At 44.8% G+C, this 196,455-nt stretch carries 165 protein-coding genes and 2 tRNA genes; 76 read left to right on the forward strand and 91 right to left on the reverse strand.

The window, feature by feature from the left end; genetic code table 11:
* The 3 genes from AC1RNB_RS11235 to AC1RNB_RS11245 all read left to right on the forward strand — a co-directional run.
* The coding region (locus AC1RNB_RS11235; protein WP_493082805.1) for a tail fiber domain-containing protein at positions 1-630 on the forward strand (630 nt) is incomplete at its 5' end.
* Between the two features lie 15 nt (positions 631-645).
* Positions 646-2,493 (forward strand): T9SS type B sorting domain-containing protein, encoded by a 1,848-nt coding sequence (locus AC1RNB_RS11240; protein WP_493082807.1) that lies wholly within the window; start codon positions 646-648, stop codon positions 2,491-2,493.
* A 17-nt stretch (positions 2,494-2,510) separates the two neighbouring features.
* Positions 2,511-3,416 (forward strand): PorP/SprF family type IX secretion system membrane protein, encoded by a 906-nt coding sequence (locus AC1RNB_RS11245; RefSeq protein WP_493082809.1) that lies wholly within the window; start codon positions 2,511-2,513, stop codon positions 3,414-3,416.
* Positions 3,417-3,441: 25 nt separating this feature from the next.
* On the opposite strand, the gene AC1RNB_RS11250 is transcribed toward AC1RNB_RS11245, so the two are convergent.
* Positions 3,442-3,708: an amidohydrolase family protein gene (locus AC1RNB_RS11250; protein ID WP_493082810.1), complete on the reverse strand. Its 267-nt coding sequence runs from the start codon at positions 3,706-3,708 to the stop codon at positions 3,442-3,444.
* 330 nt (positions 3,709-4,038) lie between these two features.
* Here AC1RNB_RS11250 and AC1RNB_RS11255 point away from each other — a divergent pair, with 330 nt between their 5' ends.
* From AC1RNB_RS11255 to AC1RNB_RS11280, 6 genes are all read left to right on the forward strand, one after another.
* On the forward strand, positions 4,039-4,779 hold the full coding sequence (locus AC1RNB_RS11255; RefSeq protein ID WP_493082812.1) for an outer membrane lipoprotein-sorting protein: 741 nt from the start codon (positions 4,039-4,041) through the stop codon (positions 4,777-4,779).
* A 1-nt stretch (position 4,780) separates the two neighbouring features.
* A complete protein-coding gene (locus AC1RNB_RS11260) occupies positions 4,781-5,998 on the forward strand; it encodes an ABC transporter permease (protein ID WP_493082814.1) in 1,218 nt (405 codons plus the stop codon).
* Between the two features lie 10 nt (positions 5,999-6,008).
* Positions 6,009-7,223 (forward strand): ABC transporter permease, encoded by a 1,215-nt coding sequence (locus AC1RNB_RS11265; protein ID WP_493082816.1) that lies wholly within the window; start codon positions 6,009-6,011, stop codon positions 7,221-7,223.
* 26 nt (positions 7,224-7,249) lie between these two features.
* A complete protein-coding gene (locus tag AC1RNB_RS11270) occupies positions 7,250-7,954 on the forward strand; it encodes an ABC transporter ATP-binding protein (protein WP_493082818.1) in 705 nt (234 codons plus the stop codon).
* Positions 7,944-9,107 carry a hypothetical protein gene (locus AC1RNB_RS11275; protein ID WP_493082820.1) on the forward strand — a complete coding sequence of 388 codons (1,164 nt, stop codon included), beginning with the start codon at positions 7,944-7,946 and terminating at the stop codon, positions 9,105-9,107. The genes AC1RNB_RS11270 and AC1RNB_RS11275 overlap by 11 nt, the downstream gene beginning before the upstream one ends.
* A gap of 161 nt (positions 9,108-9,268) precedes the next feature.
* Entirely contained in the window at positions 9,269-9,985 is a 717-nt protein-coding gene (locus AC1RNB_RS11280; RefSeq protein ID WP_493082822.1) for a 3-ketoacyl-ACP reductase, read from the forward strand.
* 147 nt (positions 9,986-10,132) lie between these two features.
* Here the strand turns inward: AC1RNB_RS11280 and AC1RNB_RS11285 are convergent, their stop codons facing one another.
* Positions 10,133-11,266 carry a SusE domain-containing protein gene (locus AC1RNB_RS11285; protein ID WP_493082824.1) on the reverse strand — a complete coding sequence of 378 codons (1,134 nt, stop codon included), beginning with the start codon at positions 11,264-11,266 and terminating at the stop codon, positions 10,133-10,135.
* A 448-nt stretch (positions 11,267-11,714) separates the two neighbouring features.
* Entirely contained in the window at positions 11,715-13,694 is a 1,980-nt protein-coding gene (locus AC1RNB_RS11290) for a PI-PLC domain-containing protein (protein ID WP_493082826.1), read from the reverse strand.
* Between the two features lie 81 nt (positions 13,695-13,775).
* Between AC1RNB_RS11290 and AC1RNB_RS11295 the strand changes: the two genes are divergently transcribed.
* A complete protein-coding gene (locus tag AC1RNB_RS11295) occupies positions 13,776-15,212 on the forward strand; it encodes a hypothetical protein (protein WP_493082828.1) in 1,437 nt (478 codons plus the stop codon).
* Between the two features lie 7 nt (positions 15,213-15,219).
* Here AC1RNB_RS11295 and AC1RNB_RS11300 read toward each other — a convergent pair whose 3' ends face one another.
* From AC1RNB_RS11300 to AC1RNB_RS11315, 4 genes are all read right to left on the reverse strand, one after another.
* Positions 15,220-16,572, reverse strand: a complete 1,353-nt coding sequence (locus AC1RNB_RS11300; protein WP_493082830.1) for a GH1 family beta-glucosidase — start codon at positions 16,570-16,572, stop codon at positions 15,220-15,222.
* The gene (locus AC1RNB_RS11305; protein WP_493082832.1) at positions 16,573-17,625 is read right to left on the reverse strand and encodes a glycosyltransferase family protein; all 1,053 of its coding nucleotides are present in this window, start codon (positions 17,623-17,625) and stop codon (positions 16,573-16,575) included.
* Positions 17,622-18,482, reverse strand: a complete 861-nt coding sequence (locus AC1RNB_RS11310) for a UDP-2,3-diacylglucosamine diphosphatase (RefSeq protein WP_493082833.1) — start codon at positions 18,480-18,482, stop codon at positions 17,622-17,624. The genes AC1RNB_RS11305 and AC1RNB_RS11310 overlap by 4 nt, the downstream gene beginning before the upstream one ends.
* A 183-nt stretch (positions 18,483-18,665) precedes the next feature.
* Complete coding sequence (locus AC1RNB_RS11315) at positions 18,666-19,895, reverse strand: serine hydrolase domain-containing protein (RefSeq protein ID WP_493082835.1); 1,230 nt, start codon at positions 19,893-19,895, stop codon at positions 18,666-18,668.
* Positions 19,896-20,096: 201 nt separating this feature from the next.
* On the opposite strand from AC1RNB_RS11315, the gene AC1RNB_RS11320 reads away from it, so the two are divergent.
* Positions 20,097-21,731 carry a M1 family metallopeptidase gene (locus AC1RNB_RS11320; RefSeq protein ID WP_493082837.1) on the forward strand — a complete coding sequence of 545 codons (1,635 nt, stop codon included), beginning with the start codon at positions 20,097-20,099 and terminating at the stop codon, positions 21,729-21,731.
* Positions 21,732-22,038: 307 nt separating this feature from the next.
* Here AC1RNB_RS11320 and AC1RNB_RS11325 read toward each other — a convergent pair whose 3' ends face one another.
* Complete coding sequence (locus AC1RNB_RS11325) at positions 22,039-24,018, reverse strand: S9 family peptidase (protein ID WP_493082839.1); 1,980 nt, start codon at positions 24,016-24,018, stop codon at positions 22,039-22,041.
* A 352-nt stretch (positions 24,019-24,370) separates the two neighbouring features.
* Between AC1RNB_RS11325 and AC1RNB_RS11330 the strand changes: the two genes are divergently transcribed.
* Positions 24,371-25,732 (forward strand): arylsulfatase B, encoded by a 1,362-nt coding sequence (locus tag AC1RNB_RS11330; protein WP_493082841.1) that lies wholly within the window; start codon positions 24,371-24,373, stop codon positions 25,730-25,732.
* Between the two features lie 299 nt (positions 25,733-26,031).
* Positions 26,032-28,035: a hypothetical protein gene (locus tag AC1RNB_RS11335; RefSeq protein ID WP_493082843.1), complete on the forward strand. Its 2,004-nt coding sequence runs from the start codon at positions 26,032-26,034 to the stop codon at positions 28,033-28,035.
* A gap of 325 nt (positions 28,036-28,360) precedes the next feature.
* Here AC1RNB_RS11335 and AC1RNB_RS11340 read toward each other — a convergent pair whose 3' ends face one another.
* Entirely contained in the window at positions 28,361-29,263 is a 903-nt protein-coding gene (locus AC1RNB_RS11340; protein WP_493082845.1) for an alpha/beta hydrolase, read from the reverse strand.
* Positions 29,264-29,447: 184 nt separating this feature from the next.
* Complete coding sequence (locus AC1RNB_RS11345; protein WP_493082847.1) at positions 29,448-30,866, reverse strand: hypothetical protein; 1,419 nt, start codon at positions 30,864-30,866, stop codon at positions 29,448-29,450.
* Between the two features lie 399 nt (positions 30,867-31,265).
* On the opposite strand from AC1RNB_RS11345, the gene AC1RNB_RS11350 reads away from it, so the two are divergent.
* The 4 genes from AC1RNB_RS11350 (at position 31,266) to AC1RNB_RS11365 (ending at position 36,771) form a co-directional block, all read left to right on the forward strand.
* Positions 31,266-32,531 (forward strand): site-specific integrase, encoded by a 1,266-nt coding sequence (locus AC1RNB_RS11350; protein ID WP_493082849.1) that lies wholly within the window; start codon positions 31,266-31,268, stop codon positions 32,529-32,531.
* A gap of 374 nt (positions 32,532-32,905) precedes the next feature.
* Complete coding sequence (locus tag AC1RNB_RS11355) at positions 32,906-33,211, forward strand: hypothetical protein (protein WP_493082851.1); 306 nt, start codon at positions 32,906-32,908, stop codon at positions 33,209-33,211.
* 35 nt (positions 33,212-33,246) lie between these two features.
* Complete coding sequence (locus AC1RNB_RS11360; RefSeq protein ID WP_493082852.1) at positions 33,247-34,017, forward strand: GLPGLI family protein; 771 nt, start codon at positions 33,247-33,249, stop codon at positions 34,015-34,017.
* A 33-nt stretch (positions 34,018-34,050) separates the two neighbouring features.
* Positions 34,051-36,771: a hypothetical protein gene (locus tag AC1RNB_RS11365; protein WP_493082854.1), complete on the forward strand. Its 2,721-nt coding sequence runs from the start codon at positions 34,051-34,053 to the stop codon at positions 36,769-36,771.
* Between the two features lie 196 nt (positions 36,772-36,967).
* Here AC1RNB_RS11365 and AC1RNB_RS11370 read toward each other — a convergent pair whose 3' ends face one another.
* The 8 genes from AC1RNB_RS11370 to AC1RNB_RS11405 form a co-directional block, all read right to left on the reverse strand.
* Positions 36,968-37,780, reverse strand: a complete 813-nt coding sequence (locus tag AC1RNB_RS11370) for a hypothetical protein (protein WP_493082856.1) — start codon at positions 37,778-37,780, stop codon at positions 36,968-36,970.
* Positions 37,781-37,972: 192 nt separating this feature from the next.
* Positions 37,973-38,479, reverse strand: coding sequence for a hypothetical protein (locus AC1RNB_RS11375; RefSeq protein ID WP_493082857.1), 507 nt, complete (start codon positions 38,477-38,479; stop codon positions 37,973-37,975).
* Positions 38,480-38,520: 41 nt separating this feature from the next.
* Positions 38,521-39,426, reverse strand: coding sequence for a relaxase/mobilization nuclease domain-containing protein (locus AC1RNB_RS11380; protein ID WP_493082858.1), 906 nt, complete (start codon positions 39,424-39,426; stop codon positions 38,521-38,523).
* Positions 39,423-39,860, reverse strand: coding sequence for a plasmid mobilization protein (locus AC1RNB_RS11385; protein WP_493082859.1), 438 nt, complete (start codon positions 39,858-39,860; stop codon positions 39,423-39,425). The genes AC1RNB_RS11380 and AC1RNB_RS11385 overlap by 4 nt, the downstream gene beginning before the upstream one ends.
* Positions 39,861-39,905: 45 nt before the next feature.
* On the reverse strand, positions 39,906-40,802 hold the full coding sequence (locus AC1RNB_RS11390; protein ID WP_493082861.1) for a DUF8464 domain-containing protein: 897 nt from the start codon (positions 40,800-40,802) through the stop codon (positions 39,906-39,908).
* Positions 40,799-41,098 (reverse strand): helix-turn-helix domain-containing protein, encoded by a 300-nt coding sequence (locus AC1RNB_RS11395; RefSeq protein WP_493082863.1) that lies wholly within the window; start codon positions 41,096-41,098, stop codon positions 40,799-40,801. Before AC1RNB_RS11395 ends, AC1RNB_RS11390 begins: the two co-directional genes overlap by 4 nt.
* A 272-nt stretch (positions 41,099-41,370) precedes the next feature.
* A complete protein-coding gene (locus AC1RNB_RS11400) occupies positions 41,371-42,174 on the reverse strand; it encodes a HEPN domain-containing protein (RefSeq protein WP_493082865.1) in 804 nt (267 codons plus the stop codon).
* Positions 42,175-42,180: 6 nt separating this feature from the next.
* The gene (locus tag AC1RNB_RS11405) at positions 42,181-43,092 is read right to left on the reverse strand and encodes a hypothetical protein (RefSeq protein ID WP_493082867.1); all 912 of its coding nucleotides are present in this window, start codon (positions 43,090-43,092) and stop codon (positions 42,181-42,183) included.
* Between the two features lie 452 nt (positions 43,093-43,544).
* Here AC1RNB_RS11405 and AC1RNB_RS11410 point away from each other — a divergent pair, with 452 nt between their 5' ends.
* Positions 43,545-43,754 (forward strand): helix-turn-helix transcriptional regulator, encoded by a 210-nt coding sequence (locus AC1RNB_RS11410; protein WP_493082869.1) that lies wholly within the window; start codon positions 43,545-43,547, stop codon positions 43,752-43,754.
* A 350-nt stretch (positions 43,755-44,104) separates the two neighbouring features.
* Here AC1RNB_RS11410 and AC1RNB_RS11415 read toward each other — a convergent pair whose 3' ends face one another.
* Together AC1RNB_RS11415 and AC1RNB_RS11420 are read right to left on the reverse strand one after the other, a co-directional pair.
* Positions 44,105-45,106, reverse strand: a complete 1,002-nt coding sequence (locus tag AC1RNB_RS11415; RefSeq protein WP_493082871.1) for a DUF4238 domain-containing protein — start codon at positions 45,104-45,106, stop codon at positions 44,105-44,107.
* Complete coding sequence (locus AC1RNB_RS11420) at positions 45,103-46,086, reverse strand: hypothetical protein (RefSeq protein ID WP_493082873.1); 984 nt, start codon at positions 46,084-46,086, stop codon at positions 45,103-45,105. Before AC1RNB_RS11420 ends, AC1RNB_RS11415 begins: the two co-directional genes overlap by 4 nt.
* Before the next feature lie 84 nt (positions 46,087-46,170).
* On the opposite strand from AC1RNB_RS11420, the gene AC1RNB_RS11425 reads away from it, so the two are divergent.
* Positions 46,171-47,610 (forward strand): toll/interleukin-1 receptor domain-containing protein, encoded by a 1,440-nt coding sequence (locus AC1RNB_RS11425; protein ID WP_493082875.1) that lies wholly within the window; start codon positions 46,171-46,173, stop codon positions 47,608-47,610.
* On the opposite strand, the gene AC1RNB_RS11430 is transcribed toward AC1RNB_RS11425, so the two are convergent.
* Positions 47,607-48,155: a hypothetical protein gene (locus AC1RNB_RS11430; RefSeq protein WP_493082877.1), complete on the reverse strand. Its 549-nt coding sequence runs from the start codon at positions 48,153-48,155 to the stop codon at positions 47,607-47,609. The genes AC1RNB_RS11425 and AC1RNB_RS11430 overlap by 4 nt on opposite strands.
* Positions 48,156-48,338: 183 nt before the next feature.
* Here AC1RNB_RS11430 and AC1RNB_RS11435 point away from each other — a divergent pair, with 183 nt between their 5' ends.
* Positions 48,339-48,917 (forward strand): hypothetical protein, encoded by a 579-nt coding sequence (locus tag AC1RNB_RS11435; protein ID WP_493082878.1) that lies wholly within the window; start codon positions 48,339-48,341, stop codon positions 48,915-48,917.
* Between the two features lie 18 nt (positions 48,918-48,935).
* Positions 48,936-49,919 (forward strand): hypothetical protein, encoded by a 984-nt coding sequence (locus tag AC1RNB_RS11440; protein WP_493082879.1) that lies wholly within the window; start codon positions 48,936-48,938, stop codon positions 49,917-49,919.
* Positions 49,920-49,946: 27 nt separating this feature from the next.
* Here the strand turns inward: AC1RNB_RS11440 and AC1RNB_RS11445 are convergent, their stop codons facing one another.
* The 3 genes from AC1RNB_RS11445 to asnS form a co-directional block, all read right to left on the reverse strand.
* Complete coding sequence (locus AC1RNB_RS11445) at positions 49,947-50,954, reverse strand: HNH endonuclease (RefSeq protein ID WP_493082881.1); 1,008 nt, start codon at positions 50,952-50,954, stop codon at positions 49,947-49,949.
* 968 nt (positions 50,955-51,922) lie between these two features.
* A tRNA-Phe gene (locus AC1RNB_RS11450) sits at positions 51,923-51,995 on the reverse strand.
* A 183-nt stretch (positions 51,996-52,178) separates the two neighbouring features.
* Complete coding sequence (asnS, locus tag AC1RNB_RS11455; protein WP_493082883.1) at positions 52,179-53,618, reverse strand: asparagine--tRNA ligase; 1,440 nt, start codon at positions 53,616-53,618, stop codon at positions 52,179-52,181.
* 436 nt (positions 53,619-54,054) lie between these two features.
* Here asnS and rho point away from each other — a divergent pair, with 436 nt between their 5' ends.
* Entirely contained in the window at positions 54,055-55,638 is a 1,584-nt protein-coding gene (rho, locus tag AC1RNB_RS11460) for a transcription termination factor Rho (RefSeq protein ID WP_493082884.1), read from the forward strand.
* A 238-nt stretch (positions 55,639-55,876) separates the two neighbouring features.
* Here the strand turns inward: rho and AC1RNB_RS11465 are convergent, their stop codons facing one another.
* From AC1RNB_RS11465 to AC1RNB_RS11480, 4 genes are all read right to left on the reverse strand, one after another.
* Positions 55,877-56,812 carry a hypothetical protein gene (locus tag AC1RNB_RS11465; protein ID WP_493082886.1) on the reverse strand — a complete coding sequence of 312 codons (936 nt, stop codon included), beginning with the start codon at positions 56,810-56,812 and terminating at the stop codon, positions 55,877-55,879.
* A 31-nt stretch (positions 56,813-56,843) separates the two neighbouring features.
* Entirely contained in the window at positions 56,844-59,273 is a 2,430-nt protein-coding gene (locus AC1RNB_RS11470) for a S9 family peptidase (protein ID WP_493082887.1), read from the reverse strand.
* 356 nt (positions 59,274-59,629) lie between these two features.
* The gene (gene nadD / locus AC1RNB_RS11475) at positions 59,630-60,199 is read right to left on the reverse strand and encodes a nicotinate (nicotinamide) nucleotide adenylyltransferase (RefSeq protein WP_493082888.1); all 570 of its coding nucleotides are present in this window, start codon (positions 60,197-60,199) and stop codon (positions 59,630-59,632) included.
* Positions 60,200-60,231: 32 nt separating this feature from the next.
* On the reverse strand, positions 60,232-60,456 hold the full coding sequence (locus AC1RNB_RS11480; protein ID WP_493082890.1) for a FeoA family protein: 225 nt from the start codon (positions 60,454-60,456) through the stop codon (positions 60,232-60,234).
* A 73-nt stretch (positions 60,457-60,529) separates the two neighbouring features.
* Here AC1RNB_RS11480 and ybeY point away from each other — a divergent pair, with 73 nt between their 5' ends.
* The 9 genes from ybeY to AC1RNB_RS11525 all read left to right on the forward strand — a co-directional run bounded on the left by ybeY (position 60,530) and on the right by AC1RNB_RS11525 (position 73,323).
* Entirely contained in the window at positions 60,530-60,970 is a 441-nt protein-coding gene (ybeY, locus tag AC1RNB_RS11485; protein WP_493082891.1) for an rRNA maturation RNase YbeY, read from the forward strand.
* Entirely contained in the window at positions 60,963-61,625 is a 663-nt protein-coding gene (locus AC1RNB_RS11490) for a CAP domain-containing protein (RefSeq protein ID WP_493082893.1), read from the forward strand. The genes ybeY and AC1RNB_RS11490 overlap by 8 nt, the downstream gene beginning before the upstream one ends.
* A 97-nt stretch (positions 61,626-61,722) precedes the next feature.
* On the forward strand, positions 61,723-62,352 hold the full coding sequence (locus tag AC1RNB_RS11495) for a hypothetical protein (protein WP_493082895.1): 630 nt from the start codon (positions 61,723-61,725) through the stop codon (positions 62,350-62,352).
* A gap of 16 nt (positions 62,353-62,368) precedes the next feature.
* Positions 62,369-64,237, forward strand: coding sequence for a tRNA uridine-5-carboxymethylaminomethyl(34) synthesis enzyme MnmG (gene mnmG / locus AC1RNB_RS11500; protein ID WP_493082897.1), 1,869 nt, complete (start codon positions 62,369-62,371; stop codon positions 64,235-64,237).
* A gap of 40 nt (positions 64,238-64,277) precedes the next feature.
* Positions 64,278-65,303: a proline iminopeptidase-family hydrolase gene (locus tag AC1RNB_RS11505; RefSeq protein WP_493082899.1), complete on the forward strand. Its 1,026-nt coding sequence runs from the start codon at positions 64,278-64,280 to the stop codon at positions 65,301-65,303.
* Positions 65,304-65,408: 105 nt separating this feature from the next.
* Positions 65,409-68,504, forward strand: coding sequence for an amidohydrolase family protein (locus AC1RNB_RS11510; RefSeq protein ID WP_493082901.1), 3,096 nt, complete (start codon positions 65,409-65,411; stop codon positions 68,502-68,504).
* A gap of 13 nt (positions 68,505-68,517) precedes the next feature.
* On the forward strand, positions 68,518-69,858 hold the full coding sequence (locus tag AC1RNB_RS11515; protein WP_493082903.1) for an amidohydrolase family protein: 1,341 nt from the start codon (positions 68,518-68,520) through the stop codon (positions 69,856-69,858).
* Positions 69,859-69,978: 120 nt separating this feature from the next.
* Entirely contained in the window at positions 69,979-72,819 is a 2,841-nt protein-coding gene (gene polA, locus AC1RNB_RS11520) for a DNA polymerase I (protein ID WP_493082905.1), read from the forward strand.
* 33 nt (positions 72,820-72,852) lie between these two features.
* A complete protein-coding gene (locus AC1RNB_RS11525; RefSeq protein ID WP_493082907.1) occupies positions 72,853-73,323 on the forward strand; it encodes a nuclear transport factor 2 family protein in 471 nt (156 codons plus the stop codon).
* Between the two features lie 2 nt (positions 73,324-73,325).
* Here AC1RNB_RS11525 and AC1RNB_RS11530 read toward each other — a convergent pair whose 3' ends face one another.
* Complete coding sequence (locus AC1RNB_RS11530) at positions 73,326-73,691, reverse strand: hypothetical protein (protein ID WP_493082909.1); 366 nt, start codon at positions 73,689-73,691, stop codon at positions 73,326-73,328.
* 16 nt (positions 73,692-73,707) lie between these two features.
* Between AC1RNB_RS11530 and AC1RNB_RS11535 the strand changes: the two genes are divergently transcribed.
* Positions 73,708-74,484 (forward strand): sterol desaturase family protein, encoded by a 777-nt coding sequence (locus AC1RNB_RS11535; RefSeq protein WP_493082911.1) that lies wholly within the window; start codon positions 73,708-73,710, stop codon positions 74,482-74,484.
* Between the two features lie 10 nt (positions 74,485-74,494).
* Here AC1RNB_RS11535 and AC1RNB_RS11540 read toward each other — a convergent pair whose 3' ends face one another.
* The 5 genes from AC1RNB_RS11540 to AC1RNB_RS11560 all read right to left on the reverse strand — a co-directional run bounded on the left by AC1RNB_RS11540 (position 74,495) and on the right by AC1RNB_RS11560 (position 79,945).
* Positions 74,495-75,946: a COG3014 family protein gene (locus AC1RNB_RS11540; protein ID WP_493082913.1), complete on the reverse strand. Its 1,452-nt coding sequence runs from the start codon at positions 75,944-75,946 to the stop codon at positions 74,495-74,497.
* A gap of 34 nt (positions 75,947-75,980) precedes the next feature.
* Positions 75,981-76,565, reverse strand: a complete 585-nt coding sequence (locus AC1RNB_RS11545) for a penicillin-binding protein activator LpoB (RefSeq protein ID WP_493082915.1) — start codon at positions 76,563-76,565, stop codon at positions 75,981-75,983.
* A 44-nt stretch (positions 76,566-76,609) separates the two neighbouring features.
* Positions 76,610-77,026 carry a hypothetical protein gene (locus tag AC1RNB_RS11550; RefSeq protein ID WP_493082917.1) on the reverse strand — a complete coding sequence of 139 codons (417 nt, stop codon included), beginning with the start codon at positions 77,024-77,026 and terminating at the stop codon, positions 76,610-76,612.
* 207 nt (positions 77,027-77,233) lie between these two features.
* The gene (locus AC1RNB_RS11555) at positions 77,234-77,743 is read right to left on the reverse strand and encodes a DUF2480 family protein (RefSeq protein WP_493082919.1); all 510 of its coding nucleotides are present in this window, start codon (positions 77,741-77,743) and stop codon (positions 77,234-77,236) included.
* A gap of 111 nt (positions 77,744-77,854) precedes the next feature.
* Positions 77,855-79,945 (reverse strand): peptidylprolyl isomerase, encoded by a 2,091-nt coding sequence (locus AC1RNB_RS11560; RefSeq protein WP_493082921.1) that lies wholly within the window; start codon positions 79,943-79,945, stop codon positions 77,855-77,857.
* 643 nt (positions 79,946-80,588) lie between these two features.
* Between AC1RNB_RS11560 and nadA the strand changes: the two genes are divergently transcribed.
* Positions 80,589-81,590, forward strand: coding sequence for a quinolinate synthase NadA (nadA, locus tag AC1RNB_RS11565; protein ID WP_493082923.1), 1,002 nt, complete (start codon positions 80,589-80,591; stop codon positions 81,588-81,590).
* A 12-nt stretch (positions 81,591-81,602) separates the two neighbouring features.
* Here nadA and AC1RNB_RS11570 read toward each other — a convergent pair whose 3' ends face one another.
* Both AC1RNB_RS11570 and AC1RNB_RS11575 read right to left on the reverse strand, forming a co-directional pair.
* A complete protein-coding gene (locus AC1RNB_RS11570) occupies positions 81,603-82,142 on the reverse strand; it encodes a DsrE family protein (RefSeq protein ID WP_493082925.1) in 540 nt (179 codons plus the stop codon).
* 116 nt (positions 82,143-82,258) lie between these two features.
* Positions 82,259-82,900, reverse strand: coding sequence for an START domain-containing protein (locus AC1RNB_RS11575; protein ID WP_493082927.1), 642 nt, complete (start codon positions 82,898-82,900; stop codon positions 82,259-82,261).
* Positions 82,901-82,909: 9 nt separating this feature from the next.
* On the opposite strand from AC1RNB_RS11575, the gene AC1RNB_RS11580 reads away from it, so the two are divergent.
* The 11 genes from AC1RNB_RS11580 to AC1RNB_RS11630 all read left to right on the forward strand — a co-directional run bounded on the left by AC1RNB_RS11580 (position 82,910) and on the right by AC1RNB_RS11630 (position 95,477).
* Positions 82,910-83,425, forward strand: coding sequence for a GNAT family N-acetyltransferase (locus tag AC1RNB_RS11580; protein ID WP_493082929.1), 516 nt, complete (start codon positions 82,910-82,912; stop codon positions 83,423-83,425).
* Positions 83,426-83,616: 191 nt separating this feature from the next.
* Positions 83,617-84,627: a recombinase RecA gene (gene recA / locus AC1RNB_RS11585; RefSeq protein WP_493082931.1), complete on the forward strand. Its 1,011-nt coding sequence runs from the start codon at positions 83,617-83,619 to the stop codon at positions 84,625-84,627.
* Positions 84,628-84,886: 259 nt separating this feature from the next.
* Positions 84,887-85,828, forward strand: coding sequence for a 1-acyl-sn-glycerol-3-phosphate acyltransferase (locus AC1RNB_RS11590; RefSeq protein ID WP_493082933.1), 942 nt, complete (start codon positions 84,887-84,889; stop codon positions 85,826-85,828).
* Positions 85,829-85,888: 60 nt separating this feature from the next.
* Entirely contained in the window at positions 85,889-86,350 is a 462-nt protein-coding gene (locus tag AC1RNB_RS11595; protein ID WP_493082935.1) for a methylglyoxal synthase, read from the forward strand.
* A 101-nt stretch (positions 86,351-86,451) separates the two neighbouring features.
* Positions 86,452-87,294 (forward strand): KPN_02809 family neutral zinc metallopeptidase, encoded by an 843-nt coding sequence (gene ypfJ / locus AC1RNB_RS11600; protein WP_493082937.1) that lies wholly within the window; start codon positions 86,452-86,454, stop codon positions 87,292-87,294.
* A 19-nt stretch (positions 87,295-87,313) separates the two neighbouring features.
* Positions 87,314-88,966, forward strand: a complete 1,653-nt coding sequence (locus AC1RNB_RS11605) for an amidase (protein ID WP_493082939.1) — start codon at positions 87,314-87,316, stop codon at positions 88,964-88,966.
* A 363-nt stretch (positions 88,967-89,329) separates the two neighbouring features.
* Complete coding sequence (locus tag AC1RNB_RS11610; RefSeq protein ID WP_493082941.1) at positions 89,330-91,552, forward strand: transferrin receptor-like dimerization domain-containing protein; 2,223 nt, start codon at positions 89,330-89,332, stop codon at positions 91,550-91,552.
* Positions 91,553-91,567: 15 nt separating this feature from the next.
* Positions 91,568-92,707 (forward strand): esterase-like activity of phytase family protein, encoded by a 1,140-nt coding sequence (locus AC1RNB_RS11615; RefSeq protein ID WP_493082943.1) that lies wholly within the window; start codon positions 91,568-91,570, stop codon positions 92,705-92,707.
* Positions 92,704-93,354: a peptidylprolyl isomerase gene (locus AC1RNB_RS11620; RefSeq protein ID WP_493082945.1), complete on the forward strand. Its 651-nt coding sequence runs from the start codon at positions 92,704-92,706 to the stop codon at positions 93,352-93,354. The genes AC1RNB_RS11615 and AC1RNB_RS11620 overlap by 4 nt, the downstream gene beginning before the upstream one ends.
* Before the next feature lie 97 nt (positions 93,355-93,451).
* Complete coding sequence (locus AC1RNB_RS11625; protein WP_493082947.1) at positions 93,452-94,024, forward strand: DUF4136 domain-containing protein; 573 nt, start codon at positions 93,452-93,454, stop codon at positions 94,022-94,024.
* Positions 94,025-94,196: 172 nt separating this feature from the next.
* Positions 94,197-95,477, forward strand: a complete 1,281-nt coding sequence (locus tag AC1RNB_RS11630) for an Nramp family divalent metal transporter (RefSeq protein ID WP_493082949.1) — start codon at positions 94,197-94,199, stop codon at positions 95,475-95,477.
* 7 nt (positions 95,478-95,484) lie between these two features.
* Here the strand turns inward: AC1RNB_RS11630 and AC1RNB_RS11635 are convergent, their stop codons facing one another.
* From AC1RNB_RS11635 to AC1RNB_RS11675, 9 genes are all read right to left on the reverse strand, one after another.
* Entirely contained in the window at positions 95,485-95,949 is a 465-nt protein-coding gene (locus AC1RNB_RS11635; protein ID WP_493082951.1) for a lipocalin-like domain-containing protein, read from the reverse strand.
* Between the two features lie 64 nt (positions 95,950-96,013).
* Positions 96,014-98,146 carry a prolyl oligopeptidase family serine peptidase gene (locus AC1RNB_RS11640; RefSeq protein WP_493082953.1) on the reverse strand — a complete coding sequence of 711 codons (2,133 nt, stop codon included), beginning with the start codon at positions 98,144-98,146 and terminating at the stop codon, positions 96,014-96,016.
* 93 nt (positions 98,147-98,239) lie between these two features.
* Entirely contained in the window at positions 98,240-98,839 is a 600-nt protein-coding gene (locus AC1RNB_RS11645) for an alpha-ketoglutarate-dependent dioxygenase AlkB family protein (RefSeq protein ID WP_493082955.1), read from the reverse strand.
* Positions 98,823-99,071, reverse strand: a complete 249-nt coding sequence (locus tag AC1RNB_RS11650; protein ID WP_493082957.1) for an Ada metal-binding domain-containing protein — start codon at positions 99,069-99,071, stop codon at positions 98,823-98,825. The genes AC1RNB_RS11645 and AC1RNB_RS11650 overlap by 17 nt, the downstream gene beginning before the upstream one ends.
* Positions 99,072-99,304: 233 nt before the next feature.
* The gene (locus tag AC1RNB_RS11655; protein WP_493082959.1) at positions 99,305-99,709 is read right to left on the reverse strand and encodes a hypothetical protein; all 405 of its coding nucleotides are present in this window, start codon (positions 99,707-99,709) and stop codon (positions 99,305-99,307) included.
* Positions 99,710-99,968: 259 nt separating this feature from the next.
* A complete protein-coding gene (locus AC1RNB_RS11660) occupies positions 99,969-100,556 on the reverse strand; it encodes a 2OG-Fe(II) oxygenase (RefSeq protein ID WP_493082961.1) in 588 nt (195 codons plus the stop codon).
* 389 nt (positions 100,557-100,945) lie between these two features.
* Complete coding sequence (locus AC1RNB_RS11665) at positions 100,946-101,986, reverse strand: RelA/SpoT domain-containing protein (RefSeq protein WP_493082963.1); 1,041 nt, start codon at positions 101,984-101,986, stop codon at positions 100,946-100,948.
* A 102-nt stretch (positions 101,987-102,088) separates the two neighbouring features.
* The gene (locus AC1RNB_RS11670) at positions 102,089-102,670 is read right to left on the reverse strand and encodes an NYN domain-containing protein (RefSeq protein ID WP_493082965.1); all 582 of its coding nucleotides are present in this window, start codon (positions 102,668-102,670) and stop codon (positions 102,089-102,091) included.
* 349 nt (positions 102,671-103,019) lie between these two features.
* Positions 103,020-103,532 carry a hypothetical protein gene (locus AC1RNB_RS11675; RefSeq protein ID WP_493082967.1) on the reverse strand — a complete coding sequence of 171 codons (513 nt, stop codon included), beginning with the start codon at positions 103,530-103,532 and terminating at the stop codon, positions 103,020-103,022.
* A 97-nt stretch (positions 103,533-103,629) separates the two neighbouring features.
* Here AC1RNB_RS11675 and uvrB point away from each other — a divergent pair, with 97 nt between their 5' ends.
* Complete coding sequence (uvrB, locus tag AC1RNB_RS11680) at positions 103,630-105,669, forward strand: excinuclease ABC subunit UvrB (protein WP_493082969.1); 2,040 nt, start codon at positions 103,630-103,632, stop codon at positions 105,667-105,669.
* Between the two features lie 697 nt (positions 105,670-106,366).
* Here the strand turns inward: uvrB and AC1RNB_RS11685 are convergent.
* Positions 106,367-107,179 carry a CHRD domain-containing protein gene (locus tag AC1RNB_RS11685; RefSeq protein WP_493082971.1) on the reverse strand — a complete coding sequence of 271 codons (813 nt, stop codon included), beginning with the start codon at positions 107,177-107,179 and terminating at the stop codon, positions 106,367-106,369.
* A gap of 218 nt (positions 107,180-107,397) precedes the next feature.
* On the opposite strand from AC1RNB_RS11685, the gene AC1RNB_RS11690 reads away from it, so the two are divergent.
* From AC1RNB_RS11690 to AC1RNB_RS11705, 4 genes are all read left to right on the forward strand, one after another.
* Positions 107,398-107,742 (forward strand): DUF6370 family protein, encoded by a 345-nt coding sequence (locus AC1RNB_RS11690; protein WP_493082973.1) that lies wholly within the window; start codon positions 107,398-107,400, stop codon positions 107,740-107,742.
* A 175-nt stretch (positions 107,743-107,917) separates the two neighbouring features.
* The gene (locus tag AC1RNB_RS11695; protein ID WP_493082975.1) at positions 107,918-108,388 is read left to right on the forward strand and encodes an OsmC family protein; all 471 of its coding nucleotides are present in this window, start codon (positions 107,918-107,920) and stop codon (positions 108,386-108,388) included.
* A 3-nt stretch (positions 108,389-108,391) separates the two neighbouring features.
* Positions 108,392-109,159 (forward strand): GNAT family N-acetyltransferase, encoded by a 768-nt coding sequence (locus AC1RNB_RS11700; protein ID WP_493082976.1) that lies wholly within the window; start codon positions 108,392-108,394, stop codon positions 109,157-109,159.
* 56 nt (positions 109,160-109,215) lie between these two features.
* The gene (locus AC1RNB_RS11705; protein ID WP_493082978.1) at positions 109,216-110,166 is read left to right on the forward strand and encodes an alpha/beta fold hydrolase; all 951 of its coding nucleotides are present in this window, start codon (positions 109,216-109,218) and stop codon (positions 110,164-110,166) included.
* Between the two features lie 458 nt (positions 110,167-110,624).
* On the opposite strand, the gene AC1RNB_RS11710 is transcribed toward AC1RNB_RS11705, so the two are convergent.
* From AC1RNB_RS11710 to AC1RNB_RS11735, 6 genes are all read right to left on the reverse strand, one after another.
* Positions 110,625-111,281: a hypothetical protein gene (locus AC1RNB_RS11710; RefSeq protein WP_493082980.1), complete on the reverse strand. Its 657-nt coding sequence runs from the start codon at positions 111,279-111,281 to the stop codon at positions 110,625-110,627.
* Between the two features lie 368 nt (positions 111,282-111,649).
* Positions 111,650-112,096 (reverse strand): DinB family protein, encoded by a 447-nt coding sequence (locus AC1RNB_RS11715; protein ID WP_493082982.1) that lies wholly within the window; start codon positions 112,094-112,096, stop codon positions 111,650-111,652.
* A gap of 140 nt (positions 112,097-112,236) precedes the next feature.
* Positions 112,237-115,305 carry a VPS10 domain-containing protein gene (locus tag AC1RNB_RS11720; protein WP_493082984.1) on the reverse strand — a complete coding sequence of 1,023 codons (3,069 nt, stop codon included), beginning with the start codon at positions 115,303-115,305 and terminating at the stop codon, positions 112,237-112,239.
* Between the two features lie 87 nt (positions 115,306-115,392).
* Positions 115,393-115,836, reverse strand: a complete 444-nt coding sequence (locus tag AC1RNB_RS11725; protein WP_493082986.1) for a DMT family transporter — start codon at positions 115,834-115,836, stop codon at positions 115,393-115,395.
* A 125-nt stretch (positions 115,837-115,961) separates the two neighbouring features.
* The gene (locus AC1RNB_RS11730; RefSeq protein WP_493082988.1) at positions 115,962-116,462 is read right to left on the reverse strand and encodes a YybH family protein; all 501 of its coding nucleotides are present in this window, start codon (positions 116,460-116,462) and stop codon (positions 115,962-115,964) included.
* A gap of 130 nt (positions 116,463-116,592) precedes the next feature.
* Entirely contained in the window at positions 116,593-117,666 is a 1,074-nt protein-coding gene (locus AC1RNB_RS11735; RefSeq protein ID WP_493082990.1) for an iron-containing alcohol dehydrogenase family protein, read from the reverse strand.
* A gap of 227 nt (positions 117,667-117,893) precedes the next feature.
* Here AC1RNB_RS11735 and AC1RNB_RS11740 point away from each other — a divergent pair, with 227 nt between their 5' ends.
* Together AC1RNB_RS11740 and AC1RNB_RS11745 are read left to right on the forward strand one after the other, a co-directional pair.
* Positions 117,894-119,042, forward strand: coding sequence for a HEAT repeat domain-containing protein (locus AC1RNB_RS11740; RefSeq protein WP_493082992.1), 1,149 nt, complete (start codon positions 117,894-117,896; stop codon positions 119,040-119,042).
* Positions 119,039-122,644 carry a sulfatase-like hydrolase/transferase gene (locus tag AC1RNB_RS11745; RefSeq protein ID WP_493082994.1) on the forward strand — a complete coding sequence of 1,202 codons (3,606 nt, stop codon included), beginning with the start codon at positions 119,039-119,041 and terminating at the stop codon, positions 122,642-122,644. Before AC1RNB_RS11740 ends, AC1RNB_RS11745 begins: the two co-directional genes overlap by 4 nt.
* Here AC1RNB_RS11745 and AC1RNB_RS11750 read toward each other — a convergent pair.
* The 10 genes from AC1RNB_RS11750 to AC1RNB_RS11795 all read right to left on the reverse strand — a co-directional run bounded on the left by AC1RNB_RS11750 (position 122,641) and on the right by AC1RNB_RS11795 (position 136,915).
* On the reverse strand, positions 122,641-123,828 hold the full coding sequence (locus AC1RNB_RS11750) for a hypothetical protein (RefSeq protein ID WP_493082995.1): 1,188 nt from the start codon (positions 123,826-123,828) through the stop codon (positions 122,641-122,643). The two genes, AC1RNB_RS11745 and AC1RNB_RS11750, sit on opposite strands and share 4 nt — an antisense overlap.
* On the reverse strand, positions 123,810-125,597 hold the full coding sequence (locus AC1RNB_RS11755; protein ID WP_493082997.1) for a YaiO family outer membrane beta-barrel protein: 1,788 nt from the start codon (positions 125,595-125,597) through the stop codon (positions 123,810-123,812). The genes AC1RNB_RS11750 and AC1RNB_RS11755 overlap by 19 nt, the downstream gene beginning before the upstream one ends.
* 44 nt (positions 125,598-125,641) lie before the next feature.
* The gene (locus AC1RNB_RS11760) at positions 125,642-126,010 is read right to left on the reverse strand and encodes a response regulator transcription factor (RefSeq protein WP_493082999.1); all 369 of its coding nucleotides are present in this window, start codon (positions 126,008-126,010) and stop codon (positions 125,642-125,644) included.
* Positions 126,011-126,046: 36 nt separating this feature from the next.
* Entirely contained in the window at positions 126,047-129,043 is a 2,997-nt protein-coding gene (locus AC1RNB_RS11765) for a PAS domain S-box protein (protein WP_493083001.1), read from the reverse strand.
* A gap of 150 nt (positions 129,044-129,193) precedes the next feature.
* The gene (locus AC1RNB_RS11770) at positions 129,194-130,543 is read right to left on the reverse strand and encodes a sugar porter family MFS transporter (RefSeq protein WP_493083003.1); all 1,350 of its coding nucleotides are present in this window, start codon (positions 130,541-130,543) and stop codon (positions 129,194-129,196) included.
* A gap of 177 nt (positions 130,544-130,720) precedes the next feature.
* Positions 130,721-133,159, reverse strand: coding sequence for an outer membrane beta-barrel protein (locus tag AC1RNB_RS11775; RefSeq protein WP_493083005.1), 2,439 nt, complete (start codon positions 133,157-133,159; stop codon positions 130,721-130,723).
* A gap of 224 nt (positions 133,160-133,383) precedes the next feature.
* A complete protein-coding gene (gene kdsB / locus AC1RNB_RS11780; protein ID WP_493083007.1) occupies positions 133,384-134,115 on the reverse strand; it encodes a 3-deoxy-manno-octulosonate cytidylyltransferase in 732 nt (243 codons plus the stop codon).
* Positions 134,116-134,208: 93 nt separating this feature from the next.
* Complete coding sequence (locus AC1RNB_RS11785; RefSeq protein WP_493083009.1) at positions 134,209-135,030, reverse strand: sterol desaturase family protein; 822 nt, start codon at positions 135,028-135,030, stop codon at positions 134,209-134,211.
* Between the two features lie 232 nt (positions 135,031-135,262).
* Positions 135,263-136,378, reverse strand: coding sequence for a DNA polymerase III subunit beta (gene dnaN, locus AC1RNB_RS11790; protein ID WP_493083010.1), 1,116 nt, complete (start codon positions 136,376-136,378; stop codon positions 135,263-135,265).
* A gap of 120 nt (positions 136,379-136,498) precedes the next feature.
* On the reverse strand, positions 136,499-136,915 hold the full coding sequence (locus AC1RNB_RS11795; RefSeq protein ID WP_493083012.1) for a response regulator: 417 nt from the start codon (positions 136,913-136,915) through the stop codon (positions 136,499-136,501).
* A gap of 95 nt (positions 136,916-137,010) precedes the next feature.
* On the opposite strand from AC1RNB_RS11795, the gene AC1RNB_RS11800 reads away from it, so the two are divergent.
* The 4 genes from AC1RNB_RS11800 to nagA are packed head-to-tail and all read left to right on the forward strand — an operon-like array spanning position 137,011 to position 140,379.
* Entirely contained in the window at positions 137,011-137,496 is a 486-nt protein-coding gene (locus tag AC1RNB_RS11800) for a regulatory protein RecX (protein WP_493083014.1), read from the forward strand.
* Between the two features lie 8 nt (positions 137,497-137,504).
* Positions 137,505-138,461, forward strand: a complete 957-nt coding sequence (locus AC1RNB_RS11805) for a lipid A-modifier LpxR family protein (RefSeq protein ID WP_493083016.1) — start codon at positions 137,505-137,507, stop codon at positions 138,459-138,461.
* A gap of 24 nt (positions 138,462-138,485) precedes the next feature.
* Complete coding sequence (locus tag AC1RNB_RS11810; protein ID WP_493083018.1) at positions 138,486-139,286, forward strand: amidohydrolase; 801 nt, start codon at positions 138,486-138,488, stop codon at positions 139,284-139,286.
* 1 nt (position 139,287) lies between these two features.
* A complete protein-coding gene (gene nagA / locus AC1RNB_RS11815; protein ID WP_493083020.1) occupies positions 139,288-140,379 on the forward strand; it encodes an N-acetylglucosamine-6-phosphate deacetylase in 1,092 nt (363 codons plus the stop codon).
* Here the strand turns inward: nagA and thiL are convergent, their stop codons facing one another.
* Both thiL and AC1RNB_RS11825 read right to left on the reverse strand, forming a co-directional pair.
* Positions 140,380-141,411 (reverse strand): thiamine-phosphate kinase, encoded by a 1,032-nt coding sequence (thiL, locus tag AC1RNB_RS11820; RefSeq protein ID WP_493083021.1) that lies wholly within the window; start codon positions 141,409-141,411, stop codon positions 140,380-140,382.
* A gap of 41 nt (positions 141,412-141,452) precedes the next feature.
* On the reverse strand, positions 141,453-142,232 hold the full coding sequence (locus tag AC1RNB_RS11825) for an inositol monophosphatase family protein (protein WP_493083023.1): 780 nt from the start codon (positions 142,230-142,232) through the stop codon (positions 141,453-141,455).
* Between the two features lie 99 nt (positions 142,233-142,331).
* On the opposite strand from AC1RNB_RS11825, the gene AC1RNB_RS11830 reads away from it, so the two are divergent.
* The 6 genes from AC1RNB_RS11830 to mtgA all read left to right on the forward strand — a co-directional run bounded on the left by AC1RNB_RS11830 (position 142,332) and on the right by mtgA (position 148,772).
* Positions 142,332-144,248, forward strand: coding sequence for a glycosyltransferase family 2 protein (locus AC1RNB_RS11830; RefSeq protein ID WP_493083024.1), 1,917 nt, complete (start codon positions 142,332-142,334; stop codon positions 144,246-144,248).
* A gap of 94 nt (positions 144,249-144,342) precedes the next feature.
* Entirely contained in the window at positions 144,343-145,887 is a 1,545-nt protein-coding gene (locus AC1RNB_RS11835) for a GH3 family acyl-acid amido synthetase (RefSeq protein ID WP_493083026.1), read from the forward strand.
* Positions 145,888-145,901: 14 nt separating this feature from the next.
* On the forward strand, positions 145,902-146,534 hold the full coding sequence (locus AC1RNB_RS11840; protein ID WP_493083028.1) for a peptidylprolyl isomerase: 633 nt from the start codon (positions 145,902-145,904) through the stop codon (positions 146,532-146,534).
* Positions 146,535-146,624: 90 nt separating this feature from the next.
* Positions 146,625-147,281 carry a LysE family translocator gene (locus AC1RNB_RS11845; RefSeq protein ID WP_493083030.1) on the forward strand — a complete coding sequence of 219 codons (657 nt, stop codon included), beginning with the start codon at positions 146,625-146,627 and terminating at the stop codon, positions 147,279-147,281.
* A 156-nt stretch (positions 147,282-147,437) separates the two neighbouring features.
* Positions 147,438-148,001, forward strand: coding sequence for a hypothetical protein (locus AC1RNB_RS11850; RefSeq protein WP_493083032.1), 564 nt, complete (start codon positions 147,438-147,440; stop codon positions 147,999-148,001).
* 54 nt (positions 148,002-148,055) lie between these two features.
* Entirely contained in the window at positions 148,056-148,772 is a 717-nt protein-coding gene (gene mtgA, locus AC1RNB_RS11855) for a monofunctional biosynthetic peptidoglycan transglycosylase (protein WP_493083034.1), read from the forward strand.
* 2 nt (positions 148,773-148,774) lie between these two features.
* On the opposite strand, the gene AC1RNB_RS11860 is transcribed toward mtgA, so the two are convergent.
* The 13 genes from AC1RNB_RS11860 to AC1RNB_RS11920 all read right to left on the reverse strand — a co-directional run bounded on the left by AC1RNB_RS11860 (position 148,775) and on the right by AC1RNB_RS11920 (position 161,199).
* Positions 148,775-149,365 carry an AAA family ATPase gene (locus AC1RNB_RS11860; protein ID WP_493083036.1) on the reverse strand — a complete coding sequence of 197 codons (591 nt, stop codon included), beginning with the start codon at positions 149,363-149,365 and terminating at the stop codon, positions 148,775-148,777.
* Positions 149,366-149,452: 87 nt separating this feature from the next.
* Positions 149,453-149,821, reverse strand: a complete 369-nt coding sequence (locus tag AC1RNB_RS11865) for a four helix bundle protein (RefSeq protein WP_493083038.1) — start codon at positions 149,819-149,821, stop codon at positions 149,453-149,455.
* 81 nt (positions 149,822-149,902) lie between these two features.
* Positions 149,903-150,577: a nicotinamide riboside transporter PnuC gene (gene pnuC, locus AC1RNB_RS11870; protein ID WP_493083040.1), complete on the reverse strand. Its 675-nt coding sequence runs from the start codon at positions 150,575-150,577 to the stop codon at positions 149,903-149,905.
* Positions 150,578-150,700: 123 nt separating this feature from the next.
* On the reverse strand, positions 150,701-151,780 hold the full coding sequence (locus AC1RNB_RS11875; RefSeq protein WP_493083042.1) for a 3-keto-alpha-glucoside-1,2-lyase-like domain-containing protein: 1,080 nt from the start codon (positions 151,778-151,780) through the stop codon (positions 150,701-150,703).
* Positions 151,781-151,852: 72 nt separating this feature from the next.
* Positions 151,853-152,734 (reverse strand): helix-turn-helix transcriptional regulator, encoded by an 882-nt coding sequence (locus AC1RNB_RS11880; RefSeq protein WP_493083044.1) that lies wholly within the window; start codon positions 152,732-152,734, stop codon positions 151,853-151,855.
* Between the two features lie 20 nt (positions 152,735-152,754).
* Positions 152,755-153,291, reverse strand: a complete 537-nt coding sequence (locus AC1RNB_RS11885; protein WP_493083045.1) for a DinB family protein — start codon at positions 153,289-153,291, stop codon at positions 152,755-152,757.
* Positions 153,292-153,424: 133 nt separating this feature from the next.
* Positions 153,425-154,024 (reverse strand): NifU family protein, encoded by a 600-nt coding sequence (locus AC1RNB_RS11890; protein ID WP_493083047.1) that lies wholly within the window; start codon positions 154,022-154,024, stop codon positions 153,425-153,427.
* Between the two features lie 117 nt (positions 154,025-154,141).
* Positions 154,142-154,369, reverse strand: a complete 228-nt coding sequence (locus tag AC1RNB_RS11895) for a hypothetical protein (RefSeq protein WP_493083048.1) — start codon at positions 154,367-154,369, stop codon at positions 154,142-154,144.
* A 152-nt stretch (positions 154,370-154,521) separates the two neighbouring features.
* Positions 154,522-155,346 (reverse strand): hypothetical protein, encoded by an 825-nt coding sequence (locus AC1RNB_RS11900; protein WP_493083050.1) that lies wholly within the window; start codon positions 155,344-155,346, stop codon positions 154,522-154,524.
* A 175-nt stretch (positions 155,347-155,521) separates the two neighbouring features.
* Positions 155,522-156,124 (reverse strand): c-type cytochrome, encoded by a 603-nt coding sequence (locus AC1RNB_RS11905; protein ID WP_493083052.1) that lies wholly within the window; start codon positions 156,122-156,124, stop codon positions 155,522-155,524.
* A gap of 197 nt (positions 156,125-156,321) precedes the next feature.
* Positions 156,322-156,954: a response regulator gene (locus tag AC1RNB_RS11910; RefSeq protein WP_493083054.1), complete on the reverse strand. Its 633-nt coding sequence runs from the start codon at positions 156,952-156,954 to the stop codon at positions 156,322-156,324.
* Positions 156,955-157,040: 86 nt separating this feature from the next.
* Positions 157,041-158,159, reverse strand: a complete 1,119-nt coding sequence (locus AC1RNB_RS11915) for an acyltransferase family protein (RefSeq protein WP_493083056.1) — start codon at positions 158,157-158,159, stop codon at positions 157,041-157,043.
* Between the two features lies 1 nt (position 158,160).
* A complete protein-coding gene (locus AC1RNB_RS11920; protein ID WP_493083057.1) occupies positions 158,161-161,199 on the reverse strand; it encodes a sensor histidine kinase in 3,039 nt (1,012 codons plus the stop codon).
* Positions 161,200-161,632: 433 nt separating this feature from the next.
* Here AC1RNB_RS11920 and AC1RNB_RS11925 point away from each other — a divergent pair, with 433 nt between their 5' ends.
* Positions 161,633-161,824 carry a hypothetical protein gene (locus AC1RNB_RS11925; protein WP_493083059.1) on the forward strand — a complete coding sequence of 64 codons (192 nt, stop codon included), beginning with the start codon at positions 161,633-161,635 and terminating at the stop codon, positions 161,822-161,824.
* Between the two features lie 314 nt (positions 161,825-162,138).
* Here the strand turns inward: AC1RNB_RS11925 and nifJ are convergent, their stop codons facing one another.
* Entirely contained in the window at positions 162,139-165,714 is a 3,576-nt protein-coding gene (gene nifJ, locus AC1RNB_RS11930) for a pyruvate:ferredoxin (flavodoxin) oxidoreductase (protein WP_493083061.1), read from the reverse strand.
* A gap of 241 nt (positions 165,715-165,955) precedes the next feature.
* On the opposite strand from nifJ, the gene AC1RNB_RS11935 reads away from it, so the two are divergent.
* Positions 165,956-166,786: a hypothetical protein gene (locus AC1RNB_RS11935; RefSeq protein ID WP_493083062.1), complete on the forward strand. Its 831-nt coding sequence runs from the start codon at positions 165,956-165,958 to the stop codon at positions 166,784-166,786.
* A 5-nt stretch (positions 166,787-166,791) separates the two neighbouring features.
* Here the strand turns inward: AC1RNB_RS11935 and AC1RNB_RS11940 are convergent, their stop codons facing one another.
* From AC1RNB_RS11940 to AC1RNB_RS11955, 4 genes are all read right to left on the reverse strand, one after another.
* A complete protein-coding gene (locus tag AC1RNB_RS11940; protein WP_493083064.1) occupies positions 166,792-167,634 on the reverse strand; it encodes a hypothetical protein in 843 nt (280 codons plus the stop codon).
* Positions 167,635-167,707: 73 nt separating this feature from the next.
* Positions 167,708-168,301, reverse strand: a complete 594-nt coding sequence (locus AC1RNB_RS11945) for a hypothetical protein (protein WP_493083066.1) — start codon at positions 168,299-168,301, stop codon at positions 167,708-167,710.
* Between the two features lie 568 nt (positions 168,302-168,869).
* On the reverse strand, positions 168,870-169,337 hold the full coding sequence (locus AC1RNB_RS11950; RefSeq protein WP_493083068.1) for a hypothetical protein: 468 nt from the start codon (positions 169,335-169,337) through the stop codon (positions 168,870-168,872).
* A 54-nt stretch (positions 169,338-169,391) separates the two neighbouring features.
* Positions 169,392-170,354 carry an MBL fold metallo-hydrolase gene (locus AC1RNB_RS11955; RefSeq protein WP_493083070.1) on the reverse strand — a complete coding sequence of 321 codons (963 nt, stop codon included), beginning with the start codon at positions 170,352-170,354 and terminating at the stop codon, positions 169,392-169,394.
* Positions 170,355-170,656: 302 nt separating this feature from the next.
* On the opposite strand from AC1RNB_RS11955, the gene AC1RNB_RS11960 reads away from it, so the two are divergent.
* Positions 170,657-171,538: an MBL fold metallo-hydrolase gene (locus AC1RNB_RS11960; RefSeq protein ID WP_493083072.1), complete on the forward strand. Its 882-nt coding sequence runs from the start codon at positions 170,657-170,659 to the stop codon at positions 171,536-171,538.
* 101 nt (positions 171,539-171,639) lie between these two features.
* Positions 171,640-172,419: a hypothetical protein gene (locus AC1RNB_RS11965; protein ID WP_493083074.1), complete on the forward strand. Its 780-nt coding sequence runs from the start codon at positions 171,640-171,642 to the stop codon at positions 172,417-172,419.
* A 77-nt stretch (positions 172,420-172,496) separates the two neighbouring features.
* Here AC1RNB_RS11965 and AC1RNB_RS11970 read toward each other — a convergent pair whose 3' ends face one another.
* On the reverse strand, positions 172,497-174,854 hold the full coding sequence (locus AC1RNB_RS11970) for an ATP-dependent helicase (RefSeq protein ID WP_493083076.1): 2,358 nt from the start codon (positions 174,852-174,854) through the stop codon (positions 172,497-172,499).
* A gap of 286 nt (positions 174,855-175,140) precedes the next feature.
* On the opposite strand from AC1RNB_RS11970, the gene AC1RNB_RS11975 reads away from it, so the two are divergent.
* From AC1RNB_RS11975 to AC1RNB_RS11985, 3 genes are all read left to right on the forward strand, one after another.
* Positions 175,141-175,211, forward strand: a tRNA-Cys gene (locus AC1RNB_RS11975).
* A gap of 205 nt (positions 175,212-175,416) precedes the next feature.
* Positions 175,417-176,163, forward strand: coding sequence for a murein L,D-transpeptidase catalytic domain family protein (locus AC1RNB_RS11980; protein WP_493083077.1), 747 nt, complete (start codon positions 175,417-175,419; stop codon positions 176,161-176,163).
* Between the two features lie 52 nt (positions 176,164-176,215).
* A complete protein-coding gene (locus tag AC1RNB_RS11985; protein ID WP_493083079.1) occupies positions 176,216-177,076 on the forward strand; it encodes a helix-turn-helix domain-containing protein in 861 nt (286 codons plus the stop codon).
* A 68-nt stretch (positions 177,077-177,144) separates the two neighbouring features.
* Here the strand turns inward: AC1RNB_RS11985 and AC1RNB_RS11990 are convergent, their stop codons facing one another.
* Complete coding sequence (locus tag AC1RNB_RS11990; protein ID WP_493083081.1) at positions 177,145-179,607, reverse strand: TonB-dependent receptor; 2,463 nt, start codon at positions 179,605-179,607, stop codon at positions 177,145-177,147.
* 173 nt (positions 179,608-179,780) lie between these two features.
* Positions 179,781-180,839, reverse strand: a complete 1,059-nt coding sequence (locus tag AC1RNB_RS11995; RefSeq protein WP_493083082.1) for a cytochrome-c peroxidase — start codon at positions 180,837-180,839, stop codon at positions 179,781-179,783.
* 247 nt (positions 180,840-181,086) lie between these two features.
* Between AC1RNB_RS11995 and AC1RNB_RS12000 the strand changes: the two genes are divergently transcribed.
* Positions 181,087-181,767: a hemerythrin domain-containing protein gene (locus tag AC1RNB_RS12000; RefSeq protein ID WP_493083083.1), complete on the forward strand. Its 681-nt coding sequence runs from the start codon at positions 181,087-181,089 to the stop codon at positions 181,765-181,767.
* A 75-nt stretch (positions 181,768-181,842) separates the two neighbouring features.
* On the opposite strand, the gene AC1RNB_RS12005 is transcribed toward AC1RNB_RS12000, so the two are convergent.
* Positions 181,843-184,242 (reverse strand): ATP-binding protein, encoded by a 2,400-nt coding sequence (locus AC1RNB_RS12005; RefSeq protein WP_493083084.1) that lies wholly within the window; start codon positions 184,240-184,242, stop codon positions 181,843-181,845.
* Between the two features lie 119 nt (positions 184,243-184,361).
* Between AC1RNB_RS12005 and AC1RNB_RS12010 the strand changes: the two genes are divergently transcribed.
* Together AC1RNB_RS12010 and AC1RNB_RS12015 are read left to right on the forward strand one after the other, a co-directional pair.
* The gene (locus tag AC1RNB_RS12010) at positions 184,362-185,225 is read left to right on the forward strand and encodes a serine hydrolase (protein ID WP_493083085.1); all 864 of its coding nucleotides are present in this window, start codon (positions 184,362-184,364) and stop codon (positions 185,223-185,225) included.
* Positions 185,226-185,522: 297 nt separating this feature from the next.
* Complete coding sequence (locus AC1RNB_RS12015; protein WP_493083086.1) at positions 185,523-186,449, forward strand: Abi family protein; 927 nt, start codon at positions 185,523-185,525, stop codon at positions 186,447-186,449.
* A 165-nt stretch (positions 186,450-186,614) separates the two neighbouring features.
* Here AC1RNB_RS12015 and AC1RNB_RS12020 read toward each other — a convergent pair whose 3' ends face one another.
* From AC1RNB_RS12020 to AC1RNB_RS12035, 4 genes are read right to left on the reverse strand one after another with little or no spacing between them, the layout of a single operon-like run.
* Positions 186,615-187,253, reverse strand: a complete 639-nt coding sequence (locus tag AC1RNB_RS12020) for a response regulator (RefSeq protein ID WP_493083087.1) — start codon at positions 187,251-187,253, stop codon at positions 186,615-186,617.
* Positions 187,250-188,032 carry a sensor histidine kinase gene (locus tag AC1RNB_RS12025; protein WP_493083088.1) on the reverse strand — a complete coding sequence of 261 codons (783 nt, stop codon included), beginning with the start codon at positions 188,030-188,032 and terminating at the stop codon, positions 187,250-187,252. The genes AC1RNB_RS12020 and AC1RNB_RS12025 overlap by 4 nt, the downstream gene beginning before the upstream one ends.
* Positions 188,008-188,658 (reverse strand): hypothetical protein, encoded by a 651-nt coding sequence (locus tag AC1RNB_RS12030; RefSeq protein WP_493083090.1) that lies wholly within the window; start codon positions 188,656-188,658, stop codon positions 188,008-188,010. Before AC1RNB_RS12030 ends, AC1RNB_RS12025 begins: the two co-directional genes overlap by 25 nt.
* Before the next feature lie 48 nt (positions 188,659-188,706).
* On the reverse strand, positions 188,707-188,976 hold the full coding sequence (locus AC1RNB_RS12035; protein ID WP_493083091.1) for a hypothetical protein: 270 nt from the start codon (positions 188,974-188,976) through the stop codon (positions 188,707-188,709).
* Between the two features lie 177 nt (positions 188,977-189,153).
* On the opposite strand from AC1RNB_RS12035, the gene AC1RNB_RS12040 reads away from it, so the two are divergent.
* Positions 189,154-190,164: a CBASS cGAMP-activated phospholipase gene (locus AC1RNB_RS12040; RefSeq protein WP_493083093.1), complete on the forward strand. Its 1,011-nt coding sequence runs from the start codon at positions 189,154-189,156 to the stop codon at positions 190,162-190,164.
* 217 nt (positions 190,165-190,381) lie between these two features.
* On the forward strand, positions 190,382-191,680 hold the full coding sequence (locus tag AC1RNB_RS12045; RefSeq protein WP_493083094.1) for an MFS transporter: 1,299 nt from the start codon (positions 190,382-190,384) through the stop codon (positions 191,678-191,680).
* Positions 191,681-191,707: 27 nt separating this feature from the next.
* Here AC1RNB_RS12045 and feoB read toward each other — a convergent pair whose 3' ends face one another.
* Positions 191,708-193,822 carry a ferrous iron transport protein B gene (gene feoB / locus AC1RNB_RS12050; protein WP_493083095.1) on the reverse strand — a complete coding sequence of 705 codons (2,115 nt, stop codon included), beginning with the start codon at positions 193,820-193,822 and terminating at the stop codon, positions 191,708-191,710.
* A gap of 140 nt (positions 193,823-193,962) precedes the next feature.
* Here feoB and AC1RNB_RS12055 point away from each other — a divergent pair, with 140 nt between their 5' ends.
* From AC1RNB_RS12055 to AC1RNB_RS12065, 3 genes are read left to right on the forward strand one after another with little or no spacing between them, the layout of a single operon-like run.
* Positions 193,963-195,606 (forward strand): M28 family peptidase, encoded by a 1,644-nt coding sequence (locus AC1RNB_RS12055; RefSeq protein WP_493083096.1) that lies wholly within the window; start codon positions 193,963-193,965, stop codon positions 195,604-195,606.
* A 32-nt stretch (positions 195,607-195,638) separates the two neighbouring features.
* Positions 195,639-196,073, forward strand: a complete 435-nt coding sequence (locus AC1RNB_RS12060; RefSeq protein ID WP_493083098.1) for an IPExxxVDY family protein — start codon at positions 195,639-195,641, stop codon at positions 196,071-196,073.
* 19 nt (positions 196,074-196,092) lie between these two features.
* The gene (locus AC1RNB_RS12065) at positions 196,093-196,380 is read left to right on the forward strand and encodes a 4a-hydroxytetrahydrobiopterin dehydratase (protein ID WP_493083099.1); all 288 of its coding nucleotides are present in this window, start codon (positions 196,093-196,095) and stop codon (positions 196,378-196,380) included.
* Positions 196,381-196,455: the final 75 nt, after the last annotated feature.

Consider the following 196,455-nt stretch of genomic DNA (forward strand, 5'->3'; position numbering starts at 1 on the left):
GGTAATGTTACCGCATCCTCTGTGAGTGCCACTACTGGTAACTTTACAGATATTACTGCAACAGGAACGATTACCGGCGGAACCTTCAGCGGAACATTGGGAACCGGTACATTGAATAATATCACTTCACTCGGTAATCTTTCTGCAATAACTGTTTCTGGTAATATTACAGCTAACAGTCTAAGCGCTGTTACCAGCAACCTGACTGATATTGTTTCCACTGGCACCATCGACGCCAACACCATTTCTGCCACAAATATTACCGTAGCCAACTTTACCAACCTTTCTGATAAAAGACTCAAGAAGAATATAAGCACATTACCTGCTTCTCTCACAGGTATTCTTTCGCTGCAACCGGTTTCCTATAACTGGATTAATCCGGCTTTTGGAAAAAACAGGCAGATAGGTTTTATCGCACAGGAGGTACAAAAAATCTTCCCGGAACTCGTAACAGAAGATAAATCCGGCAGGTTATCTATTAATTATTCTGCTATGGTATCTCCCATCGTAAAATCCATACAGGAACAGCAGGAACAGATCGAATCCTTGAAAAAGCAAAACCAGGAACTGCAGGAAAAAATGCAGCAATTGGAAAACATGATCAAGAAACTGGCATCTCAAAAAAAATAAAACAGGATATACCCTTTGAAAAAACACTGTTTTACATATCCGTCTATCATCAGAAAAGCAGCAGTCCTGCTGCAGGGTGCATTCCTGTGTTCTGTATTAACCGTTAACGCACAGAACAGCAATGACTTTGCCCTATACCTTGCACCCAACGCCACCCTGTATGTAAATAACAAGGCTAACCTGTCTGTATTCAACAACGTCATCAATGATGGCACAATGGGCTCAGTAAAAGGAGTTACCATTAATATGTATGGCGACAGGTGGCGTAACGGCGTTACCGCTTCCTTCCCCGATGAATGGGGGATAAACAATCCCAATTCTTTTTCGGGTGTAGGCGGTGCTTTTCGTTTTTTCAACAGCAGCTCTCCTCAATACCTTGCCGGTGGTTTTTCAGTCAATACCAAAACCGGTGGTGCTTTCCCCAACCTGCTGGTAGCCAACCCCCGGGGTTTGTATCTCGATGAAGGAACCGATACCCATATTCTGGGTACCCTGCATTTTGAAGATGGATTACTCTGGCTTAACGGTAATAACCTGATGGTTGGTAAAAACAACCCCGGCTCTATCACCGGTTATACTGAAAACCGCTTTGTAGCCACCGGCAATACCCCAAAAGGAGGAAACCTGTACCGGGCCAAACTTTCTTCCGCCACCGGCAGCGTAGTATTTCCCATTGGTACACAGGCAGGTAGTTATGCGCCGGTTTCCATCATGTTCAACACCCCCACACCACAGGATCTACATGCCAGGGTATTCGATAATATTTACCGGAACGCTACTATTGGTCCAACAGGTAGTCCGGCCAGTCTGCAGCAAACCTGGAATATCGGTCAGGAAAATAATACCCAGATTCCATCAATTGTTGCTTTTCAACACGTAGTAGACAGAGAAGGCCCTGCTTTTACTGCTCACCGCGGTAATAGTTATGTTTCCAAATACGATTTCACCGAACGTACCTGGGATACACTCGGACCTTCGGGACTGAGTAATCCGGGTATTTATACAACAGGGCCTCATATCCGTGGAGCTTTTATCAATACACGCGTTTTTACGATTCTCGGAGAAGATAATTTTCTTACGAAAACCGCGGATACCCGTACCGACTCTATTACACTGGCCAAAGCAGCCCTTACGCCTGTACGTCAGCCAGATGGCAGTTACCGCGTTACTTTCGTTTTCCTGCTCACTAACCGCGGAAACCTTACCGCCAACACGGTGCAATTACTGGATACACTGGATAAGGTATTTCCTTCCCCCGCCAGTTTCAGCGTAAGCAGCATACAAACCAGTGGCCGGCTGGTGGCCAACCCGGCATTTAACGGAACCACCAACACCGATCTCCTGCTTCCCGCCAGTACGCTGCCAATAAAAAGCACCGATACTGTTACACTGGTACTGAATATTGTTACCAATAAAAAAGATGGTTACTATTATAATACAGCCAGCCTGAAAGGAACCCTGAACGGATATAACAACACACAGTATGTATTCAATAACCGTTCCGTAAACGGTCTCACTGCACCCGCTACCGGAGCCGCTCCGGTAACAACACCCCTGATTCTGAGTCCGGCAAAATACCAGATGCAGGAAGGTATGTCACCCAACGGAGATGGTATCAACGACAGATTTGTGATCGGTAGTCTCGGTAATAACCGGGCCGCTATCTGGGTATTTAATAAACAGGGAATACTGGTATATCGTAACCAGAATTACAAAAATGATTGGGATGGAACCAATAACCAGGGCGGACCTACTTCCAACCAACGCGTAGAAGATGGTACTTATTTCTACAAAGTGGTAGTAACAGATGTAGCAAACGGATCAGAGGAAACTTTTTATGGATACTTATCTATATGGAAATAAAAAATTACCGATAAAGCATGTCAATTTTTTACAAAACCCTTTTTTTACTGTTGCTATCGGGTAGTTGCTGTGTGGCTTCTTTTGCACAGGAAGACGCAAGCAATAAACAATACCTGTTTAACCTGCTGAACATTAATCCGGCTTATGCGGGCAGCAGGGGCGGGCTCAGTATCAGCACGGGTTTCCGCAAACAGTGGGCGGGTATTCCGGGTGCACCGCAAACAAGCATTTTTTCGATGGATGCACCCTTGAAGGAACATCATTTCGGACTGGGGCTGCAGTTATACACAAGTTCCATCGGCCTCGAAAAAACCAACGGTATCAATATGAGTTTTGCTACCATGCTTCAGTTTGAAGAAGATGAATTTTTATCGCTGGGGCTGCAGGGTGGTTTGATGAATTACCGGATAGACCGGACTTCTGTAGCACTTCCCTTTCAGAACGACCCTTCCTTTCAATATAATACCAATGTGGTAATGCCTACCGCCGGTGCCGGGATCTATTACCAGCGGCCAGGGTTTTACGCCAGTTTATCTGCGCCATCTTTGCTGGTAAGTACGGTTAAGGTAGATAAGATCCTTTCGGTTAACAGCGCTACGCTGCGCAACATGCAGCTGATTTTAACCACAGGCATAACGGCCACGCTGAGCGATGAAATACAATGTAAACCGTCTGTATACATGCGCTGGATGAATGGAAAAGTATTTGATGTGCATGTAAACGGAAGCGTTTGGGTGAAAGACATGATCGGTGTTGGCGCTTCGTACCGGTATGATGATGCCATTATGGGTTTACTGGAAATAAAGCTGAATGATAAATTAAGTTTTGGCTATTCCTATGGAAAAAGCATTGGCGACAGGGGCATCTTCAGCCAGGGATCGCATGAAGCGATTATCCGGTTGGATCTGCGTTCAGATGATTAGTAACAGCCTTTTTGATGTCGAAATATCAAGCAGTCTGGTACACAATGCGTCCGTTCACGATTGTCAGCAAGATCCGGATATCGTTATCAAACAGTAAAATATCAGCATCCTTCCCCGCCTGCAAGGTTCCTTTCCGATCCAACACGCCCATAATTCTGGCTGGCGTTTCTGTGATCATGCGGATGGTATCAGTCAAAGAAATCCCGGCAATATCTATCATCGTTCTTACCAATCGGTCTGCCGTAGCCACGCTGCCCGCAAATGCAGTTCTGTCTGGCAGTTTGTCATTCATAGCAATCGGGGCGATTAATCAGGCAATAAAATACGAAGAAGCCGTTGAAAATGGCGCCAACCGGCGGAGAAAACAAACGCAAACGATTTCGTGAACGCTTGATTCGGGGAGTTGCGGAGGGAAAGATGAAAAAGAAAAACCTATTGCAAGCAAGTAGCCGACTAACTGCTCAACAGGTTACCAGAATTTGCCTGTTCGATTCCCTTGCAGATCCTTTCTCCACGGGATTACCGCTTTAAACCAAACAGCCGGCAGCAAGGGTACAACCGTTAATAAATAACCTCTTTCCCCTGATTAATATCGTAAATTTGGGATAACAATGGTAGTGCTATGAGGTATTCTCTCATTATATTGTTTTGTTGTTCCTTCTCCTTTGCTTACCCGCAATCTGCCACCGAGATCATACAAAAAGCCGATGAAAAAATGCGCGGCAAAACCTCGCAGGGCGAACTGGTCATCAAAACCACCCGCCCCAGCTGGACCCGCGAAATGCGGATCAGATCCTGGATGAAAGCCAATGAGTTTGCCTTGCTGCTGGTGCAATCTCCCCCCAAAGACAAAGGCATCGTATACCTGAAACGCAAAAAAGAGGTATGGAACTGGATGCCCATACTGGAACGCATCATCAAACTGCCCCCGTCTATGATGACCAACAGCTGGATGGGCACCGATTTTACCAATGATGACCTCGTGAAGGAATCTTCCGTAGTAGACGATTACTACCACCGGTTATTAGGCGATACCTTACTGGATGGGAAAAACTGTTACAAGCTCGAACTCATTCCCAAACCCAATACAGCCGTTGTTTGGGGCAAACTGCTGGTGGTGATTGATAAAAAAGATTTTCTGGAGTTATACACCGAATTCTTTGACGAGGAAGGCAAACTCACCAATACGATGCGGGGATCTGATATCAGGATGATGGACGGTCGCCTGATCCCTACCCGTATTGAAATGATACCGGCGGATAAAAAAGGACATAAAACAGAGATCATCTACCTCTCCGTACAATTTAACCGGCAGATCGACGATAATTTTTTCTCCATTGAGCGGATAAAACAATTTAACTAACATGTGGATCCTACAGCTGGCATGGAAAAACCTCTGGCGCAACCGCAACCGCACCGCCATTACCATGGCATCCATCTTTTTTGCCGTACTATTATCTGTGCTTACCAGCAGTATTAAAACGGGGATCTTTGATAACCTGATCAAAAATGTAGTTAGTTTTTATTCGGGTTATATACAGATACACCAACAGGGTTATTGGGATGAACAGATCCTCGACAACAGTTTTGAAAAATCCGCCAGCCTCGAGCAAAAACTGTTGAAAGATACACGTATTACCGGTATCGCTCCACGGCTGGAATCTTTTGCACTGGCTTCTGCAGGTAACAATACCAAGGGTTGTATGGTGGTGGGTATAGACCCGGAGAAAGAAGACAGGATCACCCGGCTTTCTGCCAAACTGATCGCCGGCCAATACCTGAAAGCAGCTGACAACACAGTGCTCCTATCAGAAGGGTTATTAAAAAGACTGAAACTGCAGCTACAGGATACACTGGTGCTGATCGGACAGGGCTATCATGGCGCCACTGCTGCAGGTAAATATGTGATCGGGGGCATCGCAAAATTCGGTTCGCCCGATCTGAATGAGCGTCTACTGTATATGCCACTTGCTACCGCACAAACCATGTTCGAAGCACCTGGCATCCTTACTTCGTATGTACTTTCCATACAAGAACCCAGGCAGGTTACTGCTATCAGTACTTCGGCGCAACAATTGGCCGGTAAGGGATACGAGGTTATGAGCTGGGAGCAGATGATGCCCGACATCAAACAGCATATCAAAAGCGACAGTGCCAATATGGTGGTGATACAACTGATCCTTTACCTGCTGATCTCCTTCGGTATTTTTGGTACCTTACTGATGATGATGGCAGAACGCCGCTTTGAATTGGGTATGCTGGTAGCCATTGGTATGCGCAAGAGCAAACTGGCTTTGTTACTGCTGACCGAATCGATCATGACAGTACTGGCAGGTTGTTTGCTGGGCATACTGGCCAGTATGCCCCTGGTATTTTACCTGCAAAAAAAACCCATCCGGATCACGGGTAATGCCGCCAAAACCTATGAACGTTTTGGATTTGAAGCCATATTTCCTACCTCAACAGACAGCATTCATTTTATTAACCAGGGCCTGATGGTATTGCTGATCGGGCTGGTATTGTCTTTATATCCGGTATTGAAAGTATTCCGTTTAAACCCTGTTATATCCATGAAAAAATAAATTCATTACTGTGATCTTCAGAATTGCCTGGCGAAATATATGGCGTAACAAAATACGCAGCCTCGTTATCATGCTTTCGGTAGCGATAGGGCTGTTTGCGGGTATTGCTGTACTGGCACTGTACAGGGGTATGATGAACAGTCGTGTAAGAACCGTGATCTATGCAGAAACCGGCCATATCCAGATCCACCACAGGGAGTTCAGGAAAGATTACGAAGCACAGTATTCACTCGGCCACACGGAAAAAATGCTGGGCGATCTGCAGAAAGATGCCGCGGTCAGGTTTGTTGCCTCCCGAACCATCACACAGGGTATGCTGGCCACTACCACGGGCAGTGCAGGTGTGCAGATCAATGGTATTAACATGGCCATGGAAAACAAGGTATCCGGCCTTTCACAAAAAATCCGCGAGGGAAAAGGATTTGATCCCAACAAACAAAACCAGCTACTCATCGGCAAAAAACTGGCCGATAAAATGAAACTGAAACCTGGAGGTAAACTGGTTCTCACATTTACCGATGCAGATGCCAATCTGATCTCTGCCGCTTTCCGCGTTGCTGCCATTTACCAGTCAGAGAACACACCTATGGATGAACGCAATGTATATGTACAACAGACCAAACTAAACGAAGCACTTAACCTGGGAAAAGAGGCACACGAAATAGCTCTTATTCTTCAGCAGGATGCCATGACCTTATCAACTACACAACGGTTGCAGCAACAATACCCGGGGCTATTGGTAGAGCCCTGGCAAAACCTGTCTCCGGAAACAGAGCTGATGATTGATACAGTTGACATCACATCCTATATCATCATCGGTATCATCCTGTTTGCACTGGCTTTTGGTATTGTAAACACCATGCTCATGGCCATACTCGAACGCACACAGGAAATCGGTGTGATGATGGCACTCGGAATGAACCGGTTCCGTTTGTTCCTGCTGGTATTTCTCGAAACGGTTTTCCTTACCCTTATCGGCACACCGGTAGGATTGGGTATTGCCTGGATAGTGACAGCTTACTACAACCGCCATGGGCTGAACCTCGAAAACATGGGCAAGGAAATGATGAGCAGTTTCGGTTTCAGTACCCTGATCTATCCCGAATTTCCTATAGAGAAACTGGCAGCCATCATGGGAATTGTGTTGTTTACTGCGTTGGCATCCTGTATCTATCCTGCTATCAAAGCCCTGCAGTTACAACCAATAGAAGCGTTACGAAAATAAAAGCATGATCATTCAAAATAACAGACATGAGTACCGTAATTGACGCACATAATATTTCTAAGATCTATAACAAAGAGAACATACCCGTATATGCTATCAACAATGTACACCTGCATATTAACCAGGGAGAGTTTACCGCACTGGTAGGACCCTCCGGCTCAGGTAAGACCACTTTGCTGAACCTGATCGGCGGATTAGACAGGCCCGATGAAGGCAGAATAGAGATCAATGGCATTGATATCACGGCAATGTCTCCCAACAAACTCATCGATTTCCGTTTACAGAATATTGGTTTCGTGTTTCAGTCCTTTAACCTGATACCCGTCTTAACTGCCAAAGAGAACGTGGAATTTATCATGCAGTTACAGGGTATAGATAAAACCGCCAGGGAAGAACGCATCAATACCCTCTTCAAACAGATCGGCCTCGAAGATAAAATGGACAGCCGGCCCTCACAGTTATCCGGTGGTCAGCAACAGCGTGTGGCCGTGGCCCGGGCACTGGCATCAAAACCGCAGTTTGTACTGGCCGATGAACCCACAGCCAACCTTGATACTGCCTCCGCATCCAACCTGCTCGATATTATGGCGCTGTTGAACAGGGAAGAGAATATCACTTTCCTCTTTTCCACCCACGATGCCAGGGTGATTGAGAGGGCAAGGCGCGTAATCACACTAGTGGATGGCCGTATCACATCCGATACAGCAAAAGTGGATACACATGAACAGTAAATGGCTGGTTTCCGTTTGGTTTTGCTGCTGTTACCTAACGGTTACGGCACAGGACTCTTTAACAAGCAACCAAAAAAAATTAAGCTTTAACGGATATATCAAAAACCTGGTTTCTTATTCTATCGATAAATTAAGTCTCCAGCACACAGGGGGTAACCTGGTTCATAACCGGTTTAACCTGAAGTGGAAACCATCCACCTCCCTTACAGTGGCCGCCGAACTGCGTAACCGGTTGTTCTGGGGCGACCAGGTAAACCGCATCCCCGATTTTGCCAACCGGCTCCGTAACAGTAATGAAGCCTGGAACCTGCAGAAAGCCTGGATCAGTAATAATAACCTGGTATTGCACACCAATGTAGAACGGTTGTTTGTAGAGCTGAAAAAGGAGAAATGGACTACACGTATGGGTAGGCAACGCATTAACTGGGGTATGGCCACCGTTTGGAACCCCAACGATATTTACAATGCCTATAATTTCCTCGATATTGATTACGAAGAACGACCGGGATCTGATGCCATCAGCCTGCAGCGTAACCTCACCGATTTTTCGCATATAGAATTTGTATATAGCAGCAGCGGTAACCGGAAACAGATCGCAGCTATGCGCTATTTTTTGAATAAATGGAACTATGATCTGCAGTTCATCTCCGGTATGTATCACGGTGCCGCCACACTGGGTGCGGGCTGGGCGGGTAGTATTAAAGAAACAGGCTTCAAGGGCGAAACGCAATATTATTTCGCCAATAAAGATTCTGCCGCGCAACTGAACCTGACCCTGGCGCTGGACCATGCTTTCAAACACGGCTGGTACCTTACGGTGGGTGGCCTTTATAACAGTCGTGGTCTCAACCGGAATATCGCCAACCTGGCAGAACTTAACCTGAGCCTCAGTTCCAAAAACCTGATGCCCGCGCGCTTTAGCTGGTTACTGGCCGGCCGGAAAGAGATTAGCCCACTAAGTTCCGCCAGTTGTACCCTTGTGTATTCAACACAACTTAAGCTGCTCATTCTCTCGCCCGGCGTTAGCTATAATCTTTCCTCCCAGCTTGATGCAGATCTTATCTGGCAATCTTTTTTTCTGCAATACGAGAGTAGCTTTCAGGGCTTGCAGGATATTGGCTACTTACGAATTAAATGGAGCTTTGCTAGGTAAGAGCCAACAATGACACAGAATTTACAATGTGCCGGCTGCAAAGGAGGTAATTTTGCGGAGTCGTGAATCGTCAGTTGTGAGTATTAAACCGTCTATTCCCTACCTACTCACGATTCACGACTCACGATTACCATTCCCTAACTTAGAAAATAAAAGATCATATGCAATCATTACAAAGTAAAACCGCCCTGATCACTGGTGCCGGTAAAGGAATTGGGCGCGCGGTAGCGCTGGCTTTGGCGAACGAGAGTGTACATATCGGTTTGGTGGCCCGAACTGAGAAAGACCTGCAGGCGGTTGCTGCAGAAGTAACCGCACTGGGCGTAAAAGCAGCCATTGCCATGGCGGATGTAAGTGATATCAACTCAGTGAATGCCGCTGTGGCAAAGATCCGGCAGGAGCTGGGGGCAATTGATATCCTGATTAACAACGCCGGTACGGCCGCTTTCGGGAAATTCCTGGAGTTAACGCCGGAACAGTGGGAGAACCAGGTGAAAGTGAATTTGTTTGGTGTATACTATGTTACCCGCGCCGTATTGCCCGAGATGATCGAAAGGCAGACCGGCGATATCATCAATGTATCTTCTACGGCAGGTTTAAAAGGAGCGCCGGTTACCAGTGCTTACAGCGCCTCTAAATTCGGACTGATGGGACTAACCGATTCGCTGATGCAGGAAGTGCGCAAACACAATATCCGCGTAACAGCACTTACTCCCAGCACCGTAGTAACCGACCTGGCCAAAAGCACCAACCTGCTCAACAACAACGAAGACCGCGTAATGCACCCCGAAGATTTTGCAGAACTGATAGTGGCACAATTAAAACTGAACAGAAGGGTGTTTGTAAAAGATGCCTCCATCTGGTCAACCAACCCATAACCATTTATTCGGTCTAACCGCACCTTAGCGGGCAGATTTTGGTCGGGACTCCAAAGCGGCCTGAACAAAAACAAAAAAGCGATACCCTTTCGGGTACCGCCTACTCATCGTCATCCATTTGCTTGCTATATATCCAGGGGGATTTGTTTATTTGCCATTTACAGCAGGAGTAGCTTGTTTGGCTACTGTGCAGGCATAGTTACCGGCCAGGTCTACTTTCAGGTAAATATTGTAGTAACCGGCAGTGGCTACAGTAAAATCAGCCCCCCCTGCCACAGGTACTTCGTAACCATCTTTTACTTCTTTGCCCAGCGTAACCGCATTATCGTTATTGGCCCTGAACCGGAAAGTACCCGCCTGCAGGTTCACACCCATCACATATGCTTTGCTGGCTTCATCGTAGCTCATCACAGGGTCTGTGCCAGGGTTGCCCGCTACAGCTGTTCCGTGGATGCCCCAGTTGTTGATTTTGGTATAGCTCCAGCTATTGGTATTGGTACTTGCTTTTACCAGGTATGTACCCGCTCCGCCAAACACAGCCAGTACACCACCACCAAATCCAAACTTGCTGTTGCCGATATGGGTAAATGTGTTGGTTTTTTCCCACTGGGTACCTTTTACAAACATGAACTGGGGGTAGTTGTTGCCAAAACTCACATAACCCTCATACTCTCCATCATTGTTCACGCTCACCAGCTGGGGGGCAGTGGCCAGGTCCCAGTTCTGGTAGTTCCCGGGCATTTTCATATAACGGGGATAAGCATATTCAGTGTAGTGCAGGTAGGTAGTTACATTCAGCGCTACCGCATCACTGTAAACAGCAGTGCTTTTGCCATATACAGGGTAGGCTTTTACCCTCAACTCTACTTTGCCGGTAGTACCGGCAGGAATCAGTTTACACATTTTCTGGTTAAGGTCCTTTACCAGGAAACTTACCTGGCCACCATCAGTGGTACCCAACTCTACCGGTGTCTCAAAATGAGTACCTTCGGCAGCAGCTTCAATAGTATAGTCCCGCAGGTTATCGGTAGCGGTACGGTTCCAGCTGAAGTTGATACCGGTTTTTTCTTCATTTCCCTGATTCATGATCACTTTGGGTTCTGCGATCCTGAATCCGCCAATAAAAGCAGCACTGGTGGTAGCCACCTGTGCCGCAGCCATGTTAACGGGTGTTTCAACTCCTTTCTGACAGGCAGTGAACAATAACAGCGCAGTTACCATAGTGAGCATCCTGGCTCCCAGCACTTGCATTTTTCCGGTTTGGGTGGTCTGCGTTTTCATGATCTCTCTTTTTTCAGCGGCAATTGTTTCGCTACAATTACAGTACAAAGAGACTCAGATTATGCCCCCCGGGAAATAGACCGCATTGTGAAAAATCAGTAGGTGACACCAATCCAAAACAGTAACAGGATCGGCGCCAGAAGAATAGAGTTTAGGGCCCCGTTATGGTAACAGGATAAACAAGTGCAGCGTAGCGCACCAGCAAAAAAAATGTAGTAGAATGTCTATGTTAGGTCTGAAACGCAGGTAAATCGGTACCAAACAGCTGACTATCAGCCAAAAAGAGATACCATTTTGATGCCTTTTTGCCGATCAGAATTGTGTGTGAGATGGTAATAGGTCAGAGCCATTACTGAAACACCCGTTTGCATCGTGGCTTATCGGTAACGGAAGGAGTATTTGTGGTACTAAATATGTGTAAGCGGTTAGACAAATATCTAAAATGAGCCTATCGGTACAATTCTCCCCTCATCAGATCAATACAATAATCCGTGATCCAGATACCCGCCACGTCTACATATACGATATTAGGTTTGTTCTTTGTGTGAATGATGCCGTCTTTGATCCATTCGTTCAGTTTTACCGGTAGCAATTTATTGCCATCCAGCGAGTGGCCGATAATGCTCTTATTCTTACGGATCACATTGGCCAGCAGCATTACACCATTTACCAGCGGATTGATCTTTTCGTCCTCAAACTCATTACAGATCACCGGCGCTTCATCGGCACCCTGGGTTAACTGCCAATCCAGGCGAACCAGATCGTTCGGATTAAGTGTGTTATTAAGTGAAATAAAGAAATTCTTTTCCTTATCAATCAGCTCACTCATTTTATTGGTAGCAGCATAGGCTCTCCTGAAATTGATAAATGCGGTTGACGTATCTGCAATAGCACAGGTAGGAAAACGGTTATCTGTATGGCCTGGTATTTCAAAACTCAAAACAGCTTTACCCGCCAGCTCTCGTAAGGGTACATCACCTATCGAAGTTTTATTAGCGGTATACAGGTGGTCCATACCCACCCAACTGATCAGGCTGTCTTTTAAACGCTGTAACGGTGTTTCCTGCTCGCAGAAATGACTGAAAGTGGCCAGCACTATTTCCTGCGGGTAACTTTGCAGAAATTTCCGGATGGCCAGCGCAATGGGTTGTAATCGTTCGCCATAGCCCCCTCCCAGGGCTTCGGCCATACAATCCGAAGAACTGTGTTTGGTATACAACATCCCGTTATAGGTTCCGATCCTGAAATCGAACATGCGTATGCCCGCGTTCAGCTGCTTCTCTATATTCAGTTGCTGGGTTAAGGTGTTACACTCATTAATGGTTCCCTTCTGCTGGCCACCGGTGGCGGTGAGTATGCTCATGCCCGCATCGTGCGAACCGGGTATCACAATATCTTTCAGCGTTTTATTACTCTTTAGTGGCTGTATCACCTGCTCTATCCATTTGGCTGGCTGATAAGCAGAAAATTTACTCAGGTATAAACGGCGGTCCGTACCGGTATACGCCATCAGAAAATCATTGTCATCCACTTTAGATACCGATACCGGCAGATCCGTAGTAAAATAAGGGGGCAATTCGGTATGCCCGCGCGGACTCTCAAAGCCTGCTCCCATTTTATAATACAGGCGATTGTCTTTTTTATACCCTCTCCAGATATAAAATAACTGGTCCGAGTTATACACCTGGTGTACCACCGGAGATACCTGTGTTTGTGAATTTCCTTTGGGTGTGGCAGCTGTCCAGCTGTTTTTGTTACTCTCAAAATCGGCAAAATATAACTGGTCGTTTTTCCCCTGCCAGCAAAGCCTGGCTACTTCTTTATTAATGGCGGTAACATGCGGATAGTTTTTTGATTTCTCCTCCGGCAGTTTCTGCAGACTGGCCGGTTGAATCAATCCTGTGGCATCTGTTGTAAGCAGTGTATATAATATATTCTCTTTATTGTCTGCATGTGTGGCCAATAATAACCGGTTACCCATTTCTACCACGCTGATGCCCAGGGAAACCTTACCAGGTTCGGTGAAGCCGATCTCCTGAATGGCAGCAAGATCAAAATCCTGGTCTTTGTTACGCAGTATGTATTGAATTTTCCCCTTCGGGGAGATCCAGAAAAGATAGAGATGGTTATTGAACGCTCGTATGATAGGAGCAAAAGCAGATTGGGCACCGGGAATACCAACAACAGCAGCAGTACTGCCCATATCATATTGTTTACCCAGATTGAGTAGCATGACATTTCCCAAAGATCCTGTCGTTTTCCAGGCAATAAAAAAGTAATCATTATACCGGGTGATACTGGGCTCCCGATCAGTTTGCGCCTGGCTGGCAATGGGGACCGGATAGGTGAAACTAAGCCCCTGCGAATCCGCTGCAACAGGCAGTAACAACGTTAACAAAAAGAGCAGAATATGAACAATTTTGGTCACCTTTGTATAAGCTTTTCAGTGAACTTTTTATCTCCTTCAAGTTACTGAAAATCTGATTCTCTTCTCCCAAAATTCTGCGTTATGACTAGAATTTTTCTACCAGCGCTACTGTTCTTTCTCTCCGCTGCAAGTGTTGCCCAGGATGCTAATTACTGGTCATCCACTTATGGTCCCGGAGGCTTTCTTTCGCCGGGTTCCACCATCGCCAAAAACGGAGACAGTGGTGTACTGTTTTATAACCCTGCACTACTGGCATACAACACCAAAAATGCATCCAATATCAGTGGCAGCATTTACAATTTTCAAACCACCAATTTTAACGATGGGGCCGGATTAGGGTTAAACCTCAAAGCGACTTCTACGTATATTCTTCCGGTACTTGCCTCCAACACCATTTACCTGAAACTGAAAAAACCGATCACCATTGCCTATGCCATCATGAGCACACCGGTAATGAAATTTCATGCTTCGCAAAGAAGGGATGCCATGATCAATATTCTACCGGATGGCACAAGTCCGGGGAATGAATTTTTTGTAGGTCAATATGTGCATGCCAACACCGTAGAAGAAACCAGTGGTATACTGGCCGTAGGTAAATCGCTCACAAACAAACTGGCTATGGGACTAACCTTTGGTTTTACGAACCGTCGGCAGGAGTTTCATCATAACATGAGCATCAATGTACTCAGCAACGATCTGAGTACCTCCTACGATCAGCGCATGATATCTATCGGAGAATACTACCTCGTACATAGTAATGTGTGGAACCTCGGCATTAAAGCAGGACTCTCATACGAACTCAACTCAAAAAATCATGTAGGTTTACTGGTAACCTTACCTTCTATACACCTTACTTCCAAAGCCGACCTGCTCGTTCAATACAATATCAGTAACCTCGTTGTGGGTACCGAAGAGATTTTTATGCTGGCCAGTAGTAAACAAACCAAACTATCATCAAAATGGAGAACACCGCTCAGTATTGCAGGAGGGTATACCCTGAACTACGGCAAAAGTGATCTGTATTTTTCAGCCGAGTATTTTGTTCCGATTGGCGAATACAATGTGATCACGCCCCGTGATGAATATTTTGTTCAGCCGCAAACGGGTATCGGAGAATATTTCACTTCTTCTATGATGCAGCTGAAAAACATTCATAAATCCATCCTCAATTATGCCGTAGGCGCCAGTTTCCCGCTCAAAGAAAGGGTTACCGGCTATCTTTCGCTGCGAACTGATTTTAATTATTCCGATCAGCGTTCATTCAGCAACGATGATGGTTACAGGTCCAACACCGCTACCTGGGATATTTACCACATGCAGGTGGGAACCAATTTCAAAAAACGGAAATTTAACCTACGCGCCGGACTCCTGCTTTCATACGGAAGAAAAAGCCAGTTAGAACAAATGGTCAGCTTTGATAACCCCACCCAGGAAAATGCATTGGAAGGAGCACTCAAAAAGATCAGTGCTACCCGTATGGCCGCCGGTTTGATGTTGGCTTATATCCATAATTTTTAAATCGTCTTTATCGGGATAGAAATTCTCTGAACCAATGACCGGATTGTTTTACAGTTCTTAGTTGTGTGTCAAAATCAACATGCACCAGTCCAAAGCGTGCGTGATAACCTTCCGACCATTCAAAATTATCCATGAGGGTCCAGGCAAAGTAACCATTCACTTTCACTCCTTCCTTTTTGGCACGCAAAAGAGCTGTCAGGTATTGTTGAAAATAAGCGGTTCGTTGTACATCATCAACCCTGCCGTTCACCAGCTTGTCTTTATAGAAAGCGCCGTTTTCTGTTACAATTACCTGCTTTACGTTTTCATACGCGGCAAACCGTTTAACCATTCGGTAAAAACTGTCTGCATTCACTTCCCATCCCATGGCCGTATGCGGCATTTTTCTGGTGGCAGCTTTTACTTCCACCGCCTGTATGATAGGAATAACGGCATTGTATTTTACCGTTACAGGAAAATAATTTTGCAACCCGATAAAATCAAAATCGAAACGGAGCTGCTCCGTGTACTTCCAGGCTTTATTATGCAGGAATAATTTCTCCATTAATGGAAAAGGGTCATCCGGATAACCCATACCCAGCGAAGGTTCGATAAACAATCTGTTCAGCAGAATATCCATCCGGTTGGCTGCTGCTACATCTTTTGGATGCTGCGAAGCCGGAACAATTTCACTGCAGGAAAAAGCCGTACCAATAGTAGCCGCCTGAACCAATGATCTGATAATCCTGCCTCCTTCTGCCTGCGCCATGGCCGCATGATGTACAGCAGGAAGAAAATACTCCAACCCTCTTTTACCCGGCGCATGCACACCCAACATATAGCCCAACGATGTAAATGCCATGGGTTCATTCAGGATGATCCAGTTTTTTACTTTATCGCCGTACTCCGTGGCGCAAACAGTTACAAAGCGGCTAAACCAGCGTAATACCTTGTGTGTGCACCAACCGCCTTCTTTTTCGAGTGCATAGGGAAGATCCCAGTGGTATAAGGTAATAAAAGGAACCAGCCCCAGTTTAATGCATTCATCTATTACACGGTGATAATAAGCGATCCCTTCGGGATTGATTTTTCCGGTTCCATCCGGCAGAATCCGGCTCCAGGAAATAGAAAAACGGAATACGGTAAAACCAAGTGCTTTCACCAATAGCAGGTCGTCCTGGTAACGATGATAAAAATCGCAGGCAACCGAGGGCCTTGATCCGTCTTTGATTTTTCCTTTGCGTTGCGAGAACTGGTCCCATACCGAAAGCCCCCTGCCACCCGCCGTATATGCCCCCTCGTTCTGGGCTGCTGCAATCGTAACACCCCATAAAAAGTCCTTCCCAAAATCTGTGGCACGGATCGTAGCAGCTGGTATCAATTACTGGTATTTTAAAGCAAGCGGGTGAAACGCATAGGCTGCAGGGTTATCGGTTTTCTTCCGGATAGACAGCGCTGTTTCTATCACCTTAGATACAATCTTATCAGTAGAATGTGCGAGTTCCAGTTTTCTGGGACCCGCCGCCTGTAGCCAGGAACGGATCTCGTCCGGAAAACCTTCTTTAATGGAAGAAAGTATCGGCACCCCGAAATTTTTCAAAGCAGCAGCATTACACAATTGTTCATACTGGCCCCTGATGGGCACGCACATGAGTTTTTTGCCCAACACCAGGGCCTCGGCAGGTGTTTCAAAACCGGCACCGGTTATAACACCGGCAGCATGAATCATACTATTGGTAAAGGCTTCGTTATTGATCGGGAAAAAACTGATGTTACCAACCTGTACCCTTTCTTTTACTTTTTTACTAAACACTTCAAAACGAACAGCAGGTAACTGTTGTAAGTAAGGTATAATACAATCATCGCTGTAATGGGAAAGATATACGGTGATATGTTCCTGATCGGTTGGATTTGCATACAGTACCTGTTCTTTTATGATAGGTGAATAAATAAAATCATCATACTGCTCAAAATGAAGTCCGATATATTGCGTGGCAGTGGCATAATTCCGTAAAATCAATTCTCCTACCGGATCTTTTTTAGCGGGCCGCGGGGTGTGACTGCTGCTAAAACTTGCCTGGTGACCAAAATTAACCGAGGGCACATTTTTCAACTTACAGGCCAGTGAAGTGATACATTCAAAGTCATTGATCACCACATCATATTTTTCAACCGGTAAAGCACGAGCTTCTGCGATGATTTTCAAAGGCGATAATTCCTGCAGCATTTTCCAGTAATCCAATCCACCCCGGTTACCATAAAACAGGCTTACCCCTTTGCTCTTGTATTTCACCGGCAAAGGCACTGGCAGGTTGCTGTTACTGCCACTTAGAAAAACATCTACGGTGCCGTATTGCTTCAGGTAGGGCAATAACTCTTTTGCCCTTGCGATATGGCCATTACCGGTGGCCTGCACGGCGTACAGTATTTTCATGATTGCAGACTTAAGGAGTTAAGAAAAAAGGTGACTTCATCTGTTACAACAGACAATTGCGGACGCTGCGATTTTCTTACCGCTTTGGTTTCTACGGGCTGGTCGGCAAATGCTTTTTCATCATAGTGAAAAATCTCCCACTCGTTATCATTGTATTCCAGCGCGGTCAGGTTCTCGATCCAGTCGCCGCTGTTCATGTAGATTACTTTACCTTCTTTGGTTTCAACGGTTCTTTTCTGGGGCTGGTGAATATGCCCGCAGATCACATAATCATATTTTTTGGCAATGGCCAGTTCAGCTGCGGTCTGTTCAAAATTCCCGATCCAGGATACCGCCTGTTTTACACTGTCTTTCACCTTTTTGCTCAAACTCATTTTCTCTTTTCCCAGCAGGCGTAAACAGTAATTGATAAAACGGTTCAGCAGTATCAGCAGATCATATCCATGTCCACCCAGCTTAGCCAGCAGTTTGGCACTTCCCCTGGTAGTGGCATCAAATACATCACCATGAAAAATCCAGGTCATTTTGCCATCTATCTCAATCACCACTTTATCTGTTAACTGAAAATTACCGATCTGGATATCACTGTAGCGGCGCATCATTTCATCATGGTTGCCGGTGATATAGATCACGCGGGTGCCCCTGCTTACATGGTTCATGATCTCTTTGATCACCTGCAAGTGACTTGCGGGGAAATATCTTTTGCTGAATTGCCAGCCATCAATGATATCGCCATTCAATACCAGTATCTGGGGAGAGATACTTTTGAGATAATTAACGATCTCTGCAGCGTGGCATCCATAGGTACCCAGATGCAGGTCGCTCATTACTACAACATTAACGGAACGTTTTTCCATGTTGACTGTTTATTAAAATTCAGATTGTCATATTACCGGGATGCTACGGCATCATTAAGGAATTGTGAATTCGTATCTCCACAACGGAAAACAGGCAGGAAAGAAGCGGGTGCTCTCAATAAAAAACCCACGCTTGTCGTGGGTTTGTTCCTGTACTATCCTGTATATTGATTCCTGTTAACTTTATTGTGCCAGCGCTTTTGCTTTGAGACAGGCTTCATCCAGCACATTGTTGAGTTGTTCTACAATCGTGCCCATTCCTCCTGTCAGGTTCCAGGTATTCGTAAATGCAATCAGTGTAATATCTGTATCGGGGTCTGTTACCATTCTCGATAAAAATCCTTCATGTGCTCCATTATGCCCCCAGCCCAGGTTGGGTATAAAACTAATACCGCAGGCATAGCGGCTATCGCCCAGCGGACCGGCAGGAATATTTTTCAGGATGGTATTTACAGTAGTAATAGTCAACACTCCTTCGCCCCGCAATAATTTCCGGATGAACCGGGAGAGATCATAGGGGCTAGTAATAAGATTACCCTCTGCTACGTTTGCGGATATATTGGATTGGGTACATTCTTTCGTGGCGGGCAGATAATAATAGCCACGCGCAAACGGTGCCGGTATCAATTGATCGGAACCGGTAAAGGGCATAGAAGATTGTGTCATACCCATCGGTTTAAAAATGCGATCGGTGATAAACTGTCCGTAACTCATGCCCGATACCCGTTCAATAATTTTTCCCAGAATAGAGTAGCCCGTGTTAGAATATTTGTGTTTTACCCTGGGTGCAGCATACGAGATCTGACAGGTAGCTACCACGCCTACCAATTCATCAAAGGTAAAACTGTGGTTAGGGTCTGTTTCGCCGATAAAACTCAGGTAGTTCTGTCCAACATAGGGAACGTCCGCCGTTACGGTAATAGGAATAGAGTCGTTGGAAATATCATATACCCCCGCATTGTGCTGTAACAGATCGCGGATTGTGATCTGGTTACGATAGGGAATATTGTATTGTGGATTCAGTGGCACATACGTCATTTTGGTGCCGGGAATAGTATCACTGATCTTTGCGTCGATCTGTAATTTACCTTCCTGCGCCAGCAGTAAAATAGCAGTTGACGTAAATGTTTTGGTATTACTGGCCGCCCGGAAATGTACCTGGTCTGTGATACCGGCTTCCATACCCGAAGCCACAAAATAGGCGCCGCCTTTTGTTACCATTTGTAAGGCAATACCACCCGGAAACCCGGGATATTTGGTTTTATACTGAGCCATGATCTGGTCTACCGAAGCCTGTATTTTTTCCTGGATCTGCTTATCGGCTGTTGGTGTTTCCAGGTTCTTTTTGGTGCAACCGATGAGAAGAATCCCCAACAGCATAAAAAGATAGAAAGGTATCAAGAACTTTTTCATAACACATGATTTTACAAGCCTGGGCAGCTGTCAAAAGTCACGATAGACTCACCTGTAAATATACTTTACCAGCCAGGTTGATTCAATGATAAATGTCATAGAAAGAGGCTTCCTGTTTCATCTCTCCCCAATCACAGATAATTCAGTTATATTAGCAATAGCCCCTGTTGTATCTATTTCCCAAAACTTAACCCCGTTTGTATGAAGCGCAAATCAGTCCTTCTCCTTTTCATTCTCTTATTGGCTGCAGGCACCGGTTACGCCGATACCTATCCGCGTAATTATGCTATCGATATCCTGCATTATGCGTTTGATCTGCAGCTCTCAGACAATACGGATGAGATCAACGGCAAAGCTTCGATCGGTTTTGTATGCAAAAAAGCTGATGTAAAACAACTCCGGCTCGACCTTATCAACCTGGCAGATAAGTGGAAAGGAAAGGGAATGACCGTGCAGGAAGTGAGTTACCAGAACCAGCCGCTATCCTTCACCCACAAAAACGATGAATTACTGATACAGTTAGCGGCCGCCCCCGCCATTGACCAACCGATCACGGTGGTGATCCGCTACAAAGGCATACCGGCCGGTGGCATGAAGATCCAGCCCACCAAATTCGTCGACCGGAGTTTTATGTGCGAGAACTGGCCCAATAATGCCCGACACTGGTTGCCTACGGTAGACCATCCTTACGATAAAGCCACATCCGAATTTATTGTAACCGCACCCGCCCATTACAAAGTAGTATCAAACGGTTTATTGCTCGAAGAATCTATGCTCGATAAAACCACCAAACTCACCCACTGGAAACAATCGGTACCTGTATCCTGCTGGTTATTTGTGCTGGGCATAGCCGAGTTTGCCGTACAGTATGTAGATGATTTCAATGGTAAGTCTATTCAAACATGGGTATACCCCAAAGACCGTGAAGCCGGCTTTCTGGATTTTGCAGAGCCCACCAAACAGGTATTACAGTTTTACTCAGACCTGGTAGGACCCTTTGCCTATGAAAAACTGGCCAGCATAGAAACCCAGAGTGTAGGCGGAGGAATGGAAACCTCTTCGGCTATTTTTTATGACGAGAAAATGGTAACCGGGAAAAAATCCGTTCGCCTGCGTAATGTAGTGATACACGAGTTGGCCCACCAATGGTTTGGCAATGCCGTAACCGAAACTACCTGGGATGATGCCTGGCTCAGCGAGGGGTTTGCCACTTATTTCACCCTCCTGTTTATTGAAAATGCGTATGGACAGGAAGAGTTCATCAATGGCATCAAAGCTTCACGTAAAACCGTGTATGATCTTACCAAAAAAGATTCTGCCTGGGCCATTGTGGCGGAGCGCTCTGCCGAAAAGGGGTTGGTAACCAGCGGCCTCACTTACCAGAAAGGAGCCTGGGTATTACATATGCTGCGCGACAGAATGGGACAGGATGCTTTCAGAAAAGGCATACAGGCTTATTACAAAAAGTTCTACAACGCCAACGCTACCACCAACGACTTTATCACCGAAATGGAAAAAGCCGCCAATCAAAACCTCCGCGGATTTTTTACCCAATACCTTACCCGTGCAGATAACTTACAATTAAAAGGAAGTTGGGCATACGATAACAAAACCCAACAGATCACCGTTACCCTGCAGCAAACCCAATCCTCCCGTACGCCATTTGATTTTCCGATCGAAGTAGCTATTTACAAAGCTGGCAATGCAGCACCGGAGATCAAAAAGTTTACGGTGAATAGTTTACAAACCAGCTTCAACATTCCCTCCGCCACAAAACCCGATCTGTTATTGCTCGATCCGAGAACTGTGTTATTGGCAGAGATCGATTTCAAATAAAAAACCTACCATTTTAGTGGTGTTGATGAAAAAATACTAATCAGTGCCTGTGGACGGGCCTCATTGGGTTCGGTGTCAAGCGAAGCGCTGACAGATCAGATCATGCGAAGCAGATCTGATCAGAGGCCAATGCAGCCCGGTAACAGGCACGGGGCCCAGCGGCCGCGAGCGACACGAGTTCTCGCATTACAGTGTATCTGATTTAAAACACTACACATAACATATAATACATCCACAACTCACAGATTCACAAAAAAGCCCCGACAGATGATCTGTCGGGGCTTTTGCTAAAGTGCATGCGTTTGAATTATTTCAAATATTTATCAAACCAAGAAATATATCTTTCAAACCTATCTTTCACATAACTCGGTACACTGATCCCATGAAACTGACCGGGATAAATGATCAGCTCGGTAGGAACACCCAAGGAACGCAGCGCCTGGTACATCTGCTCACTTCCCGGCGAGGGCACATTAAAATCACTTTCGCCCACCATAAACTGGGTAGGGGTTTTGATTTTATCGGCTTTTAAAAACGGATAGGAAATAGCGAGGTATTTATCCATATTTTTCCAGGGTACACCCAATTCGTTATCGTATTGCATAATGTACTGGTCAACCCCATACAAAGAAGCCACCAGGGCCACGCCGGCGCCGCTGGATGCCGCTTTAAAACGCGTGTCAGAAGCAATCATATAATCCGTCATGATACCCCCATAACTCCAGCCGCCAATACCCAGTTTCCCCGGATCGGCAATGCCTTTCTCCACTACATAATCTACCGCGCTGGTAATATCTTTCACTTCCAGGTTACCCCAGTCGGCGTTAATGCTTTGCGAATAGGCCAGACCACGTCCGCTGCTACCCCGATAGTTCACACCCACCACCGCATAACCGGCAGCAGACAACATCTGGCGCGAAAGATCAAAACCATATTCATCCTGCGCCACCGGTCCGCCGTGAATGAAAAACAAAGTGGGCATTTTCTGCGTAGCAGGAATACCGGCCGGACGAATCAATATGCTCCCCACTTTATTACCATCTTTACTGGTAGAGGTAAAGCCTTCTACCGTAGAAAGCTCCAGCGGTGCCAGAAACTCATCCTGGTGTTTAGTGAGCCTTCTGGTATTGCCGTTTTCTACTGCAAATAATTCTGTGGGCATTTGCGGCTCGCTCATAGAAACCACCCAGTTATTCAGCGAGTGAGCTTGCACGGCACCAAAACTACGTTGGCCACCGGCAATTTTAGAGAAAGCGCCTGTTTTTATATTGAACTGAGCCAGGTATCTTTCCCTGTCGTCTGATACCAACACCGCCAACTGGCTTCCGTCTTTGGAGAATTTGGCATTACTCACATGTCTGTCTAAGGTCTTCGATAACAGTTTGGGTTCACCGCCCGCCAGATTGATCAGGGCCAGGTAAGGCTGGTCGTAAGAAGTATAGCCAGCCGATGCCGACTGAAAATAAGCCAGCATTTTACCATCGGGGCTCCATACCGGACCATAATCGCCACCCGCAAAACTGGTAATTTTTTTAGCCGTGGCTTTGGGTACAGCATCCATCACAAAAATGTCAGAGTTGGTATTTCTGTCGGGGTCTTCGGTATGGTTACTTACAAAAGCAATTTGTTTTCCATCCGGGCTGAACACCGCACCCGACTCATCATATTCACCGGTAGTGAGGGTGTCCATTTTTTTACCATCCACATCCATCAGGTACAGATGTACGGGCTGACGCTGGGTAATATACCCTTCCACATCGCGCTTAAAGCGGTAGCGGTTAATCACCCATGGCTTTTGTGTTTTCGGTTTGGCTGTATCAATGGTTTTCAGTGTCAACAATAATTTCTTCCCATCGGGGCTCCACGAATAATCCACCAGGCTCGATTTAAGGTTGGTGAGTTGTTTCCCCTCACCACCCAGGCGGTTCATCAGCCAGATCTGGCTGCCCGTAGCACCCTGGCGGGCAGATACAAACGACAGGTATTTGCCATCCGGACTCCACTTGGGTTGCGATTCCGCATCCGGGCTATTGGTCAACTGAACGGTCTGTTTCCCGTCCCAGCTAACCATCCAGATATCCGTGTTACGTTTGTTGGCCACAGAATCAACCGATGATAAAGTGTAGGCAATCCAGTTACCCTCCGGCGAAACCTGCGGATCGCCAATAGTTTGCAGGCGGTACACATCAGACGGTTTCAGTTTTCTTTTTGCAGTTGATTGCGAGTAGCTCAGGTAAGGCACTGCAACCGTAAAGCAGATCAGACAAAGAAAAATTTTTCTACGCATAGTTTTGATATAAAATGAAGGAATGAGGAGGTTGTAAAATGAGTTGTAATATATAAAAACTAAGGCAAAGCCGATGAGGCTGTGCAGGGTTTATGGCACCAGCTGCTGTTTTTCATAGCAGCCCGGTTGCGTCGCACACTTGTGCTGTACCGCCGGATTTTTATGTACCCGGCAGAAGCCCGGCACCAATGTTTTTACATAAAAATCGCTGGTGTTTACCAGCTTCTGTCTTAGGTAAAAATTGTACATTCACGAAGCCTGTATACAACCCGATTCCTTTACCGCTTGTAATTCAAAAAACATGCTCTTCCCTTTTCTCCGACAAAACAACTGCTCAAAAAAACCGATCCGCTTGTTTTGTTTATGTGTTTTATCACCTTTTATTATCTGTTTTGCACAAAACAAGAAAACCCAACCACCCAATATTGTTTTTTTACTCGTTGATGATATGGGTTACAGCGAATGTGGTTTCAACGGCGGTAAAGAAATCAGTACACCGGTTATAGACCGTCTTGCAAACGAAGGAACCGTTCTCGAAAACAGTTATGTACAGCCGGTTTGTTCGCCCACCAGGGCGGCTTTGCTAACTGGCCGTTATCCAACACATACCGGTGTATACACCATTGTTTCTCCTGGTGCAAAATGGGGACTTCCACCTACAGAACGCACACTGGCCGATGCACTTCGTGCAGCAGGTTATCAAACCGCCATCAGCGGCAAATGGCATCTGGGCGAGTTTGAAAAAGCGTATCAGCCCAATGCCCGTGGCTTTGATCAGCAATATGGCTTCTATTTTGGCAATATCGATTACTTCACCCACGAGCGTAACAAACAACCCGATTGGTACCGCAATGGTATCGCACTAAAAGAAGAAGGTTACAGCACACACCTGATCGCAAAAGAAGCCTGTCGGATTATCGAAACATCTTCCAGAGCAAAACCCTTTTTTCTGTATGTGCCCTTTAATGGAATTCATGCACCTTACCAGGCTCCGGAAAAATACCTTGCACCATACGCTACGCTGAGCGGTAACAGGCAAAAACTGGCCGGCATGCTGGCCGCCGTTGACGAAGCCATCGGGGAAATTGTTTCTTCCATAGACAAAGCCGGTATCCGCGAAAACACATTGATTGTTTTCCTGAGCGATAATGGCGCACCACCACCGGGAAACAATTTGCCGCTGCGCGATTTTAAAGCTACTATCTATGAAGGCGGAATAAGAGGAGCCTGTTTTGTAAACTGGCCCGGTCATGTACCCAGGGCCAAACGCATAACCGGCCCCATGCACGTCATCGACTGGTATCCCACACTTGTAAAGCTGGCAGGTGCTCCCCTCACGCAAACATTACCTCTTGATGGATTGGATATCTGGCCAATGATCACAGCATCAGCCCCCTCACCGCACGATGCTATTCTGTCCGTATCTACACATGGCCCCAAAGAAGCAGCCATCCGTATGGGTAACTGGAAACTGATTGCATTGGGAGCGGATGATAATGGACCTAATGAAAAACCGGCGCCAAAAATGTTAGCTAAATATGGTACGATCTCGCTCTACAATCTTGCCGAAGATCCAGGTGAAACCCAAAACCTCGCTTCGCAATATCCAGACAGGGTAGCCGCCATGAAACGTAAACTTTCCGAAATGTTGAAAGGAGCCGTACCATCAGGCGCCACTGCTGTTGGCGCAGAAAAAGATCCGACAGATCAATAGGTATCAGATCAGAGTATATAAGATACCTAAGAGCAGCACTACAGGCTTTCTGCGCAAGACCGTTACGGGGGAGGCCATTGGTGCATAGTAAGAATTGTGTTTGTTTTTGTAATAAGTTATGGAGCAGTCTGCTATCGCTTGTTTAAATGACCGATGGCACCCGGTAATAAATACCTGACAACCCTTGCAGGTTCGGGTTTCCTTGATTAATATCGTATTACTATTTATTTGCTTTTGTTACCTCCCCCGGGTAATTGCCAGGTAATCATGAAATTTCAAAATCCAATAACTGTACTGCTATGAAAATCCTTTTTATCGCATTGGCCTGCCTGTTGATGCAAAATGCGTCCGCGCAAAACTTTCCCAATATTTATCGGGATGTGCTAGTCCTACGGGAAAAGATGAGTGATGGCTATTTTCGAACAGACTCCGAATCTGAGAAAGCGTATTTACCTATTCTATTAAAATATTTCGCTCCCGGCAAAAATCACACATCGCTTGAAACAAAATCGTTGATCAAAAACAGCGGCAACCCCTTTGGTATAGATGAGATGATACCGCTTGTAGCAATGCTTAAATATGACAGCCGGGGAGACCCAGTAGCAGAGCAGGTGTTTTCTGCGGGCAAAGAACTGGCTGTTTCGGCCAATCCGGGTACTGGTGCACCGGTTATTGCCAGTGCTATTACCAGCCTCGTTATTAAAAGGGCCAAACAGGAATTAACAGTTACCTTTTTTAATAAACTCAGAGATGAGCTGGAGAAACAGGGTGGTCTGAAAATTCTTTTTCCAAAAACAGCTGATCTTATCAGTAATATAGAAACCTATCTCTATGCCAGTTTTCTGAACACATTACGCGCCGCTTTTGCCGAAGATATCACCGCCCTGCTTATTTCGGTTCCTGCCTATTTACGTTCAGACGCTGTTTCAGCCCTGATCCTGAAAGAGCCTTCACGCCATGGCCTCTGGTTGTCTATTCCGGTGTTGGATGGTTTTGCGAATCTGTTGAACGGCGGATCTCTGGCCGATGCGATACAACGCTTACGCCCCCAGCAGCCGGCCATCCAGGCAGGTGAATATAAAAACGTGTACAATACCATGGAACTGGTATGCCAGCTATCAGAAGCCCTGCGCGATGAAAGCGGTTTAACCAACTGGATCAGCCTGGACGCCTTTTCTAAAAAAATTATTGATGACCCGGTAAGTACCAGCCTGTTCTATGGTCTCCTGTATGAAAATATCCGTTCGTACTCTTTTACCAAAAAAGATGGTGTCGAATTTAAACTGACAGCTGTGCTTAACAACACGCAGGAAAAAATCGATGCCCTGAATAATACCATCAAAGTTTTTCTGCAGGGATGCAACCAGGCCGCTGCCGCACTGGGCGACCTACAAACCATCAGCAAACCGGTTGATGGCGCATCGTACCCAATCGTTATCAGCGTTATCAATAAAATCAGTAGTACTACTAAAAACAGCTGTACACAGATTAACCGGCTGATCCGGCTCTTTGACAATACCTATACGGCAAAAACAGATTCTTTATTCAACAACGTATCTACCCTAACCGCATTGGTAGGTAACCTGTACGAAAAACAATATGCCGCCATGGTAATGAACTCGGCTATATTACTGAACCGGTATTTGCCAGAACAACCAACTACACATCAACTGATCAGGTACGGTTCCTTTGCCGCATCTCTGGTTGAAGCAAAAAATACAGAAGATATCAGCGCCGCTCTGGATGCAGCCATTTTACCTACCGGTAGTTCTTCTATTAAACAACATACCAGCTGGAGCGTATCCGTTAATTCGTATATCGGTGCCAATTGGTATACAGAAAAGTACAAAAGCACCACCCTCACCAACAAAGCAATCAGTTTCCCTACTTTTGGTATGAGCCTGCCGGTTGGAATAGCTTTTAACAAAGGTCTTCGTGATACCAAGATCGGAAAAGTTGTTGGCTCTGTTTCTCTCTTTACCTCCATCATAGACCTCGGTGCCGTAGCCAGTTACCAGCTAAGCACACCCGATAGTGTTACGAGTAAACAACTGCCAGATTTCACCTGGCAAAACCTGCTTGCTCCGGGTGGGTTTATCGTGTTGGGCAGATTATTCAATACACCGCTATCGCTGGGTATAGGTGCGCAGAAAGGGCCCACGTTGCGTAGTATCAGTTACAAATCCGGCAGCACCACTGTAGATCTTTCTGATAAACTCAGCTGGCGATACGGCGTTTTTTTGGCAGTAGATATTCCGTTTTTTAACCTGTATTCAAAACCGTATGCAAGATCTACCCGGTGATGAACCAGCTAACAAAACAATAATCAACAAATCTCTGTGATCCTCCGTTCCTCTGTGCACTCTGTGTTGAAAAAACAAATACTCTTCAATGATTGGAATCTAATATTCTTCTTCAACACAGAGCGCAGAGATAAGGAGTTTCACAGAGAAAACAGCCGCTTGCAATAGATGACGCCGCTTTTATTATTGTTTGTTTGATATGCGACGTTCATCTGTTCCTTGTTCATCTGTTCCTTGTTCGTCTGTTCCTTGTTCGTCTGTTCTTCTGTCCCTCTGTTGTCTGCTTTATTTCGCCGTTCGACATTCCTTGTTCGATATTCGGTGTTCATCTATTCCTCTGTTCCAACCACTCCTTCAACACTTCCGGCCACTGCAGCTTCTCCTCCGCATTAAACATCCCAAACCCATGCCCGCCTTTATCAAACAGTAATAGTTTGGCTTCCACTTTCTGATCGCGCAGGGCTTTGTAATAAAGCAGAGCGTTCTGTACGGGTACTACCTTATCATCATTGGCATGCACGATAAACGCCGGTGGCGATGCGCTGTTAACATTCTGCTCATTACTGTAATAACGGATCTGGGTTTCGGTCGGATTTTTACCCAATAGGTTATCACGCGAGCCGCGGTGACCAATATCTGTCATGCTGATTACGGGATACACCAATACCTGAAAACCGGGTCGCAGCGATACGGTTTGTTCCGTCGGAATTTTTACATCGGCATAGTGTGTGGCCAGGCTGGCAGCCAGGTGTCCGCCGGCAGAAAATCCCATCACGCCAATCTTGGCGGCATCAATACCCCATGCTGCCGCATTGGTTCTGGTGAGATACATGGCCTGTTGTACATCCTGCAGGGGTGCGATGGTTTTATCGGGTTGATTGGCATCGTTGGGTATGCGGTATTTCAGTACCAGTGCATTTATACCAATGTTGTTCAGGTATTTGGCCACATCGGTTCCCTCATGTCCGGCCGCTGCAATCGAGTAACCCCCGCCCGGACAAATAATGATACAGGGTCTTTTCACATCATCCTTTTTTACCCTGAAGTACTGATATGCCGGTTCCGAAATATTCCGGACGATGAGGATGCCTTTATCAATAATAGTATCCGACTCGCGGTTTATAACGGGTTTTTGGTTGGGGATGGTTTTGTATAAAGGCTGGTATTGTGCGGTAAGCGTGGCTGTTGTAAGCAGGAGGGATAACAACAGGGAGAAATATTTTGGCATAGCGGGTTGGTTTAACAGCTTGTTGAAATATACCCTGTTAAATTAAACCATCCCGGGCAAACCTGTATGGGTTTATGCTGTAGGCAGCGTTTTTATATTGGCGAATGATGGCCAATTCTATTCATCCCCGTTATTTGACAGACTAACCAAAAACTATCCAAACACAATAGAACACAGCGTCAGCCTAAAACAGATACCCATAAATCTCGTTTCTAAAAATATAGTTTAACCAAACCACATCGTTAATACTCATGATGGCGAATATCTGGTATTGATTATTGCCCAGTAGCGCGTCTTTTTTATATTGTAAGACATGTAATACACCTCCCTGGATTGATCTGGGCTCGCTAAGATAAAATTGTATGGGTTCGCTGCCTGGTTTTAATACAATATTCGCCTCCTCTGCTACCTGTACAGCCAATTGATAGGCGGTTTGTTTAGCATCATATTCGTTGAGACTTTTCTCTAAGGGGGTCATTAGTTGATAAGTTCCCAGTTTATCTTTTCGGTGTATTACCTGTCCTACTGATTTGGGATGTACTACATATAGCTCCGTTGGGATCATTGACCCGTTTTTATTTTCATCCCAGACTGCACCCGGTTTGTAGAGGTCTCTGAAGTCGCGGTGATTGGCATAAGCCAGTATGGCCTTTCGCATCACTTCTTTGATATTGTCGACCCTGAAATCTTTTACCGGCTTTGCACCTGTCCAGGTAATATAACTGTTGTTGTTTTCAATGGTATAGTACAGATCGTGGTGGGGTACAAATCCTATTTCGGGAAAAATGGCTGCATTCTCTTTACCCGGTATCCTGATATATAAATACTCTTTTTTATTCTGCCAGATGCTGAATAAATAATAGGCTTTTAGCTTATTCAAATCTTGTTTTGGCATCGTGGTTATTCCGCTGGGCCACAAATTCGCATTCTCGATTCTTAAAAAAACCAACGAATCTGCCTGAAACATTTTCTTCATTCTTGCTTCTTTCACCTGCCATTCCGGATAATAGATCTGAAAGGTTTGCGTATAATACGGTACCAGCTGATTTAATTGAACAGGGTATTGGGTGTAGGCATTAATTTTTTTTGTTTGAGCACTGGTATCGGCACATGATTGAATTTTATCGAAGCTTGTATTCAATCCGGCCCCATAATGTGATACCGTTAAATAGAATGGCTTCTTAAATCTGTAAACATCGGCCAGGTGTCTATTATGCTCCGGCTCAAACAACAGCACCTTGTGCGTATTCATTAATTCTTTTACGTTAAAGCCATTGAGACTTTGAATCACTTTCTCTTCTTCTTCACTAATGCCATCTTGTAACCATCCTGGCAGGTTTTCTTTTTCGAGTTTATTCAACATTTTTCTCGCTGCGCCGGCAGAGAGTTCATATCCATCTTCTAAGAATTTCTGATACGACTCCCGGGTTGCTTTATCCTTGATCATGGGTGCATCTAACACAATAGATCTGGCATGTAAAATTCTATAGTATTGATATCCATTATTGTATTGATTAGCATTGTCAGTTTTCGCATAGCTATCTATCCCAAAACAAAGAATACTACTTACAAAAAACAGGCAAAAGGAAATGCTGGCAGCCATATTCGATTGATTAATCGGTAAAACTAAGCCGCCATTAAGTTGTATGAAATACCGTGTGTAGGGTATGGTGAAGTAGTAATCGGGTCATTGATAGGGAGGCTGAGATACGGGTAATATCATCCACCTTTGCTGAAGCTTCAGCAGACGATGCCCAAAAAAGCAAAACTCCAGCACTTCTGCTGGAGTTCTTGTGGTGTGGGCCGAAATAAAAAAATCGAACCTAACCTTACTCACCCTAATTTATATATATCTAAAATATATTATTATCAATCCTTTATGACGTTTGAAGTCATGCCAAGTATTGTTAAATTTTTATAAGATAGTAAAAATTGTCCCCCAATTTGAGGACAAAAAGAAGTTCGATTATGTAATTTCATAAGGCAAGATAAAACCTTTCACATGCTTCGTACTAACTTTTACCTAAGAAAGCCAAAGAGCACAATTGAAACACCCATATTCCTTCGCTTGTTCTGCAAAAGTCGGGGCATAAAATATCCTACTAGGATCAATATTCATCCCCTTCATTGGGACAAAAACAAACAACGTATAAAACCTGTTGCAAAAGTTGAAAATCATCTTGAATTAAACCGCTATCTGGACATCCTAAAAAAAGTCGCAGATAAAACATTTTGGGATCTCACTAATGATGCAGATGGCATTCCACCGTCTTTATCAACTTTAAAACTTGAAATTGATAAACGTCTTGACCGGGTAGAAAAAGAACCAGAGATTACTTTTTTTGATTTCTTTCAAAAAATCATTGATCAGTCTGAGGCTGGCATAAGACTGAATCCACTTACGGGAAAGGTGATCAACCCAAATACTATTAAGACTTATGTTACAACGTTAAAGCATTTAAAAGATTTCCAGAAACAGTATTCTACTAAAATCACATTCGAAAGAATTGACCTAAATTTTTATAACGCTTTTACTGAATACCTGATTAAGGAAAAGAAATTGGCCAGTAATAGTGTAGGAAAAGACATACAGGTTTTAAAGCTTATAATGAACGAAGCCCTGGATCTTCATTTAACTTCTAATACCTCATTCAAGACAAAACGCTTCGTTGTCATTCGTGAAGAATCTGACAGTATATATCTTGATAAAGACGAATTGGAGGAATTAAAAAATCATGATCTATCTGACAAGCCCAAACTGGAACGAGTTCGTGACATGTTTTTAATTGGATGCTTTACCGGCTTGCGTTATTCTGATTATTCGATACTTTCCAATGAAAACATAAAGAACGGTTATATTCAAATCAACCAAACTAAAACGGGCTCGCCTGTGACTATTCCTGTTCACAAGGCAATTAACAGTTTACTTGAAAAGTATAACGGGACATTCCCTCCCCCCCTAACAAATCAAAAAACTAATGAGTACCTTAAGGAGGTTGGAAAGGAAATCATTTGCTTGAAGAAATCTGTTGTGAAAAATATCACAAAGGAAGGCATTAACAAAAAAACTAGTTTCGCTAAATGGGAATTGCTTACTACCCATACGGCTAGAAGAAGTTTTGCAACAAATGAATTCTTAGCTGGCACTCCTACTCTTACAATAATGGCTATAACTGGTCACAAAACAGAAAAGGCCTTTCTAAAATATATCAAGCTGAATTCCTCAGATCATGCCAAAATGCTTAAAGAGCATTGGGAAAAGCGATAAGATTTTGTCAATCATATAATTCCGGTTTTCAGAAAAATACTCAAGGATTTTTTTAAAGAAAATAAAAAATTTTTTTTGCATTTAGATAATATTATATATATTTAACTAATATTTGTTGGTTAAGTTCTCCCCACGACCCCCCCTCGCTCCAACAAGCTGATTTTCGAAACACTCTTTATTAGAGAACAAGTTCATCTATGTGATCATGTAATTCCGTGGTTAAATATCTTGGAGATTATTTTCCGTAGATATTATATGGAATTTACGGTAATCAAATGTTATGAGTATTTGTAAGAGTGTTATTTGATCAGCGAAATGCTATCAAAGATTCTAAATTAAGGGCACCGAATCATAAACAAATAAAATCACACAAAATGAAAAAACTACTATTATTCATGTGTTGTTCATTTGGCTTGGCAGCATTTTCCAACGCCGCTACAACAACCAAAACAACAAAAGTTGGCAAAGAACCCATTACTAACAGCAAAGCGCCTGTCGGTAAATCAAAAAGCGACAAAAAACTTGTAGCCGATATTTATATTTTGACATTCACAGAAGATTGTGGAGACGGAACAACATATGTTCAGGTCTGTGTCACAGTAATTGGAAATGAGGGCACAATTAATAGCCAATGCTCTGATCTAAGTGCTCCCTGCCCTATTCTACCCCCAACACCATAATTTCTTTTTCACCTAACCGATGCCCTTAATTTTTTATGAAAAAACTGTATATCATCATATTTGCACTAGCTATAAATCATATTTCAGGATTTACGCAAGGTAATAACAAGAATATTACTGGTAAAGTGTCATATCTTTCTATCCTTAGAAATAGTTTATTCATTCCAGGAAGTGCTAACAAGGTAGACACTACCGATTTGTTTTTCAACGATACTAGCTCTGTCTATATTATCCGTCAAAGTCTGAATTCGATGGATAAAATAATGAAAAACATGAGTGGTTTTTCCAGAGAGGTGCAAATGCAAATAGAACAACAATTGAAAACAAGAATGACAAAAATGAAACAGAAGTATAGCTTTCATAAAGCCGGTTCTAATTCATTTTCATACCCTTGGGACACCCCAAGTGGTGACAAGTCATTTTGTGTTATTGATACTGTTCCTGAATTTGAATGGGAGTTAATGCCCGATACCACGACCATTCTTGGTTTTCTTTGTCAAAAAGCCGTTTGTAAATCCAAGGTTATCGGAAATATTGAGAGAGAGTATATAGCATGGTACACTCCCGACATTCCTGTATCGTATGGACCATTACACTTTTTCGGTTTACCGGGAATGATCCTTCAAATTGAAAACAAATATTATAGTTATAAAGCAATTTCAATCCAGTTGCCAATTTCACAAGAAGGAATTACAGCCATTCGTTGTTGCACCGAATTGCCCCTTATCTCCAAAAAAGTAGTTAGCGAAATAACCGAGAAACAAAGAAACGACGTGCTAAATATGCAAAAACTTGGAAAAAATTAATTCAATAGTTTTGCTTAAAGTACGATTAAGTATATGCTGAAACCTATTGCTTTTTTGCTATGCTTTGTTCTATCAAAGAGTATGGTTTCTCAGAAGCTTTTTACAGGTCGAGTGTTAAACCAAAAGAATGTACAAATAGTAAATGCTAGCATCAAAATCAAGGATACATCAAGTGGTTTAGTAAAATATTATGCTATTTCAGATATAGCTGGTCAATTTAGCGTCAAACTTCCAGCAACCCTAAGTAAATTTATAGTAGAATGCAGTTTTATAGGGTATAGGACAACTAAGTTCACATTGGCATATTCTGGAGAATCAGCAAACATAATTAAGAGGGATATCACTCTTTTGGAAGATACTGCCACACTAGCGGAAATCAACGTACGCGCCACTCCTCCAGTAAGAATTTCAGGAGATACTACCATTTTCAGAACTGATGCCTTCAAGCAAGGAAATGAATCGAATGTTGGCGATCTGCTAGGAAATATTCCGGGGTTTTCTGTCGAAGATGGGCGAATAAAATATAATGGAAGGGCAATAAGCCGCGTGTTGATAGAAGATGACGATCTCTTTGGTCTTAACTATAATACAATCACACAGAATCTTACTCCGAGAGGGATAGAAAAGATTGAATTAATAAATAACTACAAGGATAAAACTTATTTAAGCAACCAAATACAGTCAGGAAAGGAGTTAATAATAAATCTTAAGTTCCAGAATAAGTACTTGTTTCGAATCTTGGCCTCGAATGAATTAGGGACGGATCCTCGATTATCCTATTATAAAATGAGGCAAAATATTATTTCATTAATTCCAAAAATTAAGTTTGCCACTACAACAAACTTTAATAACACAGGAAATCTTGGAAGAGATATTATAGGTGCTCAAGCTGTAATCCCCGAGTTGGCTGCATATAAAAACGATGGAATTAATTTTGACATAAAGCCAAGGATAAGTCCTTTAATAATATCTCAAATACCCGACATCTCATCTGGAATTATCCCTCGAAACAAACTGGTATTTAACAGATCCCGTCTACTAACAAACAATCTTTTATACAAAATATCGCGACAAATGACTCTTAAAAGTATAGTGCAGTACTATAGCGATTCATACTTCCAGAATCAGGACAAAACAGAGATATATAATTATTCCAATTCAACATTCTCCATTAATAACCGTCAGTTCGTTAACAAAAACAATAAATATTTTAATATATCAACAGAATTCATTTATACAATTACGCCAAAATCACAAATTGTTTATAAGGTAAACTATAATACTAATAATGATTTAGATAGTTCAGCCGATATACGCCAGCAACAAAATAGCATAAATAGCAGCTTGGAAAATACTATGTTTAAGTTTCAGCAGCAGCTTGGTCTTTCATTAGCCATTGATAGTAGTCGAATCCTAGATTTTAGAATTGGACATAACTCAGATAGCTACTATCAGAGCCCATTTATTAAACCAGCCATTATTTTTAAACAGTTTACAGAAGATTCATTATTTACAAATCTCAGATCCACTATTCAAGACAAGCATAATGAATATACGGTGCAGCTCAAAGTAGCATCCCACAAAAATACTCGTTACAGTTCTCTGGAGTTTTTATGGACGACCCTTAATTCCAGGTTCAGAAGTTTATCAGAACTACATGAACAAAATGCCGTAAAAAGCATTACAAATACCAGACTGAATAATGACTCCTATCTGAGTGGATCTATTGGGTCCATTCGTTATGATATAAACAGGTTACTATTCAGAAAATTCAATATTCAGGTTTCACAAAAAATGGAAGTCGGTAGAATAGACGTATCAAATACCGGGGTTTTAAAAATATCTAAAAAATATTCTAACTATCTACCAACTGTTGATATTAAATATAATCCACAAAGAGGGCAGACTATTAATCTACAATGGACTATTAGAAACAAAATACCGCAGATTTATGATATTTTACCTTCTTATGCAATTACTTCCGGCGTGGACGTAATTAAAGGATCTGATTCGTTCAACATAGGGTTATCAAGATCACTAAGCCTTGCTTATTCGTTCGCTGATCCTGTTAAAGCAAAACTCACCTTATTTGGATTAATCTCTCATTCTCGAGAATCAATACTTTATTTAACAAACAGAAATCCAAGTATATATTATACCTTAAGCAATAAAATTTCATTTCCTGACGACGGAACTACTTTGTCAACTTTTGCAAACATGTCAAAGTATATTTCGCTGATTAAAAGTCTGTTGTCAATGGAAGTTTCATCTGTTAATCATAGTACCTATTATAGCATAAACAGTCTAGTAGGCAGTTATAGATTTTCGACCTTTAATCCAGGAATTAAAATAAAAACTCTACTTACAGATAAGTTGACTGTTGGATTAGGGACTAAATTATCATATGTGAAACAGGTTTTCGATCAAGGAAAGATTCAGGAAACGAATTCTAATATTAAAACATGGGTTTATTCTTCAGAGATGATCTACCGATTTTTTCCCAGCCTGACATTAAGTGCACGAAATCAACTTGTTTCTCAGATTAAACTAGATAAAACCCAAAGTGCTAGTCTTTTAGATGCTTCTTTGAACTTTGTTATTCGAAAAGACAAGTTGAACCTTACATTATGGGCTTATAATATTTTTGATAATAAAAAATTTACAACAAGTTCGTTTGCCCAATCCTCTACAGTAACCCAAACTATTGACATGTTTCCATCTTATTTTTTATTACAAGGTGTTTTCGAATTTTAAGCCTAGGTTAGCTATTCACTATTTTCTCAATACCACACCCCCTCTCCTGAAATTTTAGAAGAAATGATTCCTCTAAGTCCAGAATGGATTTTTGGGGTACATAAAATCTCCTCCCAAAAATTCGAAACACTCTAAATTATGTAGCGAGGCCTTTGAGCTGATATAATCTTTTAGATTGTGCAAGTATTTGGTCTCCCTACGAATGTAATAGTGAGAGCTCCATCTTTTTAAATTCTTTATCTAGTCTCAGTTTTTCTAAAAAATAAAATGTATTATAGTCGATTCCGGATCCGATTCCGGAAATGATCCTATTAGAAACCTCCAAGCCGAATTCAAAACCTCCGAAAGTTTTTAAATGATTTATCCTTTGGGGTTTCTTAGCGTTTTCGGATGAGGCAAATTTCTTGAACTCATGAATAATATTTGGAAAAGAATAAAATCTGAATTCATTTACCCAGATATTGCATTCAAATTCTGCATTGTTCAACTCAATGATTTCGTTTGTATATTGTATATAGTTCTCAAAATTCGATCCACCGCCTACAACAATATCGAATACTAAATTTATTTGCAGATTATCTGTGAATTTCTTTAGCTCCTGAATTGATAAATCCATTCGCAATAAATATTTGAGCTCATTGCTTTCCGCTTGACCAAAATCAATATAAATGTTTTCGTAATTCAAATCAGCTAAATATTTAATATGATAAAGAATCTTATCCCTTATTAGATGATGATTTTCGTTATAAATGCTAGCTGACATTAATACGATGGGGTCCTGTCCTTTTAAAAATGAGGAAGGACTTGACAAAGAATGGAGTTTGCTTTCTAGGTCAACAAATAGAATTGGGTTGATTTTATTCTTGTTTTTTTGAAGCTGCGCTTTTTTAAATATCCCCTCTGAATCAAATTTTAAAGCCAGCAATCTCGTTAGCGTTGTTTTTCCGGGATGACCTTTCCCCTGTATGATCAAATGAATTTTTTTTGTTGTCTTATTGAATGTACTCATATATTATTTTATACAAATATAAAATTTCTATACTTCTACTAATCATAGGTATTTAACATGATGAGTTCCATTGGTTGTAAGGACATATGCATGTACATCTTTAGAACATAAGTATATAAACAAGTCCTGCAATTGTTGATGTAGGGATGTTGACCGTTATGTCATTAAAATATTCTATTTCATTACATTTTTTTAATTCCCCTTTTCACCCGCAATCCTCATTGAATCCGCCCAGCCTTCCATCCTTTTCTCTTCCGATAAAACCTTCTCCTCAAAATCATCCTTTCTAGCTCTATAAATACTATCTGTCCTATGGCATAGTTGCCTTACTTTAAGATCGCCATAAGCTTTGAGGTACCGGTATTTTATACCATTTTCACGCAACTGTTCTATCTCCCCGATCTGTATTAACCATTGCCAGGATAACAGGATAGTAATCACCAGCAGTCCGGCAGCTATCCAAACACCTTTGTGCAGGTGATGTTTATGTTCCACTGTTGCTCTGCCGGGAAGAGTCTTAATTTGGGTTTCCAGACCTGCGATGGCAGTAAGTAGGGTATTCAAATTTTTGGCACTCCATTTAGCCTGTAATTGCTGGTCGGTTATGCCTAGCCGGATAGATTCAAGCTGCCTGCTGAGTATTGACCACTTTTCCTCTCCAGCTGTAGCCGGTTTTTGTACCTGCAGCAGCAGGATCACCTGGTCCAGTTTCTCGACTATTATTTCAGTGACTATATTGCTCATAAGCCTAATCCTTTTGATTTTCTTTGTCTATTTTTTTTGAGTAGTTCTGCCGGTGTATTCTCGTATCTCTCATCCGGATTTAACAGCAAGGAAATCAGGTCTTCCTCTTTGTATTTCTCCTTGGGTAAAAGTTCGGTTCCCAGTTGTTTTCCCTGGTGCTGTTTTACCTTATGTTTTTGGTCAAGCATCTTTTGCAGATTGCGGTAAGAAAACCGGCGATCTATGTTTGAACCTTTGTACCTGAACTGATCCTTTTTAAAACTAACTCCCTGCACCTCCTTTGTCTGGCCTTTGTACTTATAGATCATCTCGATCTGGGTCGTTTTCAACATCCCTTTCAGTTCTGCCATATTCCGTGCTTTTACCAAGCCGTTTTGTATCGCTTGGTATATTTCATAGCGGGTGCGATCCTGGGCATTCATTTGACGGAGATGCGTCTTTTTGATGTCTTTTTTTTCTGCCGGTTTCAGGCCATGTCTCTGGGTTAATTCCTGCGCCTTTTTCTTTCCCCTTAGACCTAGGAAATTATCCTTGATGGTTCTACCATCATTACCCACCCGGTTTAGTACAATGTGCAGGTGTTTATGTTCTTTTTCCCGGTGGCTTACCACCACATATTGGGTCTTGATGATGTCTAATTCTCGAAGATATTCCCGGGCAATTTCTGCCAGCTTTTCATCCTGCAAATCCTCTCCCGGCGGGAAGGCTAAAATGATGTGTAGCACCGGACTGGACAGATTTGGATTTTCGCTCGCTTGCAGGTCAAAATCCTCCGCCATTTTCCGGTAATCATAATCCCTTACCCCTTCAGCTAAAATCAACCTGGCTTCCTGCCGTTTTTCAAGCAGGTAACGGCAGACACGGGAAAAACTTTTAGCCGGTTTTATCACTTTACTGATCATGCTTTTGCCCTCCCTAAAATATCCTCCAGTTGCTCCAAAAGAGTCAGGAAAACGGCACTCGTTTTGAGCAGTCCTTCGGCATTAGCTTTTTTGGCCATCTGGTTGATATTATTGGCAATTCCGGCAAGGACTTTTATTTGCTGTTTTTCCTCTCCGGTAAGCCTTGCATATACATGCCCCTGGATAGCCATTTGTCTGACATAAACAGTGAGCTTCAAACCGGCATTGGTCGCTTTGTTTTTAACGACATGGTACTCCAGTTCCGTAAACCGGATGCCGGTAGCTGCTTTGCGCTTTATTGCCTTTTTGGGTCTGCCGCCTTTTGTCTTCACACTGTCCATCTTCACTGATTTTAGTCTTTCTCCCCTTTTGCGACCAACGGGAGTCAAAAGCAAGCGGTAGCGTTTTCGTGCAACGAAAACACCGCTTGCCATGCATCAAAAGAGATAACATTAACCGGATCATAAAAAACCCAATATCTACGGTCTGAGTCCTTTTCGCTGGCCAAGGTTCCTTCCCTGATCCACCAGCCATTCATTCAGATCCTTACAGCCTTTATAGAGGGTTCGCTCGTCTATTACCCGGTCTGTCCTTTGCTGCAATTCTTTGGTACATTTCTGTCCGGCTGCATCATTATCCAGGTATAAATGGATATGCTCGTGCTTCTCCATCAGTAGTAAACTGCGGGTGAAAAAAGAAAGGGAATTCAGGACCAGAATATTGGGTGTTGGACCCGCAAATTTTAGCCCCCCTTTTTGGGTGAGTGTTTCGAAAGATAAAAAGTCGAAAAATCCCTCGAATACCGCTATCCGGTTTGACTCCCGATTTAAGTAGGTGACAAACTTCGGGGAAGACGATCCTTTGAAGCCCGGTGAACGAAGCTCGTAACCGCCGCTGTTATTCTTAAAACCGATTGCCCGGTAAGTACAGTCCCTCACCTGGTACAATACCTCACTGCAATATTTGGCTGCAATAGACAGGCTAATATGACGTGACCGCAGGTAGCTGGTCAGTGCAGGTGAGGTGATCCTTTCTTTTATGCTTTGGATGATGATGCCATTTTCCTCCGGTTCCGGAAGCGTTTTTTGCTTGGGAAAGGAAAGATCCGGGTTGGTGGAAAGGGAGCCGATTTTTACCAGTGCACTTGCGATATCGCAGTGGTATAAGGTGCAGACCAGATCCACCACCGAACCTCCCTTACCCAGACCGAAATCGTACCACGAGTTTTTAGCACTATTAACCTTAAAGGAAGGGGTATTGTCCGGATGTAAGGGAGAATGATACCAGTGGTCGTTTCTCCTGGTTTTAACCGGGCTGTGGCCCAAGGATGCCAAAATTGACACCACCTCCAACTGATTTGCCTGTTCACAGTTCATGATCTGGGTTGTTGGATAAGGGCCTCAATATCTGTACGTAGAAAATAGCGGCGGGAGCGTACTTTAAAACTCTTCAGCCTGTTCTGTTTCATCCACTCATACAGGGTCGGCTTGGAGACCTGGAAGAGTTCACAAACCTCTGCTACTTTAAGCAGGGTTTTCTCCGGCAAATAGGGATTGGGATTCTCGGGCTTGGGGCTGGCCAGTCTGGCATTTACAACTTCTTCTACCAAGGTCTTCATTTGCTTCCAGAATTCCACCTGGGTTACAGGGAAAAGCATCGGTGTTTCTTGCATACTTCACATTTTCAAGGGTTCACAATTGAATTTCTTTGTCTTAGGTAAAACTACATTCAGACAAATCACCGATTTCGTAGTCGCATTCGTAGTCGCCGAAAAAAAAGTGTCAGGTAATTAAAGAAGGGGAAGAAATGGGAGAATGGAGGAATACCGGTACTGTCCTAATACACGCCTCTTTTAACACAAACAACTATCAAAACCAAAGTAGTAAACGCAGGTATCCTAATGATTGACGCAAATCAACCTTACTTAGAGGGAGTGAAAAGGCTTTAAAATTTAAGGGAAACTAAAATCTCATGTAACAGCCCAATTTTATGTGTGATTTCCAGCAAATCAGAATTGTTGATAGTATAGGTCTCTTTGTACCGCGTTTCAATATATGCCCTTTGAAGTAATTGAAACAACCGGTTTTCATTTTCTCTGCGCCGATTAAACACTTTGCTCACATTGCTATTTGCAATCGAACAATACCTGATAAGCTTGTCAAGGTTATGCGAGTTCACGCATAATCCAATGGAGATTTTCAGTATCGCATGGAGCGCGAATTCTGCGGCCTGATGCAGCATAAATGCAGCCATTCTATTTTGCTTCCGGATCCTATACAGATCAGCACCTGCCAAAAACTCCTGCATTAAATTAAGTCCCTTGGAATGCGCCGCTTGCCTTGATGCTTTTATGGTATCGGGAGCAACCTCTTTTACATCCCCAAATGATACACTAAGATCCTCGAAAAGTAGTGTTGCTTTTGTCCTAACCTGATATGCAAAATCGTGCCCTTCCTGTAACCATTGATTAAATTGTTCAAATTCCAGGACAATGGCCGTCACCGGACAGATGGAATGGCAGGTGGATTCGATTCTTTCATGCAAGCTTTTGTAACTGGCTTCATGGGTTCGTTTAATCAATACCAATAAGTAATAGTGATCAGTTGATTCGTCGGTTAAGGGTACTGGAGAAAATACGCTGTCTGTACCATATTTTACCAAACGTATACCCAACAGAAATATTCTTACTACTGGGGCTACCTGCAAAATCTGCCGCGATAGTTTGATGTATTCGTCAGTCTGGAACATACAGCCTCATTTTTCAGGTTCAGAATGCGGGTTCCTCAAATGTGTCCTTACATAAATCAAATGGCAGGCTTCCAGCATTTTTAACAGTAATTCAGCTGTTTTAATGATTTCCAGATTGATGCTTGATTCAGAAAACCCATTTTCTCCCAGCGCAAAACTTAAAATATACCGTAAGCTATTTTGCCATTCTTTTTTAGAATTCCATTGGGTAAACTTTTCAAGTACCCGGTATGGATCTCGGTATTCTTTTGAACTAAGACAGCGGGGGAAAAAATCCCAGGCCTCAAGCTTATCATAACGACCGCAGTATAAATGGTATTGGGTCAAATCGGGGGAGGCGTTTGTTTTTGGAAGGATAACTTTCTTTGTTTTGTTATCCGTCTTTACGATCGTATATAAGGATAGGGCTAATTTTTCCAGCATTTCAAAATAATGAAGAAGATCAGTCGGTGCCCTTTTGGACCAGATCTGAGTGCTTTCAGCGGCTTTAATGGCTGATATCAGGTAATGTCGGGCAAAGGGAAGTGTGAAGCATTCAAAGAATTCGTGAATCGGTCCGTATTTTAAATCCAGACTATTGGAGGAAGATTCAAAATGAAACTCTTGACGATTTTCAGGAATCGTGCTTTTTATCTTGGGGCCATTCTCGTTTTGTTGGTATATCAACCAGCTTGCTTCCACCAATTTTTCGAGATCCTGATGCAATACCACATGGCTTGATCTGTCAGCGTTTTCCGCACGAATCGCATCATGTAAAAAGTCTTTCAGACAGGTCCGTATATCCGGGAGATCATAGCAGGTAAAAAAGAAAGATAAAACAGAATGTGGGTCATTAATTTCAGCGGTAGACAAGCTTATGGGTTGCTCATGATAAGCTGGGTATTGCTCCATGAGTTTCTTTTCTAAAGATTCTTTCATGGGATTCAATTTGTGGCGTCCAGATAAATGCCTTCTCAATATCCTCTTGGCTTATAAAAGGAACACCAGGTGAAAGTAAATGTGATTAGAAAGTTGGGAGTAACCCTTGGGTATAGACAAAAAGAGACGTGGGTTAGTCCTTATCGCTACTGAGGCCTACGACGGCCCTTGATCGCAAATAAGAACGCCCACGCCAAGACGTGAGCGATTTACCTTAATTCCTCGCGATCAATTGAAAGGTCGTAGTTTTCAGTAGCGAGAATAAAAGCAAACACGCTTAAAATATTATCAGTGTTCGCAAATCTAAAAGCAGTTTTATGAAGTATCGATATAAATCATAGAATAAAAATAATTAATAATTTATAGTCACTAAAAGTAACTACAAGTTACTGATATTTTCGAAATAATCAATAGTTCAACTGTTTTTTGTTAGTTGCCTTGAAAATCAATCAATGGCAGGGTCTAAAAGGAAATATAATCGGATTAAAATTGTCCTCCTTGAAAAGGAAAAGACTAGTATTTGGCTAGCGGAGCAGCTGGAAGTAAGTGCTACTGCCGTTTCAAAATGGTGTACAAATCGGAATCAACCTACTGTCGAGACTCTATTTAGAATTAGTGAAACTTTGAATGTTCCAGTATGTGAATTGCTTGTTTCTAAATAAATAGTGTCTGCTCAAAATGTAGCCTTAGGTTTGATCACTTTGAAGGAGTCCTGGTGGTTAAAGACCCCGTTGCGCACCAAGCTGGAGATTCCGGTGTAATTGACCAGCTAATTCCGGAGCGTATCCTCTTCCTGGATTAAAGCATCTGCTTCTTCATCCTGCTCTCATAACCTCGCTTCTTCTTGTGTAATATCCTCGAAATCGGCTTTGAGTAATTGCCACACGGGATTCCCTTCATCGTCATATGACACCCCAACAGAAAACATCGGTGCCAGCGTAATAGAAGAAAAATAATCGAGTGATCGCATGGAGAGCTTCAGTTTATTACAATACAAAGTACGTTTTTGATCTTAATCAGATTCCCCTTCATGATTTTTGTTTGGGTCAAATAACCGTTCTTTCAACCAGAAATAGGGAATCTTCTCCTTTAACATTTTCCAATAGGTAACACTCTTTTCAAGGAATTCGTAATCAGCAGAAATCACCATTTTTTTCGATTGATTAATGATGATCGCGTTCAGGCGATGAATGTCCCTGTCACCAAAGGGAATGTCATCGTACCTGTGGCTGGCATACAAACGTCTTGACGATATTGGAAACAGGTAATCCATGTGCATGAGATCGGGAAAAGTGGACGGAATATTCCGGTACACAATGGGGTAATCTCCGAGAAGAAATGTGTTAGGCTCAAACTCGTGCAACTGGTGTGTTTGCGGATCAAGCCGATGCTCTTCAATGATCCTGTCAATGGTTATACGGAAAAGACTCGCCCTTTGAATTTGAATCCAGAATGGATCTTCTTTCATTTTGGCTTCTCTTTCAGCGTCCTGGTAGATGGCCCCGGTTGCGGGATCAGTAAACGTCATGGTTGATTCCTGAAACAACCCTTTAAACGCATTATCAGAAATTGGACTTCGCCAGAAAAAACTGATCGCCAAAGCCACCAGGAAAGAGCGGGTATCCACATCTTTAATGGCTTCACCAATTGGCTTTTCGAGAAGTGCAGATAACTTAGGTGCGAACATACCGTCCAGTGCAGAATACAATCTGTCTTCTATGATGGAAATGGGTATACCGTTGCTGTCAAAACTGTTGCGGCCCCACTCAAAGAAAACGGATTTAGAACTGAATTTCTGTTTGGTTAACAGGTCGTTTTCTTTATCGTATTTATAGACCATACCATCTTCACCTTCAAACCCATCAGTGAAAAACTCAGGTATATAATGGTGCCGCTTGGAAAGAGGTGCCAGCACTCGGGCAAATTCATGCAGACGCTTCAATTCATCTTCAGTTACCTGGTGGTTTCTGACAGCCAGCATGTATTCTACCAATTTATCGAACCGATCCTTCATGGCATCTTGGGCATTACTGGCGGGATGGCAGTGAATGACACTTGCCTGTCAACTTCCGTATCAATTAATACGTTTAATAATGTCAATTGATCCCAATCGTCCGGGCCTGGGATCAATACAGTAGCAAGGCAGGAGTAATGTTGATCAGCCATTGGAATAGCTACAGCAAAAACGTTCCATTCTTGCGGGTGAGTGATCCTGCAAATTGTTCCGGGAATGAGTTGCATCTTTTCAGGATCGTCGAAAATAAACGCAGGAATGTTTTTATATGGATACGTCTCTTTTCCTTCCATAACATTACGTAAATGCCTTCCGGTCTCTGAATAAATAAAATCATATCCGAACTGATCAAAGCAGGTTAAATAAGCGGATTTAATAAATGCTTTTTCCGCTTTTACCAGGTTGGTTTTCGGTATCGTAATATCTGCCGTCCAGTCTTTTTTATGCAGTCGCTTTTCCATAAACGCCTGCAATGGATCAGCCTTTTTGTTTTTGTCCAGCAAAAAACTGAACATGAGTTCGCCATTCTCATCTATCGTCATTTCACTATGATACCACCCCTTTACATCTTTTATCTGCACTTTGGTTGCGATAACCGTTCCGGGAATACGCATATTTAATGCACGTTCCACCAAAAAATCTTTAGTAACATAATCGAATTCATGACCCGCTTTATTGTTACAACTTTTGCATACCAAAGCCTGGGTCGATCCTTCCACATTTTTTGGTGGAAAATGATCACAGCTGAATTCGCATGATCCAAAAGCGGCATTGTGTTGAATATAAATGAATTCGTTAGTGCAGATCGGGCATATATAAAAAACATATTGCGGAATTTCATCACCGGCTTCAAACAGCATTTTATCCAACATGGTTTTGTAGGGTTGCATAGCAGGCCAAAACCTGCGCATATAAGCAAGTACCTTTTCTTGAGGTACCCCGATTTCCTGTAAATGGACGACCTTATCCGGTGAAAGCATACTAAAATGTGTTTGTCGAATGCTGATAAAGTTAACTTTTTTCGGGAAATACTAACTATTTTAGCAGCAGAATAACCCTAATTTATGCAGCAAACGACGAAAATATTTATCTCCTATAGCTGGTCAAAGCCATCTCATGAAGAATGGGTAGTAGGTCTTGCACAAAGATTAATGCAGGATGGCGTCGATGTGGCAATTGACAAATGGGATTTAAAAGAGGGGCACGACAAATTCCATTTCATGGAATCGATGGTCAAATCGGAAGAGATAAAAAAAGTGCTGTTGATTCTTGACCGCAAATATGCCGAGAAAGCCGACCAGCGGGCTGGTGGAGTAGGCACGGAAACACAGATCATCAGTCCAGCCATTTATGAAAATGTATCCCAGGAAAAATTTATACCAATCGTTACAGAAAAAGACGATGAATGCAAGCCTTATTTACCCGCGTTCCTTGCAGGGAGAATCTTTATCGATTTTTCAGACGAAGGCGAATTTGAAGATAAATATGAAGTACTGATTCGGAACATCCTTGAAAAACCGGCACACAGTAAACCCAAACTTGGAAAAATCCCTTCTTACCTGCTGGAGGATAGTGCACCGACTTTCAGAACGACCTCTATCTTAAGAAGTTTCGAGGGACAAGTTACTAAAAATCCAAAAAGGATCAATCCGTTGCTGGGTGATTTTCTCGACGAATTTTTCAATAACCTCAAAGAATGTAAAGCGGTAGCGAGTGGCAAGGATATCATGGCTGCGGGTAAAGCCATTCAGGATGCGATACATGCGTATACACCTTTACGTAATGACCTGATCGCCTTTATTGAGAAACTGCTGAAAACGGGTGAGGACTTTGACATGGATCTCATCATTCATTTTTTGGAAAAACTCCCTGCGCTAAAGTATCCGCAGGACCAAAGATCAAGCTGGTCCACTGCAGAGTTTGAACATTATAAATTCTGCGCCCAGGAGATTTTCATTTACCTAGTTGCAATAGGGATCAAACTCGAAAAATATTCCTTCATCGAGCAGCTGCTGTATACACCCTACTTTATTTCAGATAGATACCATTACACAACAGAACCCAAAACAGTCAATGAATTCTTCCAGCATACAGAAGTGCTGGATGATTACTACCGCAGGGCGCTTTCTCAAAATTTTGCCAGCCCCGCTGCGCATATCATGATTCAACGCATCCCAGAGAACTATACAAAAGATCATTTGATCGATGCCGACTTACTGATCTATTATGTAAGTGTACTCAAAGCAATAAGATGGTTTCCGAGAACCTACATTTACAGGGAAGACTTCAAATTCTCTCTGTTCGACCGCATGATTTCTGCACGGCATTTTGAAAAAGTCAAGTTGCTTTTTGAAGTAAGTACTGCTGATGAGTTCAAAGCAAAGCTCAATGAAATAAAAAACAAGAGTCAAAATTCAAGTGGCTTGGGTTATGGTGGTCCTTATGAAAGACTCCGACCGATCTATGAACTGATCGACCCGGATAAGATCGCTTCGATCCGCTAACTTTCTGCTGGCAGAACAGGAAGATGATCCAATTCAGATCGCCTGAAAGAATCATGCTCATCATAGCACGCATTATTTTTAGAGATGATGTGCCCAAACTTTACCAGCGATTCGTTAAGTGCAGCCGAACCGAATAAACAGAGTTCCATGCTGATTTTGTCTTCCACCGAAGTTGTCCAGCTATAAATATTTTTTTCACATAGCTTTTGAAAAAGCATAGCACGTTGCGGGCACTTTTTTCTTTTGAGGTCCACATCATCACCACTTTTCATTGGATCGCCGGGAAAAAAAGAATTATAAACCTCTACAATCGCTGATCTGACCATTTTCCCTTTGGTCACGCCCTTCACCATGAAAAGCGACTGTATCGGTCTGACAACTTCCCACTGCTGAACCTCTGAGGTAAACAGACCGCTGGCACAAGTTCCGTCAACGTCAAAACCAAAAAACATACTGTCGAAATAATCCGTGACAGCGGCCCTGCGAAATAAAATGGTTCCAGGCTCAACAACATAGCTTCCATACTTTTCCAAAAGACCTTTCATAGGATTCAGTTTCAGGTACAACATATATTCATCCAAAACTATCTAACAGGGATCATAAAAAGAATAGTTCCCGAGTTTAAAAGGTTGTGATTTCCAGTACTCAGAAAACTATCCTAAATTAGAGTTTCTCCCTCGACAATATTGCAGAAACCACTCGTTTTTATAGTAATTAAGTAAATTGATATGAATCTGATAACAGCACAGTTAGGAAACTACACCGTTTTCATCCATGATTTTGATGATACAAGAGAACAGGTTCTGACGGAAGCCAATCATCGGGGCACCCACCTTGTCGGCCAGTATTCGTATAACAAACACCAGCCGCATAACCATACAGGAGAATATCACCTGCATGTGTATAAAAAGAGCAATGAAATTTTTTCTATCAACCAAAGCGGTAAAGGCCATGACGGGTATAGCGGGACAAGAATTCCCAATGATGTTTATGGTACACTGAAGGATAAATTCCCGACATGGAACTGGCCTGCAACCCAACTGATCGAATCCGTAAATCATGAACATACTAATACGATAAGCATGAAAGAATATTTAAGGCCTGTTAAGGTCATGACGCACACACTGGATCTCAACCGGATAGAAGCCTTCGATGGCTATTTTCACACCTTCGCAGATGCCCCATTCTTAGGCGGGGGCAATACAGGCCATTTTGCCAAGACCGTCGCTTTGGTGGAAGATGAAAGAGGCAATATCAAAAAAGTAGCTGTGGATTGTATTCGCTTCACGGATCGTGAAGAATTTTAAAGGCAAAAATCTATGTCAATGTCAGTCCCTGCTGCAGATCAAAATGATAGCGATAGCCATATCAAAAGTTTCTATGACTTCTACGATCCAACCGCATCGTCGGATGACTTTAAAGTCTCATACTGCAAATCACCCGAAAATAAATCCTGCATTTTCTGCGGCAGGTCTTATCCCGAAGTGAGTTTTCAACTCAAGCCTCACCTGGTGCCCGAACTCTTTGGTAGAAATAATATTCTCTCTAATCACGAATGCGATATCTGTAATTCCGCGTTTAATTTTCATGAAACGCAAACCGCGACTTTTGTGCAGCCATTCCTGTCTATGTTGGGTGTCAAAACCAAAAAAGGAATACCTGTTTTTCAGTCGAGAAAAAAACCGGATCAACAAACCTCTACTTTACGCGTAGAAGGAAACAACCGCATATTCAATATCGGCACCAATCTTTCCGACATGGTGTACGACTATGAAAAAAAATCGGTTCGTATGACCTTCCGCACAAGGCCTTTTATTCCTTTTTCAGTCTATAAGGTATTGCTGAAAATAGGCATTTCACTGATGCCTGAAAAAGACCGCGCATTAAATCCGCACTTGCTGGATTTTCTGAAAGCCGATCACCCTGTTCATAATAACGTGCAACACTGGACACTGTATCGTTACGTAATGAAAGGAAAAATGTTCGGCACACCTTCCGCCAACCTGTTCCGGGCTAAACAGGTTGTAGTTGACAATGAAGAATTTCCGGAGTTCTGTCTGATGATGAATTTTGCCAACGTCACTTTGCAGTTTTTCCTGCCCATTACTGAAATCAATGCAGCGAACCACGACCCCGCCCGTTCATTGCATATCGAGATTCACCCAAGCTTCGTTCTTGACGATTACAAAAGATTAAAGGAAATCAAGACTGAAACACTCGATCTGGATCAAACGGAGAAAGTTACCCTGAACGAAGTGATGACTGTTTACTATGACAGGATAGACCGGGATACAAAAAATGATGGCTAGGTTTTTCTGCATTGATCAGCGGCAGATCTATTTGAAATCAAATTCCAGCTCGGGTCTGATCACTACCACATCTTTCATTCCTTCCTTATTATCTACATACCGCGTTGTCGGACGTTTGATAATCTTTGGCTTCATATTGAGTGATAAGATTCCACTCAATTGAAAATTACGAGCGAACAGTTCCCACCGAATGTTCACCAGTTTTGCTTTATGACTGGCTCTGAAACAGATGGCATCAAGCAAAACTCCATCGTTCTGCACCAGCACCGGTCTGTCCGGCAAATATTCCAGTGTATTACCTTCAACATGAAAAACATTATAGCTGTATTTGTGCTGATCGAAAATAGAATTTCGTTTAGTAACGCTGTCCACTGACACCACATTGTCAAAATGCAGGTACAGTTTATAATCTTCGAGGACTTCCGGGCCATAGTTGACAAAACGAAGGTTGAGCACGACATTGCTTTTATAATAAACTTTGCCTTCTCTCATGAACCGCGACAATTCAAAAATAAAAGGCTGGCATCCTTCATACGGTTCGGGCTCTTTCATTTGGATATGAGCACCGTTCATAAAATCAATATAATCATCGTAAGTCTGGATGGCATCGTAATGCGGATCCCTGAATAGCCCGGCATTCTCTTTTCTAGTTTGTTCAAAATATTCCATGAAATCCTTACCAATGAAGGAAAACGTATCCTTCCAGAAGTTCCTGTTTTCAAAACTGGTTCGCTCTTCTATAAAGACAGGTCGGAAGACAGCGGGCGAGGGATCTTTCAATACAAGTTCTGCAAATGTTTCTTTCGGCTCCGTGATCCCGTTGGTCTCAACCAGCCTGAACCAGTTCTCTTTGTGCTTGCGCAATTCGGTTGGAGAAAATTTCGATCCTTTGGGATGCCTGTCGTTATAGTGGCCAGCCGCTGCATGACAATCAAAGCACAATGCGATTGCATTGTCAATAGTGTTACTACCTCCTTCTGCTTCCGGTACTATATGATGCACTTCAATATTGAGCCCTTTGGGTTTATGACACACACAACAATACCTAGCACATAGCACCAATATTTCTGTCTTGACATTTGCGGAAAATCCCATTCTCTTTTTTTTATTTCGTCCAATCAAAAGCCTTGAAATTTTAACAATACCAATCGCTTCCTCATGGTAACTATAGTCAATATTGAAAAAAAAAATTTAACAAACTCTCTATTCTTTATGTGGGGTGGTCTTTATCAATCACTTTCTCAATCAACGTATCCATATGATGTCTATGGATTTTTTTTCACCAAGCGGTTCCTTTGGTACGTTCCGATTTTTGCCCTGAATTTTAAGAACCCGTTTGTAGCTTTTTTTCCATCTGCAAGGTCTGCGTTGTGATCTGCATCCTTGCATGTAATATCACAGAACTGCTTATTAGCCCGTCCTTTCAGCACCTTCTTACAATGTCAACACATTTTAGCTGCATTTTCTGCCTTTGCTATAAACAGGAATTTCAAGGGGCATGGTTATTTCTGAACGATTTTATCGGATTGGCAACTGATATAATTTTTATGATACGCCTGATTTATCAAACGCGCCCAAATTTCGACTTTTAAACCTTAAGGATATGAAAACACTTACGCATATATACAACAAAGGATAGACAGAACAGGTAAGAAAACTGAATTTAGTTTAGTCCCCGATTGTATATAGTTACGAATTATTTTTAATTCAAACTTAAATCAAACAGTTATGGAAATCATTGCGAGACTTACAGCTAATGCTGCTATTATAACACTCAAAGACGAAAGGCGGGTAGTGGATTTTTCAGTAGTCAATAATGACAGTTATAAAGCCAGAGGGTAAAAGCAGGGCAGATCTTAGAACCCCTCTGATTATTAGCTTCTCGCACCCAACTATTTACTTATAGCACCAAGCATCATTACTTTTTGCCCCAAATAATGTCCCCGCTAAAAACATAAGTGCCCGTAAATTATTCATTTACAGGCACTTTTTTGTCTAAAAAGTGGTGTGGGCCGGGATCGAACCGGCGACACAAGGATTTTCAGTCCTTTGCTCTACCGACTGAGCTACCGCACCTTTTTAATTAGTAATTGGTAGTTAGTAATTCGCAATTACTGTTTTATCGGTTTCCCTATTCGGGGCTGCAAATATAGGGCCGTAGGCTTATATTCAGAAATTATCCACAAAAAAAATTAACCCACCCCGACATCGCTGCGCTCGTCTCCCCTCCCTACCGGGTAGGGAGGGGCCGGGGGTGGGTTAAAACTCACAATTATTCGGCGTTCGCGCAAAAGCGATCACATCGCGGATATTGGTCATACCGGTTACAAACAATACCATCCGCTCAAAACCCAATCCAAAACCAGCATGCGGCACGGTTCCAAAACGGCGGGTATCCAGGTACCAGCTCAGTTCTTCGGCGGGAATATTCATTTCTTTCATGCGTTGCTCCAATTTGTCGAGCCGCTCTTCCCTTTGCGATCCGCCAACAATCTCACCAATACCGGGTGCCAGAATATCCATGGCGGCCACGGTTTTGCCATCATCGTTCTGGCGCATATAAAAGGCTTTGATCTCTTTGGGATAATTGGTCAGGATTACCGGTTTTTTAAAATGTTTCTCTACCAGGTAACGCTCATGCTCACTCTGCAGGTCTACACCCCATCCTTCTACCAGGTACTGGAATTTCTTTTTCTTATTATGATTACTCTCTTTCAAAATCTCAATGGCTTCTGTATAAGTGAGCCGCTGAAACTCGTTGTTCAATACAAATTCCAGTTTCTCTATCAGTCCCAGCTCACTGCGCTTATCCTGCGGTAATTGTTTCTCTTCCTCGGCCAGGCGCTGGGCCAGAAATTCAAGGTCATCGCGGTTATGGTCCATCACATACTGTATCAGGTATTTGATGAACTCTTCCGCCAGGTTCATATTGTCTTCCAGGTCATTAAACGCCACTTCGGGTTCAATCATCCAGAACTCGGCCAGGTGGCGGGTGGTATTGGAATTTTCTGCCCGGAACGTAGGACCGAATGTATAAATATCACTGAATGCCATGGCACCCAGCTCGCCTTCCAGCTGACCGCTCACGGTAAGGTTGGCGCTTTTGCCAAAAAAGTCTTCTTTAAAATTCACCGTACCATCTTCGCTGCGCGGAGGGTTATCCATGGGCAATGTGGTTACCCGGAACATCTCGCCCGCACCTTCCGCATCGCTGGCGGTGATGATGGGCGTATGCAGATACACAAACCCTTTCTCGTTAAAGAACTGGTGCACCGCAAACGCCAGCGAATGCCGCACACGAAACACCGATCCGAAGGTATTGGTACGGAAACGCAGATGCGCTTTCTCGCGTAAAAATTCCAGGCTGTGTTTTTTGGGTTGGAGGGGGTATTTCTCCGCATCACTATCACCCAGTATCTCAATGCTGGCGGCTTTTACTTCAATTCTCTGCCCTTTACCTACAGACTCTACCACTTTACCCACCACTTTTACCGAAGCGCCGGTGGTAAGGCGTTTCAGCAGGGCTTCATCAAATTCGCCCAGTGTGGCCACTACCTGCAGGTTATCATTGGTACTGCCGTCATTTACCGCAATAAACTGGTTGTTACGGAAGGTGCGTACCCAACCCATAATGGTTACTTCCTGTTCTACTGCACCGGTTGCCAGCAGTTGTTTGATCTTAACTCTCTTGTTAAACATGTCTTACTTCAATGAGTGAATGAGTGAATGAGTGGATGAGTGAATGTCATCTCTCTATTGCTGAATGTGAGGGGCTAGCCAGCTTACAAACCGGAAATGTTAATCCGCCAATCCGTAATCCGCCAATCCGCCAATTTTTCGAATGGCAAAGATAACCAAACAAGCCTCCAAACAGCATTTTAACAGCCTTCTACCCTTAAAATCAGGAAAATATTGCTTGTTTTCCGAAAAACTGGCTTAACATTGCACTGGAAACCAAACCGGTTCGGTCTTCACTTAGCTCTCGACACAACCTGTTTACTCTCTTTCCGCTCAAAACAAATCACAACCCGATCTGAGTTCCAAAGTTCCTTAGACTGGATTTAACCCTTGACAAATTGAAATTCCCCTATTAACAGATTTTATTTCTATGTACGACATTTTGCAATTAAATGACATGCTCCTGCCTGAGTTGCTGGACATTGCTGAGCAACTGAGCATCAGCGGAGCTAAAAAGCTTGACAAACAGGGTCTTATTTACAAAATACTGGATAGCCAGGCATTACAGGCCAGCGAAACCAAGGAAGATCCCAAGAAAAAGAATGCGCGCCCCCGCAAACCCGTTACGGTAAAAACCACCAACGGTACCGAAGAAGCAGAAGTAATGCAGGAAGCCCCTGCACCAGCACCTGTTGAAAAAGCCGCCCCTAAAAAAGCACCGGTTCGCAAAGGCAAAACAGATAACCGTCCCCAACCGGTAGATGCCGATGGCGGACAACCACAGGGCAACCAGGAAACCACTCCCGAAACAACTGTTTCCGGCGAAGTTACCCAACCCGGCGAAAACGGTACCGCATCCGATGCGCCCCAGCACCAATACCCGGCCAAACAACAACAACGAAAAGAACCCGCTTTCAATATTGAATTTGAAGGTGTTATCCTCGGAGAAGGTGTGCTGGAAATGATGCCCGATGGCTATGGTTTCTTACGCTCTTCCGATTATAACTATTTGTCCTCACCGGATGATGTATACGTATCTCCCTCACAGATCAAACTCTTTGGTTTAAAAACCGGGGATACCGTACACGGAGCCGTTCGTCCGCCCAAAGAAGGTGAAAAATATTTCGCTTTATTAAAGGTAGACAGCATCAACGGTAAACGTCCGGATGAAGTGCGCGACCGCGTACCCTTCGATTACCTTACCCCGCTGTTCCCTTTCGAAAAACTGAACCTGTTCACTACTTCCAATAACTACAGTACCCGTATCATGGACATTTTTACCCCAATAGGTAAAGGTCAGCGTGGACTGATTGTGGCGCAACCCAAAGTGGGTAAAACCATGTTGCTGAAGGAAGTGGCCAACGCCATTGCAGCCAACCACCCGGAATGTTACCTGATGGTGGTGTTGATCGATGAGCGCCCGGAAGAGGTAACCGATATGGAGCGCAGCGTTCGTGCAGAAGTGATCGCCTCTACTTTTGATGAGCCCGCAGAAAAACACGTAAAGGTTTCGGCCATTGCCCTGCAAAAAGCCAAACGTTTGGTGGAGTGCGGACACGATGTGGTGATCCTGCTCGATTCCATTACCCGTCTGGCCCGTGCACACAATACCGTGGCACCCGCTTCCGGTAAAGTATTATCCGGTGGTGTGGAAGCCAATGCCATGCAGAAACCCAAACAGTTCTTTGGTGCCGCCCGTAAAATTGAACATGGTGGTTCCTTAACCATCCTCGCTACCGCACTGATCGAAACAGGAAGTAAAATGGATGAAGTGATCTTTGAAGAATTCAAAGGTACCGGTAACATGGAACTGCTGCTCGATCGCCGCCTGGCCAACAAACGCATTTTCCCTGCCATCGATCTTACCGGCTCTTCAACCCGCCGCGACGATCTGCTGCTCGACAAAGAAGTATTGCAGCGCATGAATATCCTCCGCCTCTTTATCAACGATATGAATACAGAAGAATCGATGAGCGAATTGCTGAAGCGGATGCGCGGAACCAAAGACAACGAAGAATTCCTGATGTCGATGAACCGATAACAGCGAACACATCTTATATAAAGGGAGACCATTTGATTGTCTCCCTTTTTTATTTCTCACACAAGAGCACAGTTTATTTGCGTAGGGTAAATTCCGCAGATCTCTTTTCCCCTCTTTTTCTCTTATCCACTCTTAGCGAACCCTTCCGGACAATTGGTGATGCTGATGATTGTGGAGGATGTTTCACTAAGAGCTAAAGAGAGAAAGAGTAAAAGAGGGTTTGTTCAGATGTTTGGCCCTACTTTTTTTTCAGCGCCTCCAGCATTTTTTTGAAGTCGCGTATTTTTTGTGATTTAATGATAATGGCCGCATCAAACATCTTTTCAGCCGGTTCCTGTTCCCGACCGCTTAACACATGGGGCAAATGCGGGATCGTTTTTTGACGATAGCCTCCCGATAAAGCTGCATAATTGATGCCCACCAATAACACGTTTTGGGTAGGCGTTCGCTGATCAAAGCGGTTGCTGTGATTAAGCGGCAGATACAATACTACCGGCGCCCCGATTGACCCATCATACACCGGAATATCTGCGATGAATTCTTTTTTGTTTTGATAGTCGAGAAACATCGGCGTGGCACTCACGCCCTTTTTTACAAAAGGAACGCCATTCAATTCCGGTCTTATCCCGGCCGGGTGGCCAATCATCAACAGATCATCGATCACGTTCAGGGTATTCATCACGGAATCGTTGGGGATCAGTGATTCATCCAGGTTATGATAACTGATCTTGATTTTTTGTTTCTGCAGGTAATCCAGGATGGGGTTAATCAGGATCATCGCCAGATCCACCTCCGCTTCCGGATGAAAGAGAATGGCCAGTTCATTCCTCGCAATGGTTACCGGCCGCAGGTTTCCGTACACCGGCAATCCCGCCGTATCTGCATCCAGAAAAAAGAAAGTAACCGATTGGGCCGCAGCAATAGCGGTTTTGGTGGTAATGATGGTGGGTACTTTTCCCTTATTGGATTCTAACAGAAAAAACAAACCCGTAGCATATCCCCCATACGAAACCTCTTTGCCATCGCGGGTAACCACGCTGTCTACCGTCTGTATTTTCACAGCCGCGTTCACTATGTATTCAATCATGCCCAGACTTTTCTTTTTGCCGCCCTGCGCCAATACAGTAGCCAGGGGGCAACAGAAAAACAGGATGGCAAAAAAAGTTCTTTTCATAATCGGACTTTACACAATGGCAAGTACGGTATTATTTTAATAGGGTCCTGTTAAACAGTTTCAGGATCCGCTTATACTCATCGGTCCAGCTGCTGGGTTCTACAAAACCATGGTCCTCTACCGGGTAGGGGGCCAATTCCCAATTATCTTTGCCTAGTTCTATCAGTTTCTGCGACAATCGCACCGCATCCTGGAAATTCACATTCACATCTACCATACCATGGCAGATGAGCAGGTGGTTCTTCAGTCCGGCCGCAAAATTAATAGGCGAAGAACGTGCATACGCCAGGCTATCGTTATACGGCTCGTTCAGGATATTGGATGTATAACCGTGATTATAATGCGCCCAGTCTGTTACGGGTCGCAAAGCGGCACCGGCTTTAAATACATCTGGTGTGGTAAACAGTGCCATCAGCGTCATAAAACCACCATAACTGCCACCATAGATGCCAATGCGGCCGGCATCTACCCCATATTTCTCCACCAGGAACTTGGCGGCATCTACATGGTCGTCCAGGTCTTTTCCGCCCATGAACCGGTAGATACCCGTTCTCCAGTCGCGGCCATAACCACTGCTGGCGCGGTAGTCAATATCTATTACGGTATACCCCTGATCGGCCAGTAAATTATTGAACATGGTTTCCCTGAAATAAGAGCTCCACCAGTAATGCACGTTCTGCAGGTAACCGGCCCCATGCACAAAGATCACGGCAGCGCCGTTCTTTTTACCGGATGCCGGTTCAAATACCCTTCCATAGATCTGTGCCCCATCGCGCGCGGGGATGGTGATCACTTTGGTATCGCGCCAGGCATAGGCTTTGAATTCATCACTCATTCCTCTATTGGTTATCTGAGTTGGTTTTTTGCCGGGAGCATTTTCCTGGAGATAGAGTTCCCAGGGTTTGGTGGTATAAGAGTACCGGTACGCGATCCATTTTTCGTCGGGCGACATACTTACTTCATAGCCACCTTCCATCGAAGTGATCTTTTCTTTTTTGCTGCCATCGGTTTTGATGCGGTACCAGTTTTGTTTGCCGGGATGTTCTTCGTTGGTAAGCAGGTAAAAATATTGTTTGTTCCGGCTCAGCTCTACGGCCTGCACTTCGTACTTTCCTTCGGTGAGGGCTTTTTTGGTGTGGCTGTTGAGATCATATATATATAAGTGTGCGTACCCGGTGGCTTCGCTCTCGAAATAAAATTGGTTTTCGTTCACCCAACCCAGGCGGGCACCAAATCCACTAACACCCGGACCGCCGATCCAGGCTTCATCGCGCTGGCGATCTAAGAGGCTCAGTTTTCCGGTAGCGGCATCCAGCTGCATCAGCCAGCGGTCTTTGTTATCCTGCGAGCGGATATCTACCACGGCATAACTGCCCGATTCGTTCCAGTACGGTCCGCCAATCATCACCCCCCTTACCGGTGTGCGGCGGTTGCTGAATTTTTTGGGATAGTCTTTTACATAATCCGGCACATCAGTGATACCCGGAATAGAATCGGTGCCCACGAGCATCAGCGTATCCCTGCTTTTATCGAATACATAAAAATCATAGCGACCAAGCGGTGCGCCCACTTTGGTTCTTCCCGGAATATCGGTGGTGAATCCGCTTTCGGTAACATAATCCGGAACGATGGTATTTTTTCCGGAGCTGGGTGCCTGGTATAAACGATAGGTTACAAATCTTCCATCCGGACTGATCTGCAAGCCCTGTAATTGTTTATCACCAATTCCGATCGGTTTTAAGGTATCCGTGTCTTTGTTCTGTTTCAAAAAATCTGTCCGGGCGTCTCTTTTCTGTTTGCGTTCTTTCAGTACAGAGAGCAGTTCTAATTGCTGCTGTTGTAACCATTGTTCCTGAGTACCGGTTGCCGCAGTGGCAGCACCACCACGGGCAGCACCGCCGCCGCCAAAACCGCCGCCTCGTTGTGCCCCGCCACCAAAAGCAGGGGCCGTTACAGTTTCGGATCCGCGGGTAATATTGGTTAACTGTTGGGTGATGCCCGAGGGTATATGCCAACCATATAGATTCTGGTTACGGGTATATACGATCCATTCGTCTTTCTGCAGAAAACGCGGCGCCGATTCGGTTTCTTCTGTTTGTGTGATGCGGGTGGTCTTACTTGTTTTCAGATCAACGAGATACAGATCTCCACGATAGGCATATGTCATTAATGTATAGCTGCTATTATATACAGCGTTGCTGAGCGCATTGGTTTTCTGCGATTCGGCATAAGTTGTTTTTCGGGGCTCGCCGCCACCAACTGCCACCGCATATACAGAGTCTGCAATATTTCCCTGTGGGTTCCAGTTAAAGAAAACGGTCTTGCTGTCCTGCAACCATACCAGGTTAGACGGAGAAGTGCCGATCCATTTCGGATCCTTCATGATTTTTTCAACCGTTAAAGATTGGGCCGCTGCCATACCGGTGCAGCAGAGCAGAAAAGAAAGCAGTTGGATTTTCATCAGTGCAGTTTTATAGAAGCTAAATCTATTATAATCTGCTGATGAAAATGAGTGGTGTCTTGTATTTTATTTGAACGGGTGAATCGTATTATTTCGGCGATGCTCACTTATAAAGCCTTGTACTATTTTATTAGCAGAATAAAGACCGTCGCATCAGGGTGTTCGATGAAAAATTTCTAATCAGTCCCTGTGGACGGGCCTCATTGGGTTCGGTGTCAAGCGAAGCGAAGACAGATCAGATCATGCGAAGCAGATCTGATCAGAGGCCAATGCAGCCCGGAAACAGGGACGGGGCCCAGCGGCCTTGAGCGACAAGAAATCCCGACTATCGGGGTAATTTTTAATAGCACAACAGTTTACTTGTAATAACTATTCCGCTCAATCTCTTCTCGCACTTTTTCGGGTACGAGGTAACGGATGGTTTTATTATGTTTGATATTATCGCGGATCTCTGTGGCAGACAATTGCAGGAGTGGTGCATTCAGCACAACATGTTTGGCATTCCAGGTTTCAGTGATCTCATACCCCGGACGTTTGTAAATAATAAACGAATAGTTTTTTACGAGTAATTCAAAATGTTTCCAGCGTGGCAGGTTCTGAAAACTATCGCTGCCCATCACAATCGAAAATTCGTGTTGCGGATATTTTTCCTGCAGATAGGTCAATGTGTCGATGGTATAAGAAGGGCGGGGTAGTTTGAATTCCACATCAGACGCTTTCAACCGCAGGTCTTCCTCCACCGCCAGGTGTACGAGGTGTAAGCGGTGGTACTCGTTTAATAAAACAGAAGAGGGCTTTAAAGGGTTCTGCGGCGATACCACGAACCAGACCTGCTGTGTATCGGTATGATTGGCTACATAACTGGCCACGATGAGATGGCCGATATGAATGGGGTTAAATGAACCAAAATATAAACCGATTTTCATCTAAAATGTTGATATTCAAATAGTTACAAAAACTACGATAACTCTACAAAGATACTATGTGCTTCGTTAACGCGGAGGCTGAGATGATAACCGGCCACCGATATGGAGATGGGATCTCCCAAAGGAGCGATCTGTTCCACTTTTACCTGCTCTCCGGGAACACAACCCATTTCCATCAGTTTGATAAAAATATCGTCTTTCTCGAACGAATGAATCACTGCATGCTGACCAACGGCTAAATCTGACAATCGTTTCATTTCGGCTGATTAATATTTAAAGGTAAAGCGGTAGCATCCGTTTTTGTTACGAATTTTGGAGTAATACCCAACTATGTCACAAGTACAATTCCGTTACGCCGATCAACGCCTTTTATTGCCTGGTAAAAACACCATCAAAGCCTTTGTGGCCGGTATTTTTAAGAAGGAGAAAATAGCTCTCAGCCAGATCACGTATATTTTCTGTTCAGATGCTTTTTTACTACAGATGAACCGCGATTTTCTGCAGCATGATTATTACACAGATATTATCACTTTCGGTCTGTCTGAGAAAGGTGCACCTGTAGAAGCAGAAGTGTATATCAGTCTCGATCGTGTCAGAGACAATGCCGCCAACCTGGGCACCCGCTTTCAGCAAGAGGTATTACGGGTGATCTTTCATGGTGCCCTGCATTTATGCGGGTACAAAGACAAAAAGAAAAGTGAAATTGCCCTGATGCGAAAGAAAGAGGACCAGTATTTACGTTTATTTGAGAAACAGCTCTTGCATGCGTAAAACCCTGGCCTTTCTTTTCTGCCTTATTCCCTTTTTTTCTTTTTCACAGCTGTCGGTGGTGGAACTGGAAGCTAAACAGGTTCCCGAACCTATTACGCGCGATGCAGCCGTAGACCGGTGGAACCTTTCCCAACCCGGGTATTCGTTATTATCCAAAGAAGCAAAGGACCTTTTCTACTGGACCAATTACAGCAGGAACAACCCCAAACAATTTTGGGACAGTGCCGTGGCGCCCATTCTGGCTCTTTTTCCCAGCCTTGATAAACAGGAAGCCAGGAGTTTAGAGCAAATATTGGGTCGGGTAGGCTCACTGCCCATGTTTACCCTCAATGCCCAACTGGTTAAAACCGCCCAGGCGCATGCGGCTGATATTGCAGGTAAAAATGCCCGACCAGGACACACATCCACCAATGGAACCGAGTTTGGTACCCGCATGAAGCTGGCCGGTATCCGCAGATGCGCCAATGAGAATATCTCCCTTAGTAGCCAGAGCATTCTTTTATCGGTGGTGTTACTTTATTTAGATATTGGTCTACCCGAACTGGGCCACCGGAAGACATTATTAGATGCCAACTTGAGAGAAATAGGAGTTGGTTCGGCTCTGTACGGTAAGGATCAATGGTTTCTGGTGCAGGACTTTGCCTGCCTACAATAGCCACTTGTTCCACGAATCCCAGTTTCACCCCGGAACATTGATTTGAAAAAGAGTTCCACGAATCCCAGTTTCACCCCGGAACATATTAATTTTGGGTATGGCCAGAAAAAGATGGACCCCAGAAGAAGAAGTAACCGATGCATTACTCCGCACCCGGGAGAAAAGGAAATGGCAATTAGCCTATAGAAGGTATGTACTGGAAAAATTGCCGAGTGAGTCCTATGCCCACTATTTTGGTTTAGATAATGCTACGCTACGGCAATGGTTCGAGTGCCAGTTTACTGCAGAGCTGAACTGGGATAATTTTGGAAAAGCCTGGCAGTTCGACCATATCCTGCCCGCCACTTACTTTGATTATTCGGTGGAGGAGGATCTTTATCTGTGCTGGAGCTTCATCAATATGCGGGTAGAACCGATTGACCAGGAAAAGAGTCCGGAGAATACGATCCACCTCCTGTCCGTAAAAGCCTATTTCACTCGCCTATATGAGAAAACCGGCCTGGCCCTCTGTAGTAAAATGCTGGAGAAAATCCGTTTAATAGAAGTTACGGGTAACAGGGGGTTCCCTGCCATTGAGAACTTTATCAACCAACACAAAGAACAGCTCGAAAGCATCGGTAGTTTAAGCAGAGAGGAACTGGCCAGTCTGAACGAAGGCATGCCCCTTGCCAGTATTTTATTAGAAAGGGAAATCCTCAGAAAATTCTCCGCAGGCCAGCAAGCCTGATTTATCTTTGCCGCCTATGTTTCCAGAATATGATGTGATTGTTGTTGGTGCCGGTCACGCCGGATGTGAAGCCGCTGCCGCTGCCGCCAATATGGGCAGCAAGGTATTGCTGATCACTATGAACATGCAGACCATTGCCCAGATGAGCTGTAACCCTGCTATGGGTGGAATTGCCAAAGGACAGATCGTTCGGGAGATAGATGCGATGGGTGGATACAGTGGGATTGTGAGCGACCTGAGTACTATCCAGTTCCGGATGCTGAACCGCAGCAAGGGGCCCGCCATGTGGAGCCCGAGAACCCAGAACGACCGGATGCTCTTTGCCGCCACCTGGCGAGAGATGCTGGAGAAAACACCCAACGTGGATTTTTACCAGGACATGGTTCGCTCCATTATCATCAAAGGAAACAAAGCCTGTGGGGTGGTTACCGGACTGGGGCACGAGGTAAGATCTAAATCGGTTGTGGTTACCAGTGGCACTTTCTTAAACGGCATCATACATATTGGAGAGAAGCAGTTTGGCGGTGGAAGGGTAGCCGAAAAAGCAGCTACCGGTATCACCGAACAACTGGTGGAATATGGTTTTGAAAGCGACCGCCTGAAAACAGGAACCCCGCCCAGGGTTGATGGCCGCAGCCTTGATTACAGCAAAATGGAAGAACAGAAAGGCGACGGGGAGATCGTTGGTTTTTCTTATACCAATACACCCCGCATCAAACCCGAAGCACAGCGCAGCTGCTGGATCACGTATACCAATGATACAGTACACGATATTTTGAAAACCGGCTTCGACAGAAGTCCGATGTTCCAGGGAAGGATTGAGGGAATTGGTCCGAGATATTGCCCAAGTATCGAAGACAAGATCAACCGATTTGCAGACCGCGACCGACACCAACTATTTGTTGAGCCCGAAGGATGGAATACAGTTGAGATCTATGTAAATGGATTCTCCACTTCCTTACCGGAAGAAGTTCAATACGAAGCCCTTCGTATTGTTCCGGGTTTTGAGAATGTCCGGATTTTCCGTCCAGGTTACGCCATCGAGTATGATTATTTCCCACCTACCCAATTACAATATTCTTTAGAAACCAAAATACTGGGTAACCTCTTCTTTGCCGGACAGATCAACGGAACCACCGGTTATGAGGAAGCCGCCTGTCAGGGATTGATGGCCGGAATCAACGCACACCAGAACGCCAAAGGCGAAGCGCCCTTGATTCTGAAAAGAAGTGAAGCATATATAGGAGTATTGATTGACGACCTGATCAGCAAAGGAACCGAAGAACCTTACCGGATGTTTACGAGCAGGGCAGAGTTCAGAACATTACTACGCCAGGATAATGCAGATTTACGTTTAACAGAGCTCAGCCACCGTTTTGGTCTGGCTTCTGAAGAAAGGATGACTGCGGTAAAACAGAAACAGGATCAGGTGAGTGCTATTAAAAAGACCCTGTCTGAAACCAGCGCAGAAGCAGAGCAGGTAAACCCCTATTTCTCTTCCATCGGATCGGCACCGGTAACAGAAAAGCAAAAAATCGCGAAACTGCTGCTACGACCTAACGTAGATCTGCCTTCGCTGATGAAAGCGGTTCCTGCTTTGGAAACGGCGATGACAGCATATACGGTAGACTCGCTTGAACAGGCAGAGATCCAGATCAAGTACGAACGCTATATAGAAAAAGAACAGGAGATCGTTGACAGGATGAGTCAGCTCGAGAACATGGCCATTCCAACAGCTTTTGATTATGATAAAGTAAATGCGCTCTCTAACGAAGCCCTGCAGAAGTTTAAAAAAATCAAACCCGCCACTCTTGGCCAGGCCAGCCGCATCAGCGGTGTAAACCCGAGCGATGTGCAGATCCTGATGGTTTATATGGGTCGTTAATCAATTATTGGATAACTTAGGTTTCATAAACTATTCTGCTATGAAACCAATGCTTCCCCTGCTTGGGCTGGTACTGCTATTGTTTGCCTGCAAACAAACAGACACCAACGCTCTATCCCTGAAAGAATATCACGCCATTGTTGATTCCGGCATCCAGACCGGTGGTGTAAAACTGATCCCCATTGAAACCCCTGTTGGGAAATTCAATGTGTGGACCAAACGTTTTGGGAACAATCCAAAAATCAAAGTCCTGTTATTACATGGTGGCCCCGGTGGCACACACGAATTCTTCGAATCATTTGAAAGTTTTTTTCCGCAGGAAGGAATTGAGTTTTACGAATACGATCAGCTGGGCTCCTATTTCAGTGACCAGCCAAAAGACAGCAGTCTCTGGACAACCGAACGTTTTGTAGAAGAAGTAGAGCAGGTGCGAAAAGCGCTGGGCATGAATAAAGACAATTTTTATCTGCTGGGCCATAGCTGGGGCGGGATACTCGCTACCGAATATGCCTTGAAATACCAGGATAATATCAAAGGACTCATTATCAGTAATATGATGAGTAGTTGTCCGGAGTACGGCAAATACGCAAAAGAAGTTCTTGCCAAACAAATGGATCCGGCTGTAGTAGACAGCGTGCGGGCCATGGAAGCCAGGGGAGCATATACAGATCCGAAATACATGGAATTACTTACAGGATTTTATGAAAACCATCTCTGCCGGGTAAAACCCTGGCCCAATGCCGTGCAAAGGGCGTTCCCTCACATGAACGGAGAAATATATACGATGATGCAGGGTCCCTCGGAGTTTGGCATTTCCGGTCGCTTAGCCAATTGGGACCGGAGCAAAGACCTACCCAAAATCAAAGTACCAACCCTTACCATCGGCGGAAAACATGATACTATGGATCCGGAGCATATGAAATGGATGGCCACACAGGTGCAACAGGGGCGTAGCCTGATTTGTCCGAATGGAAGCCATGGCAGTATGTGGGATGATCAGCCTACGTATTTCCCGGGACTGATCAAATTCATCAAAGACGTAGATGCGGGAAGTTTTACCAAATAGCCGCCTCACCGACACTATAACACCTTTACCGAATTTATGACGAATGGTTTTTACAATACATCGTTTTCAGTAGTTTTAGAACTCTTCCAAAACCAACTAACTATTATGAGAAAATTCAAGCTCCTGCTTTCCGGGCTCTTGTTTGCTGTTATGCTGCAAGCCCAGGAAACCTTCCCTGTAAACGGGGTGGCAGACAAACGCGAAGGCTGTTATGCATTCACGAATGCCACCATTGTTACAAATGCACAAAACACATTAAAAAATGCCACGATGGTAATCCGCGACGGGAAAATCGTTTCCGTAGGAACATCGGGTATTGTAATCCCAAAAGACGCGGTGGTGATAGATTGCAAAGACAAATTTATCTATCCCTCTTTTGTAGATATCTATAGCGATTACGGTATTACGCCACCAGCAAGAGGAGCAGGCGGTTTTAATTTTAATGCACCTTCCCAGATCACATCCAACACCAAAGGGGCCTATGGATGGAACCAGGCTATCAAGCCGGAGACAGACGCATCACGTGTTTTTGCAGTAGATGACTCCAAGGCCCGCGCACTGCGTGAGGTAGGTTTCGGTACCGTACTTACACACGTGAAAGACGGAATTGCGCGTGGAACCGGAACCGTGGTTACCCTTGCCAACCAGAACGAAAACCTGGTGATGCTGAAAGAAAAAGCATCTGCCCACTATTCTTTCAACAAAGGAACTTCTACACAGAGTTATCCGTCCAGTGTAATGGGAAGCATTGCGTTGCTTCGCCAAAGCTATCTGGATGCTCAATGGTATAAAAACAAACCGGCCAAAGAGGGCGTCAACTTTTCGCTGCAGGCATGGAATGATAACCAATCGTTACCTCAGATCTTTGAAGCAGAAGACAAATGGAACGATCTGCGAGCCGACAGAATTGCCAAAGAATTTGGTTCACAATATATCATCAAGGGCGGCGGCAACGAATACCAGCGTATTAAAGATATTGCTGCTACAAAAGCTACCTATATATTATCGCTCAACTTCCCGCAGGCGATGGATGTAGAAGACCCCAACGATGCCCGTTCGGTTTCTCTGGGTGATATGAAACACTGGGAACTGGCTCCTACCAACCCGGCCGCTTTTGAAAAAGCGAATATTTCTTTCTGTTTAACTGCTGCCGATCTGCGCGATCCCAAACAGTTTATGACCAACCTGCGTAAAGCCATTGAAATGGGCCTGTCTGAGGCCAAAGCCATGGAAGCGCTTACAAAAGCACCCGCTACCTTATTAGGTGTATATGATAAAGTAGGAAGTATCGAAACTGGTAAACTGGCCAACTTCCTCATCACCAGCGGTCCCATCTTCTCCGATAAAACCACTATTCTGCACAACTGGGTACAGGGTGACAAATATGGTGTGAAAGAAGATGCCTGGTCTGATATCAAAGGAATCTACACCCTTACACTCAATACCCCATCCGGAAATGTAATCTATACCCTGGATGTAAAAAGTGCGGCAGCCGCCAATGTGATCGGAAAAGATACCCTTACCGGTAAATTCAGTCATGATGGTAAACTGGTAAAACTCAGCTTCTCAACCGTTCCTGCCAGAAGGCCCGCTGCCGGTGCTGCTGCACCTGCCGCCGGAATGGGTGGTGGCTTTGGCGGCGTACGCGGTGGCGCAGCTGCTGCACAATACCGCCTCAGTGGTGTAGCCAATGGAAACAACTGGAATGGATTGGGAGAAGATACCGCTGGTAACAAAATTACCTGGACAGCTTCTTTTGTTTCGAATGCTGCTGCTGCTACAGATTCTGTCAGAAGACGCCCCAATTTTCCACAACGTTTATCCAAAGTAACGTATCCGTTTGATGGATACGGATGGGAAGAAGCGCCTAAGCAGGAAAACCTCCTGATCAAAAACGCAACTGTCTGGACCAACGAAAAAGAGGGCAAACTGGAAAATGCAGATGTGTTGCTGAAAGACGGTAAAATTGCCCGCGTGGGTAAAAACATCTCTGACGCAACCGCCAAAGTAATTGATGGTACCGGTAAACATGTTACCGCGGGTATCATTGATGAACACTCGCATATTGCAGCAGCTTCTATCAACGAGGGTGGCCAATCGGTTACTTCCGAAGTGAGAATTGCCGATAACCTGAATCCGGAAGACATCAATATCTATCGCCAGTTAAGCGGTGGTGTAACTTCTTCCCATATCCTGCATGGTTCGGCCAATACCATTGGCGGACAAACCCAGTTGATCAAACTGCGCTGGGGTGCCAATGATGAGGACCTGAAATTCAAAGGCTCAGATGGCTTCATCAAATTTGCCTTGGGTGAAAACGTGAAGAGAACCACTTCTACCAGCAATAACCGTTTCCCTGATACAAGGATGGGTGTGGAAGAAGTATTGGCCGATGCCTTTGCCCGCGCCAAAGATTATGAGAAGGCCATGAAAGCAGATCCCAAAACCAAGCGCGACCTGGAGCTGGATGCACTGGTAGAGATCCTGAATAAAAAACGTTTCATTACCTGTCACTCTTATGTACAAAGCGAGATCACCGCGGCTTTACGCGTGGCGGATAAATATGGTTTCACTTTCAACACTTTTACACATATTCTTGAAGGATATAAAGTGGCCGATAAAATGAAGGCACAAGGTTCCAGCGCTTCTACCTTCTCTGACTGGTGGTACTATAAAGTAGAGGTAACGGATGCGATCGCTTACAATGCGGCGATCATGCACAAAGTAGGTCTGAATGTATGTATCAACTCAGACGATGCAGAAATGGCTCGTCGCCTGAACCAGGAAGCGGGTAAAGTGGTTCGCTATGGTGGTGTATCTGAAGAAGATGCCCTGAAAATGGTAACCCTGAATCCGGCCAAGGCCCTTCATGTAGATGATAAAGTAGGAAGTATCAAACCCGGTAAAGATGCAGATATCGTGATCTGGAGTGATAACCCGTTGAGCATTTATGCAAAATCAGAACAAACCATTGTAGATGGTATTGTGTACTTCGACAGGCAAAAAGATGCTGAGCAGAGAAAGAAGATCAGCAGCGAGCGTTTCCGCCTGACACAGAAAATGATCGGCGAAAAAAGAGGTGGCGGTGCTGTAAGACCTGCAGAACCCAGCTTCCAGATCCTGCTAAGCTGTGGCGATCATGACCACAAAGACGGTCTGTTCAGCATCCATTCAGAAGACGAAGTAAACCTCAACAACTAAAAACCGACAGATAATGAAAAAAATATTCAGCACACTCAGCGTATTACTGCTGGTCGCCGGTTTTACAAAGGCACAGGAAGTAATTTACCCGGCCAAAGAAAATAAGGGCCGTATCTATATTACCAATGGAACCGTTCATGTAGGTAACGGAACCGTACTCGAAAATGCTACTATTGAAATCAATGGCAGCAAGATCACCAACGTGGGTACCAATATTACACCATCTGCCAGCGGCGCTACTGTAATAGATGCTAAAGGCAAACATGTTTATCCCGGATTGATCCTTCCCTCCAGCGACCTGGGCCTGAAAGAGATCGGAGCCGGTGTAAGAGCCAGCAATGATTTTTCGGAACTGGGCGATTACAATTCCAATATCCGTTCTATCACAGCATATAATACAGATTCTCGTGTAATCGGCGTATTGCGCTCAAACGGGATTCTGTTGGCCAATGTGGTTCCTGCTGGTGGTTCTGTGAGCGGTTCTTCTACCGTGGTACAACTGGATGCCTGGAACTGGGAAGACGCTGCCTATGACATGGACGGCGGTATGCACATCAACATGCCCAGTTTTATCAACCGCTTTGGAAGAAGAGGCGGTGGGGGTATTCCGCCGGCCTTATTGGCGCAGTTGGGCCTTTCTGCCGGTCCCGCAGATCCCGCCAAAGCCGCACTGGATAAAGTAGAAGAGATCAAATCCTTTTTCCGCCAGGCAAAAGCCTATCTGCAGGAGCCAACGCATAGTACCGTAAACCTGAAGTTTGAATCGCTCAAAAACCTGTTTAACAAAAAGCAGAAACTGTTTGTGCATGGAGATCAGGTAAAACAAATGCTGATCGCCATTGATTTTGCGAAAGAGTTTGGATTTGATGTAGTTATTGTAGGCGGAAGCGAAAGTTTTCAGATTGCCGATCTGCTGAAAGCCAACAATATTGCAGTGATCCTGGGCGAAGAGCATTCGCTGCCGGCTACAGAAGATGATGATGTGGACCAGCCTTATAAAACACCGGCTGCCTTACAGAAAGCGGGCGTATTATTTGCGCTGAACGATGAAAGTTCCAATACCCGTTACCGTAACCTGTCTTACAATGCCGGTACTGCCGCCACCTATGGTTTAACCAAAGAGCAGGCATTACAGGCCATTACCCTGAACGCGGCCAAAATCCTTGGGATTGATGCGAGAACCGGATCTCTGGAAGCCGGTAAAGACGCTAACATCATTATCAGCGAAGGCGATATTCTGGATATGAAAAGCAGTAATGTAACAGATGCTTTTATCCAGGGTCGTAAAGTAAGCCTCGATAACAAACAGAAACAACTGTACGAAAGATATATGTACAAATACGGTCTTAAGTAAAGTAGTTGATTGTTATTCTTTTGTATAAGGCCCCCGGAAAATCCGGGGGCCTTTCTTTGGGGTTAACTGCACCGGCTCTATTCGCTATGGACTATCAGTTGCATTTCCTACCTTAGCTCCATGGGCAAAAAACTATTTCTGCTGGATGCGCTGGCTTTGATTTACCGGGCTTATTATGCGCTGATCCGTAATCCACGTATTACTTCGAAAGGAAGAAACACGAACGCGCAATTTGGCTTTACCAATACCCTGTTCGAACTGATCAACAAAGAGAAACCAACCCATCTCGCTGTTTGTTTTGATACACATGCACCTACAGAAAGGCATGTGGATTTTACCGATTACAAAGCCAACCGCCAGGAAGCACCGGAAGACCTGCTGGCATCTCTTCCCGATATCAAAAGGATTATACAGGGTTTTAATATTCCTGTGGTAGAACTGGATGGCTATGAAGCAGATGATGTGATTGGAACTGTTGCCTGGCAAGCGGCCGATAAAGGATATGATGTATATATGGTTACGCCTGATAAGGACTATGGGCAGTTACTGATACATCCCCATGTATATATTTATAAACCACCGTCCTTCGGCAATCCTGAAGAGATTTTGACCGCTGAAAAGATCTGTGAGAAATGGGATATCAAACGGGTTGAACAGGTGGTGGATATGCTGGGACTGATGGGCGATGCAGTAGATAATATCCCGGGCATACCGGGTGTGGGCGAAAAAACAGCGGCAAAACTTCTCAAAGAATATGATACCATTGAAAATATTTTAGCCAACGCAGATACTATTAAAGGTGCGTTGGGTGAGAAAATCCGGAATGGGAAAGAGATGGCTATCATGAGTAAAAAACTGGCCACTATTATTACCAATGTGCCGGTTGATTTTCATGAAGAAGATTATCGCTTAAAAGAATGGAACAAAGAAGCATTGGTTGAAGTGTTTACAGAGTTGGAATTCAAAACCCTCGGTAAACGGATCCTTGGTGATGAATTCAATGCTTTCCACTCGGCACCACAATCCATACAAACGGATCTGTTTGGCAATACCGTTTCCTCACAAAATAAAAAAGACAGTAGTGCTAAGAAAGATATAACGCCGGTGTTAAACGGAGAAGAAAGTTCGGGCCTGTTGGCAGAAAAAAATATTCATAACACCGCACACACTTATACGCTCGTAGAGGGAACCGCAGCCATTGAGCAGTTGGTAGAAACCCTTTTACAACAAGCAGAAATCTGCTTTGATACAGAAACCACCAATATTGATGCAAATGAAGCAGAGCTGGTGGGCCTGAGTTTTTCGCACAAAAAAGGAGAAGGGTTTTATATTCCTTGCCCGGCAGACCAGCAGGAAACAAAACAGATCCTGGACAAACTGGATCCTCTTTTTACCGCTGAAAATATTACCTGGGTTGGCCAGAATCTCAAATACGATATGCTCGTATTAAAATGGTACAGCAAAGAACTCAAAGGAAAGATCTTTGATACCATGCTGGCACATTATGTAATTGAGCCGGAAGGTAGGCGCAGCATGGATCTGCTGAGTGCGCAATATCTTGGATATGAACCGGTGCATATTGACGAACTCATTGGCAAAAAAGGAAAGACACAGGGCAATATGCGGGATGTGGATGTAGAAAAAGCCAAAGAATATGCGGCAGAAGATGCTGATATTACCCTGCAACTGAAGCAGGCATTTGTTCCGCTGCTGAAAGAAAAAGAAGTAGAGAAGGTTTTTGAAGAAGTGGAAAATCCGCTGGTGCAGGTGCTAACAGATATGGAATTTGAGGGTGTAAAGATCGATGTAGATTTTCTGAAAGACTATAGCAAGGAACTCGAGAAAGATGCCAAACAGTTTGAAGAGAATGTATATGCACAGGCTGGTGTGCGGTTTAACCTCGCATCGCCCAAACAGCTGGGAGAGGTTTTGTTCGATCTGCTGAAAATAGACCCCAAGGCCAAAAAAACAAAGACCGGCCAATATGCAACCGGCGAAGATGTGTTACAGAAACTGGCGGCCAATAATCCGATTGTGGCCGATATATTAGGCTTCCGCGAATTAACGAAACTGAAGAGTACCTATGTAGATGCCTTGCCGGAGATGATCAACAGCAAAACCGGTCGTGTACACACGTCTTATGCACAGGCCGTGGCGGTTACGGGAAGGTTGAGCAGCAATAATCCCAACCTGCAGAATATCCCCATCCGCAGCGATCGGGGAAGAGAAATACGCAAAGCCTTTATTCCCCGAGATAACAATCGTATTCTCGTAAGTGCTGATTATTCGCAGATCGAGTTACGCATTGTGGCGGCCATCAGCGGTGATCCGAATATGTGTGAGGCCTTTAAAGAAGGCAAAGACATTCACACTGCCACCGCTGCTAAAGTGTATAATATACCCGAGGCAGAAGTAACTAAAGAAATGCGTTACAAGGCCAAGAGTGTGAACTTTGGTATTATTTACGGCCAGGGTGCCTTTGGCCTGGCTGAAAATCTTTCCATCTCGCGCTCTGAAGCAAAAGAGATCATTGATAATTATAAAAAGGAATTTGTAGGCATCACCTCTTATATGGATGAAACCGTGCGTTTTGCACAGCAGAACGGATATGTGGCCACACTGATGGGAAGAAAACGCTGGCTGAAAGATATCAACTCATCCAACTTCACTGTAAGGGGTTATGCAGAACGAAACGCTATTAACTCGCCTATACAGGGAACAGCGGCAGATATGATCAAACTGGCGATGATCAAGATCCACAAGGAAATGAAAAAAGGAAACTGGCAATCTAAAATGATCCTGCAGGTACACGATGAATTGGTGTTTGATGCGGTAAAAGAAGAAGCCAGCGCGCTGAAGAAACTAATCATCGACAATATGACCACTGCCATGATCCTGCCCAACGGTGTTCCGGTGGAAGCAGAAGTGGGTGAGGGCAGTAACTGGTTGGAAGCACATTGATCTGATCTCCCCGAAAGGGTAAATACATTTATTATGACCAACGAAGAAACCATTAACCGGTTCTATACGGCTTTTCAGCAACTGGATTATGCTGCCATGCAATCCTGCTACCACAACGAAGCGGTTTTTAACGATCCCGTATTCGGTTTGCTGGATATTACCGAAACCCGGGCCATGTGGGAAATGCTATGCAAAAGGGCAAAGGATTTTTCGCTGGTATATGGAAATATCCAGCTGCTGGACGAGGAATATACTACCTGCAACTGGACCGCTTCTTACCTGTTTTCCAAAACCGGGCGAAGAGTGGTGAACCGCATTACCGCACATATGAAATTCAAAGATGGGCTGATCATCGAACATACGGATGCCTTTGACATTTATCGCTGGACCAGACAGGCATTGGGATTACCAGGATTGCTGTTCGGTTGGTCGCCCTGGATGAACCGCCGGATACAGCGCCAGGCCAAAGAGGGATTGGCTAAATTTATGAATAGCGGCGACTAAAACTACATCATCGAAAACAGCAGAAAAAACGCTTCGAGCATGGCTACCAGTATAATTGTTTTGCGGAAAAGTCTGCGTAAAAAAGAATCTCTGATGAGTGTTCGATTCCGAAGAACAAAGTAAAGAGCGGCCAGTGCCAGACCCAGTAAGATCCAACGTTGTGTAGCGAAAGAAGATTGGAATACAGGTAATACATGAGAGTACAGGCTTTCCATTTCAGACATTTTCTTTCCTATGCTATGTGCATCTATCAGGAACCAACTGGCAATGGCAAAGGCACCCGGAGAAACCAGCACGGCAGAAAGCGCTAAAAAATCCCTGTTTTTCATACTGGTAAGGTAAATAAAAAAGAAAACAGGTTCGATCATTTCTTATATTTAATCAATGAACTGGTCCTTCTTTTTTAAAAGCATCTGGCTCATCGGCGGCCGCTATTTTATGATAGCGGGTCTTGCTTTCCTGCTTTTTTACATTGTTTGGCGAAACCGTTTCTTTTATAAGAAAATACAGACCCGGTTTCCAAAAAATCAGGATTATCTGCGGGAGATCTTTTATTCTTTTCTAACTATTTGTATCTTTTCCTTTGTGTCGGTGGTGTTGTTCGTTCATCCGCAAGTAGCGCCCCATACCACCCGTTACCTGCAAATATCAGATCATGGCTGGATCTACTATTTTATGGTATTTCCGCTGATGTTCCTGATGCATGATACCTATTTTTATTTCTCGCACCGGTTAATGCATCACAAGGCGTTGTTCAAATGGTTTCATCTGGTACACCATAAATCTACTAATCCTTCTCCCTGGGCGGCCTATGCTTTTCATCCGTTGGAGGCGGTGGTAGAAGTGGGTATTGTGATCATCTTTCTCTTTACCATTCCTATTCACAAGTCACACCTGCTGATCTTTTTCCTGATGATGATCATCTACAATGTGTATGGACATCTCGGGTATGAATTATATCCAAAGGATTTTAATAAAAGCTTTATTGGCCGGTGGATCAATACATCAGTAAACCATAACCAACATCACCAGTATTTTACCGGTAACTATGGTTTGTATTTCCTTTTCTGGGACCGGATTTTTGGTACCGTTCGCGAAGATTATGATGCGAAATATGAAGAAGTGAAAATGAGACAGGATACCGTTACTGTCAGCGCATAGGGTAACATCCTCAATTGTTAACCACCCAGTTATAAAATTGTATACTTCCGCTTCCGTTAATGGTAATGTTCTTGTTATTTCTTCCTATTTGCAGGCTAACCTGATTGGTGCCTTTCTGCAGTGGAATTCTCACATATTGTATCTGTGCTGGTAATGACTGCCAGTTACGTGTGTCTGCTTTTTCTGTAGCAGTATTAAAAATATTCACCAGTAAACCGGCTGTTAATGCTGCGGCATCGGCGTTACGTTTCTTTTTATTCTCATCTTTTTCTTTACTGTTATTCTTAACCAGTTCTTTAGCAGCAGCAGATGCGCCGGCCTCGGTTAATTTTTTTACCAGTTGCCGGGTTAATGCCGCGGTAACTTCTTTCAGGATCCGTTCTTTCAGAATCTCGGGAGCAAGGGTGTTGATATCTTCAGCCAGTTCTGCTTTATAAGTACTGCCATTTAAGGTAACGGCAGCCGGCGTACTGCTGTCTAGTTTGGGAACATAAGCAGGAACCGCTACACGAACAGTCCTGAACTCATTCAGTGAAGAAGAAGATGGTGACATACGCGCAGCTGCAAAATCAAAAGGAACATTAAAACTACCATACTGGCTATTGAAAAGAAAAACGCCATTGCCATTTCCGTTCTGCATCAGTACAAAATTCTGTTCTGTTTTTTCTGGTGCCATTCCCCGCTCAATAAAGAGGATCAATTCTCCGCCTTCCGTACTTTCTATTTTGGTATACGTCCTGTTTAGTTTACGTTGGTACAACTCTATCTGGTCGGTAAAACCCATTCTGTCGGCTGTTCTGAACAGATCGTTCTTTAATTGTTCCGGCATTTTTACGCCATAATAATTGGGTCCTTTGGCAGAAAGAAACAGATCGGTGGCATTGCGGTAAGAAATGAAAGCATTATTGGTTTCGCCTGCTGTTTCATAGATCATTCCCTGCACCATCAACGCAAAAGCATCTTCGGTATAGCGGTCAGCGTTGGGTTTGAATTTATCCTGCTGCGCCTGTGTGCTCAGCGAGATCCGGCGGGCTTCTACCAATGCTTCACCTGTTTGTCCTTTGTAGAGGTAGTTCAGTGCTTTGTAATAATGCAACAGAAATCTTTCAAAATCTTCACCAAGGTAGGTCTGCATCATCGGGTTCAGCAGGTTGCTCACGATCACGTCTCCGGTGGTTTTGCGTTTCTGCTCAATGAAATTATCGGCAAGATTCAGGTAAAGATTACTGCTATCGTAAGAACCCAGCAGATGATAGATCTTTCCCTTTTCCATCAGGTAAAGAAGCCTGTTACGGTCCTGCTGCAGAAAACCATTCTGCTCGAGCAGGCTTTTGGCACGATAATAATCGGTCTGGGCCACGCTGTTATAGTAGCCGGCCAGTTTGGTATTATACGTTGCACAGGAAAATAAAACAGGCATCCATAGCCAAGCTATCCATGCCTGTTTCAGGGTCTTCATCATAAAAGAGGGTTTCTTGCCGCGAAGTTTGCCGCAATTAGTTCTTAACGAGTTTGGCAATTTTCTTCTCACCGATCCAGACCACTTCGTTGGTTTCGATATTGGTCAGCTCCAGATTTACCTGGTAGGTAACGGTTTTTTCGCGTTTATACGCATCAACAATGGAGTTGATAGAACCCTGCAGTATATAATCGGCTCCTTTTTCAAGACCAAATTTTTTCATCGTGCTTTGAGAAGCGTTGGTTTGCTGGTCGGCTTTTTCAGCGCGCATTTCTTCGCGCTTTTTACCGCTTTGTACCAGGCCCACTTTATCAGATTCAATAAAACCGATCTCCAGGTCTTTCATGAAGGTTTCCGCTTCAATATGCTCATGACTTTTATTGGTGATCATTCCTACGATCACAACTGGCTTTTTGCCCTTGGCGGCCACATGGTTTACGATCCATTTTTCATTCAGGATCTGGCCGGTGATTTCTTTGGCGGTGAGACGGCTGTCTGTGTTGTTCCAGCTGCCACTCAGGTCTATCTGTGTAGCCGGATCAATCCTTGTAACGGTTCTGTTGGAACAGGAGACGAGAAATAAAACAGTAGCAGTAGTTAATAGTAAAATATGACGTTTCATACAGGTATGGTTATGGAATTAGTTTACATGAAAAGATACAGTTGTCAGAAACCCAGCCAGAAATTGCCGAGTTGTAAACCAAGGAAGGGTCTTGTTATACCCCACCGGTTCCAACGGCTCCGGCTGTTATAGCGGATATATGGACTGTAGCCATAATTGTTCCAGCCGTAATGGGATGGATAACCATAGCTCAAGGAAGGTGCCAGCCAGCTGCTCGACTGACGGCGATAGGCCCGTCTTTCGGCTCTGCGTTCCTCTCTGGCTTCACGCCAGTCGTAGGCTTTATAGGTTTGCTGAACCGTTGTATTCTCCCACGAGAGTAAAGAGTCTTTCTGGTTCATGTATTTCTGCTGACTGATCATATAATTCGGATTTTGATCAGGTGCCAGGCTATTACTATCCTGTGCAGCAACAGCTGTTACGAGTGTAACGAAGAGCAGGGGTAAAATGCTGCGTTTCATATTTCCTCCTTTTTAATAACAACTACAAAACTAATACCAAAAAGGGAATACCCTTGATTTAGCTGGTTAAATGGGGATGATTGGCAAAAAGCAGATATGGGTGGCGGTGAGGGGGTGGACAATGCAGCGTTACAAAATCAACCGTAAATAAGGATAAAGTAAGTTAAGAAACCCTAACCGGTTAGGCCGCTCCCTCGTCCCGACCGGTTAGGGTTTCTTTTTATAGATAGGTACAGTACTACAAGGTTCACCGTACATGATGCTTTTTACAAATGGTCTCAGTTTGTTCGTGATCTCTACATAGGCAGATTCGGGGATATCCACTTCCCCACAGCCTTTTACCACTACCCGCTTATCGGTATATTCTTCTCCTTTAACGCTGGCGAGGTTTTTGAAAAGCAGGGTGCTGACCAGTTTCTTTTCATCGCCAAATACGATTTCTTTGGCAAAGGGTTGGAGATAACTGGCTATCAGCATATAGGCCCACATAGGAATGATGGCATCTGCGGAACAGGTAATGGCCACATTGGCATCCTGATAAACAGTCCAGTCGGTGGTTTGCAGGGCGGCACGAAAATCCTTCTCCTTCAGGATCAGTCCCATGAACAGGTATTCCTTCAGGTCAAAGGTTTTGATCTCACCCTTGGGATAATATTCTTCCAGGTCAAAACTGATCAACCCGCTTTCTGCCACCTTATTCACCATTTCTTCGCTCATACAGCTGTATTTATAAAGTAAAATTACAGCTATCCCGGGGTTTTTGTTTTCGGTTTCCGTAAAACAAAAGCCCGGCGCTGGGGCCGGGCTTTGTCTGATCAGCTGTAATTATTAATAGAATTTAGATCGGTTGTCCTTGATGGAAGCCGCTTTTTTCAGCGCATCCAGTGCACGATAAGATGCCATTTTAGCACTCTGGATCAGGCCCTGTTTAATAGAAGCCTGGTCAACTGCTTCGGCTTTGGCACCGGTTGTTTCGGTTTTGATCGCAAACACACCCGTTGCACCGGCAATCGGTGCACTTACTTTACCCTGCAGGCTTTTGTTGAAAGCAGCACCAATTACTTTGGGTTCGCTACCTACGCCTGTAATGAATGGAGCTGTAAAACTCAGGCTATCCGCACGCAGAACCATTGCTCCGGTACTGCTGGAAAGAGCTTCCAGTGTAGTGCCTTTAAATTTAGTGTCGATGATCTGCTTGGCTTTTTTCTCGTTACGTACCAGTGTTTCAACGGTAGGTCTTGCCTCGGCCACAGAAGCCAGTCCGGCTTTGTTTACTGCAGTAACAATCGCTACCACATAAGTATCGTTTACTTCAAATGGTTCAGAAACATCTCCGGCGCCATGTTCATACACCCAGCGTACCATGGTACGACTCTGGCCTAAACCGGTTACTGCAAAATCATTCTGTTTGATATCGTTCGCATTCAGGATCATTTTATTTTCCTTCAGCGCATTGGCATTGAATTTCTTTCCGTCTTTACTCGCTACCGCAAACTGTGAAGCGGCCGTGCTGGCAGCTGATACAGTTTCATTACTCGCAATGATCGGTTTGGCATAGTAGGCGAGCTTGTAAGCTGGCGCAAAATTCTTTTGTCCCAGGATCTCTACATAGTGATAACCATAATCCGTTTTCACCACACCTTTGGTTCCAACAGGTTTGTCAAAACAATAGTCGTTGAATGGGATCACCATCTGTCCCTGTGGGAAATACTCATATACACCTCCCTTGTCTTTACTTCCCGGATCATCAGAGTACTTGGTGCATAAAGCAGCAAAATCAGCACCACTTTTGATCGCAGTTTCAATACTGTCGATCAGTTTTTTGCCGGTGGTATCAGGACGGATCTGCTGTCCGCTTCTGGGATCTGCTGTTGCTACCAGAATATGACGAACCGTAACGCTATCGGGCCACTGTTTTACACCCACCATTTTAGCGAGGATAAAATTGTTACCATCTACATAAGGACCATATACCGTACCGGCAGGAATTTTCACCAGGGTATCTTTATTGGTCTGCTGCATGCGTGTTTTGCTGAAATAGCTGTTGTAATAAGGTATTTCGCTGGTGTTTTTGTTCAGGAAAGCTTCTGCATCGCTTGTGGCGGCAAATTCATCTTTCAGGGCAGCTACCTGACTCAGGATAGCAGCAGAATCGGAACCGCTTGGTGCGGCGCTGAATGATACATAAGAAATATTACGTGTTTCTTCCTGTTTGGTGTATTCGTTAGGATGGTTTTTTACATAAGCAGCGATCTCATCATCAGATACTTTAGCAGTACTGTCAGAAACAGATGCATAAGGTACATATACATAAGAGAAAGAAGCGATGGCATTGTTATCCGCCTGTTGTTTTTCGAGTAACCATTTGGGTACGTAGGCGGCCTGCATCAGCAGGTTCTGGTATTTGTTACGGAGGGTCTGCTCAATAGAGGGTTCTATATATACACTGTTGATCATTTTGATCTGCTCCGTGTTCTTACTCTTCTTTAACTGGGCAAAAGCTTCTCTGGCGTTGTTGGCCAGGAACTGTCCGGTATTCGGATCGGTAAATTCATTTTTGAGGGGAGAGTTTTCGCCGAAGAGGATATCGCTCAGTTCTTTGGCAGAAACCTGCAGACCGAGTTTCTTATACTCCTGACCCAGTACAATCTTCTCTACAGCCTGGTTCCAGGTAGAACCGATCAGTTGCTCACGCTGGGCGCCTTGCGGACCGTACATACGCTCCTGCAGGGCCAGTTGCTCTTCGAAAGCACCCCTTTCAATCTTTTCACCATTTACTTTACCAATTACACTGGTATTGGAAAAAGCGCTTCCACCACGGCCTACACCATCCTGCAGAATAAAAGCGATCAAAGCCAGGGCGATGATACTGAAGATGATCCATGCACCTTTGTCACGAATACGTTGAATTACAGACATAATACTTTAATTAATTTTTATCCCGGATTTAGACGGGAGGCAAAAATAGGGGAATAAAACATTAGAACAAATTGTGGATAACAGGGTTATACCTTAGAAACACAAGGATTTCGGCCGGGGGGAGAACATTATCCCTAAACCGGACCACAATTTCGAATAGTGATCCCAAAACGGGTCAGGAACCCGGATTTCTGGTTTTGGTGAATGATAGATCGATTTCGGGGTGTTGATGCTCTTAAAATGATATTCACACAACCCTGTTTATAAACCCTTTTTTCGGTGGAGAAATCGGTTTTTTACCCTCCGGATTGTGGAAAGAGGTGGAACAAACTCCCACCAGGGGTATGGTATAAGTGGTTGAGTCAGAATTCACTTGCATTTTATCCCTGTTAATTCACAGTGCCGTAAAAGTGGATAGTGAAATAGTGCGTATATGAATCGGGTAATCCACAGCTGTTGATAAAACAGCTGGATTCAGTACAGAATGATAAAAAACCTGTGGATGAGGTTGTGGATTAGGGTGGATAAGCCAAGGGTAATTACCTTTGCCTCTTGGGGATAAGTAAGTTATCCCGATATCCACAGCCCTAATAGTAGTAGTTTGTTTTAATAAAAAGTATTATTTAATACTATTACAAGCGTTATGAACATTGACAAAGAAGCGATTTTAGAAAAAGGATTTTTAGACATAGAAATTGATCCGCGTCTGGATTTATTTGCCGAGATTGAGCGACTAAAGAAAGAAAAAAATGCAGTCATTCTCGCCCACTATTACCAGGAACCTGATATCCAGGACGTGGCAGATTATATCGGAGATAGCCTGGGCCTTGCGCAACAGGCCAGTAAAACCGATGCCGACATTATCGTATTTGCCGGTGTACATTTCATGGCCGAAACAGCCAAGATTTTAAACCCCACCAAGAAGGTTTTACTGCCCGATCTGAAAGCCGGTTGTTCACTGGCCGACAGTGCACCCGCACCGCTGTTCAGGGCTTTTAAGGAGAAATATCCGGATCACCTGGTGGTTTCCTACATCAACTGCAGCGCCGAAATCAAAGCTTTGAGCGATATCATCTGTACCAGCGGAAACGCAGAAAAGATCATCGAAAGCATCCCTGCCGAGCAACCCATCATTTTTGCACCCGATAAAAACCTGGGTGCCTATCTCAATAAAAAAACAGGCCGTAAGATGGTTCTGTGGAACGGGGCCTGTATGGTGCACGAGATCTTCAGTCTCGAAAAAATTACCAAACTCAAGATCCGCCATCCCAAAGCCAAACTGATTGCCCACCCGGAATGTGAAGAAGCGATACTCGCTATAGCAGATTATATTGGCAGTACCACCCAGTTACTGAAATATTCACAGACAGATACCTGCAATGAATATATCGTCGCTACCGAAACAGGGATTCTGCACCAGATGCAGCAAAACAGCCCCAGCAAGACCTTTATGCCGGCGCCACCGAATAACAGCTGTGCCTGTAACGATTGTCCGCATATGAAGCTGAATACCCTCGAGAAACTCTATATCTGCATGCAGTATGAAACACCGGAGCTGGTGATGGATGAAACACTTCGCCTGCAGGCCAAAAATTCCATGGACCGGATGATGGAGATCAGCCGGAAAGCAGGATTGATCGGGTAAAACAGGATTGTTTTATTTGAAGTTGATCAGCGCATACCCTTTTAGCTGGTAAGTGGTTAGAGTTGTTAAGGCAGAAGTAGCCAGTTTCACTTCCGGGGCGATATCATTTTCGGTAAGTTTTCCGCGGATGAGGTTTTGCCCGCATACAAAAAACTGTACCCCCGCATTACTCAATTCCGAGATCAGCGGCAGATTGGGATTATCTGTCTTGAATTTCTGCCGGTATTTTTCCTGATTCAGAATTGAGAAAGTGGCCATTTTATGGATCACTACCACCACTTTCATTTTATTCACAGGTACACCGGCTGATCCGTGCAGGTTCATCAGTGTGGCAATGGCTTCGAGATAGAGATTCAGGGTATCGGGTTTCTCTGCCTGGTTGGTGATATCTACCAGAATTTTGTATTCCATTTTCTTATCCGGCTTTTCTGTAGCGTTGGGAATTTCCCACACAGATCCGTAAGACTTAATAATCGGATTTACTTTCGGCTGTTGTGCTTTTGCCGTGCAAATAAGCAGGAAGAAGCTGGCGAAAACATAGATAGGTTTCATAACATTTGTTTAAAAACAAGATAGAAAGAAAGGTCCACAGCAGGAGTAAACAAATGCTGAACGGTTTTGCTGGCAGATGATGGTAGCATCTTATGTACAGAAGGAAAGAAGCTGTATCAATCCGTAATAAACGAAGGTCTATTGAGGGCTCTTGTTTTGGTAAGTTGCGAGCGCAGATTTTTGAAAGTCTGTATCAACCCCCTGGCAGAAAAAGAGTTGATGATCCAGGCAGGCAGATCGCCGCCGGGGTCAACCTGCAAGGTATAGATAACACGTACTTCTTTGTTAGTGAGGGGTATTAACTGCCAGCTTCCTTCTGAGTAATCGATCCGTACCAGTTTGGGTTTTTTAGGTTCCCATCCGCTTACGTTATTGGCTTTAATGTTTACTTCTTTGGTAACAGCGTTTTGGCTGATGATAACGTGCGAAACAAAATCGCGGTTAACTGCGGGCCAGGGAAAGATCACTTCGGAATAATAATATAATTCCGATGGCGAAACCTGTTTCAGTAAACGGGTGGAGCGGCTGTTAAAGATCCAGTCATCATACGCAGACACATCCGCAATCACCGCGGTTAGTTGTGAGAGGGTTGCCTGGAATACGGCTTCCAGTTTTACCGAATTGATTTTTGAATCGCTGCGTTTCTGCGAATAGGTTTTAATGCCGTCTTTCTCTCCTGTCAGTTTCCAGTTGTCCTGTGCAGTACCGCTTACCATTATCAGCGATAATAAAACCGTATAAAAGATATTTTTGTACATAAAAAAACATTGCCGGTAATTACAAAATTCGACACAAGGGATCTGGAACAACTGGTCACCTATCTCTCAGCACTGGGAAAAGAAACCCGCGCATTTTTTGGTCCGCATGGTTTTGACAAAACCTCGCTTTCCCGGTTTTACCAGGACCCGAAAAATACAGCTTATATCGCCACCGAAGAAAACCGGATCGTTGCGTATGCTATTCTCCGCCTGGGATTCCTGCGGCATGATGCACCCAGGCTTTTTTCGTATGGTTTAGACTTACACCCCGATACCGATGCCAGTTTTGCACCTTCTGTGGCAGATGACTGGCAGGGCCGTGGGCTGGGTCGTTCGCTTTTTACTTATATAATTAACGATCTCAGTAACCTTAATGTTACCCGGCTGATTTTATGGGGAGGGGTACAAAGCGCCAACCAGCGGGCCGTCCGCTATTACCAGCAACTGGGGTTCCGGACACTGGGTTATTTTGAATACCATGGCTGGAATGCGGATATGGTCTATGAGATCCCGCAAAAGGGTTAAAAAACAGGCTACAGCCAGTATAAATACCCGATTACCGACCGTCGGGCAGCCTTATATTTACAACGGAAGAAAAACCACAATAAGACCAAACTAAATACGTTAGTAAAAAAAATACTAAAAAAATTAGTGTGAATAAGAAAAAACAGATACTTTTACCACTCCATTAATTTTGATCCTTAAATTCTACGACAATGAGTAATGCAGACAAGCTGAAGGCGTTAAAGCTGACGATCGACAAGATCGATAAAGATTATGGTAAGGGTAGTGTGATGATGATGAATGAAAAAAGCCAGGAGCCGATGGAAGTGATTTCTACCGGATCGATTGGTTTAGACGCCGCATTGGGTGTGGGTGGTTTGCCAAAAGGAAGAATTATAGAAATATATGGACCGGAATCATCCGGTAAAACCACGATCGCTATTCACGTGATCGCTGAGGCGCAGAAAAAAGGCGGGATGTGTGCCATTATAGATGCGGAACACGCGTTTGACAGTTCTTATGCCCAGAAACTGGGTGTAGATGTAGATAACCTGTTGATCTCGCAACCGGATTATGGTGAGCAGGCACTGGAGATCGCCGACAGGCTGATTCTTTCCGGCGCGCTGGATGTGGTAGTGATCGACTCAGTGGCTGCCCTGGTTCCTAAAAGTGAACTGGAAGGCGAAATGGGCGATAGTAAAATGGGGCTGCATGCCAGGCTGATGAGCCAGGCGCTGCGTAAACTCACTGCTACCATTAATAAAACCAATACGATCTGTATTTTCATTAACCAGCTGCGCGAGAAGATCGGTGTAATGTTCGGTAACCCCGAAACCACCACCGGTGGTAATGCGCTGAAATTCTATGCATCGGTTAGGCTGGATATCCGCCGGATGACACAGGTAAAAGATGGGGATTCCGCTATCGGAAATCACGTAAAAGTAAAAGTGGTCAAAAACAAAGTAGCACCACCTTTCCGCGCGGCAGAATTTGATATCATTTTCGGAGAAGGTATCAGTAAACTGGGCGAGATTATTGATATGGGTGTAGAACTGGGCATTGTGCAGAAAAGCGGGTCCTGGTTCAGTTATGAAACCAATAAACTGGGACAGGGTCGCGATTCGGTAAAATCCCTGTTACACGATAATCCTGAACTGGCCAATGAAATAGAGGCCAAGATCAGGGCCAAGATCATTGAAGTAAAAGCTGCAGCTGAAGCATAAACTTGTTTTTGATGGGTTAGTTAGTAAGGCCACCGCAGGGATGCGGTGGTTTTTTTGTGCCCAAGAAGGAGAGAAATTCAGGACAAGTCCTATTCGGTGATTTTGCTAAAACAAAACAGACATTTGCCCCCGAATTAGTTATTTTCTGAATCAAAATAGAAAGACACCATAAAATATCGGTAAAATGGGAATAACCTATTCGTTTTCAACATCTCCGGGCGGCATTGATTTGTTACATTTAGCAGTATAATTATCCGCCTTGTTCTATTCCCTCGTTAAAATATGGGTCCGGCTGGCACTGAGGATCTTCTGCACCAAAACCACCGTAATGGGCAGGGAATCGCTGGCGATTGCCGGTCCGGTGCTGCTGGTGGCCAACCACCCCAACTCCTTTCTGGATGCCATTGTGATCGGCGCGCAGTTTGACCGGCCTGTACATTTTCTGGCCCGCGGCGATGCATTTAACAAACCCTGGCACAATACCCTGCTCCGCCTGCTGAATATGATCCCTATTTACCGTTTGCGGGAGGGTAAAGAAAATCTTCACCTGAACGAAAGAGCCTTTCAGCAAAGCAAAGAAGTGTTGGAAGAAGGAGGTATTGTGCTGATTTTTATTGAGGGCATCTGTTTGAATACACACCAGCTGCAACCATTTAAAAAAGGGGCCGCCCGCATTACCTGGGAAAACAGGCGACTGCCCGGATTTTCTGTACTACCAATGGGAATTGCATTCGATCATTTTCATCGATTTGGTAAAGAAGTACATCTACATTTTGGTAAACCGCTGTTGCCGCAAATCCTCTTACCTTATGAAGAGGAAGCACGCAGCCTGATCTGTTTCAACAAAATAGTCTATGATGAGATCAATCAAAGAATAGAACTGCCGAATAAAGAGCGTTTAACGTTGGCAGAAAAAATCAGTTGCGCATGTATTGCCTTACCGGCCTGTTGTATACATGCGCCCCTATACTATCCAGTTAAAAAACTGGTGCAGCAGAAAACCCGGGGCACTGTTTTTTATGACTCGGTATTGTTTGGCGTATTACTGTTTGTATATCCGCTGTATGTTCTATTGCTGTGTTATCTTTTATTATTGATGACAGGGCCACTTTCGCTTGCATGGCTGATTTTTTTGCTGATTCCTTTCTCTGCATGGATCGCCGTTCGCTGGCGCAAAAGTTTTTACGCGCAAACGCGCTAACAAGATCCTTTTGTAAACAACGGTTACCTTACCTTCATAGGGCGTATTAATTGTAAAAACATGCATACTGTAAAAATTCTCGGTAAACGGAAAAGAATAGCGCTGGTGGCGCATGATCATAAAAAAACAGACCTGCTGGAATGGGCCAAACACAACGCAACGGCTCTTGCCAAACACGAACTTTTTGCTACCGGCACCACTGGCAGGTTGCTGGAAGAAGTGCTGGACAGGCCCGTAAAAAAACTGTTGAGTGGTCCGCTGGGCGGCGACCAGCAGATAGGTGCCATGATTGCCAATGGTGAGATTGACATGATGTTTTTTTTCTGGGATCCTATGGAAGCACAGCCTCACGACAGTGATGTAAAAGCCTTGCTTCGTTTATGCGTGGCCTGGAATATACCCATGGCCTGCGACAGGGCCACGGCTGATTTTATCATGACCTCTCCTTTTATGCACGGCGAGTATGAAACCACCATACCTGATTATGAAGGATACCTGAACCGGAAGATCAAGGAGGAGTAACCGGATTTGTGCAGCAATAGCACCCATCCGTATGGCTCAGATCTGAACCATTCGCCAATGGTGCTGTTACAGAATTGAGAACAATCTTAAATCCGAAACCCATGAGATGGCAAGGCAGAAGAGAAAGCGATAATGTGGAAGACCGCCGGGGTATTGGTGGCGGAATGATACTGAAAGGCGGCATTGGCACGATTGTGATTGGCATCATTTACCTGTTACTGGGTGGAGACCCCTCTGCCGTCTTAAACACTGTAGTAGAGCAACAGCAAACACAAACGGCCGCAACACCGCGAAGTGAGGCGGAAGAAAAGCTGGCTTCTTTTTCAAGAGTGGTATTGGCCGATACAGAAGATGTGTGGTCGGCCATTTTTAAAGAGAGAAACGAAACCTATCGCAAGCCCACGCTCGTTCTCTTTACCGAACAAACCCAATCCGGCTGCGGATTTTCGAGTGCAGTTACGGGACCGTTTTATTGTCCGGCAGATGAAAAATTGTATTTAGACCTTTCTTTTTTCTCCGAACTCGATTCCCGCTTTGGCGCACCGGGCGAATTTGCAATGGCTTATGTGATTGCACACGAAGTGGGGCACCATGTGCAGCAGCTGATGGGTGTATTTGAGAAAACGGAACAGGAAAGGCAAACACTCAGCAAAACTGAGTATAATAAGCTGTCGGTAAAAACAGAACTGCAGGCCGATTTTTATGCGGGTGTCTGGGCCAACCGCAACCAGCAAATGAAAAACTTTATGGAAAGCGGCGACCTGGAATCGGCGCTGAATGCTGCCAATGCTATTGGCGACGACCGTTTGCAACAAAGAAGCGGGGGAACCGTGGTGCCGGATGCTTTTACACATGGCAGTTCCAAACAGCGGATGTACTGGTTTAAAAAAGGATTTGAAACCGGCGATATTAAACAGGGTAATACTTTTTTAAACGAAGAATAAACACAGATAAATTATACGTATGAGAAAAACGATCATTGCGCTGGCCTTGTTATACAGTATGCAAACCCAGGCGCAGGACACGCTTACTAAAAACGATCTGCCGGCAGCGGCTCATTTGCTGGATCTGAGTTTTACACAGAAAGAGATCGACAGTATGTACGATGGTGTAAAAGAGAACATGCTGCTTTATCGCCTCATGCACAAAAAATCATTGAACAATAATGTGCCGATGAGCCTCTGGCAAAGCCCGGTATTGCCCGGTATGCAGTTCAACAATAAACAGGAGAAGATCAACTGGAACATTTCCTCCAAAGTATCACTGCCCGCTAATATAAACGATCTCGCTTTTTACAATATCCTGCAACTGGCTTCGCTGATCAAAAACAAAAAGATCAGTTCGGTGGAGCTCACGAAATTTTTTATTGACCGGATCCGCCGATTTGGCGATACACTGCAGTGTGTGATTTCGGTAACGGAAGAAATAGCCCTGCAGCAGGCCCGGCAGGCAGATGCTGAAATAGCTGCGGGTAAATACCGTGGTCCTCTGCACGGCATTCCCTACGGATTAAAAGATCTTTTTGCCGTAAAAGGAACCAAAACCACCTGGGGTGCGGCACCGTATAAAAACCAGGTGATTGAACAGGATGCTTTTGTGTATACCCAATTACAAAATGCGGGCGCTGTGCTCGTGGCCAAATTTACACTGGGTGCACTGGCTATGGGCGATTACTGGTATGGCGGCCGCACCAAAAACCCCTGGAATCTGCAAACAGGATCATCGGGTTCTTCGGCGGGATCTGCTTCTGCAACGGTGGCCGGACTGGTACCCTTTGCCATTGGCACGGAAACCTGGGGATCGATCACATCTCCTTCTTCTACCTGTGGTGCTACGGGATTGCGGCCCACCTTTGGCAGCATCAGCCGCAGCGGCGCCATGACACTGAGCTGGAGCCTGGATAAAGTAGGGCCTATTTGCCGCAGTGCCGAAGATGCCGCGGTGGTGTTTCAATATATACACGGCACCGATGGCCTTGACCAGAGTGCCGTGAACAAACCCTTTAACTACCAGCCCAAAACCGATGTGAAAAAAATGCGCGTGGCCTATGCCAAAAATTATTACGACCGCATTACCGATACCAGCCGCAGTGAATGGAAAGTGCTGGAAGCTTATAAACAAATGGGTGTAGAACTGGTGCCCATCAATTTTCCGGACAGTGCCCAGTATCATTATGCTATTATGGATATTGTGATTGGTGCTGAATGTGCCGCAGCTTTTGATGATTTTACCCGCACCAACCTGGATGACGAAATGACACGCCAGGGCCGGGGCGACTGGCCCAATAGTTTCCGCACTTCTCGTTTTGTACCTGCAGTGGAATATATCAATGCCAACCGCCACCGTTATTTGTTGATGCAGCAGGTGAATGAAGCGATGAAAGATATTGATGTGTTGATCTGTCCAACCAGGGGAAGCGGTAACCAGGGAGCCATCACGAACCTGACCGGACACCCGGTGGTATGTGTGCCAACGGGTTTTGATAAAAGAAATAACCTGCCTACCAGTATCACGCTGATTGGTAAACTGTATGATGAAGCCGCGATACTTGCGGCGGCCAAGGCTTACCAGGATGTTACGCAGTGGGATGAGATGCATCCGGCGATGTTTAAGTAATGCTACGCATTAACACTCCGGGCTAAAGCCCGAGGAATAATTTAAAGAGGAGATCATTTGATCCACGCCCTCAAGGGCGTGGCAATGGTGAATCATTTAGCTTGACTAAACGGGTTTAAATAGCTAGGGCGTATTACCAAATCTTTCCTTGAAATGTGGGTTGGTTTTATTTTGCTGCGCACTTCAGGGCGTGGGTAAAAAGTTTTGAAAGAAGATTTCTTTAGGGACTTTAGTCCCGAGTGTTGCCCGAACAGAACCTACTGTACAAGTGAGTGACACAACCGGGATGCCATGAAAAACAAAAGCCGGTAACATACCCGTCTGAAATCCTTAAATTGCTGTATCAACAATTCCCGACCCTACATGAGAAGATTATTTGCCTGCGGTCTGCTGGCCGCATTGAGTTTTGCCAATGAATCAACGGCACAAAAAACGATTACCGGATTTACCGAAAATTCGACCAGTGCCCAAAAACAGCTGGAACAGAAATTTGATGCACAGTTAAGTGCCGAGCGGATTGGAAAAGCGATCAAAGAATTATCTGCCGTGCCGCATCATGTGGGATCTGCGGGTGGTAAAGCAGTAGCAGAGAATATCCTGCAAAAATTCAAAGCCTATGGCTGGGACGCGAAAATAGAAACCTACCAGGTTTTATTTCCCACACCCCAAACGCGTGTGCTGGAAATGGTATCGCCTACCGTATATAAAGCATTGTTGAAAGAGCCTGCACTGAAAGAAGACGGTACTTCGAACCAGGAAGACCAACTACCTACGTACAATGCATGGAGCGCCGATGGGGATGTGACGGGCGAACTGGTATTTGTGAATTATGGTTTGCCACAGGACTATGAACTGCTGGAGAGTCTGGGCATTAGTGTAACAGGAAAAATTGTGATTGCTAAATATGGCCGCAGCTGGCGCGGTATTAAACCCAAAGTAGCGCAGGAACATGGTGCTATTGGTTGTATCATTTATTCTGATCCCAAAGATGATGGTTATTACCAGGGTGATGTGTATCCGAAAGGCGCTTTTAAAAATGAATATGGCGTACAGCGCGGATCTATCATGGATATGGTGATCTATCCCGGCGATCCTTTAACACCCAATATCGGCGCTACAGAAAATGCCAAACGATTAGATCGTCTGGAAGCCCCCAACCTGTTGAAAATTCCGGTATTACCGATTAGCTATCATGATGCACAGCCTTTGTTACAGGCGTTGGAAGGTCCGGTAGCACCGGCTGACTGGAGAGGCGCATTGCCGTTTACCTATCATATCGGACCCGGTAAAGCGAAAGTACATTTGAAAGTAGATTTTAACTGGCAGCTGAAACCTGCCTATAATGTCATTGCCAAAATGGCCGGCTCACAGTTTCCCGACCAGTGGGTGATCAGGGGTAACCACCACGATGCCTGGGTAAATGGTGCCAACGATCCCATCAGCGGAGCGGCGGCTTTGCTGGAAGAAGCACAGGCTATTGGCGAACTGGTAAAAACAGGCTGGAAACCCAAACGCACACTGGTGTATTGTGCCTGGGATGCTGAAGAACCCGGATTGCTGGGCTCTACTGAATGGGTAGAAGATCATATGACCGAACTGCAGCAGAAAACGGTAGTATATATTAATTCGGATGGCAATGGCAGGGGTTTTCTGGGTGTAGATGGATCGCATGCATTGGAAACACTGGTTACTGAGATCAGTAAAGATGTAACAGACCCGCAAACCCGTGTTTCTGTTTTTGAAAGAAGAAAAGCCATTAATGCAGTAGATGCACCCAATGCCAAAGCAAAAAAAGAAGCGATGGCCAAAACAACCTTTAAGGTAAATGCCATGGGGTCTGGTTCTGATTATTCTTCTTTTATACAACATGCCGGTATTCCTTCTTTGAATATTGGATATGGTGGAGAAGATGATGGCGGCGAATACCATTCGATCTATGATTCGTATGATGATTACAGTCGTTTTAAAGACCCTGGATTTTTCTATGGCGTGGCTTTGGCACAAACTGCCGGTCGCGCGGCCCTGCGCATGGCCAATGCAGAAACCCTGCCATTTGATTTCCGCAGTCTGCAACGCACCGTGAGCGATTATGTGAAAGACCTGTTGAGCCAGACCGACCAGCTGCGCGAAAACACTGCCGCAGAAAATGAACTGATCCGCAACAATGGTTATGCACTGGCCAATGATCCTACCGAAAAAAAGAAAACACCTGCAGCAAAAGCAGAAGTGCCTTATCTTGATTTTTCGCCTTTGCTGAATGCGTTGACATTGCTGGAGAAAAGTACCGATCAACTGGCCGCAACCTGGGCAAAAGCTGCCGCCACCGGCGCCAACACCGCTGCGTTGAACCTGGCCCTGTACCGGGCAGAGCAACAATTGTTAACCACTAACGGCTTACCTCGCAGAAGCTGGTACAAACACACGTTGTATGCACCGGGTTTTTATACGGGATATGGGGTAAAAACCATTCCCGGCGTGCGTGAGGCCATAGAGCAGCGCAACTGGAAAGAAGCGCAGGAACAGATCGGGGTGGTGGCTGCATCGCTGGAGAAATTATCGGGTTATCTGCAGAAGATCAGTCAGTAAATTTTTGAGTAGAAGATGAACAAAGTAAAATACAGAACGATTTTAGGTTTACTGGCTTTGCTGTTGGTAACGGGTTCGATAGCACAGAAACCTGTTACCATCAGCAGCCTGCGGCTGATAGGTGAAAAAGAAATTGAGTATGGTTTTTCTTTTAAGGGAACTACGGTGGGCGGATTATCCTCTATTGATTACGACAGGCGTCGCGGGGTGTATTATATGATCTGCGATGACCGATCTGCCATTAACCCGGCCAGGTTTTACACCGCTAAGATTTTTTTTACAACAAAGGGAATAGACAGTGTAGTAATGGTGTGTGTGGATACATTGCAGCAGCCGGATGGCACTGTTTATCCCAATGCCAAACAAAATCCCTCACTTACGCCCGATCCCGAAGCTATGCGCTACGATCCTTTACGACATCGATTGGTATGGAGCAGTGAAGGAGAAAGGATTCTGCGGGGAACAGATACGGTATTACAGAATCCCTCTATCAACATCATTTCTCTGCGGGGCCGCTACCGCGATAATTTTCGGTTGCCCGCCAACCTGCGTATGCGGGCAACTGAAAAAGGCCCGCGACAAAATGGGGTGCTGGAAGGAATGAGTTTTGACCGAAACTATCAAACACTGTATGTGAATGCGGAAGAGCCTTTGTATGAAGATGGTCCGCGGGCGGGGCTTACCGATAACCAAGCCTGGATCAGGATCTACCGTTTTGATGTGAGGACACGGAAGAATACTGCACAATATGCGTACCTGCTGGACCCCGTTGCTTACCCCACCACACCCGCCAATGCCTTCATGGTAAATGGCGTGCCGGATATACTGGCCATTGGTGGCAACAAAATGATTGTGATGGAACGGTCTTTTTCTACCGGCCGGCTAGCCTGTACCATCAAACTCTACCTGACCGATCTGGGCAAAGCAGGCGATATCCGCAATAACCCTTCCTTACGGCAAACACCACCGGCCCGGCCCCTTACCAAACAACTATTGCTGAACCTGGATTCGCTGGGTATGTATGTGGATAATGTGGAGGGCATGACACTGGGGCCACGTTTACCCAACGGACATCAAACCCTGGTACTGGTAGCCGATAATAATTTTAATGCTTTTGAGAAAACGCAGATTTTTGTGTTTGAAATTATTCCATGAGAAATCATCCCACTCCTCTGCGAACCCTCCCCGACCTCAGCGGCTCCGCGGCGAAATCCCGCAGGGTGGTTGTATTTCTCCTGCTGTTTCTCGCGCTATCCGCCTGTCAGCAAAAGCAGGACCCCAACAAACCCCGCATACAGATACAGACATCGAAAGGAGATATTGAAATAGAACTCTACCCGCAACAGGCGCCGAAAACCGTGGCTGCTTTTTTATCTTATATCGATTCAGGCTACTATTATAACAGTAATTTTTACCGCGCCCTTACCATGGATAACCAACCTTCCAATGCGCCTAAAACAGAGCTGATACAGGGAGGCATCTGGAAAACCAATAACAAACTGGCCGTTAGCATACCGGGCATTCCGCACGAAAACACGGCGCAAACCAAAATTCTGCATGATGAAGGTGTGATCTCCCTGGCACGCGCCGAACCCGGAACGGCTGGTACAGAATTTTTTATCTGCTTAAGCAAACAACCCGGACTGGACCTGGGCGGAGAGAACGTACCCGATAAGCAGGGCTATGCCACATTCGGTAAAGTGGTAAGAGGAATGGGTGTGGTAAGAAAGATCTCGCGCCAGAATGAGAACGACCAGTATTTTTCGCCACCAGTGGCTATCTACAATATTGTGCGTAAGTAACAGCTGCGCTTTCACAAATCTTTATACTGCCTTTATTACACCCGGCACGTGGATTGAACAGGTATAGCTGTATTGGATAACCCCCAATCGGCACGTTATGAAAAAGATACCCTGGTTCATGGGCGCCATGCTGGCAGTTTTGGTGCTGGCAGCCTGTAGTCGTGCGGCCTATGTACAAAAAGACGATACCATCGATTTTACCAGAATTAATACCTATGCCTGGGTGGTAGGCACGCAAAAAGACAGTATTACGCAGAAACCCAAAACAAACGATCTGGTAGACCGGAAGATCCGCGAGAGCATAGACCGTAACCTGCAGCAGAAGGGCTGGCGTTTGGCGGTAACCGATCCGGATGTATTGCTGGTATATGACGTAGACATTCAAAGAGAAAACCGTACAGTGAGCGATCCTGTATATTCTATGCCCACAACCCGCTGGTTTTTTAACCCGTATAGCAGGCGGTATGTGCCCGTCTATTATCCTTCGCAGTTTTTAGGATATGATAACCGGAAAGAAACTATCAAGGAAGGAACACTGACCCTTACCATGATGGATGCACATACGGAAAAAACCATCTGGCAGGGTTGGACCAGCTCTGTGATCAACGGAAAACGCATGACCGATAAAGACATTGAAGACAATGTAAAAGCCATTATAAAGAAGTTGTAACCGCAAGCCCGTTTTATTACCATTATCCAGAAGGCCATACAGTATTGTATGGCCTTCGTCTATTAGATAGCGGTAAGCGTAACCTAAAGAATGCGTAATTTTAGTAGCAGATAAGGTTCGTAAAGAAAAGATCATCCTCATAACCGTTGCCGGGATATTCAGAAAAGGAAATATGCCATTATCACCAACAGAAAGGAAACGACAAACCAAAACCAACTGGAAAAAGATCCTGCGCTCGCTGGGTCCGGGACTGGTAACGGGTGCCAGTGATGATGATCCTTCAGGTATTGCCACGTATTCGCAGGCGGGGGCACAGTTCGGGTATGCCACTTTGTGGACGGCCCTATTCACTTTTCCCATGATGGCGGCCGTACAGGCCATGTGTGCGAGGATCGGGCTGGTAACTTCGAGGGGTTTAACGGTAACGCTGAAAAATCATTATCCCAAACCGGTATTATACCTGATGCTGCTCTTCGGATTTCCAGCCATTACCTTAAATATCGGCTCCGATATACAGAGCATGGGGGCTGTGGCGCATATGCTGTATCCCGGTATTCCGGAAACAGTGTATTGTGTGTCGGTTACAGCTATACTGATGTTCGTGATCATTCAGTTTTCTTACCGCAAACTGGCCGCTATTCTCAAATGGCTATGTCTTTCGTTGTTGTTATATATACTGGTACCCTTTATGGTTGAACAGGATTGGAGCGAAGTGTTGAAGGGTGCATTCATTCCACAGATCCAGTTCAACAAAGCTTTTCTCGCCATACTGGTGGGTATTTTGGGCACCACTATTTCGCCTTATTTATTTTTCTGGCAGGCTACCATGGAAGCGGAAGACATTGCGCACAAAAGAAAAAAAGTGGTGGTTGACAAACAGATCCTCGATAATATGAAGCTGGATGTGAACCTGGGCATGGCGCTCTCTAACCTTGTCATGTTTTTTATCATTCTTACGGCAGGTGCTGTGTTATACAAAGCGGGGATCCGCCAGATAGATACGGTAGACCAGGCCGCCAAAGCATTGGAACCATTAGCTGGTAAACTCACTTACCTCATTTTTACGATCGGGGTAATTGGTACGGGCTTTCTCGCCATACCGGTACTGGCCGGCGCACAATCATATATGCTGGCAGAAACTTTTGGCTGGAAAGCGGGACTGGATAAAAAGTTTCCGCAGGCAAAAGGCTTTTATGTGTCGATTGTTGTTTCGCTGCTGGTAGGGTTATCGCTGAACTTTGTGGGTATTACACCGATCCAGGCGCTGATCTATACTGCCATCTTATATGGATTAACCGCACCGGTACTCATTGCCGTCATTCTTCATATCGCCAATAATAAAAACATTATGGGTGAGCATACCAATTCTACACTTTCCAATGTACTGGGTGGTATTACACTGCTTGTGATGACCGCGGCGGCTATCGGGTTATTGTATTTTCAGTTTGTATAAGCGCCGATTAATTTTTTACCCGCACATATTTTTCTATGTTCAGACGGTTAACGCCGGTAGCTTCTACAATTTCTACACCGCGTTGGGTAAGGGTATCGTTCTGCAGGGTGAGGGTAAAACTGAAATCATGTCCTTCCCAGGCACGATCGCTGCAGTAAGTCAGGTGTTCGGTGTAAGTGCTATCCTTAAGGGTATAGGTTCCGGCTCCCGCAGAAAAAGAAGCATCGCTGCCCTGCCCTTTGTTCAGATCATGTTGGGTAAAGGAAAAATGGGTGGCATTAATGATCTTGATAAAGGAACGGTCTTTTGTATAATCGGTTACTACCGTATCTCCCTTTTCTATCAGCGTGCCACTTAGCAATTGCCAGGTTCCGATGATGGGAAGGGTTTCGGGACTGCTTTGTTTTTCTGTTTTGCTGGCGCAGGAGCACACAACACTGATCAGCAAAATAAAGGAGATTGTTTTTTTCATGCATTGAATGTAAGGAGTGAGTAAGAGGCTATGCCGTTTCATCGTTTTATAGGGTTGCTGCGTATCAATATTTTGGCTGGACCTGCATATTATAAAACATGAAACTCCATTTATCCGTTGTTTCGGCAATGATCTGCTGGGTACTTTTACCCGCACCGTGTCCTGCTTTGGTTTCTATTCTGATCAATACCGGGTTGGGGCCTGTTTGGTTTTCCTGCATATGGGCGGCAAACTTGAAGGAGTGGGCCGGTACTACGCGGTCGTCGTGATCGGCGGTGGTGATAAGCGTTGCAGGATAGGCAGCTGGTTTTACATTGTGTACCGGCGAATAACCATACAGGTAGTTGAACATTTCTTTACTGTCTGCCGATGTACCATAATCATAGGCCCAGCCCGCACCTGCAGTAAAGCGGTGATAACGTAACATATCCATCACACCCACTGCCGGAAACGCTACTCTGCACATGTCTGGTTGCTGGGTAATACAGGCGCCAATCAGTAACCCACCATTACTACCCCCTTCAATGGCCAGTTTTTCTCTGGATGTGTATTTATTATCTGTCAGGTATTTTGCCGCAGCGATAAAATCATCAAACACATTTTGCTTTTTTGTTTTGATGCCCTGTTCGTGCCAGGCTTCGCCATATTCGCCGCCGCCGCGCAGATTGGGTACCGCAAATACACCACCATTCTCCAGTAAAATCATATTCGATGTACTGAAGAAAGGCGTTAAACTTACACTGAACCCACCATAGGCATACATCAGGCAGGGATTTTTTCCGTTCAGCTCCATTCCCTTTTTGTAGGTAATGATCATCGGAATTTTTGTGCCGTCTTTAGAGGGATAAAATACCTGTTTGGATTCATACGCTTCCAGATTGAAGTCAAGTTTAGGCTGTTTATACAGGCTGGTTTTACCGGTGGCGATATCCATTTTATAAATGGAGTAGGGCGTGGTATAACTGGTATAGCCATAAAACAGTTCTGTATCATCCTGTTTTCCGGAAAAACCACTGGCACTGCCCAGACCCGGTAGCATGATTTCGCGGATCTGTTTTCCGGTTCTGTCGTATTGGTACACCTTGCTAACGGCATCTTTCAGGTAAGAACAAAACAGAGATCCGCCTGCGGCAGATGCGCTCAACACTTCCGGTTTGGCTTCTATCAGGGTTTTCCAGTTGCTTTCTTCAGGCGTGGCAATGGGTGCCAGCATTAATTTTCCGGTTGGCGCATTTCTGTCGGTTTGAATATAAAAATAATTGTCATCCACATCTACTACCGTATGCTGGTTCTTTATATCAGCTACCAATGTTTTTATGGGAGCCGATGGTTGCGTAAGATCCATGACCAACAGCTTATTGCCATAGGTTGAGTTGGCAGCATAGATGAATAACCAACGCTGATTTTCGCTGACACTGGCACCCAGGTAGCGGATAGATTCGTTATTTCCGGCATAGATGAGCTTATCATTTTTCTGGGCTGTACCAACAGCATGAAAATAGAGTTTGTGGTTATCTGTTTTACCCGCCAGAAAACTACCTTCTTTGGGTCGTTCGTATGTGCTGTAAAAAAATCCCTCATTGCCTTTCCAGGTGGCGCCGCTGAATTTGATATCCTGCATGGTATCGCCCACCTGTTTCTTGTTGATGGCGTCCATTACAATGATCTTCTGCCAGTCGCTGCCCCCTTCCGAAATATTATACGCAGCCATGGATCCGTCTTTTGAAAAACTGATATTGGACAGCGAAGTGGTACCATCTTTTGAAAAACTGTTGGGATCCAGAAACAGTTCTGCTGCGCCACCCTCTACCGGCTCGCGGTACAATACATACTGGTTCTGCAGGCCGGAGTTTTTAGAATAGTAATTGTATTTTCCTTCCCGGGTGGGTGCGGAAAATTTTTCATAATTAAACAGGTGTTCATACCGTTTTCCTATGGCTTCGCGGAAGGGAATCTGTTTCAGGTAACCCTGGGTTACTTCGTTCTCTGCAGCTACCCAGGCGGCGGTTTCTGCACTGGTATCATTCTCGAGCCAGCGATAGGGGTCGGCTACGATGGTTCCGAAATAATCGTCTTTAACGGTACTGTCTTTTTTAGTTGTCGGATATTTCACTTCAATCATTTTAAAATCGGCAGAATTGTTTTTGCAGGAAAAAAAGAGCACACCCGCAAACAGGGGAAATATTTTCTTCAGCATGGTAAGGGATTTGGCATAGTAAGATAAGGTTTTTTGTGAGGGCTCATAACCCATTCTCCCATCAACCCACGCAAACGCTGTTCACCCCCTCAATTACCCTACAATGGTCCTGAACGTAAGATTCACCCGGGGCTGGCGGGTTTGTTTGGTGGGTGGTAAGCGGTGCAGCCAATAGGTTTGGGTGGTATCTTTCATTACGAGTAAACTGCCGTGCTCCAGTACCAGCGATACGGTTTCGCCACTGGTCTTGTGTTTAAACGCAAACCTGCGCTCTGCACCAAAACTTAAAGAGCCAATGGCGCCATCTTTTTTCAGGTCCTTTTCACCATCGCTATGCCAGGCCATACCCTCCTCGCCGGTATGGTAGAGGTTGAGCAGGCAGGAATTAAAAGTTTCGCCGGTTTTTTCTTCCACCAGTTGTTTCAGCTGCAGCAGTTCGGGTGTCCAGGGCAGGGCTTTTTTGGTGCTGTTGGAGTACCTGTATTCAAAAGCACGATCGCCATACCAGGCCACTTTGCGTTTGGTAATGATACGTTTGCCGAAGAGGATGGCTTCATCGTTCTTCCATTCAATATTGTTCAGCAAAACCTGCAGGTATTGATCGGCTGTGCTGCGGTTCAGCAGTTTGCCGTAATAGTGTACGGTACCGTCTTTGGGTAAGAGATTGGTGTTTTCGTTACTGAACAGATCCATTTTTCCAATTTTGATAAGCGGCTCTCATACAATGTGCGCAGGGCCGGTAGCCGTTGGCCAGCGCTTCTTCTTCCGATGCAAAGAAAACCCGGTTCTCCCGTTTCATCTTTTTGCCCGACCTGCAGGATAAAATACCATAAATCCGCAATTTGCTGTTACCGCCGAGGTTAATCTTTTTTTGCCTGATCAGGCTTCGGATGGTAGTGTCATCCAGTTGGTCGTTTTTTTGCAAGGCGGATAATTGTATTACAAATATGGGATGGAATTGTTGAGGCTACAACCCGGAACTTGCGGTTTGGTTGTTCTGGGTTCTATGTTCTTCTTTTCCCATCAAACGCGAAGACCCATGAATGATCGCCTTCTGAAAACCGAAACCCGGCACTAAAGTACCCGCCATGTATTTAAAAAGGATCTTTATCAACGCGCTGAAGCGCGCGGCAAAGGGTTGGTTGCAGCGAACTTCTTTTATTTTAGTGGAACTGCTTTCGGAGAAGGATTGGCTGATTTTTTTCTGGTACCGGTAAAAGTTCCTTCGGCCATGCTGCCCAGTTTTAGTTTTCCCTTCATGGTATCGCCATCAACCGTGCCTTCATATTCTATCTGGTTACCGCTAACGGAGAAGGAGATAAAGAAAGTATTGCCTTTGATCTTTCCGCTGATTTCCGAATCGCCCAGCTGGCCGGTGTAAGTACCGGTAAGGGTGCTGTCTGTGAGGTGTTTCAGTTCGAACACGGGTGTGCCGCTACCCATGGAGGTTTCTACTGCCAGGTTCCAGGTGCCTTTCAGGTTGGCATGCGTTTGGGCCTGCAGTTGACTGCCGGCAAAAAATATGCAGCAGCTAAGCAGCAGCAAAGAAAAGGTTGTTTTCATAGGGCAGTGTTTTGAAACAGTAAGATAAGAAAACTTGTGGGTATGCATTAGCCGCTATCCAATCTTTGGAGAAGGAAATACAACAACACCTGGGATATATTCTGTGTTCCGGGTTCTGTGTTCTATGTTTCCCGGGACCTTTGCGATATTTTGAAAGGAAAGTGAACAACCCATCCTATTAACCCCATGCTTCAGTATGGGGATTAAGCCTCTCATTGTGGGTACCGGGCTTTAGCCCTCGTTGTATTACTCCGCGTTACTACTTTAACCAGCCCGTAATACTCATTCGGGGCACATGGGTAAGCAAAACCTCGTGCGCCAGTGTATGGCTCTGAAAAAAAACACATTTGCCATTGGTGGGCGGTATGTTCTGCAAACCGGTTGTGTGGTGAATACAGAGTTCACCCCCATCGCCGATTGCCCAGTGGGGGTTAAGGTAACAGATGAGGGAGAATTTGCGGCTATCGTTGTTGCGGAAGCTGTCTACATGTGTTTTGTAAAAACGGCCGGCCTCATATAAGGTATAGTGAAATTCATAACCGTTAATGCACGTGTAACAGGTTTCGTTCAGGTACAGCACCAACCGGTCTATGATATCGAGAAAAGCATTTTCGGGTTCCTGGTTATGGCTACGGTCCAGCCAGTAAATAAGATCGCCGCGGAAAGCGGTGTTGTGGTTTACCGCTGTATCGTTACCGGTACCGGCCGCCAGCAGCTGTTGTTTGGTTTGTAATATCAAGAGCTGTTCCTGTAATGCCGCAGCCAGTGCAGGCGACAGAAAATTTTCTGCAATACCTACCCGTTGATCCATAAAACTGTTGATGAGTATATCGAACTGCTGTTGCAAAGCCGGGATTGAGGGTATTGGCAGGTGCCGGAGGTAAGGTAGGCTTATTCGCCGCCGTGTGGACGGTTATTTTGCTGAACAGGTGTTGGAGACACCTGGCACTAAAGTGCCACTCTGGTTTTTAATACGCAGCTTTATCCACGCGCTGAAGCGCGCGGCAAGGGTTGGTTGCAGAAAGAATTAACCATTTTTGCATAGCCCAGCGCTTTAGCGCGGGGATGATGTGGGTCTAATTTATTCTGTTGGCACTTTAGTGCTGTGTTGTGATTATTGCAGAAGGCCAGAGTATTTAACTACACCTGTTCTATGTTCTTTGTTTTAACTAACTGGTTTAGTAGTTCTAAGCGAAGAGTACTCTGGTGAGAGACTCTTCGGAAAAGTTATATCTTCTAAATAAGTTTAAGTGCTTTACAATTTTGATTTACTCTTTCTAATGCTTCAATAAACTCTGAAGTGTCAAGAAAATAACTAGGGTATGCTTTTTTTAAAGATTTAATTGAATTTGCTGCAACAAGAACCACAGCGGTTTCAATTGATATTGCATTCTTTTCTAGTCTTAAGTACTCAGCTGTAGCTTGACTATATTTATTTTTTGGATAAACAGTAATAGATACGCGTTTTTTAACAAAACTAATATTAATGATATAATAATCGCCTTCAACTTTTTCAATATCAATGTGTCTTGCAGAAACTCTCAAAGCATTTAATATTTCAAGTACTTTCAACTTTTCAGTAAGTTGAAAACATCTTGTCATAAGCACTTCCATCTTAAAATCTTTGTGCTTATCCAAAACAGCAAGCTTTTCTTTCATCGCAAAAAGCGAACTGATTGTCTGAAAAAAATTAATCCAATCATCAGGTCCTTGTCCAGATTTCAAAGATGTCTGTGTATATATGCCAGCCGTTTCCACAGCTGTTGCCCAATTATGTTGAAGTTTTGTTCGTATCTGTAACTCTAGCTTTACTCCATCGTACTGAACCTTTTTGGATTTATATGTATATATGTAATGGATACTTCTGTAACCGGTTTCTCTTGGATCAGTAACGTAATCATCAGAATACTCAATCTTGTATCTTTTTGTTTCTGAATGTAATTCGATAAGTCTTTTAAATTTATTAAGATCTTTAGTATCTTTTAAAACCACTCTAAATCCTCCAATGTCTTGCATTCCACCCAGAGCCATTGTTTTATTCAAATCAAGTTTGTATTCAATCGAAGTAAGCCTCTTTAGCCGTTGAGAAATTAAAACAGGAGAAATGGCGTTTAGCTCGAGTATTTTAACTATATGATTTTTTATCACGGTCAATGGGGAAAGATGATTTGTTCTCCATTCATTTATTAGCTCTAATGCTCTATCTCGATCCTCCTGCGATTTAGAAGACATTAAGATTTTCCCTGCTCTAGTAACTTGCGATTTAGTTGGTCTCATAATAATTTCTACTAACTATAAAAGTTGCTGGTATCGAAAGATTAAACTGTTTACAACAAAAAATAATGAACGACAGATTTCTTAAGCTTTTCTGAGATAGTTTTAGCTATTTTTTACCGCCATTTTTAATTCGCCATGAAGAGGATCTTTATCAATTTCAATAATAGATCTAGCATAAGACCGCAACTCAGAAGAAATAGATGGAATTGAGCCAACCAAATGAAGGTCAACGCCATCTCCTTCAACCAAACTTTGGACTGGTTCATGAAAATCTCCATCGCCAGCTGCTAATACCAATTTTGTCCACTTTCTCCGGTAGTAAGATCGTGTCATGTGAAAAATTAATCCAACATCAACCCCTTTCTGACTTCTCAATTCATATTGAACTTCGGTTTCTGTTGGATGCATTACCGGAAGACCACCAAGTTGTTCGGGCCAACAAAGCAGTTTTTTGCTTAACCAATATATTTTTACCCTAAACCCAGGCCCTTTGGGATAGGGTAAAGTCAAGAATCCATGAAGTTTTTCTGCTGTCGGGGGATCGTTATCTGCATTAAAATAATAAGCCTCATCAATTGTATCTCCAAGGTATCTTTCGATATGTACTCGGAGTTTCATGTAGTCCATTTTGTCTCTGAAAACCTTGTAGACATATGACGCATCAATAAATAGTCCTATTGCCATTTTTTAGTTTTTATTTTATTGTGAAGAAATACCTCAACTCTCTTCTACAATCTACCCCAAAAACAAAACCCTCACACCGGGAAAAACCCCGTATTTCCCCAACCAGATTATCAAAAAATCCAAATCCCTTGATAATCAATAAAAAAATCTGCCCCAGCGGGGCCAAAGGTTTATAGAACAAAGGCATAATGAAAATCAGGTGTGCCTGAGGTACACCACCTGCGATACAGAAAGACAGCCATATCTTGCCAAACCGCTAGAAGGGATGTGTTACAAAGGGTAGCCCCGCCGGGGCATATGTATGCGTAGCTTGTTTGTTGCGTGCTACAAACCTTTGCCCCATCCGGGGCTAAGATTGTTTCGCAATGGGGCTAAAAGCAAAAACGCTGTTATTTCGCATGTTGCCAGCAATAACTGCTTCCTGCCTTAGCGGTCCTGCTGCATTGGCTACCCTTTTTGGTGGTTGCCTGGCACTGACCACTTTTTTTCGAGGGCTCTTTCTTTGGCTTTTCCGGTGCTGCACAAACACCGCAGGTGCCCCCACCGCGACAATAATTGCAGGATGAACAGCTACTGCAAGCCCGGCAGGCGGAAGAGCCCACACATCTGCCATAAACAAGAGCAGCATTATGTGAACTAAAAGAAGTAGCGAATAACAAAAACAACAGGCAACCAACAATCGAATAATTTCGCATGGCAGTTCATTTGTTAGAAAATATACTAATGATTTGGCAGACTTGCAATACCCCTTTGCTGATAATTGATTATCAAGTACAAGTGTGCGATGCCGCTTCCAGCGGCACAAGCGCAACAAGCGTTCTGCGTTAAGCGTTCCGCATTCAGCCCATATCATATAAATCATACCCAACCCAACGCACCCCCAACCCCTCATATCCCTTCAGCGTTCCCCAACAACTCTTAACTTTACACTCTTAACTATTAACTTTTAACTCTCTCCAGTGCCTTTCAAACTTCACTCCGCATACGAACCTTCCGGCGATCAACCCAATGCTATTCAACAACTTACCGAAGGTGTGAATGAGGGCGAAGCTTTTCAGACCCTGCTGGGGGTTACCGGATCGGGTAAAACTTTTACCATTGCCAACCTGATCCAGAATACCCAACGCCCCACACTGGTGCTTACGCATAACAAAACCCTGGTGGCGCAGTTGTACGGTGAGTTCAAACAGTTTTTCCCCGATAATGCCGTGGGCTATTTTGTGAGTTACTACGATTATTACCAGCCCGAAGCCTATATGCCGGTGAGTGATACCTATATTGAGAAAGACCTGAGCATTAACGAAGAACTCGATAAACTGCGGCTGCAGGCCACCTCGCAACTGCTGAGTGGCCGGCGCGATATTATTGTGGTGGCCAGTGTGAGTTGTATTTATGGTATGGGTAACCCTACCGAATATGAGAACGGCATCATCCGCATACACAAAGGCATGGTCATTAGCCGGCAGGCTTTTCTGCATGCGCTGGTGAACAGTTTGTACAACCGCTCGCAGGGCGATTTTACCCGCGGCACTTTTCGCGTGAAAGGCGATACGGTGGATATTAACCTGCCCTATGTGGACTTTGGTTACCGCATCACTTTTTTTGGCGATGAGATCGAAGAGATCGAAAGCATTGAAACCAGCAGCAGCAAACGCATCGGTATTATGGAGAATGCCGCCATTTTTCCGGCCACGCTTTACCTCGCTCCCAAAGACATGATCGTGGAAGTGATGCACGAGATCCAGGACGAGATGATGGCGCAGGTGGAATATTTTACCAAAACCGGCAAATACATTGAGGCCCAGCGTTTGAAAGAAAGAGTGGAATATGATATGGAAATGATCCGCGAACTGGGCTACTGTAATGGTATTGAAAACTACTCCCGCTTTTTCGACCGGCGCAAACCAGGTACCCGCCCCTTCTGTTTGCTGGATTATTTTCCGAAAGATTATTTGATGGTGATTGATGAGAGTCACCAAACCATACCCCAGGTAGCCGGCATGTACGGCGGCGACAGGAGCCGTAAAATGGTGCTGGTAGATTATGGTTTCCGTTTGCCGAGTGCGATGGATAACCGTCCGCTGAATTTTCATGAGTTTGAGAGCCTGATTGGTCAGACCATATTTGTAAGTGCCACGCCCGGCGATTATGAGCTGGAGAAAACGGGTGGTGTGGTGGTAGAGCAGATCGTGCGTCCTACCGGACTGCTGGATCCGCCGATTGAGATCCGTCCGAGTGTGAACCAGATCGATGACCTGCTGGAAGAGATCGACAAAACCGTGAAACAGGGTTACCGGGTATTGGTTACCACACTCACCAAACGTATGGCGGAGGAGATGGATAAATACCTGGGGCGCATCAATATCAAATCCAAATACATTCACAGCGATGTGGATACGCTGGAGCGGGTGGAGATTCTGCGGCAGTTACGTTTGGGAGAAATTGATGTATTGGTGGGTGTGAATTTATTACGTGAAGGATTAGATCTGCCCGAAGTAGCATTGGTGGCCATACTGGATGCGGATAAGGAAGGTTTTTTACGTAACGAAAGAAGTCTGACCCAGACGGCAGGCCGCGCCGCGCGTAATGTGGATGGTCGGGTAATTTTCTATGCCGACCAGATGACGGAGAGCATGCAGCGCACCATTGATGAAACCAGCCGCAGAAGAGAGAAACAGGTGCAGTATAATACCGAACATGGAATTACGCCTAAAACCATTATCAAATCGATTGAGCAGGTATATGCGCAGGGATCGGTGCTCGATATTAAAGGGTATGACCCGTCTAACCCGTATGCGTTGCAGAAAGATGAGGAACTCGTGAAACATGAAGCGGCCGAAGAGCAGGTGAGTTACCAGACCATTCCACAGATGGAGAAAGCGATCAGCAAGACCAAAAAAGAAATGGAAAAAGCCGCCCGTGATCTGGACTTTATTGAAGCGGCAAGATTGCGGGATGAGATGTTCCGTTTGCAGAAAGAGTTGCAGGCCATGCAATAAAAAAACCGTGCCATGCCTTGGTGTGAGAAAATTTCTCGCAGAGGCGCAAAGGCGCGGAAAGAGAATCTGTTCCCTCTTTAACCCTTTCTCTTTTTTCGCTCTAATTAAAATATCCTGCACTATTAGCGTAATGGCTAAACGTGCAGGAAGTTGCAATAAGAGAAGAACGAAGAAAAGAAGAAATAAAGAAAGGCACGGTGATTAGTGCGGTTCACTAAGAGGAGAAAGGGGGTGCCGGCTTTTGCGGGTAAGGATATAACCATACAAAAGCACGGCGATCAACTGTAAACCTCCATCTTCCCCCTTATTGATCTATCTGGCTGGCATTATTGGATAAAAAAAATTTGCGGACGAGGTATGTCAGGAAACAGCAAACCCCCAGAAGGCTAAACCCGAAACAATCCCTGAAATAACAGAGCGGTACTGTGATACCCGGTGAAAGGGGGCCCTCTGCTCCCGCGCGGTTGGGAGTAATGATACAGTTGATTTTACAGAGCTGCTGTATCAACCATTGAATGTTGCACATGTGTATGATAAATGTTTAGTGTAATTAGCCGCAAAACCGCAGAATGGATTTGCTGGATTGATTAGATTGTAAACGAAACAGTATGGATTCAAACAAGAGAGAGACGAAACCCAAATAAACTGCCATTTACATTGTGCTTTTTACGCCTCTCTCTTGATTGTCATCATTTTTTTAGCGGATCTGTGCTCTTACCACACCGGCAGCATGTGCTACGGAGTGTGCGTTAATATAAATAGCATCACTTAACAGCGAACTATAAACAGCATCCGAAACGCTGATCACTTTTAAGGTATTAAAATCAGCTTCTGCTGCATAAAAGCCCAGTAATACGGGTCCGTTGGCATTGGCAGCGGCAGTATGGATATGGGCTGCACTCATTACGTCGCCGGCTTCGAGACCGGTCATACTCAATTTCAGGTAGGCTTTTTTGTTTTCTGTTAAGCGGATCACGGCCAGTCCGAAAGCGGTTGTATTAACAGCCGGAACTTCGTTGGCACCGCTCATGAGCAGATCTGCTGCAAAAACGATTTTACTGTCTACCTGTCCGCGCAATAATCCGGTGGGTGCCTGTGTACTATGAATGTTTACATAGGTTTCCATGTTTTGTAAAGTGTCTATCTGTCCTGCTCTCAGTACAGGCGTTACACCGGAAACACCAGCGGCGCTGAAAGTTCCGTCGAACGGAATTTTGACTGCACCATTCGATCCGGCGTTACCCGCATGGATATGTGCAGCCGTTAATGCATCGCCGGCTGCCAAACCTGTTACTGCGATATTGTACCTGAGGGTGTTATCACTCAGTAATTCCAGTGTGGCCACAGCGGTTTCTGTACGGTTGGCAATGGCCGGTACTTCGTATTTTGCACTCATGGTAACGGTTTTTGACCAGGTTACGGTGGGAGTGTTGGTAACAGTGTTCTTCTTGCAACTAATTAATAGGAACGTGGCAGCTGCCATCGTAAAAAGAAGGTGAATCTTTTTCATTGGTATGTATTATTTTTAGAGAGGTACGCTTACTGAGTAGTTTTGGTTGGCTGTGTTTCGCAAGAAAAGTATTTTTTGTGGCGGGGCAGAATCAAAAAAAGAAGCCTTTTTTTTAAGTAGCGAATTGGTTATCAAAAGAAAAACAACGAATAAAATATTTTTTACGGGTAATAATTTTTTTCAAAAACCTGCTATTTTTTACACACAATAAGATCTATATGAAAATCATGTACGCGCTTTTCTGCCTGGTTATAACCACTACCGGTTTATCTGCCCAGGAAAAAAAACAAGGCACACCCGATAAAACCAAACCCGTACAAACCGTAGAAGCCGCCTGTGGCCAGTGTAAACTGGGCCTGCCCGGTAAAACCTGCGATCTGGCAGTGCGCATCAATGGCAAAGCCTATTTTGTAGAAGGAGTACATATTGATTCGCTTGGCGATGCACATGCAAAAGATGGTTTCTGTAATGCGATCCGTAAAGCCAGGGTACAGGGTGAAGTGGTGAAGGATAAGTTTAAAGCGAGTTATTTTGTATTGGTACCGGAAAAAGAGAAGCCATAAAACACGCTGCCTCAAATATACATATCCGGAAAGGGTAAGGGTATCCTGATAAGTTTTGCTTCGGGCAATACAATAAAATACCAGGTATACAGCAACCTTACATGAACGGTTTTGCCATGAATGGTTTTTTTAGGAATTTTACGTGCCCCTTCACCTTTTCCTTTAAAACCTTTGCATGGAAAAAGAACATCATTATGCCGTAACTACTGAGTGGACGGGTAATACCGGTACCGGTACACAATCTTATCGGTCTTATGAAAGAAGTCATGAGATCAGGGTAGAGAATAAAGCTGGAATACAGGGTTCTTCAGACCCGGCATTTCGGGGTGATAAAACCAAACACAATCCGGAAGACCTGCTGCTGGCTTCTTTATCGGCTTGCCATATGTTATGGTTCCTGCATTTTTGTTCAGAAGCAGAAGTGATCGTTACGGCGTATACAGATCATGCCGTGGGTACGATGGCGGAAACATCTAACGGCAGTGGTCATTTTACAGAAGTGATTTTGCGTCCGCAGGTGGTGGTAACACACGCGTCAATGATCGATACGGCCAATGCTCTGCATACCAAGGCGCACCAGTATTGTTTTATTGCCAACTCAGTTAATTTTCCCGTCAGGCACGAGCCGGCTTGTACCATAGCGTAAGCGATGCAAGAAAAGATCCAGCAAAACTTTACCGAACATGCCCTGCTGATACCGGGAGAAACAAAAGGGATGCGGGTATTCCGACTACCTCATCTCAGTTATGTGGATGCAGGTTTATCCTGCGATACATTCAACATCATTCATATTACCCGTGGTGAAGGGCTGTTGCTGGGAGAGATCCGGGATGCGCTGACCTATTTCCGGGAAAGAAACCTGGCCTATTGTATCTGGATCGCTCAAGAAAACCTCACGGAACAGGTGCAGCATTATTTCAAGACCTTACAGCAGGAAAGAAAAAATGCAGAACCGGGTATGGTAATGGAACTGTCTTTGTACCAACCCGTGTTGTGCGAAAACCATTCGCAGATAGTGGTGGCGAGTGATGTTGCTGCGATAGCTGATTTTGCAGCAGTGATCGCTGCCAACTGGACACCGCCCGATCATCATGTCCGGTTATATTATGAACGAACGGCCGGCACTTATCTTGCTGCAGCCAGCCGGGTGGAATTACTGGTTTACTATGAGGATGGAAAACCCGTTGCCACCATAGAAATTTTTGCTACCGATAAGGATACGGTGGGTTTGTATGCGTTGGCCACCCACGTGTTTTACCGCGGTAAAGGCATTGGCTCTTCGCTGATGTATTTTGCGTTGAACAGGATAAAAGCAAAAGGATACCGGCAGGTAATTCTGCAGGCATCCGAAGATGGTATTGGTATTTACCGGAAACTGGGTTTCAAAGAGCATACAGTTTATTATGAGTATGCCTGAGCCAGATAGTGTTTTTTCAACTGCCTTCTTTGTATCTTATCAACCAAACTCATACTATGCGGTTTATTTTTCGTTGGATAGTCAGATTGGTGGTTTTGTTGCTGGTTGTGGTATTATTGGCCGGCCTGTTCTTTGGTAAAAAAGATCTTCCGGCAGAAAAACTGGTGCAGAAATATGGACAAGCCCCATCGCAGTTCATGAACCTGATGGGCATGCGCGTGCATTACCGTGATGAAGGAAACCGGAATGATACGGTGCCACTGGTATTGATACATGGCACATCTTCTTCCCTGTTTACCTGGGATAGTACCGCTTTACTGCTTGGCCCGCTACGCCGCATCATTCGTTTTGACCTGCCGGGTTTTGCCCTCACGGGTCCGCATCCACAAAGGGATTACAGCATGAACATGTATATCCATTTTGTAGATTCGGTATTGCTCCGGCTGGGCGTTCGTCATTGTGTGATCGCCGGCAACTCGCTGGGTGGTGCCATTGCCTGGCGTTATGCGGTTGGTTACCCCACCAAAGTAAACAAACTGGTGCTGGTGGATGCGGGTGGTTATATACCCAAAGAAAAAATAGACCTGCCGCTGGGTTTCCGACTCGCAAAAATGCCGGTAGTGAATAATGTAGTTAAATGGATCACCCCCAAACAGCTGGTACGGAAAAGCGTGGAAGATGTGTATGGAAACAAACGTCGTGTTACAGATGCATTGGTAGATCTGTATTCTGATATGACCTTACGTGCAGGCAACCGGCAGGCGCTGATAGACCGGATGCAACTGGGTTTGGGCGAAGATGCTTCCGCGCAGATCCGAACGATACAGATTCCCACACTGATTGTATGGGGCGACCAGGATCATTTGATACCGGTGTCTCATGCTGCCCTGTTTCATAAAGATATTAAGGGAAGTGAACTGATCATATTAAAAGGAATCGGGCATGTGCCGATGGAAGAAGCGCCGTGGGATTTTGCGCGGGCGTTGGTTCCGTTTTTGCAAAAATGAGAACTGATAGATGTTGCTCAGCAGACCAATATCGAGGGAATCCATCAACTATACATAACACCCGGGACTAAAGTCCCGGAGTCAATAGAGAAGTAGTGCTTTTATCCACGCCCTGAAGGGCGTGGATAAATTATCTGACCGTAGCATTGTCAATTACCTTATGATTCATTTGAATTATAGCAACGATTGAGTGTATTTACCCGGTCTCGCTATTTTACGATTCACCAATCGCACATAAGCACAGCATAAAAATTATACTTGCCGCGCCCTTCAGGGCGTGGATAAAAATTTCCCTACAAGACTATATTATCGGGCTTCAGCCCGCAGTACCATAACCATTAGCATGCCAGTGTACTCTATCTGTTCGGGTTCTCCGAAAAGTCTTCTTCTTCGTTGAGAGACTTCGAGAAAAACAGAAGTAGTGGATAGGTTGTTGGTCAGGCGACCAATATCGGCAATTATCTTTGTTGTGATTTGGTAGGTAAATAATATTGAATTCCCAAGGCCGGTGTAATGGCAAGAAATGAAGTGTTATCATATTTTCCAAAACGATGCTCCAGCTCCAGCAATCGGAAGGTAATAGCTGTGGCGGTGCTGATGGTATAGTTAAAGGTCAAAGAAAGACCTGCTCTCGCAACATATCCGTAGTTGGTGCCACGCTCAATGGTTATACCAATCGGGTTTCCGTCTTGATATAATGCACTGTTACTGGCATATTTATTTTTAAGATAATGAAGGAAGATTCCGGGTACAAATTTTAGTCTGGACCCCCATTTTGCGCGGTATTCAGAAAATACACCAATAGAATGGTAGGTATCTTTCGTCGTTCCAGCTTCCGTCCAATTAGATCCTCCTTGCTGCAAAGGCGATCGTCCGGAAAAAGATTGTTTATAGATTAGATAACTATACTCGATTCCCAATGCCAACTTATTTTTATCGAGGTAGCCAACTCTCACATTCCCGATAAAGGGGTGCGAATGCAAGTCATTAGCATTGGTGCTCCATTTAAACACCCCGACTGCCACTTCGGCAAAAAATGTCTTTTTATTCTGTTGTGCATTAGATAAGCAAGTCAAAGCTACCAGGTAAGTCACTAAAAAAATTCTGGTAATCATTGGGTTTAAAGATAAAGGACAAAATGAACAATAAGGTATTTACCCAGAGCCTGTCTCTTATTTAGTACGCTCTTTTTCCTTTTTAGAAATTTTATACCTGAATATCGAAGCTAAGATCAGACCCGGAATCAGCAGTGTAAGGAAAAACAATAGATAATTATCATCTTCTCCCGGAAAGAGTTTCTCATATACTGCTGAGAAAACAAATGTAGAAAGAGAGTGGAGAATTACGAACCAGGCAATTTCTTTCCTGTATATCAGTAGTTTGTTTTTCACAATAAAAGGAGGTTGCTGGTGTGTATGTTAAAAATACAAAATCTAGTTTATGGAAGTTGCCAAATGTTTGCATTCTCTTCTAACAACCTTCATCAGGATGCCAATGCGATCTCTATCTGTTTGATATGATCAAAATTATGCTGGGCCACTTTATCAAATTCCTGTTGTAATGTGCGGATGCCGGCGGCGGTATGGAAGAATGTTTTCTGCTCCGAACCCGCATAGTGTTTTTCGGCCAGGTAAATGATGGAGGTTCTGACAGCGGCAAAAACAGCTTTGCTGATGGCCAAGGGATACGTGTTATAATCCAGTTGTTCACTCCAGCGTTCCTGGTCAAACACCACCACAAAGGGATGCAGTTCTGCAATGGCCCTGCGGATCCTTTCGTTTAATACGATCTCTGTATCGGCCAGGTGGTTCAGGATCTGCCGGATGGACCATTTGCCGGGACCATAGCTTTTATCTAGCTCCGATTCGGGCAGGTCGTAAAAAGCCAGTGTTTTATCGCGGGTAATCTTGAGGAGTTCGATGGTTTCCATATAAAAATATTGTGGTTGTTGTGAATGATGTTTGCTGGTGGTTGTTGTCAGGCGATCAGCAACGGCGGGGTAAAATAAAAAAGAAATCTCCGGTTGTGGAGATTTCTTTTTCTTAGTTCCGATATCGGAGCAACAATATATTATTTCTGCAATGCTGCGATCTGTTTGCTGAGCGCATTCCATTTGTCCTGCAATTCTTTTAACTGTACCTGCACCTGGCTCACACCGCTCACCATTTGCGTAGTGGGTGGCATATCTGTTTCGTGCAACATAGACAGTAAAGAAGCAAAGCCGGATTCAGCACTGCCGAAAGTGGCTACTGGTCCACCGCCACCTCTTCTGCCCCGGGAAGCACCTTCGAGTGCAGCGAGTTCCTGTTCCAGTTGGGTGATGGTTTCTTTGCTGGTGCCGGCTTTGTTCAGCAGGGCCTTCAGTTGTTTACCTGCTAAGCTGATTTCTTCTTTGGCTTTACGTGCGGCCAGTCTGCCTTCGTAACATACTACCGATAAACGGTGTTGCTGCTGCAGGCCGGCGATACTGGTAGTAACACGTGGATCCATTTTTACGGTCAGTGGTTGGGAAAATGTTCTTCCATTCACCGTCAACTTCACGGTGTAGGTTCCCGGCAACACCCAGGGCGAATTTTTTTCGGGTGCTGTGTTTTGATAAATCGCCGTCATTGGGAAAGAAACCGGTTCATCGATGGGCGTATAATGCATGTCCCACAAAAAACGGTGTGAACCTGCTTCAGCCGACAGGATCTGTTGCGGGCGGATCCAGTACAAAGGAATATTCACTTCGGGGATCTCATAAGGTTTATCGAGGCTGCTGTATCTGCGTACAGATTTACCCGCAGCATCAACAATCTCCAGGGTTACTTCGCCTTGCGCTTTTTCTGCGAGATAATAGTTGATGATGGCACCATCGGGCGGGTTTTGTCCGCCGGGTTCTTCCTGCGGTATCGGCGTATCCGTATTCATGTTCCAGCGAACGCGGATAGCGGTTTGTGGTTTATAGAGCAGGGCTTTTTCGGCAGCGAGGTTGGCGCTGATCTGTCGCAGCGGTGTAATATCATCCATGATCCAGAAACCACGGCCATGGGTACCGAGAACGAGATCATCATCCTTGATCACGAGATCGCGGATAGAAGTAGCGGGCATATTCAGGCGCAGTGATTGCCAGTGTTCCCCATCATCAAAAGATACATACACGGCATTTTCAGAACCCGCATACAATAATCCCTTTCGTTTAGGATCTTCCCGTACTACGTTAATAGGTTCGTTGGCGGGCAACCCGTTGGTAATGCGTTGCCAGGTTTTACCACCATTATGTGTTTTGTAAGCATAAGGCTGCATATCATCGCAGCGGATGCGGTTTACGGCAGCATATACTGTGTTGTTATCAAAATGCCCGGCATCCATCAAAGAGATCTTACTCCAGGAAGTGATCTCTGGCGGTGTTACATTTTTCCAGTTTTTTCCCCCATCACGGGTAACCTGTATATAACCATCATCTGTTCCGGCCCAGATGGTGTTGATGTCCTGGTAGGATGGTGCCACCGTATATACTACGCCACGCCGCGGCATTTTTTTCATGTCTTCACTGGTGTAAATACCTACACTGGCCGGAACGTCCCAGCTTTCGCGGGTAAGATCAGGACTGATGGTTTGCCAGCTGTTACCACCATCACGTGTTTTAAAGATCACATTACCGGCAAAGTATAAGGTTTTGGGATCGATGGGCGAGAACAGCACGGGCGCAGTTCTTACAAAACGATATTTACCACTGCGTACCGCTTCGGGTGCAATATTCTGTACCTGGCCGGTGCGTTTATCGTATTTGGTAATCTTACCTCCATAAATAATATTCGGATCCAGCGGATCGGGTGCCACATATCCATATTCCTCCACGCCCACCGGGTGCCAGTCGCGGAAACTGATCTGCCCGTCGTTGCCCCGCGAAGTAATACCCACTGAACCACTCTCCTGTTGTCCGCCATATACATTGTACGGAAACTGGTTATCGGTGCTCACATGATAGAACTGCGCCGTTGGCTGATTGTAAAAAGAAGAAAAGGTTTCGCCACCATTCACGGTTACAATACCACCCTGGTCCAGTGCAATGAGCATGATCTTTGGGTTGAGTGGGTTGATCCAGATACGGTGATAATCATCTCCACCCGGTGCACCACGGAAACCGGTCCAGGTTTTGGCCCCGTCAACTGATTTCCAGGTAACCACGTTGGCACTGTACACGATATCGGCATTGGTGGGGTCTACTTTTACTTCGGCAAAATCGCTGCCCCTGCCCCAGTACCGGCCATCGCTGCTCATCAGCTGCCAGCTTTCGCCTGCATCATCGCTGCGATAGATGCCCCCATACCTGCCCGCATCTACGGTTGCGTATAAGCGGTTGCTGTTAGTAGGTGCAATGCCAAAACCAATACGACCTAATCCCTGTGCAGGGGTAGGTAATCCTTTGGTTAAGTGTTTCCATGTTTTACCACCATCGGTAGATTTATAAAGGCCGCTTTCGGGTCCGTTCCATTGCCCGTTTTCCCAGGGCCCCTGTCTGCCGGCCCATAAATCTGCATATAAAATATCTGAATTATTGGGATCGAAGCTGATCTGTACGGCACCGGTATTCTCATCTTTATACAATACACGCTCCCAGGTATTACCACCATCGAGGCTTCTGTATACGCCGCGTTCGGTATTGGGTCCGTAGGGATGCCCCAGTACCGCTACAAAAACACGGTTTTCGTTTTTGGGATCTATCGCGATGCCACCGATCTGCTGGCCATCTTTCAGTCCCATGTTTTTCCAGGTCTTACCGGCATCGGTTGATTTATACACCCCATCGCCTACAGACAGATCGGGTCGTTGAATGCCTTCTCCGCAACCCACATATACTACGTTGGGATTGGATTCAGCAACAGCGATATCGCCTACCGATCCGGTACCCATCCGGTCGAAAATGGGTTTCCAGGTGCGGCCATAGTCGTTGGTTTTCCATACGCCACCGTTATTGACACCAATATAAAATACACTGGGTTGCGTAGGCACGCCAACGGCACCTACGGTACGGCCACCACGGTGTGGACCAATCATGCGCCATTGCATGCTGTTAAATAAGGATGGAGAAAAAGGTTGTGCTTCGGCCAATACAAAGGCAGTAAGGCAAAGAAACAGGGCAGTTAATTTTTTCATGAGTGGGAAAGTTGTTTAGGGAGGCTGTTAAATTACAGTATTCGCAGACAGAAAAAAAACCGCCACAGTAATTACTGTGGCGGTTCGCTATTTTTTTACAACGAGGTAGGCGCCCGTTACGAGCAACACAACCCCGAATACTTTGACCCAACTGATCTGGTTTTGCGGAAAACCGAGTACACCAAAGTGATCATACAATAAAGCTACTACGAACTGCCCGGCAATGACCATGGCAAATACATTGGCAGATCCGAGGCGCGGTACGGCATAGATGATGGCCGTTACAAAAAAAGCTCCCAGCACACCGCCACTGTATTTATAGAGTTCAATACTCTTCAGCTCTGCCAAAGAGGGAACGGGTTGTTTGGTGGTAACAATGATCAATCCCAACAACAGCGTACCTACGAGAAAAGAAATGAAAGCGGCCACCCAGGGATTGTTAACGGCAAAGCGTAACTGGCTGTTAACCCCGGCCTGCGTGGTAATGGTTAAACCCGCCAGTACGGGCAGGAGGTAGAAGAAGTATTTCATGGTACTAAGATAATCAGAAACGATTTTCAGTACTTTTTTGTGTGATCGGTTTTCGCAAAGAAGAACGATCGCTAAAAAAAGAGCCTTTGTGAACCATCACAAAGGCTCTGGCAGGAATGTTATTTTTATTTTTTGATCATCGGCGGTGGTGGTGGCGCCGGCATATCGCTGTTGAAGATATCGCGGTATTTTTTCCATTTGCCGTCTTCTTTTTTCCAGGTAACAATGTATTTACCTTTTTCCATAGAAGCCCCTTCGTTGGTGAACATTTCGTAAGTACCTTCTTCAGAAACCAGATCGGCGTTACCGATTACTTCTGTTACTGTTAATGTCAGGTTCCGGATACCCATCTGATACATCCCATTGAACAAAGAAGTAATTGCCTGCGTGCCGCAGGATTTAGGCATATTGGCCGGCATTATACAACCATCTTTGGTGTAAGAAGCGGCAACGGCAACGGAGTCGCCTTTTTTCATGGCAGCTACAAATGCTGCATTGTTGGCATCAATGTCTGCTTTTGCAGAATCCAGGTTAAAAGCAGTGGCCAAGGCTTCTTTGGTTCCGGCCGAATCGCCGCAGGAAGCAAAGAGGAAGGCAGAAAACAAAACAAAGCATAGTTTTTTCATGTGCGAGATTTTTGTGTCTCACAAGCTACTGATTGCATTCGAATTATACAAGGGGGGGCTAAATGCTTAACGCCTAACGCGGAACGCTTGTTTTTGCGTTCCGCGTTAGGCGTTAAGGGTTCTGCGTGTATTACAGTTTTTCGTAGATGGCTCGCAGTTTTTCGCGGGTCATGATCTTTTCCCATTCTTTGCCGAGGGCATTCTCCCAGAGGGGTTTCATGCCCAGGGATACGTTCATCATCTTATCAAAATCCTCCTCCGACAAACCTTTGCAGATGCCCTGCGGTATCTCGATCTTATTTTTTTCCACCATGTATTTGAATTCCTTTACACCGGCGGGATAATATTCTTCGAGGTGGTTCATCACAATACAGTTACCAATACCGTGTTTGGTACCGAGCAGGTAACTCAGTCCATAACTCACTGCATGCGCCACGCCCACCTGCGAATAAGCAATACTCATACCACCGGCATAAGAAGCCATCATCAGCTGGTCATCGCAGGCATCATCCCAATGGTCTTTTTCTACAAACACTTTCTGGCATAACTGCAGGGCTTTTTCGCCATAACTTTTGCTAAACTCGTTCAGGAATGTGCCTTCCAGGCTTTCAATACAGTGGATATAACAATCCATACCCGTGTAAAAACGCTGGTTTACGGGGGCGTCTTTGGTTAATTCGGGGTCGAGTACGATCTGGTCGAAAGGAGTAAAATCGCTGTTCATACCCAGTTTGCGGGTAGGGCCGGTTAATACGGTGGTTCGACTCACTTCGGCGCCGGTGCCGCTTAAGGTGGGTATACCGGCTTTGTAAACACCGGGCTGTTTTACAAGGTCCCATCCCTGGTAGTCGGCAGAAGAGCCGGGGTTGGTCATCATCAATGAAACGGCTTTGGCCAGGTCCATGGCCGAGCCACCACCGATACCGATGACACCGCTGATGGTACCGAACTCGTTCTTCAATTGCTGGGCCAGTGTATCAACCTGTGTGGTTTTGGGTTCGTAGGTAACATCCACGAATACAATCTTATCTTTTCCGCGCAGTGGGATGCGGTTAACAAGGGGTTTGTTTTCGAAAAAATGATCCACCAGAAAAATCATGGGGGCGTTTCCTTTTCGCTGGGGTGCCAGGATCTCATCTAACTGGTTAAAACAGCCTCGGCCATACACCACATAACTGACCATCTTAAAATTCCGGAATTGCATAGTTGATTATTTTACAGACAGGGGCGCTGCCGGCAACTGTCTTTTTTCGAGAATCTGTATCTACTTGCAAACCTACTCCAGATAGAACGATTTTCAAACTGCCGGCCGGTAAATGTGAATAGTTATCTGTGCAGCGAAAAGTTCTCCCTGACGATAAGAAATGAACCAAAATCACATGGTTTAACCTAACTTTAAAGTACCGGCAATTCTGACTGCTGATAGCTGAAATGGTTTGGAACTTCCCTACAACATATCTTTCTTTTATACCGGAGAGCAGCCTGTTACGGTCTACCGTAATGGATACGATAGAAAAGTATATGTCGCCCAACATGTTGTTAAAAGGCGCAGAGATTCTGTCTATTGGCATTGCAATAGTAGTGGTGGCGATATATGTTTACCTCTTTAATCAGAAACGTAATTTCTTTTATACCCAGCGTATCCGGAAATACATTGAAGAGTGGATCACACAGGTGATCATGGAAGAGGATGTGGATACGCCCACCCTGATCCGAAATTTCAAACGTATTCTCATTAATAAACATGCCCGTCAGTTTGCGATCAATGAGCTCATTTCCTGTAAGAAGAATTTTTCAGGTGGGGTTACGGATAATATCGTTTCCCTGTATGTTGCGCTGGGCTTTAAAGAAGATTCGCTGGCTAAACTGCGTAATACCACCCGATGGCATATTAAAGCCAGGGGTATACAGGAGCTGTACCTGATGGAGCAGCAGGATATTCTGAAAACGATTTATAAGAACACCAATAGTACCAATGAATTTGTGCGGATGGAAGCACAGACGGGTGTGATTCATTTAACGGGATTTCCCGGTCTGCGTTTTCTCGATGTGATCTCTTACCCGCTGACTGAATGGCAACAGTTGAAATTACTGGAGCAGTTACGTTTATACCCGAAGAAAGAAGATCTGTCAGACAAAATTCCTGCCTGGCTGCATGCTGCCAATACTACGGTTGTGGTGTTTGCGCTGAAACTGGCCGATGAATACCAGGTATTTGCTGTTCGGCATGATGTGATACAATGTTTGGTGCATGCAGATAACCAGGTTCGTACACAGGCGTTGAAAACACTGGTAAGACTGGCCGATGAGGAAACACCTAATATATTGCTCGGTTATTTCAACAAAGAATCTTTGATCAACCGCCTCTATATACTGGATGCAATGCGCTCATTGGCAACAGAGGCAGACGCGAATTTTATAGAGAGTTTACTGGATGACGAAAACGACACTATTAAACTGAAAGCTGCACTTGTACTCGTGTCGATCTCGGATAGCGGGATGGCGGTGATAGAAAAAAGAAGCCTCCTGCAACCTGAACCATTTGAGCGGATTTACCGACATATAAAAACGGCCTCATGAACTGGGATAGTATATCCACTTTTCTGTTTAATTTTCTTACCTACGGAATATTCCTGTATTCCTTCCTGCTGTTATTGTCGTATATACTGATCGGTTTGTATTCTATCGGCGAAACGCGCCGGTATATGTGGAAGAACAGTTTTACCGATTACCGGGTACTGGCCAGTTCTGTGCATGCCCCATCGGTAAGTATACTCGCACCGGCCTATAACGAAGGAAAAACAGTGGTAGAGAATGTACGCTCGCTGCTTTCGATCTATTACGCTAATTTGGAAGTAATCATTATCAATGATGGCAGTAAGGATGATTCGCTCGCTCGGCTGATTGCGGCATATGATCTGGAGAAGACAGATATTTTTGTACATCAGCAGATTCCCACTAAAACCATACGAGGTGTTTATAAAAGCAGGAACAGCATTTATAACAAACTGATTGTAGTTGATAAAGAGAATGGAGGTAAAGCGGATGCTTTGAATGTAGGCATCAATGTGTCTTCCAATAATTATCTCGTTTGTATTGATGTAGACTGTATTCTTGAGCAGGATGCATTGCTGAAAATGGTGAAACCCTTTCTGGAGCAAACTAATAAAAGGGTAATTGCCACGGGTGGTGTGGTGCGGATTGCCAACTCCTGTGTAATTGAAGACGGGCGATTGATTAAAGTTAAGCTGGCCGAAGACTATCTGCCCCGTATTCAGATTCTCGAATACATTCGGGCTTTTATTCTGGGTAGAATGGCCTGGAGCCGGATGAATGGATTAATGCTGATCTCGGGCGCATTTGGTGCGTTTGATAAAGAGATTGCCATTAAATGCGGGGGATATAATCATAATACGGTAGGAGAAGATATGGAACTGGTGGTACGGATGCGCCGGTACATGGAAGAACGGAAGGAGAAGTATGTAGTTACCTATATTCCCGATCCACTCTGCTGGACAGAAGCGCCGGCTACTTTTAAGATCCTGGGTCGCCAACGCAATCGCTGGATCCGCGGAACCTACGAAACATTGATGCTGCATAAGCGGATGTTCTTTAATCCTTCCTACGGATTATTGGGTATGCTGAGTTATCCGTACTGGTTCTTTTTTGAATTATTGGCACCCATTATTGAGTTCTCGGGAATCATCTTTTTTGTCTTTTTTGCCTGGTTCGGATATATTGATTGGGATTTCTTTTTCTCTTTCCTGGTTTTCATTGTGTGTTTCGGGTACCTCTATTCCTCTTTCGCGATTTTGATGGAAGTGCTCACATTTAACCAGTATAAGAGACGGATCGATATACTCCGCCTGCTGCTGACAGGTATGACCGAACCTTTTTATTACCATCCCTTTGTGGTATGGAGTGCCATCAAGGGATATCTTGATCTCATTAAAAAGAAAAAAGGCTGGGGCGAAATGACGCGGCAGGGTTTTGCACAGAAAAAAACAGTTGTTACCCCACAACCTGCTCCGGCATTGGTGCAGCTTACGGATGTGGCACTTACTACCACAACACCAGACCCTGTTACACCGCCACTTCCGCATGAAGAGCACAAAGAATCGGTATGGATTGTACAGCGAACCATTATTCCGGCAATTATCCGGGCGGCCACATTTATAACCCAGTCGTTCAGGTCTTATATCAACCATGCCCTGGTTCTTTTATTACTATTACTGGTGGCAAGGGGCTACGAGCTGGTATATGAACTGATCAAACACGGAACACCGGATTTATTTGGTAAAGTGGTTTTAATCGGTTTAGCAAAAGACCTGGTTTTCTTTTTGCAATTAGGTGCCGTGTTTTACCCGGTTTTTGCTTTGTGTTATCTGCTGCATAAAAAACTGGCACAGATTGTTTTTATTGTTGTGTCTGTGATATTGTTACTGATACAATTACTCCTGTCAGAATATTTTATTACAACACTGGTGCCATTGGGGGCAGACCTCTGGGGATATTCCATTGCAGATATCCGGCAAACAGTGGGTGCATCAGGAGGTGTAAAACCGGCCATGATACTGTTATTGCTGGCCATGCTGTCATTACTGAGCACCGCATTTATTTATTTACCTCAAAAAATAAAACTAAGGGGTCTGCCATTATTTGTTTTTTTCCTCGCATTTATACTGGTGTTAACTACAGACGGATCAAAAGAAATAGCAAAATGGTTGCCCGGTAAAGAGCATAGTAATAATATTTCACTGAATAAGTCGCAGCATTTTTTCCAGGCTTCTTATGAACATTTCTTTCCGCAGGCACCTGAAGAAGATATTTATTCGGATCGGTATTCGGGCGATTATGCTATCAGTTCGGCTGATGCAAAACAGTTTGGATACAACTATGTGGATGAAAAAAGCTATCCTTTTCTGCACAGTGTAGATAGTTCGAAAGATGTTTTATCGCCCTATTTTATCCCGGCAGAAACACCCCCCAATATCGTAATTCTGCTGGTAGAGGGACTTGGCAGGGCTTTTAGCAACAAAAGCGCTTATCTCGGAAACTTTACACCGTTTATCGATTCTCTATCGCAGCATAGCCTGTACTGGGAAAATATGCTGAGTGAAGGGGGAAGAACTTTTGCGGCCCTGCCCTCTGTACTTTCATCCATACCTTTTGCCAGAAACGGGTTTTCTGAACTGGGAGAGGAAATGCCCCTGCATTTATCTCTGCTGAACCTGCTGAAACATAACGGGTATAAAACCTCTTTTTATTACGGTGGCGATTCGCATTTCGACAACATGGATCTTTACCTGAAAAAAAATGCGATTGATGAACTGAATGACGAAAAAAACTTTCCGCAGGGATACACCAAAATGCCTGCACAGAACGGTTTTTCATGGGGCTATGGAGATAAAGAACTGTTCAGGCGTTTTTTAAACACACAGAAAGTTACCGGCCAGCCCTATTTTTCTTTGGTGTTAACGGTTTCAACACATAGTCCGTTTCAGATCAACGAACAGGAAAGATACCTTGCCAGATTAGAAAACCGGATGACTGAACTGGGCATGTCTGAAAAACAAAAAGCAGAATGCAGAAGGTATAATAAGCAGTATGCGAGTATTCTCTATACAGATGATGCCATCAGAGATTTTATGGATCAGTACAGGAGAAGACCGGATTTTGCGAACACTGTGTTCTTCATTACCGGAGATCACCGCATGCCGGAAATACCGATGAGCACCAAAATAGACCGTTATCATGTGCCCCTGCTTGTATACTCACCCCGATTGGCGAGGGTGGCTAAAATTTCATCCGTATCAACGCATTTTGATATTGCACCCAGTATGCTTGCCTGGCTGAAGAAAAGCTATCACCTGCAGCTACCGGATACAGTAGCCTGGATGGGTAGTGGACTGGATACTGTGCGGCCGTTCCGGAATATTCATGCGTATCCTATTATGCAGACAAAAACAGACCTGATTGATTTTGTGATGGGCGACCAACTGCTGAATGGCAATGATCTTTACAAGATCAGTAGCAATATGGATCTTGAACCCGATGGTAATGAAGCTAAAAAGAATGAACTACGGGCAGCATTTAACAGGTTCAAAGAAAAAAACGAACGCTTTTTAAAAAGCCGGAAAGTGGTTCCGGACAGCCTTCTGCGGAAGTATCTGCCCCGTTAATGGTGCAGGCCGGTTTTATAATAATCATTCAGAATAGTGGTCACCAGCGGCTGGTATACATTCCAGAAAAAGCCATTCCGGTCAAGCGGGTCACGCCGGTTATACAGAAAGGATTTAAAGTGTGGCATTCCCCGAAAATAGGAAGAAGTTAACCTGATAGGATTATCGGCAAAATCTGCAGAGAAATAAAAGAAACGGTAATCGCTGTTAACATGTGCCGTTATAGCCGGGAAAACCGTTGATAAGCCATATTTCGTCATTTCGTATTTTCCTGCATCATTCACATCAATTTTGAATTGGGAGATCTCCTGGTTCAGCCGTTTATCTGGTATGATTACATCAAACCAGAACGAATAATGAATGGTGGCCGGTAATCCATAATGTTGCTGCGCCTCCCTGCCCGAAATAATCTGCGGAAATGGTTGGAGTAAGTGGGTGCCCGCTTCCAGAATCAGGATCCTGTCATCTGAATTCACAAAAGCAATCCCGCCTTTGTTGAACGGCCATTTTCCTTTGTGTTGCTTTTTATAAAGATCAACCAGCCAGCGCGGCAATTCTTTGTTGCGGCTTGTATCAAAAGAATCAAAATAACGGCCAATCCATTTTGTCCATTTGATACCAAAGGTTTTTTCAAAACCAGCTCTTACAGATGAATCGGTTGGCGAGGCCAGGCAGTTAAACTCTGTGATGATGAGTTTGTGTGTAGCCTGCATCTGTTGAATAAAATACAGATCCTGCCGGCTCATACCGCCATATACCATTCCTGAGCGGGCTTTGTCATCGCCCTCATGATACCATTCGTTGTTATAGATTCCGTAAGTATCTGTGAGGTAGGCAACATCTACATCACGACTTAACTGCTGCAGCCTGTTGTTGGAGAAACGTTCCAGACCCTTTAGCTGGTATTTATTATTATCCAGCGGGAAAAAACCAAAATAGTCTTTTTCGCGGTTATAGAGTTCTGTATTTTTTTTGGAGAATTTTTCCTGGTTCAATACCCAGTTAAGAGAAATATGTTCCTGTCCCTTGGTGGTTAACACCGTTTTATCGATAATGGCTACTACCAGTACTCTTTTTTCTGTGAGTAACCAGGCGAGCCATAACCAGAAAGGGGTTAGTAACAACAGCAGCAGCAGTGTGCGTAGAATACCGGATATGCTGACTTTTAAAAACGGCGTAGCCATCCTATACTGATTTGGTATTGATTGCCCTTTTCCTGCGGACGGTACTCCTGATTAAACCAGCTGCCATCGATGCTGATGACACTGAAACGGGAAACCTTCTTTTTAAAACTGAGCCCTGCTTTATAGGATACCAAACGGATAGAACCATCCAGCTGGATGGAGTTTAAACGGTCGTCGGGAGAAATACCATAACCCACATTGAACCCGATCATATCATCTGCTGTAGCAAAATAATACCTGGCCGATGCATTGTAAGAACTGGAAACGGTACTGGTAAAATTACTGGGGGTGAGATAGGTTCTTACACCAAATAACCAGCTCTTATAATATTTACCGAGGTATGCGGTATAAATCCAGGTAGGATCGCCGGAAAATTTAAGGTAACGGAATCCCAGTTCTCCCTCAAAACTTTTGGGCAGGTTGGCATAGAGTGAAAAACCACCACGCCAATTGGGGAACACACCTATATTATCTGAGAAACCAATACTTACATACGAGTAAAAGGTATTTGATATACGCGGGTAGGCTTCCAGCTCATATTGCACTCCATTCTCTTTAAAACGGTTGGCAAAATTAACCCGGCCCGTAACCGAGCCAATACCTGTGGTACGTGTGTAATCAACACTGGCAAGATGCCAGGGATCTGCAAATTGTTTGTCGAAATACACATAATCATAACTTAACCCGATCTTGTTCTTATAAGAAGATTCTTTGATCCTGTTGGCGAGCGAACGGGCTTCACTGTTATTATGATTAATGTGTAATGCGCGGTCAACCGCCACCTGCGCTTCTGTATAACGGCGGGCGGCATTTAATACTTTGGCTTTTCTTACCCAGAGGTTTTCTGATTCAGGATGATATTTCAAAGCCTCTTCTGTAACAGCGAGTGCTTTTGTATAATCATCGTTCCAGTATTCCAGATCAATTAATGCAACAGAAGCATCTTCATAATCTGGACTACTCTTTAATACTCCATTGAAATAATACCGGGCACTATCGTACGATTTTGTCCAGGTATGAATTCTTCCGAGAAAAATTTTAATATCAGCATAACCCGGACTGATATGCAAAGCCTTGTACAGGCGGTATTTTGCCAGTTCATAATTGTTATCATCAAAAGCGGCTTTGCGGGCCAGTACCAATAAGCCGTCTGCCGAGAGGCTGTCCTGGTTAACAATATTTTCCTGTTTGGTTACAAGGATAATACTATCCGGTTTCGCGGTTTGTTTGGCTTCGCGCATGGTTTTGGCAAGGTCCAGTGCTTCTTTATTGGCGGGATTCAGCAGCAGCAATTTCTGCAAAGCCCGATCGGCTTCTTCTGTACGGGAAAGCGCATTCAGGGTTTTGGCTTCTCTGAACATGAGCGCTTCTGAACCGGGATTGTTCTTTAAGCCTTTACGGCAGATCTCCAGCGAACGTTCATACTGATCACTGAAATATTCGAGATCGGCATAAGCAATATTGGCGTCTTCGTAATCAGGCCGTGCAGCCAGTACCTGTTGAAAGCAGATCCGCCCACTGTCATAGTTTTTGGTCCAGGTGTGAATTCTTCCCAAAAAAATCCGGATATCTGCGTAGTCGGGACTGATTCGCAGGGCTTTGTATAGATAAGCTTTTGCTTTGGGATAATTGTTTTCATCGAACGCCGCCTTACGGGCCGCTACCAGTAAACCATCAGCACTGGTAGTATCCTGTGCATACAGCGCATTACCCATCAACAAGGGGAAGAGCAGGGTAACGAGGGTTCTCCATTTTACGGTACGGATCATGCACACGGGGTATTTGTGAACAATAAGAACAACGTAAGTAGATCTTAGGTTTTTGCGCGGGCCACCAATCTTTTTACACGGATAACCAGTTCATTTAAACTAAAGGGTTTGGTGATATAATCATCAGCACCCAGTTCAAAAGCTTCCATTACTACTTTCTCCTGCTCCATGGCGGAAAGTATGATAACGGGTGTTTTTCGGTTCAACTTCTGTCTTATTAAATTAATCAATTCCAGACCCGATACATAAGGCATCATAATATCTGTGATTACCATATCCGGATTGGCCGATTCGATCTGCTCAGCCGCCTGCCTGCCATCAGCGGTTACAATGACTTCGTAGCCCTCTTTTTTGAGTTTGAGTTCAATGGTTTTCAATAACATCGGTTCATCTTCTGCTACCAGAATCTTCATAATTGATATCGCTGATTTTTACGAAATTAACTCATTTTAGCTGCCTTTGGCCACCTGTTTTTTCAGTTGTGCTACTTCCTTTTGCAGGGCTTTTTCAAGTTCTGAAAACAGTTTTTGTATTTCGGTTACATCCTTCGCCAGTTCTTCCATCGGTTTGTCTTTTTTAGCACCGAGTTCTATACCAGCCAGCAGACCCTGTAATTTTTCGGCCTTTAACATACCGCATGCTCCTTTCAGCTTATGTGCTTTTTTAGAGAGAGCATCGCGGTTGTTCTCCAGCACCAGCACCCTTAACTCTTTGATATCTGCCGGGGCATGCTCCAGAAAAAAGTCCAGCACTTCCAGTACATAGCCGGGATCTTCCAGTTCTTCGAGCAAGGCAAGGTCATACCCTTTTTCCGGGGTTTCCTGTTCTGTCTGTATCAGCTCCTGCTGTATGGTTACATGGAACAATAAACGGATCATTCGGGCATACAGGTCATTAAAATCGAAGGGCTTCACCATAAAATCGTTCATTCCCACGCGGGCACTTCTTTCCTGGTCCTCTTTTAAGGCCGTAGCTGTCATGGCAATGATCGGTGTTTTGAGCCCCATTTTTTCCCGCAGGTAAATAGTGGTTTCATAACCATCCATCACCGGCATCTGCAGGTCCATAATAATCAGATCGTATGGCGGATTCTTCTGGCATTTCTCTATGGCCAGCTGCCCGTTATCAGCAATATCGGCCGTGATACTCATTTTCTTTAAAACAAAATCGATCAGGCGCTGGTTCACAATATTATCTTCTACTACTAAAATTCTTTTACCAGCCAGCTTCGAAGCAAAATCTACCTGCGAAGCCACTACATCTTTACTGTGCGCCCTGCCAAAAGGAATGTCGAAGAGGAATGTGGCCCCGGTGCCCTGTTCGCTGATAACAGAGATCTGTCCACCCTGCAGTTCAATCAATCCCTTGCTGATGGTAAGTCCCAGACCTGCACCACCATAGCCGCTGGCTATTTTTTTATCTCCCTGTGCAAAACTCTCAAAAATGGTTTCCAGCTTGTCTTTGGCAATACCTATGCCGGTATCGCGCAAAGCAAAAGAAAGGCGTGAGATGTTTTCATCCTGTTCTTTTACACAGATAACCAGTTCTATGGATCCTTCATTGGTAAACTTGATGGCATTGCCTATCAGATTGGTAAGCACCTGTTTTAACCGGAAGGCATCTCCCTTTACAAAACGTGGCGTTCCTTCCTGCAGCTGGATGGTAAATGTTAGCTTTTTGTTGCCGAGCGCGTGTTCAAAATGTTTTCTCAGCTCTTCCATTGTCTCGGCTACATCAAACGCAAAACTGTCCAGCGTAAGTTTGCCGGCTTTGAGGTTCGAATAATCCAGTACATTATTCACGATCACCACCAGGTTATTCAGTGATCGGTTGATGATATTCGTAAAACGTTTCTGCTCTTCCGATAAGCTGGTTTCCATGAGCAGCCTCGTCATACCCTGTATGCCGTTCATGGGGGTGCGGATCTCGTGGCTCATATTGGCGAGAAACTGTTCCTGGATCTGCTGGGCCGTTTCTGCTTTTTTCAGTGCCACCATCAATTGCTGGCGGTTTTCAACAGACTCTGTAATGTCGGTAGCGATACCACTGATACCAAATAGCTGCTGACTGTCGTCGAACAATGGAAATTTTGCTACCAGAAAATTTCTTTTTCCTTCCGGTGTGTCCAGCGCTTCTTCTATCTGAACGGCTTTGCCGGTGGCAATTACCTGTTTGTCTATTTCGAGGTAATGATCTGCCAGTGCTTTCGGATTAAAGTCGTGGTCTTTTTTGTTGAGTACCATTTCATCCGTCAGCTCAAACACTTCTTTGAACCGCCTGTTCACCACCAAATACCTGAAATCAAGGTCTTTGATGAAGATAAGTGTATTGGTATTATCGAGAATGGCATTCAGCCGGTATTCATTTTCTTTTCTCCTGGCTTCTGATTCGTCCAGCTCCTGTTGCACCAGTTTCTGCTCGGTAATATCTTTTACCATACACTGAAAACCCTGGATCTGCTCCTCATCTATCAGCAACTGAGCTGCCTGCTCCACCCATTTGCACTCACCCGATTTTGTTTTGATCTGCAATTCAAGATAACTGGCCGGTGTGGCTTTTTGAAATTGATCCTGGTAAAAGGCAACCGCTTTCTCTGTCCATTCTGGTTCGAGTAAAACAGAAAAATGTTTGCCGGTTAATTCGTCTACCGTATAACCGGTTAATTCGGCAATGCGGTTATTGGCAAAACTGATATTACCTTTTGCATCGGTGGTGTACATAACGGCTCCTGCATTCTCGATCAGCTTTCTGTACTTTTCTTCATTGCTGGCCAGCTCTACTTCCGCTTTTTTGCGAAGATTAATATCCAGCTTCAGGCGGGAGAGAATGGCCAATACCAGTAAGATGGCAAAAACCCCTCCGGCAAAGGCCGTATAAATACTTGTTTTGTAACTCTCTTCGTTCAGCGCCATCCGCTGTGCCAATAATTGTTCCTCTACATCCCTGAGTTTTCGAAGCAGTTGTTTAACCGTACGGCTGATAAGAGGGCCCTCTCCATTGGGGCGGATCATTCGGGCAATTGAATCGGCGCTAAATTCCTGCGACAATAGTTTTTTTTGAAATCTTTCTTTTTGCGAACACCAGTCCTGTAGCTTTAATACATTTATTTGCTGCGTAGCATTTTCTTTGGTTAGTTCCAGCAGCCTGAAAACAGCTGCACTGATAAGTGGATGTAAAACAGACACCTGCTGCTGCCAACCGCTATCATGTACAACCAGGTAACTGCGGGTAGCAGCTTCGGCTTCGGTAAATACCAGTCCAATGGTATCAATCTGCCGGATCACCAGATTGGTATGGTCTATTAATAAACGTGAAGAATCCTGTTTGTTTTTCTGTTGCAGGAGTACCAATAGAAATAAAGTGAAAGCAACGACAGAAAAGGCAAGTATCCAGCGGATCTTTCCATCCATACTTAAAATCCGGATAGGAGCTTCTGTTTTGTTCATGGGTGCAGATCCTGAGAAGCGGAACGCTTTTGGCGTAAGTAATAAGGTTTATAAAACGGTAGCCTGAATGACAGAGCCTTGCCTTGTAAAGTTACACACTGTACAGGAAGATATTCACCTGCATTACCAAAAGATAAGCCCATCGTCTGCCTAGCTGCTCAGCTTTTTCTCCAGCTCTTCCAGCGATACCCCCTTGGTTTCCGGAACACTGGTAAATACCCAGACCAGCTGCAAAGCCATCATACCGGCAAAAAAAGCAAAAATGGGCCAGGGATTGTCTTTAAAAATGCCATTGTTTTTATCAAGAAATACCGGCGTTACCAGGGTAATCAATGCTGCAAATACCCAATGAATACTGGAGCCAAAAGATTGGCCCGCACTGCGGATCTTGTTGGGGAAGATCTCAGAAATGAATACCCAGATCACGGCTCCCTGCCCAATGGCATGCGCGGCAATAAACAACAGAAGGAAACTCATCAGGAAAACAGGTCCTGCATGCGAATAAAAGGCCCATGATACCATGGATAAACTCAGGATATATCCCCAGGAGCCGATCACCAATAAGGTTTTCCGACCCAGCCGGTCGATCAGATACAGGCCCACAAATGTGAAAATCAGGTTTACGCCGCCAATAGCGATGGAATTGAACAGGGATTCTTTGGCGGCCAGTCCGGCTTTCTCCAGGATCTCGGGCGCATAGTAGAGAATGAAATTGATACCCGATAACTGGTTAAAAAATGCCACCATGAAAGCGAGGTAAATGATCTTTTTGTGTTTAGGGTTAAAGAAAGCCAGGGGTTTGCCACTCACATTCTCATGCTGGTTACTTTGTATGATAGCCGCAGTTTCAGCTTCTACATCGGTTACGCCGATCTGTAACATAATTGCTTTGGCTTTGGCGAGGTCATTCTTTTTGGTGATGAGCCAGCGCGGACTTTCCGACACACCGAATACCAGCAGTGTATAAATGGTAGCGGGAAAAGCGAGTACACCCAGCATCCAGCGCCAGTCGTTCTCGCCGCCAACACCCTGCAGGAAATAATTGGATAAAAACGCCACCAGGATCCCGAAAACGATATTGAATTGGTACAGCGCTCCCAAACGACCTCGGGTTACAGGGGTAGAGATCTCAGAAATATAAATAGGTGCCACTACCGAAGAAACACCGATACCCACACCACCGATAAAACGAAAAAAAGAAAATATATACGGACCTGTAGCCAGTGCAGAACCCACTGCCGATACGGCAAAGAGAATGCCTACCCACAACAACACTGTTTTTCTTCCAAAGACCTCTGTAGGAATGCCACCAAAAATGGCACCCAGCACGGTTCCCCACAAAGCCATCGACATGATAAAAAAGCCATGAAACAAAGGAGTGGTTTGCCAGAGTTCCTTAATGGGTTGGTTGGCACCGGAAATAACAACGGTATCGAAACCGAAAATAAAACCCGCCAATGCCACTACAATTGACCACTGTACCAGTTTGCTTTTATTCATTGCAATCGATTTTGGTACAGGAAGATACGAGGAAAATTGAACAGATGAACAGACGAACAGACGAACAAGGAACATTGAACGGAAGGGTTTAATGAGCAGATCATCTACCCGTTCATTCGACATTCGTCTGTTCATCTGTTCATCTGTTCGTCTGTTCAATATTCATCTGTTCCCTACCTACCCGCCCGATCCCACCCGGTCCATCTCGTCTTTGGCGCTGCCGGATGTACGGCGGGCGGTTTTGAGGGGTTTACCAAAGCGGTAGGTGAGTCCGAGGTTAACAACACGGGTATCTCTCCGCAGGATGAAATATTCTTCTGCACCCGGAAAATCGGTGAGGCCTTCCATGGCCTGTGTAAAGAAAAGATCTCTCACACTGAGGCGAAGGGTTCCTTTTTTATTGAATACCGGGCGGGCAACACCGGCAGATAGCTGGCCTGTAGGATATAACAGCTCCTGCAGATCGTTACGGGCGCGGGTAGTATAAAAACCAGACAGTTCAAAGGTATACAGCCTGCCTGCTTTAAACTGGTTATTCATGCTCAGGTTCAGCTGCGATACGTTGGAGTTATAATTCACATTCTGATAGCCTTTTAATTCTTTGTGGTTATAGAGTGCCTGTCCGGAGAAACTCCACCAACGCAAGGGGCTTGCCTGTACGGCCATGGAAATACCGAGGTTGGTCATACGACCCACATTGCCATTGGTGTAAACAAGAATATCACTTCCCTCATTCAGGAATAACTGGGAGAAATAGTCTTTGATAATGCTGTACGAAACGGTGGTGGTAAGCCATTGGCGGAACTGGTGACTTAACTCCATATTCCAGCTGTACTGTGGCAGAAAAAACGGGTTGCCTCTTTCGTACGTGTATTTGTTGATGATAGAAACATAGGGATTTAGTTTCTGAAAAGGCGGCCGGTCAATCCGGCGGCCGGCGGTAAGGGTGAAGGTGTTGGACGAATCGGCCTGTAAACTGATATAACCCGAAGGGAACAGTCCTGAATAAGTCCTTGAAAAAGCAGAGTCTTTTTGCCGTGCGTTACCCAGCTGGTGTGCATTGTAATGCGTGTTCTCATAACGCAGGCCCAACTGGTAACTCAGCTTTGCGTTTTTCTGTTCAAAGCTGGTGTAGAGTGCATGAATAGTTTCTTCGTATAAAAAATGATTGCTTTTATTCAGGTCTTCTTTCCAGGCAGCGCCATCGTATATTTCATAGGCAGCAAGGTTATCGGTGCGGATAGAAGAAAGTTTATAACCCGATTCCAGTCTGGTATTTTTACCGAGCTGTGCCGTATGGTCCAGCTTGGCAGAATGGATGGTGATGGTTGCCGGTAAACTGCCGCGTGAACCTTCGTTATAGCCACCGGTAGCTTGTAACAGGTTGCTGAACGCCTGTGTATTGCCGATATCGTAGGACAAATAATCAAGATCTGCCGAGATCTCCTGTGTACGGGAGATCGTGTGTTTGGCATTCAGGTTAATACCCCCGTTGCGAAAACGGCCGCGGGTAGCACCAAAGGTCCGGATGGTAGAATCAGTAACACCGCTTGCATTTTTCCAGTTAGCCAGCGCATCGCTGCTGCCCTTGCGGTTATTGGCAATGCCGGTAAAGGCAATACCAATGGTTGTTTGATTGGATGCGTAAAAATCAAGTCCAGCTTTTAAGGTATTACTGCTGTTCTGGTTAAGAAAGCCGGTAGGCTGATCTAACATGGAGAGTAAGGAACCGCTGGGGGTAAAATATTTCCGCAGCGCATAGATATCCATGAAACTCTTGCTGAAATTACTGCTCCAGGTAGCAAAAGCATTAAACCGGCCGTTGCGGTAATTAAGCACCAGGCTATTATTGTTTTTGGGATAACGGCCCTGTGCAACGGAAGTAGAAACCGTTCCGTTAAAACCTACCTGCCGGTTCTTTTTGGTTTTGATATTAATGATGCCGGCATTACCACTGGCGTCGTATTTGGCCGATGGACTTGTAATCAGTTCTATCTGTTCTACCTGCGAAGAGCTCATGCCGCTTAATAAATTATTCAGCTCGCTGCCTGATACATACGTGGGTTTATCATCTATCAATACCAGCACGCCGGCCTTGCCCTGCAGGCTGATACCGCCGTTCCTGTCTACCATTACCCCCGGCGATTTTTCCAGCACTTCCAGTATGGTGGTGCCGGCGTTGGTAACCGATGCGTCTACGTTTACAATGGTTTTTCCCTGCGCCTGCTGTATAAAGGGCTTGCGGGAGCTGACGCTGACGTTAGCCAGTGTTTTGGCCAAAGGTTGTAATACGAGGGTAATTTTTCCGTTGGCCAGTTCTGCCGCAGATAGGGGGAAGAGACCTGCTTCATATCCCACATAATTTACCCGGAGAAAGGATGCTTCCGGAACGGTCATGTAAAAAACCGACAGGCCGTTTTTATTGGTAACGGCGGTTTTCACCAGTTTTTTATCGTTGCCTTTCAGCCATTCTACTACAGCACCTTCCAGGGCTTCTTTCTGCCCGTTTACAACCGTTACACTAAAACTTTCGGCCGGAACCGTTGTCTGGCCGTTCACAAGAAACACGCACAACAGCAATAAAGCCAGCAATAAGATCAGTTGAAGCTTTCTCATGGCAGGAAATTAAAATAAAGACAAGAATCCCGGGTAGGTTTTTGTTGAATGGCTGAATCAGGCATACAGCACCCTCTGCGCCCCTCTGTTACTCCGTGTCTCTGAGTTGAAAAATATCTCCTATCCCTTTATGCGTTCGGGACATAATGGTGTTTTTCAACACAGAGTCGCAGAGATTTGGAGTTGCACAGAGAAAAACAGTTTTACCTCCATTGAATAGTGGTTTATTTGCCAAGCAGTCCCGCCGCTCTTTCCAGGTCTTCGGGTGTATCTATTTCAATGCCCATATAATCGGTTACCACCATTTTTAATGGCACACTGTTTTCGAGATAACGCAGGCATTCGATTTTTTCGGCGGCTTCCAGCGGTGTTATCTCCCAGCTGGTGAAGTTGAGCAGGGCCTGTTTGCGGAAAGCATACACGCCAATATGTTCGTAGTAAGTAATCGGAGATTCTTTGCTGCGCGGATAAGGAATGACGCTGCGCGAAAACAGCAAGGCATTTCCGTTTTTATCAACGGCCACTTTTACATAGTTGGGATCATCAATAAACTGCTGTTCTTTCATTACCTGCATCAGGGATGCCACCTGCACGGTTTTTCCGTCATCCCCGTCAAAAACCCGCAGTAATTTTTCGAGAGGCCCGCGTTTTACAAAGGGTTCATCGCCCTGCACATTCACTACCAGGTCCACATCAAGGCCGGCTACGGCTTCTGCAATCCGGTCGCTGCCGCTTTCGTGATTTTTCAGGCTCATGATGGCTTTGCCACCATTTGATACGATCTCGTTAAAAATAATATCGCTGTCTGTTACTACATACACTTCATCAAACAAACCGGTAGCAAGTGTATTATCGTACGTATGCCGGATCACCGTTTTGTTACCCAGCAGCTGCATTAGCTTGGCCGGAAACCTTGTAGCGGCGTAACGGGCAGGAATAAAAGCACAGATTTTCATAAACGAAATGTATTAAACCGTGCCTTAGTGTCTTTGTGAGAGAAATAAAGTTCCACACAAAGGCACTAAGGCACGGTTGGGTGCAAAAGTATTTTAATAATCTGTCTTTACCGTTTTATCAAACGGAATCCGTAATTGAAAACCCAGGTTCTCATCTTTGGCATTATCCAAAACGTCCAGTCCGTAACGGATCTGTTCTATAGGGGTAGCATCATAGGTTCCGAAGAGGCGGTCCCATACCGAAAAAATATTCCCGTAGTTACTGTCTGTCTGCGGTCGCATATAATGGTGATGCACTTTGTGCATATTGGGCGATACGAGAAACCAGCTGAGTGCGTTATCGAGCCAGAGCGGCAAACGGATATTGGCATGACTGAACTGGGTAAATACCACGCTCAGGCTCTGGTACATCATTACCAGCCACATAGGGGCGCCGCAAACAACTACGCCCACCATGGTAAAGATCACCCGCAGCACACTTTCGCCGGGATGGTGACGGTTAGCTGTTGTGGTATCCACATGTGTATCGGCATGGTGCACCATGTGAAACTTCCACATCCATTTGATCTTATGTTCGAGAAAATGCACAAAATACGCGCCCGCAAGATCGAGCAATAATAATCCCGCAATCATGAATAACCACAAAGGCAGCTGCACGAGGTAGAGCAAACCGAATTGATGTGCCACCACCCAATCGCTCGCTTTAACAATGAGTAAGGCACAGGCGAAATTGATAATAATGGTAGTGAGGGTAAAAAAGAGATTAATGGAAGCGTGTTTCCATTTATTATACCTGAACCCGAACATCGGGATCATCCCTTCGATGATCCAGAAAAAAGTAATGCCACCTGCCAGAATCAAAGCACGGTGCAAACTGGGGATCTGCTCAAAATAGCGGATAATATTCTCTACCATGGGGGCAATCGTTTAGACAGTCAATTTACTAAGAAATCCATTACAGGCAGTAAAGACCTGATTACTGTATTGTTTGCACGTAAGAGCGAGTGGGGGGTAAGACGGATAGTTGTTCTATGTTCTATGTTCTTTGTTCTGCGTTCGTCAGTTCATCTGTTCCTTGTTCATCTGTTCTTCTGTTCACAAAAAAGCCCCCGTTTCCGGAGGCTTTACTATTGTTATAACAGCTTGTTTAGTTATTCAGCATCAACGGCATCACCAGCATCAACAGGTCTTCTCCCTCGCCCTGCTCGGTGGGTTTGATGAGGCCCGCTTTGGTGGGGGTGGATAATTCCATCCGTACATCATCCGTATCGGCGGCATTCAGCATTTCGATCAGGAACTTGGCGTTGAAAGCGATCTGCAGATCTTCGCCATCATACTGGCAGTTCATGCGCTCATTACCTTCAAAGCTGAAGTCTACATCCTGCGCGGCCATCTGTAATTCGCTGCCGGTAATATTCAGTGCCACCTGGTTGGTGCTCTTGTTACTGAATACGTTTACACGACGTAAGGCATTCTGGAAATCAGCTTTGTTTACGATCAGTCGGTAAGGGTTATCTGCAGGGATCACCACTTTGTAATCGGGGAAACGGGCATCGATCAGTCTACAGATCATCTGGGTAGAACCGTGGTTCACAAACAGGTGGTTGCTGTTATAGCTGATGTTGAGCTCATCTTCATTATCGGGTAAGGCATTCTTTAACAGGTTCAGCGGTTTTTTAGGAACGATGAAAGAATCTGTTTTAGACGCTTTGGTATCGGTTCTTTTGTAACGTACCAGCCTGTGTGCATCGGTGGCCACAAACTGCACGCTGTCTTTGGTGAGTTCAAAGAAAACACCTGTCATAGCCGGACGCAGGTCATCGCTGCTCACCGCAAACAGGGTTTTGTTGATGGCGGTCAGCAAGGCGCTGCTGCTCATGGTAAAACCGGTGGTATCATCGGCAGCGGGTTCTTTCGGAAAATTATCCGGATTTTCGCCCATTACCTTGTACTTACCGTTATCGCTGGTAATTTCAACGGCAAAATTTTTGTCGATATTGAAAGTCAGGGGCTGGTCGGCAATATTCTTCAGCGAATCCAGCAGGATCTTGGCGGGAATACAAACCTTACCATTGGTTTTGCTTTCTACTTCCATCTGAACCCGCATCACGGTTTCGAGGTCCGTAGCTACTACATTGAGTTTTTTGTCCTGTATCTCAAATAAAAAGTCTTCCAGGATAGGTAAAACCGTGTTGGCATTGATCACACCGCTGATCTGTTGCAGGTGTTTTAACAGCGAAGATGACGAAACAATAAATTTCATTCTACACAATTTAAGTTCGCAACAAACCTACTGTAAAATGTTAATATTCCCTCATAGAAATCACAGGCTGTTTCCTTAAAAAGGCGAATGTGAATGAGTTGTGGATTGAGCCGATACTTGTTAACAGGAAAGGTTTTCCATCAGTTCCTGGTAAGTATTCCGGTTCACGGGTTTTACTAGGTAATCGGAAACGGATTTGTAGGAGCGCGACCGCTGCATATCGGTGCTGTTAACTGATGAGCTGACCATGTAAACCGTGATGGGCTTGGGAAAGGAAGTGGCAAGTTTGTTATACTCTTCGAGAAACTCCCAGCCGTTCATCACAGGCATATTGATATCGAGAAAGATCACATCGGGCAGGGCATCGGGATTGGCGGGCAACTGTTCAATGAAATAATTGAGGGCTTCTTTACCATCATAAAAAGAATGAATCTGCTTGGCCAAACCGGTAGATTCCAGTATTACCCGGGCGGTGTACTGGTAGATATTATCGTCGTCGATCAGGCAAACGATATGTTTCTGTTTCACATCGGTCATGGTTCTTCAAATAAATAGTTACTTTAAGGAAAGAAAAGCGGGAGGATATTGGGAATTGTTTTCAAATATAGGCTATTATCCAATAAGTTGCACCCTTGAAACAGCGTGTTACCCCCGAAATGGCTTACCCTAAGATCCGCCACTACTGCGGGTATAGCGAGCGTTGCCATTATGAAGTACGGGAGAAGCTTTTTAGTTTTGGCCTCTTCCAAAAAGACGTGGAAATCCTGCTCTCCCGGCTGATTGAGGAGGATTACCTGAACGAAGAGCGGTTTGCAGTACTTTTTGCCGGCGGCCATTTTCGCCAGCGCAAATGGGGCCGCACCCGGATCGTGTATGCCCTGCGGCAGAAAAAGGTAAGTGAACAGAATATCCGCCGGGCGCTGAAGGAAATAGATGAGACCGAATACCTGGACACCCTGCAAAAGCTGGCCCAGACAAAATGGAAAAGCCTGAAAGACGAACAATATATGAACCGGGAAGCCAAAACAACGGCTTTCCTGTTACAAAAAGGCTATGAAAGACCGCTGATACAGCATGCCATCAGTAAGCTGAAATCGGGTAAGGAAACTAAATCGTAGGTAACTGCATGAGAAAATGGGTACAAAAGGGTTGGTTGTGGATGATCTGCTGTTGTATGGTCGGACAGGGGCGTGCACAAACCCGATCAATCCCCTCCTATGGCAGGGAATTCACGTTTACAACCGAGAATGATGCTTACCTGTTGCAGAAAAAAGATGCCTATTATACCAATGGTTTTTTTTTCAACCTCAGAACCGCTACAGAAAAAAAGGGCGAAAGGATCATCAGCTCTTATGAATTGGGACAAAAGATCTACACCCCCCTAATCCGGAAAACCACCAGTGCTAAAGATATTGACCGCCCCTATTGCGGTTATCTGTACCTGCAGTTTATGCAAACCCATTTTCCTGCCAACGATGCTATTCTGCAGTACCAGGCTACGTTGGCACAGGTTGGACAGGCTTCTTTGGGCGAGGATATCCAGAACAGTTATCATAAAATGCTGGGATATGCACGTTTTACCGGCTGGCAATACCAGGTGCAGAATGCATTGGGCATTGATGCCGGTATCAAATATGCCCAAACCCTGTTACAGGATAGCAGCCTGTTCAAATTTGTACCCGTAATAGAAGCCAGTCTGGGGATGAATTACACCTATGCCGGTATTGGTACCTATTTCTGTCTGGGCGCATTTGAAAAGAACCAGCAAAGCGCTTTGTGGAATACAAGACTGCAAAAAAGAGCCGTAAAGACTGATAGAAAGTTTGAATTGTTTGCCTACTGGTATCCACAGGTATTGTTCCAGGGATATAATGTTACGGTACAGGGAGGTTTAATCAGCAAGGGCCAGGGTGCCGTACTTGCAGATCCGGAGCCGGTGATGTTTCTGCAGCATATCGGGCTATGTTTTGCCAACGGCAGATTTACCACCAAGCTGGCACTGGTTATACAGTCTAAAGAAACCACCACCCAAACCGATTCACATCAATACGGATCTGTGCAGCTGAGTTACCGTTTCCATTAACTTGCAGGGTATAATACCTCCCCCATGCCAACACTTAGTTTTACCATCATTCAAACCCGCTTACACTGGGAAGATAAGCAAGCCAACCTGGCCATGCTGGAAGAAAAGATCCTGGGCATCCGCGAAAAAACCGAGATCGTGGTACTGCCTGAAATGTTCAGTACCGGGTTCAGCATGCGACCCCAACTACTGGCCGAGACAATGGACGGTACTACGGTACAATGGATGAAACGGATAGCCGCTACCAGAAAAATCGTACTCACCGGCAGTGTTATTATAGAAGAGGAGGGCCATTATTATAACCGCCTGCTCTGGGTATTGCCCGATGGCAAACTGGGCTATTACGATAAAAGACACCGTTTTGCTTTTGCAGGAGAAGACAAGGAATATACAGCAGGTAATAAAAGGCTGATCGCACAGGTGAAGGGTTGGAAGATCAATCTGCAGGTATGTTACGATCTCCGTTTCCCGGTGTGGGCAAGGCAGCAATCAACCGATACACCCGAATACGATGTGTTATTGTATGTAGCCAACTGGCCCGAGCGAAGAAGTCATGCCTGGAAAACCTTACTCACGGCCAGAGCCATTGAAAACCAGTGCTTTGTAGTGGGTGTGAACCGGGTGGGAGAAGATGGGAATGGGATCCATCACAGTGGCGACAGTATGGTAGTGGATGCGCTGGGCGTTACTTTGTATCATAAACAGGAGGAAGAAGATATCTATACCATCATTCTCGAAAAAGACAGGCTGCAGGAAGTAAGACAAAAATTTCCTTTCTGGAAAGATGCCGACCAATATAAAATTTTACCCAACGAAGAAGATTGACATGACAAAAACCTATTACGCAGATAAAGTATTTACCGGAGAAGAGTGGCTGCAGGAACAGGTAGTAACGGTGCAGGATGGAAAGATCGTAGACATAAGCGCAGCGGCCTCGTTGGCAGAAACACCTGCGGAAAAATATCCTGTGATAGCACCGGCTTTTATGGACATACAGATCTATGGCGCCTACGACAGATTACTGGCCGTTTACCCCGAAGCCGCATCCCTGCACAAATTATATGATTACTGCAGCAAGGGAGGCGCTTCCCATTTTCAACCTACGGTTGCCACCAATTCTACAGAAGTGTTTTTTGCGTGTATAGATGCTGTAAGGGCCTACTGGAAAGAAGGGGGTAAAGGATGTATCGGTTTGCATGTAGAAGGCCCCTGGTTACACCCCGTTCGCAAAGGCGCCCACCTGGAAAAATTTATACACTCACCCACAATTGAAGAAGCAAAAGAGCTGCTGGAGTACGGCAAGGGAGTGATTACCATGATTACCCTGGCACCGGAAGTTTGCAGCAAAGAAGTGATAGAGCTGATCCGCTCTTACGGGGTCATTATTTCTGCCGGCCATAGCAATGCCACCTACGCCGAAGCCACCACTGCTTTTGATGAAGGTATTACCACCGCCACGCATTTATTCAATGCCATGAGCCCGCTGCAACACCGCGCACCCGGACTGGTTGGTGCTATTTTTAATCACCCCCAAGCCATGGCCAGTATTGTACCCGATGGTTTTCATGTAGATTTTGCCGCGATACGTATTGCTAAAAAAATGATGCAGGAGCGTTTGTTTGTGATCACCGATGCGGTAACCGAAACCACCGAGGGTCCTTACCCACACCATCTCGCCGGCGACAGGTACGAATCCAACGGCATTCTCAGCGGATCTGCATTAACCATGGCCAGTTCTGTGCGGAAACTGGTAGAGAATGTTGGCATTGAACCGGGCGAAGCCTTACGCATGGTAAGCCTCTACCCCGCGCAGGTAATGAACAAAGCCCATAGCATGGGCAGGATTGCCAAAGGGTATGATGCCAATATGGTAATGCTGAATAACGAATGGGAAGTACTGGCCCTGGTTACTGCCTGATCATTGCTGAAACGCGTTCCAGCCTTGTGCGGTAATTGGAAAAGTATTTCCACCTTTGGTGTGCAGTTTGCAGCCTTCTTCTATATCTGTCATATAACCGATCACACTGATCTCTTCGTTGAGGGTGATCTTGTCATAATCTTCCTGTTTCAGGGTAAAGATCAACTCATAATCTTCTCCGCCATTCAAGGCACAAACAGTGGGATCGAGTCCGAACTTAAAAGCAGCCTGGCGGCTATCATCTGCAATCGGTAGTTTTTCTTCATAGATCACACAACCCAGACTGCTTTGTTTACAGAGATGTAATACTTCGCTGCTGATACCATCGCTCACATCCATCATAGAAGTTGGCAGTATATCATTCTGTTCAAAAAATTCGATGGTTTCTTTCCGTGCTTCCGGTTTCAGCAGGCGGCCTACGATATAACTTTCGTTCTCGAGGTCGGGCTGCAGTTGTGGGTTTTCGAGATAGATCTTTTTTTCTCTTTCCATGAGCGTTAAACCGAGGAAAGCGCCACCGAGATCGCCGCTAACGCAGATCAGGTCTCCTTTCTGTGCGGTGCTGCGTTTCACCAGTTTCTCCGGAACCACTTCGCCGAGGGCGGTTACAGAAATGATAAAACCTTTGTTGGAGGAAGAAGTATCTCCTCCCACCAGGTCTACTCCATGTTTTTCGCAGGCAATATATACCCCTTCGTAAAACTCGTCCAGTGCTTCCAGGCTGAACCGGTTGCTGATGGCGATGCTCATGGTGATCTGTGTAGGCTGTGCATTCATGGCATACACATCGCTGAGGTTTACCATCACGGCTTTGTAGCCCAGGTGTTTCAGTGGGGTATACATAAGGTCAAAGTGAATACCTTCTACCAGCAGGTCGGTAGTAATGACGGTCTGTTTGCCAAAATGATCGATCACAGCTGCATCATCGCCCACACCCAGTACGGTAGAAGCATTGTGTATTTCAAAATTGCGGGTAAGATGATCGATCAGACCAAATTCTCCTAACTCACTGATTTCTGTTCTTTGATCCATAGTAATACCAATTATATATGCTTTTTGTAACGCTGCTTTTTCTAAAATTCTCCTCCGTTTACGACTCTCAGTAACTCATCATGGATCTTGCCGTTGGTGGCAATGATATGGGGTTGGTAGGGAGAGTAATGATCGCCATTAAAGTCGGTTACTTTACCACCGGCTTCTTCTACAATCAGAAAACCTGCGGCACTATCCCATGCCTGTAATTTGTGTTCGTAAAAACCATCAAACCTGCCGGCGGCTACCCAGCAAAGATCGATAGCGGCACTGCCGAGCCGGCGAACTGGCACCCCTTTGCGGATCAGTTTGGAGAAAATTTCTATCGGTCCGTTAGCGGTATCGAGATAGGTATAGGGAAATCCGGTAACGAGGCAGCTGTTGATGACTTCGGTTTTTTCGCTTACATGAATCCTTTTATCGTTCATAGTAGCGCCAAAACCATGCTGCGCAAAAAATAATTCTTTCAGAAAAGGATTGTATACGGCACCCATGATCATCTGGCCATTGTGTTCCACCCCGATGCTGACACAACAGATCGGAATGCCATTGGCAAAGTTCACCGTACCATCAATCGGGTCGATGATCCATTTGTACGATGAGTCCATCACGATCTCACCACTCTCCTCACTCAGGATAAAATGATCGGGAAATTCTTTCTGGATCACTGCAAAAATGGCTTTTTCAGCAGCATGATCCGCTTCTGTAACCAGGTTATTGATCCCTTCCTTGTTACTCACTTTGAATTCACCATTAAAAAAACGGGTGATCTCTGCCGCGCCGGCTTCTGTTGCTTTCAGCAACGTGTGTTTTAACATCATGCTGCAAAAGTAAGAAAAGACCACCAAGCTATCTATTCTGGCTGCCGCTATCCGGCATCCGGCACCCGGAATCCAGTATCTTGTACCCAGAATCAGACCGTGCAACTATCCATCATCATAGTTAATTATAATGTCAGGTATTTTCTCGAACAATGCCTGCATTCCGTGTTACGGGCATCTGCCGGACTGGACATGGAATGTTTTGTGATCGATAATGGCTCTACCGATGGCAGTGTCGAATACCTGAAACCGCTGTTTCCTTCCATCAGATTCATTACAAATCAGAATAATCCCGGTTTTGCCAAAGCCAATAACCAGGTGCTGCCGCTTTGCACCGGCGAATATGTGCTGTTTCTGAACCCGGATACACTGGTTCCGGAAGACGCATTCCGGTCATGTCTGTCCTATATCAAAGCAGAACCTGCTGCCGGTGCGCTCGGTGTGAGGATGGTGGATGGGAAGGGCCGGTTTTTACCGGAGAGTAAACGATCGTTTCCTTCCCCGCTCACTGCTTTTTTCAAACTTACCGGACTGGCTGGCCTTTTTCCCCGTTCGGGATTGTTTAACCGTTATGCATTGGGCAACCTGGATGAGTTCGCCAATCATAAAGTAGCCGTACTGGCGGGTGCCTGTTTACTGGTAAAAAGAGAGCTGCTTTTGCAGTTACAGGGGTTTGATGAAAATTATTTTTTGTATGGGGAGGATATTGACCTGAGTTACCGCATCCGCCAGGCGGGATATGAGAACCATTATTTTGCCGGTACCACCATCCTGCATTTTAAAGGTGAAAGTGCGGGTAGTAATAGTCTGCGCCATGTAAAATATTTTTATGAAGCCATGCAGGTATTTGTGCGTAAACATTACCGGGGCAGTGGCGGAAAATTGCTGGTATTATTTTTACAGGTGGCCATTGTATTACGCGGGTTCCTGTCTGCAGGAAAACGTTTGACAAAACCTTTACTATGGCCCCTTGCGGATCTGCTTACTGTGTGGATCAGCCTGCTATCCTTTCGTTTTTTCTGGGTACAGCAGTTCCGCAACGGGAAAGATTTTGGGGTGCATCTGCTGGACTATGGCCTTCTGCTATGCGCTTTGTTATTTGTGTTGTCGGCTGCTTTTGCGGGTTTGTATGATCAGCGAAGGCGGATCTCGCAGCTGTTCTCATCGCTCCTGTTTGCTGTAATCAGCCTGTTGGCCCTGTATTCGCTCCTGCCCGAAAGTCTTCGCTTTTCCAGGGGGGTAATGTTATGGGGCAGTTTACTGGCGGTAGTAATCATGTTGCTGGTGCGCAGGTTCTTTCAACAGCCGGGACAAAGCAGCGAAGAAGACGCAACGGTGGTGGTGGCTTCTGCCGGAGATTACCGTAAGCTGCTTCCGCTTCTCCAAAAAGAAATGATGGATGAATGGCTGCTCGGTCGCCTATCGCCGCGGGCTGGTGATGAGGAAGCCATAGGTGCGCTGGCAGCATTGCCCACCCTTAGTACCCAACTGGGTATTAAAAGAGTGATCTTTTGTATCGGCGATCTCGGGCTACAGGAGGTATTGCCGGTAATGCAGGCCTGCCGCCAACAACCACTCCGCTTCCTGTTTCATGAATCCGGTAGTAACAGCATAGTGGGTAGTCAAACAGGGGCACCCGGCACAAGTATCATCACACCCTTTGTTTCGTATGCCATTGCAGAACCCTATCAGCAACGAATGAAAAGGTTGGTTGATCTGGCCATAGCGATACTCTTTTTGATAACCCTGCCCCTGCATCTTTTTCTGCAACCCAGGTTTGGCGGTTTTCTGCAAAATATTTTTCTTGTATTGCTGGGTAAACGAACATGGGTGGGTTATACTTCTGCATTAAACAGATTACCTGTCATCAAAGCGGGTGTTGTAACTTTCATGGGAAAACACACCGTACTCTCTCCTGATGCACGGGAACAGGCTGATCGGCGTTATGCCAAACAGTACGACTGGTGGGAAGATGCCCATACAGTGGTTCGCTATTACCGCCAACTGGGAGGATGATACAGGTAAAGGAAAGGCGGTGGCTCATCACAAATCGTAGCATAATTACGGCATTTGCGTTAGCTTCGTAGCTTCTAAAAACCGGCTTCTAACGATGGCTATACTTGATATCAAGCTTCCTAATACCATTTTAAAAGCACTCCGGCTGCCGCAGAACAATCCGCGCAGGCAGCAGATCAAAGTATTGAAAAAGCTGCTCCGCAAAGCCAGGTTTACCGAGTTTGGTCAGCAATACCTTTTCGACGAGATCCTCCTCAGCAAACACCCCGGGAAAAAATTCCAGGAACTGGTTCCTACTTTTAACTATAACAAGATCTATAAAGAGTGGTGGCATAAAACCCTTGAAGGCAAATCAGACATTTGCTGGCCGGGTAAGATCCAGTATTATGCGCTCAGCAGCGGTACCAGCGAGTCGGCCAGTAAATATATCCCCATCACCAATGATCTGCTAAGGGGTAATAAGATCGTCATGATCAAACAACTGTTGAGCCTGCGTACCTATGAAGATATTCCCTTCAGTTCCATCAGTAAAGGCTGGCTTACGCTGGGCGGCAGTACCGATCTGCAGAAAGGGCCGGGTTATTATGCCGGCGATCTGAGTGGCATTACCGTAAAAAAAGCGCCTTTCTGGTTCCAGCCCTTTTATAAACCGGGTAAGGAAATAGCGAGGCAGAAAGACTGGAATAAAAAACTCGAGGAGATTGTAGAAAAAGCGCCTGAATGGGATATTGGCTTTGTGATAGGCGTACCCGCCTGGATCCAGATGTGTATGGAGATGATCATCCAGCGGTATAAACTGAATAATATCCACGAAATGTGGCCCAACCTCGCTTTTTTTGTACACGGGGGTGTCAGTTTTGAACCCTATAAAAAAGGGTTTGAAAAACTGCTGGGTAAACCGATCAATTATATCGAAACCTATCTCGCCAGTGAGGGTTTTATTGCTTACCAGGAACGGCAGCATGCCACCGGTATGCGACTGGTAACCGGGGAACATATTTTTATGGAATTCGTTCCTTTTGATGATAAGAATTTTGACGCGGATGGTGATATGGTTCCGAACCCCGAAGCCCTGATGATACATGAGGTGGAGGAAGGCAAGGACTATGCTTTACTGATCAGCACTGCTGCCGGTACCTGGCGCTACCTGATCGGCGATACCATTCGTTTTGTAGACAAGGAAAGATGCGAGATCGTGATCACGGGCCGCACCAAACATTTTCTCAGTCTGGTAGGCGAACACCTGAGTGTAGAGAACATGAACAAAGCCATTCAGCTGGCCAGTGAAGAACTGAATATCTGTATTCCCGAATTTACCGTAGCCGGTGTACCCTATGATAATTTCTTTGCCCATCATTGGTACGTTGCCTGCGACGATAAAGTAGATGCCGTACAACTGGCCAAACTGATCGATGAGAAACTGAAAGCACTCAACGATGATTACGCGGTGGAAAGAAAAAGTGCGCTGAAAGACGTTCGCCTGAATGTACTGAGCGAAAAACAGTTCATGGATTTTATGCAGGCCAAAGGCAAAGTAGGCGGTCAGCATAAATTTCCGCGGGTACTGAAGGGGTCAATGCTCGACGATTGGCACAAATTTCTGAAAGCACAGGATCCTACCCTGTCGATTCCTGTATAAATAAATCATTACACATGATCCGGCGCTGGTGCTTGTTTTTTTCCCTGGCCGTTACAGTCACTTGTATCCGGGCGCAATCCCTGGATGCATCAGTACTGAGAATAAAAGCACCCGAAACCTTCAGGGCCGTTTTCACCACCACCAAAGGTGATTTTGAGATTGAGGCTTACCGTAAATGGTCGCCACTGGGGGTAGACCGGTTATACCAGCTGATCAGCACTGGTTTTTATAACAAGGCATTATTGTTCCGGGTAGAGCCGGGTTTTGTGGTGCAGTTTGGTGTATCTGCCAGCAGGATGGCCAACCGTTTCTGGGACCCTAAAAAATTACCGGACGAGCCCATGTTGCAAAAAAATACCAGAGCCACCATCGCTTTTGCCAGGGGAGGCCGTAACGAAAGGGCCACGCAGATCTTCATCAATCTTTCCGACAACAAAAAACTGGATACGGTAACCCGCGGCGGTATCAAAGGATATACGACCGTTGCCCGGGTAACCAAAGGGATGCAAAATATTCAACGTTTTTATGCGGGGTATGGTAAACAACCCATACAGATCCAGGATTCTTTGTACAAATATGGAAATTTTTATTTCGAAGAGCGCTTCCCGCAGCTTGACCAGATCATCAGCGCCCGGATTGTTAAATGAACGAAAAGCTATTTGATGAAAGGTATCCGCACTAACACAAAATCTAAGATTAAAACTTACTTTCGGGAAATAGAATAACAGCAAACAGCAATGATAGCGGCAGTGATCAAAGGATTGGTATTGGGTGTGTTTCTTGCCATTTCGGTAGGACCGGTCATTTTCGCCATCCTCAAACAAAGCATCAATAATGGGCATAAAGCCGGGTATGTATTTGTAGCCGGCATTTCGGTTAGCGATATCATGCTGGTGCTGATCTGCAATTTCTTTACCTCCCTGTTCGACCAGGCGCTGAATCACAAAACATTTATTGCGGTAGCAGGTAGTATTTTCCTGGTGGCCGTGGGTGTGTATACGCTGTTTTTTAAAAAAGTAAAAACAGACGAAGACAATAATATCATCTCCAAGAAATTCCGCAAGCGCGATTTTGTAGCGGTTTTTTTATCCGGATTCTTTATCAATGTATTAAACCCCGGTGTATTCCTTTTCTGGTTTGCCTGGACCGCCGCCATACTGGCCGATTCGCTGGCGGCAGCTAATCCGATGCAATACCGGGTCATTGTTTTTGGTACCTGTTTACTGTTTGTATTGGCAACCGATATAGCCAAAGTAGCACTGGCCGCCCGCCTGCGTTCCAAACTCACCCCCAAGATCCTCACCAATATCAACCGCCTCTCAGGCCTGATCCTGATCGGCTTTGGTATTGCCTTAGGCTGGGGCATTATGGCGTATGGAGATAAGATCAAATGAGTTTCGTGAGTCGTGAGACGTGAATCGTCAGTCTTTGGGCTTTCTATATATTTTTAACTCACTACTCACTACTCACGACTGACGATTCACGCCTCACGCATTCACGATTAACAGTTCTTTTACACCTCATTCCCCGCTAACAGTTATCTTAGAACTGTGAAACCACTGCTAACTGCTGCCTTTATTTTTTGGAGTATCACCTATAGTTATTCACAGAGCGATCTGCTGGTATTGAAACAACGGAACCAAACTATACAGACATGGGTGCCGGGTAGTGTGATCAATTTTCAGTTCAGCAGCAAACAATGGATCCAGGGCATCATCAAAAACATCCGCAATGATTCTATCCTGCTCGAGCAGATAGATGTGCGGCAGGTGCCCAATAGTTTTGGTTTTCCCACCATCGATACGGCTAAACTCGGTATCATGAAACTGCATGTGAACGAGATCTATGGCATGCCCAAACGAAACTTCGGCGGCAGTATTTTCACCAATGGCATCTTATTACAGCTAGGTAGTGGCGCTTTTATCTTCCTCAATATCTTCAATAGCCTGATCAGGAACGAACAGGTGTTCAGCTCGCTCAACCTCTCAAGACTGGGTGTAGCGGCGGGTGTGTTCGTAGTGGGCAGCCTGTTGCGGGCCAGTCATAAAACCTATATTATCCTGGGAGGTAAGTACCGCATGCAAACGATCCATCTCGCCAATACAAAACCCTGATCCTGAATTGTGTAGTTGAAAATGTATGCCGGGTTTTAGTATCTTGCTCCTCTCATGCGCATCAAAACCCTGCTTTCCAAAACCTGGTGGTATACCAAACGCATCCTGTTCTGGGGGTTTGTTTCCTCCCTGTTATATATCATTATCTGCCGCTGGGTAATGCCACCCATTACCATTACACAGATCACGAATAGTTTCGGGTACGGATTGAAGAGAGACTATGTAAGTGGTAAAGAAATTTCGCGCAATGCCAAACTGGCCGCTATTGCCAGCGAAGACCAGGCATTTCCTGATCATGGTGGTTTTGACTGGGACGCGATTGAAAAAAGCCTCAAGCCCAAAAAGAAAGGGAAAAAAACCAAGATCCCCCTGGGCGGTGGTGCCAGTACCATTACACAACAGGTGGCCAAAAATGTTTTTTTATGGCAGGGAGGAGGCATCACCAAATACATCCGGAAAGTGCCGGAAATGTATTTCACCAAAATGATCGAATGGATCTGGGGCAAAAACCGGATCCTGGAAGTGTACCTGAACACAATTGAAATGGGTCCGGGCATTTTTGGTATTGAAGCGGCGGCACAGAAATATTTTGGTAAAAAAGCCAAAAATCTCAGCCGTGCCGAAGCGGCCATGATCATTGCCTGTTTACCCAACCCCAAACGGTTTACAGTAAAACCGATGAGCCGGCGCGTATCCTGGCGATACCCACAGATTCTGCAGCAGATGAATAATATTGAGGATGACGAAGATGTGCTGGCCTTGCTGAAATAAACCTAACGCAGATAGGTTTCTACCGCCGCAATGGAAGTAGTGAGTCTGTCTTCATAACTGCCGCTGATCTCTACCCAGGGTACAGATTGGTTGATGAGGATATCTTTGTAGATATGATATAATTCCAACCGGTTCTTTTCATCCGGGTATTCGCGTAACTCATCTTTCACCCAGGGCAGATCTGTACTGCAAAGCAGGTAGAGATCGTATTTTCTTTCCACTACCTGGTCCAGAATAAACTGGTGGCATTTGCCGAACACATATTCGCACCAGACTTTCATTACATACATATCGGTATCCACAAAAAGCAGGGGTGATTGATCAGAGCTGGTCAGATCATGTGGGTTCACCCAGGTGCGTTCATTCACCATCGACCACTGGCTATTTACCAGCGATGTATACTCATCCTCCAGTGCCAGTTGTCCTTTGGCAATGGTGAGCAGGTCATCAAACGTATAGTTCTTACCGTTGGTAAGCAGGTATTCCCTCGCGAACTCCGGGCACCACTGCATACGGTAATGCTGTGCGAGTAATTCGCATAAAGTGCTTTTGCCGGTAGATTCGGGGCCGATGATGACGACTTTTTTGATCATGTATTTTGTTGAATATCGAACAGATGAACAGACGAACAGAAGAGCAAGGAACAGACCAATGAAGTTAAACGCACCATCTTTGTTTCTTTACTTTTCAGTCTCCTTATTCTTTTGAGCAGTAGCAATACTTTTTACAAAAATGCTGATCAGTTCATTACATTCACGTTGAACAGCATTAATAGTATTGTCTTCCAGCCAGTTCAGTTTATTAATAATTTTCAGGCAGTTGCCGCTTTCCCGAAGTTCTTTTAAAGCAATTTTCATTTTATGTATAAAATCCGATCGTGACTCAGCCGATTGTGCCTCTCCATAAAGCAAGGCGGGCGAGCTTCCACTCCTTGTTAACTGGTTAGCAAGATGTGTCCCCGCCAGATTTTTTGGAAGTCGATCAGCCATTTTGATCATTGTAACAGCAAAATCGATTAATCGATCACTCAAATCATAATAACGGTTCATCCGACTATGGTTTAGCTTAATACAAAGTGCTAAACTTTACCAAACCTACCAACCGTATTTCCCGCACACTACTCGCGTATTTTACCCCCCCTCTTCCCCTGTTCGTCTGTTCGTCTGTTCATCAGTTCGTCTGTTCCCCACCCTCCTCCTCCACTCCACCCACCCCGCTATCGCCAATACAAACAATACCACAAACTGCACACTTGTAAAAACATACCCCTTGATAAAGTATAACGGGATAGATGCCATATTTGTTGCGATCCACCAGAGCCAGCTTTCTACTTTCTTTCGGGCCATGAGCCACATACCGGTATAGGCCGTGGCAGAAGCAAATGCATCGGCCCAGGGAATAGCTTCGGGGGCAAAAGCTTTTTGTGCCCAGGTTAAGGCAGTAAAGATGGCCACGTAAAAAACGGCAAAAAAGAGTAACTGCTGTATCCACTCTTTACGGCTGCTGTAGGTAATATGCAGCACCAGCTCTTGTTTTGTTTTGTCTTTCCGCGACCAGAGAATCCAGCCATAAATACTCATAATACTGTAGTAAAGATTTACACTGGCTTCGCCGAGTAAATGACCCTTGATGCTTAGATAGATGTAGAAAATAGTATTAATAAGGCCTACGGGATACACTAAAATATTTTCCTTCCGGCTAAACCAAACGCTGCCAATCCCCGCCAATACGGCGATGAATTCGATAGGGCCGGTTTGCTGCAGACCACTGATGAACTGTTGATAAATCTCTGCTATACTCATCATAGTTTCCTCAAAGTAAGGAATCCATCGCTAGCAAAAAACAGTAGCAAACAAAAAGGCCCATACCTGTTGGCGCAGACAATGCAACGCAAACAGGTATGGGCGCGTACAACAGCCGGTATATGATTATTCCAACTTGCTGATCAACCCCCAGCCATTGGCTACCGAACTGAGACCGATCATCAGTTCATTCTTTCCTTTCTGTAATGGAAGGAAGAGCGCATCGGCAATAAAACTTTTATCGATCAGTCCTTTGTAGAAAGATCCTTTTAAACGATAGCTATGATCACCATGATAAAGGATCTGTCCGTTCAGAAACACCCAGATCCGGTTTGTAAAATCGAGACTCATTTTTTTAGTGAGGACTGCTGCACTGGTAAGATCCATTTTGATCCATACAAGGTCGTTGCTGTTCTGCTCAAATGTTCCGGAGGTTTTTTTAAACCGGTATTTCCCGATATTGAGTAACCCATCTTCTTCTGCAGCTACTGTATCCCAACGTAAAGACTGATCTGTTGGGTAGGTTAGTATTTTGGTTTTTTTATCGATCGTAAATGCCTGCGACAGCTGGTAGGTAGTAACCAAACCGTTTTCTTTTCTTTCAGGAATAGTTGTAAAGGGAGATGCCGGTAAAGCTGTATAGCTGAAATTGGAAAAGCTTTGTTCACCCAAACACCATAGTCCGATTTTGCCGGTACGGTTCTGTGTACGAAGGTTATTGACAACCAACGATGGCATTGTGTCTGTGTTAATGAATAACCTGGCGGTATTTCCCTTCACGATTATTTTCATGTGTACCCAACCCGTTTCGGGATATACATATTTTGCCTGGTGTTCGGGGTAGAGCTGCCAGTAATCTTCGTTATGGAAAAAGGGGGCGTACTGGATAGCATCATCCCTGCCGGATAAGGGTATCCGTAGATACATGTTCTCGCAGGTCTCATCCCGATCGCCACGAAAACTAATGCCGGTAAGACTTTTTTTCGGCGACACAGAAAGATCCACTTCAATAATACCATCTTCAAACAATACATCTTTTGCCCAAACCGTTCCGCGCTTCAGGGTTAATACTTCCCTTCCGTCCATTTCATGGAAACTTGTCTTGAGAGAGTCTCCGTTCCAGTGGCCGGACCGCATGGGAATGGATTGTGACAGTGCCACCAGTTGGGAAATAAAGAACAAGGGTGTGAGTAGGATCTTATACATAGCTGTAATTTTTTGTAAAATTCAACTACAGTCCATGGTCCTGATGGTCATTTTGTTTACAGGAAGGTCAATTCATACCTGTTCGCGGTATTGCTGTGGTGATACGCCGGTTTGGTTTCTGAAAAACCGGTTAAAATTGGATGGATCTGAAAATTGCAATTGGTAGGCTATTTCGGCAACCGTATCATCAGTTTGGGAGAGAAGCCGTTTAATGGCAGCTATCTGTTTGTCGTGAATCATTTGCTGGGCGGTAATGCCGGTATGCTGCTTGCAGAGTTTGTTCAGTTGTGCCGCACTCACCTGCAGCAGTTGCAGGTAATCTACCACGCGGTGATGTGTCTGGTACTGAGTTTCTACCAGCGAACGGAACCGGAAAAAGACCGGATGAACATAGAGGTCTCCCTGTAAACCATTTTTTGCTGAATAAGAACGGTTCAGCAACACGAGTAGCTGATATAAGAAGGCGCGTAATAAATGTGGACTGTCTGTTTGCAGCTCTTGTATCTCCTGTTCAATTTCCGACAGGATCGTGTCATATTTCCTGATGGCTGTACTGTCTGCCAACAAACTTGTGGACTGTCTGTACTGATGAAAGAATCCCAGACGGTAAAGAAAAAGTTCGTCGGTAAAAAAACGGTTCAGAAAATCTTTTTCAAAATAAATGGCATAACCGCTAACGGGTTGCTGAATATGCCAGCTGCGGATATGCCCCGGCGATGTAAAAATAATACGGCCTGATCGCAAAGGGATTTTATGATCATCCAATATGAAATAACCACTCCCCTTTTTGATGAAGAGTATTTCATAAAAACTCAATTGATGAGGTTCTGCCCCGAGGTTAAAATTGGGAATCTTTTCGATCCTTCCGATATCGAGCAGTAATTCACGCCCGTATTTGGCGGGCAGGAAATGATAGGTTTTTCTTTTCCCAGAACTGGTTACTCCTTTTTTCATAGGACGCGGATAACGCTTATTTACTCGGCATTCGTATTTTTCAGGTTTCTGCTCACTGCTTCGAGGTGATGTAACACGTGGTGGGCAGTAAAATACAGCATTTCCCTGAGTGTTAATTTGCCCAGCAAGGGATGCGGCAGAATATAGGTATCTAATGCTTCTTCTGAATGGTTGTTTGTTTTGTTACAAAGCGCCTGTACCAGTTTCTGCAGTTTGTGTACGAGGGCTTTCTTCTGATCTGCTGTAATTGCCGGCGGTGTAAAGCGGGCAGAAGCCCTTCCACCTTCCAGTAATTTGCGCTGGTACTTTTCTACCAGTTGTTCATAGGTTTTGGAAGGCCGGTTGGCTGTTCCGAATCTCCATTTCAGGATGAATTTGGGCAAGCCCATCGCCATATTTACCGGCGAAACAGAACGGATAATATGATCCAGTTGCTGAATAGCGGTCCATTTGTCTTCGGGTGCATAACAGAGATCGGTATCCGATAATTGATCTATCTGTTCCAGGAAAACTTTGTGGTTAGCAGCTAAGTGTGAGGCAATTTCTGTCCGGTTCATAAGCAAGCTTTGTGTAAATAAAGATAACCGAATATTTCGCGGAATGGAAAAGCGGGAGATATTGCTTATCACCAAAAAAATACCCTGCAGTAATATGCTGCAGGGTAGGTATCAATATCAACTCACAAACTAATTATTCGGCCTCGGCCACTACTTCTTTTACTTCGGGGATCATGCGTTTCATCATGCCTTCAATGCCCGCTTTCAGGGTAATCATGGAAGAGGGGCAACCGCTGCAGCTTCCCTGTAACATCAGGTTCACAGTGCCTTCGTTGTAACTTTTGAACTGTATGGCACCACCATCCATTTCAACCGCAGGTTTTACATAGTTCTCCAGCAGTTCTTTTACTCTTTTTACAATATCATCATCGTCTGCACTAACGGTATTGGTGGCTTCCTGTTTTACCTTGGCCACTTCTTCCTCGTTTACCACTACTCCGCCATTCTCGAGGTATTCTTTCAGAAATTCTTTGATGGTAGGGATCACATCCTGCCAGTCTTCTGTATCGGCGGTTTTGGTCAGCGTAACAAAATTGCTGGCAATAAACACACTTCTGATAAAAGGAAAACTGAACAGCTCCTTGGCCAGTGGCGAAGGCGTTGCGAGGGTCTCGTCGGCGAAATCGATGCTTTTGCCCGGATACAATAATTTATTGGCCACGAATTTCATGGTTTCCGGATTGGGCGTCATTTCGGTATAGATACTGATCACCGGGTTGCCTGTTTTGATCATAATGCTTGATTTATAAGGTCACTGCAAAAATAAACAAAACCCCGGCAGGGATGGTTCAGTTAGGGCCGCGGGGCACCCTGGGAGCCTATATTTTTCGGATATCGAAACCCCGATGTCTTACCAACAGGCAAAACGCACCGTGCCTTCCTCAATAGAAATAGGCGTTTCAATGGCTTTTTCAGGTGTAACCGGCTGATTTTTAACCGGTTCAATGCTCTTCTCTGCCGGTTTCACAATGGCTTGCACCATTTTCTGAGACCGGTTAATGGTTTGGGTGGGGGCAGCCAAAACCACTGTTACCATGCATGCAATGCTGTAAAGGGTGTTTTGGAAAACTGCTTTCATATTCTGTATTATGGAACAAAAATATCCTTGATTATGCAGGTTTGCAATCACATAAACGTGTGAAATGCAGGTTTGTGCCGGATTTAAGGGGGAAATGAAAAACCCGGGCAATTAACCCGGGCCGATTAGCTAAAAACCTATCTATCAAGGAATTAATAAGAAAACGTGGCGTTTTCTGTTGATTCCGGTAAGCCGGTTGACTTAGTTACTGTTTTGCGGGTTAAGGGTTTTCCGCTCGCATCATAAGTATAAGTATGGGTAACCGTTTCGATCAGGTTGCCCGATTCGTCATAATGCTCTTCTGCTAATGGGTTATTAGGGATCAGACTTTCCAGTGGCAGGTAAGGATTGTTTTCAAACAGTGCCGTTGTATTGGGGTTGCTATCATATTGAGTCAGTACAAATACATTGGTCTTATCCAGGGTGCCGGTAGCGGGGTCCAGGTAAAACAGGGTCATTTTTTTCAGGTTGCCATCGCTGTAATATTCCTTTTCATATTTCAGGGTAGGTGTGGTAGAAAGCCCACCACCGGGTTTACGTGTATACCCTTCTGTTTTGGTGAGTTTTCCATTGGTATAACTGTAGGCGTACGATGCCACCTGTGTACTACCGTTTACAAAGATCTCTGCTTTTACAAGCTGGTTATTTGCATAACTGTATTTAACAGCACTGCCGTCATCACCCTGTATTTCTGTTACGTTGGATCCGGTGTAGATAAAATTATAAACTACATGCTCAGATGTGTTATTGGAAAAAGCAATGTGATTGGTGATTTTTTTCACTGTTCCGTTGGTATGGTATTCAATAGCTTCGTAGCTGCCATCATCATACTGGATCCTGGACAGTTTCTGTCCGTTGGCTGGCGGAGGTGTAGTAACCGGATCTGGCGTATATTCTTTACTGCAGGCACTCAGCAGCATAGCGAGAAACAGGTACAGTACACCCGCTTTCATCGATATTAATTTTATTCGTTTCATTTCTCAGACAGTTAAATCTGGCACAAACCTACAGGTGTACGAAGGGCAGTACAATCACATGAAAATGTGGTTGGGATAAAAGGAAGATGCAGGTGAGGAGCGGCAGCATTAGCGTTACTCCGGCAAACAAAGGCCGCAGAGAAATCTGCGGCCGGGTTTTTCAAGAAAGGATGTATTATTTGATGGCTGCAAATGGAACCGGTTGAGGTACCACATTATGCACAGGTTTGGTGGCTTTCAGATAAGCGAAGATGGATTTCAGGTCTTCATCTGTCATATTTTTATAACCAGGCCATGGCATAGGTGGTAATAAGGGGCGATTTCCTTCCAGCCCTTTTGATTTTCCTTCGCGGATGGCGCGGATAAAATTCTCTTCTTTCCAGCTGCCGATACCGGTGCTGTCTGAACTGATATTGGCGGCATAAGAAATACCCCAGGGACCCACAGCGGCGGTCATATCCATCGCCATTAAAGCCCATCCACCCTGCACGGTTTGTTTGGCTACAGGAGGCAGTTGGCCATTTTGCTGAAAACCGGATAAGCGCAGTTCCGGAATTACTTCAGGACCATGGGCACCCATTCTTTTGGGTGAATGACAATCATCGCAACCTGCGATGGTTACCAGGTATTCGCCACGGGCAATCCGGATGGCTGTTGAATCTTTTGTGCCTGTCTCTGCTGTTGCCTTATTATCGCTACCGGAAATGCCGGTGCAGGAAACTACTGCTGCTGTAAAAGCGACAGCGAGTATGGCCATTGTTACAATTTTCTTTTTCATAGTCGGTTAATTGAGCGGCAAACCTAACCGTATGTGCTGCGCCGGGCAATCACATGAAAATGTGGTTGGTATAAAAGGAGAATAAGGTGTAAGAGTGGTAAGCAGACTGGCGATACGGCAAACCAGAAATGAAATAGCCGCAGATCTGCAGAACATTCATCCGAACTGCAGCCTGCGGCCCCCACAATTATAACTGATTAAACCAACTTGTCTTTAAAAGCTTTTGCTACTGCCTCACTCTTGCTGTTCACGTGTAATTTTTCGTAGATCTTTTTGATATGACTTCTTACTGTATCAATGGCAATGAACATTTCATTGGCGATCATTTTATAGCTGTACCCTTCTACTAAAAACTGCAGTACCTGTTTTTCACGGTCTGATAAATTATAATCTTCTCCCTTCTCATTATTCATGGAGGAGAACATCTTCAATACCTGCGTAGCGATACTGGCTGTCATGGGAGCACCACCACTCTGCGCTTCTTTGATATATTCCAGCAGTTTGGTTGGCGGTGTTTTTTTCAGCACATATCCATTGGCACCACTGCTGATGGCCTGGAATACATTTTTATTATCATCAAAAACGGTGAGCATTAAAACCTTCACCTCATCGTTCACCTGGCGGATCTTTTTCAGACCTTCTATACCGTTGATGCCGGGCATATCTATATCCATCAGAATCACATCTGGTTTCCAGGCGCCTACTTCTTCAATTACATTGTTACAGTTTTTAAAACAGGCCAATACTTCAAACCCTTCCGATCCATTAATGAGCATCGTTAGTCCTTCACGTAGCTGGGGGTTATCTTCGTAAATCAACAATTTGGTCATTCGTTCTCTTTTAACCGGCCAAAAATAGGCAGTGGCGGGTAATAATGCAACCGCATAAACATGTTATCCTTTATTCACAGACCCTCCTAAAAACCTCTTCCACCCGTGGCCCAGCGGTAAAAACCCGGTACAAAACGCCGCGTAATGGCAGCCACCCCCACACAGAAAAAGAAAACAAGGGCAGGTGCCAGCAGGTAAGTAATGAGGCGGTAATTAGGCAGATCGTGCAGGTAGTGATAAAATAACCGGGTTACGTATACCACCAGCGGCGCATGCAGCCCGAAAATAAAAAAGGAAAAAGAGGAAAGCCACAGAAACCAGTGTTGCCGCATACACCATTTTACCAGGCTGTCTGCCCCAAACCAAACAGCGAGAATACCCGCCAAAACAGCAATATCATGCATCGTATTCAGGATCACATAAGTGGCAGGATTGGTAGGCTCGAGTTCAAAAGCCATGAATGTTTTGATCACACTAAAGCCAATAAAAAGCAGCCAGGCAATATACAGGCTCAGCCATTTGGGCTTTTTTTCGAGGTTAAAGTTTGTTTTCTGCAGCCAAACACCCAGCGAAAAGAAGAAAAGTCCCCTACCATCTACTACCAGAAAACCCAGCTCAAAGATCCAGAGCAGGAAACTGGCTGCAAACCACCAGATAGCGATATGCCTGATGGCCCAACGGATACCGGGGTAGATCAGGTTGGTGAGGAACAGCGCAAGGATGAACCATAACTGAAAAGAGATAGGCGCTACCAGCCAGCGTACCACTATCCCCCACCAGCCAATAACAGTGTAAGGCCGATCGTCTCCCAGCTGGTCAAGCTTGGCAGACAGTACCGCGTTTGCCGTAACGGGGAATTGCTGCCAGAGAAAAGTAATGGCCAGTCCAATAGCACTCCAGATCAGGTAGGGTATTATGAGTGTGTTGGCTCTTTTTTTGATCTGCTCCAGGTAAGGGGTATTATCCTGCATGGCATAGATATAACCGGAAATGATGAATAGTAACGGGATCCGGAAGCGGAGAACCCCGTTGGCCATAAAATATTCGAAAAATGTAGTGACGGTGAGTGGTTCGCGTACGGTAGTAAATGGCTGCAGATAGGTCTGGTGCAGGTTATAACCATGCACGGCCAGTAGTAAGGCAATAGACAGAAAAGTATAAAAGCGCAGCTTCTGACTTAAAAACCGGCTGATGGGTACACTCATACTAACCGTTTAAAGGAATGGTTACCGTTACTTTGGCGCCACCGCCGGGTTTTGATAAAATATGTAAACGACCCTTCATGGCATCGGCCCTTTTTTGCATATTACCCATACCGTTACCGCCATCTGCCTGTACCGGATCAAAACCAATACCATCATCTTCTACTACCAATACCAGCTGTTTGTTATCGAGTACAACCTGCACTGTTACCATACTGGCCTGCGAATATTTGGCTGCATTATTCACCGCTTCTTTGAATACCAGAAAGAAATCCCTTCTTGCTTCCATATCCAGTTTGATGTCAAATACTGATTCATCTATCCTGAAATCCAGTTCAATTTCTTTAGCCTCCAGCACATTGGTAGCAAACTCGCGCATACGTGCGGCTATCTTCTGCATACTATCATTGCTGGGTTTGATGCTCCACACAATGTCATCCATGGCATCCATCATACGCTGGCTGTTATCGCTGATCTTACCGAGATACTCAGTGGTTTTTACCGGGTCAACCTGTATCCGGCTTTTGGCCATGGAACTGAGTATATTGATGGTACTGAGGGTGCTTCCCATATCATCGTGCAGATCGCGGGCCACGCGGTTCCTCAGTTTCTCTACGGCCAGTAATTTATTTACCCGTAGGCGGTGTACCCCATAAATAGAGAGTGCGATGATAAAAAACAGTGTACTGATAAACCAGTAAGTACGCCAGAAAGGAGGTTTGATATAGATATGTAATTCCGTAAGATTTTTAGACCGGTTGCCATCAATATCCTCGCAATACACGCTGAAAGTATAATTGCCGGGTGGCAGCAAGGAATAGTTGATAAAATTCTGCCGGTCTGCTTTGATCCAGTCCTTATCAATACCGGTCATCTTATAATAATAGGTAAGTTTTTCGCGCTCGAGATAACTGAGCGCTGCAAAATAAATGCTGAAAGAATTTTCGGCACTGGATAACTGGATGCGCGGCAGCGCCTGCAGCGAGTCAACCGACATATAATTATTCAACAACTTAAAATCCGTGATCACCACATCGCGCGGCTGTTTGTTCCGGAAGATCGAAGGCTTGAAATAAAGCAGCGCATTATTGCCGGTAAACATCACATTACCATCGCTGCCAAAATAATCTGCTTCGGTGGTCATGTTGGCAAGAGTGATACCATCTTTTCTGCCGTAGGCGGTTACTCTTTTGGTGAGGGGATTATAGCGGCAAAGTCCATCCAGTGTAATCATCCACAAATACCCATCGGCATCTTTGCGGATGCGCATGATGGTGTTACCGGGTAAACCATCATCATAGGTAAGCCAGTGAATTGCGCCGGTTCTTTTATTAATGAAGTTCATGGCACCCGCACCAAACACGATCGTACTATCATTCAGCTGTTCTATGTCTTTGCCGGCATTCATGAATAGCTTTTTACCCGGCACACCTTCGGCAGTATATTGTTTGATGATCTTTGTACCATCACTACTCAGGCAATACAAACCCTTTCCTTCCACCGATACCCATAAAAGTCCTTCATTATCCACCAGTATCTTGGTGATAACGGATCCGAATTTGTGTAAGAGGTTATATCTTTTACCATCATACCTTACCAGAAATCCTCTGAATGTGGCTAACCAGATATTCTTTTTATCTCCGGTAATATAGTTGATGGTAGAACCCTCAAAAACAGGATCGCTCAGAAAGCGGGTGTTGCGGGTGGCGGTATCATACACCATGAAATTACCCGCCTGGCAACCGATCCATACCTTCCCATCATGGTGCTGGTACAAAGACCAGGTTTGCCGGTACTCGATCCATTTCTGACTTCCACGGGGTTTGTTGTTATAAATACCCGCATCGTAGGTATCCATTTTACGGTCAAGTGTAAATACGCCCCTGCCCCAGGTACTAAGCCAGTATTGTCCGCCCCGTAACTGGTAAATATCCGTAAACTCAATCGCACCCTTAGCTTCCGAGAAAAGCATGTTTACTACCGAGTAGGTTCCGCTGCCCGGAGAGGTAAAGTAGAGGCCATTATTGGTACATACCCAGATACTGCCATCATGATCTTCCAGTATCTGGTACACAAACTGAAACTGTATACCAGTGGCACTGCCGGCCTCGTGCTCATAATAATAAAAGCTGCGGGTATCGCGGTCAAAATTGTATAATGCGTTAGCGCCCGAGATCCAGAGAAGCCCTTGTTTGGTTTCATAAAAATTACGCGACTCTGAATAATCGGGATTATAGTTTAAACCGGCCGTATCGGTAAGTTCCTTACCGGTTGAGTCGAAACAATATTTCAGATGTGCCGTTACCCAGGTAAATACCCAATGCCTTCTTTTACTGTCTATAAACACTTCCGAAGTGCCTTGCTGTAGTTTTGGATTCTTTAAGAGAGGAAAATTCTTCGGGTTATAGGTATTGGTGTAGAGGGTTTGACTGGCTATATCAAAAACAGCCAATCCATTATTACCGCAGGGCAGCCAGTATTGTTTTTTAACTGTGTCTTCGTGTAAACCCGGACCGCAAACCCAACCTTCAGGTAAATGAAAATAATTATCGTCTACAAAAGCCCGTTTCTTTTTATCATAATGCAGCGGGCCAAATCTGGGGATAAAGAGAAAAGTTTCTCCGCGGCTATCCTGCCAGAGATTAATACCCCCCAGGTTGGGAATGGGCCGCGAACTTTTCACCGGCACTTTGGTATACGATAAAGCGGACGTATTATAAATGCCTACTTCCTGCAGGTTGGGAAAACAGAGCCATAAAGAAGTACTATCGTAAGGAAGGATCTTGGTAAGGTTAGAAGCTCTGGGACTATTTATACTGGCAGCATTAAAGCGGATGAATTTGGAACCATCAAAGCGCTGCAGGCCATTGGCGGTGCCGGCCCAGATAAATCCTTTTTTATCCTGGTAAACGCTGTATACAACATTGGAAGAAAGACCGATCCCATCATCGGTACTGATACGGTTAAACGTAAAACCCCGCTGCGCGGGCAGGGTGGTGTGTAGTAATAATAGACAGGCAACAAAGCCTACAATTTTCTTCATGCGCAGTGTAGAATACACAAAGCTAAAAACAAAACCCTTTCTTGAACCCGCAAACAGGAAAATCACCCCTTTATGTGGTATAAGCGGCTGATTATCCGTATGAAACCCGCCCGTTCACTTGCAACCGGCGCAAAAAAAGCCCCGATAAGAATAACGGGGCGAAAACTAACTGCGTATTATGAAAATAAAAGTCAAACAGATCAGGTCTATGCACCTGTTCCTTTCAACCGGTTAAAATTGCTATGCCCGAACCGCAGAAAACCGGCTATAAGGATAAACGGAGAATTGCCGTTGATGAAAGGTAAACATGCTCACATAAATGTGTGATAGCTTTGTAATCCTTACTGGTAAAGGATTTCACATGAATGTGTGATTGCGCAGAAATAAAATCCGGACCAATTTTGCAACATCAAATCACGTAAAAAAACGAATCATGAAAGGTAAATACATCACCACTTCTTTAATGCTGGCAGTGCTGGCAGGTGGTAAAAACGGAAACAGTGTACTGGTAGATGAAACTCCGGCAGCTACGGCTGATCATACCCTGATCTGGAGCAAAGAAAACAAAACAGCCAAACAAACTGCTTTGCAGATGCAGGGCAGGGATGAATTAAAAATGGCATAAGTCACCCTATAACCCATTACCATGGAAAAGAAATTTCTCGATGTTATGGACCGCTTCTTCACTTTTATTCTCCTGCTCTCGGGTGAGGAAGATTTTGAAACGGTTTCGATCGGACATATACTTTAGGGAGCAATGAGTGCATGATAGAATGATAGAATGTTTTGATGTGGCTGGATCTATCCCGCTGTTTTTCTCACGATCTCTTTCCCGGATTTTCTAGCCGGTACCGGTAATATTTCAGACAGATCGTTTCTTTATCAATAAAAAAGGGGAACCTCTGTAGAGATTCCCCGGGGTTGGTAAGTAGTCGAAGATTATAAAGCCCTTAGCGCCATAATTTTTTCCCAGCGGTGCCGTATTCCTTCATTGGCCTGCGCCAGGAACTCGACCGCTTTTTCAGGATCATTATTTTTGATAGTAGCAAACCGGTTCTCGTGGTAGAGGAACTCATCCAGCGGAACGGAAGGATCTTTACTGTCCAATATAAATCTTTGTCCCTGTTCCTTCATTGGGTTGTAACGGAACAGTGGCCAGTAGCCGGTTTTTACGGCCAGATCCTGCTGGTCTAATCCATGACACATATCATAGCCGTGTGCAATACAGTGACTGTACGCAATGATGATTGACGGACCAGGATACGCTTCTGCTTCCAGAATGGTTTTCAGTGCATGTACATCATTGGCACCCATCGCAATCTCAGCTACATAAGCAGAACCGTGTGCAATGGCCTGCATGGCGAGGTCTTTTTTACCGGTTGTTTTACCCTTGATAGAGAATTTGGCACTGGCACCGATCGGAGAAGATTTTGATTTTTGTCCGCCGGTGTTAGAGTACACTTCTGTATCGAGCACCAGGATATTCACATTCTCACCGGTTGATAATACGTGATCCAATCCGCTGAAGCCGATATCATAGGCCCAGCCATCGCCACCCACGATCCACATGGATTTGTGTTCGAGGAAGTCGGCCACCTGGTACAACAGGTCAGCTTCTTCTTTTTTGATCTCTCTTAAACGCGATTTCAGCGCGGTTACATTTTTACGCTGCTGTATCACTTCTGCTTCATTGGCTTCTACATTGCTGAGAATGGCATCGGTTAATTCGGCACCCACTTCTTCGCGCAGCCCTTTCAGTAAAGAAATACCATACAGGCGTTTCATATCGGTAGCAAGCTTGATACCCAGTCCAAACTCTGCATTGTCTTCGAAGAGGGAATTGGCCCAGGCGGGTCCATGTCCTTCTGCGTTTTTACTCCAGGGTGTGGTTGGCAGGTTACCGCCAAAGATGGAAGAACAACCGGTAGCATTGGCCACAATCATCCTGTCGCCAAATAACTGGGTCAGTAATTTCAGGTAAGGAGTTTCGCCGCAACCACTGCAGGCACCTGAGAATTCGAACAGGGGTTCGAGTAACTGAGAACCTTTTACGGTACCTCTGTTTACACGGGTTCTGTCTATATCGGGCAGGCCGATAAAGAAGTCCCAGTTCTTTTTCTCTGTTTCTTTCAAGGGCAGTACTTCCTGCATGTTGATGGCTTTGTGGCCAGGCTCTGTTTTGCTTTCGATCGGACAAACTTCCACGCAAAGGTTACAGCCGGTGCAATCTTCTACGGCCACCTGTAAAGTGTAAGACTCTGTGTCTTTGAAAAACTCTTTACCAATTGGTGCAGTATGTTTAAAGAAGTCCGGTGCATCTGCCAGCAGGTCGTTGTTGTACACTTTCGGACGGATGGCGGCGTGCGGACAAACAAAGAAACATTTGCCGCACTGAGAACAAAGGCTTGGATCCCATACAGGAACCTGTTCGGCAATATTTCTTTTTTCGTAACGGGTAGTAGCAGAGGGGTACACACCATCTGCGGGGAAAGCGCTTACAGGCAGGTTATCACCTTCGCCGGCAATAATCTTAGCCAATACCTGCTGCACAAATTCGGGTGCTTTACCTGAAATGGCGGGTTCACTTTCTTTGTTACCTATTTTGTAATCAGAATAGTCAACCAGCGAAAGATTTTCCAGGGTTTTATCTACTGCATCGTAGTTTTTCTGCACTACGGCTTCCCCTTTTCTGCCATAGGTTTTTTTAATGGCTTTTTTGATATAACTGATCGCTTCCTCTTTCGGCATTACATTGGAAATGGCAAAAAAGCAGGTCTGGAGAATCGAATTGATCCGGGAACCCATTCCGGTTTCTTTGGCCACTTTGGAAGCGTTGATCACATATAATTTCAGTTGTTTTTCTTTGATCTCTTCCTGGATATTATGCGGCAGGTTAAACCATACATCTTCTGTAGCATAAGGTGCATTCAGGAGAAATGTAGCGCCATGCTGTGCATCTTTCAGAATATCATATTTCTGCAGGTACTGGAAGTGGTGACAGGCCACAAAATTGGCAGAATTGATCAGGTAGGTAGACTTCACCGGATTTTCGCTGAAGCGGAGATGGGATACGGTTAAGGAACCTGATTTTTTAGAATCATACACAAAATAACCTTGTACGTGATTCTGGGTAACATCGCCCACGATCTTGATGGTATTTTTGTTGGCACTTACCGTACCATCGGCACCCAGGCCAAAGAACAGGCCGCGGAACAGGTGCTGGTCTTCGAGGGAGAAGGTTTTATCGTAAGCAAGACTGGTATGGGTTACATCATCTTCGATACCGATGGTGAAACCGTTTTTGGGTTTGTCTTTTTTCAGTTCATCAAAAATGCCTTTTACCATACCGGTATTAAATTCTTTGGAAGCCAGTCCGTAACGTCCGCCGATCACCAGTGGCAGGGTTCCTTCCCAGCCTGCATGTAAAGCGTTGATCACATCCATAAACAAGGGCTCGCCAATAGCACCGGTTTCTTTACAACGATCCAGTACAGCGATCTTCTTAACGCTGGCAGGTAAGGCATTGATAAAGTGTTTTACGGAGAACGGACGGAACAGATGTATATGCAGGTAGCCTGTTTTTTCACCGTTACTGTTCAGGTAATCTACGGTTTCGTGAACGGCGCCGGTAGCTGAACCCATCAGGATGATGATGTTCTCGGCTTCGGGGTGTCCGTAATATTCAAACAGTTTGTAAGAACGGCCGGTCAGTTTTTCGAACTGCTGCATGGTAGCTTCCACTATCTCGGGTACTCTCCAGTGAAACTGGTTACAGGCTTCACGGCTCTGGAAATACACATCCGGATTCTGGGCGGTACCACGGATAGAAGGGCTTTCGGGGTTGAGAGAGCGGCTGCGGTGACGGGCTACAGCATCTTTATCGATCATCTGTGAGATAATACTGTCCGGAATGATCTCTACCTCATTCAACTCATGCGAGGTACGGAAACCATCAAAGATATTGAGGAACGGGATGCTTGAACGGAGCGTGGAGGCAGTGGCAATCATGGCCATATCATGAGCCTGTTGCGGACTATTACCGAATAACATGGCAAATCCGGTAGCACGAACGGCCATCACATCACTATGATCGCCAAAAATAGAGAGTGCGTGGGTAGCCAGTGATCTGGCGGCAATATGAAATACGGTAGGGGTTAACTCACCCGCGATTTTGTACATGTTGGGAATCATCAGTAACAGACCCTGCGAACAGGTAAAGGTAGAAGCCAGTGCACCACCCTGTAAAGCACCGTGAATGGCACCTGCCGCACCCGCTTCACTCTGCATTTCGATGATCTTGGGAACTTCTCCGAAAATATTTTCTCTGTTATCACTGCTCCACTCATCAGCAAACTCGCCCATGGCAGAGGAGGGGGTAATAGGGTAAATGGCACATACTTCGCTGGTCTTGTAGGCAATATGAACGGCCGCTTCATTACCATCAATGATGGAGAGATTGGCTTTTTTGGTAGGGGCTTTTCCGGCAGACTTACCCCTTGCAACGGTTGTTTCCATGGTGTGAGATTTTGGGTATTTTGAAAGCACCAAATTACCCTTAGTGTGAGGGGTAAAATATGACCAATGTCAGGCCGGAACATGATTTATATAGGATTTGAGAGGCTAATCCCCGGATTTTGGCTACCCTTACCACGGTTTAGTATTCATATTTAACGCTTTGTCACAAATAACAACGGTTCGTATAAAAGAACTGCTGAACAAATGCTGGCATAACTAATATTGTATCAAATCTGCATACATGAAAAACCAACAAAAGCTTTTTGCATTACTGACTTTGATGATTTGTTTCTTCAGCGCCACAGCACAAAAAGGTATCCGCGGTCTGGTAGATGCCGAAGTAGCATTTGCCAATTTTACTGAATCAAGTAATATAAAGGATGGCTTTCTGAAATATATGGATACGGCAGGCGTCATCTTTAACCAGGGTAGAGCTATGAATGCGCATACAGTGTACGCAAAACAAAAAGCAGGTCCCGCTATTTTAAGCTGGGCGCCCAATTTTGCTATTGTAAGCGCCGGAGGCGATATGGGCGTAACTACAGGTCCGTACCTGATCCGTCCAAAAGCTTTAACAGATACACCGGTAGCAAGGGGCTATTTTTCTTCTATCTGGCAAATGAACAGTCAGGGCGAATGGAAAAACCTGGCCGATCTGGGAATAACGTCTGCAACAGCCGATCTGCCTGTAAGAGAGATCAATGAAATCAGTTTATCCACGCAGAAACCCAAAGAAGTTTCTTTTCCCGCCATTCAGTTGATGGATAGCCTGCTGAATCAGGCCATCGCCGGCAAAAACAGCGAACAATGGAAGAGTTTACTTACCCGCGATAGCCGCCTTAACCTTGATCAATTACACCCGCTGACAGGCGAAAAAGCCATTACTGCTGCTTTACTGAATGCACCCGACCAACTACAGCTGCGTTTTATAAATGGTGGATTATCAGGGACTAAAGATTTTGCCTATACCTATGGTGTGGTTACCAATGGCAACCGGAAAGAGAATTATCTCCGCGCCTGGATCTACCAGAAAAAAGAATGGAAGCTGGTTCTGCAGACATTGAAATGGTAAACATATCACAGTTTTATCCCAACACTGGCCGTAAGGTAAAACAGGTTTTTACCCCGTTCCGATAAATCGGGTCGCCCGGCCACCGTTACAAGGTTCTGCGGCAAAGTGTAGGAAGGAGTAATAGAAGCATTAAACTTACCCGATACAAAAACCACCGGCACAGAAACTTCATAAGAAAGAATATTGAATTGTGTTACCTGTGTGGTGTTTTGCCTTGTTACAGGCAACCCGAGTATATTCTTTTTCTCCAGGTAGGTATTGGAGAACTGCTGCGTACCAAAATACGCATACACGGAGGGATTGATCGCGAAAGCGGCATTGGTCATGCCCTTGTTAAAAAGAAAGAGGTGATCGATACCCAATGTAGCACCTACATCGGTCTGGTTACTGAACTTGAGGTCCAGACCTGTATTGATGTTGATGATACTGGATAGATAATTTAGGTTGATACCTGTCTGCGATTTCAAGGCAGACTGCACCAGGGTACTCTGATCTTTATAGAGGAACTGAGTGTAAAACAGGTTTCCCGAAAAATGATCTGTTTGCGGGAAACGATAGCCCGCTTCAATAGTAGTACCTGTATAACTGAGGGGCAGGTCTTTGTTCTGCACAAAAATGAAACTGCCCTGTGCATATAAACCTACCGAAGATTGAAAACCAATCACCGGAAATAAACCACTGCTTTTTAAACTGTCTGTTCTGCCGAAATAATGCAGCGCAGATTGATAATTGACAGAAGCATTGAGTTCATTTTTCTGTGTATTGTCTGTATGCTTCTCCTGTCCTGATCCTACCAAAGGAAACAGTAATAACAGGATACCTTTATACCAGTGATTCCTGATTTTCATATGCATAGGTTTTAAACAGTTAGCGGAACTGACTATTGAAACGGGATCGGATATTGGACACTAAAACGGGATCTTAGTGTTTACCTGCTTTTACAGAAGCTTTTGTACTGGTTTCAGCACTGGCTTTTACGGCAGGTTTTGCTGCTTTTATTTTTTCCTTAGCGCTGGTTTCTGCTTTAACAGCCGTTTCTTTTGCTTTTTCAACCTTTGCTTTTGCCTGTTCAGACTGATCTTTCATTTCGTCTTTTACTTCGCTCATCGGAAGTTTGGCGTTGGCATTGGCATGTACTTCTGCTTCAGATACAGACTGTGCACGCACCAGGCCCCTCTCTTCACCACCGGCATTGCTGTTCAGGTTGGCATCGTTACTTTGTTTAACAGAAGCATCTGTCTTCACATTTACATTGGTGTTACTGGTTACTTTACCGGCAGTTTTTACGGCAGCCTCAGTAGACTGTTTCACGGCACCGGTAGTTGCTTTTACAGCTTTGCCTGCGGCAACTGTGGTACGGTTGGTTGCGTTCAACGCTGCATTGGTGGCTTTGGTAGCATTGGCGGTAGCTTTAACAGCTGCGTTTGCGTTGGCCTTCACACCCAGCTGTGCGTGGGCAGCCTGGAATAACAGAACAGAAGCCAACAGGGCTGAAGATTTGATTAGTGTTTTCATAGTTGTTGTTTTTAGGTTAAGGATGTGTGTCGATCAACGTAAGCCAAATACTGTGCCAATCAGTAGAAGGGGTAAAAGGAAAGATTGTAATTAATTGATTAATAAGCTGTTTAGAAAACGTTAACCTGATGACAACCATTTTTAAGGAATATCACCCCCACAATCGATCCCACATATTTGTGCGATAGAACACCCATAAAACATACTAAAAACAAAAGAAGCACCGGCCATTTTCCTTCTCCGCGGATTCTGCGATAAATACCGGGTGCGTTAATAAATTTAGTTTTGTTCTTAAGGAGGCGTAAACCGGCCTGTTAAGTATAGTGACCCATACCACATATAAAGGCAGGAGGATAAAAAATTCTCTCTTTTGCTCTTTTTCTTTGTAAGCTCTTAGTGAAACAAATACCCCGCCTGTCAGTTGAATGCAGAAAGAGCAGGTGGTTTTGATAAGAGCAAAACGGAGAGAATGCGGCAAAGAGAGATCTGCTGGCATGGGAAGTATGCTGGAGCGGATTTTATGTACTGAAATGATAAACCCGGTACCCGGAATTTACAAGAAAAATGTTTATGGATGTTTATAGGTAATGAGCAACCTGTCTGATCCACTTGCTCCGGGAGACCCGTTAATCGGATAACTCAGTATCATAATCTCAGCCAATAGGGTTTGCAGATCTGCTACGCTGGTAAAAAAATCAATCTGGGTATCATTATTCCTGAATGCCCATTGAAAATGGCTGATTGGCGGAAGGTTATTACAAAACAATGCGTTTTCTTCCACCGTTCCTGTTCCATCGGTAAAAAAGGAATGGATATTATCTTTTACACAATCCGGTGCCACATCTTCATCAGCATCAACCACTTTATTATTATTGTTATCAAAACCAAAATTTACCAGTTTCCATTTTTTTTGGGTGAGTAACTGTTTTTTAGTGAGAGGCAGTGCTTCCTGACGTGGATAATCCTGTTTTCTACAGGCCGACAGAACGATCAGTGTTAACAACACATAAACAAATACATGCTGTCTTTTCTTCATGGTAATGGGTTTTATTATGATCTAATTTGAATAGATATTATAATTACAAGAAAACTATTTTTTAACGGGCGATAATAATTTGTACAGCATAGCCAGATATTGATCTGTGCTTTGTGCACCACCATCGCCCAATGCATTGTATTTGTGTAGCAGTTTCCCCTGTTTCATTTGCTCCAGACTAAGGCCTTTACGGATAGCCACTTCTACAATACCGGTGGTTTCTTGTAACATGGTTACATAATCCTGCAGGTCTTTCATGGTAGCCACCCCGCCATGACCGGGTATTACATGTACATCGGCCGGAATATCTTTGAGGATCTGTTCTAATGATATAATCAGTTGTTTAATATCGCCACCTCCTTCGGTGTACACGGCGGGGAACATGCCAAAGAAAAACATATCCCCGAGATGGATCACTTTTGAACCTGTAAAATAGATCATCGCATCCCCATCGGTATGACTGTTTGGAAAATGTGTCAGTTTGATCTCTTCACCGTTAAAATGCAGGCTCATACTGTCTCTGAAAACAACCACCGGCAACATTTGGGTAGACGGATTTTTTGGGGTGATAGATTTCTGTAACCGTTTTCTTACATTCTCGTGCGCAACAATTACGGCACTCTCTCCAAATATTTTGTTCCCCTGGATATGATCTCCGTGAAAATGTGTGTTCAGTACCATTTTGATAGGTTTGGCAGAAAGTGTAGCAAGGGCGATTTTGATCTTATTGCTCATCATGGCAAACATATCATCTACCAGCAGAATGCCATCTTCCCCAACAGAAGCGGCTACATTACCCCCGGCAAATCCATTGATGCATTCCAAAAAATGAACACTGCCCCCAATCTTATTCATCTGAATAGTGAAAGAGTCGGCCTTGTTTTTCATCAGTTCCGGCCTTTGATCAGCAATAGATTTTGTGTAGAGGGAAAAAGAAACCGGTTTTAGTGTAGCGGTCCTGCTTTGCGCAGCATAAGCCGGTAAATACAGGAGAAGTAGTAAGCCTGATTTTCTCATAATAGCAAAAATTGTTTGGTGCAATCCTCTACGTTTGAAAATACCAACTGGTTGCTACACTTTTTTTACCGGATGATATTTGTGATGAACGGAAAATAGGCGGCAGTGGTGGTAGATGTTAGTGCCGGTTTATCGGGCTTCATGGATTGTGTTATCCGGGCGATTCCTTTTTTCCGATATTTGCCATACAGCAGAACCCTTCTGCATTCGATTATTGCTACTAACACGGCTTTTATCATCACACAAGTGCATGGAAATATCTGGCAAATATTAAAAGCAATTAAGCAGAAAAAAATTCGAATATGGTAAACTCAAACAGAAGAAAATTCATACAACAATCAGCATTTCTCACAGGATCGGTACTGGCAACAAGTTTGGGTTTTGCATCTACCGGTTATCAAAGGCCCAAAGGTTCACCAACAAATTTTCGTTTCCGCTTATTACGTCATGCCAGCCTGCTACTGGAAGTTAATGGGTTTACGATCCTGGTTGATCCCATGTTAGCCAAAAAAGAAACTATGGATCCGGTGGCAAATGCTGCCAATAGTTTTAGGATACCCATGGTTGATCTGCCGGTAAATGAAGAAGAACTGCAGCAGCTATTGCAAAAAACAGATGCCATCCTGCTAACTCATACCCACCGCGATCATTGGGATGCAACCGCGCAATCATTACTGGATAAACAGATTCCCGTTTTTTGTCAGCCTGCTGATGAAACAAAGATCCGGCAACAGGGATTTGTTCGTGTAACTGCTGTTGAGACAGAAATGAATTGGAATAAGATCCGGATAAAAAGGACCAATGGACAGCACGGTAAGGGTGAAATTGGTAAATCGATGGGAACCGTTTCCGGTTTTGTGGTATCCTACGCAGAGCATTCACTTTATATAGCCGGTGATACCATCTGGTGTACCGATGTAGAACAGACAATCCTGTCAGATAAACCCACACATATCATTGTAAATGGTGGCGGAGCCAGGTTTTTGACCGGCGACCCGATTACAATGACAACAGCTGATGTAGCAAAGGTTTGCCAGGCAACCGCTTCACCGGTTACGGTGGTACATCTAGATACCGTTAATCACTGTCTTGAAAAGAGAGAATCGTTTCATGAGCTGGCAAAGACAAATAAGCTCACCGGCAGACTGCGGATTCCGGAGGATGGCGAGTGGATCGTTGTGTAGTAACCACTCCTACTACTTATGCTCCTTTCATCATACACACATGTTTGTGCGATAGGATAGCCGTTAGTGCCGCTGCATATTTGCTGCCTAAATACGCTACCATGTTACCAATAATGAAAAATGTGAGATGGGTATTGGGGGTACTATTACTTACAACAGCTTGTAAAAAATCCCCTTTACCCGTTATACCCAGCGAACCCGCAAAACCCGCTGCCGGTATGACCCGGCTGGAAAAAGACGGAGACAGTTGGTTAACTTATTATAATGAAGATGGCACCATCCGGCAACTGGTCAGGAAACTGGCCGATAGCTCCGTGTTCAACAACTTCGATTTTGTATATGCCAATGGTAAATTGCAGGAGGTAAATTCTACCGGTAAATGGAAATATTTTTATAACGGTGATCTTATTTCTGCTATTGAAACCTTCAATAACAGAGGCGAGTTACGTTATCGTACAGAGTTTACCTATGCCAATGGTAAGATGCTGGAAAGAACCGGTTATTTTGCCAATGTAAATGTGCCGCTGAAACCGGATTCCAGGATCCTGTTTACGTATACGGCAGATGGGAATATCGCTAAAAAAGCTTTTTTTGATTATGTGAACGATGCCTGGATGAAAACGGAAGAGTTGCATATTGTGGCTTACGATAACCATCCTAATATCAGCGAACATCTTGAAAACTTTCCTTACCTGCCGCTGAGTTATTATTCAGTAAACAATCCGGTGAAAGAAATCTACCTCACTACACAGGGACAGCCTTACGGAACCGTAGAACATGCCTATGCTTATAATACTGCCGATAAACCCGTAGAGCGAAAATCAAAATATTCCTATGTAGGTTTCCCGGATACCTATTCAGTAGTAAAGTTTCATTTCTAATGAAACAAAAACCGCGCCTCTGCGCCTTTGCGAGAACATTTGCCCGCAAAGGCGCAGAGGCGCGGTTATGAAAGAGGTTATTCTACTATCCGCAGTTTCGCGTAATTGAGCATGATCTTCTTTTCACCGTTCAGTGTAAAGTTGATCGTGGCCACCGGATTATGTGCTGAGCCCTCAATTTTGGCTACGGTACCAAACCCGAATTTCTGGTGTTCTACCTGTTGACCTGCCTGCAGATTACTGGTATCGCTCGCTGCAAAATCTGCGGCTGGTGTATGTTCTACCACTTTACTAACGGGTGGGGTAATGGGTAAGTATTCTGGTTTCTGGTTACTGGTGGCCGGTTTTCTGGAAGGAGGAGGGCCATATTTTTTTGCAGCGCCGGCGGCCGAATCGCCAAAACCATATTGGCGTTGTGTGCGCTCAAAACCACTGCCCCAATCGGCACCCAGGTTACGGGCACCACCACCCGCATAACTTTTATCTATATACTGATCAGGCATTTCTTCAATAAAACGGCTGGGTTCATTCTGCACCAGTTGCCCAAAACGGTAACGGTTATTGGCATAGGTTAACCATAAACGGTGTTTGGCACGTGTTACCGCCACATAAAACAAACGACGCTCTTCTTCCAGTTCTTCCCTTGTATTAATACTCATGGCACTGGGAAATAGAGTTTCTTCAATGCCCCCTACAAATACACAACCAAACTCAAGTCCCTTGGCTGCGTGTATGGTCATCAGTTTTACTACATCCGTATTTTCTTTGTCGTCATCCGCATCGGTTAACAAAGTGATCTGCTGCAAATAGGAACCCAGTGTTTTATCGCCCATTTCGCCATCTTCGTTACTGGGACTTTCGGTCCACTCTTTAATAGAGTTCAGTAACTCCTGCACGTTCTCATACCTGGCCATGCCCTCGGTTGTTTTATCGGCAAACAACTCTTTTACAAGGTTGGTATGTTTACCCACCTGCACCGCTACATCATAGGCATTTTTATCGGTAAGCATACTTTGAAAATAGCGGATCATGGTAACAAAGTTCTGGATGGCTTCCAGTGTACCTGCTTTAAAACCAAATTCAGCGGCCCTTGTCAGTACCTCAAACATGGTAATGTTCTGCTCGTTGGCATAGATCACACATTTTTCCTGTGTGGTTTTGCCAATCCCTCTTACCGGGTAATTGATGATCCTTTTTAAAGATTCTTCATCTCTTGTATTGGTAATTACTTTCAGATAGGCTACTACATCTTTTACTTCCTTACGGGTATAAAAGCTTTGCCCGCCATACAACCGGTAAGGTATTCCCATCCGCCGCAGACTTTCTTCAAAAGAGCGACTCTGGGCGTTGGTGCGATAAAGAATGGCAAAATCTGAATTATAATAATGATTGCGGAGTTTTTGTTCCTTGATGGTATCCGCCACAAATTTCCCCTCATCATTATCCGTCATCGTGCGTACCAGGCAGATCTTTTCTCCCTCGCTGTTTTCGGTCCAGAGGTTTTTAGGGATCTGTCCTTTGTTATTTTTAATCACCGTATTGGCCACTTCCAGGATACTCTGGCTGCTTCGGTAATTCTGTTCCAGTTTTACCACTTTTACATCATCATAATCTTTCTGAAACTGGAGAATGTTTTCAATGGTGGCCCCGCGGAAACTATAAATGCTCTGGGCATCATCTCCCACCACACAAATATTTTCGTGCATGGCGGCCAGCAGTTTGGTGATCTGGTACTGCACGGCATTGGTATCCTGGTACTCATCTATCAGAATATATCTGAATTTACGCTGGTACTTACTTAATACTTCCGGAATGGTCTGTAATATCTCATTCATTTTTAACAGCAGGTCATCAAAATCCATGGCCCCGTTTTTAAAACAACGGTTTACATAAGCTGCATAGATCTGCGCCATGGCCGGGCGGTTAGAACGCATATCTTCCTGCTGAATGGCATAGTTGTTGGCGTATTCACGTGGGTATACCAGGTCGTTTTTGGCTGATGAGATGCGATTGCCTACTACACTGGGTTTGTATTGCTTATCGTCCAGCCCCAGTTCGTTGATCACGGCTTTGATCACCGAGCGACTGTCATCGGTATCATAAATGGTGAAATTGGTAGGATAGCCGATTTTTTGTGCTTCGGCACGAAGTATCCGCGCAAAAACGCTGTGAAAGGTTCCGATATATAAATTTCTTGCTTCAGAATTGCCAAGAATTTTTTCGATCCGCTCTTTCATTTCGGCGGCGGCTTTGTTGGTAAAAGTTAAAGCCAGGATATGAAATGCATCTACCCCGTTGGCCATCAGGTGGGCGATACGGGTAGTTAATACTTTGGTTTTTCCGCTGCCGGCACCGGCAATGATCATCAATGGGCCATTCATGTGCGTAACCGCTTCGTACTGCGGTTCGTTCAATCCCTCCAGATATGCTTGCATGGGTGCAAGTTACTATTTGAACCTGATTACCTAAGTGACCGTGAATAAGTTAAACAGGTATTTTTCTGACAATTTGTTGGAAAATACTGTATGTATAGCAGGGTCACTATCAATGGTATTCTTTTCGATAAGAGAAAAATTGCCTTATTATAAGTCTACTTAATTGGTAGACTTATATTTTTTCCGTACCTTTGCATATATCAACAATAAGATCAGTCTGTTATTTGGCGCCCCGGAATATTTAAAAGTGCCATCATACAAATAACAAACAGATCCTATTTGTGAGGGCCATGTGGCCGAGTGGTTAGGTACAGGTCTGCAAAACCTTTTACGGCAGTTCGATCCTGCCCCTGGCCTCACATATACCGATGTTCTTTTATATGGCAAGCAATCGAAACGGGGCCGTATATCTATATGGCCCCTCATTTTCCGAAAAACCTGTTAAAGCGGTCCGGGTTCTTCCCCGCGTGGTGGATATTTCGTAAATTTGCATTCTACCATTACCGACCGTCGCTTTACGGCAGTTTTTACATGATTTTATTGTAAACCCCCAATTACCGATATGAAAGTATTCAGGCAAAGGAAATGGCATTACCCAACATGGATCATTGCGATCATGTTTTTATTGATGGGAGCTGGATTCACGCTTCCTGTGTCAAACGAAAAAACAGTTATTACAACTACCGCAGCCCCCGCACCGGTTTCTCTGGTAGAAGCCAAAATGGGACTGTATGAAACGATGAACCTGGCTTCGCTGGGTTTGTCGCAGGAGGCTTTCCAGTATGCATTAACCGGATTCAACACGCTGCTGAACAGCGGAAAAAAACTGAAGGATAACCTGCTTACCATTGTTGATTTCAGTTTGCCCTCCAGCAAAAAACGTTTGTTTGTGATTGATCTGCAAACGGGCGAACTGTTGTTTCATACTTATACATCGCATGGCAGAAATTCGGGCCAGGTATTACCCACGCAGTTCTCTAACCAGAGCAATAGTAATAAGAGCAGTCTTGGTTTTTACATCACCGGCGATACCTACCGGGGTAAACATGGCGAGTCGCTTCGCTTGCTGGGCGAGGAAGAAGGCATTAATGATAATGCTTTGCAAAGAGGCATTGTGATGCACAGCGCGAGTTATGTAGATGAAAGTATTATCAGAAGCCAGGGTTATATCGGCAGAAGCCAGGGTTGTCCGGCATTGCCCACCAATATCTATAAGCAGGTGATCAGCACCATTAAAGACGGAAGCTGTCTGTTTATTTATAGTCCGGATAAATATTACAAGACCCATTCCAAAATGATCAGGGCCTGATGAATTTATATGAGTGGATGCATAAACTGTGTATGTATTTGTATTTTTAGACATGCCGGCGCCACAGCATATTGAATTTATCCATCCACAGCATTTTACGCGTAACTATCACCGGCGTAAAGCACCGGCATCCTTATCCCTGTTCATCGATTTTTTCTGGGAAACAGATTTTGACGGTTTGTGGAAACAGTATCCAGATGGGTTTTCAGATGTGTTATTTCCCAATACCGGTTATACCTATCTCATTAACCTGGGCACTCCATTTGTGATTCAGGTGGGCGACCGGAAATTTCCAATGAAAACAGATGGTTTTTTGCCCAGGCAGAAAGACATCGAAACCCATCACAAATCCGGTAACCGCTTATTTGGTATCAAGTTCAAAACCTCTCCCATCATTTTTGAGAAGAAGATCAATTTTGCGGAATACCGCGAATCGGTTTTTCCGTTGAGTTATCTTGCCGATGCTGCTATCCTGAAAAAAGTAAAAGCAGCCGGTAATTTTGCTGAAAGGATAACGATCCTCACCAACTACTTCAATCACTTATTGCAGCAGTACGAAGGCTCCCTGCATCCGGTAATGATCGTAAACGAGATCCTGGCACATTGCGAAGAAAAACTTGATTTTGGCCAGTCGGTAGAAACATTGGCCGCCCGGTACAAAGTTTCTACCCGCACCCTGCAACGGTATTTTGAGATCTATACGGGCATCAGTACTAAAAAAGCCCTGCAGATTCTCCGGATCCGCAAGGCTGTAGAATTACTGGTAGCCGCACCTGAGACCTTTGATCTTACTCAGTTCGCTTATTATGATCATAGTCATTTTTATAAACACCTGAAACAGTTTTTGCAAAAAACCACCATGCAAAAATTACCAGCCCACCTGCCAATATTGGCAAAGCTTCACAAGCTATAATGGACTGACAGGTTTCATTGGTTGCGTTGGGTTCGAGAAACATAATCTTGATTGCTTGCGTTGTATAATCAGTTTCCGGCTCTTTGTCGTTCTTCTTCAGAAGCCGTGGTTCTTCTTCTGGCTGCCTGCACGGTATTTTTTCCAAAACGATAAGTGAAGCTTAGCGTAACCACCCTTGTTTCGCGTTTGGCATGCCATTTCTCAATATAATTGGTGTAGGTAATAACGGCTTTGGGCAGATTGGTCCAGAAGATATCAGTTACATTCAGTCTGAGTGTTCCTTTGTTCTTCAACATCGATTTCTGCACGCCCGCCGCAATACCCCATAAAGGATCCTGTACCATAAAGCCATATTGACCGCCGGTGGTAAAATTGCCGTTTAATTCTGTGATCCATCCTTTACCCAGTGTGAATGTATTGTTCATCCGGTAATCAAATGCGGGCTTACCGTTATTCAGGGTAGTGGCACCGAGTGAGCCGTTGAAATGATTGTAATACAAATTGGCATTGTTGATCATGTTCCAGCGGCTGTTTACACGAACAGGTGCTGCTACAGAAAGACCATAATAATCGGATGAGCTTAAGTTGATAGGAATCTGTACCGTTACATTATCCATTTGCGGAATATTGGGGAACACATCTTTGAAACGTGCGATAGCAATATTCTGGTTATTCTTTGTATGACTGTACGAAGCGGAGAAATTAATTCCCTTCACGGTATAATTCAACTCATAGGCCCAGGTAAACTGTGGTAACAGCGAGGGACGGCCGGTGGAATACGTGGTTACATCGATCAGGAAAAGAAATGGGTTCAGTTGCGAGTAACCGGGTCTGTCAATACGCCTGCTCACAGAAATGCCCAGTGTCTGATCGTCTTTGATCTTGTAATTAAAATAGGCGCTGGGAAATAACTGCAGGTAACTGGAATCAAAGAAGATAGCACCTTTTACCTGCTGTGTTTTCAGGTGCGTATGCTCTCCGCGTAAACCCAGTTGCAGGTTAAATTTTTTAAACTCTTTACTGAAATTGAAATAGGCTGCATTATTATACTCCTCGTAAAAAAAACGGTTGGTCTTGTTTACATCATCCACCGGTGTGCCGCTGCTCATGTCGAAAAACTTGGCATCGTTGTCAGAAGAAACATAACTGGTTTTAACACCCGTTTCAAAACGTGCGCCCTGTGCCAATGGATGGCTATAGTCTGCTTTGGCAGTACGCAGGATCAGTTTTCCCTGCTGATCACCGTTCAGCAGATAGTCGGGCTGTAACAAACCACCGTTCAGATTATAATATTTGGTGGCGTTGCTGGTAAGTGCAGATGAACTGTATTCACCATAATCAGCATCAATCGTTAATTCTTTACCGGTGGTATTAAAACTGTGTTTATAGTTGATATTGGCAACCGTGTTCCCGTTATCGTTGGTATTATACGCCCTTGTCTGGAAGGTAGAAGCCTGCTGATGAGCTGCATCTATCACAACCGAATTATTGTTGATGGTGGTATTGAATGAACCGCTATTACGGGTAACCACAAAACCGATGATATTCTTTTTATCAGGGAAATAATCGGCACCCACACGTACCGTGTGAAAACCGGCCGGTGTTCTGGCAAAATTATCCTTCAGATCGCCGCCATTGTACAAACTGTTGGTATAGAAGTTTCTATCGAGAAACAGGTGATTCATATTGATCCGGTAAGAATAGTTATAGTTGCCAAAGAGATTTACTTTTTTATCACGGTAGTTAACCGTAGCGCCGGCATTGGCTTTGGCATATACACCCTGTCCGTAACCTGCGGTCAGTGTTCCATTAGCACCCAAACGCTGGTCTTTTTTCATACGGATATCAATAATACCCGAATTGCCTGCTGCATCATATCTGGCAGAGGGATTGGTGATGAGGTCTATCCGTTCAATGGCATTGGAAGGTAGTCCGCGCAGGTAGTTAGCCAGTTCTGCACCGGTTAAAGGTGAAGGTTTTCCATCAATCATAATAATGACACCCTGGCGACCGCGCATCGCAATTACATCATTCTGGTCGATGGTAACACCGGGCGAGCGTTCCAGTACATCCATGGCCGTACTGCCGGCACTGATAATACTGTTCTCCACATTTACCACCAACCTGTCTGATAAACGCTGGATAAAGGGTTTTCTCGCGGTTACCACTACTTCGCCGATTTCTTTAGCGCTGGGCAGTAGTACGATATTGGCCAGCCTGAGATTTAACTGCTCCTGGCTGAGTACAATTACTGCTGAGTATTGTGTGGCATAGTTCACAAAAGAAGTTCTTACGAGATAGCTTCCCGGACGGATATTATCCAACTCAGCCAAACCATTTTTATCAGTGATAGCCGTTTTGGCCAGCGAAGAGTCTTTGCTTTTCAATAATTCTACGGTTGCATTCTCAACCGGCTGGTTTTTTTCATTCAGAATGGCTGCGGTAATCTTTCCTCTCTCTGCTACCTGCGCAAGTAAGGGTAAACTTGCCACACATAACAGGCTCAGGCAGAACAGGTAAACTTTTTTCATAACAACAGAAACTTTTGCTAAAATTCTTCTGTTATTAACCCTTTTCAACGCGTTGTTATACAAGCAGTCAAATCAGATAGATGAAAGGGTTGTTACCGGGAACACTGTGTCCGTTTTTTACATAACAACAAAGCAAGCGGTATCGCTTGCTTTGTAAAGGATGGGGGAAATGGTTATTGAAAGGGGTCTGAATATTTCAGGTCGGTGGTAATGGCCACATCTGTCAGGGTCTGTAAAAAAGCCAGCAGTTTCTGCCTGTCCTGCGCGGCTACACCATGTGCGGGAATATTGCTATTCAGCATGGCTTGCAGACTGTTAACACTACCATTGTGAAAATAGGGGGGCGTATTGGCAATATTGCGCAGACTTGATGATTTGAATCTTCGTTGGTTATTGATACCGAGATCAGCAGGATCGGCCAGGGCAAAACCCGCTGTGGGGTTGGAGGTCAGGAACATCGGCGGCGCATGGCAACCGGCGCAGGGAATATTACCGGCGGTCAGGAACAGGGTTTCGCCATCCCTTTCGTCTGTGGTAAAACTGGCCAGCCCCTGTTTCACCTGGTCGTATTTTGATTGGGTAGTTACAATAGACCGTACAAACTGGGCCAGTGCCCGGGCTACCCTGTTTTCATTGATCTCGGTTGTGCCGAAAGCTTTTTGAAACAAAGCAGGATAATAGTACTGCGCCGAAATTTTGCTCATGGCTTCGTTCATGGTTAGTCCCATTTCTGTGGTGTTCTGTATGGGTTGTAATACCTGTTCTTCGAGTGTGGCAGCACGCTCGTCCCAGAACATTTTTCCCGAACGGTAAAAACGCACATTCAGCAAAGGCATCGAATGCCTGTCTGTAACACCACCCAGAAAACCTTTGCTTTTAATAGCAGAATCGGAAAAAGAGAGATCCTGCCTGTGACAGCTGCCGCAACTGATGGTATTGTTCTTCGAAAGTTTTTTGTCGTAAAACAAAACCCTGCCCAGGGTAGCGCCATCGTTGGTAATGGGATTATTGGCGGGCGTATTATCTGCCGCCGGTAAAGCTGCGGCAATATGGGCCGGCAGGGCAAAATTGCCATAATTAAAATTGGTAGCCGGTAATTGTGGTGTGGTAACGGTGGCTGTGGTATTGGTGGCTGATGATACGGTGGCAGCCGCATCCGTTTTGGCGCAATACTGGAAAAGCATGGCCGTAACGCCCAAACATAAGAGGGTACCTGTTTTTTTCTGTTTCATGCTGGTTGGTTTTGGGTAAACAGGAACGATAGGCGCTTTTTTTATCAGATACTGTTTTAGCCATAAACCTACGCCCTTAACAAAAAATTAAGGGTTATCAGTCTGCCGCTGAAGGCATCCATTGGAGGAAGAATAATTCCGTTTATCCCAACCACATCAATATGTGATAAAAGACTAAACAGAAAATCAGCAGATTTGTGCACAGCTACATGAAAGAAGCGATTTTCGTAAACAAAGATCAATATATATGGAAACAGTTCGTTTTAATCCTTTTCACCAGGTACACCAGGCACTGCGGGCATTGTTGTACCACGCATCTATTACTGTGCAACATACCGATTTTACACAGGAGGCGCAGGCCGGCAAAACCATTACTTTAATAGAAGAACTCGTTAACTTTTTTGAAGCGCATGCGCACAAGGAAGATACACAGGTATTTCCATTAATTGCAGCAGCGGCACCGGAACTGGTGGCAGATTTTGAAGCGCAGCATGAAAAAGACCATGAACTGGGCGAAGAACTGGTAGATGCTATGCATGATTGCCGTAATGCGGTTACTGACCAGGAAAAAATCCTGGCAGGAAAAAAACTACAAAGGGCGCTGAATGCTTTTACAGCATTCAACCTCACCCACATGAATGCAGAAGAAACGGTGGTACTGGATGTATTACACCGCGAATACACCGATGAACAACTGCTGGAAAGAGAACAACAGATTGTAGCATCCTTAACCCCCGCAGAAAAAGCGTTTTCGGGTTACTGGATGTTGAAGGGGCTGGCTTTGAACGAGATCATCGACTGGTACAAAAAGATCCAGGCAGCAGCACCCCCGTTTGTGTTGGATGAGTTCATGCATCTCGCAGAAAAAGCGCTCTCAACCGAAAAACTGAAAACATTGCAGCAATCACTGAATTTTTCTTTGGCATAATAACCGCAAGCAATCCGAAACAAAGAATCCCGCCAGAGCGGGATTCTTTGTTTCGGAGATCGTAATAACTATATCCTACTTCGAAGGATGAATATTGGTATAATGCAGAATAATCCTGAATAACTCATCAGGTACAAAAGGTTTTACTACAATATCATTCACTCCTGTTTCATTGATCCTGTCTTCAATCTCTCTCGGTAAGCTGGCGGTAAGGGCAATGATGGGAATGGTTACGCCCTGGTTACGCATCTGTTTGGTGGCTTCATAGCCATCCATTACGGGCATGTGCATATCCATCAGTACCAGCCTGTGTTTGCTGGTATCCAGTTTGGCAAGGGCCTCTTTTCCGTTCATCGCCACATCAATGGTGGCGCCCCAACGCTCCAGAAAAGTTTTGGCAACAAGAATATTGATCTCATTATCCTCCACCAGCAGAATAGACATTCCGGATAGCGGTTTACTCTCTTCTGTAGGTATGGAAGAAGGGGTATCTACGGTTTTCTTTTCCACGGTAATCACTTTTGGGAAGGTTTGTGAGAAATAAAAGACAGATCCTTTACCCTGTTCGCTGGTCAGGTGCAATCTGGTTCCCTGCAGGTCTAATAGTTTTTTGCAGATGGCCAATCCGAGCCCTGTTCCGCCAAAATTGCGGGAGGTAGAGGTATCAGCCTGTGTAAACTGTTCAAAAATGATCTTCTGCTTTTCCTGCGCAATGCCGATACCCGTATCTTCTACACTAAACTGCAATGTAATGGTGGCATCGGTTTGACTTTCTACCTTGATATCGAGTAAAACATATCCTTTGCGGGTGAATTTGATAGCATTGTTTACCAGGTTATTAATCACCTGCCCGATACGGGTAGGGTCGCCCAGTACTTTATGTTGTAAAGCAGGGTCTACCTGCAGCCTCAGTTCAATACCCTTATCTTCTGCAGAAGTGCGTAAACCGGAAACAATATTCTTCACCATATTCGGAATATCTGTTTCGATCATTTCAAAATTCACTTTTCCGGCCTCGATCTTATTGTAGTCAAGAATATCATTCACAATGGCCAGCAGGTTATTGGCTGAGAACAACAATACATTCAGTTGTTCTTTCTGTTCGGATCGGGGATTGTCGCGCAGAATCAGGTGTGTCATACCGAGAATCGAATTCAGCGGCGTCCGGATCTCGTGCGACATAGTAGAAAGGAATTCGTTTTTGGCTTTCAATCCCTGTTCAGCTTCTTCTTTTGCTTTCTTCAGCGTAGAAGCGAACCGGAAAGAAAGGATCAGCGACTGCAGGAAAAAGAAACTGATATAACCGATAAACAGAATGCCTTTGTGCGCGGTTATGATATCAAAATACTGCAGATTGATGACGATAAATACCATCAACACCACACCGGTACTGAGTAAAGCGTATTCGGCTCCCAGCCTTTTATGTTGCATGGCTTTTACATACACATAAAAAGCATAGGCAATTACCCCGAACATGGCCACGAGAAAGGGGTTGATGAGATAGGTAAAAATCTCCGGTGGGAAAATGACCACAATGCCAGATAATATCAGTCCCAGCCACACTTCTATCCGCGTAGCCAGTTTACCGGATTCTTCGGGATAGAGATAGCGGGTATACAAACTGAAAAATACCAGGCAGATAAACAGGGAAAGATATTCCAGGTGAGTGGTAATATTCCAGGGAATATCGGGGAAAAGCGTATGCAATACATAACTGCGTGCCCCTACCATACGGTAGCTGTACATCATACAGAACAGGGCAAAATAGAGGATCGATTTATCGTGACGGCCAAACAGGAACAGACCAAAAAAGAACAGTCCACCCATAAAAAGGCAACCAGTAAGTACCAGGTCAAAAGCTTTGTCTTTTTCCTGTTCATAAAAAAGGGCTTCCTTATCGCCGATCACAATATTTTTATAGGGACCACCTTTTGAATGCCAGTAATTAGCTACCTGTAACAACAGGTGAAGGGTATCGGAAGGATCTGTGATTTCGATGGTTTTTTCAACCCATTTGGCTACGGCCTTTTCTTCGAGTATATCCGGACTACCTGCATTGGCAAATAATTGATTGTTCACAAAAAGGCGGTACGAACAATAGGTATCCGGTACCTCCAAAGCCAGTGTATGGGTACGTGGAGGCAATATTACTGTTACGGCGTAAGTGGCATAACCTTTGGCGGGCAAGCGGGTTCCGTTGAGGATGGTTTTATTAAACAGTTTCGGGAAAAAGAGATAGGCATCGGGTGTTTTTGGAGGAGATGCAGGTGTCAGTAATTGTTCCCAGTAAAAAGCCCATTCACCGGTTAAGGGCACGGATAGTTTCTGCAGATCGGTTTTTCGCAGGTCAATAATCCCTTTTTCAGCTACAGGTAAGGAGTCCTTTTTTGCATAAGCTACCGAAGCCGACAATACACCCACCGTAAACAGGAACAGGAAAACTGGATAAATGTATGACCGGTTTTTCAGGAACATAGGTTGGCAGATAAAGTAAAACAATACCCGTAGCCCGGGAGAATAACAGGGTGGAGGGTGCTGGCCCCCGTTCTTGCATACAAAAAAACACTAAATTGAACAATCAGCAATCATTTCATATGAAACAGTGGATAGTTTTTTTAGCGCTATGGGTATTTGTACAGGATCTGTACGCACAGAAAACAGATAAAAAACTGCAGGCGCAGTTAACGGAACTGGTAAAAGGGTTTCGGGGTAACCTGGGTTTGTATGTGCATGATCTTACCCGTAACCGGGAAGTGGCGATCCAGGCCGATAGCCTCTTTCCCACTGCCAGTATGGTGAAAGTACCGATCCTTGCGGGTCTTATGCGTAAAATAGAAAGCCAGGAATTGCAGTATCATCAACCCCTGGTTTATAAAGATTCTCTTTTATATGAAGGAGAAGACATTCTCGGCTCATTTAAAAACGGGGAAAAGATTGAAATGAGTAAAGTAATGATGCTGATGCTGACCATGAGCGATAATACGGCCAGCCTCTGGCTGCAAAGCCTGGCCGGTACCGGAACCGCTATTAACCGCTTGATGGATAGTCTGGGCTTGGTAAATACCAAAGTAAACAGCCGCACACCGGGCCGGGAAAACTACCGCTCAGAATTTGGCTGGGGACAAACCACTCCGCGCGAAATGGCCACCCTGCTGGAGAAAATAGTACAAAAAGAAGTGATCAGCGAAACTGCCAGCGAAAAAATGCTTCGGTTGCTGGGGCGTAATTACTGGGACGAAGAAGCCATCTCACAAATTCCCTCCGATGTGTTCATTGCCAGCAAAAGCGGAGCGGTAAATGCCAGCCGCAGTGAAGTATTGTATGTAAATGGGAAAAAAGCGAGGTACCTCTTCTGTATCTGCACTAAAAATAACCAGGATACCAGCTGGAACAGCAGCAATGAAGCATGGGAGCTTACCCGGAAAATTTCGAAATGGTTGTGGGAGTATTATCATTGACGTTGGTAACTGCCAGCATGATAGGTAATGGTGATAGTCATTTTTGCGTAGCAAAATATCGAATTGCATTTTTTGAGCAACCTCTCCGAGTGATAACCAGGAGAACACATAATATTTTATTGCTGTATAACACCCGGTGAAGCAATAATAATTTGTCTGACCAAAGACAGATTTGATAATCAACCATTTATGAAATTCTGCGGGAAAGAATTTATTAATTCAAAAAACAAAGTACCTTTGTATTAACAGTACCCGCTATCATACCATAAGAACTGATAGCGGGTCATTTTTTTAGCTATGGCAAATAAACCTCCATTATCCGTAGCCGGGCAAATAACGCTACTAAAGCAAAGAGGAATGCTGTTCAGAGATGAGGCTAATGCTCCTCATTTTTTACAAAACATAAGTTACTACAGGCTTAAAGGTTATTGGTGGGATATGCAAGCCGATTATACGCTTCACACTTTTAATAGTAATACTTACTTTGAAGATATTGTTGACCGCTACAATTTTGACCGTCATCTGAGATTGATTCTTTTTGATGCAATTGAAAGAATAGAAATCTCTTTACGGACAAAAATGATTTATCATCTATCAATGAAATATGGGGGCTTATGGTATTTGAACCCGAATTTATTTGTTAGACAAAACGTTAACATTGTGGGTGCGACGAAAACAATTCATTTACATACAATCGATGAATTACGAAAGGAATTCGGCCGAAGTCAGGAAATATTTATTAAAGATCACCGGAATCGCTACCCAATGGAAGATGCCGATGCATGGAAAATTTTAGAAGTAGTTTCTATGGGAACTCTTTCCAAGCTGTATAAAAATCTTGAACACCAGCTTCCTGAAAAATCTACGATAGCTAAACAGATGGGCCTAAACCTTCATAGTGAACTTTCAAGTTGGCTGGAGGCTATTACGTATGTAAGAAATATAATTGCTCACCATTCAAGACTATGGAGTAGAAATATGGTAAAAAAGCCTGTTGAAAATCTAAACAATCCAATAGGGCAGTGGTTTCAAAACCCATTACTACCCGTACAGAGTAAAAAGCCCTTTCTTATAATATCCTGTATGCTCTACTTATGCAATTTTGTTACGCCCGGACATCATATAAAAACAAAGCTTCTTGAATTATTTGCTAACAGTTCAACTATTCCTATTTATAAACTTGGCTTTTTAAATAACTGGGAAAAAGAGCCAATCTGGAAATAAGCAGTGTGAACGCACAACGACAGTATTTGCAGAAGCAAGGACAGGAGTGAAATATAAGTCAAGTATTATTATCAAATGTGGTTTACAATTTGACCGAAGAAGCAAATAAAAATTATTGAGACAACCTAAAGTGTAGCCCGCCACTGCTTTTATACAAACACTCCCTCACGACAAACTCACCAACCCCTTCTTAATCGCTTCCATCGCTAACCCAACCCGGCTCTGCACTTTCAGTTTTCCGAACAATGATTCGCGGTAGCCATCAATGGTGCGCTCGCTGAGGCACATGGTGGCGGCAATTTCTTTGTAGGTTAGGTCGGAGCAGGCGTATTGCAGAAATATTTTTTCCTTTTCAGACAGTACCGGCGATTCCTGTTCAGTCATCAACAAACGGCGGAAATTAACATTACTGCTATCCGCATTGTAAAATCCCTTTTTATTGATTTCCTGTAAAGCCCTTTCCAGTTCGTCGGGGTGTGTTTCCTTGAGCAGGTAAGCACAACAGCCGGCTTTGATCATGTCAATGATCACCGTATCATTATCATTCATAGATAAAGCTACAAGTTTCATCTGCGGGTATTTGCTGTTCAGCCATTTGGCGGTTTCAACTCCATTCATCACCGGCATATTCACATCAATCAGCATAATAGAGGGAACTGAACCATCCCCTGCCAGCTTTTGCTGCACTTCTTTGCCATTCAGTGCTTCGAGCACCACATCGTACACTTTAAAACTCTTGAGCATCAGTCCCAGCGATTTCAGGAACAACTGGTGATCATCTACAATTCCGATCGGTGTTTTCATGGAGTGGATGGATTAACGGGTAATTGGATGGTAACCTGGGTGCCATTATTGATGGAAGAGAGCCAGCGCACCGTGCCACCCAGCAGTTTGGTGCGGTGTTTAATATTCAGTAGCCCTACGCTTTGTGTAATGGCCGCTTCATCAAAGCCGGTACCATCATCAGCGATAAAAATGGTGAGTAAACGGCTGTCTTCTTTGATCTTGATCTCGATGGTTTTGGCAAAAGCATGTTTCATGGCATTCTGTAACACTTCCTGCACAATACGGAAGAGAATGATCTGTTCGCTGGCTTTCATCGATAAAGTATCCGGCCGGTAAAGATTGATCTGCAGGCCCCGGGCTGCATTGATCCGACTGATCTCTGCTTCCAGGTTCTCGATAAAATTAAATTGCTGTAACCACTCTTTATTCAGCGATTTTGACAGGGAACGGATTTCCTGGATGGCTTTACCCAGTGTGTCATCCGCCATGAGTAAGGTTTCCGGCGGTTCGGGTAAGGAACGCTGGGTTAAACCGATCAGCAGTTTGGTGCTGTTTAATAACTGTCCCACATTGTCATGGATCTCGGTACTCAGCTGGTGCAGGGTTTCTTCCTGTGTTTCCAGCTGCGATTGCAGGAGCTGGTTCTCAAAATCGGCTTCCATGTTTTCTTTTTCCTTCAGGTGTTTCAGATCACGTTTCAGGTAAGCCACTACCAGCATTACAATAAACAGCGTGATCAGCAGCAGGATACTGGAGGCTGCCAAAATAATGCTTATGTTTTCTGATAGTTTTTGCATGAAAGACCGTAAATCGTGTAAATACAGAAAATGGTTAACAGTAAATTGTGGAACCGCCAGAGAATACCAATGATACTGGCTTCACGTACGATCAGGTATTTGTAAGAGATAAATATAAAAAAACTACCTGTATAGTACGTAAAAATCCCGATGATGATCCAGAAGAACGCGCTGTTGGTTAGTCCGGAGTATTTCGCATCTCTCACCAGCCGCCAGTAAAAAAATACCAGGCAATAAGCCGTAATGATAAAACTGGCCGAGGCAGAAATGGCACTGTTATACGTACCAATCCCGTCTCCATTGGCAATAGAAGTGGTAGCAAACCAGACAAACAGCAGGGAGGTGAACGGAAATATTTTTCTGATAAACTGATTGCCGATCTCATAAAACATGATGGATAAGATCACAAACGAGAGAATAATGTTTACGAGATACACCGAATAATTGGTGATGATCAGTTTTTCCAGAACAGTAGCCGTAAGGTTGGTCACAAACTGAACCACCACAAACCAGAAAATATAACGGAGCGCCCTCGGCAGCTGTTTGAAGGGTTTGATGAAAAACAATAAAGCCACCAGGGGCGCCCCGATATCTATATAATTAAGTATCGTAACGAAGATCTTCACAACTGTCTGTATCAATCGGTCATAAAATGCAGAGAAACCTTTGCCGTCTTATTCTGTACAGCCGGGAGGGAAAGGGCAGCCATTAATGGTTTCTTCTCCGCCGGTAACTGTTTTCTGCAAACTATCGGTGGGGTTTTCTTCTGCCAGGTGAGGTCTTGCTTTGATGCGGGCTATATTTACATAATGTTCAGCTCCCTTGGGCTTCTCTCTTATAATCTGTTGAGAAATGATAATTCCTTTTGCATTTGGGTTATCGGCCAGTAATTTGGCTAATTCATCGGCTTTGAAGTAAAATTCAATGCAACATTCGTGTGTCATGCTGTCGAGTTTTGGGGGTGAGGATATAGAACTTCAAATATTCAAAAAATTACGCAGATTATAACCGGGCTTTTTCTTCCGCTAATACGGGAAATTTCCCGTTGATTATATGGGAAATATGCCCTTTGAGAGCTGGCCGGAAAACAGGAAATTTATTGCATCCATCATCCTTCGTCTATGCCAACCTTCAATATCCTTTCGATCGATGGAGGCGGGCTGAGGGGCATTGTACCCATCAGCATCCTGCAAAAGATCGAATCAATGACCGGTAAAAAGGTACAGGATGTATTTGACATGATTGCCGGCACTTCTACCGGTGGCCTTATTGCCTGCTGTCTTACGCTGCGCGATGATAAACATCCGCTCAGTCCCAAGTATTCGCTTGAACAGATCGCAGATATCTACACGAGATACGGGAATACGATTTTTCCTACCCGTTCCGGGATTGATAAGATCCTGCATCGCATTGTAAGCCTGCTTGCCCCGTCGTATAGTCCCGAAGGGCTCGACCAGGTTTTGCGCCGATTCATCTCTCAGCAAACCATCAGCGAAGCATTGCGTCCGGTATTGGTATCTACTTATGATCTGAGCAGTAACCAGCCTGTTTTTTTCAAATCCAGCGAAGCGGCAGGCGATGCATCGGCCGATGCCAGGGTATACGATGTGTGCCGGGCCACTTCTGCAGCACCCACATATTTACCGGCTTACTCATTTACGCATAAGAACCAACTAATTACGGGAATTGACGGTGGTGTTTTTGTAAACAATCCCTCCATGGCGGCATTGGCAGAAGTGAGTAGGTATGGTAATGCGGGTTTCTATCAAAAAAGAGATGGTTCAGCTGTTATGTATGATGATATCCGGATCCTCTCACTCGGTACCGGCAGTTATGAGGGAACTATCAGTGAGGAAGAAGCGGTTAGCTGGGGACAATTGCAATGGATTACCCGCATCACAGATATTATGATGAAGGGTGTAAATAAAAGCACACATTACGAAACCCATGAAATGCTGGATCCGGGTAAATACCTGCGTTTATCCATTGAGATCCGGGATGAACAATATGCAGACATGGCCGATGCCCGGCCCGCCACCCGCCAGTACCTGCTGCAACAGGTGGCGGAACAGGTAACGGATAACCCGGTACAGCTAAACCTGCTGCAACAATTTTTATCAAACCTGCATTAGTTGAACGCTCCTCTCTGTGAAACTCCCCATCTCTGTTTCTCTGTGTTGAAAATGATCACTCATTCACAATCATCCTGCTATTGCTGTCTTTTTCAACACAGAGTAATGGAGGAACAGAGGGATACAGATTTTTTACTTGGTAATATTTATACGCCTGGTTTAATAGCACAATACCTTAAATAAGTATCTTGACACCGGCTTTCAACAGCTGATGTTTATGCAGGCAACCACAACTACTCATTCCGGCAAAAAGATCCGGGCCATCGTTAGCGGCTCCATTGGTAACCTGGTGGAATGGTACGACTGGTATGCATACGCAGCGTTCTCTTTATATTTCGCCCCTGTTTTTTTCCCGGGCAAAGATGCCACCGCCAATCTGTTGCAAACAGCCGGCATATTTGCTGTGGGTTTTCTGATGCGGCCTATTGGCGGCTGGTTGTTTGGCAGCCTGGCCGACAGAAAAGGAAGAAAATGGGCCATGACACTCTCGGTACTGATCATGTCGTTTGGTTCGTTGATGATTGCTGTTACTCCTTCGTATAACCAGATCGGTATTGCTGCTCCCATATTATTATTGCTCGCAAGATTACTGCAGGGATTAAGTGTAGGCGGCGAATATGGAACCGCTGCCACTTACCTCAGCGAAATGGCGGGAAAAGGCAGGCGCGGCTTTTTTTCCAGTTTTCAGTATGTAACCCTGATTGGCGGACAACTGGTAGCACTGGGTATACAGCTGATTTTGCAAAACCTTTTTCTCACGAACGAACAGATGCATAACTGGGGATGGCGCATTCCTTTTTTCATCGGTGCCCTGCTTTCGCTCGTGGCTTTTTACCTGCGCAGAAATATGGAAGAGACGGCAGATTTTGAAAAGAGCAAACACGCATCCAACGAACAGAAGGGATCTCTCAAAGAACTTTTACAACACCCCAAAGCAGTGGCTACTGTAGTGGGATTAACCCTGGGCGGCACCATCGCTTTTTATACCTACACCACGTATATGCAGAAGTTTCTGGTAAATACGGTACATCTCAGCAAAACCGAATCAACGCAGTTAACCTTTGCTTCCTTATTTATTTATGCGTTGCTACAACCGCTGTTCGGTGCTTTGTCAGACAGGATCGGCCGAAGGCCCTTACTGATCGGCTTTGGCATATTGGGTACCCTGTTAACTGTGCCTATCTTAACTATGCTCAGTCATACAACAGATCTCTTCTCTATTTTTTTGCTGATGATGGCTGCTCTCTTAATTGTAAGCGGATATACATCTATCAATGCAGTGGTAAAAGCAGAATTGTTTCCCGCTAAGATCCGTGCGTTGGGTGTGGGTTTTCCATATTCGGTAACAGTGGCGTTGTTTGGCGGTACGGCGGAATACCTCGCACTCTGGTTCAAAAATGCCGGTAACGAAACGGGTTACTACTGGTATACCACGGCCTGTATTTTTATTTCTTTGCTGGTGTATGTGTTTATGAAAGACACGAAAAAAACTTCGTTGATAGAGAAGGGGGCGTAGGTTCTATTCAACCACAGTGTAAAGTAGTTAACTGAATACCTGGTATACGATGAGGCTTAACACGTAAGCCAATCCTGTCATATACACAAACTGAAACACCGGCCATTTCCAGGTACGGGTTTCGCGTTTTACCACGGCCAGGGTACTCATACACTGCATGGCAAATACATAAAAGATCATGAGCGAGAAAGCCGCAGGTAGCGTGTACACTTTGCTGCCATTGGCATGCGTGGCCGCGGCCATTTTCTGGCGCAGCGAACTATCGTCAGATTCTTCCACACTATATAAAGTGGCCATGGTACCCACAAATACTTCCCTTGCGGCAAAGGAAGTGATGAGTGCGATCCCGATCTTCCAGTCATACCCCAGGGGTGTGATCACGGGTTCAATGGATTTACCCAATATACCTGCGTAGGAGTTCTGTAATTTTTCGGAAGAGAGCTGTTTTTCCAGCGAATCTACTTTTGCGGGTTGTTGCTGTATCAGTGCGGCATATTTGGCCTCTACTTTTTCCATCCGGTTGCCGGGTCCGTACGAACTCAGGAACCAGAGCAGCAGACTGATGATCATGATAATTTTTCCGGCATCAAACACAAAGATCCTCGCTTTTTCTACCATGGTAATACCCACATTCTTCCAGCGTGGGGCACGGTAAATGGGCAGTTCCAGGATAAAGAAACTTTTTTCCTTGATCCTGATAAACCACTTCATCACATAACTTACGATCAGTGCCATCACGGTTCCCATCAGGTACAAAGCCATCATTACCAGACCCTGTACACTCAGAAAACCGAAATAATAATTATCATCTACCACCAGCGAGATCAGAATCGTGTACACCGGTAATCGGGCACTGCAACTCATTAAAGGGGTTACCAGTATGGTTAAGAGTCTTTCTTTTTTGTTCTCAATATTCCGGGCGCTCATGATGGCCGGTACGGCACAGGCAAAACCGCTGATCATGGGCATCACACTTTTACCGTTCAGTCCTACTTTACGCATCAGCTTATCACTGAGAAAACTGATACGGGCCATATAACCGGTGTCTTCCAGAATAGTAATCAATCCGAACAGGATCATGATCTGCGGAATAAATACCAGGATGCCGCTGAGTCCGGCCACAATCCCATTAATAAAGAGATCGCTCCACCAGGCTTTTGGCAGATGGGCATTTAACCAGGTGGTGCTTTGGGTAAACAACCATTCAATCCCGTCCATCGGAAACTGGGCCAGCCAGAAAATGCTCTGGAACAGGAGAAAGAGAACGGATAATAATATTACATAACCCCAGGTGCGGTGCAGCAGCAGGTTATCCAGTTTATCGGAGAACATTTTTTTCTCCAGTGGCCCGGGTTCTACCACATGCTTCTGCATGATCTGGCGGATGCGGGTATACCGCTGCATGATCTCTTCTGCCTGCGTTTTGGTAGGATTGAACCGGTTATCGATCTCTATCTGTTCTACAATTTCCTGCTCCTTTTCGGTTAACGGGAAGTTTTCGTGGTTGATGAGGTAATGAATGCCCGCATAATCACTCAGCTTCGGAAACAGCAGTTGAACGGCTTCGATGGCAGCTGGTGCCAGTTTGCGGGTGTCCATAAAATCGCGGACCTGTGTGCCCGGGTTCATTTTGGCCACCTGTGCCAATACTTTTCTGATATCGCCCAGTCCTTTGTTCTTCCGCGGGTTCACGGCCACAATCGGAATACCCAACTCGGCCTGCAGGCCATTGATATCTATTTCTATGTCTTTTTTAGCAGCAATATCGGTCATGGTCAAAGCCATCACCACGGGAACTTTCAGGTCAATGATCTGGCTGCAGAACAGCAGGTTTCTTTTCAGGTTACTGGCATCGGCTACCAGTAATACAATATCGGGTTTGATTTCTGCATCGGCCCCCATCAATACTTTATAGGCCACCCATTCATCTCCCCTGCGGGGATAGAGACTGTAGGTGCCTGGCAGGTCTATCAGCTCGGCAGGTAAACCGGGCTCAAGTTGTATATGTCCGGTCTTTTTATCAACCGTAACACCCGGAAAATTACCCACTTTCTGGTTCAGGCCCGTTAAGGCATTGAACAGCGAGGTTTTTCCGCTATTCGGGTTACCAACCAGGGCAATATGTAAGGCAGGTGTAGACAAATGGATTGAATGGTTGCAAAAGTAGCCGCAAAGAAGGGGTATGAGTTACGAGATTGGGAACAGAATCTGACCGATTTTGGTAATGGGTAGCAATAAGACCATATCATCCACTTATTTTTGCGGCATAAACTGAACCTTGTATGAAACAAATACTGCTGGTACTGGTATTGGTGCCCGTTTTTTCCTTTTCTCAAAGCAAGCGCAAAAAACGCCTCGCCGAAGAAAAAGCCAATGCAGAACTGGTTACCAACCTCTCGGCGCATGTACAATACCTGGCCGATGATAAACTGGAAGGCAGAAGATCCGGATCAAAAGGAGAAGAACTGGCCATGCAGTATATTATACAGCAGTACACCCAGATGGGAATCGAACCCAAAGGCAACCAGGGGTTTATACAGGAATTTCCGGTAGATGAAGGCCGCCAGATAGACCCTGCCAGTTTTGTAACCGTGGAAGGGAAAACCCTGTTATTGGGAAAAGAATACCAGCCCCTGGCTTTTAGTGGCACCGGAAAGGTAAAAGGTAATCCCGCCATGGCTCTCAGCGAAGCGAGGCAACCCTGGTTCAAAGACCTGAAAGACCTGCTGGAAGAAAACAGGACCAATCCGCATTTTGATATAGAAGAAGAGATCAAAAAAACGGCCAATACCGTGGCCGCGAAAGGTGCCACCGCCTTGTTTGTGTATAATACATCTACCCTTACAGATAATATCCGCTATAACAAAAACGATAAAAGCCAGGCGCTGAAAATCCCTGTGATCTATATCACCAAAGAAGGCTATGATGCTTATTTTTCTGATCATGCTGCAACACTGTCTGTAGAACTGGCGGTGTTTATTGCCGAGAAAAAAAGAACTGCCCGCAACCTGGTGGGTTTTATCAATAACAACGCAGCAAATACCGTGATCCTGGGTGCACATTACGATCACCTGGGATATGGGGAAGATAAAACAGCACTCGATACCGGCCACCTGATCCACAACGGAGCAGATGACAATGCCAGCGGCACAGCAGCCCTGATAGAGCTGGCGAGAATGCTGAAGAAAAAAGCGCCGGTGAATAACAATTACCTCATCATCAATTTTTCAGGCGAAGAGCTGGGATTATTGGGGAGTAAATACTGGTTAGACAATCCCACCACCAACATCACGCCTAATTATATGATCAATATGGATATGGTGGGCAGGTACGATACATCGCATAAACTCACCATTGGCGGTTATGGCACTTCACCCGTATGGGGCGAAGTGTTCAGCAAAACTGCTACTACACTGGTAACCCGTTTCGATAGCACTGGCAGCGGTCCCAGCGATCATGCTGCTTTTTACCGGAAAGACATGCCCGTATTATTTCTCTTCACCGGCAGCCACAGCGACTACCACAAAGCCACCGATGATTGGGACAAGATCAATTACACCGGTCAGCGCGATATTGTAAAACTGGTATACCAGATCATTGAAACAACAGACAGCAAAGGCAAACTTCCCTTTACCAAAACCAAAGACCCGCAAACCGGCCGAAGCAGCGGGTTCAAAGTAAGCCTGGGTGTGATCCCCGATTATGGTTTTACCGGAACCGGTATGCGGATAGATGGGGTTAGTCCGGGTAAACTGGCCGAAAAGATCGGCCTGCAAACAGGAGATATTCTGTTACAGCTGGGCGAGTATACTTTTATAGATGTGAACAGTTATATGCAATCTTTGGGTAAATTCAACAAAGGTGATAAGACCCAGTTGAAGATCAAAAGAGGCAAGGAAGAAAAAACATTCGATATCGTATTCTAAATCACCTCTGCGCAGAGGTTTAATACAGTTATATGCGGCTTAGACTGGATATAGAAGAACTGAATGATGACTTCTTTGAAGACACCCGTTTACTGGGTATTACGGCTCCGGTAAAGAATTACCAGTTCTGCCTGCAGCTGAATAACCAGCTGGGGTATCATTTCCGTCTCAACAACGATATTGAGATCCATCTCCGCAGAAAAGAGCGCAGTTATTATTTCTCGGTATACCAATCGCCCGAACCCAATAGTTTTTTGGTGCATTACCTCTATCATAACCACTGCGATGGTGAATACCTGTTACCCGAATTCAAACACATGGATTTTTTGTGGCTGATGAAGGGAGACCTGGTAGATGCAGAGAAAGGGGAGTGGATCAAACAATCGGTCCGGAATATGAATGGTGTACAGCTGGTAGCCGAACTGACCAATGAGCAGATCAGGAATAAAGGGAATATGGTGTTTTAACTTTATCGGTACACTGTACATGCTACAGAAAGCATACCTTACCAATACAGCACTCAATTGTACAACTATGTGGACCGAAGAAAACAATACCCTCTACCGCAAATTCACTTTTACTGATTTTTCAGCAGCTTTTGCCTTTATGACAAGGGTAGCGCTCGAAGCCGAAAAAGCCAACCACCATCCCCGCTGGACCAATGTCTGGAACACCGTAGAGATCTGGTTAAACACGCACGATGAAGGAGATGTGGTTACTGCCAAAGACCATGCGTTGGCAAAAGCGATTGACAGACTGCTGGAGAACAGATGAACGCAGAACGCAGAACGCAGAACGCAGAACGCAGAACGCAGAACGCAGAACGCAGAACGCAGAACGCAGAACGCA

The organism is Sediminibacterium sp. GW821-FHT12F12 (assembly GCF_058806635.1).

Coding starts and splice junctions, on each gene's coding strand:
- AC1RNB_RS11985 (WP_493083079.1), top strand. CDS start 176,216: ATGCCGGCGCCACAGCATATTGAATTTATCCATCCACAGCATTTTACG.
- AC1RNB_RS11760 (WP_493082999.1), bottom strand. CDS start 126,010: ATGAAGATTCTGGTAGCAGAAGATGAACCGATGTTATTGAAAACCATT.
- AC1RNB_RS11435 (WP_493082878.1), top strand. CDS start 48,339: ATGAATCTGATAACAGCACAGTTAGGAAACTACACCGTTTTCATCCAT.
- AC1RNB_RS11295 (WP_493082828.1), top strand. CDS start 13,776: ATGACTAGAATTTTTCTACCAGCGCTACTGTTCTTTCTCTCCGCTGCA.
- AC1RNB_RS11350 (WP_493082849.1), top strand. CDS start 31,266: ATGCTTCGTACTAACTTTTACCTAAGAAAGCCAAAGAGCACAATTGAA.
- AC1RNB_RS11260 (WP_493082814.1), top strand. CDS start 4,781: ATGTGGATCCTACAGCTGGCATGGAAAAACCTCTGGCGCAACCGCAAC.
- AC1RNB_RS11345 (WP_493082847.1), bottom strand. CDS start 30,866: ATGGCTGCCAGCATTTCCTTTTGCCTGTTTTTTGTAAGTAGTATTCTT.
- AC1RNB_RS11605 (WP_493082939.1), top strand. CDS start 87,314: ATGAGAAAAACGATCATTGCGCTGGCCTTGTTATACAGTATGCAAACC.
- AC1RNB_RS11400 (WP_493082865.1), bottom strand. CDS start 42,174: ATGTTCCAGACTGACGAATACATCAAACTATCGCGGCAGATTTTGCAG.
- AC1RNB_RS11540 (WP_493082913.1), bottom strand. CDS start 75,946: ATGATGAAGACCCTGAAACAGGCATGGATAGCTTGGCTATGGATGCCT.
- AC1RNB_RS11980 (WP_493083077.1), top strand. CDS start 175,417: ATGAAAGTATTCAGGCAAAGGAAATGGCATTACCCAACATGGATCATT.
- AC1RNB_RS11415 (WP_493082871.1), bottom strand. CDS start 45,106: ATGAAGGATCGGTTCGATAAATTGGTAGAATACATGCTGGCTGTCAGA.
- AC1RNB_RS11285 (WP_493082824.1), bottom strand. CDS start 11,266: ATGAAAACGCAGACCACCCAAACCGGAAAAATGCAAGTGCTGGGAGCC.
- AC1RNB_RS12045 (WP_493083094.1), top strand. CDS start 190,382: ATGCAGGCAACCACAACTACTCATTCCGGCAAAAAGATCCGGGCCATC.
- nifJ (WP_493083061.1), bottom strand. CDS start 165,714: ATGGAAACAACCGTTGCAAGGGGTAAGTCTGCCGGAAAAGCCCCTACC.
- AC1RNB_RS11245 (WP_493082809.1), top strand. CDS start 2,511: ATGTCAATTTTTTACAAAACCCTTTTTTTACTGTTGCTATCGGGTAGT.
- nagA (WP_493083020.1), top strand. CDS start 139,288: ATGACAAAAACCTATTACGCAGATAAAGTATTTACCGGAGAAGAGTGG.
- nadD (WP_493082888.1), bottom strand. CDS start 60,199: ATGAAAATCGGTTTATATTTTGGTTCATTTAACCCCATTCATATCGGC.
- AC1RNB_RS11620 (WP_493082945.1), top strand. CDS start 92,704: ATGAGAAATCATCCCACTCCTCTGCGAACCCTCCCCGACCTCAGCGGC.
- AC1RNB_RS11625 (WP_493082947.1), top strand. CDS start 93,452: ATGAAAAAGATACCCTGGTTCATGGGCGCCATGCTGGCAGTTTTGGTG.
- AC1RNB_RS12055 (WP_493083096.1), top strand. CDS start 193,963: ATGAAACAAATACTGCTGGTACTGGTATTGGTGCCCGTTTTTTCCTTT.
- AC1RNB_RS11740 (WP_493082992.1), top strand. CDS start 117,894: ATGGTTTGGAACTTCCCTACAACATATCTTTCTTTTATACCGGAGAGC.
- AC1RNB_RS11555 (WP_493082919.1), bottom strand. CDS start 77,743: ATGAGCGAAGAAATGGTGAATAAGGTGGCAGAAAGCGGGTTGATCAGT.
- AC1RNB_RS11995 (WP_493083082.1), bottom strand. CDS start 180,839: ATGAAACAGAAAAAAACAGGTACCCTCTTATGTTTGGGCGTTACGGCC.
- AC1RNB_RS11915 (WP_493083056.1), bottom strand. CDS start 158,159: ATGAGTGTACCCATCAGCCGGTTTTTAAGTCAGAAGCTGCGCTTTTAT.
- AC1RNB_RS11775 (WP_493083005.1), bottom strand. CDS start 133,159: ATGAGAAAGCTTCAACTGATCTTATTGCTGGCTTTATTGCTGTTGTGC.
- AC1RNB_RS11525 (WP_493082907.1), top strand. CDS start 72,853: ATGACCAACGAAGAAACCATTAACCGGTTCTATACGGCTTTTCAGCAA.
- AC1RNB_RS11515 (WP_493082903.1), top strand. CDS start 68,518: ATGAAAAAAATATTCAGCACACTCAGCGTATTACTGCTGGTCGCCGGT.
- AC1RNB_RS11925 (WP_493083059.1), top strand. CDS start 161,633: ATGAAAGGTAAATACATCACCACTTCTTTAATGCTGGCAGTGCTGGCA.
- AC1RNB_RS11745 (WP_493082994.1), top strand. CDS start 119,039: ATGAACTGGGATAGTATATCCACTTTTCTGTTTAATTTTCTTACCTAC.
- ybeY (WP_493082891.1), top strand. CDS start 60,530: ATGTCACAAGTACAATTCCGTTACGCCGATCAACGCCTTTTATTGCCT.
- AC1RNB_RS11390 (WP_493082861.1), bottom strand. CDS start 40,802: ATGAACTGTGAACAGGCAAATCAGTTGGAGGTGGTGTCAATTTTGGCA.
- mnmG (WP_493082897.1), top strand. CDS start 62,369: ATGTTTCCAGAATATGATGTGATTGTTGTTGGTGCCGGTCACGCCGGA.
- AC1RNB_RS12035 (WP_493083091.1), bottom strand. CDS start 188,976: ATGACACACGAATGTTGCATTGAATTTTACTTCAAAGCCGATGAATTA.
- AC1RNB_RS11395 (WP_493082863.1), bottom strand. CDS start 41,098: ATGCAAGAAACACCGATGCTTTTCCCTGTAACCCAGGTGGAATTCTGG.
- AC1RNB_RS11890 (WP_493083047.1), bottom strand. CDS start 154,024: ATGATCAAAACAGGCAACCCGGTGATCAGTATCTATACCGAAATGACG.
- AC1RNB_RS11675 (WP_493082967.1), bottom strand. CDS start 103,532: ATGATTTATATGATATGGGCTGAATGCGGAACGCTTAACGCAGAACGC.
- AC1RNB_RS11320 (WP_493082837.1), top strand. CDS start 20,097: ATGAAGCGCAAATCAGTCCTTCTCCTTTTCATTCTCTTATTGGCTGCA.
- AC1RNB_RS11425 (WP_493082875.1), top strand. CDS start 46,171: ATGCAGCAAACGACGAAAATATTTATCTCCTATAGCTGGTCAAAGCCA.
- AC1RNB_RS11720 (WP_493082984.1), bottom strand. CDS start 115,305: ATGAAAAAATTAACTGCCCTGTTTCTTTGCCTTACTGCCTTTGTATTG.
- AC1RNB_RS12060 (WP_493083098.1), top strand. CDS start 195,639: ATGCGGCTTAGACTGGATATAGAAGAACTGAATGATGACTTCTTTGAA.
- AC1RNB_RS11570 (WP_493082925.1), bottom strand. CDS start 82,142: ATGAAACCTATCTATGTTTTCGCCAGCTTCTTCCTGCTTATTTGCACG.
- recA (WP_493082931.1), top strand. CDS start 83,617: ATGAGTAATGCAGACAAGCTGAAGGCGTTAAAGCTGACGATCGACAAG.
- AC1RNB_RS11795 (WP_493083012.1), bottom strand. CDS start 136,915: ATGACCGATGTGAAACAGAAACATATCGTTTGCCTGATCGACGACGAT.
- AC1RNB_RS11865 (WP_493083038.1), bottom strand. CDS start 149,821: ATGAACCGTTATTATGATTTGAGTGATCGATTAATCGATTTTGCTGTT.
- nadA (WP_493082923.1), top strand. CDS start 80,589: ATGAACATTGACAAAGAAGCGATTTTAGAAAAAGGATTTTTAGACATA.
- AC1RNB_RS11480 (WP_493082890.1), bottom strand. CDS start 60,456: ATGAAACGATTGTCAGATTTAGCCGTTGGTCAGCATGCAGTGATTCAT.
- AC1RNB_RS11655 (WP_493082959.1), bottom strand. CDS start 99,709: ATGAAAACAACCTTTTCTTTGCTGCTGCTTAGCTGCTGCATATTTTTT.
- AC1RNB_RS11530 (WP_493082909.1), bottom strand. CDS start 73,691: ATGATCGAACCTGTTTTCTTTTTTATTTACCTTACCAGTATGAAAAAC.
- AC1RNB_RS11765 (WP_493083001.1), bottom strand. CDS start 129,043: ATGAACAAAACAGAAGCTCCTATCCGGATTTTAAGTATGGATGGAAAG.
- AC1RNB_RS11335 (WP_493082843.1), top strand. CDS start 26,032: ATGAAAATCCTTTTTATCGCATTGGCCTGCCTGTTGATGCAAAATGCG.
- AC1RNB_RS11470 (WP_493082887.1), bottom strand. CDS start 59,273: ATGAAAATCCAACTGCTTTCTTTTCTGCTCTGCTGCACCGGTATGGCA.
- AC1RNB_RS11835 (WP_493083026.1), top strand. CDS start 144,343: ATGGCTATACTTGATATCAAGCTTCCTAATACCATTTTAAAAGCACTC.
- AC1RNB_RS11575 (WP_493082927.1), bottom strand. CDS start 82,900: ATGTACAAAAATATCTTTTATACGGTTTTATTATCGCTGATAATGGTA.
- AC1RNB_RS11710 (WP_493082980.1), bottom strand. CDS start 111,281: ATGATTACCAGAATTTTTTTAGTGACTTACCTGGTAGCTTTGACTTGC.
- AC1RNB_RS11900 (WP_493083050.1), bottom strand. CDS start 155,346: ATGAAACGAATAAAATTAATATCGATGAAAGCGGGTGTACTGTACCTG.
- AC1RNB_RS11730 (WP_493082988.1), bottom strand. CDS start 116,462: ATGAAAAAACTATGCTTTGTTTTGTTTTCTGCCTTCCTCTTTGCTTCC.
- AC1RNB_RS11380 (WP_493082858.1), bottom strand. CDS start 39,426: ATGATCAGTAAAGTGATAAAACCGGCTAAAAGTTTTTCCCGTGTCTGC.
- AC1RNB_RS11275 (WP_493082820.1), top strand. CDS start 7,944: ATGAACAGTAAATGGCTGGTTTCCGTTTGGTTTTGCTGCTGTTACCTA.
- AC1RNB_RS11940 (WP_493083064.1), bottom strand. CDS start 167,634: ATGAAAATCAGGAATCACTGGTATAAAGGTATCCTGTTATTACTGTTT.
- AC1RNB_RS11560 (WP_493082921.1), bottom strand. CDS start 79,945: ATGTCTGTAATTCAACGTATTCGTGACAAAGGTGCATGGATCATCTTC.
- AC1RNB_RS11250 (WP_493082810.1), bottom strand. CDS start 3,708: ATGAATGACAAACTGCCAGACAGAACTGCATTTGCGGGCAGCGTGGCT.
- AC1RNB_RS11645 (WP_493082955.1), bottom strand. CDS start 98,839: ATGGATCTGTTCAGTAACGAAAACACCAATCTCTTACCCAAAGACGGT.
- AC1RNB_RS11595 (WP_493082935.1), top strand. CDS start 85,889: ATGCATACTGTAAAAATTCTCGGTAAACGGAAAAGAATAGCGCTGGTG.
- AC1RNB_RS12005 (WP_493083084.1), bottom strand. CDS start 184,242: ATGTTCCTGAAAAACCGGTCATACATTTATCCAGTTTTCCTGTTCCTG.
- AC1RNB_RS11255 (WP_493082812.1), top strand. CDS start 4,039: ATGAGGTATTCTCTCATTATATTGTTTTGTTGTTCCTTCTCCTTTGCT.
- AC1RNB_RS11935 (WP_493083062.1), top strand. CDS start 165,956: ATGAAAAACCAACAAAAGCTTTTTGCATTACTGACTTTGATGATTTGT.
- AC1RNB_RS11960 (WP_493083072.1), top strand. CDS start 170,657: ATGGTAAACTCAAACAGAAGAAAATTCATACAACAATCAGCATTTCTC.
- AC1RNB_RS11770 (WP_493083003.1), bottom strand. CDS start 130,543: ATGAATAAAAGCAAACTGGTACAGTGGTCAATTGTAGTGGCATTGGCG.
- AC1RNB_RS11805 (WP_493083016.1), top strand. CDS start 137,505: ATGAGAAAATGGGTACAAAAGGGTTGGTTGTGGATGATCTGCTGTTGT.
- AC1RNB_RS11910 (WP_493083054.1), bottom strand. CDS start 156,954: ATGACCAAATTGTTGATTTACGAAGATAACCCCCAGCTACGTGAAGGA.
- AC1RNB_RS11325 (WP_493082839.1), bottom strand. CDS start 24,018: ATGCGTAGAAAAATTTTTCTTTGTCTGATCTGCTTTACGGTTGCAGTG.
- AC1RNB_RS11715 (WP_493082982.1), bottom strand. CDS start 112,096: ATGGAAACCATCGAACTCCTCAAGATTACCCGCGATAAAACACTGGCT.
- AC1RNB_RS11370 (WP_493082856.1), bottom strand. CDS start 37,780: ATGAGTACATTCAATAAGACAACAAAAAAAATTCATTTGATCATACAG.
- AC1RNB_RS11640 (WP_493082953.1), bottom strand. CDS start 98,146: ATGCTGAAGAAAATATTTCCCCTGTTTGCGGGTGTGCTCTTTTTTTCC.
- AC1RNB_RS11755 (WP_493082997.1), bottom strand. CDS start 125,597: ATGATCCGTACCGTAAAATGGAGAACCCTCGTTACCCTGCTCTTCCCC.
- AC1RNB_RS11875 (WP_493083042.1), bottom strand. CDS start 151,780: ATGTATAAGATCCTACTCACACCCTTGTTCTTTATTTCCCAACTGGTG.
- AC1RNB_RS11665 (WP_493082963.1), bottom strand. CDS start 101,986: ATGAGACCAACTAAATCGCAAGTTACTAGAGCAGGGAAAATCTTAATG.
- AC1RNB_RS11785 (WP_493083009.1), bottom strand. CDS start 135,030: ATGGTAGAGAATATTATCCGCTATTTTGAGCAGATCCCCAGTTTGCAC.
- AC1RNB_RS11945 (WP_493083066.1), bottom strand. CDS start 168,301: ATGAAAACACTAATCAAATCTTCAGCCCTGTTGGCTTCTGTTCTGTTA.
- AC1RNB_RS11735 (WP_493082990.1), bottom strand. CDS start 117,666: ATGCAATTCCGGAATTTTAAGATGGTCAGTTATGTGGTGTATGGCCGA.
- AC1RNB_RS11920 (WP_493083057.1), bottom strand. CDS start 161,199: ATGAAGAAAATTGTAGGCTTTGTTGCCTGTCTATTATTACTACACACC.
- AC1RNB_RS12020 (WP_493083087.1), bottom strand. CDS start 187,253: ATGAAAACACCGATCGGAATTGTAGATGATCACCAGTTGTTCCTGAAA.
- AC1RNB_RS11690 (WP_493082973.1), top strand. CDS start 107,398: ATGAAAATCATGTACGCGCTTTTCTGCCTGGTTATAACCACTACCGGT.
- AC1RNB_RS11545 (WP_493082915.1), bottom strand. CDS start 76,565: ATGAAACGTCATATTTTACTATTAACTACTGCTACTGTTTTATTTCTC.
- thiL (WP_493083021.1), bottom strand. CDS start 141,411: ATGGATCAAAGAACAGAAATCAGTGAGTTAGGAGAATTTGGTCTGATC.
- AC1RNB_RS11895 (WP_493083048.1), bottom strand. CDS start 154,369: ATGAAAGCAGTTTTCCAAAACACCCTTTACAGCATTGCATGCATGGTA.
- AC1RNB_RS11510 (WP_493082901.1), top strand. CDS start 65,409: ATGAGAAAATTCAAGCTCCTGCTTTCCGGGCTCTTGTTTGCTGTTATG.
- dnaN (WP_493083010.1), bottom strand. CDS start 136,378: ATGAAATTTATTGTTTCGTCATCTTCGCTGTTAAAACACCTGCAACAG.
- AC1RNB_RS11670 (WP_493082965.1), bottom strand. CDS start 102,670: ATGGCAATAGGACTATTTATTGATGCGTCATATGTCTACAAGGTTTTC.
- AC1RNB_RS11950 (WP_493083068.1), bottom strand. CDS start 169,337: ATGAAGAAAAGACAGCATGTATTTGTTTATGTGTTGTTAACACTGATC.
- AC1RNB_RS11860 (WP_493083036.1), bottom strand. CDS start 149,365: ATGATCAAAAAAGTCGTCATCATCGGCCCCGAATCTACCGGCAAAAGC.
- AC1RNB_RS11630 (WP_493082949.1), top strand. CDS start 94,197: ATGCCATTATCACCAACAGAAAGGAAACGACAAACCAAAACCAACTGG.
- ypfJ (WP_493082937.1), top strand. CDS start 86,452: ATGAGATGGCAAGGCAGAAGAGAAAGCGATAATGTGGAAGACCGCCGG.
- AC1RNB_RS11340 (WP_493082845.1), bottom strand. CDS start 29,263: ATGCCAAAATATTTCTCCCTGTTGTTATCCCTCCTGCTTACAACAGCC.
- AC1RNB_RS11360 (WP_493082852.1), top strand. CDS start 33,247: ATGAAAAAACTGTATATCATCATATTTGCACTAGCTATAAATCATATT.
- AC1RNB_RS11635 (WP_493082951.1), bottom strand. CDS start 95,949: ATGAAAAAAACAATCTCCTTTATTTTGCTGATCAGTGTTGTGTGCTCC.
- AC1RNB_RS11700 (WP_493082976.1), top strand. CDS start 108,392: ATGCAAGAAAAGATCCAGCAAAACTTTACCGAACATGCCCTGCTGATA.
- AC1RNB_RS11420 (WP_493082873.1), bottom strand. CDS start 46,086: ATGCTTTCACCGGATAAGGTCGTCCATTTACAGGAAATCGGGGTACCT.
- AC1RNB_RS12000 (WP_493083083.1), top strand. CDS start 181,087: ATGGAAACAGTTCGTTTTAATCCTTTTCACCAGGTACACCAGGCACTG.
- AC1RNB_RS11430 (WP_493082877.1), bottom strand. CDS start 48,155: ATGAAAGGTCTTTTGGAAAAGTATGGAAGCTATGTTGTTGAGCCTGGA.
- AC1RNB_RS11825 (WP_493083023.1), bottom strand. CDS start 142,232: ATGATGTTAAAACACACGTTGCTGAAAGCAACAGAAGCCGGCGCGGCA.
- AC1RNB_RS12015 (WP_493083086.1), top strand. CDS start 185,523: ATGGCAAATAAACCTCCATTATCCGTAGCCGGGCAAATAACGCTACTA.
- AC1RNB_RS11905 (WP_493083052.1), bottom strand. CDS start 156,124: ATGAAAAAGAAAATTGTAACAATGGCCATACTCGCTGTCGCTTTTACA.
- AC1RNB_RS11490 (WP_493082893.1), top strand. CDS start 60,963: ATGCGTAAAACCCTGGCCTTTCTTTTCTGCCTTATTCCCTTTTTTTCT.
- AC1RNB_RS11810 (WP_493083018.1), top strand. CDS start 138,486: ATGCCAACACTTAGTTTTACCATCATTCAAACCCGCTTACACTGGGAA.
- AC1RNB_RS12040 (WP_493083093.1), top strand. CDS start 189,154: ATGCCAACCTTCAATATCCTTTCGATCGATGGAGGCGGGCTGAGGGGC.
- mtgA (WP_493083034.1), top strand. CDS start 148,056: ATGCGCATCAAAACCCTGCTTTCCAAAACCTGGTGGTATACCAAACGC.
- AC1RNB_RS11465 (WP_493082886.1), bottom strand. CDS start 56,812: ATGAAAAGAACTTTTTTTGCCATCCTGTTTTTCTGTTGCCCCCTGGCT.
- AC1RNB_RS11385 (WP_493082859.1), bottom strand. CDS start 39,860: ATGGCAAGCGGTGTTTTCGTTGCACGAAAACGCTACCGCTTGCTTTTG.
- AC1RNB_RS12065 (WP_493083099.1), top strand. CDS start 196,093: ATGCTACAGAAAGCATACCTTACCAATACAGCACTCAATTGTACAACT.
- AC1RNB_RS11355 (WP_493082851.1), top strand. CDS start 32,906: ATGAAAAAACTACTATTATTCATGTGTTGTTCATTTGGCTTGGCAGCA.
- AC1RNB_RS11315 (WP_493082835.1), bottom strand. CDS start 19,895: ATGAAAAAGTTCTTGATACCTTTCTATCTTTTTATGCTGTTGGGGATT.
- AC1RNB_RS11725 (WP_493082986.1), bottom strand. CDS start 115,836: ATGAAATACTTCTTCTACCTCCTGCCCGTACTGGCGGGTTTAACCATT.
- AC1RNB_RS11305 (WP_493082832.1), bottom strand. CDS start 17,625: ATGAAAATACTGTACGCCGTGCAGGCCACCGGTAATGGCCATATCGCA.
- AC1RNB_RS11615 (WP_493082943.1), top strand. CDS start 91,568: ATGAACAAAGTAAAATACAGAACGATTTTAGGTTTACTGGCTTTGCTG.
- rho (WP_493082884.1), top strand. CDS start 54,055: ATGCTCCTGCCTGAGTTGCTGGACATTGCTGAGCAACTGAGCATCAGC.
- AC1RNB_RS11695 (WP_493082975.1), top strand. CDS start 107,918: ATGGAAAAAGAACATCATTATGCCGTAACTACTGAGTGGACGGGTAAT.
- AC1RNB_RS11970 (WP_493083076.1), bottom strand. CDS start 174,854: ATGCAAGCATATCTGGAGGGATTGAACGAACCGCAGTACGAAGCGGTT.
- AC1RNB_RS11840 (WP_493083028.1), top strand. CDS start 145,902: ATGATCCGGCGCTGGTGCTTGTTTTTTTCCCTGGCCGTTACAGTCACT.
- AC1RNB_RS11495 (WP_493082895.1), top strand. CDS start 61,723: ATGGCCAGAAAAAGATGGACCCCAGAAGAAGAAGTAACCGATGCATTA.
- AC1RNB_RS11410 (WP_493082869.1), top strand. CDS start 43,545: ATGGCAGGGTCTAAAAGGAAATATAATCGGATTAAAATTGTCCTCCTT.
- AC1RNB_RS11880 (WP_493083044.1), bottom strand. CDS start 152,734: ATGAAAAAAGGAGTAACCAGTTCTGGGAAAAGAAAAACCTATCATTTC.
- AC1RNB_RS11965 (WP_493083074.1), top strand. CDS start 171,640: ATGTTACCAATAATGAAAAATGTGAGATGGGTATTGGGGGTACTATTA.
- AC1RNB_RS11280 (WP_493082822.1), top strand. CDS start 9,269: ATGCAATCATTACAAAGTAAAACCGCCCTGATCACTGGTGCCGGTAAA.
- pnuC (WP_493083040.1), bottom strand. CDS start 150,577: ATGATGAGTATAGCAGAGATTTATCAACAGTTCATCAGTGGTCTGCAG.
- AC1RNB_RS11705 (WP_493082978.1), top strand. CDS start 109,216: ATGCGGTTTATTTTTCGTTGGATAGTCAGATTGGTGGTTTTGTTGCTG.
- AC1RNB_RS11270 (WP_493082818.1), top strand. CDS start 7,250: ATGAGTACCGTAATTGACGCACATAATATTTCTAAGATCTATAACAAA.
- AC1RNB_RS11955 (WP_493083070.1), bottom strand. CDS start 170,354: ATGAGAAAATCAGGCTTACTACTTCTCCTGTATTTACCGGCTTATGCT.
- AC1RNB_RS11685 (WP_493082971.1), bottom strand. CDS start 107,179: ATGAAAAAGATTCACCTTCTTTTTACGATGGCAGCTGCCACGTTCCTA.
- AC1RNB_RS11310 (WP_493082833.1), bottom strand. CDS start 18,482: ATGGAAAAACGTTCCGTTAATGTTGTAGTAATGAGCGACCTGCATCTG.
- AC1RNB_RS11750 (WP_493082995.1), bottom strand. CDS start 123,828: ATGGCTACGCCGTTTTTAAAAGTCAGCATATCCGGTATTCTACGCACA.
- AC1RNB_RS12025 (WP_493083088.1), bottom strand. CDS start 188,032: ATGCAAAAACTATCAGAAAACATAAGCATTATTTTGGCAGCCTCCAGT.
- AC1RNB_RS11535 (WP_493082911.1), top strand. CDS start 73,708: ATGAACTGGTCCTTCTTTTTTAAAAGCATCTGGCTCATCGGCGGCCGC.
- AC1RNB_RS11885 (WP_493083045.1), bottom strand. CDS start 153,291: ATGAACCGGACAGAAATTGCCTCACACTTAGCTGCTAACCACAAAGTT.
- AC1RNB_RS11405 (WP_493082867.1), bottom strand. CDS start 43,092: ATGAAAGAATCTTTAGAAAAGAAACTCATGGAGCAATACCCAGCTTAT.
- kdsB (WP_493083007.1), bottom strand. CDS start 134,115: ATGAAAATCTGTGCTTTTATTCCTGCCCGTTACGCCGCTACAAGGTTT.
- AC1RNB_RS11845 (WP_493083030.1), top strand. CDS start 146,625: ATGATAGCGGCAGTGATCAAAGGATTGGTATTGGGTGTGTTTCTTGCC.
- AC1RNB_RS11990 (WP_493083081.1), bottom strand. CDS start 179,607: ATGAAAAAAGTTTACCTGTTCTGCCTGAGCCTGTTATGTGTGGCAAGT.
- AC1RNB_RS12010 (WP_493083085.1), top strand. CDS start 184,362: ATGAAACAGTGGATAGTTTTTTTAGCGCTATGGGTATTTGTACAGGAT.
- asnS (WP_493082883.1), bottom strand. CDS start 53,618: ATGTTTAACAAGAGAGTTAAGATCAAACAACTGCTGGCAACCGGTGCA.
- AC1RNB_RS11365 (WP_493082854.1), top strand. CDS start 34,051: ATGCTGAAACCTATTGCTTTTTTGCTATGCTTTGTTCTATCAAAGAGT.
- AC1RNB_RS11440 (WP_493082879.1), top strand. CDS start 48,936: ATGTCAGTCCCTGCTGCAGATCAAAATGATAGCGATAGCCATATCAAA.
- AC1RNB_RS11610 (WP_493082941.1), top strand. CDS start 89,330: ATGAGAAGATTATTTGCCTGCGGTCTGCTGGCCGCATTGAGTTTTGCC.
- AC1RNB_RS11505 (WP_493082899.1), top strand. CDS start 64,278: ATGAAACCAATGCTTCCCCTGCTTGGGCTGGTACTGCTATTGTTTGCC.
- polA (WP_493082905.1), top strand. CDS start 69,979: ATGGGCAAAAAACTATTTCTGCTGGATGCGCTGGCTTTGATTTACCGG.
- AC1RNB_RS11550 (WP_493082917.1), bottom strand. CDS start 77,026: ATGAAACGCAGCATTTTACCCCTGCTCTTCGTTACACTCGTAACAGCT.